This window comes from Rhizobium sp. SG570, assembly GCF_012275345.1.
Classification (GTDB): domain Bacteria; phylum Pseudomonadota; class Alphaproteobacteria; order Rhizobiales; family Rhizobiaceae; genus Rhizobium; species Rhizobium lusitanum.
In genome coordinates this window covers 280,247-509,313 of record NZ_JAAZQI010000002.1, presented here as the reverse complement: position 1 = coordinate 509,313, position 229,067 = coordinate 280,247, and the positions used below count along the sequence as shown (strand labels likewise).

General features: G+C 59.7%; 218 protein-coding genes and 10 tRNA genes (2 of these 228 running past the window's edge). 80 read left to right on the top strand and 148 right to left on the bottom strand.

Translation table 11 applies throughout. From position 1 onward, the window contains the following. From FHT28_RS06280 to FHT28_RS06250, 7 genes are all read right to left on the bottom strand, one after another. Nucleotides 1-88 carry the 5' end (the start) of a twin-arginine translocase TatA/TatE family subunit gene (locus FHT28_RS06280; RefSeq protein WP_037202803.1) on the bottom strand. The gene continues 131 nt to the left of window position 1, outside the view, so the window shows 88 of its 219 coding nt (coding positions 1-88); it begins with the start codon at nucleotides 86-88; its stop codon lies off the left edge, out of view. 245 nt (nucleotides 89-333) lie between these two features. Then, nucleotides 334-1,026, bottom strand: a complete 693-nt coding sequence (scpB, locus tag FHT28_RS06275) for an SMC-Scp complex subunit ScpB (protein ID WP_037201783.1) — start codon at nucleotides 1,024-1,026, stop codon at nucleotides 334-336. Nucleotides 1,027-1,070: 44 nt separating this feature from the next. After that, entirely contained in the window at nucleotides 1,071-1,916 is an 846-nt protein-coding gene (locus FHT28_RS06270; RefSeq protein ID WP_047557831.1) for a ScpA family protein, read from the bottom strand. Nucleotides 1,917-1,939: 23 nt separating this feature from the next. Beyond that, nucleotides 1,940-2,953 (bottom strand): beta-N-acetylhexosaminidase, encoded by a 1,014-nt coding sequence (gene nagZ / locus FHT28_RS06265; RefSeq protein ID WP_047557918.1) that lies wholly within the window; start codon nucleotides 2,951-2,953, stop codon nucleotides 1,940-1,942. 129 nt (nucleotides 2,954-3,082) lie between these two features. Then, a complete protein-coding gene (locus FHT28_RS06260; protein WP_168595795.1) occupies nucleotides 3,083-5,848 on the bottom strand; it encodes an SPOR domain-containing protein in 2,766 nt (921 codons plus the stop codon). A gap of 61 nt (nucleotides 5,849-5,909) precedes the next feature. Continuing rightward, nucleotides 5,910-7,670, bottom strand: a complete 1,761-nt coding sequence (argS, locus tag FHT28_RS06255; protein ID WP_037201778.1) for an arginine--tRNA ligase — start codon at nucleotides 7,668-7,670, stop codon at nucleotides 5,910-5,912. Between the two features lie 55 nt (nucleotides 7,671-7,725). Next, nucleotides 7,726-8,943 carry a deoxyguanosinetriphosphate triphosphohydrolase gene (locus FHT28_RS06250; protein WP_168595794.1) on the bottom strand — a complete coding sequence of 406 codons (1,218 nt, stop codon included), beginning with the start codon at nucleotides 8,941-8,943 and terminating at the stop codon, nucleotides 7,726-7,728. A 288-nt stretch (nucleotides 8,944-9,231) separates the two neighbouring features. On the opposite strand from FHT28_RS06250, the gene erpA reads away from it, so the two are divergent. Then, nucleotides 9,232-9,564 carry an iron-sulfur cluster insertion protein ErpA gene (gene erpA, locus FHT28_RS06245; RefSeq protein ID WP_034505246.1) on the top strand — a complete coding sequence of 111 codons (333 nt, stop codon included), beginning with the start codon at nucleotides 9,232-9,234 and terminating at the stop codon, nucleotides 9,562-9,564. Nucleotides 9,565-9,691: 127 nt separating this feature from the next. Beyond that, complete coding sequence (gene xth / locus FHT28_RS06240; RefSeq protein ID WP_168595793.1) at nucleotides 9,692-10,483, top strand: exodeoxyribonuclease III; 792 nt, start codon at nucleotides 9,692-9,694, stop codon at nucleotides 10,481-10,483. Between the two features lie 47 nt (nucleotides 10,484-10,530). Here the strand turns inward: xth and exoR are convergent, their stop codons facing one another. Then, a complete protein-coding gene (gene exoR, locus FHT28_RS06235) occupies nucleotides 10,531-11,334 on the bottom strand; it encodes an exopolysaccharide production regulator ExoR (protein ID WP_037202801.1) in 804 nt (267 codons plus the stop codon). Between exoR and FHT28_RS06230 the strand changes: the two genes are divergently transcribed. Next, entirely contained in the window at nucleotides 11,300-11,797 is a 498-nt protein-coding gene (locus tag FHT28_RS06230; RefSeq protein WP_168595612.1) for a hypothetical protein, read from the top strand. The two genes, exoR and FHT28_RS06230, sit on opposite strands and share 35 nt — an antisense overlap. 211 nt (nucleotides 11,798-12,008) lie before the next feature. Here the strand turns inward: FHT28_RS06230 and FHT28_RS06225 are convergent, their stop codons facing one another. The 4 genes from FHT28_RS06225 to FHT28_RS06210 form a co-directional block, all read right to left on the bottom strand. Continuing rightward, nucleotides 12,009-13,262, bottom strand: a complete 1,254-nt coding sequence (locus FHT28_RS06225; protein ID WP_168595792.1) for an OmpP1/FadL family transporter — start codon at nucleotides 13,260-13,262, stop codon at nucleotides 12,009-12,011. Nucleotides 13,263-13,671: 409 nt separating this feature from the next. Beyond that, entirely contained in the window at nucleotides 13,672-16,515 is a 2,844-nt protein-coding gene (locus FHT28_RS06220) for a valine--tRNA ligase (protein ID WP_037201768.1), read from the bottom strand. 121 nt (nucleotides 16,516-16,636) lie between these two features. Beyond that, nucleotides 16,637-17,509, bottom strand: coding sequence for a DUF2497 domain-containing protein (locus FHT28_RS06215; protein WP_168595791.1), 873 nt, complete (start codon nucleotides 17,507-17,509; stop codon nucleotides 16,637-16,639). A 245-nt stretch (nucleotides 17,510-17,754) separates the two neighbouring features. Continuing rightward, nucleotides 17,755-18,426: a protein-L-isoaspartate O-methyltransferase gene (locus FHT28_RS06210; protein ID WP_173410756.1), complete on the bottom strand. Its 672-nt coding sequence runs from the start codon at nucleotides 18,424-18,426 to the stop codon at nucleotides 17,755-17,757. A gap of 475 nt (nucleotides 18,427-18,901) precedes the next feature. Between FHT28_RS06210 and FHT28_RS06205 the strand changes: the two genes are divergently transcribed. From FHT28_RS06205 to FHT28_RS06185, 5 genes are all read left to right on the top strand, one after another. Continuing rightward, nucleotides 18,902-19,330 (top strand): Rap1a/Tai family immunity protein, encoded by a 429-nt coding sequence (locus FHT28_RS06205; protein ID WP_037201764.1) that lies wholly within the window; start codon nucleotides 18,902-18,904, stop codon nucleotides 19,328-19,330. A gap of 149 nt (nucleotides 19,331-19,479) precedes the next feature. Continuing rightward, nucleotides 19,480-19,553: transfer RNA gene (locus FHT28_RS06200), tRNA-Cys, on the top strand. A 196-nt stretch (nucleotides 19,554-19,749) separates the two neighbouring features. Then, the gene (locus tag FHT28_RS35860; protein ID WP_210166089.1) at nucleotides 19,750-20,052 is read left to right on the top strand and encodes a hypothetical protein; all 303 of its coding nucleotides are present in this window, start codon (nucleotides 19,750-19,752) and stop codon (nucleotides 20,050-20,052) included. 922 nt (nucleotides 20,053-20,974) lie between these two features. Beyond that, nucleotides 20,975-22,075 carry a porin gene (locus FHT28_RS06190; RefSeq protein WP_037201757.1) on the top strand — a complete coding sequence of 367 codons (1,101 nt, stop codon included), beginning with the start codon at nucleotides 20,975-20,977 and terminating at the stop codon, nucleotides 22,073-22,075. 370 nt (nucleotides 22,076-22,445) lie between these two features. Next, nucleotides 22,446-22,598 (top strand): hypothetical protein, encoded by a 153-nt coding sequence (locus FHT28_RS06185; RefSeq protein WP_167669544.1) that lies wholly within the window; start codon nucleotides 22,446-22,448, stop codon nucleotides 22,596-22,598. A 151-nt stretch (nucleotides 22,599-22,749) separates the two neighbouring features. Here the strand turns inward: FHT28_RS06185 and FHT28_RS06180 are convergent, their stop codons facing one another. The 3 genes from FHT28_RS06180 to FHT28_RS06165 form a co-directional block, all read right to left on the bottom strand. Further along, a complete protein-coding gene (locus FHT28_RS06180; protein WP_167669543.1) occupies nucleotides 22,750-22,923 on the bottom strand; it encodes a hypothetical protein in 174 nt (57 codons plus the stop codon). An 809-nt stretch (nucleotides 22,924-23,732) separates the two neighbouring features. Then, nucleotides 23,733-23,972, bottom strand: coding sequence for a hypothetical protein (locus tag FHT28_RS36800; RefSeq protein WP_037201750.1), 240 nt, complete (start codon nucleotides 23,970-23,972; stop codon nucleotides 23,733-23,735). 48 nt (nucleotides 23,973-24,020) lie between these two features. Continuing rightward, nucleotides 24,021-24,359, bottom strand: coding sequence for a hypothetical protein (locus FHT28_RS06165; protein WP_092573668.1), 339 nt, complete (start codon nucleotides 24,357-24,359; stop codon nucleotides 24,021-24,023). A gap of 77 nt (nucleotides 24,360-24,436) precedes the next feature. On the opposite strand from FHT28_RS06165, the gene FHT28_RS06160 reads away from it, so the two are divergent. After that, complete coding sequence (locus FHT28_RS06160) at nucleotides 24,437-24,595, top strand: hypothetical protein (RefSeq protein WP_156143712.1); 159 nt, start codon at nucleotides 24,437-24,439, stop codon at nucleotides 24,593-24,595. Nucleotides 24,596-24,626: 31 nt separating this feature from the next. Here FHT28_RS06160 and FHT28_RS06155 read toward each other — a convergent pair. Continuing rightward, a tRNA-Asn gene (locus tag FHT28_RS06155) sits at nucleotides 24,627-24,701 on the bottom strand. Nucleotides 24,702-24,817: 116 nt separating this feature from the next. On the opposite strand from FHT28_RS06155, the gene FHT28_RS06150 reads away from it, so the two are divergent. Continuing rightward, complete coding sequence (locus FHT28_RS06150) at nucleotides 24,818-25,129, top strand: membrane protein (protein WP_037199979.1); 312 nt, start codon at nucleotides 24,818-24,820, stop codon at nucleotides 25,127-25,129. An 8-nt stretch (nucleotides 25,130-25,137) separates the two neighbouring features. Here FHT28_RS06150 and FHT28_RS06145 read toward each other — a convergent pair whose 3' ends face one another. Next, complete coding sequence (locus tag FHT28_RS06145; RefSeq protein WP_168595790.1) at nucleotides 25,138-25,695, bottom strand: sugar O-acetyltransferase; 558 nt, start codon at nucleotides 25,693-25,695, stop codon at nucleotides 25,138-25,140. Between the two features lie 324 nt (nucleotides 25,696-26,019). On the opposite strand from FHT28_RS06145, the gene FHT28_RS06140 reads away from it, so the two are divergent. From FHT28_RS06140 to FHT28_RS06130, 3 genes are all read left to right on the top strand, one after another. Continuing rightward, nucleotides 26,020-27,372, top strand: a complete 1,353-nt coding sequence (locus FHT28_RS06140) for an extracellular solute-binding protein (protein WP_037199877.1) — start codon at nucleotides 26,020-26,022, stop codon at nucleotides 27,370-27,372. Between the two features lie 98 nt (nucleotides 27,373-27,470). Then, nucleotides 27,471-28,355, top strand: a complete 885-nt coding sequence (locus FHT28_RS06135) for an ABC transporter permease subunit (protein ID WP_092573666.1) — start codon at nucleotides 27,471-27,473, stop codon at nucleotides 28,353-28,355. A 7-nt stretch (nucleotides 28,356-28,362) separates the two neighbouring features. After that, a complete protein-coding gene (locus FHT28_RS06130) occupies nucleotides 28,363-29,277 on the top strand; it encodes an ABC transporter permease subunit (RefSeq protein ID WP_092573665.1) in 915 nt (304 codons plus the stop codon). A 340-nt stretch (nucleotides 29,278-29,617) separates the two neighbouring features. Here FHT28_RS06130 and FHT28_RS06125 read toward each other — a convergent pair whose 3' ends face one another. Continuing rightward, on the bottom strand, nucleotides 29,618-30,730 hold the full coding sequence (locus FHT28_RS06125; RefSeq protein WP_168595789.1) for a sn-glycerol-3-phosphate import ATP-binding protein UgpC: 1,113 nt from the start codon (nucleotides 30,728-30,730) through the stop codon (nucleotides 29,618-29,620). Nucleotides 30,731-30,973: 243 nt separating this feature from the next. On the opposite strand from FHT28_RS06125, the gene FHT28_RS06120 reads away from it, so the two are divergent. Beyond that, the gene (locus FHT28_RS06120; RefSeq protein ID WP_113118291.1) at nucleotides 30,974-32,431 is read left to right on the top strand and encodes a deoxyribodipyrimidine photo-lyase; all 1,458 of its coding nucleotides are present in this window, start codon (nucleotides 30,974-30,976) and stop codon (nucleotides 32,429-32,431) included. Between the two features lie 3 nt (nucleotides 32,432-32,434). Here the strand turns inward: FHT28_RS06120 and FHT28_RS06115 are convergent, their stop codons facing one another. Next, nucleotides 32,435-33,265 carry an SDR family NAD(P)-dependent oxidoreductase gene (locus FHT28_RS06115; protein WP_047557854.1) on the bottom strand — a complete coding sequence of 277 codons (831 nt, stop codon included), beginning with the start codon at nucleotides 33,263-33,265 and terminating at the stop codon, nucleotides 32,435-32,437. Nucleotides 33,266-33,559: 294 nt separating this feature from the next. Between FHT28_RS06115 and FHT28_RS06110 the strand changes: the two genes are divergently transcribed. From FHT28_RS06110 to FHT28_RS06090, 5 genes are all read left to right on the top strand, one after another. Continuing rightward, entirely contained in the window at nucleotides 33,560-34,600 is a 1,041-nt protein-coding gene (locus FHT28_RS06110; protein WP_047638013.1) for a cysteine synthase A, read from the top strand. Between the two features lie 4 nt (nucleotides 34,601-34,604). After that, a complete protein-coding gene (locus tag FHT28_RS06105; protein ID WP_037199889.1) occupies nucleotides 34,605-35,342 on the top strand; it encodes an alanyl-tRNA editing protein in 738 nt (245 codons plus the stop codon). A gap of 61 nt (nucleotides 35,343-35,403) precedes the next feature. Beyond that, a complete protein-coding gene (gene sseA / locus FHT28_RS06100) occupies nucleotides 35,404-36,261 on the top strand; it encodes a 3-mercaptopyruvate sulfurtransferase (RefSeq protein WP_037199890.1) in 858 nt (285 codons plus the stop codon). 2 nt (nucleotides 36,262-36,263) lie between these two features. Beyond that, complete coding sequence (locus tag FHT28_RS06095; protein WP_168595788.1) at nucleotides 36,264-36,830, top strand: GNAT family N-acetyltransferase; 567 nt, start codon at nucleotides 36,264-36,266, stop codon at nucleotides 36,828-36,830. A gap of 69 nt (nucleotides 36,831-36,899) precedes the next feature. Next, complete coding sequence (locus FHT28_RS06090; protein WP_047557860.1) at nucleotides 36,900-37,373, top strand: DUF1203 domain-containing protein; 474 nt, start codon at nucleotides 36,900-36,902, stop codon at nucleotides 37,371-37,373. 128 nt (nucleotides 37,374-37,501) lie between these two features. On the opposite strand, the gene ald is transcribed toward FHT28_RS06090, so the two are convergent. After that, nucleotides 37,502-38,620 carry an alanine dehydrogenase gene (gene ald, locus FHT28_RS06085; RefSeq protein WP_037199895.1) on the bottom strand — a complete coding sequence of 373 codons (1,119 nt, stop codon included), beginning with the start codon at nucleotides 38,618-38,620 and terminating at the stop codon, nucleotides 37,502-37,504. A 151-nt stretch (nucleotides 38,621-38,771) separates the two neighbouring features. Between ald and FHT28_RS06080 the strand changes: the two genes are divergently transcribed. Then, nucleotides 38,772-39,233: an Lrp/AsnC family transcriptional regulator gene (locus tag FHT28_RS06080; protein WP_037199897.1), complete on the top strand. Its 462-nt coding sequence runs from the start codon at nucleotides 38,772-38,774 to the stop codon at nucleotides 39,231-39,233. Between the two features lie 6 nt (nucleotides 39,234-39,239). Here the strand turns inward: FHT28_RS06080 and FHT28_RS06075 are convergent, their stop codons facing one another. Continuing rightward, nucleotides 39,240-40,043, bottom strand: coding sequence for an endonuclease/exonuclease/phosphatase family protein (locus tag FHT28_RS06075; protein WP_168595787.1), 804 nt, complete (start codon nucleotides 40,041-40,043; stop codon nucleotides 39,240-39,242). Nucleotides 40,044-40,267: 224 nt separating this feature from the next. Between FHT28_RS06075 and FHT28_RS06070 the strand changes: the two genes are divergently transcribed. Beyond that, nucleotides 40,268-40,627, top strand: coding sequence for a PilZ domain-containing protein (locus FHT28_RS06070; RefSeq protein ID WP_037199900.1), 360 nt, complete (start codon nucleotides 40,268-40,270; stop codon nucleotides 40,625-40,627). Between the two features lie 137 nt (nucleotides 40,628-40,764). Continuing rightward, a complete protein-coding gene (locus tag FHT28_RS06065; protein WP_168595786.1) occupies nucleotides 40,765-42,753 on the top strand; it encodes a bifunctional 2',3'-cyclic-nucleotide 2'-phosphodiesterase/3'-nucleotidase in 1,989 nt (662 codons plus the stop codon). A 52-nt stretch (nucleotides 42,754-42,805) separates the two neighbouring features. On the opposite strand, the gene FHT28_RS06060 is transcribed toward FHT28_RS06065, so the two are convergent. After that, nucleotides 42,806-43,774, bottom strand: coding sequence for a LysR family transcriptional regulator (locus tag FHT28_RS06060; protein ID WP_168595785.1), 969 nt, complete (start codon nucleotides 43,772-43,774; stop codon nucleotides 42,806-42,808). Between the two features lie 137 nt (nucleotides 43,775-43,911). Between FHT28_RS06060 and FHT28_RS06055 the strand changes: the two genes are divergently transcribed. After that, nucleotides 43,912-44,526 (top strand): FMN-dependent NADH-azoreductase, encoded by a 615-nt coding sequence (locus tag FHT28_RS06055; protein ID WP_037199907.1) that lies wholly within the window; start codon nucleotides 43,912-43,914, stop codon nucleotides 44,524-44,526. 52 nt (nucleotides 44,527-44,578) lie between these two features. Here the strand turns inward: FHT28_RS06055 and FHT28_RS06050 are convergent, their stop codons facing one another. Then, nucleotides 44,579-45,166: a TetR/AcrR family transcriptional regulator gene (locus FHT28_RS06050; RefSeq protein WP_168595784.1), complete on the bottom strand. Its 588-nt coding sequence runs from the start codon at nucleotides 45,164-45,166 to the stop codon at nucleotides 44,579-44,581. Nucleotides 45,167-45,271: 105 nt separating this feature from the next. Between FHT28_RS06050 and FHT28_RS06045 the strand changes: the two genes are divergently transcribed. After that, nucleotides 45,272-46,048: an SDR family oxidoreductase gene (locus tag FHT28_RS06045; RefSeq protein ID WP_037199981.1), complete on the top strand. Its 777-nt coding sequence runs from the start codon at nucleotides 45,272-45,274 to the stop codon at nucleotides 46,046-46,048. A 232-nt stretch (nucleotides 46,049-46,280) separates the two neighbouring features. Here the strand turns inward: FHT28_RS06045 and FHT28_RS06040 are convergent, their stop codons facing one another. Both FHT28_RS06040 and ilvA read right to left on the bottom strand, forming a co-directional pair. Further along, nucleotides 46,281-46,619 carry an HlyU family transcriptional regulator gene (locus tag FHT28_RS06040; RefSeq protein WP_037199911.1) on the bottom strand — a complete coding sequence of 113 codons (339 nt, stop codon included), beginning with the start codon at nucleotides 46,617-46,619 and terminating at the stop codon, nucleotides 46,281-46,283. Between the two features lie 37 nt (nucleotides 46,620-46,656). Next, nucleotides 46,657-47,907, bottom strand: a complete 1,251-nt coding sequence (gene ilvA, locus FHT28_RS06035) for a threonine ammonia-lyase (protein ID WP_168595783.1) — start codon at nucleotides 47,905-47,907, stop codon at nucleotides 46,657-46,659. Nucleotides 47,908-48,268: 361 nt separating this feature from the next. Here ilvA and FHT28_RS06030 point away from each other — a divergent pair, with 361 nt between their 5' ends. Together FHT28_RS06030 and FHT28_RS06025 are read left to right on the top strand one after the other, a co-directional pair. Continuing rightward, a complete protein-coding gene (locus tag FHT28_RS06030; protein ID WP_168595782.1) occupies nucleotides 48,269-48,610 on the top strand; it encodes a hypothetical protein in 342 nt (113 codons plus the stop codon). A gap of 112 nt (nucleotides 48,611-48,722) precedes the next feature. Beyond that, nucleotides 48,723-48,808: transfer RNA gene (locus FHT28_RS06025), tRNA-Leu, on the top strand. 74 nt (nucleotides 48,809-48,882) lie between these two features. On the opposite strand, the gene wrbA is transcribed toward FHT28_RS06025, so the two are convergent. Continuing rightward, nucleotides 48,883-49,482, bottom strand: coding sequence for an NAD(P)H:quinone oxidoreductase type IV (gene wrbA / locus FHT28_RS06020; RefSeq protein ID WP_037199918.1), 600 nt, complete (start codon nucleotides 49,480-49,482; stop codon nucleotides 48,883-48,885). A 240-nt stretch (nucleotides 49,483-49,722) separates the two neighbouring features. On the opposite strand from wrbA, the gene FHT28_RS06015 reads away from it, so the two are divergent. The 5 genes from FHT28_RS06015 (at nucleotide 49,723) to FHT28_RS05995 (ending at nucleotide 58,853) form a co-directional block, all read left to right on the top strand. Further along, nucleotides 49,723-50,496 (top strand): competence/damage-inducible protein A, encoded by a 774-nt coding sequence (locus FHT28_RS06015; protein ID WP_168595781.1) that lies wholly within the window; start codon nucleotides 49,723-49,725, stop codon nucleotides 50,494-50,496. Between the two features lie 115 nt (nucleotides 50,497-50,611). Continuing rightward, the gene (locus FHT28_RS06010) at nucleotides 50,612-51,457 is read left to right on the top strand and encodes a universal stress protein (RefSeq protein ID WP_047557873.1); all 846 of its coding nucleotides are present in this window, start codon (nucleotides 50,612-50,614) and stop codon (nucleotides 51,455-51,457) included. 319 nt (nucleotides 51,458-51,776) lie between these two features. After that, entirely contained in the window at nucleotides 51,777-52,274 is a 498-nt protein-coding gene (gene gpt / locus FHT28_RS06005) for a xanthine phosphoribosyltransferase (protein WP_037199984.1), read from the top strand. A gap of 766 nt (nucleotides 52,275-53,040) precedes the next feature. Then, nucleotides 53,041-56,847: a vitamin B12-dependent ribonucleotide reductase gene (locus FHT28_RS06000; protein ID WP_168595780.1), complete on the top strand. Its 3,807-nt coding sequence runs from the start codon at nucleotides 53,041-53,043 to the stop codon at nucleotides 56,845-56,847. A 383-nt stretch (nucleotides 56,848-57,230) separates the two neighbouring features. Continuing rightward, on the top strand, nucleotides 57,231-58,853 hold the full coding sequence (locus FHT28_RS05995) for an ABC-F family ATP-binding cassette domain-containing protein (RefSeq protein WP_037199927.1): 1,623 nt from the start codon (nucleotides 57,231-57,233) through the stop codon (nucleotides 58,851-58,853). A gap of 19 nt (nucleotides 58,854-58,872) precedes the next feature. On the opposite strand, the gene FHT28_RS05990 is transcribed toward FHT28_RS05995, so the two are convergent. The 5 genes from FHT28_RS05990 to FHT28_RS05970 all read right to left on the bottom strand — a co-directional run bounded on the left by FHT28_RS05990 (nucleotide 58,873) and on the right by FHT28_RS05970 (nucleotide 65,191). Next, nucleotides 58,873-59,886 carry an OmpA family protein gene (locus FHT28_RS05990; protein ID WP_168595779.1) on the bottom strand — a complete coding sequence of 338 codons (1,014 nt, stop codon included), beginning with the start codon at nucleotides 59,884-59,886 and terminating at the stop codon, nucleotides 58,873-58,875. Next, nucleotides 59,880-60,821: a methyl-accepting chemotaxis protein gene (locus FHT28_RS05985; RefSeq protein ID WP_168595778.1), complete on the bottom strand. Its 942-nt coding sequence runs from the start codon at nucleotides 60,819-60,821 to the stop codon at nucleotides 59,880-59,882. The genes FHT28_RS05990 and FHT28_RS05985 overlap by 7 nt, the downstream gene beginning before the upstream one ends. Beyond that, a complete protein-coding gene (locus tag FHT28_RS05980) occupies nucleotides 60,821-61,639 on the bottom strand; it encodes a hypothetical protein (RefSeq protein ID WP_168595777.1) in 819 nt (272 codons plus the stop codon). The genes FHT28_RS05985 and FHT28_RS05980 overlap by 1 nt, the downstream gene beginning before the upstream one ends. Next, nucleotides 61,617-63,065 carry a hypothetical protein gene (locus FHT28_RS05975; RefSeq protein ID WP_168595776.1) on the bottom strand — a complete coding sequence of 483 codons (1,449 nt, stop codon included), beginning with the start codon at nucleotides 63,063-63,065 and terminating at the stop codon, nucleotides 61,617-61,619. The genes FHT28_RS05980 and FHT28_RS05975 overlap by 23 nt, the downstream gene beginning before the upstream one ends. 200 nt (nucleotides 63,066-63,265) lie before the next feature. Continuing rightward, nucleotides 63,266-65,191 carry a hypothetical protein gene (locus FHT28_RS05970; RefSeq protein ID WP_168595775.1) on the bottom strand — a complete coding sequence of 642 codons (1,926 nt, stop codon included), beginning with the start codon at nucleotides 65,189-65,191 and terminating at the stop codon, nucleotides 63,266-63,268. Between the two features lie 237 nt (nucleotides 65,192-65,428). Here FHT28_RS05970 and FHT28_RS05965 point away from each other — a divergent pair, with 237 nt between their 5' ends. The 6 genes from FHT28_RS05965 to FHT28_RS05940 all read left to right on the top strand — a co-directional run bounded on the left by FHT28_RS05965 (nucleotide 65,429) and on the right by FHT28_RS05940 (nucleotide 68,886). After that, nucleotides 65,429-66,445, top strand: coding sequence for a 2-dehydropantoate 2-reductase (locus tag FHT28_RS05965; protein ID WP_168595774.1), 1,017 nt, complete (start codon nucleotides 65,429-65,431; stop codon nucleotides 66,443-66,445). 178 nt (nucleotides 66,446-66,623) lie between these two features. Next, nucleotides 66,624-66,851 (top strand): hypothetical protein, encoded by a 228-nt coding sequence (locus FHT28_RS05960; RefSeq protein WP_168595611.1) that lies wholly within the window; start codon nucleotides 66,624-66,626, stop codon nucleotides 66,849-66,851. Nucleotides 66,852-66,863: 12 nt separating this feature from the next. Then, nucleotides 66,864-67,805, top strand: coding sequence for a 4-hydroxy-tetrahydrodipicolinate synthase (gene dapA / locus FHT28_RS05955; protein ID WP_168595773.1), 942 nt, complete (start codon nucleotides 66,864-66,866; stop codon nucleotides 67,803-67,805). A gap of 142 nt (nucleotides 67,806-67,947) precedes the next feature. Further along, a complete protein-coding gene (locus FHT28_RS05950; protein WP_037199937.1) occupies nucleotides 67,948-68,145 on the top strand; it encodes a hypothetical protein in 198 nt (65 codons plus the stop codon). Between the two features lie 32 nt (nucleotides 68,146-68,177). Continuing rightward, entirely contained in the window at nucleotides 68,178-68,447 is a 270-nt protein-coding gene (locus tag FHT28_RS05945) for a hypothetical protein (protein WP_037199938.1), read from the top strand. A gap of 109 nt (nucleotides 68,448-68,556) precedes the next feature. Further along, nucleotides 68,557-68,886, top strand: coding sequence for a DUF1883 domain-containing protein (locus FHT28_RS05940; RefSeq protein WP_047557885.1), 330 nt, complete (start codon nucleotides 68,557-68,559; stop codon nucleotides 68,884-68,886). A 3-nt stretch (nucleotides 68,887-68,889) separates the two neighbouring features. Here the strand turns inward: FHT28_RS05940 and FHT28_RS05935 are convergent, their stop codons facing one another. Both FHT28_RS05935 and FHT28_RS05930 read right to left on the bottom strand, forming a co-directional pair. After that, nucleotides 68,890-70,206, bottom strand: coding sequence for a replication-associated recombination protein A (locus FHT28_RS05935; protein ID WP_047637998.1), 1,317 nt, complete (start codon nucleotides 70,204-70,206; stop codon nucleotides 68,890-68,892). After that, the gene (locus FHT28_RS05930; protein ID WP_037199942.1) at nucleotides 70,203-71,606 is read right to left on the bottom strand and encodes a DegQ family serine endoprotease; all 1,404 of its coding nucleotides are present in this window, start codon (nucleotides 71,604-71,606) and stop codon (nucleotides 70,203-70,205) included. The genes FHT28_RS05935 and FHT28_RS05930 overlap by 4 nt, the downstream gene beginning before the upstream one ends. 175 nt (nucleotides 71,607-71,781) lie before the next feature. Here FHT28_RS05930 and FHT28_RS05925 point away from each other — a divergent pair, with 175 nt between their 5' ends. Continuing rightward, nucleotides 71,782-72,129 carry a periplasmic protein gene (locus tag FHT28_RS05925; protein WP_037199943.1) on the top strand — a complete coding sequence of 116 codons (348 nt, stop codon included), beginning with the start codon at nucleotides 71,782-71,784 and terminating at the stop codon, nucleotides 72,127-72,129. A gap of 185 nt (nucleotides 72,130-72,314) precedes the next feature. Here FHT28_RS05925 and ilvD read toward each other — a convergent pair whose 3' ends face one another. Further along, the gene (ilvD, locus tag FHT28_RS05920) at nucleotides 72,315-74,153 is read right to left on the bottom strand and encodes a dihydroxy-acid dehydratase (protein WP_047557889.1); all 1,839 of its coding nucleotides are present in this window, start codon (nucleotides 74,151-74,153) and stop codon (nucleotides 72,315-72,317) included. Between the two features lie 352 nt (nucleotides 74,154-74,505). Here ilvD and msrP point away from each other — a divergent pair, with 352 nt between their 5' ends. Together msrP and msrQ are read left to right on the top strand one after the other, a co-directional pair. After that, nucleotides 74,506-75,456: a protein-methionine-sulfoxide reductase catalytic subunit MsrP gene (gene msrP, locus FHT28_RS05915; RefSeq protein WP_168595772.1), complete on the top strand. Its 951-nt coding sequence runs from the start codon at nucleotides 74,506-74,508 to the stop codon at nucleotides 75,454-75,456. Next, on the top strand, nucleotides 75,453-76,109 hold the full coding sequence (gene msrQ / locus FHT28_RS05910) for a protein-methionine-sulfoxide reductase heme-binding subunit MsrQ (protein ID WP_168595861.1): 657 nt from the start codon (nucleotides 75,453-75,455) through the stop codon (nucleotides 76,107-76,109). Before msrP ends, msrQ begins: the two co-directional genes overlap by 4 nt. A 30-nt stretch (nucleotides 76,110-76,139) precedes the next feature. On the opposite strand, the gene FHT28_RS05905 is transcribed toward msrQ, so the two are convergent. The 5 genes from FHT28_RS05905 to FHT28_RS05885 all read right to left on the bottom strand — a co-directional run bounded on the left by FHT28_RS05905 (nucleotide 76,140) and on the right by FHT28_RS05885 (nucleotide 80,520). Beyond that, nucleotides 76,140-77,030 carry an HlyD family secretion protein gene (locus FHT28_RS05905; protein WP_168595771.1) on the bottom strand — a complete coding sequence of 297 codons (891 nt, stop codon included), beginning with the start codon at nucleotides 77,028-77,030 and terminating at the stop codon, nucleotides 76,140-76,142. Beyond that, complete coding sequence (locus FHT28_RS05900) at nucleotides 77,027-77,236, bottom strand: DUF1656 domain-containing protein (RefSeq protein ID WP_037199953.1); 210 nt, start codon at nucleotides 77,234-77,236, stop codon at nucleotides 77,027-77,029. The genes FHT28_RS05905 and FHT28_RS05900 overlap by 4 nt, the downstream gene beginning before the upstream one ends. Before the next feature lie 4 nt (nucleotides 77,237-77,240). Then, a complete protein-coding gene (locus FHT28_RS05895) occupies nucleotides 77,241-79,313 on the bottom strand; it encodes an FUSC family protein (RefSeq protein WP_168595770.1) in 2,073 nt (690 codons plus the stop codon). Further along, entirely contained in the window at nucleotides 79,310-79,786 is a 477-nt protein-coding gene (locus tag FHT28_RS05890; protein WP_037199955.1) for a MarR family transcriptional regulator, read from the bottom strand. The genes FHT28_RS05895 and FHT28_RS05890 overlap by 4 nt, the downstream gene beginning before the upstream one ends. A 110-nt stretch (nucleotides 79,787-79,896) precedes the next feature. Next, nucleotides 79,897-80,520 carry a TetR/AcrR family transcriptional regulator gene (locus tag FHT28_RS05885; protein WP_168595769.1) on the bottom strand — a complete coding sequence of 208 codons (624 nt, stop codon included), beginning with the start codon at nucleotides 80,518-80,520 and terminating at the stop codon, nucleotides 79,897-79,899. 71 nt (nucleotides 80,521-80,591) lie between these two features. Here FHT28_RS05885 and FHT28_RS05880 point away from each other — a divergent pair, with 71 nt between their 5' ends. Next, nucleotides 80,592-81,110: a DinB family protein gene (locus tag FHT28_RS05880; protein ID WP_168595768.1), complete on the top strand. Its 519-nt coding sequence runs from the start codon at nucleotides 80,592-80,594 to the stop codon at nucleotides 81,108-81,110. Nucleotides 81,111-81,224: 114 nt separating this feature from the next. Here the strand turns inward: FHT28_RS05880 and FHT28_RS05875 are convergent, their stop codons facing one another. From FHT28_RS05875 to rpsL, 32 genes are all read right to left on the bottom strand, one after another. Then, entirely contained in the window at nucleotides 81,225-81,620 is a 396-nt protein-coding gene (locus FHT28_RS05875) for a DUF2809 domain-containing protein (RefSeq protein ID WP_246704804.1), read from the bottom strand. A 142-nt stretch (nucleotides 81,621-81,762) separates the two neighbouring features. Then, nucleotides 81,763-82,185 carry a 50S ribosomal protein L17 gene (gene rplQ, locus FHT28_RS05870; RefSeq protein ID WP_007690793.1) on the bottom strand — a complete coding sequence of 141 codons (423 nt, stop codon included), beginning with the start codon at nucleotides 82,183-82,185 and terminating at the stop codon, nucleotides 81,763-81,765. Between the two features lie 145 nt (nucleotides 82,186-82,330). Then, on the bottom strand, nucleotides 82,331-83,341 hold the full coding sequence (locus tag FHT28_RS05865; protein WP_034507362.1) for a DNA-directed RNA polymerase subunit alpha: 1,011 nt from the start codon (nucleotides 83,339-83,341) through the stop codon (nucleotides 82,331-82,333). A gap of 103 nt (nucleotides 83,342-83,444) precedes the next feature. Further along, nucleotides 83,445-83,834 (bottom strand): 30S ribosomal protein S11, encoded by a 390-nt coding sequence (rpsK, locus tag FHT28_RS05860; protein ID WP_003547577.1) that lies wholly within the window; start codon nucleotides 83,832-83,834, stop codon nucleotides 83,445-83,447. A 131-nt stretch (nucleotides 83,835-83,965) separates the two neighbouring features. Further along, a complete protein-coding gene (rpsM, locus tag FHT28_RS05855) occupies nucleotides 83,966-84,334 on the bottom strand; it encodes a 30S ribosomal protein S13 (RefSeq protein WP_015339612.1) in 369 nt (122 codons plus the stop codon). A gap of 218 nt (nucleotides 84,335-84,552) precedes the next feature. After that, nucleotides 84,553-85,203, bottom strand: a complete 651-nt coding sequence (locus FHT28_RS05850) for an adenylate kinase (protein ID WP_037199961.1) — start codon at nucleotides 85,201-85,203, stop codon at nucleotides 84,553-84,555. Next, nucleotides 85,200-86,540 carry a preprotein translocase subunit SecY gene (secY, locus tag FHT28_RS05845; protein WP_034507365.1) on the bottom strand — a complete coding sequence of 447 codons (1,341 nt, stop codon included), beginning with the start codon at nucleotides 86,538-86,540 and terminating at the stop codon, nucleotides 85,200-85,202. The genes FHT28_RS05850 and secY overlap by 4 nt, the downstream gene beginning before the upstream one ends. 224 nt (nucleotides 86,541-86,764) lie before the next feature. Continuing rightward, entirely contained in the window at nucleotides 86,765-87,235 is a 471-nt protein-coding gene (rplO, locus tag FHT28_RS05840) for a 50S ribosomal protein L15 (RefSeq protein ID WP_034507368.1), read from the bottom strand. Nucleotides 87,236-87,252: 17 nt separating this feature from the next. Next, on the bottom strand, nucleotides 87,253-87,462 hold the full coding sequence (gene rpmD, locus FHT28_RS05835) for a 50S ribosomal protein L30 (protein WP_034507370.1): 210 nt from the start codon (nucleotides 87,460-87,462) through the stop codon (nucleotides 87,253-87,255). A 13-nt stretch (nucleotides 87,463-87,475) separates the two neighbouring features. Then, nucleotides 87,476-88,045 (bottom strand): 30S ribosomal protein S5, encoded by a 570-nt coding sequence (rpsE, locus tag FHT28_RS05830; RefSeq protein WP_034507374.1) that lies wholly within the window; start codon nucleotides 88,043-88,045, stop codon nucleotides 87,476-87,478. Nucleotides 88,046-88,172: 127 nt separating this feature from the next. Continuing rightward, on the bottom strand, nucleotides 88,173-88,535 hold the full coding sequence (gene rplR / locus FHT28_RS05825) for a 50S ribosomal protein L18 (RefSeq protein ID WP_034507377.1): 363 nt from the start codon (nucleotides 88,533-88,535) through the stop codon (nucleotides 88,173-88,175). Between the two features lie 12 nt (nucleotides 88,536-88,547). Then, nucleotides 88,548-89,081, bottom strand: coding sequence for a 50S ribosomal protein L6 (rplF, locus tag FHT28_RS05820; protein WP_037199963.1), 534 nt, complete (start codon nucleotides 89,079-89,081; stop codon nucleotides 88,548-88,550). A gap of 42 nt (nucleotides 89,082-89,123) precedes the next feature. Then, complete coding sequence (rpsH, locus tag FHT28_RS05815; RefSeq protein WP_034507380.1) at nucleotides 89,124-89,522, bottom strand: 30S ribosomal protein S8; 399 nt, start codon at nucleotides 89,520-89,522, stop codon at nucleotides 89,124-89,126. Nucleotides 89,523-89,534: 12 nt separating this feature from the next. Beyond that, nucleotides 89,535-89,840 (bottom strand): 30S ribosomal protein S14, encoded by a 306-nt coding sequence (rpsN, locus tag FHT28_RS05810; RefSeq protein ID WP_034507383.1) that lies wholly within the window; start codon nucleotides 89,838-89,840, stop codon nucleotides 89,535-89,537. A 33-nt stretch (nucleotides 89,841-89,873) separates the two neighbouring features. Then, on the bottom strand, nucleotides 89,874-90,431 hold the full coding sequence (gene rplE / locus FHT28_RS05805) for a 50S ribosomal protein L5 (protein ID WP_037199965.1): 558 nt from the start codon (nucleotides 90,429-90,431) through the stop codon (nucleotides 89,874-89,876). Then, nucleotides 90,424-90,732: a 50S ribosomal protein L24 gene (gene rplX / locus FHT28_RS05800; RefSeq protein WP_168595767.1), complete on the bottom strand. Its 309-nt coding sequence runs from the start codon at nucleotides 90,730-90,732 to the stop codon at nucleotides 90,424-90,426. Before rplX ends, rplE begins: the two co-directional genes overlap by 8 nt. Before the next feature lie 11 nt (nucleotides 90,733-90,743). Beyond that, entirely contained in the window at nucleotides 90,744-91,112 is a 369-nt protein-coding gene (rplN, locus tag FHT28_RS05795) for a 50S ribosomal protein L14 (protein WP_003573790.1), read from the bottom strand. 225 nt (nucleotides 91,113-91,337) lie between these two features. Next, nucleotides 91,338-91,577, bottom strand: coding sequence for a 30S ribosomal protein S17 (rpsQ, locus tag FHT28_RS05790; RefSeq protein ID WP_034507387.1), 240 nt, complete (start codon nucleotides 91,575-91,577; stop codon nucleotides 91,338-91,340). Between the two features lie 12 nt (nucleotides 91,578-91,589). Continuing rightward, complete coding sequence (gene rpmC, locus FHT28_RS05785; protein WP_007690763.1) at nucleotides 91,590-91,790, bottom strand: 50S ribosomal protein L29; 201 nt, start codon at nucleotides 91,788-91,790, stop codon at nucleotides 91,590-91,592. Between the two features lie 11 nt (nucleotides 91,791-91,801). Further along, on the bottom strand, nucleotides 91,802-92,215 hold the full coding sequence (gene rplP / locus FHT28_RS05780) for a 50S ribosomal protein L16 (protein ID WP_034507389.1): 414 nt from the start codon (nucleotides 92,213-92,215) through the stop codon (nucleotides 91,802-91,804). Between the two features lie 36 nt (nucleotides 92,216-92,251). Then, nucleotides 92,252-92,977, bottom strand: coding sequence for a 30S ribosomal protein S3 (gene rpsC / locus FHT28_RS05775; protein ID WP_034507390.1), 726 nt, complete (start codon nucleotides 92,975-92,977; stop codon nucleotides 92,252-92,254). Then, a complete protein-coding gene (gene rplV, locus FHT28_RS05770) occupies nucleotides 92,977-93,366 on the bottom strand; it encodes a 50S ribosomal protein L22 (RefSeq protein WP_034507393.1) in 390 nt (129 codons plus the stop codon). Before rplV ends, rpsC begins: the two co-directional genes overlap by 1 nt. 2 nt (nucleotides 93,367-93,368) lie before the next feature. After that, nucleotides 93,369-93,647, bottom strand: coding sequence for a 30S ribosomal protein S19 (gene rpsS / locus FHT28_RS05765; RefSeq protein ID WP_037199970.1), 279 nt, complete (start codon nucleotides 93,645-93,647; stop codon nucleotides 93,369-93,371). Nucleotides 93,648-93,662: 15 nt separating this feature from the next. Then, nucleotides 93,663-94,499: a 50S ribosomal protein L2 gene (rplB, locus tag FHT28_RS05760; protein ID WP_037199972.1), complete on the bottom strand. Its 837-nt coding sequence runs from the start codon at nucleotides 94,497-94,499 to the stop codon at nucleotides 93,663-93,665. Nucleotides 94,500-94,510: 11 nt separating this feature from the next. Further along, entirely contained in the window at nucleotides 94,511-94,804 is a 294-nt protein-coding gene (locus FHT28_RS05755) for a 50S ribosomal protein L23 (protein WP_007690755.1), read from the bottom strand. Continuing rightward, on the bottom strand, nucleotides 94,801-95,421 hold the full coding sequence (gene rplD / locus FHT28_RS05750; protein WP_037199975.1) for a 50S ribosomal protein L4: 621 nt from the start codon (nucleotides 95,419-95,421) through the stop codon (nucleotides 94,801-94,803). Before rplD ends, FHT28_RS05755 begins: the two co-directional genes overlap by 4 nt. 13 nt (nucleotides 95,422-95,434) lie before the next feature. Continuing rightward, nucleotides 95,435-96,076, bottom strand: a complete 642-nt coding sequence (rplC, locus tag FHT28_RS05745) for a 50S ribosomal protein L3 (protein WP_037199976.1) — start codon at nucleotides 96,074-96,076, stop codon at nucleotides 95,435-95,437. A 39-nt stretch (nucleotides 96,077-96,115) separates the two neighbouring features. Then, nucleotides 96,116-96,424, bottom strand: a complete 309-nt coding sequence (rpsJ, locus tag FHT28_RS05740) for a 30S ribosomal protein S10 (RefSeq protein WP_003547547.1) — start codon at nucleotides 96,422-96,424, stop codon at nucleotides 96,116-96,118. A 163-nt stretch (nucleotides 96,425-96,587) separates the two neighbouring features. Beyond that, nucleotides 96,588-97,763: an elongation factor Tu gene (gene tuf / locus FHT28_RS05735; protein ID WP_034507401.1), complete on the bottom strand. Its 1,176-nt coding sequence runs from the start codon at nucleotides 97,761-97,763 to the stop codon at nucleotides 96,588-96,590. A gap of 67 nt (nucleotides 97,764-97,830) precedes the next feature. Next, nucleotides 97,831-99,930, bottom strand: a complete 2,100-nt coding sequence (fusA, locus tag FHT28_RS05730; protein WP_037201277.1) for an elongation factor G — start codon at nucleotides 99,928-99,930, stop codon at nucleotides 97,831-97,833. A 30-nt stretch (nucleotides 99,931-99,960) separates the two neighbouring features. After that, nucleotides 99,961-100,431, bottom strand: a complete 471-nt coding sequence (rpsG, locus tag FHT28_RS05725) for a 30S ribosomal protein S7 (RefSeq protein ID WP_034513449.1) — start codon at nucleotides 100,429-100,431, stop codon at nucleotides 99,961-99,963. A 79-nt stretch (nucleotides 100,432-100,510) separates the two neighbouring features. After that, entirely contained in the window at nucleotides 100,511-100,882 is a 372-nt protein-coding gene (rpsL, locus tag FHT28_RS05720; RefSeq protein WP_003507760.1) for a 30S ribosomal protein S12, read from the bottom strand. 508 nt (nucleotides 100,883-101,390) lie between these two features. Between rpsL and FHT28_RS05715 the strand changes: the two genes are divergently transcribed. Then, nucleotides 101,391-101,684 (top strand): hypothetical protein, encoded by a 294-nt coding sequence (locus tag FHT28_RS05715; RefSeq protein ID WP_047562197.1) that lies wholly within the window; start codon nucleotides 101,391-101,393, stop codon nucleotides 101,682-101,684. 119 nt (nucleotides 101,685-101,803) lie between these two features. Here FHT28_RS05715 and rpoC read toward each other — a convergent pair whose 3' ends face one another. From rpoC to FHT28_RS05640, 15 genes are all read right to left on the bottom strand, one after another. Then, a complete protein-coding gene (gene rpoC / locus FHT28_RS05710) occupies nucleotides 101,804-106,015 on the bottom strand; it encodes a DNA-directed RNA polymerase subunit beta' (RefSeq protein ID WP_037201282.1) in 4,212 nt (1,403 codons plus the stop codon). Between the two features lie 190 nt (nucleotides 106,016-106,205). Beyond that, nucleotides 106,206-110,348: a DNA-directed RNA polymerase subunit beta gene (rpoB, locus tag FHT28_RS05705; RefSeq protein ID WP_037201284.1), complete on the bottom strand. Its 4,143-nt coding sequence runs from the start codon at nucleotides 110,346-110,348 to the stop codon at nucleotides 106,206-106,208. A 263-nt stretch (nucleotides 110,349-110,611) separates the two neighbouring features. Then, nucleotides 110,612-110,989, bottom strand: a complete 378-nt coding sequence (gene rplL, locus FHT28_RS05700; RefSeq protein ID WP_034486692.1) for a 50S ribosomal protein L7/L12 — start codon at nucleotides 110,987-110,989, stop codon at nucleotides 110,612-110,614. 58 nt (nucleotides 110,990-111,047) lie between these two features. Next, complete coding sequence (rplJ, locus tag FHT28_RS05695; RefSeq protein WP_034513455.1) at nucleotides 111,048-111,566, bottom strand: 50S ribosomal protein L10; 519 nt, start codon at nucleotides 111,564-111,566, stop codon at nucleotides 111,048-111,050. A 329-nt stretch (nucleotides 111,567-111,895) separates the two neighbouring features. Continuing rightward, nucleotides 111,896-112,594 (bottom strand): 50S ribosomal protein L1, encoded by a 699-nt coding sequence (gene rplA, locus FHT28_RS05690; RefSeq protein WP_037201285.1) that lies wholly within the window; start codon nucleotides 112,592-112,594, stop codon nucleotides 111,896-111,898. Between the two features lie 4 nt (nucleotides 112,595-112,598). Beyond that, nucleotides 112,599-113,030, bottom strand: coding sequence for a 50S ribosomal protein L11 (gene rplK, locus FHT28_RS05685; protein WP_037201287.1), 432 nt, complete (start codon nucleotides 113,028-113,030; stop codon nucleotides 112,599-112,601). A gap of 212 nt (nucleotides 113,031-113,242) precedes the next feature. Further along, complete coding sequence (nusG, locus tag FHT28_RS05680; protein ID WP_034513460.1) at nucleotides 113,243-113,773, bottom strand: transcription termination/antitermination protein NusG; 531 nt, start codon at nucleotides 113,771-113,773, stop codon at nucleotides 113,243-113,245. 18 nt (nucleotides 113,774-113,791) lie between these two features. Beyond that, nucleotides 113,792-113,992 (bottom strand): preprotein translocase subunit SecE, encoded by a 201-nt coding sequence (secE, locus tag FHT28_RS05675; protein WP_034513461.1) that lies wholly within the window; start codon nucleotides 113,990-113,992, stop codon nucleotides 113,792-113,794. A gap of 197 nt (nucleotides 113,993-114,189) precedes the next feature. Continuing rightward, nucleotides 114,190-114,265, bottom strand: a tRNA-Trp gene (locus FHT28_RS05670). 214 nt (nucleotides 114,266-114,479) lie between these two features. Next, complete coding sequence (locus FHT28_RS05665; protein ID WP_047562192.1) at nucleotides 114,480-115,331, bottom strand: hypothetical protein; 852 nt, start codon at nucleotides 115,329-115,331, stop codon at nucleotides 114,480-114,482. A gap of 29 nt (nucleotides 115,332-115,360) precedes the next feature. Then, nucleotides 115,361-116,047, bottom strand: coding sequence for a glycosyl transferase (locus FHT28_RS05660; protein ID WP_037201288.1), 687 nt, complete (start codon nucleotides 116,045-116,047; stop codon nucleotides 115,361-115,363). A gap of 325 nt (nucleotides 116,048-116,372) precedes the next feature. Then, on the bottom strand, nucleotides 116,373-117,266 hold the full coding sequence (locus tag FHT28_RS05655; RefSeq protein WP_047562189.1) for an NAD(P)-dependent oxidoreductase: 894 nt from the start codon (nucleotides 117,264-117,266) through the stop codon (nucleotides 116,373-116,375). A gap of 139 nt (nucleotides 117,267-117,405) precedes the next feature. Next, nucleotides 117,406-117,915 carry an AAA family ATPase gene (locus tag FHT28_RS05650; protein WP_168595766.1) on the bottom strand — a complete coding sequence of 170 codons (510 nt, stop codon included), beginning with the start codon at nucleotides 117,913-117,915 and terminating at the stop codon, nucleotides 117,406-117,408. Nucleotides 117,916-117,985: 70 nt separating this feature from the next. Continuing rightward, the gene (tuf, locus tag FHT28_RS05645; protein WP_034507401.1) at nucleotides 117,986-119,161 is read right to left on the bottom strand and encodes an elongation factor Tu; all 1,176 of its coding nucleotides are present in this window, start codon (nucleotides 119,159-119,161) and stop codon (nucleotides 117,986-117,988) included. 406 nt (nucleotides 119,162-119,567) lie between these two features. Beyond that, nucleotides 119,568-119,990, bottom strand: a complete 423-nt coding sequence (locus FHT28_RS05640; RefSeq protein WP_168595765.1) for a DUF3597 domain-containing protein — start codon at nucleotides 119,988-119,990, stop codon at nucleotides 119,568-119,570. Between the two features lie 126 nt (nucleotides 119,991-120,116). On the opposite strand from FHT28_RS05640, the gene FHT28_RS05635 reads away from it, so the two are divergent. Then, the gene (locus FHT28_RS05635) at nucleotides 120,117-120,257 is read left to right on the top strand and encodes a hypothetical protein (protein ID WP_246704803.1); all 141 of its coding nucleotides are present in this window, start codon (nucleotides 120,117-120,119) and stop codon (nucleotides 120,255-120,257) included. Between the two features lie 41 nt (nucleotides 120,258-120,298). Here the strand turns inward: FHT28_RS05635 and FHT28_RS05630 are convergent. After that, nucleotides 120,299-120,372 (bottom strand) — tRNA-Gly (locus tag FHT28_RS05630). A 26-nt stretch (nucleotides 120,373-120,398) separates the two neighbouring features. After that, nucleotides 120,399-120,483: transfer RNA gene (locus FHT28_RS05625), tRNA-Tyr, on the bottom strand. A gap of 199 nt (nucleotides 120,484-120,682) precedes the next feature. On the opposite strand from FHT28_RS05625, the gene rlmB reads away from it, so the two are divergent. From rlmB to FHT28_RS05610, 3 genes are all read left to right on the top strand, one after another. Then, nucleotides 120,683-121,591: a 23S rRNA (guanosine(2251)-2'-O)-methyltransferase RlmB gene (rlmB, locus tag FHT28_RS05620; protein ID WP_047553216.1), complete on the top strand. Its 909-nt coding sequence runs from the start codon at nucleotides 120,683-120,685 to the stop codon at nucleotides 121,589-121,591. Nucleotides 121,592-121,630: 39 nt separating this feature from the next. Next, a complete protein-coding gene (locus FHT28_RS05615) occupies nucleotides 121,631-122,329 on the top strand; it encodes a protease inhibitor Inh/omp19 family protein (RefSeq protein WP_047640960.1) in 699 nt (232 codons plus the stop codon). Between the two features lie 111 nt (nucleotides 122,330-122,440). Next, nucleotides 122,441-123,235, top strand: a complete 795-nt coding sequence (locus FHT28_RS05610; protein WP_092576633.1) for a class I SAM-dependent methyltransferase — start codon at nucleotides 122,441-122,443, stop codon at nucleotides 123,233-123,235. An 11-nt stretch (nucleotides 123,236-123,246) separates the two neighbouring features. Here FHT28_RS05610 and FHT28_RS05605 read toward each other — a convergent pair whose 3' ends face one another. The 3 genes from FHT28_RS05605 to FHT28_RS05595 form a co-directional block, all read right to left on the bottom strand. Further along, nucleotides 123,247-123,540 (bottom strand): hypothetical protein, encoded by a 294-nt coding sequence (locus tag FHT28_RS05605; RefSeq protein ID WP_051964339.1) that lies wholly within the window; start codon nucleotides 123,538-123,540, stop codon nucleotides 123,247-123,249. A 146-nt stretch (nucleotides 123,541-123,686) separates the two neighbouring features. After that, nucleotides 123,687-123,956: a hypothetical protein gene (locus FHT28_RS05600; RefSeq protein ID WP_037201307.1), complete on the bottom strand. Its 270-nt coding sequence runs from the start codon at nucleotides 123,954-123,956 to the stop codon at nucleotides 123,687-123,689. A 131-nt stretch (nucleotides 123,957-124,087) separates the two neighbouring features. Further along, nucleotides 124,088-124,163 (bottom strand) — tRNA-Thr (locus tag FHT28_RS05595). A 168-nt stretch (nucleotides 124,164-124,331) separates the two neighbouring features. Here FHT28_RS05595 and FHT28_RS05590 point away from each other — a divergent pair. After that, entirely contained in the window at nucleotides 124,332-125,105 is a 774-nt protein-coding gene (locus tag FHT28_RS05590; RefSeq protein WP_037201309.1) for an NAD kinase, read from the top strand. Between the two features lie 69 nt (nucleotides 125,106-125,174). Here the strand turns inward: FHT28_RS05590 and prfB are convergent. The 3 genes from prfB to FHT28_RS05575 all read right to left on the bottom strand — a co-directional run bounded on the left by prfB (nucleotide 125,175) and on the right by FHT28_RS05575 (nucleotide 130,326). Beyond that, nucleotides 125,175-126,306, bottom strand: a protein-coding gene (gene prfB, locus FHT28_RS05585) for a peptide chain release factor 2 (RefSeq protein WP_112442694.1) whose coding sequence is annotated in 2 segments (ribosomal slippage) — nucleotides 125,175-126,236 and nucleotides 126,238-126,306 — 1,131 coding nt in all. Because the reading frame shifts where the segments join, the coding sequence is not laid out codon by codon here. 126 nt (nucleotides 126,307-126,432) lie between these two features. Continuing rightward, nucleotides 126,433-128,892, bottom strand: coding sequence for a penicillin-binding protein 1A (locus FHT28_RS05580; RefSeq protein ID WP_047640963.1), 2,460 nt, complete (start codon nucleotides 128,890-128,892; stop codon nucleotides 126,433-126,435). A 258-nt stretch (nucleotides 128,893-129,150) separates the two neighbouring features. Next, complete coding sequence (locus FHT28_RS05575) at nucleotides 129,151-130,326, bottom strand: N-acetylmuramoyl-L-alanine amidase (protein WP_244655144.1); 1,176 nt, start codon at nucleotides 130,324-130,326, stop codon at nucleotides 129,151-129,153. Between the two features lie 717 nt (nucleotides 130,327-131,043). Here FHT28_RS05575 and FHT28_RS05570 point away from each other — a divergent pair. Then, the gene (locus FHT28_RS05570; protein ID WP_168595764.1) at nucleotides 131,044-133,944 is read left to right on the top strand and encodes a ribonuclease E/G; all 2,901 of its coding nucleotides are present in this window, start codon (nucleotides 131,044-131,046) and stop codon (nucleotides 133,942-133,944) included. 159 nt (nucleotides 133,945-134,103) lie between these two features. On the opposite strand, the gene FHT28_RS05565 is transcribed toward FHT28_RS05570, so the two are convergent. Beyond that, the gene (locus FHT28_RS05565) at nucleotides 134,104-135,261 is read right to left on the bottom strand and encodes an aminotransferase class I/II-fold pyridoxal phosphate-dependent enzyme (protein ID WP_168595763.1); all 1,158 of its coding nucleotides are present in this window, start codon (nucleotides 135,259-135,261) and stop codon (nucleotides 134,104-134,106) included. 209 nt (nucleotides 135,262-135,470) lie between these two features. Between FHT28_RS05565 and FHT28_RS05560 the strand changes: the two genes are divergently transcribed. The 6 genes from FHT28_RS05560 (at nucleotide 135,471) to FHT28_RS05535 (ending at nucleotide 140,319) form a co-directional block, all read left to right on the top strand. Further along, on the top strand, nucleotides 135,471-136,238 hold the full coding sequence (locus FHT28_RS05560) for a DsbA family protein (protein ID WP_037201317.1): 768 nt from the start codon (nucleotides 135,471-135,473) through the stop codon (nucleotides 136,236-136,238). A gap of 183 nt (nucleotides 136,239-136,421) precedes the next feature. Beyond that, nucleotides 136,422-136,859, top strand: coding sequence for a type II 3-dehydroquinate dehydratase (gene aroQ, locus FHT28_RS05555; protein WP_034486834.1), 438 nt, complete (start codon nucleotides 136,422-136,424; stop codon nucleotides 136,857-136,859). Nucleotides 136,860-136,883: 24 nt separating this feature from the next. Beyond that, nucleotides 136,884-137,345: an acetyl-CoA carboxylase biotin carboxyl carrier protein gene (accB, locus tag FHT28_RS05550; RefSeq protein ID WP_037201323.1), complete on the top strand. Its 462-nt coding sequence runs from the start codon at nucleotides 136,884-136,886 to the stop codon at nucleotides 137,343-137,345. A 4-nt stretch (nucleotides 137,346-137,349) separates the two neighbouring features. Next, entirely contained in the window at nucleotides 137,350-138,702 is a 1,353-nt protein-coding gene (gene accC, locus FHT28_RS05545; protein ID WP_173410718.1) for an acetyl-CoA carboxylase biotin carboxylase subunit, read from the top strand. Nucleotides 138,703-138,705: 3 nt separating this feature from the next. After that, the gene (aat, locus tag FHT28_RS05540) at nucleotides 138,706-139,320 is read left to right on the top strand and encodes a leucyl/phenylalanyl-tRNA--protein transferase (protein ID WP_037201325.1); all 615 of its coding nucleotides are present in this window, start codon (nucleotides 138,706-138,708) and stop codon (nucleotides 139,318-139,320) included. A 447-nt stretch (nucleotides 139,321-139,767) separates the two neighbouring features. Continuing rightward, entirely contained in the window at nucleotides 139,768-140,319 is a 552-nt protein-coding gene (locus FHT28_RS05535; protein ID WP_246704802.1) for a DUF1062 domain-containing protein, read from the top strand. A 67-nt stretch (nucleotides 140,320-140,386) separates the two neighbouring features. Here the strand turns inward: FHT28_RS05535 and FHT28_RS05530 are convergent, their stop codons facing one another. The 6 genes from FHT28_RS05530 to FHT28_RS05505 form a co-directional block, all read right to left on the bottom strand. Next, nucleotides 140,387-140,827 (bottom strand): DUF2155 domain-containing protein, encoded by a 441-nt coding sequence (locus FHT28_RS05530; protein WP_168595761.1) that lies wholly within the window; start codon nucleotides 140,825-140,827, stop codon nucleotides 140,387-140,389. Nucleotides 140,828-140,931: 104 nt separating this feature from the next. Continuing rightward, nucleotides 140,932-141,330, bottom strand: a complete 399-nt coding sequence (locus FHT28_RS05525) for an NADH:ubiquinone oxidoreductase subunit NDUFA12 (protein ID WP_037194329.1) — start codon at nucleotides 141,328-141,330, stop codon at nucleotides 140,932-140,934. 106 nt (nucleotides 141,331-141,436) lie between these two features. Then, entirely contained in the window at nucleotides 141,437-141,904 is a 468-nt protein-coding gene (locus FHT28_RS05520; protein WP_168595760.1) for a GNAT family N-acetyltransferase, read from the bottom strand. Nucleotides 141,905-141,922: 18 nt separating this feature from the next. Next, a complete protein-coding gene (locus FHT28_RS05515) occupies nucleotides 141,923-142,426 on the bottom strand; it encodes a GNAT family N-acetyltransferase (protein ID WP_037194326.1) in 504 nt (167 codons plus the stop codon). A gap of 3 nt (nucleotides 142,427-142,429) precedes the next feature. Continuing rightward, nucleotides 142,430-143,935, bottom strand: coding sequence for an Asp-tRNA(Asn)/Glu-tRNA(Gln) amidotransferase subunit GatB (gene gatB / locus FHT28_RS05510; RefSeq protein WP_168595759.1), 1,506 nt, complete (start codon nucleotides 143,933-143,935; stop codon nucleotides 142,430-142,432). Between the two features lie 87 nt (nucleotides 143,936-144,022). Beyond that, nucleotides 144,023-144,532 carry a GNAT family N-acetyltransferase gene (locus tag FHT28_RS05505; RefSeq protein WP_037194321.1) on the bottom strand — a complete coding sequence of 170 codons (510 nt, stop codon included), beginning with the start codon at nucleotides 144,530-144,532 and terminating at the stop codon, nucleotides 144,023-144,025. 299 nt (nucleotides 144,533-144,831) lie between these two features. Here FHT28_RS05505 and FHT28_RS05500 point away from each other — a divergent pair, with 299 nt between their 5' ends. Continuing rightward, a complete protein-coding gene (locus FHT28_RS05500) occupies nucleotides 144,832-145,089 on the top strand; it encodes a YjhX family toxin (protein ID WP_092576619.1) in 258 nt (85 codons plus the stop codon). Nucleotides 145,090-145,165: 76 nt separating this feature from the next. On the opposite strand, the gene FHT28_RS05495 is transcribed toward FHT28_RS05500, so the two are convergent. The 4 genes from FHT28_RS05495 to FHT28_RS05480 all read right to left on the bottom strand — a co-directional run bounded on the left by FHT28_RS05495 (nucleotide 145,166) and on the right by FHT28_RS05480 (nucleotide 150,130). Next, the gene (locus FHT28_RS05495; RefSeq protein WP_168595758.1) at nucleotides 145,166-147,178 is read right to left on the bottom strand and encodes a DUF4139 domain-containing protein; all 2,013 of its coding nucleotides are present in this window, start codon (nucleotides 147,176-147,178) and stop codon (nucleotides 145,166-145,168) included. Between the two features lie 326 nt (nucleotides 147,179-147,504). Beyond that, on the bottom strand, nucleotides 147,505-148,986 hold the full coding sequence (gene gatA, locus FHT28_RS05490; RefSeq protein WP_168595757.1) for an Asp-tRNA(Asn)/Glu-tRNA(Gln) amidotransferase subunit GatA: 1,482 nt from the start codon (nucleotides 148,984-148,986) through the stop codon (nucleotides 147,505-147,507). A gap of 59 nt (nucleotides 148,987-149,045) precedes the next feature. Beyond that, complete coding sequence (gene gatC / locus FHT28_RS05485) at nucleotides 149,046-149,333, bottom strand: Asp-tRNA(Asn)/Glu-tRNA(Gln) amidotransferase subunit GatC (protein ID WP_037194314.1); 288 nt, start codon at nucleotides 149,331-149,333, stop codon at nucleotides 149,046-149,048. An 86-nt stretch (nucleotides 149,334-149,419) separates the two neighbouring features. Beyond that, nucleotides 149,420-150,130, bottom strand: coding sequence for a metal-dependent hydrolase (locus tag FHT28_RS05480; RefSeq protein ID WP_037194311.1), 711 nt, complete (start codon nucleotides 150,128-150,130; stop codon nucleotides 149,420-149,422). A gap of 117 nt (nucleotides 150,131-150,247) precedes the next feature. Between FHT28_RS05480 and ruvX the strand changes: the two genes are divergently transcribed. Then, entirely contained in the window at nucleotides 150,248-150,742 is a 495-nt protein-coding gene (ruvX, locus tag FHT28_RS05475) for a Holliday junction resolvase RuvX (RefSeq protein ID WP_037194309.1), read from the top strand. On the opposite strand, the gene FHT28_RS05470 is transcribed toward ruvX, so the two are convergent. The 6 genes from FHT28_RS05470 to FHT28_RS05445 form a co-directional block, all read right to left on the bottom strand. Further along, nucleotides 150,679-151,011: a DUF6105 family protein gene (locus FHT28_RS05470; RefSeq protein WP_037194307.1), complete on the bottom strand. Its 333-nt coding sequence runs from the start codon at nucleotides 151,009-151,011 to the stop codon at nucleotides 150,679-150,681. The genes ruvX and FHT28_RS05470 overlap by 64 nt on opposite strands. A gap of 300 nt (nucleotides 151,012-151,311) precedes the next feature. After that, nucleotides 151,312-151,968 (bottom strand): TetR/AcrR family transcriptional regulator, encoded by a 657-nt coding sequence (locus FHT28_RS05465; protein WP_047639231.1) that lies wholly within the window; start codon nucleotides 151,966-151,968, stop codon nucleotides 151,312-151,314. A gap of 104 nt (nucleotides 151,969-152,072) precedes the next feature. Then, nucleotides 152,073-152,690 carry a GNAT family N-acetyltransferase gene (locus FHT28_RS05460; protein WP_047639230.1) on the bottom strand — a complete coding sequence of 206 codons (618 nt, stop codon included), beginning with the start codon at nucleotides 152,688-152,690 and terminating at the stop codon, nucleotides 152,073-152,075. A gap of 149 nt (nucleotides 152,691-152,839) precedes the next feature. Further along, nucleotides 152,840-152,998, bottom strand: coding sequence for a type II toxin-antitoxin system RelE/ParE family toxin (locus FHT28_RS36035; RefSeq protein WP_348644970.1), 159 nt, complete (start codon nucleotides 152,996-152,998; stop codon nucleotides 152,840-152,842). Between the two features lie 48 nt (nucleotides 152,999-153,046). Next, a complete protein-coding gene (locus FHT28_RS05450; RefSeq protein WP_037194300.1) occupies nucleotides 153,047-153,292 on the bottom strand; it encodes a type II toxin-antitoxin system ParD family antitoxin in 246 nt (81 codons plus the stop codon). A 93-nt stretch (nucleotides 153,293-153,385) separates the two neighbouring features. Further along, nucleotides 153,386-155,044, bottom strand: a complete 1,659-nt coding sequence (locus FHT28_RS05445; protein WP_047639229.1) for an acyl-CoA dehydrogenase family protein — start codon at nucleotides 155,042-155,044, stop codon at nucleotides 153,386-153,388. A gap of 185 nt (nucleotides 155,045-155,229) precedes the next feature. On the opposite strand from FHT28_RS05445, the gene FHT28_RS05440 reads away from it, so the two are divergent. From FHT28_RS05440 to rpmG, 9 genes are all read left to right on the top strand, one after another. Beyond that, a complete protein-coding gene (locus FHT28_RS05440; protein ID WP_037194296.1) occupies nucleotides 155,230-156,186 on the top strand; it encodes an aspartate carbamoyltransferase catalytic subunit in 957 nt (318 codons plus the stop codon). After that, a complete protein-coding gene (locus tag FHT28_RS05435) occupies nucleotides 156,183-157,472 on the top strand; it encodes a dihydroorotase (RefSeq protein ID WP_037194294.1) in 1,290 nt (429 codons plus the stop codon). Before FHT28_RS05440 ends, FHT28_RS05435 begins: the two co-directional genes overlap by 4 nt. Nucleotides 157,473-157,502: 30 nt before the next feature. Beyond that, nucleotides 157,503-158,123 carry a glycerol-3-phosphate 1-O-acyltransferase PlsY gene (gene plsY / locus FHT28_RS05430; protein WP_167669618.1) on the top strand — a complete coding sequence of 207 codons (621 nt, stop codon included), beginning with the start codon at nucleotides 157,503-157,505 and terminating at the stop codon, nucleotides 158,121-158,123. Then, a complete protein-coding gene (dprA, locus tag FHT28_RS05425; RefSeq protein ID WP_037194290.1) occupies nucleotides 158,123-159,271 on the top strand; it encodes a DNA-processing protein DprA in 1,149 nt (382 codons plus the stop codon). The genes plsY and dprA overlap by 1 nt, the downstream gene beginning before the upstream one ends. 175 nt (nucleotides 159,272-159,446) lie before the next feature. Beyond that, complete coding sequence (gene topA, locus FHT28_RS05420; protein WP_092576637.1) at nucleotides 159,447-162,119, top strand: type I DNA topoisomerase; 2,673 nt, start codon at nucleotides 159,447-159,449, stop codon at nucleotides 162,117-162,119. Next, entirely contained in the window at nucleotides 162,116-164,494 is a 2,379-nt protein-coding gene (gene rnr / locus FHT28_RS05415) for a ribonuclease R (protein WP_047553151.1), read from the top strand. Before topA ends, rnr begins: the two co-directional genes overlap by 4 nt. A 32-nt stretch (nucleotides 164,495-164,526) precedes the next feature. Continuing rightward, nucleotides 164,527-164,982, top strand: a complete 456-nt coding sequence (locus tag FHT28_RS05410) for a DUF983 domain-containing protein (protein WP_037194286.1) — start codon at nucleotides 164,527-164,529, stop codon at nucleotides 164,980-164,982. Nucleotides 164,983-165,288: 306 nt separating this feature from the next. After that, a complete protein-coding gene (locus tag FHT28_RS05405) occupies nucleotides 165,289-166,473 on the top strand; it encodes an MFS transporter (protein ID WP_168595756.1) in 1,185 nt (394 codons plus the stop codon). Nucleotides 166,474-166,569: 96 nt separating this feature from the next. Beyond that, on the top strand, nucleotides 166,570-166,737 hold the full coding sequence (rpmG, locus tag FHT28_RS05400) for a 50S ribosomal protein L33 (protein WP_003547442.1): 168 nt from the start codon (nucleotides 166,570-166,572) through the stop codon (nucleotides 166,735-166,737). 818 nt (nucleotides 166,738-167,555) lie between these two features. On the opposite strand, the gene FHT28_RS05395 is transcribed toward rpmG, so the two are convergent. Beyond that, on the bottom strand, nucleotides 167,556-168,929 hold the full coding sequence (locus tag FHT28_RS05395) for a PleD family two-component system response regulator (RefSeq protein WP_037194283.1): 1,374 nt from the start codon (nucleotides 168,927-168,929) through the stop codon (nucleotides 167,556-167,558). Nucleotides 168,930-168,945: 16 nt separating this feature from the next. Further along, a complete protein-coding gene (locus FHT28_RS05390; protein WP_028754034.1) occupies nucleotides 168,946-169,317 on the bottom strand; it encodes a response regulator in 372 nt (123 codons plus the stop codon). Between the two features lie 131 nt (nucleotides 169,318-169,448). Between FHT28_RS05390 and FHT28_RS05385 the strand changes: the two genes are divergently transcribed. Together FHT28_RS05385 and FHT28_RS05380 are read left to right on the top strand one after the other, a co-directional pair. Then, nucleotides 169,449-169,757, top strand: coding sequence for a DUF3572 domain-containing protein (locus FHT28_RS05385; protein WP_037194282.1), 309 nt, complete (start codon nucleotides 169,449-169,451; stop codon nucleotides 169,755-169,757). Between the two features lie 2 nt (nucleotides 169,758-169,759). Next, the gene (locus FHT28_RS05380) at nucleotides 169,760-170,407 is read left to right on the top strand and encodes a hypothetical protein (protein ID WP_037194280.1); all 648 of its coding nucleotides are present in this window, start codon (nucleotides 169,760-169,762) and stop codon (nucleotides 170,405-170,407) included. A gap of 17 nt (nucleotides 170,408-170,424) precedes the next feature. Here FHT28_RS05380 and FHT28_RS05375 read toward each other — a convergent pair whose 3' ends face one another. Continuing rightward, nucleotides 170,425-170,988 (bottom strand): GNAT family N-acetyltransferase, encoded by a 564-nt coding sequence (locus FHT28_RS05375; RefSeq protein WP_312865266.1) that lies wholly within the window; start codon nucleotides 170,986-170,988, stop codon nucleotides 170,425-170,427. A 98-nt stretch (nucleotides 170,989-171,086) separates the two neighbouring features. On the opposite strand from FHT28_RS05375, the gene FHT28_RS05370 reads away from it, so the two are divergent. The 3 genes from FHT28_RS05370 (at nucleotide 171,087) to FHT28_RS05360 (ending at nucleotide 175,076) form a co-directional block, all read left to right on the top strand. Then, on the top strand, nucleotides 171,087-172,376 hold the full coding sequence (locus FHT28_RS05370; RefSeq protein WP_168595755.1) for a DNA polymerase IV: 1,290 nt from the start codon (nucleotides 171,087-171,089) through the stop codon (nucleotides 172,374-172,376). 191 nt (nucleotides 172,377-172,567) lie between these two features. Further along, the gene (locus FHT28_RS05365; protein ID WP_168595754.1) at nucleotides 172,568-173,605 is read left to right on the top strand and encodes a GH25 family lysozyme; all 1,038 of its coding nucleotides are present in this window, start codon (nucleotides 172,568-172,570) and stop codon (nucleotides 173,603-173,605) included. Between the two features lie 199 nt (nucleotides 173,606-173,804). After that, on the top strand, nucleotides 173,805-175,076 hold the full coding sequence (locus FHT28_RS05360; RefSeq protein WP_168595753.1) for a L,D-transpeptidase family protein: 1,272 nt from the start codon (nucleotides 173,805-173,807) through the stop codon (nucleotides 175,074-175,076). On the opposite strand, the gene dnaE is transcribed toward FHT28_RS05360, so the two are convergent. Continuing rightward, a complete protein-coding gene (dnaE, locus tag FHT28_RS05355) occupies nucleotides 175,073-178,570 on the bottom strand; it encodes a DNA polymerase III subunit alpha (RefSeq protein WP_168595858.1) in 3,498 nt (1,165 codons plus the stop codon). The two genes, FHT28_RS05360 and dnaE, sit on opposite strands and share 4 nt — an antisense overlap. Before the next feature lie 353 nt (nucleotides 178,571-178,923). Here dnaE and FHT28_RS05350 point away from each other — a divergent pair, with 353 nt between their 5' ends. Next, entirely contained in the window at nucleotides 178,924-179,520 is a 597-nt protein-coding gene (locus tag FHT28_RS05350; protein WP_168595752.1) for a hypothetical protein, read from the top strand. An 85-nt stretch (nucleotides 179,521-179,605) separates the two neighbouring features. Beyond that, complete coding sequence (locus FHT28_RS05345) at nucleotides 179,606-180,073, top strand: DUF5680 domain-containing protein (protein ID WP_037194274.1); 468 nt, start codon at nucleotides 179,606-179,608, stop codon at nucleotides 180,071-180,073. Between the two features lie 7 nt (nucleotides 180,074-180,080). Here FHT28_RS05345 and FHT28_RS05340 read toward each other — a convergent pair whose 3' ends face one another. From FHT28_RS05340 to FHT28_RS05215, 26 genes are all read right to left on the bottom strand, one after another. Beyond that, entirely contained in the window at nucleotides 180,081-180,764 is a 684-nt protein-coding gene (locus tag FHT28_RS05340) for an ABC transporter ATP-binding protein (protein ID WP_037194272.1), read from the bottom strand. A gap of 14 nt (nucleotides 180,765-180,778) precedes the next feature. After that, nucleotides 180,779-182,089, bottom strand: a complete 1,311-nt coding sequence (locus tag FHT28_RS05335) for a lipoprotein-releasing ABC transporter permease subunit (RefSeq protein WP_037194270.1) — start codon at nucleotides 182,087-182,089, stop codon at nucleotides 180,779-180,781. A gap of 26 nt (nucleotides 182,090-182,115) precedes the next feature. Continuing rightward, nucleotides 182,116-183,438, bottom strand: a complete 1,323-nt coding sequence (gene proS / locus FHT28_RS05330) for a proline--tRNA ligase (RefSeq protein WP_168595751.1) — start codon at nucleotides 183,436-183,438, stop codon at nucleotides 182,116-182,118. A 348-nt stretch (nucleotides 183,439-183,786) separates the two neighbouring features. Next, on the bottom strand, nucleotides 183,787-183,963 hold the full coding sequence (locus tag FHT28_RS05325; protein WP_167669617.1) for a hypothetical protein: 177 nt from the start codon (nucleotides 183,961-183,963) through the stop codon (nucleotides 183,787-183,789). Nucleotides 183,964-184,061: 98 nt separating this feature from the next. Further along, nucleotides 184,062-184,340 carry a DUF1467 family protein gene (locus tag FHT28_RS05320; protein WP_092576598.1) on the bottom strand — a complete coding sequence of 93 codons (279 nt, stop codon included), beginning with the start codon at nucleotides 184,338-184,340 and terminating at the stop codon, nucleotides 184,062-184,064. Between the two features lie 98 nt (nucleotides 184,341-184,438). Beyond that, entirely contained in the window at nucleotides 184,439-184,843 is a 405-nt protein-coding gene (gene mce, locus FHT28_RS05315) for a methylmalonyl-CoA epimerase (protein ID WP_168595750.1), read from the bottom strand. A 31-nt stretch (nucleotides 184,844-184,874) separates the two neighbouring features. Next, nucleotides 184,875-186,548, bottom strand: a complete 1,674-nt coding sequence (locus tag FHT28_RS05310) for a ribonuclease J (protein WP_037194262.1) — start codon at nucleotides 186,546-186,548, stop codon at nucleotides 184,875-184,877. Nucleotides 186,549-186,562: 14 nt separating this feature from the next. Beyond that, a complete protein-coding gene (locus FHT28_RS05305; protein WP_047553135.1) occupies nucleotides 186,563-187,327 on the bottom strand; it encodes a biotin--[acetyl-CoA-carboxylase] ligase in 765 nt (254 codons plus the stop codon). Continuing rightward, the gene (nuoN, locus tag FHT28_RS05300) at nucleotides 187,327-188,769 is read right to left on the bottom strand and encodes an NADH-quinone oxidoreductase subunit NuoN (protein WP_037194258.1); all 1,443 of its coding nucleotides are present in this window, start codon (nucleotides 188,767-188,769) and stop codon (nucleotides 187,327-187,329) included. The genes FHT28_RS05305 and nuoN overlap by 1 nt, the downstream gene beginning before the upstream one ends. Before the next feature lie 18 nt (nucleotides 188,770-188,787). Further along, on the bottom strand, nucleotides 188,788-190,299 hold the full coding sequence (locus FHT28_RS05295) for an NADH-quinone oxidoreductase subunit M (protein ID WP_037194256.1): 1,512 nt from the start codon (nucleotides 190,297-190,299) through the stop codon (nucleotides 188,788-188,790). Continuing rightward, a complete protein-coding gene (gene nuoL, locus FHT28_RS05290) occupies nucleotides 190,299-192,293 on the bottom strand; it encodes an NADH-quinone oxidoreductase subunit L (protein WP_168595749.1) in 1,995 nt (664 codons plus the stop codon). Before nuoL ends, FHT28_RS05295 begins: the two co-directional genes overlap by 1 nt. A gap of 7 nt (nucleotides 192,294-192,300) precedes the next feature. Then, nucleotides 192,301-192,609: an NADH-quinone oxidoreductase subunit NuoK gene (nuoK, locus tag FHT28_RS05285; RefSeq protein WP_034507513.1), complete on the bottom strand. Its 309-nt coding sequence runs from the start codon at nucleotides 192,607-192,609 to the stop codon at nucleotides 192,301-192,303. Nucleotides 192,610-192,640: 31 nt separating this feature from the next. Beyond that, a complete protein-coding gene (locus tag FHT28_RS05280; protein ID WP_037194252.1) occupies nucleotides 192,641-193,255 on the bottom strand; it encodes an NADH-quinone oxidoreductase subunit J in 615 nt (204 codons plus the stop codon). A 149-nt stretch (nucleotides 193,256-193,404) separates the two neighbouring features. Further along, nucleotides 193,405-193,896 carry an NADH-quinone oxidoreductase subunit NuoI gene (gene nuoI / locus FHT28_RS05275; protein ID WP_034486982.1) on the bottom strand — a complete coding sequence of 164 codons (492 nt, stop codon included), beginning with the start codon at nucleotides 193,894-193,896 and terminating at the stop codon, nucleotides 193,405-193,407. A 40-nt stretch (nucleotides 193,897-193,936) separates the two neighbouring features. Continuing rightward, on the bottom strand, nucleotides 193,937-194,980 hold the full coding sequence (nuoH, locus tag FHT28_RS05270) for an NADH-quinone oxidoreductase subunit NuoH (protein ID WP_047553131.1): 1,044 nt from the start codon (nucleotides 194,978-194,980) through the stop codon (nucleotides 193,937-193,939). Between the two features lie 12 nt (nucleotides 194,981-194,992). Continuing rightward, nucleotides 194,993-197,074 carry an NADH-quinone oxidoreductase subunit NuoG gene (gene nuoG / locus FHT28_RS05265; RefSeq protein WP_168595748.1) on the bottom strand — a complete coding sequence of 694 codons (2,082 nt, stop codon included), beginning with the start codon at nucleotides 197,072-197,074 and terminating at the stop codon, nucleotides 194,993-194,995. A 243-nt stretch (nucleotides 197,075-197,317) separates the two neighbouring features. Beyond that, the gene (locus FHT28_RS05260; protein WP_168595747.1) at nucleotides 197,318-198,040 is read right to left on the bottom strand and encodes a 5' DNA nuclease; all 723 of its coding nucleotides are present in this window, start codon (nucleotides 198,038-198,040) and stop codon (nucleotides 197,318-197,320) included. Nucleotides 198,041-198,048: 8 nt separating this feature from the next. After that, nucleotides 198,049-199,353: an NADH-quinone oxidoreductase subunit NuoF gene (nuoF, locus tag FHT28_RS05255; protein WP_037194245.1), complete on the bottom strand. Its 1,305-nt coding sequence runs from the start codon at nucleotides 199,351-199,353 to the stop codon at nucleotides 198,049-198,051. A gap of 10 nt (nucleotides 199,354-199,363) precedes the next feature. Continuing rightward, on the bottom strand, nucleotides 199,364-200,494 hold the full coding sequence (locus tag FHT28_RS05250) for an NADH-quinone oxidoreductase subunit E (RefSeq protein ID WP_037194243.1): 1,131 nt from the start codon (nucleotides 200,492-200,494) through the stop codon (nucleotides 199,364-199,366). Between the two features lie 15 nt (nucleotides 200,495-200,509). Next, nucleotides 200,510-200,827, bottom strand: a complete 318-nt coding sequence (locus tag FHT28_RS05245; RefSeq protein WP_047639222.1) for a hypothetical protein — start codon at nucleotides 200,825-200,827, stop codon at nucleotides 200,510-200,512. Continuing rightward, complete coding sequence (locus tag FHT28_RS05240) at nucleotides 200,827-202,017, bottom strand: NADH-quinone oxidoreductase subunit D (protein WP_037194239.1); 1,191 nt, start codon at nucleotides 202,015-202,017, stop codon at nucleotides 200,827-200,829. Before FHT28_RS05240 ends, FHT28_RS05245 begins: the two co-directional genes overlap by 1 nt. A 66-nt stretch (nucleotides 202,018-202,083) precedes the next feature. After that, nucleotides 202,084-202,686 (bottom strand): NADH-quinone oxidoreductase subunit C, encoded by a 603-nt coding sequence (locus FHT28_RS05235; RefSeq protein ID WP_037194237.1) that lies wholly within the window; start codon nucleotides 202,684-202,686, stop codon nucleotides 202,084-202,086. A gap of 18 nt (nucleotides 202,687-202,704) precedes the next feature. Continuing rightward, a complete protein-coding gene (locus FHT28_RS05230) occupies nucleotides 202,705-203,286 on the bottom strand; it encodes an NADH-quinone oxidoreductase subunit B (RefSeq protein WP_037194235.1) in 582 nt (193 codons plus the stop codon). Next, on the bottom strand, nucleotides 203,277-203,642 hold the full coding sequence (locus tag FHT28_RS05225) for an NADH-quinone oxidoreductase subunit A (RefSeq protein WP_034489570.1): 366 nt from the start codon (nucleotides 203,640-203,642) through the stop codon (nucleotides 203,277-203,279). The genes FHT28_RS05230 and FHT28_RS05225 overlap by 10 nt, the downstream gene beginning before the upstream one ends. 260 nt (nucleotides 203,643-203,902) lie before the next feature. Beyond that, a tRNA-Asp gene (locus FHT28_RS05220) sits at nucleotides 203,903-203,979 on the bottom strand. A 50-nt stretch (nucleotides 203,980-204,029) separates the two neighbouring features. Then, nucleotides 204,030-204,106: transfer RNA gene (locus tag FHT28_RS05215), tRNA-Asp, on the bottom strand. 389 nt (nucleotides 204,107-204,495) lie between these two features. Between FHT28_RS05215 and FHT28_RS05210 the strand changes: the two genes are divergently transcribed. Further along, nucleotides 204,496-204,571 (top strand) — tRNA-Val (locus FHT28_RS05210). 339 nt (nucleotides 204,572-204,910) lie between these two features. On the opposite strand, the gene FHT28_RS05205 is transcribed toward FHT28_RS05210, so the two are convergent. From FHT28_RS05205 to FHT28_RS05180, 6 genes are all read right to left on the bottom strand, one after another. Continuing rightward, entirely contained in the window at nucleotides 204,911-206,209 is a 1,299-nt protein-coding gene (locus tag FHT28_RS05205) for a capsular biosynthesis protein (protein WP_168595746.1), read from the bottom strand. Beyond that, nucleotides 206,202-207,785 carry a sulfatase-like hydrolase/transferase gene (locus tag FHT28_RS05200; protein WP_246704801.1) on the bottom strand — a complete coding sequence of 528 codons (1,584 nt, stop codon included), beginning with the start codon at nucleotides 207,783-207,785 and terminating at the stop codon, nucleotides 206,202-206,204. Before FHT28_RS05200 ends, FHT28_RS05205 begins: the two co-directional genes overlap by 8 nt. A 129-nt stretch (nucleotides 207,786-207,914) precedes the next feature. Continuing rightward, nucleotides 207,915-208,769 carry an SDR family oxidoreductase gene (locus tag FHT28_RS05195; RefSeq protein WP_047553063.1) on the bottom strand — a complete coding sequence of 285 codons (855 nt, stop codon included), beginning with the start codon at nucleotides 208,767-208,769 and terminating at the stop codon, nucleotides 207,915-207,917. 17 nt (nucleotides 208,770-208,786) lie between these two features. Next, nucleotides 208,787-210,145: an aminotransferase class I/II-fold pyridoxal phosphate-dependent enzyme gene (locus tag FHT28_RS05190; RefSeq protein WP_080760445.1), complete on the bottom strand. Its 1,359-nt coding sequence runs from the start codon at nucleotides 210,143-210,145 to the stop codon at nucleotides 208,787-208,789. Between the two features lie 62 nt (nucleotides 210,146-210,207). Beyond that, entirely contained in the window at nucleotides 210,208-217,674 is a 7,467-nt protein-coding gene (locus FHT28_RS05185; RefSeq protein ID WP_168595744.1) for a type I polyketide synthase, read from the bottom strand. A 353-nt stretch (nucleotides 217,675-218,027) separates the two neighbouring features. Beyond that, nucleotides 218,028-219,206, bottom strand: a complete 1,179-nt coding sequence (locus FHT28_RS05180; protein ID WP_037194219.1) for a polysaccharide biosynthesis/export family protein — start codon at nucleotides 219,204-219,206, stop codon at nucleotides 218,028-218,030. Between the two features lie 755 nt (nucleotides 219,207-219,961). On the opposite strand from FHT28_RS05180, the gene FHT28_RS05175 reads away from it, so the two are divergent. From FHT28_RS05175 to FHT28_RS05145, 7 genes are all read left to right on the top strand, one after another. Then, nucleotides 219,962-220,750 carry a class I SAM-dependent methyltransferase gene (locus FHT28_RS05175; protein WP_234903716.1) on the top strand — a complete coding sequence of 263 codons (789 nt, stop codon included), beginning with the start codon at nucleotides 219,962-219,964 and terminating at the stop codon, nucleotides 220,748-220,750. A gap of 140 nt (nucleotides 220,751-220,890) precedes the next feature. Beyond that, nucleotides 220,891-221,976 carry a hypothetical protein gene (locus FHT28_RS05170; protein WP_037194217.1) on the top strand — a complete coding sequence of 362 codons (1,086 nt, stop codon included), beginning with the start codon at nucleotides 220,891-220,893 and terminating at the stop codon, nucleotides 221,974-221,976. Next, nucleotides 221,957-223,237 carry a capsule biosynthesis protein gene (locus tag FHT28_RS05165; RefSeq protein ID WP_113118939.1) on the top strand — a complete coding sequence of 427 codons (1,281 nt, stop codon included), beginning with the start codon at nucleotides 221,957-221,959 and terminating at the stop codon, nucleotides 223,235-223,237. The genes FHT28_RS05170 and FHT28_RS05165 overlap by 20 nt, the downstream gene beginning before the upstream one ends. Nucleotides 223,238-223,250: 13 nt before the next feature. Next, nucleotides 223,251-223,904, top strand: coding sequence for an ABC transporter ATP-binding protein (locus tag FHT28_RS05160; RefSeq protein WP_037194208.1), 654 nt, complete (start codon nucleotides 223,251-223,253; stop codon nucleotides 223,902-223,904). A gap of 191 nt (nucleotides 223,905-224,095) precedes the next feature. Continuing rightward, entirely contained in the window at nucleotides 224,096-225,199 is a 1,104-nt protein-coding gene (locus FHT28_RS05155; protein ID WP_244655124.1) for a capsule biosynthesis protein, read from the top strand. An 18-nt stretch (nucleotides 225,200-225,217) separates the two neighbouring features. Next, nucleotides 225,218-226,324: a hypothetical protein gene (locus FHT28_RS05150; RefSeq protein WP_168595743.1), complete on the top strand. Its 1,107-nt coding sequence runs from the start codon at nucleotides 225,218-225,220 to the stop codon at nucleotides 226,322-226,324. Nucleotides 226,325-226,378: 54 nt separating this feature from the next. Then, nucleotides 226,379-228,565, top strand: a complete 2,187-nt coding sequence (locus FHT28_RS05145; RefSeq protein ID WP_168595742.1) for a glycosyltransferase family 2 protein — start codon at nucleotides 226,379-226,381, stop codon at nucleotides 228,563-228,565. Between the two features lie 18 nt (nucleotides 228,566-228,583). Here the strand turns inward: FHT28_RS05145 and FHT28_RS05140 are convergent, their stop codons facing one another. After that, on the bottom strand, nucleotides 228,584-229,067 hold the final stretch of the coding sequence (locus FHT28_RS05140) for a YhaN family protein (protein ID WP_168595741.1). It continues 2,975 nt past the right edge of the window; the window shows 484 of its 3,459 coding nt (coding positions 2,976-3,459); its start codon lies off the right edge, out of view; it ends in the stop codon at nucleotides 228,584-228,586.

The window sequence follows — 229,067 nt, the reverse complement described above, 5'->3', positions numbered from 1 at the left end:
CCATCAGCTCCGGGATCTTTCCACGGCCGAACAACAACAGCGCGATGGCCAGGACGATGAGCCAGTGCCATATGCTTAGAGAACCCATTGCGATAACTCCCAATTTTTGCGTCTTCTCGATGTAAGACGTTTGCGGATGTTTTTCAAACACCAAAATGTACTGCATCCACGCATATCGATATGCCGAACGCCGTTGCGGCGACCGAACGTCTCCAACCCGAGAGAATGATTTTCATATTCGCACCGGCTAATGGCAAAAGAGAGACGCGCCATCAGTTTCGAAAAAAAGCCGGCCTTGCCGCGATCGCCCGTTGAAATGCCATTGCTTCTGGCTCAATCGCCGGAGTTTGCGCCGCTCGGCGGCAGAAGACCGAGCTCTTCCAGGTCCATCTGCGTGATGGGATCCTCGTCTTCGGTGAGCTCGTCGCTCATCAATGGCGACGGGATATTGAAATTGGCGGGGATGCGTCCGGACAACAAGCCCGCTCCCTTCAGCTCTTCGAGACCCGGCAAATCGCGCAGCTCTTCCAGGCCGAAGTGATCGAGGAAGTCGCGCGTCGTGCCCAGAGTCACCGGTCGGCCCGGCGTACGGCGACGGCCGCGGAAACGAACCCAGCCGGCTTCCATCAGGACATCGAGCGTGCCCCTGGAGGTCTGCACGCCCCTGATATCCTCGATTTCGGCGCGCGTCACCGGCTGGTGATAGGCGATGATGGCCAGTACTTCGAGGGCGGCGCGGGACAGTTTCCGCACTTCGTTCTCATCGCGCCGGATCATGAAAGAGAGATCGGCTGCCGTCCGGAAGGCCCAGGCTCCTTCAATCTGAATGAGATTGACGCCACGCATGGCATAATCGGACTTGAGCTTCTGCATCAGGGCGGGAACATCGACGCCAGGCGCGACACGCTCGGCAATGAACGCCTCGGAAACCGGCTGAGCCGAAGCGAAGACCAGCGCTTCAGCAACGCGCTCGGCGTCGCCCAGACGGCGCTCATCGACCTCGGGCGCCGCTGTCTCGTATTCCATCCGCGGCTGGTCTTCGTCAGGATCGGTCACGCTCGCTCCCTGCCCTATTCCGCGGCTTCAAGTGACGCGTGCTTCGGCCCGCGCCGCATGTAGAGCGGCTGAAATGCGCCCTCCTGCCGGATTTCCAGCTGCCCTTCGCGCACCAGCTCGAGCGAAGCCGCAAAGGCGCTGGCGATGGCCGTCGCACGCTCGCTGGCGCTCGTCATGTAACCTACCAGATAATGTTCCAACGCGGTCCAATCGGTGATTTCACCAATCATCCGGTCCAGGATCACGCGGGCATCCGCCAGAGACCAGACGCGGCGCTTCTCGATCGTCACCTGGGTGACAGCCTGTCGCTGGCGTAGTCCGGCATAGGCACTCAGAAGATCGTAAAGACTGGCATCAAAGGCCGATTGGCGCCGATCCGGGATGTGCTCCGGCGCTCCGCGGGCAAATATATCGCGACCGAGGCGATTGCGATTGACGAGATCCGTCGCCGCATCGCGCATCGCTTCAAGGCGCTTCAGGCGGAAGGCGAGCGTCGCCGCCATCTCCTCACCCGTCGGCCCGTCTTCCTTGCTCTGTTGCGGAATGAGCAACTTGGATTTGAGATAGGCAAGCCACGCGGCCATGACCAGATAGTCGGCCGCAAGCTCTATGCGAATGCGCCGGGCGCTGTCGATGAACAGAAGATATTGCTCGGCAAGCGCCAGCACGGAGATGCGCGACAGATCGACCTTCTGGGTGCGGGCCAGATGCAGCAGCAGATCCAGCGGTCCTTCAAAGCCGGCGATATCGATGACGAGGGCCGGATCATGCGAGCCGCGTTGCGCGTCGCTTTCCTGCCACAGCTTGTCCATCGGCATTGCCGCCTGCTGAAACTTCTCCGTGCCGCTCACCTTGTTCACCCGTCAGATCCTCGGAGTTCGGTCTAGGCCACTGCAAACATAGCGTCGAATTCGGCGCGAATCGACGTCTCGTCGGCGCCATCATCATGACCGAAAGCAGCTTCCACCGCCTTGGTCCGCACCAGCGCCGCGCCGGTCAATGGCGGAACGTTGCGCACGACCTGCTGCATCTCGTCCATAACGCCATTGCAATGCAGCACGATATCGCATCCGCCCGCAACAATATTTGCAGCGCGCTCGCCGATCGTACCCTTCAGCGCATTCATCGAGGTATCGTCCGACAACAACAGGCCCTCAAAGCCGATATGGCCACGGATGATCTCCTCGATTACCTTGCGCGACGTCGTCGCTGGGTTCGTCGGATCGATATCGGTGAAGACGACATGGCACGTCATCGCCATCAATTCGTCCTTGAGTGCGACGAAAGGCATGAAATCATGCGCCTCGAGCTCAGCGCGCGGAACAGAGACGACGGGCAATTCGTGATGCGAATCGGCAAAGCCACGGCCATGGCCGGGCATGTGCTTCATCACGGGCAGGACGCCGCCGGCCTTGAGGCCTTCGGCAGCCGCACGCCCCATCTCCATCACCGTTACCGGATCGCCGCCATAGGCGCGATTGCCGATGACATTGCTGGAACCCTCGACCGGGACATCAAGCACGGGCAGACAATCGACATTAATACCGAACTTCAAAAGATCGAAGGCATGCAGCCTGGACATCAGCCAGGCTGCCCGCAGGCCGCGCTCACGATCCTGACGATAGATATCGCCCAAGGCCTGGCCGGAAGGATAATGCGGCAGGATCGGCGGGCGGATGCGCTGCACCCTGCCCCCCTCCTGGTCGATGAAAACCGGCGCGTCACGCCCGACACTGTCACGCAGGGACGCAACCAGATCGGCGATCTGGGCCGGCTCGGAGATATTGCGTCCAAACAGGATGAAGCCCCATGGCTGTTCTCCCTGATAGAAGGAGCGCTCTTCGGGCGTGATGGCATGGCCGCTGCAGCCAAGGATCATGGATTTCGATTCGGTCATGCTCGAATCATAGAGACTGACGCCGCGAAACGCGAGCGGCGTCAAGCCGGCATTCACAAAAACCGAACGGCGCAAACGAAAACGGCGGGATGAACCCGCCGCTTTGCCGAAAGACTGAAGCCAGATCCCTTATTTCGAAATCAGGCAGGTGCCACCAGCGGTGCGGTAGCGCTCGCAGATGGCCGCGGCCTCGTCCTTGGAACCGGCGACGACGCGGACGCGATAGTAGGTGCCCTTGCCGGCGATATCGGCCTTGCGGATTTCCAGCGGATGGTTGCCGATGACACTGGCGAACTTCACCTTCAGGTTCGCCTGCGACTTCTGCGCATCGGCCTCGGACGGCAGGGAAGCAATCTGCACACCATAACCACCAGCGCCGACGGTCGCGGCAGCCGGAGCGGCCTGGCGAGTTGGCGCCGGGCTTGCCGAAGCGACCTGCTGCGACTGCGGCTGAGGCTTGGGCTGCGTCTGCCGAGGCGCAACGGCGGCGGGCGCAGTTGCGGCAGCAGCGGTAGCGGTTGCCTTGGCCGGCTCCGGACGAGCGGTCGGAAGCGGGGTCGTCTTGACGACACGGATCGGCGTGCTTTCGGCGCTGGCAGCGTCGCCATCGGCGGCGGCCGGCGGCGTATTGGCGGAGGTCGGCGGCGTATTCGTGGTGGCCGGACGAAGATCGGCCGATGCAACCTGGTTGTTTGCTGCCGGCTTTGCCGCAGCTGTTGTCGTGGTGTCGACGGCAGGCTCGTCACGCGCAACCAGAGAACCGTCAGGCTTGACGATCATCGTCCGGACCTTGCGCGGCGATACCGCCGGCACCTGACCGTCATCATTGGCCGCGACATTCGCGTTGCCGCCGTCCTGATTTGGAAGCAGGCGCGGATCTTGGGTTTCACCGACGGGGGTCGACGTCACCTGATCGCCACTATCGTCATCCGGAGATACGGATTCCGGAATGAGGGTCTTCTGCACCACATCGACCGGCTGCTCGTTGGAGGAGACCAGCTCCTTCTGCTTCGGCGCCGCGGTGCCGTCGCCGGCGACGCGGTCATAAACGGCCTTGTCCTGATTGGGGACAACGGTGCCGCCTGGATTTTCCGGAGCCACCTTCACCGGATTGGCATCGGCGGTAATCACGCGCGGCTCGCCGGAGAAGTTGGAGATCGGCGATCCGTGACGGACCCAGCCGTAGACGCCGTAAGCGCCAAGACCGAGAACGGCGATGACGGCCGCGGCTGTCGCCAGGTTGCGCACCGGACGCGCCGGACGACGGTTGGCCGCCGCCGGGTTCAGCGTCATCCGGGCAACATTCTCGACCGGAGTGGCGGCTTCGCGATAGCTGCGGCGGAAATCCTCCTCCAGCGCACGCTCGAATTCATCGAATTCCTCGATCGGCTGTTTGGCAACGGCCGCAGCGGGCTGGGCCGCCGTGCTCTTCGACCAAGATGCTGCGGCGGCAGCGCCGCCGAACGCGGCACCAGCGGCCGGCTTGAACGGCTCCGATGCTGCTTCCTTGGCCGGCGTGCCCAGGAGGCTCGCCATCTCGGAATCGATGTCGAAATCATATTCCGGCGGAACGACGACCGGCTCTTCCGGCTCGATCGCCGGCAGATGCGGAACATGCGATCCCTCGAAGTTTTCGACGCGCTCTTCCGTATCGGAAATCTCGGTCGGATCGAAGGGCAGCATTTGATCGGCGTCGAACGCCGGAGCAGCCATGCTTGCGGCGGGCACGACGGGGATTGGTGCGGCCTGTACCGGCTGCGGCGCAGCCGCGGCGGCTAAAGGAGCGACAGGCGCAACCGGCGTGGCGCGTGAGACGATGGGCTCAATTGCCGGCGCAGCCGGAACCGGTTGTCTTGCAGGAGCGGATTTATCGGCCTCGGCAAAATCGAGACCGGCAAGTTCCATTTCGATATCCGCGAGATCGAACTCGAAATCCTGACCGGCAAACGGATCCTCGATATCAAAGGTGATCGGCTGCGGCGCCTCAGGCTGCGGCGCAGTCGCGGCAACCGCCGGCGCAGCGGCGTGTTCTGTGAACGAAGAACCGAAATCGCCGAAGCTGGGTTCCGCCTTCGCTACCGGATCATTGCTTCTCGGCGGAACGGGATAGCGATCCACGTCGGCCAATAGAGCATCGATCTCCGCCGAAAGGGCGGCCGCGTCAACGGTCCGCACCTTGGGCGATGCAGGCACATCGACCGCCGGGGTCGGCTGATCAGCGACAACGGGCTGCGGCTTGTAAGTTTGATACGCAGCAGCAGTTTTGGCTGGCTCGAAATCGAATGCCGTGTCGACCTGGCTTGTTTCGGGCAGCACAGGAGCGACCGGAGGAGCCACCGGGGCGGGCTGCTCGCGCGGCACGGATGGGGATGCAAGCGTAAAGTTCGCAAGCGGCAACCGCACGGTCGCGGCAGCGGACTGCGGCGTCGGCTTGACGACCGGAGGCGCCGGCGGCGGATCGAGCCGTGGCGGAGGTGAGGCCATGACCGCCTGCAAAGCCGGCGCGATCGACATTTCCAGCTCGTCGATCAGATCGCGCGCACCCATTGTAGGCTTGACCGGGGCCACAGGCTGCGGCGGCTCCTCGAACTTGGGTTCTGCTCGCACCGGTTCGGCAGGAGGCGAAACCGGAGCCTGATTGGAAAGCACCGGCTGCTCCGGCGGAACAGAAATGTCATTTGCCGGACTCATACGAGGCGTATCGTAACGCTCGAATTCGCGAAGAAGCTCGTCCTCGAGATTGAAGGCGGGCTCCTGCCGCTGAGCCGCGGGAGCTGCCTGAGCAGCAGGGCGCGGCTCAAAACCTACGATACGCGCGAGTTCTGCGAGCGGATCATCATCCGCAAAGAACTCGTCGTTTCCGCTTGCGCGATACGCCAACTGTTTTTCTGCCATCACCGTTCCACTCGAAAACGCTACAGTTAAATGCCAGCGCAATGTGGGTAAATGGTGACGTTTATCGCATTTCGTCCGGTGCTGCGGTCCCGGTTATACCAAGACCTGACTTCAAAACCGACGCGACAGCGTACACCAGCCCAAGTCTGGCAATGCTCAATTCTCGGTTCTTATCGTTAACAAATCGTAATTCAGGTAAATCTTTACCTTTATTCCAGTGTCCATGGAAGGAACTTGCTAGATCGTAAAGGTAAAAGGCGATGCGATGAGGCTCCTGCGACTGTGCCGCAGCTTCAACGATTCGCGGGAATTCCGCAATCTTGGCGACCAGCTGTAGTTCAGCCGGATCGGAGATCACGCCGGCGACCGCCTTGGCCAGGTCGAGCGATGCAATATCGAGGTCGGGGAACGCTTCCTTGGCCTGCCGGAAGATCGACATGCAGCGAGCATGCGCATACTGCACGTAGAAGACCGGATTGTCCTTGGACTGTTCCGTGACCTTTGCAAAGTCGAAGTCCAAGGGCTCGGAATTCTTCCGATAGAGCATCATGAACCGCACCGAATCGCGGCCGACTTCGTCGACGACTTCGCGCAGCGTGACGAAATCGCCCGACCGCTTCGACATCTTCACGGGCTCGCCATCGCGGAACAGCTTGACCAGCTGGCATAGAAGCACCGTCAGCTTCGCCTTTCCCTCCGATACCCCACGCGCCACGGCTTCGAGCCGCTTGACGTAGCCGCCATGGTCGGCGCCGAGAATATAGATCATCTCGTTGAAGCCGCGATCGAACTTATTCTTGAAGTAGGCGACGTCGGCGGCAAAATAGGTATAGGAACCGTCCGACTTGATCAGCGGACGATCGATATCATCGCCCACTTCCGTCGAGCGGAAGAGCGTCTGCTCGCGATCTTCCCAATCTTCAGGCAATTGTCCCTTCGGCGGCGGCAATGCGCCCTTGTAGACATAGCCCTTGAAGGTCAGGTCGTTGATCGCCGTGCGAATCAGGGCCGCGCCATTGGCGTGCAGCGTGCGCTCGGAGAAGAAGACGTCATGGTGAACGTTCAAGGCTTCGAGATCCTGGCGGATCATCGCCATCATCGCGTCGATGGCCCGATCCTTGACGATGGGAAGCCATTGATCTTCCGGCATGCCACGCAGCTTCGTGCCGAATTCCTTGGCGAGCGCTTCGCCGACCGGAACCAAATAGTCGCCGGGATAAAGGCCGGCCGGGATTTCGCCGACCGGCTCGCCGAGCGCCTCGCGATACCGAATGAACACGGACCGAGCCAGCACGTCGATCTGCGAGCCAGCATCATTGATGTAATATTCCTTGGTGACCTCGTAGCCGGCAAAACCGAGCAGGTTCGCCAGCGCGTCGCCAACCACGGCACCACGGCAATGGCCGACATGCATCGGGCCCGTCGGGTTGGCGGAGACGTACTCGACGTTGACCTTTTGGCCCAAGCCGAGGGTCGAGCGACCGAACCGCTCTCCCTCGGAGATCATGGTCGACAAGAGACGCTGCCAGTAGCCGACCGAGAGGCGGATATTGATGAAGCCCGGACCGGCGACCGAAACCTCGGCGACGTCTGCGTCTTCCTTCAGCTTGGCGACGATAATCTCGGCGAGCGCGCGCGGATTGGTGCCGAGCGCCTTGGACAGCACCATGGCCGCATTGGTGGCGACATCGCCATGGCTGGCATCTCGCGGCGGCTCAACGCCGATACGCCCGAAGTCGAGTTCAGATCGCTTTTCTCTTACAATATCAATTTGCTCGAGAGCGTTCTTAATTCTTGCTTCGAAGTCGGTGAAAAGGTTCATGATATGGTCCACGCATAGCTTGGGCGGGCCGCTGTCGGCCCAACGCCGCCGCTGCCTATCTCAAATCGGGAGTCTGGTCAAACAGCCGCTTGTGAGCACTGATGGCATAGGTGTCGGTCATGCCAGCCAGATAGTCGCCGACATGTCGAGCCTTGGCGGCGACGGCAAGGCCGGCGATATGGTCGACCCAATAATGGCTCTGCATCTCCTTGGGATTGTCCATATAGGCACGGAAAAGATCCGTAACGATCTGTGCCGCGCCGGCACGGATACGCATGATATCCGGGTGGCGATAAATGCGCTTGAACAGCATCTGCTTGATCTGCTTATCGGTTTCGGCCATCTCGGGCGAGAAAGTCGAGATGATGCGGCCGGCGCCGCGGATATCGGCAACGCTTTCAGGCTTGATCTCGGCGAGCGCTTGCTGTGATACCGCAATCACATCCTCGACCATGCGGGTGATCTGCCGGCGCATGATCTCATGCGTGAACCGGCTCGGCTCCAGATGCGGATAGCGCGCCCTCACCTCCGCCATGAGCCCGGAGAGAAACGGCACCTCCTCCAGCATGTCGAAGGTCAGATAGCCGGAGCGAAGGCCGTCATCGATATCATGCGTGTTGTAGGCGATGTCGTCGGCGATCGCCGCAACCTGCGCCTCCAGACTGGCATAGGTGGCAATTTCGAGATCATGGATTTCGCAATAGTCCAGGATGGGCTGCGGCACCGGGCCATGGGTGCCATTGCCGTCGGGCGTCATCAGCGGACCGTTGTGCTTGACCAGGCCTTCGAGCGTCTCCCAGGTGAGATTGAGCCCATCGAATTCGGCATAACGCCGCTCGAGCTTCGTCACGATGCGCAGGGATTGCGCATTGTGGTCGAAGCCGCCATAGGGCAGCAGCATCTCGTGCAGCGCGTCTTCGCCGGTGTGCCCGAAGGGCGTGTGGCCGAAATCGTGAACCAGCGCCACGCCTTCGGCCAGATCCTCATCCAGCTTCAGCGCGCGCGCCAGGGCGCGAGCAACCTGCGCAACTTCGATCGTATGCGTCAGGCGCGTGCGGTAGTGATCGCCGTCCTGAGCAATGAACACCTGCGTCTTGTGCTTCAGTCGCCGGAAGGCCGTTGTGTGGACGATCCTGTCGCGGTCACGCTGGAATTCGGAACGCGTCGGGCTCGCCCCCTCTTCATAGAGCCGGCCTCGCGATGCCCAAGGGTCCGTCGCGTAGGCGGCCTTTTCTCCATAACCGAAACCCAATGCATGCCTGTCGATCGTCATTACCTATCCATTCCGGCATTAGTACCCTGCACGCTCAAACGCGCGAAGGGCGTTTCATTTCAGTCGGCCAATGGTATTCCTCCAAACATGGAGCAGCCCAGCCCATTGACGTCGCTTTGCAGCCTTCATACCTATAGACAAGAAAACAGCAAAATGGTGTGTGGCTCAACCACGAAACCATAGCTGTCACCGGCCTGACTTTCATGATAAAGGCTATGGATATCAGCCGTTTGAAAGTTCGACGGCGTAATGGTTCTCTCCGGATCTTGACCCCGGCAGGAGGAATGCATGACTGAGACAAACGTAACCCTATCGGACGCCGCGGCAAAGCGAATCGCTGATATCGTCGGCGCAGAGGCTGGCAAACGGGCGCTTCGCGTCGCCGTCGAAGGCGGCGGCTGTTCCGGCTTTTCCTATAAATTCGATCTTGCCGAAGGCCCCGAAGACGATGATATCATTGTCGAAAAGGGTGATGCCACCGTGCTGATCGACCAGTTGTCGCTGGTCTACATGGCCGGTTCCGAGATCGATTTCGTCGACAATCTGCTCGGGCAATCCTTTCAGATCAAGAATCCGAATGCTGTCGCAAGCTGTGGCTGCGGCACCAGTTTTTCGATCTGACACGTCAGCTTTTTCCACAGCTTGATCGCCGGCCGGAGGCCTTTGCTCCCGGCCGGCTTTCACATGGGCGGTAGTCAAGTCCACTTGCTGCGGATACAACAAGGCGAAGCAAAGGAACGAGCCGCCCATGAAAATCGCCACCTGGAACATCAACGGCGTCAAAGCGCGTATCGAGAACCTATGCCAGTGGCTGAAGGATTCGCGCCCGGACATCGCCTGCCTGCAGGAGATCAAGACGGTCGACGAAGGTTTTCCGCGCCTGGAGATCGAGGCGCTCGGCTATCATGTCGAGACGCACGGGCAAAAGGGTTTCAACGGCGTTGCGATTCTCTCCAAGGTCAAGCCTGACGAAGTGACGCGCGGCCTGCCCGGTGACGATGGCGATGAGCAAGCCCGCTTCATGGAAGCGGTGTTTTCCATCGAAGGACGCGGCGCATTGCGTGTCTGCTGCCTATATTTGCCGAACGGCAACCCGATCGATACGGAAAAATACCCCTACAAACTCGCTTGGATGGAACGTCTGCGAAAATTCGCTGGGGATCGCCTGGCGCTGGAAGAACCGATCATTCTTGCCGGCGACTACAATGTTATCCCGGAGCCGCATGATTGCTTCGACCCGAAGGTATGGGAAAACGATGCGCTGTTCCTGCCCCAGACCCGCCGGGCTTTCCGCCAGCTCGAACATCTCGGCTTCACCGACGCAGTCCGCGCCACCACCGATGCGGTCAAACTCTATTCATTCTGGGATTATCAGGCCGGTGCCTGGCCGAAGAACAACGGCATCCGGATCGACCATCTGATGCTGTCGCCGGAAGCGGCCGATCGCCTTGCGGCGACCGCGATCGAGAAACACGTGCGCGCTTGGGAAAAACCCTCTGACCACGTCCCGGTCATCGCGCATCTCGATTTCAGCAGCTAAGCTTCGATTTCGAACCAATCAGCTGAGTGTCGTCTTAAGGCGCCGGATCAATCGGAACCGGCGACATCCAGCTGGTGCGCCATGGATACTGCGACACGGCGGTCATTCTCATTAGCCAGCGAGAAAGCCTGCTCCTGCATGTCTTCCATCCAGCTGCAATCCTGCGGTTTGCACTTGTCGAGCGCCGCGGTCAAGAACGCCAGGCCGCGGACGGATTGACCTTCCTGGAACAGGAGATTGCCAAAAACGGCCATGGCACCCGGATGGCCGCTCTTGCGCGCCTGGTTCAGCCACTTCTTCGCCTGCTGCACGTTGGTGGCCCCGCCCTCTCCGGACAACAGCATCTGAGCCAGCTGGAACTGTGCCTCGGGAACACCGAAAGTCGATGCGACCTGGAAATAGAGCTGGCGCGCCTGATTGAGATCGATCTTGACCGGGCTGTTGGCAATGCCGGTCTTGTAGTAGCTGGCAAGGGCGAGCAGCGCGTTGATGAAGAAGCCTGTATCTTCAGAGCCCGGCTCGACGCCCTGCTGGGCAATCTCGCTGTAAATCTTGAAGGCTTCGAAATCGTTCTGCGCGACACCGTCGCCATCGGCATACATGTTGGCGAGAGCCCAACGCGAACCGGTATGCCCCTTTTCAGCGGCATATTTGTAGGCTTCGACCGCCTCTTCCTTCTGACCGTTCTTGTAGGCTCGGAAGCCGAATTTGAAGAGATCGAACGGCCCCGATTCCTTGGTGACCCCGGCATTGATATCGAATGCCCGGGCTTGGCCCGCCAGCGCCACGGAAGCGGCAAGGGACAGGCTGAGCATCATGACTCTCGCTGATATGAACTCAGACTTAAACATAACAGTCGATTTCTTTCGCTCCATCCGCATCTGCCACGGCGATTCCATATACATCGTCAGATCTGCGAATGTTTTCCCTGACCATGCACGAGACTGCAAAATCCCCCGCGAGGAAGATTCCTGCGGCATTAAAACGATGCCGTTTGCCACATTTGCGACCATAGCCTGCAATTATGTCCAAACCAGCATTTCGGCGGTCATTATCGTATCCGGCGGCTGGAACGGCGTTCCCACTCATCTTCCCGCGGATGATGGTAAACATCGTTCGGTGTGCGGCATTCCCTGGCAGACAACGAATTCCCAGCTGCTTCGGAAGCGCTGCCGCCCCGATCCCGGATTGTTGTTCATGCCAAAGTGGAAGTTCACCCATCAACCGCTTACGCACCCTCTACAAGGCTTACCCCTGTGCCCACGTAATCGCTGCTCCCCATTTGTGGCGGGAAATGGACAAATTGTAATCTGATCACGTGGCCGTAATCTCTTGAAATAGACTGTTGCTAATTCGTCACAAAAATTTGACCGACCTTGAGGCTTCATTAACCATAACGTGCCCAGGTAGATCATTTTCGAGCGTGTTTCCCCACGGCTTCACAATGAAACGCCGCGAGACCAAGAAGGCTCGCGGCGTACAGATCACTTAAATAAAATATAGTCTTTAATCCAAAGGCTTATCGTTAGAAGCTCACCTTCATCGACGTCTGGAGAGCCGCGACCAAATCATTGCCGAAGCTATAGCTGGCATCGTTGCCGTAGACTATGCCGCCGCGTGTGACCGGCCCGGATTTGCCTGATGTCATCAGGCCAAGCGCACCGCCGAAGTTGAACTGGACATGCTCCGTCGGTTTGTAGGCAACACCCGCACCAAGCGTCCAGGTATCCGAATTCATGCCGTATCCGTCACTCGTGCCGCGATCCCAGCCCAGGCTGACGGCGCCGCTCCACTTGTCATTGAACTTGTGCCCGATGCCGCCACTAATGGTCCAGCCGTCGCGGTACAGCAGATCAAGCGAGGTGAGCTCCGTGGCACCACCGACCTTGCACGACGTGCCGCGCGTCGATGTCGGGCAAAGAGCGATGCTTTGCAGAATGCTCCAATTCGTCCACTTCACCGAGCCGAAAGCGAGCCAGTCCGGCGCTATGCCGCTTTGCACCTTCCATTCCAGCGAGTCGGGAGCATCGGCCGATCCGAAGACGGACGTGAGCTTGCCAAAGAACGGGCGGATCGGCGGCAGTTCCGTCAGATCGACACTGCCCTTGAGGTTGTCGTACTTGACCCGGCTGTTATAGACGAGACTCGTGCGGAAGGCATATTCCGGTATTTCATAGGCGAGACCGGCGCGCCAGCCCCAGCCGTGACCGTCCACATCAAGCGAACCGACACCATCGTAGACGGAGGAAAGCGGAGCCGGAATGACCGAGACAAGACGGGACTTGAAGCCACTGACTTCCTGATAGAAGCCACCGCCGATCAGACGCAAGTCGCCCGGACCCGCATCGAACTTGTACGAGCAGGTGGCCGCATAATTGTTCGTGCTGACCTTGACCTCGCTCTCATTGTTGGCACCGGCCCAGTTCAGGCCTTCGTTAAGATGCCCACCGAACGGCTGAGAGTAATCAGCCATGCAATCGAGGTCGTCGGTGATGCCGATCTTGAAAGCGACATAGGGCATCGCATAATTTTCCGAGGCATCGGTCGAGTGACTACGGCCGTTGAGGTTGCCGTCGCTCGGATCGGTATCCTTCGCATTCTTCAGTTTACGGTCGGGCATGACGTAGGTAACGCCGGACTCGAAAACATATCGTCCCTTGTCGAACAGCAGATCGATATCATAGCCGGAACGATCAAGACCGCCCGCAAAAGCGGCGCTTGCGAATGATGAACCGATGACGAGCGCAAATGCCCCCCTCAACGCAACAGAAAATGCCATTGTGTCTCCCCCACCTATGCATTCATTCATTCGATTGTTGCGACGATCGTTTGAATTGGCAATGCGGCCTTTGGGAGCGACAACGACTTTAGGTAACAATTGATTTACGTAAGAAAACGAACTCCATGCCAGAATATCTACAATTTTAGGCAATTTTTGCTTCTGAAATATCATTTTCATCCCCACGTAGATTCTCATTCTTCACGGCAACAAATCTGTTACAATCTGACAACAGTTCCGCTTTTCGACAATACCCACCATATTTGAGGGTAAACCATTTCACCTGTGCGAAACTGGTGGCGGGCCAAAGACATATTTTCTCCAGTCAATCCAAGTCGAATCGACGGACAAACAAAAGGGCACGCGACTTTCGTCGGCGTGCCCTTTCCTTGGATAAAAGCCTTGGTTTTCAGGCGGCTTCGCTGACCCGGGCAAGCGCCACCTTCAGACTGGCAAGCTGCCCTTCGAGCTCGCCGAGACGTTCACGCTCGGCGGCGACGATGTCCGGGTTCGCGTTGGCGACGAACTTCTCGTTCGAGAGCTTGCCGACGATACGAGCGATCTCCTGCTCGTTCTTGGCAATCGCCTTTTCGAGACGGCCCTTTTCGGCGGAAAGGTCGATAAGGTTGCCGAGCGGCAGGCAGACCGTCGCCTCGCCGACAATGATCTGGGCAGCCCCCTTCGGCGCGGTATCGGCGAGCGAGATCGCCTCGACGCGCGCCAGTCGCTTGATGGCGGCGTCGTGACGGAACAGGCGCTCGCGCGTCAAGCCGTTGGAGCCGACGACGACCAATGGTGCGGTGGCCGCCGGCGGCACATTCATTTCCGAACGTACGGAGCGCAGGCCGGAAACAAGATCGATCAGCCAGTTGATCTCGTCGGCCGCGACATCGTCCGCATAGGAGGGAGCCGGCCAGTCGGCATGGCAGATCAGGCCGTCACGCTCCTGCCCCTCGCCTGCCGTATGCGCCCAGAGCTCTTCGGTCATGAAGGGCATGAAGGGATGCAGCAGCTTGTAGGTCTCTTCGAGAACATAGGCCGCGCAGGACTGCGCCTCGGCCTTGGCGTTGTCGTCGTTACCACCGAAGATCGGCTTCAACAGTTCGAGATACCAGTCGCAGAACTGATTCCAGATGAAGCGATAGAGCACGCTCGCGGCATCGTTGAAGCGATAGGATTCCAGCGCCTCGGTCACGTCTAGCTCCGTGCGCGCAAGCTCGGTCAGGATCCAGCGATTGATGGTGAGCTCGGCTGCTTCCGGCACGAAATGCGGATCGCTCTTGGCACCGTTCATCTCGGCAAAGCGCGTGGCATTCCACAGCTTGGTGCCGAAATTGCGGTAGCCGGCAATGCGGGCCGGATCGAGCTTCACGTCGCGGCCCTGCGCCGCCATGATCGCCAGCGTGAAACGCAGCGAATCTGCGCCGTACTGATCGATCAGTTCGAGCGGATCGATGACGTTGCCCTTGGACTTCGACATCTTCTGCCCGTTCTTGTCGCGCACCAGGGCGTGCACATAGACGGTGCTGAACGGCTCGACGGGCTCACCATTCTCGTCCTTCATGAAATGAAGACCCATCATCATCATGCGGGCGACCCAGAAAAAGATGATGTCGAAACCGGTGACGAGCACATTGGTGGGATAGTAACGCGCCAGTTCCGGCGTCTCATCCGGCCAGCCGAGCGTCGAGAAAGGCCAAAGCGCCGACGAGAACCATGTGTCGAGAACGTCTTCGTCACGCGTCAGGATTTCGCCCGGCTTGAAGTTTTCCAGCAGGTCCTCGACATAGGCCTTCATCGGCCCTTCATGGGACAGGTAATGCTGGATTGCCGCCTGCAGCGCCTCTTCCTCGGTCTTTTCGACGAAGACCTGTCCATCCGGTCCGTACCAGGCCGGGATCTGATGACCCCACCAGAGCTGGCGCGAAACGCACCATGGCTGAATATTCTCCATCCAGTCGTAATAGGTCTTGTCCCAGCTCTTCGGAACAAGCTTGGTACGGCCTTCGCGGACGGAAGCGATTGCCGGTTCGGCGAGGGTCTTGGCGTCGACATACCACTGCTCGGTCAAGCGCGGTTCGATCGGCACGCCGCCGCGGTCGCCATGCGGAACCGTGTGCTTGTGCGGCTCGACCTTGTCGAGCAGGCCAGCCTCCTCGAAGATGCGGACAATGATCTTGCGCGCCTCGAAACGGTCCTTGCCTTCCAGCTCATCCCAGGCGCCATGCAGCGCGGCGGGATGATCCAGCCCCTCGAGGAAGTCTTCGTTGTCCTTGATGGTGATGGTCGCTTCCGGCGTCAGAATGTTGACGACACGCAGACCCCGGCGCTTGCCGACGTCGAAGTCGTTGAAATCATGCGCCGGCGTCATCTTGACCGCGCCCGTTCCCGCCGTGGGGTCCGGATATTCGTCGGCGACGATCGGGATGCGGCGGCCGACGATCGGCAGAATGACATGCTTGCCGACGATCGCCTTGTAGCGCTCGTCGTCCGGGTTGACGGCTACGCCGGTATCGCCGAGCATGGTCTCGGGTCGGGTGGTGGCGACGACGAGATAGTCGCGCGTTTCCCATTCCGTCGGCTTGCCGTTCTCGTCGAAAGCAATCGGATGCTGGTAGGTGACGCCCTCCTCCAGCGGATAGCGCAGATGCCAGAGATTGCCGTTGATCTCATGCTGTTCGACCTCGATGTCCGAAATCGCGGTCAGCATCTTCGGGTCCCAGTTGACCAGCCGCTTGTCGCGATAGATCAGACCTTCCTTGTAAAGCGTGACGAAGACTTCGAGAACGGCCTTCGACAAGCCCTCGTCCATGGTGAAGCGTTCGCGCGACCAGTCGCAGGAGGCGCCGAGACGCTTCAACTGGTTGAAGATCAAGCCGCCTGACTCTTCCTTCCATTCCCAGACCTTTTCGATGAACGCCTCGCGACCGATCTTATGACGATCCGGCTGCTGTCTCTCGGCCAGGCGGCGCTCGACGACCATCTGCGTGGCGATGCCGGCGTGGTCCATGCCGGGCTGCCACAGCACGTCCTTGCCGCGCATACGCTCGAACCGCACCATGATGTCCTGCAGCGTGTTATTCAACGCATGACCCATGTGCAGCGAGCCGGTAACGTTCGGCGGCGGGATGACGATCGTGAAGGTTTCCGCGCCTGGCTTGGCGTTCGCACCGGCGCGAAATGCGTCGGCCTCATCCCATTTTTGGGCGATCTTCGGTTCGACGGTGGCGGAATCATATGTTTTGTCGAGCATTTTGGGACCGGATCTAGAGGACTGGATGATGCGGGTTGTAAATAGGATGGCTGTGAGCAAGTCAATAAAAAAGCCGCCCCGGAGGCCGGAGCGGCGGATCGTCTAGCCGAAGCCCAGGCTGTCAGCGGCGCGGGCCGCGGGCCACTCGCTCGATCTCTTCGCGCACGAGACGCTCAACCAGCGTCGGCAGATTGTCGTCAAGCCATTCCTGCAGCATGGGCCGCAGCATTTCCTGGGCCAATTCATCGAGGGAGCGACGCGGGCCACCTTCAACAACGGCAGCGAGTTCGTCAAACGAGCGGGCGACCTGCGCGCCGGCGGTTTCCGACATCAACGGCGACGTATGTTGCACCTGCTCAGAGAAATCTTCGGTTTCAGCGGCGACGGATGCGCGCAGTTCCGGCGCCTCGAAAATCGGCATCTCCACGGGAGCGGCCACCTGTGGGGCAGCGGGAGCCTCAGGCACTTTCCGCTCCTCCAGTTCCGGTTCCATCGTGGAGGCCGACGCAACTTCGGGCATTGGAAGAATGGCTGACGGCGCCGAGTCGGTAACGGCGTTTCGCAACGGGAAGTCCGCAACGCGCTCGCCACGAGCTTCGGCAAGACGCGCAGCCATGGCCGGCGGCAGTTCGCGCGGTTGCGGCAGCTCGCGTCCAGCGCTCAGCAGCGCGGCATTGCGCTCCGAAGCGGCGCGAACGCGTGCTGCGACATCGGCAAGCGACAGGCCACGGTCCGCGCTTTGCGGCTCAGCGACAGGCATCTGCGAATTTGCGGCAACAAAGCGCGGCTCGGCTTCGGCGGCCAGTGCTCGATCCGCCGCGGCGAACTCCTCATCGACAGTCAGGCGAATATCGTCATCGCGGGCGCCGGAGTTGGTAAAATTCGTAGAGGAAATGGGCTTGGCGCCCCCGGGCTCGTTGCTTTCGATGATTCTGCGGATCGAAGCCAGAATCTCTTCCATGGACGGTTCACGCACTACATTTGGCTGAGCCATATTCATCCCCGTATTCCCATATTCAACGATCGGAAACTCGCAGAAAGAAGCACCCGAATCAGGGTCACCCTAGATGAGTGTCCTCGGGAAAAAAATCACCGTGAAAGCACTAAACCCGGTGATGCACAGTTTTGTTACGATCGCTGCGAATCGCACTGCATTTGCGATTCTGCCACATGTCGGCGCAATAAAAAACAGGCGCCCGGAGGCGCCTGTTGCGAACGCATCGTCGATCGCTCAAACGATCAGAATACGAATTCCTTGGCCTTGGCAAAGCCCGGCAGCGGCTTGATCGACGCGTTGAAAAAGACGTTTTCCGAAAAGGCGCCGCGTTCACGCATGAAAACTGTGGCGCGTGCGGCATGGCCATAGCCCAATACCGCGATGAGACGGCCGTCTTCACCGAGTTGATCAAGAAGCGCCTGCGGCACCTGCTCGACCGAACCATCGACAAAAATGACATTGAAGGGCGCGCTGCCGGCGTGGCCCTTTTCAAGATCGCCGGTCACGACAGTCACGTTGTCGTAGCCGAGCGCGGCAAGATTGGCCTTTGCCTGAGCCGCAAGATCCTCGTCGGCTTCCAGAGCCACGACCTTATCCGCAATAAGCGACAGGATGGCCGAGACATATCCCGTGCCGCAACCGACATCGAGGACCTTGTCCTCTTTGGTGATGACGCCGAGCTGCAGGAGCTTTGCCAGCGGCGAGGCTTCCATGAGGAAGCGTGCGGCCTTGCCGGCAGCGGCCGGGGCAATCTCGATATCGCAATCTACATAAGCCAGGAGCTTCGACTTCTCCGGCACGAAATTTTCGCGCGGCACCGCGAAAAATGCATTCAACACGGAATGGGAGGTGACATCCGTCGTGCGGATCTGGTTCTCGACCATCTTCACGCGTGCTGCTTCGAAATCCATCATATCCTCTTGCGCCCTTTACGCCCCAGATAGGCCGGCTTTGCTTCAGTGCTAAGCGTGTCTTAATCGCGTGCGGCCAAGCTTTCAAGGCATCGTGGCAACCGGGGTGGAGATTCATCGCGATGCGTCTCCAACGAACAACAGCCGCGGTGTTCAAATGCCGATCGAGCCGTCTCCATTGCCCTTATCCGTTACGGCGATGGAATTTCCTGGACGGAGGATGCAATTGAGCGCATGGCTTGCGGCGGCGCCTATCTTGTCGTGAACAAGAGAGAAAGGCGCTCCATAGCGGGACGCCCGTTAAGCAAATCTTAACGCCGCAGGACCACGCTCAACTACCCGAAGCCATCCGGGTTAAGATCAAATTTCAAAAGAAGGCTGGCTGAATGTCCATTTCTCTTGTTCTTTTCGTCGCAACCTCCCTGCCACTGGTCGTTTTCCTGGCCGCCAGTCTTTCTTCGATGATGTAGGTCACAGAATGAGGCTTTCGCCCTCCACCGCAGCCTTGCTTATCCTTCTTGCACCCCAGGCCGCCCTCAGCGACGAAGCACCGCAAGCGGCGGCACCGATTATCGGACATCTCGTCACCGGCAAACAGCTTGACGAATGGTGCGAAGAGAATCGGGCGCTTGCCTCCGTCTATATCCAGGGAATCCTCGACGAAGCTCAGCGCACAAAAAATCTGACGATTCGGGCCACCAAGCAAACGCCGAAGAACTCATCGCGCTATGAGCATTATCTTCAACAGTTTGTCGGCGCCTTTTGCCTCCCCTCCGATCTCAGCAACGCCAAAGCGACCGCGATCGCGTGCAAGTGGATGGCGGAGCATTCATGGCAGCTCGAGCGCCCCGCCAGTGCGTTAATCGCGCGCTCCTACAAATTCGCTTTTCCATGCCTGGAAGAGTAGACGGCAAAGCATCGAGCATCCCTACCCGCTGCAGGCGGCCAGCAAGCTGTTACTCGCAGCGAAAAAAGAGCGATATTCAGAGCGAGGCCCTTGCGCCCATTCAAGATTCGTTCTAAACGCCCGCCATCACTCGCCTTTATATATCGGATGGCCTCGTGGCGGAGTGGTTACGCAGAGGACTGCAAATCCTTGCATCCCGGTTCGATTCCGGGCGAGGCCTCCATCCTTCCCCTTTTTCCATCATAAGCACTTGAGAAATCATTGGATTTTTTGGGGCGCGGCAATTTTGGCAGGAGTCATTCGCCGCAGCGAAACGGGGTGTGGCAATCGCCCCCCGACCACATTTTTGGGTTTAAAGTTCACTTCCTGTTCACCTTACAGTTACTAAGGTTCCCTTGCGAATAACAAGGAAACAACCAATGAAGAAGATATTCATCGTCGCCATGGCTGCCACAATGCTCGCAGCACCCCTCGCCAATGCGCAGGAATGGCCGCGTCACCATCGCGATCGGTCTGGAGAGGTTCACCGGAATATGCCTCAGAGAGGACAAGACCGTCCTGGATGGGGGCCGCACCGTGGCCGGGACGAGCGTGGCTACTATCACGGATATCGGGGCTACCGCGACCGTCGACCCGGCTACCGTCGCCATAGCGACGGCCTTTGGTATCCCGCAGCAGCCTTCGCGCTTGGTGCCATTATCGGTGGCGCGTTGAATAATTAAACTGTCAGGACCGAAACTTCTCGTGGAACGTGCCATTCAATTGGACGGCCGACCATGAAGGGGAGACGAACACACAAAGCCGGGGCGAACGCTCCGGCTTTTTTCAAATCACGACCAAATGGATTCGCGAAATTCAAACAAGACGTGCAGCGTAATCACGCCGCGCCGAGATCACGACGGTAAATCGCGAGCGCCTGTAGAAGGCCTCGATTTCTCGCTCGAAGAGCTCCATGGAGAAAACAGCCCATGGCTCATAGTGCCGCTGAAAGTTTTCAGCGCGATGCCGACCACGTGATCTGAGAATGCCGACGAGTCGCCAATTTACAAATCCCATTGCTTCACTTTCGGAGCGAGATCCGGCCCATGCCTTCGTGTGGTCCGCCATGCCGGATCTCTGCCGCATTATCTGCCGACGGTATGGGAATAGATAATCGCTAACCGCACACGTGGGGAATACAAATCGAATTTCATGACGTTACATGCGTTTGGTTTGCCGATGGGTCGTCGATCCCTGGCTTAATATCGAGCCAGCGGGGATGTCGGACTTCTGCGTCGATAGACAGACCATGCGCCCATCCCGCGTCACAAGCGTCACCATTCAAGCGAATGCTTGCAACGCAAAGGCGCTTGATCGCTTGCCGCACTCCCCCTGGCTACAACTTCCACGAAGGCGGCTAAAGGGCCTGTATAATCAGCTTACCCGGCGAATTGCGTCATTTTTGCAACAAAGCTTTTTTTCGAATAGCACGCACATAGTTCGGAAACCTTAGTATCTTGCCAAATCAGCAAAGCAGGTTCAGGTAATAGTTCGTGAAGCTTATTACTTCGCAGCTACTGATAGGGAACATGAACGGGATGGGGTTGGGCACGTCGTCTTTTCGACGGGTTATCTCATACCCAATCAAGAAAGATTGGAGTTATTATGAACATCAAGAGCCTTCTTCTCGGCTCCGCTGCTGCGCTTGCGGCAGTATCCGGCGCTCATGCGGCCGACGCGATCGTTGCCGCTGAGCCGGAGCCGCTCGAATACGTTCGCATCTGCGACGCTTACGGCGCTGGCTACTTCTTCATCCCAGGCACCGAAACCTGCCTCAAGATCGGCGGCAAGGTCCGCACGGAAGGCGAGTGGTACAACGCCTATAATCGCGTCAGCAGGCAGGGTACGCTGTGGCACACCCGTGCAGAGCTGAATGTCGACACCGCGACGGACACCGAATACGGTCCGCTGAAGACCGAGACCATCGTCCGTTGGGACTGGAACGACGGCGGCTCCACCAGCACGAACCTGCTGTGGTCCTACATCAGCCTCGGCGGCTTCACCGTTGGTAAGAAGGACTCCCAGTACAACCTGTACATGGGTTACGCCGGCGACGTCATCAACGACGACGTGATCTATGACGGCCCATACGAACTCAACCAGTTGACCTATGAATATGACGCCGGCAACGGCTTCTCGGCTGTTATCTCGCTCGAAGATAGCAACTCCGCTTCCGATTCGACGACTTACGACGGTGCTTGGGAACAGTCGAGGTCCAACCACTACGCCCCGAACGTCGTTGGCGGTCTCGGCTTCAAGTCTGGCGCGTGGGGCTTCAAGGTCGTCGGCGGGTATGACTCCATAGTCGAAGAAGGTGCTGTCAAGGCTCGTATCGATGCCGACTTCGGCTTCCTCACGGCCTTCCTGATGGGCGGCTACAACACGGACGGCAAGAAGCTGAACCAGTATGCCGGCTCGAACCAGGACATCTCTGCTTGCACGGCGCCGAACGGCACCGTCAATGGCTCGAAGTGCGGCTGGGGCGATTGGGCAGTTTGGGGCGGCGTCGGCGTTCCGATCAACGAAAAGCTGAAGTGGAACCTCCAGCTCGCCTATACCGACTCGAAGATCTTCGAAGCAACCACGAACCTCAAGTTCAACCCGGTCAAGAACCTCCTGGTCGAGCCGGAATTGACCTACGTTCATTATGACTATGCCAAGGACGATACCGTCTCCGGCATTCTCCGCTTCGAACGCAACTTCTAACCTGATCTGACTTGACCTCCGATCAGAGAAGGAAGGGGTCCGGCTTTCCCTGCCGGCCCCCTTTTTTCTTGACCAGCGGCTCCTGAAGTCAAGCCCCTGCGAGCAAAACGTGTTGCGACCATCCCCGATCAACCAGAAGGGGGAACCTTGTCGCGGCGATAGCGTTTACTGCTCAAGGGCATATGACTGAATAAAGGAGTTATCATTTTGAAAAACCTCGCTTCGATCGCTTTGACCGCCGCGCTTGCCGTAGGCTCGCTGCTGTCGGTCACTATGCCGACGATGGCAGCGCCGCCCCGCGCTTCACCCGCGACGGCTTCAGATATTGTTCTGGTTCAAGAGCAGGGAACGCGCTGGCACCCGGATTCATATGACAATCGCCGCCGCTGGCGCGGTCATGATCGCCGTCATTGGCACGAGGATCGCGGATGGGACCGTGGCCGCCAGCGGGACGGTGGCTGGCGCGGGGACAGTGGCTGGCGCGACGACCGCCGCTATCATCGCCGGCATCAAAGCGGCGTAATATTCGAAATTCGTCCTTAATGCATCGGGACGAAAGTCTCACAGGTCCCTCTTCATAGAGTTCCAGAAACGAAACGGCCGCTGCCGAGGATATCGGTAGCGGCCGACTTGCAATCAGAGGGGATTTTGCGCCAGTTCGAAGCTTCTACCGATTAACGGCAGACGCGTTCCTTGCGAATGACCCAGTGGCCATGAACTCTGTGCTTCACCTTCTTCATATAGCAATGGTGATGGTGACGATGATGCATCGGAGCCGCCTCGGACGGTGCGCTGACGGCAACGACCGATGCCAGTGCAAGTGCAGAAGCAAGAATCAGGTTTTTCATGTTGAACCTCTAAAGCATTGGGGGACTATGCTGCGCGGATCGCGCCCTTATGTTCATGCGCTGGTTCAGATTAACGACACATGAACATTTTCTCACATTCGCGAGAGCAACCATACCTTGAACCAAATTTCGTCAAAATACCACACACATCTGCATGAGATTTGCCGATAGCGGCTCGAAAACCGCCATTGTATCGTGCCGGAAACCCTTTCATCGGCAGGAATGCAAGACTCTGTTGTTGCAGTACAAAAAAGCCCTGGCAAAGCGGATTTTCGATTCTCAGCCGATTGGGGAACGGATGGGCAGGAGGCTTCGAAGCCGCTCGTCGCGAAGATAAAGACCTTCCCAGGCCAAGATGCCCAAAAGCAAACTGATAAGTTGTGGCGGAGACCCTGCTTCTCCGAGACGAAAATGGGCGCAGATAGCACCGCCCAGGAAGCCGTCGTCAGGATTACGCCAAGAATTGCGGTGCGTGGAATGGCATAAAGAATCGTGCAAACGAGGACGATCAGGCCGAGATTGCGCTGAACACACACTCGACCCACGATGCTCTGCGAGAGTTTGCATTCACAGACATCCCATCCAGACTAGGGCCGAAGAAATCGGCGCCCGGAGGCGCGTGCAATAAAATTGCACACTCCGCTGATGCAGCTCGTTCACTCTCTCAGGCTTGGGACAAAAGAACGGCTGCGTGATCTCGCAGCAGCAACGTGACGTCAATCGGCCGCCCGACCCCGTTCTAAATTAACGGCAGTCGCGTTCTTCTTGGGTGTCTACAGTATCCTTGATGACAATCAAGTGCGATCGGCTTACTGCGAAAAGATTGCTCTTAATCTGTCCAGATCGACATCTCGCACATCGGCCGGCACTTCGGTTGCAGAGTGAGCCCTGAACCACTCCGCCGCTTCCCGCACACGATCGCCATGCGGCGGTGGATAAGCACCCAGACGCAAGACCCATTCTCGGACTGTTTCTCTCTCCATGCGCCCTTTTTCGTATCGGTCGCAAACGGTCTTTGCCGACGCTATCAGATCGTTGATTTTCGACATCTCACCCGTTCTCGTTTCACCCACCACTCCCCCGGGCCGGCGTCCCCTTCAACGGGGAGTTTGCGGCAAATCACAAGATGCGATCGTGTCGTCGCCGCTGGCCGGCGATTTCAGATTCAGCTTCCAGGGATCGGCACCGAAATATATCTGCTTTTCTATGAGAGAGCTCTCAATGGTTCGGCAGAGTTCTTGAGCGTCCCCACCTCTCGTCGCGACAGAGACCGTGACCGTTTTCGTTTCTTCGGAATAGGTGCACGGCGATAGCGAAATGGTCGTGTCCACTGCTCGGCAAAGCGTTTTCGCATTCGAGACGGAATCGGTATCAGCCAAAGCGTGTCCGGCGCTGATCGATACACACAAAGCCAAAACCATCCATTGGCGCATCATTTTTATTGTTCCTTAGAGTCAAGCTTTTCGCCCGACCCAAGCGCAAATAGCCCGGCTGCGCAACCGAAAAGACCGTCGTGGCTTCCCTGCTGATCACGCAGGCGCGCCCAGGCGACGCCGTCTCCAGAATAACCACCATCGAGGAAGATGGACGCCGGCGGCTTGACCGCAGCGCGGATATCATCGACGATGATGACTTCAGAGGTGGCGAGGAAGAAAATCTGTATTCTTTATAATACAGAAAAAACGAACTCTTCTCAGAAAGAGTGGCTCCCCGGGCCGGATTCGAACCGGCGACCTGTCGATTAACAGTCGAATGCTCTACCGCTGAGCTACCAGGGAATGCGCTTGGCGCGGTGTGAGTGGGCTAATACAAACGCTTGCCCGATTTGCCAAGCGGTTTTTTCAAAAAAATCGAATTCTCTTGCATTATTTCGCCGCCTCACCATTTCCTGTGGATGACTGATCAAAGCGAAACGACAACAAATGCCGATCGAAATGGCCGGAAAACCCGCCGTTTCGGCATTGATCCCTCAACTCGCGAGCTTGTTTTCGGCTCTGTGAGAATTCCCCTGCCCCGATCGCGGCTTGCGCGCGTCGGCGTCGGCATTGCCCTCATCTTCGGCGGACTGCTTGGCTTCATGCCGGTGCTCGGCTTCTGGATGCTGCCGCTTGGCTTCATCGTGCTGTCACACGATATGCCGGTCGTCCGTCGCTGGCGCCGGCGTTTTGCGGTGTGGTGGACAAAACGCCGCCGCCCGGCGAACTGATCCTCTTTCTAGCTCCCGCCGACAGGCCGGGCGGGATTACCGACCACGATCGCACCCGCTGCGACATCTCTTGTCACGACCGAGCCGGCCCCCACGATCGCCCCGTCGCCGATCGTCGCGCCACCTAGAATAATGGCTCCGCCCCCGATCCACACATCCCTGCCGATCATAACCGGTCGCGCAATCTCCATGCCGGCGCGCCGCTTCTCCGGGTCCCTGTGGTGTTCCGCACAATATATATGAACGCCCGGCCCCAGCATGCTGCCTTCGCCGATGCGCACGCTGCCACTGTCGAGAATGGTGCAGCCTGCATTGAGATAGACCCGCCGACCAAGCGAGATGTTCATCCCATAGGAGCAGTGAAACGGCGCTTCGATGAAAACATTCTCCGCAGCGCGAGCGAAGAGCGCAGCCAAAGCCGGCCCGAGATTGCCGCGCTGCACTGGCGGCATCGTGTTATGCTCGTGCACGGCCTCGCGCGCCCGCCACCGCAACGCATCGAGTTCGGGATCGAGGCAGCAATACCATTCAGCCGCCGCCATCCTCTGCCTTTCGGTGATGCCCATCGATGCGCCCCTCCGCTGCTTTATGGATTCGTCCGGTGAGATCATGCATCACCATTCAGGCCGCCAGCAAGGAAGACGCACCCCTTTCGAGGCAAGCAACAATCCCCGCACGAACCGTCCTAGATTACACGTCTTTATTAGCGCCATCTCAAATACTTGATCATTCAAAGTTCGGCCGCCCGAAAACCCTCGCATCGACTGAAAATGGCTGTCGATCCGGGATTTTTGCCCTCAACAAACTGTCACACAGCTTGTCTATAACGCCGCTACCGCGGACTTGCGCAAGACCACCGGTTCCGAGCTTTCAAAAAGGAAATAGGGATTATGTCGAAACTTAAAAACTACATTTCGGCTGCCGCCGCCGGCGTCATGAGCTTAGCGCTGGCCCTGCCTGCTGCTGCTGCTCCGACCAAGTTCGATTTCTGGTTCGGCCTGTCGGGCGACCTCGAGCGCGTCGTTCAGACGATGTGCAAGAACTTCAACGAGTCACAGAAGGACTATGAAGTCGTCTGCACCAGCCAGGGCAATTACGACGCCACTTTGCAGAACACCATTGCCGCCTTCCGCGCTGGCAAGCAGCCTGCAGTCGTCCAGGTCTATGACGCCGGCACCGCAACCATGATGCTCTCCGGCGCCTATTACCCGGCCGGCAAGCTGATGTCCGAAAATGGCTACAAGATCGACTGGAACGACTACTTCCCCGGCATTGCGCGCTATTACGCAACGTCGAAGGGCGAGCTGCTCTCCTTCCCGTTCAACTCTTCGACCGCCCTGCTCTATTGGAACAAGGACGCTTTTGCCAAGATCGGCAAGACTGAAGCTCCGAAGACCTGGGAAGAAGCCGCAGACGACATGAAGGCGCTCAAGGGTGCCGGCTATGAATGCCCGATGGCAATCAACATCTCCGGCAACGAAAGCTGGCAGCTGATGGAGCAGTTCTCGGCGATCCACAACCAGCCGATCGCCACCAAGAATAACGGCTATGACGGTCTCGACGCCCGTCTCGAGGTCAACAAGACCAAGTTCGTCAAGTACGTTACCGACCTCAAGAGCTGGTACGATCAGGGCCTCATCAAGATCAAGTCCAAGGATCTCGGCCAGGACATGGTTCAGGCCTTTGCCTCGGGCGATTGCCAGATGATCATGACCTCGGTCGGCGACCACGGCTCGATCACCAAGACGCAGAAGGCTGGCATGAACTGGGATGTTGCCGAACTTCCCGTCTACGCCGGCACCGAGCGCAAGAACTCGCTTGTCGGCGGTGCTTCGCTCTGGGTTCTCTCCGGCAAGTCGGCTGACGAATACAAGGGCGCAGCCGCATTCCTAAACTTCATCCACGACCCCAAGACCGCTCTCTTCTGGTCGACCAACACCGGCTACATCCCGGTCACGAATTCAGGCTTTCAGTTCATGAAGTCCTCAGGCTTCTACGACAAGGCTCCCTATAAGGGCCGCGAAGTCGCGATCGCCAGCTTGACCGCTTCCGAGCCGACCCCGATCACCCGCGGCATCCGCCTCGGCAACTTCACGCAGATCCGCGCCGAATTCGGCAACCAGATGCAGGCGATCTTCGCCAATAAGGTCGGCGTCCAGGAAGGCATCGACAACTTGGTCAAGAATGGTGACGCCGTCCTTGAGCGCTTCGAAGCCACCTACAAGGGCAAGCAGCTGCCGTAAGCAGCAAACCTCATAACAGACAGCGTCCGCCGGGGCCTCCCGGCGGACGTTCGTTATGAGAGCGAGAGTGGCATCGGGACCCTAAGCCGGAAGAGACCATGGAAAAGCGCATAACTTTCAACAAATGGAGCGTTGGCATCCTGTTCGCAGTGCCGCAGTTGCTCCTCATCTTCACCTTTTTCTATTGGCCGGCCGGTCAAGCGGTCTTCTGGTCATTGACGCTGCAGCAGCCCTGGGGCGGCGGCAACATCTGGGTCGGGCTCGACAATTTCAAAGCCATCCTCGCCAGTTCCGATTACTGGAACTCGGTCACGATCAGCATCATTTTCGCCGGTATCAGCACCGGTATTGCCATGGGCGGCGGCCTCATATTCGCAGCCCTGACCGATCGACAGCTGCGCGGTTCGAAAATCTACCGCGTAGTCCTGATCTGGCCCTATGGCATCGCGGCTCCCGCAGCGGCGATGGCCTTCCGCTTCATTCTGGCGCCGGAAGCCGGCCTCATCGCCGTGGTCAATCAGTGGTGGCCGGGCATCTGGGATCCGGGCCTCGACGGCAACGCAGCCATGGCTTGCATCATCGCCGCCTTCTCGTGGAAATATATCGGCTATAGCTTCATCTTCTTCCTTGCTGCCTTTCAGGCCATTCCACGCTCGTTGATCGAGGCGGCCGCCATGGACGGCTCAAGCGTGCTTCGACGCTTCTGGGATATCCAATTTCCGTTGATCACGCCGACGATCTTCTTCCTGCTGGTCATCAACATCACCGAGAGCTTCCAGGATTCGTTCGGCATCGTCGACATCATGACATCCGGCGGCCCGCACAACTCGACCAATCTCATGGTCTACAAGATCTATTCCGACGGCTTCAAAGGCCTCGATTTTTCCGGTGCGGCGGCGCAGAGCATCGTTCTGATGCTGCTGATCATCGTGCTTACCATCTTCCAGTTCCGCTTCATCGAGCGGCGCGTGCATTATCGTTGAGGTTGACATGGTCGAGCGCACACCCATCCTTAATTTCTTCACCCATCTGATCCTACTCATCGGCTTCCTGATGGCAGTGGGACCTTTGGTCATCGTCGCTATCGCCGCATCCCATAACCTGGCCGATGTCAACAAGGTGCCGATGTCGCTGATCCCCGGCGCTGATTTCTGGGTCAACATGAAGACAGCCTGGACGACCGCCAAACTCGGCCCCAAGCTGCTGAACAGCCTGATCTTCGCCACCGGTGTTGCGGTGGGAAAGGTATTTATTTCGGCGATCACTGCCTTTTCGCTGGTCTATTTCCGCTATCCAGGCCGCCACTTCATCTTCTGGCTTATCTTCATAACGCTGATGCTACCGCTCGAAGTCCGTATCGTGCCGACCTATGCTGTTGCCGCCAACGTCCTGTCGCCCTACCAGGGGCTTCTCGACATCACCGGCATCACCTGGCTCATCGAGAAGGTTACAGGCGTTCAGGTTGCGCTGAACCTGGGTTTGCTTAACTCCTTCCCCGGCCTCATTCTGCCGCTGGTCGCCACAGCGACCGGCACCTTCCTCTATCGCCAGTTCTTCCTGACCATACCGGACGAGCTGACCGAGGCCGCGCGCATGGACGGCGCAGGATCGCTGCGCTTCTTCATCGACATCCTGATGCCGCTGTCGCGCACCAATATGGCAGCACTCGGCACCATCATGTTCCTCTGGGCCTGGAACCAGTATCTCTGGCCGCTGCTGGTCACCACCGATCCTGCGCATGCAACCGCGGTCACCGAACTCAAGCAGCTCATCCCGAACGTGGGCGGCCTTCCCGAGTGGCACATTGCCATGGCCGGCACGCTGATCGTCATGCTGCCGCCGCTCCTCGTCGTGGTCCTGATGCAGCGCTGGTTCGTTCGCGGCCTGATCTCCACCGAGAAGTGATCGGATCGCCTGCCGCCTTTCCTTGAGCGGCAGGCAATTCACACCCACTCCTTTGTGGGGGGCGGATTAGTCGTGGCGGACAAGAACATTCTTCTCAGAGACATGAGCTTGGCCGTGGCCGGCTGATCAGGCTGGCGCGTAGACAATATGGCTAGATCCATCAGGGTATCGGCTGCGAGCTGGAAGTTGACGCAAGCATCGCAGCGGCGGCGAAATGAGCCGTGCCGATCCCGGGCAGATTCGACCCTAAGGCCCCCACCCCTCTTCTCCTCATTCAAGCAAAAAGCCCGGAAATCGATCATGATTTCCGGGCGCTCTTGCTGAAAATTGATGTCTGAAATTAGTGTGCCATCACCTTCAAGGGCGTGACGGAAGCAACGGCGTCGAGCCGCAAACCGGTATCCTGGGCGAAGAGGTGCGTGTGCTGTTGCGGCAGTTCCAGACCAACGGCCTGACCGGTCTGCCCGGTCGTGTGATCGGCCACAGCGATGGCGAAGCTCGATCCGTTGATATCGCAATGGATGACGCGGCCGGCGCCGAGCTCCTCGACGAAGTCGACCGTCGCCGGAATGGCGCCGGGCGTGCCTGCCGGCACGAGACGCGCCTGTTCCGGGCGGATGCCGAGAGCGACCGGCTGGCCTGCATGACGCTTGCCGATATTGGCATCAATCCCGATCGGCAGGCCATCGAAGATGAACTGTTCGCCGTTCGCCGAGAACGTGCCTTCCAGGAAATTCATGGCCGGCGAACCGATGAACGAACCGACGAAGCGGGTGCGCGGCGTGTTGTAGATTTCAAGGGGAGTGCCGACCTGTTCGACATTGCCCTTGTACATGACCACCAGCTTGTCGGCGAGCGTCATGGCCTCGACCTGATCGTGGGTCACGAAAACCGACGTGGCCGAAAGGCGCTTGTGCAGGCGCCGGATCTCGACGCGCATCTGCACGCGCAGCTTGGCATCGAGGTTGGAGAGCGGTTCGTCGAAAAGGAAGACCTTCGGCTCGCGGATGATGGCGCGGCCCATGGCGACGCGCTGACGCTGGCCGCCGGAAAGCTCGGCCGGCTTGCGGGCGAGGAAGTCTTCCAGGCCGACGATCTTGGCGGTTTCCTTGATGCGGCGGTCACGCTCCTCGCGCGGCACGCCTGCAACCTTCAGCGCGTAGCCCATGTTGGCGGCGACATCCATATGCGGATAGAGCGCATAATTCTGGAAGACCATGGCGCACCCGCGCTCGCGCGGCTCGAGCTGATTGACAACCTTGCCGTCGATGACGATCTCGCCCGACGAAATATCCTCAAGGCCGGCAATCATGCGCAGAAGGGTGGACTTGCCGCAGCCGGAAGGGCCAAGAATGACGACAAACTCGCCCGAACGAAAGTTCAGGTCGACGCCGTGGACCACCTGGTTGCGTCCGTAGGCCTTGTGAACTTGTTCGATCCGGATTTCCGCCATGTTGTTCTTTCCCACCTGTCAATTCTGGGCCGCCAATTGCTTGGACTGCTAGCGAATTTGCATTACAGAACAGTGACAAGGATCCTTATATCACAAGAGGCATCCCGATTTCCTCACGAGAGTTGCGCTGGCGATTCCATGGCGATACGTGCGGTGGTGGAACCATTTCGCCACCCGCGCCGTATATGGCTGCGAAGGCAATGAAGCATATGAAGAATGCGGCACAGACGACCGGCGAGAACCATGACATCCTCCACCGATGAGCCGAATCCCATTCTCCTGTGGTTCCGCAAGGATCTCCGCCTTGACGACAATCACGCCCTGCAGGCTGCCGCAGCATCGGGCCGACCCGTTTTCCCCATCTATATCAGGGAGCCGGAAGCGAAGGGCTGCGGGCCGCTCGGGGCAGCACAGCGGTGGTGGCTCCATCATTCCCTCGCCGCCTTAGATAAAAGCCTCCACGGCCTCGGCAGCAAGCTTGTTCTGCGAACGGGCGATGCGCTGTCGGTCATTGAAAGGCTCCTCGATGAGACGAGTGCAGAGGCCATCGTCTGGAACCGGCGTTATGACCCCGCCGGCATGGCGGTGGATGTGGACGTCAAGAAGACCTTGCGCGATGCCGGCATAAAGGCAAACAGCTTTGCCGGTCAGCTGCTGCATGAGCCGTCACGCGTGCGCACCGGCACCGGCAACCCGTACAAGACCTACACGCCGTTCTGGCGGGCGCTGGAGCAGTTCGGCGAGCCGCCCTTTCCGATCGACGCGCCTGCAAAGCTCTGCGCGCCCGGCCACTGGCCGCTATCGGATTCGCTTGGCTCATGGTCGCTGCTGCCCACCAAGCCGAACTGGGCCTCGAATTTCCCGGATATGTGGGTGCCTGGCGAGGCTGCGGCACGCGGGAAGCTGGGCGACTTCATCGAGACCGCGCTCGACAGCTATGCGGTCGAGCGCGATTTTCCCGACAAGCCGGCAACATCCATGCTGTCGCCGCACCTGGCGCTCGGCGAGATTTCCCCGGCCCGGATATGGCACGCTACGCGAGGTCTTCCCAAAAACATCCCGACGGACAATATCGTGCGCTTTCGCAAGGAAGTCGCCTGGCGGGAATTCTGCTATCATCAGCTCTTCCACTTCCCCAACCTCAACTCTGCCAATTGGAACGATCGATATGACGACTTTCCATGGCGCTCGGATGCGCAGCTTTTCGACAGTTGGCGACGTGGGCAAACAGGATATCCGATCGTCGATGCCGGCATGCGGCAGCTCTGGCGCCATGGCTGGATGCACAATCGCGTCCGCATGATCGTCGCCTCCTTCCTGATCAAGGATCTGTTGATCGACTGGCGCGAGGGGGAAGCCTGGTTCCGCGACACGCTTGTCGATGCCGACCCGGCCGCTAACGCCGCAAACTGGCAATGGGTGGCGGGCTCAGGTGCGGATGCGTCGCCCTTCTTCCGTATCTTCAATCCGGTGCTGCAGGGTGAAAAATTCGATTCGGATGGCGGCTATATCAGAACCTTCGTGCCGGAACTGGCCGATCTCGACAACAAGTATATCCATCGGCCATTTGAAGCGCCTGACGATGTGCTGAGACGCGCAGGCGTAACGCTTGGCCAGCACTATCCTCGGCCGATCGTCGATCACGCTCTGGCACGGCGACGCGCGCTCGATGCGCTCGCGTCGCTGAAGAATGATGAGTAGACGCTATTCCGCCGGATGCGGCGTTGCTCGCGTGTCGACTGACCGCCGTTTAGCGCCGCTCCCCAGAAAATATCTGACTACACGGAAATAGAGGCTATAGGGCAGCAGCTTCAAGAGCTTTGCCCGGTAAACGAGACTCTTCGGGAAGCAGATATCGAAAGCCGGGGATTTCAATCCGGCAGCGATCGCATCGGCCGCCTCGTTGGCGGACAGAATGCCCGGCATGGCGAATTTGTTCTTCGCCGTCAGCGGCGCTTCAACATAGCCGGGGGTCACAAGCTGGATATGGATGCCCATGCGATCGAGCTCGAAATTCAGGCTTTCCGCCATGTTGATCAAGGCAGCTTTGGTGGCGCCGTAAGCGGCACAGCCGGGAAGACCGGCATAACCCGCAACGGAAGAGACGATGGCGATCTGGCCATATCCTCTGGCCCGCATATGCCGCACCGCCGGAACGAGACAGTTGACGACACCATGGAGATTGACGGCAAAACTGCGGTCGAAAACCTCGTGGTTCAGATCCTCGCCGCGCGCCGGCAGATAGATGCCGGCATTGAGAACCGCCAAGGCAACAGCGCCGTGCTGATATTCGATCGCGGCGACGGTGTGCTCCATGTCTTCGGCCTGGGTCACGTCGCCATCGAGCACGACGATGCTGCCGGGAAGTTCGCTCGCCTCCGCCTGCAATGCCAAAAGCTTGTCGTGGCTGCGGGCCGTTACGGCCACTTTATACCCTTCGCCCGCCAGTTTCAGTGCCAGCGCTCGGCCCATGCCGGAACTGGCGCCGGTGATCCAGACGACTCCGTGTTCAGGACGCGCAATGAACGGGCTCATGGCTCTTCTCCTTGGCTGACGGCCGCCTACATCAAACACTCAACCGCGGCCGCCCGTAGCATTTTAGAAATAACGTATCATTGTGGCCGCTTTCGGCCAGTCTGTTGCCTTCGATGCGGAAATCTATGTCACCAACCAGGGACAAGTGAAGGGCCGCGACGCGTAGGCGATTAGTGTCGCCCAAGTTGAATTTTGCAGGCCGAACGAAGAGCGAGGAACAGAATTTCTTGCCTATGCCGCCTTGTGAAGGGAAAAGACCGTTCTTACAGTAGTCGTGAACAGAAGGCAGATTCCATGACCGTCCACCCCTCCGTCCTCGAAGCAATTGGCAATACGCCGCTGATCAAGCTCAAGGGCGCCTCCGAGGCGACGGGCTCGACCATTCTCGGCAAGGCCGAGTTCCTGAACCCCGGTCAGTCGGTCAAGGATCGCGCCGCGCTCTACATCATTCGCGATGCCGAGAAGAAGGGGCTGCTCAGGCCCGGCGGCGTCATCGTCGAGGGCACGGCGGGTAATACGGGTATCGGCCTCACGCTGGTCGCCAAGGCGCTCGGCTATCGCACGGTGATCGTAATTCCGGAAACCCAGAGCCAGGAAAAGAAGGATGCGCTGAAGCTGCTCGGCGCGGAACTGGTCGAGGTCCCAGCGGTTCCCTACAAGAACCCGAACAATTATGTGAAGCTGTCCGGCCGGCTTGCCGAGCAATTGGCGAAGACGGAGCCGAACGGCGCGATCTGGGCGAACCAGTTCGACAACGTCGCCAACCGGCAGGCGCATATAGAGACGACCGCCAAGGAAATCTGGGCCGACACGTCAGGCAAGGTCGATGGCTTCATCTGCTCGGTCGGCTCCGGCGGCACACTGGCCGGCGTCGCCATGGGCCTGCATGCCTTCAACAAGGACATCAAGATCGGCATCGCCGACCCGGAAGGCGCTGCGCTCTATGAGTTCTACAAGAACGGCGAGTTGAAGTCCTCCGGCTCCTCGATCACCGAGGGCATCGGTCAGGGCCGCGTGACGGCCAATCTGGAGGGCTTTACCCCCGACTTCGCCTACCAGATCACCGATGCCGAAGCCCTGCCCTACCTCTTCGACCTCGTCGAATACGAAGGCCTGTGCCTTGGCGGCTCGACGGCCATCAACATTGCCGGCGCCGTGCGTCTTGCCAGGGATCTAGGCCCAGGACATACGATCGTGACTGTTCTGTGCGATTACGGCAATCGCTATCAGTCCAAGCTCTTCAATCCGGACTTCCTGAAGTCGAAGGGCCTGCCGCTGCCGGCCTATCTTGAAAAACGGGCGGATATTTCCGTCCCATACGAAACAGTAGCGTGATCCTATGGCCGTGAATGCCCTCTACCGTGACGATTTCTACCTCTCGACCGCCGAAGCGGTCGTGACCGCGATCCACGAGGATGGGGGCATCGAGCTCGATCAGACCTGCTTTTACGCCACCTCCGGCGGCCAGCCGGGCGATACCGGTTTCTTCGAGCGCGCCGATGGCTCCAAGATCATGCTCGGCCAGACCAGGCACGGGCCGATCAAGGACATCATCATTCATGTGCCGCTCGAGGGCCAGGCGCAGCCCATCCTCGGCGAAAAGCTGGTGTTGCACGTCGACTGGCCGCGTCGCTACAAGCTGATGCGCATGCATACGGCCTGTCACTTGCTCTCGGTCGTCTGCCCCTATCCGATTACGGGTGCTGCGGTCGGCGAGGATGAAAGTCGGGTCGATTTCGACATGAGCGAGACGATCGACAAGGACGAGGTGACCGCCAGGATGATGGCGCTGGTCAACGAAAACCATCCCGTTTTCCTCCGGTGGATCACCGACGAGGAGCTGGCCGCCAATCCGGGTATCGTCAAATCCAAGAATGTGCGCCCGCCGATCGGCCTCGGCCGCGTCAGCCTTGTCTGCATCGGAGAGGACTCCGCCGTTGACAGCCAGCCCTGTGGCGGCACACATGTGTCGGAGACGCAGGAGGTCGGAGCGATTCACATCGCCAAGATCGAGAAGAAGGGCAAGGAAAACCGCCGTTTCCGCATCCGTTTCGGCGCCCCGACCGACGAAAACTGACGCCGGCAAGCGTCGATATCCCGACACCGAGATCAAGAAACCATAGCAGGGAGAGATCATCATGGCAGCGGACAAAAGCCGTTTCGTCGTATCCGCGGACTGGCTGCAGAGCGAGCTGGGTGCCAAGGACCTGCGCATCCTCGACGCCTCCTTCTATCTGCCGGCGCAGAAGCGCAATGCCGATGCCGAATATGCCGGCGGCCATATTCCGGGCGCGATCCGCTTCGATCAGGACAAGATCGCCGATCACTCGACCAACCTGCCGCATATGGTGCCCTCGCCCGAGCTCTTTGCGGCAGAGGTCGGCAAGCTCGGCATCAGCGAGACCGATCGCATCGTCGTCTATGACGGCCCCGGCCTGTTTGCCTCGCCGCGCGTCTGGTGGCTGTTCCACATCGTCATGGGCGCGCCGAACGTCTTCGTGCTCGATGGAGGGCTCGACGGCTGGAAGGCCGAAGGTCGGCCGCTGGAAACGGCACTTCCGACATTCGAACCCGCAACCTTCAAGCCGAATTTCAATGGCAGCCGCGTCGTTGCGCTCGACGAGATGCGAGATATCGTCGACAGCCGTTCCCTGCAGATCGCCGATGCCCGCAGCGCCGGCCGCTTTGCCGCTGTGGAACCGGAACCGCGCGAAGGCATGCGCTCCGGCCACATGCCGGGCGCCAAGAGCCTGCCATCGGGCGTCTTCGCCACCAACGGCAAGTTCAAGTCGCTGCCCGAGCTGCGTGAGACCATAGAAAAGGCCGGCATCGATCTCGACAAGCCCGTCGTGACCACCTGCGGCTCCGGCATTACCGCCGCCATCATCACATTGGCGCTCGAATCGCTCGGCCACAGCGGCAACAAGCTCTACGACGGCTCATGGTCTGAGTGGGGCAGCCGCGCGGACACGCCGATCGCTACCGGTCAAGATTGAGCATGGCATCCGTGAAAACGCCTTCGTCGATCAAAGTCCACATCACCCGTCTGGAAATGAACGCGCCGCCCAAGACGAGCCTGGCGATGCCGGTCAATATTCAGACGGCTATCATGCGTGCGCCGGGCATTCCGCTGCCCTTCTATCGCTATCTCTACCGTCAGGTCGGGGCTCGCTGGCATTGGGTCGACCGGCTGCGCATGTCTGACGAGGAGCTGACGGCGATCCTTCACGATCAGCGCAACGATATCAGCGTGCTTTATGTCAACGGCGCTCCGGCCGGCTTCTTCGAATATTTCCGCCAGGACGAGGAAACCATCGAACTCAGCCATTTCGGCCTTATAGAGCATGCGCTCGGCCTCGGCATCGGCAAATGGTTCCTGCTCCAGTCGCTGTACGCCATATGGACGCTGAACCCGCAACGGATCATAACGACCACCAACGATCTCGATCATCCGCGAGCGCTTCAGCTCTACCAGATGTTCGGCTTTTCGCCGATTTCCACCGGCCAAGGCATTGTCAGGCCGTTGAGCGATAAAGAACTGCTGGAGTTCGCCAAGAACAACTAGCGGCAGGAATCGGGTGGCTTCGCGCGATGGCCTAAGGCATCACATGGTAAACCCCACAAGGAGATTTCCATGTCCACCATCGCCTTTTCCGCCATGCCGACATCCGATGCCGAAATGCTCTGGAACGGAGGCATGGACGCCTATGGTCACCAGCCGGAGACCATGATCTCCGACGGCCCCGGCCATCCCTGCCGCCATTGCCTGCGCAATATCGATGCCGGCGAGGAGCTTTTCGTCTTCGCCTATCGGCCCTTCCCTGAATTGCAACCCTATGCGGAGACCGGCCCGATCTTCCTGCACAAGACGCCCTGCAAACGCTACGAGGTGAAAGAAGTCCTGCCGCCGGTGCTGGCGACCAGCCGGGATTTCATCGTGCGCGGCTATGGCAAGAACAATCGCATCGTCTACGGAACAGGCGCCGTGACGCCAATCGGTGATATTCCTGCCTATGCCACATCGCTGCTCGAGCGCGAGGACATCGCCTATGTCCACGTCCGCTCGGCGCGCAACAATTGCTATCAGTGCCGGATAGACCGCGTATAATCCAGCGGTTGTACGCTATTCAAAAATGCTACTGCGTCCTTTGCGCCAAAAGGGCGCGCGGCGTAGTAGAAAGTAGCGCCGGCATATGCTGATGCCGGCGCCTCCATCTGACGTGAGCGCGATGGGCTTTACGCTACGTTCAGGATGCTTTCGGGCGCGACGGCTTCATAGCCAAGCGCTTCGGCCACCGGCTTGTTGGTAATGCGGCCCTTGTGCACGTTGAGGCCATTTCGGAGGTGCTTGTCTTCGGCGATGGCGCGCAGGCCGCGATCAGCCAATGCGAGGCCGTGATAGATGGTGGCGTTGTTCAAGGCATGCGCCGAGGTGACCGGAACCGCGCCCGGCATGTTGGCGACACAGTAATGCACAACGCCTTCGACCACGTAGGTCGGGTCCGAATGGGTTGTGGCATGCGAGGTTTCGAAGCAGCCGCCCTGATCGATGGCGACATCGACGATGACGGAGCCGCTCTTCATGCCCGACAGCATCTCACGCGTGACGAGCTTCGGCGCGGCGGCACCGGGGATCAAGACGGCGCCGATCACGAGATCGGCGGTGAAGACCTCCTCTTCCAGCGCCTGGATGCTGGAATAGCGCGTGTGGACGCGACCGTTGAAGATATCGTCCAGCTGGCGCAGTCGCGGCAGGGAACGATCGAGAATGCTGACATCGGCGCCGAGGCCGGCCGCCATCTTTGCGGCATGCAGACCGACCACACCGCCGCCGATGATGGCGACCTTGGCCGGCAGCACGCCCGGCACGCCCCCGAGCAGGATGCCGAGACCGCCATTGGCCTTCTGCAACGCCGTCGCGCCCGCCTGGATCGATAGACGGCCGGCGACCTCGGACATCGGCGCCAGCAACGGCAGGCCGCCGCGCTCATCGGTGACGGTCTCATAGGCGATGGCGGTTACGCCGGAGGCGAGCAGGCCCTTGGTCTGCTCAGGATCGGGTGCCAGATGCAGATAGGTGTAGAGAAGCTGGCCGTCGCGAAGCTGCGCCCATTCGGAGGGCTGCGGCTCCTTGACCTTGACGATCATGTCGCACTTCTCGAAAATATCCTTGGCGCTTGCAGCGATCTTGGCGCCGGCGGCGGCATAGGCATGGTCATCGGCGCCGATGCCGGCACCGGCCTTCGTCTCGACCCAGACCTCGTGGCCGTGGGCGACATATTCACGAACGGATGCCGGCGTCAGGCCGACGCGATATTCGTGGTTCTTGATTTCCTTCGGGCAACCAACGCGCATTTCATTCCTCCTCGAATGCTTTTGCGTATGCAATTTCTCCAAGGGAAATCAGACCACCTCCGCCCTGAAATGTCCTTGCAAAGACGATTTGCGTTACGGTCATTTTTCGTGATTTATTGCGCAGACAAGAGTTTTTTCGAAAGATCTTCGAATGTCCGACCTTGACGCCATAGATCATTCGATTCTGCGGATGCTGCAGCAGAACGCGCGGATCACCAATGCGGAACTGGCCGAAAAGGTCGGCCTTTCGCCATCAGCCTGCTCGCGCAGGCTCGATATTCTCGAAAAGAACGGCGTCATCGACGGCTATCACGCGCACCTGTCGCACAAGGCGCTGGACTACAAGATGATCGCCATCGTGCACATCTCGCTATCCGGCCAGTTCGCCAAGACGCTTTCGGAATTCGAAACGGCGGTGAAGCGCTGTCCGAATGTGCTCGCCTGCTATCTCATGTCGGGCGAATACGACTACATATTGCGCGTCGCCGCGCGGGACCTCGAGGACTATGAGCGCATCCATCGCGATTGGCTCTCTGCGCTGCCGCATGTCGTTAAGATCAATTCCAGCTTTGCCCTGCGCGAAATCATCGACCGGCCGAATGTCGGTCTCTGATCCCAGTCAGCGCAGGTCCAGCAGCAATGCGCGGTGATCGGAAACTTCAGGTTCGGCCACGGGGTCGAAATTGATCACCTCGATATTCGGCGTTACCAGCATGTAGTCGGCAAAGCGCGGCTGCTTGCGATAGTGGGAGGTGCGGGTGTCGTCATGTCCCCGCGAGGTGACGAGATCGACAAGCCCCAGGCTGCCGAGGATTTCGAATGTAACGCTGCCCGGCAGCACGTTGAAATCGCCGCAGACGACCAGTCGCTCGCCATCCTGCCGGACCTGGCGGATAAGCTCGACCAGTGCGTCCGCCTGACGGCGGCGCGCTGGCGTATCGCCCTTGCCTTCGATATCTCGCAGGCCATGCATCTGGGCGATCGTGATCGGGTAGCCGTGCTCGTAGTCGAAGAGACGAATGCAATGCGCGTTGCGCGACCGCGGATGCGGTCCCCACCCATCGGCCGAGAATTCGCCATGGATGAAACCCACGGCCTGGCCGATGATCGGATAGGTCCTGCGCACAAAGGTCGCCAGCCCGAATTCGGACTGCAGCCGCCGATCGCCGTCGAAGAGATCGCCGCGCGCAACGGGCGAGAAGAACGCATCATGGGCCGGCAAAGCGGCCTTCAGCTCCTCGAAGAGATTGGCCCGCTGCAGGAGCTCGACGCCGTGGTCGCGATAAACAAGCCATTCGGATTCGGCATCGAGTGTCCGAACCACTTCCTGCAGGCACAACACATCCGCATCGATATCGACGAGGTAGGGCATCAACGGCTCATGCAGCCGGCCGCCCCATGCATTCAAGGAAACGATGCGCAATATCCTGTGCCCTCTCCAATAGCTGTATCCAAATCGCCGGTCGCGCGCAGGCCGACCAACATCGGAAAATCTGCCAGGCCTTTCTGGAGCCTCCAAGGCAATCCCCTGATCGCGCGGTACCGATTCGGGACGCTCGGCTACAATTTTAGCGGTTACCCTCAGAATCTTTCAATGCTTGCATGCTATGCAAAGTCTGAAAAAGATGTGCGAACCGGAATAACACCATGCAGCCCTTTTCCAAATCTCTCGTTCAAGGCAACCTGAAGATCAAGTCGCGAGGTTCGCCGCGCCATTATGCCCGGCTGACGGGTCAAGTCCGATATTTCACCAAGCTTGCTGCAGGACGAGTCGTCAACATTTCCGCCAGAGGAATCGCTCTCGATCTGCAGTCGCCGCTCTATGCGGCCGCAGGCAGCAAGGTTCGCGTCGAATGCGACGATATCGGTTTGCTGGACGGTTTCGTGCGCTGGGCCCATAATGGCCGCATCGGCATCGAGTTCGATCGCTCGTCCAACGCGTCGGCAAAGGTCGCTTCCTATTTCCGCTTTTTCCACAAGGACATAAAGCCGGTTCTGAAACGCTGACCGCATGCGGGCGCTCTCTGAAGAGCGGTCACAATAAGCCTGTCACATTCCTGGTGCACACCTTCGAAAATCGTCCTAATCTCCCTCGCCCGAGAGATGATCGAGGGACCATAGCCCCATCGTAGAAGGAGTCTTCCATGTCTTCCATTCTGGATTTGCCCAGTATGTCGCGCCGTACCCTGCTGCAAGGCCTCAGCGCCACTGCGGCGCTGATCGTGCTGCATCCCTTTGCAGCTCGCGCGGCCGGCAATCAGGCGCATCTGCGTCTCATGGAAACGACGGATATTCACGTCAACGTCTTCCCTTACGACTACTATGCCGACAAGCCGAATGACACGATGGGCCTGACGCGCACCGCGACGATCATCGATAACATTCGCGCGGAAGCCACCAATTCGCTGCTGATCGACAATGGCGACGTGCTGCAGGGCAATCCGATGGGTGATTACATGGCCTATCAGCACGGCATGAAGGACGGCGACGTCCATCCGGTCATCAAGGCGATGAACACACTCGGCTACGAAGTCGGCACGCTCGGCAACCACGAATTCAACTACGGCCTCGACTTCATGTTCAAGGTGCTGGCCGGCGCGAACTTCCCCTTCGTCTGCTCCAACCTGACCAAGGGCCAACTCGCTTCCGACCCGACAAAGGACGATCTGTTCTTCAAGCCCTACCGGATCATTGAAAAGAAGATCAAGGACGGCGCCGGCAACGAAAGCCCGATCAAGATCGGCTTCATCGGCTTCGTACCGCCGCAGATCATGCTTTGGGACATCAAGAACCTCGAGGGCAAGGCGCAGACGCGTGATATCGTCGAAGCTGCCAAGGCCTGGGTGCCTGTCATGAAGGCCGAAGGTGCAGACATCGTCATCGCTCTCTCGCATTCCGGCATCGATGGCAGCGCCCCGTCCGACAAGATGGAAAACGCCTCGCTCTACGTCGCCGCCGTTCCCGGCATCGACGCCGTCTTCACCGGCCACCAGCATCTCGTCTTCCCCGGTCCGAAGACCTGGGACGGCATCAAGGACGCCGATCCGGTCAAGGGCACGCTACACGGCAAGCCCGCCGTCATGGCCGGCTTTTGGGGCTCACACCTCGGCCTGATCGACCTGCTTCTCGAAAAGGACGGCAACAACTGGAAGATCGTCGATTTCACCTCCGAGGCGCGGCCGATCTACCATCGCGACGACAAGAAGAAGGTCATCGCCGACGTCGCCGACAAGAAGGAAGTGGTGGAAGCAGCCAAGGCCGAGCATGAAGCGACGCTGACCTACGTCCGCACGCCGGTCGGCAAGACTTCGGCGCCGCTCTACTCTTATTTTGCGCTCGTTGCCGACGATCCGTCGGTGCAGATCGTCAGCCAGGCACAGGTCTGGTACATCAAGCAAATGCTGAAGGAGACGCAGTACAAGGACCTGCCGGTGCTTTCGGCGGCGGCTCCCTTCAAGTGCGGCGGCCGCAACGGCGTCGACTACTACACAGACGTTCCTGCCGGCAATATCGCCATCAAGAACGTTGCCGATCTCTATCTCTACCCGAATACGGTGCAGGCGGTCGTCATCAACGGCGCGCAGGTGAAGAACTGGCTGGAAATGTCGGCGGCGATGTTCAACCAGGTGCAATCAGGCGCCAAGGATGTCGCTCTGCTCAACGACAGCTTTCCGTCCTACAACTTCGACGTCATCGACGGCGTCACCTATCAGATCGACGTGTCGCAGCCGCGCCGCTTCAGCGATGACGGCAAGCTCCTCAACGCCGATGCAAACCGCATCCAGAACCTGCAATTTGATGGCAAACCGATCGATCCCGCCCAGAAATTCGTGGTAGTCAGCAACAACTACCGCGCCGGCGGCGGCGGCAATTTCCCAGAAATCGGAGCCGACAAGGTCATCTACAAGGCCCCGGACACCAACCGCGACGTCATCGTCCGCTATGTCCATGAACAGGGCACGATCAACCCGACCGCCGACGGCAACTGGACCTTCAAGCCACTCCCGGGCACCACCGTCCTATTCCCAAGCTCACCCAAGGCTAAGGACTTCCTCGCCGAGGTAAAGAGCGTGAAGATCGAGGACGCCGGCGAAGGTACGGACGGGTTCAATAATTTCCGGCTGGTCCTTTAATCGGCTACACCATTCCACACATGAAAATGGGCGCCTCAGAGGGCGCCCATTTTCATTCCGCCGCCAGCTGGTTTTCGTCAGGACGGAACACGTCTATGGCAGCCTTGAAATCTACCCGGTCCGGGCATTGCGACAGGCGGTCGCGGAAGGCCTCAATCATCCAGGCCGCCGCAGGACCCGGGGGATTGGAGAGCTTGCGAACTGCATAGATCGGATATTCGCCCTGCTCATAGGCGTCGAGGTCGAGATGCACGAGCCGGCCCTTTTGCAGGTCTTCATAGATCAGCGACGCCGGCAGCCCGCCCCAGCCGAGGCCGCCGCGGATTAGCTGATGCTTGGTCGCGATATCGCTGAGGTGCCAGATCTTGTAGGACAGGACATTGAAATCCCGGCCCTTGGTGAGGTTCGAAGCATCGGTGACGACCAGTTGCACCTCTTCTCGCACGTCGGCGAGGGTCAGCGGCCGTCTGATCTGAGCAAGTGGATGACCAGGTGAGGCGACCGGCATCATGAAGGAGTGGCCGAGGCGCTCGATCACCATGGAATCGTCCTGCTTTATGACCGCGCCGCCGATTCCGATCGTCGATTTGCCGCTGGCGACCAGCTCCATCATCGTGCCGAGCTCGCCGGCATCAAGCCGCAGCGAGACGGACGGGAAGCGATCACGGAACTCTCTCAGGACGTCGACCGTGGCATTGGTCGGCACCATGACGCTGATGGCGACGGCGACCTCCGCCTCGAGCCCGGTCTTCAGGCCCTTGACCCTGGCGCGCATCACCTGGAGATCGGAGAGAATGCGGCGCGCATCCTCGAGCATCACCCTGCCCGCATCGGTCAGCTTCGGCTGGCGTGAGCCAGAGCGCTCGAACAGCGGCATTTCAAGCTGCGCCTCGAGATTGGCGATCGTATAGCTGATCACCGACTGCGCGCGGTTGAGCGCGCGCGAAGCCGCTGAGAAACTGCCGGATTCGGCAACGGTCAGAAAAACCTGCAATTGGTCAAGCGTTGGATTGGGAAGCATGGGCTATCCATTTTATCGATCATTCCAATCCATATTATCACAGTTTTTCTCGATAGCACTGAAGACTTATCTATGGACGCGAAACATGGTCGAACTTCCCACCCGGCTATCGCAACCCATTGACAAGGAACACTAACATGTCCTCCATTCTGCTTCTGACATCCAGCCCGCGGTCCGATTCCCTCTCCACCAAGATCGCGACCGAGCTTGCCGACAAGATCAAGGCCCAGAACCCGGGCAAGACGATCGTTCACCGCGATCTGTCGTCCGCTCCCCTGCCGCATATCGATGAGCTTTTCACCGGCGCCATCCGCACGCCAGCCGAAGCCCGCACGGCTGAACAGGCCGAAGCCGTCAAAGTTTCCGACGCGTTGGTCGACGAATTGCTTGCCGCCGACACGCTGGTCATCGGCACCGGCCTCATCAACTTCAACATCTATTCCTCGCTGAAGACCTGGATCGACAACATCGCCCGCGCCGGCCGCACCTTCACCTACACGGAAACCGGCCCGAAGGGTCTGGCGACCGGCAAGAAGGCCTATATCGTGCTGGCATCCGGCGGCGTTTATTCCGAAGGCCCGGCCGCTCCGCTGAACCACGCCGTTCCCTACCTGAAGTCGGTTCTCGCTTTCATCGGCATTACTGAAGTCGAGACCGTCTATATCGAAGGCATTGCTTTCGGTCCGGAAGCAGTCGAGAAGGCAATCGGTGCTGCTCAGGCCCGCGCAGCCGAGCTGGCGCTCGCCGCCTAATCGACAGCAGCTTGCAGATATTCGAGGCGGTCGGCATTTGCCGGCCGCCTTTCTATTTTGTCCCGCCGTTCGGCAGATCCTTCACGAACTGCCTTACGGTCTCCAGAATTTCTTTCGAAAATGCCTCGTCGTTGGCCACCCGCGCTAGCCCCAGCGCGCCGGTCATGAGGCAGGATGCGATGATCGCCTTCTGTCGCGCTTCGCGTGTTTCCGGCTCAGGCATGCGCGCGGTCATCGCTTCGAAATTCTTCCGCAGCCCTTCCGTCGCGATCGTGCGGACGGCGTCGCCGCTGCGGGCCATATCTGCCGTCAGGGCGGCATAGGCGCAACCCTCGCCGCAATGATCCCGATGACGCTCGCTGAGATAATTGTCCACGTAGGCGTCCAGCGGAATACTTGCCGGATCGATGCCTTTTTCCTCTTGATGCTTCCGCCAGGATCCAACGGCCGATTCCACCGCTTCCGCCACCAACTCGTCGCGGGAAGCAAAGTGCTTATAAAAGCCGCCGACGGTCAGCCCGGCTTCCTTCATCAGATCGGCGACGCCGATCCCGTCCAATCCTTCCTCCCGCAGCCGCTTAGCGGCAAGCGCGACGATGCGTTCGTGCGTCTTCTGCTTTTCCAATTGCGAACGGCCCATCGAGAATCCTTTCCGCTTAGCCTTGACAAAATGGATTACGAGCATAATCCTTATAGAGAACGATCATAATCCAGATCGTGAGAAAAGCCAACAGGAGCTATGAACATGCGTCTCAAGAACAAGGTCGCCCTCGTTACCGGCGGGAACAGCGGCATCGGCCTCGCCACCGCCCGGCTCTTCCTCGCCGAAGGTGCCAAGGTCGTCATCACCGGCCGCAATCCGCAGACCCTTGCAGCCGCCGCCGAGGAGCTTGGCGGCAACGTGCTGGCCCTGCAGGCCGACACGACAGACATCCCGGCGATGGAGAAGGCCTTCGCCGAGGCAGCACAGAAACTTGGCAAGTTCGATATCGTCTTCGCCAATGCCGGAATTGGCGGCGAGACCGCGCTCGGCAAGACCACGCTCGAGCAGTTCGAATCCATCGTGCGCATCAATTTCACCGGCGTATTCTTCACGGTGCAGGCAGCGCTGCCCTATCTGAACGATGGTGGTTCGGTGATCCTGAACGGCTCCGTGCATGCCGTGCTCGGCATTCCCGGCTATTCTGCCTATGCAGGCACAAAGGGCGCCGTTCGCGCCATGACCCGCAACCTGGCGTCAGAGCTTGCTCCGCGCGGCATCCGCGTCAACCAGGTCACGCCGGGAGCGACCAAGACGCCGATCTGGAATTCGCGGGCAGCAACGCCGGAAGCTATGGACGCACTGGAGGCCCGTTTCGGCGGCCTGAGCCCGCTCGGCCGCATGAGCGAAGCCGATGAGATCGCCAAGGCCGCACTCTATTTCGCATCGGACGATTCCGCCAACGTCACGGCGATCGAAATCACGGTCGATGGCGGCGCCGTCAACGCCCCCTCGGGCGCGAAGATATTCCGCACGGCCTGAGCCAAGAATCTAGCCAGGCGCCCGCCCGGTGCGGGTTGGCGCCGCGAAATCATGAGTAAGGCCGCCGGAAGCGTAAAGCACGAGGCGGCCTTTCCTTTTCAGGGATACGACGGCGCATCTCAGAATTCCGATTGCCGCGACATGTACATTTGCCATGCTTCGACTTTGGATTAAGGCAGCGCCTCGCCTTCAATATCTCTCTGGAGAAAGATAGATTGCCGCGGCGCCTAGATCAGACTTGTCGGACCTTTTCGCCGTCGCCGAACAGCGATGCGCCGTTCTGATCGATGATCTGCTGCGCCTTGCGGAAGGTCGATTCCACGGCATCGTCCGACGAGGTGAAAACATCGGCGCGGATGAAGTTGCGCACCAGGATCTCGCCGTTCACATCCTTCTCGATCCGGCCCATGAGCCGGAACTGATTGCCCTCGCGCTGCGGCGTGGCATAGATCGTGCAGCCGGCATGCACCTGGGGCTCGGCGCTGACAGTGGAGCTGGCAGACTTTTCAGCGCCCGCCTGCGACGCGCCGCCGGTGAAGATCGAAAGGATATTTGAAAAGAACGAAGCCATGGATCGCCTTTAGCATGAAGGTTGCAGGGTCGCAAAGTCAAATGATCAGGTTTGCCAGGATGTCGTTTTCGGTGATGTCTTCATACCCCATGCCGGAACTTTCGAAATTCGCGATAAGCTGTTTGAAATTATCCGGATTCTTCGTCTCGATGCCGATCAGGATAGAGCCGAAATTGCGGGCGCTCTTCTTCAGATATTCGAAGCGGGCGATATCATCTTCAGGCCCGAGCATGTTGAGGAAATCCCTCAATGCGCCAGGGCGCTGCGCCAGACGCAGGATGAAATATTTCTTCAGCCCGGCATAGCGCATGGCGCGCTCCTTGACGTCGGGCAGGCGTTCGAAATCGAAATTGCCACCGGAGACGACGGCGACGATGGTCTTGCCGCGGATGCTCTCACGATCCAGGGTCTCCAGCGCGGTGATCGCCAAGGCGCCGGCGGGCTCCAGCACGACGCCTTCGACGTTCAGCATATCGGTGATGGTCACGCAGATGGCGTTTTCGTCGATGAGTTTGATCTGTTCGGCAGCAAACCCTTTCAAAGCGGCGAAGTTCAGATCGCCGATACGGCCGACCGCGGCACCATCGACGAAATTGTCGACTTTGGTCAGCGTCACCACCTTCCCCGCCTCGATGCTGCGCCTGAGGCTCGGCGCGCCGGCGGGCTCGGCGAAGACAAAGGCATCGCGGGCGAGCCGATCGGCAAAATAGCTGGTGATGCCGGCGGCCAGACCGCCGCCGCCGACAGGCAGAAGAATGCGGTCGGCCACGACGCCATCAGGCAGTTGCTCGGCGATCTCGGCCGCGACGGTCGCCTGCCCCTCGATAATATCGACATGATCGAAAGGCGGCACCATGACGCCATCGATCTTTTCGACATGATCGCGCGCGGCCTGATAGCATTGGTCGAAGAAATCGCCGAAGAGCTTGATGGTGATGAATTCGCCGCCGAATATGCGGGTCTTGTCGATCTTCTGCTGCGGCGTCGTCACAGGCATGTAAACCACGCCCGGCACGCCGAAATGCCGGCAGACGAAGGCAAAGCCCTGAGCATGATTGCCGGCGGATGCGCAGACGAAGGTCTTTCCCGTTCCTCCTTCGGCAATCACCTTGCGGAAGAAATTGAAGGCGCCGCGGATCTTGTAGGAGCGCACCGGCGTCAGATCCTCGCGCTTCAGCCAAATGTCCGCGCCGTAACGAGCGGAAAGATGCTCGTTCAGCTGCAGCGGCGTTACGGGGAAGAGACCACGCATGGCCTCGGTGGCTTCGAGAACAGTCTGTTTGTCCACGGTCTATCCGTCCTTCTTCAATCGCCCCCGCTATGACACAGGAAAGATGAGCAAAGAAAGCCTGTTTATCGCGCTTTCGGACCTGTGATAGCGAGATTCGCCACACTGACGAGTCATTAACTATTTATGCCCCTGACTGCGGAAACTCCTAAATCTCCGAGTTGACAGCCAAGCTCCCCCCGCGTCCAATATGACACAGCCATCATGATGATGGTTAGAGGCCCGCCCTAAAACCGATCCGTCGGCTCCGGCGGGCTTCGCTTGTTAGGCACAGTGCAGAACTCACCTAATAATTCCATTTACAGTTGAAAAATCGCGCAAAAGATGCTTATCCCGGCCTCATCCAAGGGAGACCATCATCATGCGCTCTATCCGCTTGCTTTCCATTGCTTTCACCCTCGCCGCGCTGGCTTCCTGCACATCGCAGGAGCAAACCTTCGAGAAGAGCATCCCGATCATGAAGGAAAGCCCGAGCGCCCGTGCGCAAGTCATCGCCAAATGCATGTCGCAGCACCTACCGCCGGAAACGCTGGATCAAATCGCGTTTTATGTGAGATCGCAAAGAAGCGAAGCAAAGCGGCTCTTTTGTCAGCGACTGATGACAGGCGTAGTTTCCGGAAGAATAAGCTACGCCGATTTCAAAGCCATGTTCCAGCAGAAAAAGGTGACCCCGGCGCTCGTCGCCGTTCTCAAGGGGCGCTAAGCTGATCGACACCGAATGATCCCTATGCGGCGGCGGACCAATGTAAGTTGGTCCGCCATTGCAAAAACATTTCCTTGACTGAATCGCTCAAGTGCTTGAAGGGGAAAGACACGCGGACGTGGCGAAACTGGTAGACGCAAGGGACTTAAAATCCCTCGGCCTTTGGCTGTACGGGTTCGACCCCCGTCGTCCGCACCAAAGATAAACCCCTATATGCTCGACGAAAAAGGCGCAGCTTTCGCCGCGCCTTTGTTCAATGCACAAAACTCGAACTAAGCGAAAAGCTTGGCCGCGATCTTGGCGACATGGGCGCCCTGGAACTTTGCCGCTTCCAGCTCGATTTCGGAAGGCTGACGCGAGCCGTCGCCATTGGTGATGGTGGAAGCGCCGTAGGGCGAGCCGCCCTTGACTTCCTCGGTGCCCATCTGGCCCTGGAAGGCATAGGGAAGGCCGACAACAACCATGCCCTGATGCAGAAAGGTCGGGATGAAGCCGAGAATGGTCGATTCCTGGCCACCGTGCTGGGTGGCGGACGAGGTGAAGGCCGAGCCGACCTTACCGACGAGCTTGCCGGCGAACCAGAGGCCGCCGGTCTGATCCCAGAAATTGCGCATCTGCGAGGCAACCGTGCCGAAACGCGTGCCGGCGCCGACGATGATCGCATCATATTCGGCCAGTTCGTCCGGCGTTGCGATCGGCGCTTCCTGGTCGACCTTGAAGTAGGAGGCCTTTGCAACCTCTTCCGGCACCAGTTCGGGCACGCGCTTGACGGTGACTTCGGCACCGGCGGACTTTGCGCCCTCCGCGACGGCATAGGCCATCGTCTCGATATGACCGTAAGCGGAATAATAAAGAACCAGAACCTTAGCCATGAACGTCTCCTGTCTGTTGGACGCGTTAAGTATCGGAGCAAGTTTTATCAGCGATGAGACGGGCGCGCAGCCCCCATGCCCGGAACGCACTGTTCATCCCCTATAGACGAAAATTCACTTGCGCGGCCTCAAGGCGACTACCCGGGACCGTGAAAACGACCGTTTGCATTCGCGAAAAACGGCGCTACCTATTTCGAACCTTTTGCGAACGCGCCGCTGCGCAATTTCACGGATGTTTTCATGACAAACGAAACCATTGTCACCGCCGCCATGCTGGCCATCGGCGACGAGCTGCTCTCCGGCCGGACGAAGGACAGGAATATCGGCCATCTCGCCGATATCCTGCTGCTTGCCGGCATCGATCTGAAGGAGGTTCGTATCGTCGCCGATGATGAAGACGCCATCGTATCGGCGCTGAATGCTTTGCGCGGCACGTATGATTATGTCTTCACCTCAGGCGGCATCGGCCCGACCCATGACGATATTACCGCCGACGCCATCGCCAAGGCGTTCGGCGTGCCCTGCGAGCACGATGCCGAGGCCATGCGGCTGATGGCTGAGATGTATGCCAAGCGCGAGATGGAATTCACCGAGGCCCGCCAGCGCATGGCGCGCATGCCTGTCGGATCGAAACACATCGCCAATCCGGTCTCGACAGCACCGGGCTTCAACATCGGGAACGTCTATGTGATGGCCGGCGTGCCGCAGGTTTTCCAGGCGATGCTCGACAATGTCATACCGACGCTTCGGACCGGCGTGCGCATGCTTTCGACGGCGATTGCCTGCCCTTACGGCGAAGGTGAGATCGGCACGCCGCTCGGCATCATCCAGAAAGCCCATCCGGATACCAGCATCGGCTCCTATCCGCGCTATGTCGGCCAGTCCTTCTCGACCGAAATTGTCGTCAGAGCCCGCTCCGCCGAGCTGGTTGAAAATGTCGCGGGGGAAGTGCGCGCGATGATCGAGGCTATCCGACAGTCGAAAGCCAAGGATAATCAGTCCGCCCAGGCATGACGTTCAACGATGGCGTGCATTTTATCGGGGAACCAGGAACGGGTTCAGCGCATTATTTCGATGCGGAATGCTGATATAATGAAGCGATCCAACCCTCCGCATGGGAGATCACGTCATGTCCTATAAAACCCTGGTGACCGTTCTCGACAATCCCGACAACACGCGCATCGCCGCCGATTTTGCGGCGGCGTTCGCCAAGGAGTATGGCGCCCACATTGTCGGCCTGCATGCGGAAATCATCTCGACCGTGCCGCTCGTGGCGCCGATGGAAATCCCGGATCCCGTCGCCGTGCAGGCGCTTCAGGATGTCGCCCATAGCCAGGCGGTCGAAATCGAGCGGCTGTTTCGCACGAAAATGGAGGGGGCCGGCCTCGACTATGAATGGCGCAGCTTTACCAGCACCGTTGGCTACGGCACCGAGCCCTTGATCGAAAGTGCCCGCAGCGCCGACCTGCTGGTTGCCGTGCAACCGGACCCGGCGAAATATTCCGACAACCAGGTCGATGTCGAAACCTTCCTGTTCGATAGCGGCCGCCCGGTACTGTTGATCCCCTATATCCTGCGCACGCCGAAACCCGTGCGTCGCGTGCTGATCGCCTGGAACGGCTCCAAGGAGGCGGCGCGCGCCACCTTCGATGCCCTGCCTTTCCTGAAGGCGGCCGATTCCGTGGAAATTCTTTCGGTCAGCACATCCGAGAGAGAGACCCACCCCTCGAAGGAAAGCGGCGTTCAGATTGCGGCGGCGCTGACGCGTCACGGCGTTCGCGCCAAATTCGAAACCGCGGCCTGCACCGGCAAGTCCACGCCATCGCAAGTCATCGAAAATCGCCTTGCCGACAACAGCATCGATCTGCTCGTCATGGGCGCCTATACGCATTCCTGGCTCTGGCAGATGATCTTCGGCGGCACGACGCGGACATTGCTGCAATCCATGACGGCGATGACGCTTCTGGCCCGCTGATCGGCTTTGCAGCTTAAACCGAAGGGTTCTCCACTGGAAACTGCACCGCTTCGCTGCATGGCGGCTATTGCCTTTTGACCGCAAATCCAGCAGAAAGCAGCGACCGATGACAGAATTCCCGTCAGGGAACCGTTCGCGCGGTCCATGGAACATGATCCCGAAAGGCATATCGCTCTTTTCTGGATGAAATCCTGTTCAAGTCGATATCAAGCGAATCGCGTTCCGGATTTGGTTCATGGTCCGCGCCCGCCGCGGGGGTCTGCTCAGGGTCGCCGGTAGCGCCGGCGCGTCGTTATTCCATGCCCCGGAGCCTGCTGCCATGTCCCTTCCTGATAAAGCCTTTCCCGTATCCTGGGATCAGTTCCATCGCGATGCCCGCGCGCTTGCCTGGCGGCTTGCCGGCCTCAATCGCGAATTCAAGGCGATCGTCTGTATCACCCGCGGCGGCCTCGTACCGGCCGCCATCATCTCGCGCGAACTCAATATCCGCGTGATAGAGACCGTCTGCGTCGCCTCCTATCACGACTACACAAGCCAGGGGGAGATGAACCTTCTCAAGGGCGTTGCGCCGGAACTGGCGGTCGACGGCGGCGAAGCAGTCCTCGTCATCGACGATCTGACCGATACCGGCAAGACGGCCGTCGAAGTCCGCGCCATGCTGCCGAAGGCGCATTTCGCCTGCGTCTACGCCAAGCCCAAGGGCGTGCCGACCATCGACACCTTCATCACCGAGGTAAGTCAGGACACCTGGATCTACTTCCCCTGGGACATGGGCTTCACCTATCAGGAGCCGATCGCCAAGGGTCATCGCGGCTGAATTCCGTCGCGAGCCGCGCGAATCAGCAATGATTCTGTCCGCTGGACAAAAGCGGGACTCGACCTGTGGTAATAGAGGTGGGCGCTGCGGCGCCCACTATATTTAGTGGAGGCCAGACGATGAGAACATGTGCGATTCAAGGCTTTCCCAGCGAATCATAAGACACCACGGCATGCTTTTGCCTCGTCGCCAATGGTTTCAGGGTCACGGTCACAATATTGTCGCGTTTGACCCCTGCAGCAATGGATTTCATCGCATCCCCGATCCAGCGATGGGCGAACGTCCGCCTCCAAGCTGTTGAATCCTTTGATCTCCTGACATTTCCCCAGTTTCCACAGCCAAGCCCACAAGATATTGTGGTTAACAATCCATTTCAAACCACCCCTTGACGAAAACGGGTCTTTCAAAGTTAATGGACGACGTTGCGGCGGCGACTGGACCGGATGGAATTACGAGGGCTGGTCCTCAACTCGAAATCGGATTTGGATTCAGGGCGATGCACCATGATCGGTGACCGCCGTGAGGGTTTTTGTGCCGATATCGATGCTGCCAAAAAACGTGTGCGGGGACTGGCGGCAATAAGCTGTTAATACTATATTTAGTGTTTACAGCCACCATCACCACAAGATACAGGAGAGCATCTCCGGATGACACCTCCTGTCAGAAAGCGGATTGAAGACTGGCTGCGCGTTGAAATCGCGAGGCCGGATTAGGATTTTTGCGCCCTGCTCTCTCATGGGCGCGCCAACGAACGAGGATTGGGACCATGCGCATCGAACGTCGCTTTACGAAGGCCGGTCAGTCACCCTACGCGGATATCGAATTCCGCAAAGCGACCAGCGAGATCAAGAACCCCGACGGCTCGATCGTGTTCCGGCTCGAGAATATCGATGTGCCCGCACAGTTCTCGCAGGTTGCCGCCGACATTCTGGCGCAGAAGTACTTCCGCAAGGCCGGCGTGCCCGCCAAGCTGAAACGAGTCGAGGAAAACGACGTTCCTTCATTCCTGTGGCGTTCCGTGCCCGATGAAGCTGCCATGAAGGACCTTCCAAAGGAGAGCCAGACCGGCTCCGAAACCGACGCGCGCCAGGTTTTCGACCGTCTGGCCGGCACCTGGACCTACTGGGGCTGGAAGGGCGGCTATTTCTCGTCCGAGGAAGACGCCTCCGCTTTCCAGGACGAGCTCGCTTATATGCTTGCCACCCAGCGCGTCGCGCCGAACTCTCCGCAGTGGTTCAACACCGGCATGCACTGGGCCTACGGCATCGACGGCCCCGGCCAGGGCCACTTCTATGTCGACCCCTTTACCGGCAAGATCACCAAGTCCAAGTCGGCCTATGAGCATCCGCAGCCACATGCCTGCTTCATCCAGTCCGTCGAGGACGACCTCGTCAACGAAGGCGGCATCATGGACCTGTGGGTTCGCGAAGCCCGCCTCTTCAAATACGGCTCCGGCACCGGCTCGAACTTCTCGCTGCTGCGCGGCGAAGGCGAAAAGCTGTCCGGCGGCGGCCGTTCCTCCGGCCTGATGAGCTTCTTGAAGATCGGCGACCGCGCTGCAGGCGCCATCAAGTCAGGCGGCACGACCCGCCGCGCCGCCAAGATGGTCGTCGTCGACATCGACCACCCGGATATCGAGGAATACATCAACTGGAAGGTCAAGGAAGAGCAGAAGGTTGCCGCTCTCGTGACCGGCTCGAAGATCGTCGCCAAGCACCTGAAGGCGATCATGAAGGCCACGGTCAATTGCGAAGGCGACAACGACAATTGCTTCGATCCGGCCAAGAACCCTGCCCTGAAGCGCGAAATCCGCGCCGCCAAGAAGGATCAGGTTCCGGAAAACTACGTCCAGCGCGTCATCCAGTTCGCTCGCCAGGGCTACAAGGATCTCGAGTTCAAGACCTATGATACCGACTGGGATTCGGAAGCCTATCTCACCGTATCGGGCCAGAACTCCAACAACTCGGTCTCGATCAAGGACGACTTCCTGCGCGCCGTCGAGAACGATGGCGACTGGAACCTGACGGCACGCAAGGACGGCAAGGTCATCAAGACGCTGAAGGCCCGCGACCTCTGGGAATCGATCTCCTATGCCGCGTGGGCATCGGCCGACCCGGGCCTGCATTTCAACACGACGATGAACGACTGGCACACCAGCCCGGCTGCCGGCCCGATCCGCGCATCCAACCCGTGCTCGGAATACATGTTCCTCGACGACACCGCCTGCAACCTTGCTTCGCTGAACCTGATGACCTTCAAGGACGCGGCGACGAAGCGCATCAACATCGCCGATTACGAACATGCCGTCCGCCTCTGGACCGTCGTTCTCGAAGTCTCCGTGATGATGGCGCAGTTCCCGTCGCGCCGGATCGCCGAGCTTTCCTATGAATATCGCACGCTCGGCCTCGGCTACGCCAACATCGGCGGACTGCTGATGTCGTCGGGCATTCCCTATGATAGCGACGAAGCCCGCGCCATCGCCGGCTCGCTGACCGCGATCATGACCGGCGTCGCCTATGCGACCTCGGCCGAAATGGCCTCCGAACTCGGGACATTCCCGATGTTCAAGCCGAATCGCGAGAATATGCTGCGCGTCATCCGCAACCACCGTCGCGCCGCCTACGGCGAGACCTCAGGCTATGAGGGCCTGTCGGTCAATCCGGTGGCGCTGATCCACTCCGAGAACCCGGACAAGGATCTCGTTGCCCATGCCAAGGCTGCCTGGGACAAGGCGCTGGAACTCGGCGAGAAGCATGGCTACCGCAATGCCCAGGCAACCGTGATCGCGCCGACCGGCACGATCGGCCTCGTCATGGATTGCGATACGACCGGCATCGAGCCCGACTTCGCGCTGGTGAAGTTCAAGAAGCTCGCCGGCGGCGGCTACTTCAAGATCATCAACCGTGCCGTTCCGGAAGCGCTGCGTGCACTCGGCTATTCCGAAAGCCAGCTCGCCGAGATCGAGGCCTATGCCGTCGGCCATGGCAACCTGAACCAGGCTCCGGCCGTCAACCCCTCGACGCTGAAGGCCAAGGGCTTCACAGACGAGAAGATCGACGCCGTCAACGCTGCCCTCAAGAGCGCCTTCGACATCAAGTTCGTCTTCAACCAGTGGACGCTCGGCGCCGACTTCATGAAGGGCGCGCTGAAGGTTTCCGACGAGCAGATGGCCGACATCAGCTTCAGCCTGCTTGACCATCTCGGCTTCTCCAAGAAGGACATCGAGGCCGCCAACATCCATGTCTGCGGTGCGATGACGCTCGAAGGCGCGCCGTTCCTGAAGAACGAGCACCTCGCCGTCTTCGATTGCGCCAATCCCTGCGGCAAGATCGGCAAGCGCTACCTTTCGGTCGAAAGCCATATCCGCATGATGGCGGCCGCCCAGCCCTTCATCTCCGGCGCCATCTCCAAGACGATCAACATGGCGAACGAAGCAACCGTCGAGGATTGCAAGAACGCATACATGCTGTCCTGGAAGCTCGGCCTCAAGGCGAACGCGCTCTATCGCGACGGCTCCAAGCTTAGCCAGCCGCTGAACGCCTCGCTGATCGAGGACGACAGCGACGAGGATGCGATGGAGGAATTCCTGCAGGCTCCGGCTGCCGCCCAGGCCGTCACCATCACCGAGAAGATCGTCGAGCGCGTGATCGAAAAGGTCATACGCACGCAGGAGAAGCTGCCGGGTCGCCGCAAGGGCTACACCCAGAAGGCCAAGATCGGCGGACATACCATCTTCCTGCGCACCGGCGAATATGACGACGGCCGCCTTGGCGAAATCTTCCTCGACATGAACAAGGAAGGTTCGGCGCTGCGCGCCTTCATCAACAACTTCGCGATCTCGGTCTCGCTCGGCCTGCAATACGGCGTGCCGCTCGAGGAATATGTCGACGCCTTCACCTTCACCAAGTTCGAGCCGGCCGGCATCGTCACCGGCAACGACGCGATCAAGAACGCCACGTCGATCCTCGACTATGTGTTCCGTGAACTGGCCATCTCCTATCTCGGCCGTCACGACCTCGCCCATGTCGATACGTCCGACTTCAACAACACGGCACTTGGCCGCGGCGTATCGGAAGGCAAGGCCGATGTCTTCTCCAAGGGCCTGACTCGCGGCTACAAGCCGACGCTGGTTCCAACATCAGGCGAGCGCTCCGCAGCCGAGGTGAAGGGTGCGGCGACAGCCGCCCCGGCACGCGCCGCCTCGCTCGCGACAGTCACGGCTTTTGCCGGCAACACGGTGCGCAAGCTGGAACCGGCGACCGCCATCTCCACCTCCGAAGTCGTCGCCTTCAAGCGCGACTATGAGGAGCGCGCCAAGGAACTGGCCGAAGAGATTGCGGAAGAAGTTGTCAGCGAAGTCGCCGAATCCACTGGCCTCTTCACCGACAAGGCTGCGAGCGACGCAGCGGCAGCCAAGACGGAAGCCAAGAAGCTCGAATCCGAACGCCGCGCCCGCTCCATCATGCAGGGCTACACCGGCAACATGTGCACGGAATGCCAGAACTTCACGATGGTGCGGAACGGGACTTGCGAGAAGTGCGACACTTGTGGCGCGACGAGCGGCTGCAGCTGAGCGCCTCGATTTAATTAGTTGTCTGATAGGCCCCGCACGAAAGTCGCGGGGCCTATTGTATATTTCCCTCAGCCACTTTCACGTCCGGATGACGTCAATTCAGGGTGATACCCTCAGCCGCCGTCATATATCCAGAACTTGTGGTTCGTCCTGTCGTATTGCATGGGCACCACGCCGTTTACGGCAGATGGTACGCCCGCAGGAGCTCCATTCGTCGCAGAGATGTAGAGAAGGTCGCTGGCGGATCGTTGATCGGACGTGAATTTCATTACGCAGCCGCTGCGCGGGCACACATCCTGCGATCACATGGCTAAAAACCTGCGACAGAGCCGCCAACCCGTGGCATAAGGCCCCGAAACTTATTCTTTGGGCCTCTCGTAGACATGATCCGTATAGAAAACATCAGCAAGCAGAACAGCCATCGCATCCTCTTCATCGAGGCGTCCGCAGCACTCAACCGCGGCGAGAGTGTCGGGCTCGTCGGCCCCAATGGCGCCGGCAAGACGACGCTTTTTCGGATGATCACCGGACAGGAACAGCCCGATGAGGGGCAAGTCTCGGCCGATAAGGGCGTGACCATCGGTTACTTCAACCAGGATGTCGGCGAGATGGCAGGCCGCAGCGCCGTCGCCGAAGTAATGGAAGGAGCCGGGCCTGTGAGCATTGTCGCCGCAGAATTGCGCGAGCTCGAAGCAGCCATGGTCGATCCCGATCAGGCCGACGATATGGACAGGATCATCGAACGCTATGGCGAGGTGCAGGCGCGCTACGAGGAGCTTGACGGCTATGCGCTGGAAGGCCGCGCCCGCGAAGTGCTTGATGGCTTGAGCTTCAGCCAGGAAATGATGGAAGGCGATGTCGGCGCGCTTTCGGGCGGCTGGAAGATGCGCGTGGCGCTGGCCCGCATTCTCCTGATGCGCCCCGACGTCATGTTGCTCGACGAACCGAGCAACCATCTGGATCTCGAAAGCCTGATCTGGCTGGAGTCCTTCCTGAAGGGCTACGAGGGCGCATTGCTGATGACCTCGCACGACCGCGAGTTCATGAACCGCATCGTCACCAAGATCATCGAAATCGATGGCGGCAACCTCACCAGCTATTCGGGCGACTATGAGTTCTATGAGCAGCAGCGCGCCCAGAACGAGAAGCAGCAGCAGGCGCAGTTCGAGCGCCAGCAGGCGATGCTTGCCAAGGAAATCAAGTTCATCGAGCGCTTCAAGGCGCGCGCCTCGCACGCGTCGCAGGTGCAGAGCCGCGTGAAGAAGCTGGAGAAGATCGATCGCGTCGAGCCGCCGAAACGGCGACAGACGGTCGCCTTCGAATTCCAGCCAGCGCCGCGCTCCGGCGAAGACGTGGTCAACCTGAAAAACGTCCATAAGAAATACGGCAGCCGCATCATCTATGAAGGGCTTGATTTCATGGTGCGGCGTAAAGAGCGCTGGTGCATCATGGGCATCAACGGCGCCGGCAAGTCCACCCTGCTGAAGCTGGTGGCAGGCTCGACGCAGCCGGACGAAGGCAGCGTCGCCTTGGGCGCCAGCGTCAAGATGGGTTATTTCGCGCAGCACGCCATGGATCTTCTCGATGGCGAGCGCACAGTGTTTCAGCAGCTCGAACACGATTTCCCGCAGGCGGGCCAAGGGCCGCTACGCGCACTCGCCGGATGCTTCGGCTTCTCCGGCGACGATGTCGAGAAGAGATGCCGCGTGCTGTCGGGTGGCGAGAAGGCGCGGCTCGTCATGGCGATCATGCTCTTCAACCCGCCGAACCTCCTCGTGCTGGACGAGCCCACGAACCATCTGGATCTCGACACGAAGGAAATGCTCATCAAGGCACTGTCGCAATATGAAGGCACCATGCTGTTCGTCTCGCACGACCGGCATTTCCTCGCAGCGCTCTCCAATCGCGTGCTGGAACTGACGCCCGAGGGCGTTCACCAATATGGCGGCGGCTATACGGAATATGTGGCGCGCACCGGCCATGAGGCGCCCGGCCTGCATAGCTGACACCCCTGCAAAGCCGGCGTCAGTGCACCTCTGCAGGCAGTGCGGTTCCGGCATTGATGACGGCAACGGGCACAGTTCTGCCGCGCACGCGGATCTCGATGCGGCGGCGCGACTCCACGGCGCCGCGCTGGCCTGAGGTGATCGTATCGCCGGGCAGGATCAATTGCGCTGCGGACATCGGCAGGATGGTGGCATCCTTCAGCTTGGGATTGGCCTTGAGAACATTGGCGACTGCGATGGCGCGGGCGAGCCCAAGCCCGGCATTATCGGCCGGCAGCAAAGCCGATACCGGCAGCTTGCCGTCCATCGCGCTGATCAGCGTATCGTCGAGATTGGATTTTTCGCGCGCTATCGGCTGTTCGTCCGTGTGGCCGATCACTTCGACGATATTGGCGCCATAGAGGCTCAGATTGCTGGCGATTTCGTCGGTGATCGTCGTGTCCAGCAATCGCGCGAAAGTGCTGGTGAGCTCGGCGCTGCCGGACTGGAAATAGTTCTTCTTGGCATCGTCGAGATTGATGATCGGTGGCCAGTCGTGAGCACCCTTCCCGCCTGCATTGCCGGCCAGCAGCTTGTCGACCTCATCGGGCGCGGCCGTCAGCGAGACGCCGTGTTCCTTCAAAACAGCGGCAACCTTGGAAAGCGCTTGCAGATCGGCTGACGTCGCACCTTCGCTCGCTATGCTGTCGAGCGTCTCGCGCGCCAGCACCAGCTCACGCCATTGCTTCTCGACGACCGCCTTGTCAGCTGCCGAGAGATCGCCGGAGACGAGCTTCGATTGCAATTGCACGATCTGCGCTGCCTGCTCGGCCCGCTTCTTCTCCAGCAAGACGATCTGCTGCTCGGCTTTCCCCAGCTTGCGCTCGACCTCGTAGCGGCGGTTTCTCTCCGCCGAGATCATGGCGGCGGCAACGAGCAGCAGGCAGAAGACCAGAAGCAGCATGGATTCGGCCATCGTCAGACCGAGGATGAGGCCACGATTATAGCCCTTGTGCTCCAGTTTCGGCCTGCTGTCCGAGGCTTCCGTTACCATAGGCGCCACCAGCGTTTTCGTGGCACGGTTTCGTCCTTCGATACGGTGCCGCCGTCATCGGCTTTCAACCTCGGCAACGGCGTTTGCCCCATCGCCTCCGCCATGCGATTGAGCGCTTCTTCGATATTGCGCAACGGCTGCAGCTGCGCCTCGGACATATCCTTGATGGCGACAATCGCCGGCGCCAGCTCGGCGCGGACAACATCCTCAGGCGACCGGATCTCCTCCAGCTTTTTGCCGACGCTTTCGACAGTGGTGCCGAACTTGCCGATGATATCGGAGAGCTGCGACGTCGTTGCCGTCAGCTGTGCCGCCGCATCGTTGATCGGGGTCACCGCCTGCTTCGCCAGCACCTCCAGGATCTTGCTGATCTCCTGGCCGTTGCGCTCGGCCTGGTGCGCGATCTCCTCGAACCCTTCCGAGAGCATCTGATTGCTGACCCGCCGATAGTGGGAGAACTCGCGCGACGAGGAGTCGAGTTCGGTGCGCACCCGCCGGGTCATCTCGGCAAGCTCGTGGCGCACGCTGCGCTCTATGTCGATTGGGTCGCGCCGCATCTGGTTGAAGAGGATGCGCAGCGTCACACCGGCGATCGTCGAGGTCACGGCGATGCCGAAATTGCGGACGATGGTCTCGATCGATGTTTCGCCGGCGAAGAGATAGAGCGAAACGCCCAGGCTCGACAGGGTGAAGAGGAAACCCATGTAATAGAGATTGTCGCCGGCCTGCTCGTTGTGCAGCCGAAATCCGGCGAAGGCCAGCGATACCACGAAGTAGATGCCCATCAGCAGCAGCGGCACGCCTGTCACGATCGGCAGCGACCAGCCCATGAGCTTCGACGACCAGATGAAGATCATGCCGCCGATGGTGACCGATGCGAAGAGGAGCATCGGTCCATAGTCTCGAATGACGTATCTCGCCTCGGTGCCGGCCATCAGCGTATCCCCTCCAATCGCACGAACCCGTCGAAATGGCCGTTATTGTCCTTGATCCACTGCGCCCAGAAGTTTGCGAGATCCTCCATGCTGAACTTCATATTCGGCCTTTGAAAGGCAAGAATCTTGACCGCGACACCGTCCAGTGACGTACGGAACCTATCGTTGGCGGGGCTATGCAGGAACTTTTGGTAGGAAGCGCCATCACGATAGTTCGAGAAGGCTGTCGTGTGTTCGATCATATCGGAGGCGACGAACAGGCGTTTCGGCATGCCGCCCGGCGCGCCGGCAAAGACCTCCAGGTTGATCTTCTGGATGGCCGCCATGATCGGCGATTGCATGCCGGATTCTCCAACATTCAGCTTGCCGGCAATATCCGCAAGCGGCTTCTGGAAACCCTTTTCCCAGCGCGCCTGCGCCAGGCGCGGATTGCTGGTCCATTCGTCGACGTTCGCCCCGCTTCCGGGATTGCAGCCGTGGAAGGTCTGGATGAGCTCGCCCTCCTTTTCCGTCAGGGCGTAGATATCGACCGCGCCGCCGATCGGCACTTCGGCGACGATCTTCTGGAACTGGTTGCGCAGATCGAGCGCCGTCGTATCCGAGATCGGATCGGTGACATCGAGCAGGATCGCCGTTTCGGCCTTCGGTCCGTCCACCGGGCAGAGCGACGCCTGGTCGACGGCGACATTGCCGCTCGCCTTGTAGCGCAGCCAGCCATAGGCGCCGACGATCCCGAGAGACAGGACGGCAAGGCAAACCGTTGCGATGATGAGGCCGGCGGAGCCGCCGCGCCGACTACGCCGCTTGCGTCGCGCCAAGGGTGCTCTCCGGGAAAAGATTGTCGAGCTTATGATACTTCTCGATGGCGCTCTCGAATTCGTCGCCAATCTGCTTGATCTGCTCCGACAGCTCGGCCTGTGCGCTCTGGATGCGCGCGCCAAGCACCTTGTCGTCCCATTCTTCTTCTGTGCGCAGCACCGACGTCAACCGTTCCATTTTGTAGGCGGATGCGAAATAGGGCGGTTCCGGCTCGGTGCGTGCCGCCCTATTGGCATCGCGATAGCTGGTGAGCAGCACATTGGCGGCGCGTTCGAGATGGTTCTGGTGTTCGGCAAAAAGGCCGGCGGTTCTGCCGCGATGGGCGATGATGGCAGCCGTCTCCTGCCGGCGCAGCGAGAGGTCGCGGATGATTTCCTCGATCTTGCTGTTGTGCTCGTCGCGGATCTCGCGAAGGTCGTCGATCAGATCCAGCTTGCGGTCGATATAATTGTCTCTCGCCGCATCGAGGCGTTTCTGCACGCCGGCAAAACCCGGATAGGGATCGGTGAGATAGCAGCCGTCGATAAAAGCCACGAGCGAGAACATCAGGCCGACGGCGAAAAGCATCCAGGAGTTCAGCTCCTGCAGCCCCAGCGGCGCCTTCTTCAAGCGCTGTATCACCTCGGCGCCGGCGCCGCTCAAAATGGTGGCCGATACCTCGCGGTAATGTGCCAGCGCGATGTTGATCCCCAAGGCGACGGCGACATAGGCGACGAGGCCGAGCAGGCCGAGCAGCTTCAGCGCATAGGAGCGATGCAGGAGGAAGCGGACGCAGAAGAAAGAGAACATCAGCGCCGTGCCGATGTTGAGAAACGCGAAGGCAGCCGCTTCCGTCACGCCGCCGACGACGCCCTGCTCGCTCCCCTTGGCGAGGAAACTGCCGTTCATCACCATTTCAATGAGAACGAGAAAGATGATGAGCGCGACCTTGAAGCCCCAGGCGGCCTTGCTGGAGACCTTTGCCGCGCGCTGCAGCCTGTGCCTGGCCTTGAAATCCACCATTTCGTCCTCGGCGGTCTTCAGATTGCGGCGCAGGCCGTGCAGCTCGTCGACGCCGCTTGCCACCTCCGCCTTGAAATCCGATAGGCTCGAGGCGTTCGCCTGGCGGATTAGCCCGAACTGTCCTTCGAAATCGAGATTTCGCAGGCGGCTGTCGAAGGTCTGGAGCTGATCCTCGAGGACCTGATAGGAGCTCTTCTTCTCGGCTTCGACCCAGGTGACGATCCGCTGCTCCGTCTCGTCGAATGATTGCGCGCCAGATCCTGGCCGGTTCAACCGTCCCGCCGCGGCACCTTTCTCTTTCAAGTCGAGAGTCGATCCGAGCTTGTCGATATCGACGACGGGAAAGACGTCCGTCGAGGCCCGGAAATCATGGCTGGTCTCCCGAACGCTTTCCCAAAGGCGGTTTAAGGCTTCGAAACGCAATGATCTTCCCCGGCGAATTCATCAACTTAGAAAGGACAAACGATAGATCGATACCGCACCGGTTGTTCCCGGTCCATAGCGATCTAGCCAAGGTTAGGATGCGATTGTGGTAAAGACTAGCCCGATGGAACAGTGAGCGGAAAACGCCCGTTCCGGCCGCACCAGACTTGGCGGTTCGAACGGCAGCATATCCTTAAGAACTACGCCCCGGCCGGATTTGAACTGCTCTTCCAGAAGCCCGCTCTGCGCAGCCCCTCGCGATAGATGTCGTGTTGCCATTGCTCCTTGAACGGCACCACGGAAAGCCATTTGTCGATATCGAAGCCGGGATTGGCGTCATGAACGCGCCGAACGAAGAAACCCGCCCTTTCCTTATCACCGAGCATCGCCCAGCTCGCTGCCGAAATCCTGGCCGCCAGGCGGGCATCCGCCATCCGGTCGATATAGCCCAGGGCGGCCTCGAAGCTGCCGAGCATATAGCTGGCCGCCGAGGCGATCCAGAAATAGGAATCGGGGCTCAGCGGATGAAGCGCAATGGCAGTTTCGATCTTTTGCAGGGCCAGATCCGGCCGTGACGAATAGATCAGCGCCTCCGCCTGGTCGGCAATGATGCCGGCATGGTTCGGGTTCAAGGCCTCGGCCAATTCCAGCGCTTCGAGGCTTTCGTCACTCGCGCCCTGGAAGGTTTTCGCAACGCCGAACTCGCGATAGCCGTCCGCGATGTCGCGCCGCGCCGCAATCGCCCGCATGGCATAGCCTTCAGCCTCCTTCAGCAGGGCTGCATCCCCGCCCGAGGTCAACAACCATTGCCTGGAATAGGTGCGGGCGATGGAGCTCAAGGCAGGGGCGAAATGATCGCCACTCCGCAATGCAGCCTCGAGCTCCGCTCGCGCCTTCTGCAGATTCGGCAGCGACAAGCGACCAAGGTAGCGTCGACCGGAGAGATAGCGTTGATAGGCCGCTGGACTTCTGTCGAAATGAGCCCGCATCATTTCCCGACGTTCGATCTGCCCCGTCAGCGACAACACGATATGACGCGCGATCTTCTGCCTCTGTTGTTCGTGGGGAGATTGCTCAAGGCTGAGGCGGTCCGCCCAGACGATCTCGTTGCTGGCAGTTTCGACAAGCTGTGAAAATAGCAGGGTGTTGTGGTTCTGCGTGCTTAGACGCATGTGCAGAACATAAGACCGGTCTTGCTGACCGGAGGCCGCATCCTCGTCTCGCCGGCCAATCCGGATAGCGGTGCAGCGATCATTCGCCTCCAGGCTATTCAGCGCGCAGAAGCCTATGGTGATGTCGTCCATGAGGGACGACGCGTCATAAGCGCTGGTTTGTGTGTCGGAGGGACGCAATATCCGCAGCGGTATCCCTATCTTCTGCCCGGCATCCACAGATCCTTCCGCCGAGCCGGCGGCACTTTGACCATGGGTGGGTGACTTATCCTCCGACCGCGAAAATGACGCCAGCAGCGCGCCGCGTCGTTCGAAAATGCGCCTGAAGTGCTCGACCTCCCCGGCCGCGTCGAATATCCGCAGCAGAATGCGCCGGATATCCGGATCCTCCGGATCGGCACCAAAAACCAGGAGTGCGGCCTCTTTCACCAGAGCGATCTCGTCCTTCGTGCTGGCCTGTGCGGCGGCCACCATCAAAGTTTCCTTCAGCACCTGCGCGTGGCGATGCGTCTGCGCCTCACGCCAATGGAAGAAGATCGGGCTCTGGCAATTGATCCCGCCTAGGAACTCCGCTTCGAGCGTTTCCAACAGCAGTTTCAGCTTTGTAAAAACCGGATCGGCCCGATCAGCGTCCAGAAGCGAAATATCGGAAGCCAGTCGCGGCGGCTCAAGCTCGATGGCGGTTTCGCTGAACCGGAGAAACGCCCTGCCCAGCTCGCCCTGGCGGCTTCTTATTCTCGAAACCAGCTTGCGCAGATTGACCTTGGCATTGCCGTTATCGTCCTGCCCCCACAAAAGCTCGGCTATTGCGCTGCGCGGCGCGCGCTCCGCCGGCCCCACCATCAGATAGGCCAGAATCAACAGGCCCTTCTCAGGAAACGCGATCTCGCGGCCATCACTGTCCAGAAGCTTCAAACCACCAAATGTATGCAGCGAAAACATATTTGTGTTCATGAAATCCGCATCAGCCAATACTGGCGGGACAAGCCGAAACTGTGGTCCCTTGCCGGATTGGTTTCAGTCAAGCTCGAGCAAGCCGTTCAAAGAAATGGTGAAATTTCCACAAGGCTGTAATGTGAATGAAGGCCCGACGAATTTCAATTCCAATTGCGCCTGAACTAATAAACCATTCGCCAAATCGCTGATATGACCTACCTTGCAGCAACCGTGATCGACTCGGAGCACTACGCCATGATTTCCTCCCCTCCCAAGACCATCTGCATCTATGGCGCGGGCGCGCTTGGCGGTGCTATTGCGGCAAAGCTGGCCTCCTCACAAGAGGAGCAGGTACACATCTCCGTTATCGCGCGCGGAGCACATCTGGACGGCATTCGCGCTGGCGGCATACGCCTTTGGGAGGCCGATGCGGATCGCCCCCTCGTCGCCCGGATGACGGCTACCGACGATGCGGGCGATCTGCCGCCGCAGGATCTCGTCATCACCGGGCTTAAGGGGCACCAGCTCGGCGCGGCAGCTCCCGGCATCGCCAAGCTCCTGCATGCCGGCACGCGCATCGTGATGATCCTGAACGGCGTGCCGTGGTGGTATTTTCACCGGGACCGGCAGAGCGGCCATGCCGAGCACCAGATGGAGGAACTGGATCCGAACGGCGATCTCTGGCGGCTGATCGGCCCCGAGCGCATTATCGGCTGCGTTGCCTATCAGGGCGCTGAGGTCATCAGCCCCGGCGAGATCAAGCTCAGCAATAACGGCCACTTCATTCTCGGGGAACCGTCCGGCGAGACGACCGCGGACCTAGAGGCCATCGCAGCGCTGCTGCAGAAGGCGGGCATCAACATCTCCATTTCGGCGCACATTCGCGACGACATCTGGAGCAAGCTGATGGGCAACGCCGCCTTCAATCCGATCAGCGCGCTGACGCGGGGGTTGATGTCCGACATCATGGACGATCCGGCTCTTTCCGCGATGGTCGGCCAGGTGATGAGCGAGGTGAAGGCTGTTGCCGGTGCTTTGGGATCGCGCATAGCGATGTCGGTCGAAGAACGTCTCGAGCGCTCGCGCCAGATCGGGCCTGTGCGCACCTCGATGCTGCAGGATCTGCTTGCCGGCAAGGCACTGGAAATCACACCCCTCGTCGGCGTCGTCGTCACGCTCGGCAAGCTGACGGGCGTGCCGACGCCGACTTCAGCAACGATCCTTGCATTGGTGACGCAGCTGGACCGAAAGAACCTGCAGGCGGCCGGATAGCGGTTCGCCGGCGGGTCTCGCCGGCCGTATTCCTCAACGGATACAGAGTTTCGCGATATCCGCTGAGGCCCCGGCAACGCGGCTCTTTATATCTCCCTTACTTCTTCGCCTCCCGCTGCGAATGGATTTCCTATGCTGCCCGGCACTATGCTTGCGTCGAAATATGGAGGCCTATGCCATGCTCGACACACACGCACCCAGCCTGACGGAATCCATCCGCGTTCTCGTTCACGACAGCGACGAGAGACACCATCGCGTCGCTCCGTCAGCTTCAACAGCAAAGACCCAGCCCGGACGCCGGCTTCGCAATCGCCAGGTTCGCGAGAAGCGCACCTTTCAGGCGATGTTCGCCTTCGGGCTGCTGCTCGGCGGCCTGGAGCTCTTCATCGTGCTTCACTATCTCTGAGGCGCCACGACCATGGGCAGGCCGAGCTTGCAGAGGCGCATCGGCGGTGCGATCACCGCTCTCGTCACACCATTTCGCGACGGTACGCTCGATACCGTCAATCTGACGGCACATGTCGAATGGCAATTGCTGAGCGGCGTCGATGGGCTGCTCGCCTGCTCGCTGACGGGCGAAGGGCCGACGCTGACCGATGCCGAACGGGTGCGCATCATAGAAACCTGCGTCGAGCTTTCAGAGGCTAGGACGCCCGTCATCGTTGCGACGGGCACGAATGACACGGCGACGACCGTGGAAGAGACGCTGCAGGCACAGCGGCTCGGCGCCGGCGCCGCCCTCGTGACGGTGCCCTACTATTCGAAGCCGACGCAGAAGGGTGTCCTTCACCACTTCGAGCAGGTTGTGGCGCGCACCGACCTGCCGCTTATCGTCCATAACCAGCCATCCCATACCGCAATCGATCTCGCTCCGACGACGATCGCCCGGTTGGCCGAAATTCCCGGCATCATAGGGATTGCTGATGGCAGTGGCGATATCACGCGCCTGGATCTTTGGTGCCCTCTGCTGCCGGAATGGTTCGGTTTCTACACATCCAGCGACACAAGCGCGCTCGCCTTTACGATTGCGGGCGGTCATGGCTGTTTTTCCAACGCCGCCAATATCGTACCCCGGCTCTTCCGTTCCATGCAGCATTCAGCCGCCGGCGGCCACCTGGCCGCCGCCCGGTCAATCGATGATCGTTTGCGGCCGCTGTTCAACGCGCTGAGACAGGAGAGCGAGCCCGCAACGGTCAAGCACGCCTTGTCACTCATGAGAGACTTTGAACCGGACGTACGCCTGCCGCTGGTCTGCGTTGAAAGTCAAACCGCGGCGGCGATCCAGGCCGCGGTCGCGCCGCTTCAGCTCGACGGCAGCGGCCGGCTTGCGTCCCGCCATGCCCTCCGGCTGGGATTGTAAAACCGCTCCATCCCTATGAGATTTTTATATTTTTGCCATTTCAGACAAATGGAAATCCTAGCGGCTCACCCATAGATTCAACAGCGTGGCACCTGAAGCGGTCTTAGCGGACCAGAGGTGCCGGTGACACTGGAAAGGAACTATGATGTCACGCTTTATGCATGCCGGCGTACCCGCCGATCCCCTCCAACGCCCTCGTGCTGCGACCCTCGCAGCCAGCGGGTGGCGCATCTCTTCACAAGCGTTGCTGGACGGCCTTCACGCCGTCGCTCCGCGCCTCGGACTTGTCCTTCTCATCGCCGGCGTCCTCCAGATGCTGCTGCACTGGGCCGGGCATTGAGTGTAATCGAAGAGATCCACGAGGAAAATCACATGGCAAACGCACAGTATATCCAACGCCGCTCGGCTCACAGCTCCCTCTTGCCGGCTCCGGCCCGCTTCATCGTCGGCCGTGACCGTCGCGGCAGCTGGATTGTTCAGGACCGGCAGGGCCTCGTCGGCGGCCTATTCCGCAACGAGGCTGCCGCCCTGCATTTCGCAGCGGAAGAGTGCAACCATAACCCGGCGGACATCTGCCACGCGCCCGAAGGCGTTGTACTCGACCTGGATGGCTTCCCGGCCGCCTCTTCCAATCTTCATTAGACCCTGCCCTTGAGCGCAGGCTTCGACAGCTGCACACCCGGCCCAACGTTTCCTTAACCCGGCTTCGGGTAGGATTTCTGGCCGGGTGTTCCAGAGAATAGAAACGCAAATGTCAAAGCCTGCCTTCCGCTACAGCCACTACGATCTCAAGGAACAACGCACCGGAACGGTGATCGAGATCACACTATCAGCCATCGCCAACGTGCGGCTGATGAACAGCTCGAATTTCGAGCGCTTCACGGAAACCCTCAAGCATCAGTTCATCGGCGGCGTCGCCAAGAAATCGCCGATCCGGCTGACCATTCCCGAAGCCGGTCACTGGCATCTCGTCGTCGACATGGAGGGCCATAAAAGCCTGGCGGAATCGAGCGTGAAGATGGTCGACAAAACGGCTGCTCCGCGTATCCAGAAGGCACAGCAGGACGTCACCGGCCGGTGAAATCTAGCGCTCGCCGCGCTCTTTGCGAAGCTTCGCCCACCAGTCCAGCCGCTTGCGGATTTCGCGCTCGAAACCGCGTTCGGGCGGATCGTAGAAGGTCTGGCGGCCCATCTTCTCCGGAAAGTAGTTCTGGCCTGAAAAGGCATCCGGCTCGTCGTGATCATAGTGATAGCCGTCGCCATATCCCTCGGTGCGCATCAGTTTCGTCGGCGCGTTGAGAATATGCTTGGGGGGCAGCAGCGAGCCGTTCTGCTTGGCTGCCTGCGTGGCCGCCTTGAAGGCGGTGTAGACCGCATTCGATTTCGGAGCGGTGGCGAGATAGACGCAGGCCTGCGCCAGCGCTAACTCACCCTCCGGTGACCCCAGATAGTCATAGGCATCCTTGGCGGCGTTGCAGATCACCAATGCCTGGGGATCGGCAAGCCCGATATCCTCGACCGCCATACGCACCAGCCGGCGGCCGAGATAGAGCGGGTCTTCGCCGGCATCGAACATGCGGGCGAGATAGTAAAGAGCCGCATCGGGATCGGAGCCGCGCACGGATTTATGCAGGGCCGAAATGAGATTGTAGTGCCCGTCCTGCGCCTTGTCGTAGACCGGAGCCCGGCGCTGAACGATCTTGATCAGCATGTCGGGATCGAAAAGCTCGTCCTTGCGGGCGGCACGCCAGACCTCTTCCGCGAGCGTGAGTACCGAGCGCCCGTCGCCATCGGCCATGCCGATCAGGCTGGCGCGGGCATCTTCGGTCAACGGCAGCGGCTTGCCTTCCACGGCCTCGGCCCGGCGCAATAACTCTTCCAGGCTTTCCTCGTCATGCGAGCGGAATGTCAGGACGCGGGCGCGGGAGAGAAGAGCGGCATTGAGCTCGAAGGATGGGTTCTCCGTCGTGGCGCCGACCAGAATGACCGTGCCGTCTTCCATGACGGGCAGGAAACTATCCTGCTGCGCACGATTGAAGCGATGGATCTCGTCGACGAAAAGCAGGGTCTGGCGGCCAGCCATGCGGCGCAGCCGCGCGGCCTCGAACACCTTCTTCAGATCGGCGACGCCGGAGAAGATCGCCGAGATCTGCTCGAAGGCAAGACCGGCCTCGCCTGAAAGCAGCCTTGCGACCGTCGTCTTGCCAGTGCCGGGAGGGCCCCAGAAGATCATGGAGCCGAGCGACCCCGCCTCGATCATCCGACGCAGAACGCCGTCTTCGCCCGTCAGATGCGGCTGGCCTGTGACTTCGGCCAGCGTTTGCGGCCGCAGACGATCGGCAAGCGGTCGCTTGTTGGCGACCTCCTCCGGTATCTGCGGTGCAAACAGGTCGTCATTCATCGGAAGAACTGCCTGATACGCTGGCCGTCACGATCGATCTCCACGCGCCAAAAACTCGGATTGGAGCCGACGGTCCGCTGCAATATCTCAGTAGAGTTCACGGCGACGCCATTGATGGAAACAACGATATCTCGCGGCGCGAAGCCGAGGCGCTCGGCGGGCGAATCCGACTTCAGACTTTCAATGACGACACCGGTCGAATCGGGCGGCAGATGCAGTTCGTCGGCAACGCGCGGTGAAAGATTGGCAACGGTTGCGCCGGCGAAGGGATTATTGCCCTGGATAAGCCTTTCATCTCGCGGCGTGGATTCAGGCGCAGCGGCAAGCGTCATGCTGGCTTCATGCTCCTTGCCATTGTCCAGCACCGTCAACGACACGGTGGCGCCGAGGCCCGCCGTCGTCAGGCGATAGCCGAGCGCATCCGGATGCTCGACCGGGATATTATTGAGAGCGGTGATCACTTCCCCTGGCTTCAAGCCGGCCTTGGCTGCCGGGCCGCCATCGAGGACCTTGGTCACCAGAGCGCCGCGCACCTTGTCCAGGCCAAGCGCTTCGGCGACATCAGAGGTCACAGGCTCGAAGGAGGCGCCGATATAGGGGCGCTCGAAAGACTTGTCGCCGCGATCGGATGCCGCAAGGAAGACCTTGACCAGGTTGGCGGGGATAGCGAAGCCGATGCCGTTCGAGCCGCCGCCCTGCGAGAAGATGGCGGTGTTAAGCGCAATCAGCTCGCCGCTCATATTCACCAGCGCGCCGCCGGAGTTGCCGGGATTGATCGAGGCATCGGTCTGGATGAAGAAGCCGACTTCGTTCTTCACCTGGTTGCGGGCGAGCGCCGAAACGATGCCGCTCGTCACCGTCTGCCCGACGCCGAAGGGGTTGCCGATCGCCAGCACGAGATCACCGACCTCGACCGCATCGGAATTGGCAAGGGGGAGGATCGGGAAGCTCTCGTTCTTCGACTGAATCTTCAGGACCGCGAGATCGACCCTGTCGTCCTTCAGCACGACCTTGCAGGGAAACTCCCGGCCGTCCGACAGCGCAATCTTGATATCATCGGCACCGTCGACGACATGATTGTTGGTGATAACAGTGCCGTTCGCCTCCACGATGACGCCTGAGCCCAGTGAAGACTGCTTCTCAGTGCGATTCGGCATGCGCTGGCCAAAGAACTGCTCGAAGAAGGGATCGCCGGCGAAGGGGGACTGCCGCTGCACCATACGCTCGGCATAGACGTTCACCACCGCTCCAGCCGTCTGCTTGACCAGCGGTGCGAAGGAAAGCTGCATCTGCATCTGGTTTTGCGGCACCGACTTCGCCGTCTGCGCCTCAGCGGAAAGCGGCATCGCCATGATGAGGGCAATCATCGAAACGGTGGTGCGCCTCAGGAGGACATGCATGGAAACTTCCTTTTTTAATGCTCTTGAAACAACGTTGTAGCGCCCGACGCTAGAAAGAAAAGAGGGCGGAAGCATGAAGCATAAATGGAAGTTTGCGGCGATAAAAAACAGGTTCGATGAACAAAAACATGCTGTCATGCATTTTGCGTTGTGAATCGTCAAAGGGAGCAGAATCATGCGATTGAACAGCCTTGCCGCCGCCGTCCTCATTATCTCCTTCAGTGCAGCCGGCGCCTCCCATGCCGCCAGCTTCGATTGCGAGGCGCAGAACCTGAAGCCGGATGAGAAGACGATATGCGACGTCAGGGCGCTCAACGACGCAGACGTGAAGATGGTGACGACTTTCGACCTGCTCTCGGGGCTCCTCGCCATGGGCGCGCGCGGCGCGATGCAGGACCAGCAGACAGAATGGCTGAAGAAGCGGCAGACTTGCGCCGCGGATGTCGCCTGCCTGACATCGTCCTATCAGGATCGCCTGAAGGAGCTGAACGAAACGTATAAGCAGATCAATCGACCGCTATGACGAGCCAGAAGATCCTGCGCTGTCGTCCCCTCTCCCCGCCTGCGGGGAGAGGGCTACCGCACGAGCGGTGGGCTTTGCCATCGCCGTGAATATCCAGAAGGCCCCTCATCCATCCTCTCTCGGTCTCGCTCCGCGCGACCGAGAGAGTCCACCTTCTCCCCGCCTTGCGGGGCAAAGGGGCTTAATTACTTCCCGCCGAGATCCCTGACCGCGCCGCGGTCAGCACTGGTCGCAAAAGCCGCATAGGCCTTCAGCGCCGTGGTGACGTTGCGCTTGCGGAACTCAGCCGGATGCCAGCCCTTGGCGTTCTGGGCTTCGCGGCGAGCGGCGAGTTCAGCGTCGTCGACGCGCAGGCTGATGGTGCGGTTCGGGATATCGATGTCGATCATGTCGCCTTCGCGCACCAGACCGATCGTGCCGCCGTTTGCCGCTTCCGGCGAGGCGTGGCCGATGGAGAGACCCGAAGTGCCGCCGGAGAAGCGGCCGTCGGTGATCAGCGCGCAAGCCTTGCCGAGACCCTTCGACTTCAGATAGCTCGTCGGATAGAGCATTTCCTGCATGCCCGGGCCGCCCTTCGGGCCTTCATAGCGGATGACGACAACGTCGCCGGCCTTGACCTCGTTGCTGAGGATGCCCTTAACGGCCGAATCCTGGCTTTCGAAGACCTTGGCCGGGCCGGAGAATTTCAGGATCGATTCATCGACGCCGGCCGTCTTCACGATGCAGCCGTCGAGCGCCAGATTGCCCTTGAGAACGGCCAGTCCACCATCCTTGGAGAACGGATGCTCTACAGAGCGGATGACGCCCTTTTCGCGGTCGGTGTCGAGCTCGTCCCAGCGGGAGCTCTGGCTGAAGGCAACCTGGGTCGGGACGCCGCCCGGTGCAGCGCGGAAGAATTCGCGCACGCTCTCGCTGTTGGTGCGGGTGATGTCCCAGCGATCGATGGCATCGCCGAGCGTTTCAGCGTGAACGGTCGGGCAATCGCGATTGATCAGGCCGCCCTTGTCGAGCTCGCCGAGGATCGACATGATGCCGCCGGCGCGATGCACGTCTTCCATGTGAACGTCGCTCTTGGCCGGCGCTACCTTCGATAGGCAGGGCACTCGGCGCGACAGGGCATCGATGTCGGCCAGGGTGAAATCGATTTCGCCTTCATGCGCCGCCGCCAGGATGTGCAGAACCGTGTTGGTCGACCCGCCCATGGCGATATCGAGCGCCATGGCATTCTCGAAAGCCTGCTTCGAGGCGATGGTGCGCGGCAGGGCGTTGTTGTCGTCCTGTTCGTAGTAGCGACGGGCGAGATCGACGATCAGGTGACCGGCCTCGACAAAGAGGCGCTTACGGTCACCATGGGTCGCCAGCGTCGAGCCGTTGCCGGGCAGCGACAGGCCGAGTGCTTCGGTCAGGCAGTTCATCGAATTGGCGGTAAACATGCCGGAGCATGAGCCACACGTCGGACAGGCCGAACGTTCGATGGTGGCGACATCCTCGTCGCTGATCTTGTCGTCGGCTGCCGCAACCATGGCGTCGACCAGATCGAGCGCGACCTTCTTGCCGTGCAGGACGACCTTGCCGGCTTCCATCGGGCCGCCCGAGACGAAGACCGTGGGGATGTTGAGGCGCAGCGACGCCATCAGCATGCCGGGTGTGATCTTGTCGCAGTTGGAGATGCAGACCATGGCGTCGGCGCAATGGGCGTTGACCATGTATTCGACGCTGTCGGCGATGAGCTCGCGCGACGGCAGCGAATAGAGCATGCCGTCATGGCCCATGGCGATGCCGTCGTCGACGGCGATGGTGTTGAATTCCTTGGCGACGCCGCCGGCCGCTTCGATCTCGCGCGCCACGAGCTGGCCGAGATCCTTCAAGTGAACGTGACCGGGCACGAACTGGGTAAAGGAGTTGACCACCGCAATGATCGGCTTGCCGAAATCGCTGTCCTTCATACCCGTGGCGCGCCAAAGGCCGCGCGCGCCGGCCATGTTGCGGCCGTGGGTCGTGGTTCTGGAACGATAAGCTGGCATGGTGTCTTCCTCGTCATCCTGGAATTTATGCAGCGTCGGCCGGCCTGGGCTTTGCGCCGAAGGGAGCGCCGACAGTCCTGCTTTTTGGAATTGTCCTAATCCAATCGTGCGGTACTGTCACTATCAACTCAAGCGAATCCGGTACGCTGCAAGGCAAACGCGAGTTGGGACGACCGTTCCGCTTCATCGCGATCAAACGATACGATCAGAATTGGGAACGAAGCAGCCCGATCACAAGTGCACACAAAAAGTTGGTTTCCCTCGCAAAGAAATACCGGCCTAAGAGTGTAACAAAACGCGCACCTGCTGCGTATAGCTCATATCGAAGCTGAGATTGCATAGAGGAATAGTCATGGCTGCCTACCGCCCGCCGAAAATTGCGTCGTCCGAGATCACGCCGCGCTCAGTCTACCTAAAGCGCCGCGACTTCCTGACGGCTGCCGCCGCCGGCATCGGCATGGCTGCCGCCGGCGGCAAGGCCGCACTGGCGGATGCGCTGACCGCGACGAAGAGCAACTACACCGTCGACGAGAAGCTCACGCCGATTAAGGATGTCACCACCTACAACAACTTCTACGAATTCGGACTCGACAAGGCCGATCCGGCCAATCTTTCCGGCAAGTTCAAGCCGCGGCCATGGACTGTCAAGGTCGACGGCATGGTCAATAAACCCGGTACCTTCGACATCGACGCGCTGATCAAGGAGTTTCCGCCGGAAGAGCGTGTCTATCGGATGCGCTGTGTCGAGGCATGGTCGATGGTCATACCTTGGGATGGTTTTCCGCTCTCGGCCCTGCTCGATAAGGTGGAGCCGCTCGGCAGCGCCAAGTTCGTCGCCTTCGAGACGGTCGTCAGGCCGGAGGAAATGCCGGGGCAGTCAGGCCTTCTCCAATCCTTGGACTGGCCCTATGTCGAAGGCCTGCGGCTGGACGAGGCGCGCAATCCGTTGACGCTGCTTGCCGTCGGTCTCTACGGCGAGACCCTGCCGAACCAGAACGGCGCGCCGATCCGCCTCGTCGTACCGTGGAAATACGGCTTTAAGGGCATCAAGTCGATCGTGCGCATCACGCTCACCGACAAGCAGCCGCTGAACACATGGCAGGTGACCAATAGCCAGGAATACGGCTTCTATGCCAACGTCAATCCGGCCGTCGACCATCCGCGCTGGAGCCAGGCAACCGAGCGTCGCATCGGCGAAGGCGGCTTCTTCAGCTCCAACCGTCATCCCACCCTGCCCTTCAACGGCTATGCCGATCAGGTTGCGAGCCTCTACACCGGCATGGACCTTCGGGTGAACTTCTGATGGCTCTTTCGTTGACCCTGCCCAAGCGCTGGCAACCCGCCTCCGTCTGGGCGCTTTACGTCGCCGGGCTGCTGCCGGCCGCCTGGGAATTCTATCTCGGCGCCACGGACCAGCTCGGTGCCGATGCAGTCAAGACCTTCGAGCTTTTCCTGGGGCTCTGGGCGATCCGCTTCCTGCTGCTGACGCTTGCGGTCACGCCGCTCAGAGATCTCTTCGGCTGGAATTATCTGCGCTATCGCCGAGCGCTCGGCCTGCTCTGCTTCTACTACGCGCTGATGCATCTGATCGTCTATATGGTGCTGGATCAGGCATTGGACGTGCAGGCTGTCGTCGTCGACGTGCTGAAGCGACCCTTCATCATGTTCGGCATGGCAGGCCTCGTCATGCTGCTGGCGCTGGCGGTGACGTCAAACAATTTCTCGATCAAACGTCTCGGCAAAAAATGGATCTGGCTTCACCGTCTGGTCTATATCGTCGCCGCCTGCGGTGCGCTGCACTTCGCGCTGTCGACGAAGATCCTGTCGCTGGAGCAATATATCTATATCGGCCTGCTGATCGCCATGATCCTCTACAGATCCTACAGGCCGATCATGATGGAAAAACGCCGGGCCGCGCGCAGGCCGGTTGCGGCTTCCAACTCCAGAGCGGCCTGAACTCGGCCGCCCTGCCCTTTCACGCGATGTTCATTCCGCAGCGCTGGCGATCTTGGCCTTGCCCTGTTCCTGCACCTCGACGGTTGCCGTCAGGCCGGCAATCAGCTTCGTGCCATCGGGCACCTTGTCGAGCGCGATGCGCACCGGCACGCGCTGCGCCAGGCGCACCCAGCTGAAAGTCGGGGTGATATTGGCAAGCAGGCTGCCGGAGGTGCGCTCGCGGTCCTCGATGCCGTAGGCGATGCTTTCGACATGACCGGTCAGCTTCTCGGCCTGGCCCATCAGGTGGATGGAGACTTCATCGCCGACATGGATGCGCGGCAGCTTGGTTTCCTCGAAATAGCCTTCGACCCGCAGAGAATCGGTATCGATCAGCGCCACTTTGGCGGTCCCTGCCGAGACATAGTCACCTGGACGCAGGCTCAGGTTCGAGATCGTGCCGTTGACTGTGGCGCGGACTTCGGAGCGGTCGAGGTTGAGCTGGGCGAGCTCGCGATTGGCCGTTGCCTGACGGAGAGAGGCTTCGTCCTGCTGTTCGGTCGTCTGCGCCTGCTCCTTCTGCTGGAGCGAGGCCGCATCGCCGAGACGCGCCTGCCGCTGGCTTTCGCGGCTGGCCTGATCGAGAGCGGCCTTGCTGCTTGCCAGAGCCGCGTCCGCTTGTTCGAGCGCGATGGCGAAGCGATCACGATCGACGCGAAAGAGGAGATCGCCCTTCTTGACGGTCTGGTTGTCCTTGACGATGACCTCGCTGACAAGACCGGAAACGTCAGGCGCAATGCCGACGACATCGGCGCGCAGACGCGCGTCGCGCGTCCAGGGCTCGTCCATGTAATGGCCCCAGAGCTGGCGGCCGACATAGACGGCAGCGACGACGAAGATGAGAGTGACGGCCACACGGCCGATGAGTTTTAGCGTGTTCATGTGAAGTACCAACGGGAGACAGAGGAGACGGCGCCGAGCAGCAGGACGTAAAGTGCGAGATCGAAGAGGCCGCGATGCCAGACCAGAGTGTAGGCTCCAGCCCATGCAAGCAGGCGTCGAAGAACGATGACGACAAACAGCGTCACGAGCATGAGCACGAGAAGGCGTGGAATGTAGACGCCATAGAGATCGAATTCTGCGGGCATGATATTACTCGGCGGCAATGGGAAGAGGTTGAGACGTGTCCGATATTGGCAGTTGCCAGCTCGCCGGCGGCTCGGCATGCGGGAAGAGCGCGCGGCGAAGTCCCACGAGGGCATCGAGGCTGGCCCGGCCAAGCTCGCGCTTGTTCTGCGCAACCGCTTCGAGACCGCGATCGATCGATACGCGCAACTCGTCGGACGGATCGATGGCACGCTTGGCCTTCAGCCGCGACCGATAGAAATCGGATACGCCGATCAGGACTTCGCTGACGGACGCGGCAGCGGCGGAATTCAGTTGCACACGCTCCTTCTGCAGCATCAGCACATTGAAGCCGAGCCGGACATCGGCGTAGCCGTCGACCTTCTTCAGCTCGCGGTCCTCAATGCCGGCAAGGCGCGGCACGAGCTGGCCGAGCCGATCGAGAATGCGGCCGGACAGGCGCTCATGGTCGGCGCGGCGAATGCCGGCCGCCGTTTCGGCAAGGTCGGTCCAGCCGGCCCGCACCAGTCGCCATGCGGTGAGTTCGGAGCCGAACGGACGGGTGACCAGAGTCCAGACGAGCGCGAAGCCGATGCCTGCCAATGCGGCGATGGCGCTGTTGGTGAAACTGGCGAAATCGGCGGTGTAGCGATCCTGTAGGGCTATGAAGGTCGCGCCGTTCACCGCCAGCAGCATGGCAAGCAGGTTCGTCTGCGGCCGTGGGATCAAAAGACCCATCACCAGGAAGGGCGGCGCGAAGACCAGCACCAGCATCTCGAAGCCGGAGATGGAGGGCAATATGGCGAAGATATAGAGGCAGGCGATCACCAGGCTCATCGCGCTCCAGATGAACATGGAGGTAATGAAGGGCGCGGGACGATCGAGCGAGGCAAAAAACGAACAGGCGACGGCCGCCATGGTGACGAAACCGGCGCCATCCTCCCATCCGGAATAGATCCAGAAGAAGCAGGCGACGGCGATACCGACCACGACCGCACCGGCCGAGAAGGCAAGCATGGCATAGTCATAGTGCCTGCTGTGCCCGACGACGTTGCGGTGCCGGAAGGCGGGCCGCCAGGCGCCAACCTGCTGCCCTGAAACGATCTGGTCGCGCAACGTCAGGCAATCCTGCCAGAGATCGACGATTTCCTTCAGCCGAGCCAGAGCGCTCGACCGGACGAGATCGTCCCAGCCGAGATCAAGGTCGTTCTGCTGCAACTCCTCGATCTTTTTGGACAAGGCATCCGCGGTATCGTCGGCCTTGCCGCGGCCGCCCTGCCCCAGCCAATCGGCGACTTCGTTCAGGACCGTGACAAGCTCTTGAGGCAGCGGCTTTTCGCCCGCCTTCAGCGCATGCAGGCGATCGGCGAGTGACGAGAAGAGCGGCAGCAACATCAACAGACGACCGCGCAGCTCACGGGAATGCCTGACGATATCGCGGCTGCCCGCATCATATTTGAGCTGGCTGATGACGAGGTCGAGGCCGGAGACGTCGGCGGCAAGTTTCTGCCGCTTCAGCGGGGTCGCGGGTGCAGCGCCCTCGCCGCGCAGGATTTCATCGGCCCAGGTGCCGGCATCGTCGAGCCAGGAGCTGATGCGCCGCCCCAGCACGGTTCCCACACTGCTCGGGAAGATGATGGAACTGACGACGCTTGCGCAAACGATGCCGATGATGATCTCCTCGGAGCGGGCAAGCGCTACATCAAATACGGTTTCGGGCGAACCGACGGTCGGCAGCGCGATCAGCGGCAGCGAATAGGCGGCGAGCATGAAGACATAACTGCGCGACGTACGGTCGAGCATCGCGATGAACAGCAGGGTCCCAGTCCAGAGCGCCACGACGACGGAGAGCAATTCCGGCGCATTGACCAGGAGCGGAACGAAGATCACCGAGGCACAGGCGCCGATAAGCGTGCCCAGAGCGCGATAGAGCGCCTTCGAGCTCGTTGCTCCCGCAAGAGGATTGGCAACGACGTAGACGGCAGCCATGGCCCAGTAAGGGCGTGGAAGGTCCAGCGACAACGCAATGAATAGCGCCATGATGGCCGCGATGAACGCCTTGACCGAAAATAGCCAGTCCCGCCAGGATGGAATGCTCATAAGACCTTCTCCCGCTCCTGCTCGGCATCGACAGTCCGCGGCGCCTCGAACTCCTCGAAGGCCTTCAGGACGCGGATGGCAGCTTCGATATCGGCCCGGTCGACATTGGCGAGGATCCTGCCACGCAGTTCGTCGAGCGCGTCCTCCATGCGGGAGGCAAGCGCCTCGCCTTCCGCTGTCAGCCACAGACCTTTCGCGCGGCGATCCGTCGGATCATCCTTGCGGATGACGAGGCCCATGCTTTCGAGCTGATCAAGCAGCCGAACCAGGGACGGACCCTCGATGCCGACATAGGTGGCGAGAACCACCTGCCGGATACCTCCTCCCAGACGGCCGATCCACAGCAGTGGTGCCGCCGCGGCCTCCGACAAGCCGTAGGAACTCAGCGCGAGGTCGACGACCCGACGCCATTGGCGGCCGGTTGACAGCAGGTTTGCGGTGAAGATGCGTTGCAGGGCGTTAAACGATTTCATAGCAATCTATTAGCACTAAACTAATTAGGATTCAAAGCATATGGGCGCATATTGCCATCTAAAATGCGAAACGCAGCTATGCGCGCAGCGACGGGCGGATCATACCGGGGCTAGTCGGCGCTGCGCAGATAGGAACAGATCATCCTGATCAACTCCTGCTTCAGCTCCGGCGACCCGAGCGCACGCTTTCGGGCCGCACTATGGATCACACCCTCGACCGCACCGGACAGCAGCTGCGCAAGAACATCGTTGGCTGGACCGCCGTGGCCGTTACGATGCACGGCGACAAAACTCCTGTAATGACTGTGATACTCCGCCAGGAAAGCGTCATGGGCCAACCTCGAACCATCATGCCCCGGCGCTTCATCCAGGAGCACCCTGTGAAGCTCGGGATTGACGTTATGAGCATCGATCATGCCTTGAACGAGTCCTTCGGCACTCTCTGCCAACGGCAGTTCACCGGCCGTCGCCCTCCGCATGACAGCCAGAACCTCATCGAAGTGGTGACGACGAATGGCCTCGACCAAAGAAAGCTTGTCGGGAAAATACTGGTAGAGCGAGCCAATGCTTATCCCGGCGACCACTGCGACGGCATTGGTCGTGAACCCCGCCCATCCGCGGTCGCCCAAAACGCGAGCACCTGCTTCGATGATTGCTTCGACCGTCGCCCGGGAACGCGCCTGGCTCGGCTCTTTTCGCATCGGCGATCCCGGCTTTTTAATGCGAGTAGACATGTACGCCCTGCTCTCGGAAAATATGCACACATTACTCGCATTTTCCGGGACAACCAAAGGGTAGATTCATCATGAGCGAACTGTCGTTGCTAAGCACTCTTTTCAGCTATCAGGCCTGGGCGAATGAGGAACTGCTCGACAGTATCGGTCATCTCGATCCCGCACAGCATGGCAAGGAGCGCCACATGGCGATACGGTTGATGAACCATTCCCATGTCGTCGGCCGGATATTCGCGGCGCATCTCACCGGACAAGAGCATGGCTTCACGGCTGATAATACGCCCGACACGCCGTCCCTGGCGGAACTTCGCGCCGCAGTCGTTGCATCGGATCAATGGTATCTGCGATATCTCGAAACGGTCAGTTCCGACCTGCTGGCAGAATCTCTGCCGTTCGTATTCACCGACGGAGATAGGGGCTGCATGTCGCGTCAGGAAATGCTCACCCAGGTCGTCATTCACGGAGGGTATCACAGGGGCGAGATTGGCCGGCTGCTGACGCAGCTCTCCATCTCGCCACCTTGGGACACATTCGCCGTCTATCTTCACCGCAGCGAACCCTCGCGGCGACAAGCCGTGGCCGCGGAATAGCGGAAGCTGCTGCGCTCCTGAACTTCCGCGCATGCGGCAAACGGCAAATCGCCGGATGATCGCTCATCCAGCCTCAGCGATGCCGCGCGCTGTTGTCAGGTTTTGCCAAAAATATCAGATCGTGCGTTTCGACGCCGACAGGATGCGATCAAGCGCCAGGGCCGCTGCTATCCCAGTGGCATAGGCCGCAATATTCCAAAGCGAGAACACCCTTCCCAGCAACAGGGCTCCCGCAGTGGTCAATCGAAACGCGTCAAGTGTGGGCGTATGCCAGAGCCTGAAGAGTTCGACTGCCACCGCCAGGATCAATGCCACCGCGGCAATCCTGAATGGCCTGCTGGAGACGAATATCGTGGCCAGCAGCCAGTAGACCATCGCTCCCCACAATATCGAACCGCCATATTTGACGACGGCAAAGGGAAGATTGGCCGCATACCCAAATCGCCGGAGCGCAAGGCCGCCGGCGATTGTCAGCAACAGGGCCAGAACCAGCGAAATCCTTCTGCGCATGAATTGCCGCCGCATGTCCAATTGTCATCCCTGCAGCTGAAGAGCATGAGCCGTCGGGCGACGCAGCTTCCGGCAAAACTCCAAACGCCAAAAGGCCGGATGATCGCTCATCCGGCCCTCGATCTTTTATTCGAAGCTTGCCTTAAGCGGCTGCAGCTTCTTCCTCGGCTGCAACGCGAGCCTTGTCGGCTGCGCCCTTGGCAGAGGTGTCACGATCGACGAATTCGACGACTGCGAGAGCGGCATTGTCGCCCTGGCGGAAGCCGGCCTTCATGATACGCAGGTAGCCGCCGTTGCGGGTGGCGTAGCGCGTTGCGATCGCATCGAACAGCTTGGCGACGACAACGGCGTCGCGGATCTGCGAGATGGCCTGACGACGAGCGTGCAGGTCGCCGCGCTTGCCGAGGGTAACCAGCTTCTCAACGATCGGACGAATTTCCTTCGCCTTCGGAAGCGTGGTGACAATCTGCTCATGGGTGATGAGCGAAGCTGCCATGTTGGCGAACATCGCCTTACGGTGGCTAGCGGTTCTGTTCAGCTTGCGGCCGGCTTTACCGTGGCGCATTGCTATTCTCCTTCACTTGCAGGCATCGTTCACCTGCAGTTTGTTGGGCGCATGCCCCGCTCCAATTCCCGGCGGAGCGAAAGGTGCATGCGCTGTTTAAAGATGCCAAGGCCAGCTTAAAGCGCTCCAAGGAGCGCTTGCGGCCTTAGTATTGGTCTTCGTATCGCTTGGCGAGATCTTCGATGTTCTCAGGCGGCCATGCCGGCACTTCCATGCCGAGGTGCAGACCCATGGAAGCGAGAACTTCCTTGATTTCGTTCAGCGACTTGCGACCAAAATTCGGCGTGCGGAGCATTTCTGCTTCGGTCTTCTGAATGAGGTCGCCGATATAGACGATGTTGTCGTTCTTCAGGCAATTTGCCGAGCGAACGGACAGTTCCAGTTCGTCCACCTTCTTGAGGAGAGCCGGGTTGAAAGCGAGTTCGGTAACTGCTTCCTCTTCGGTTTCCTTCTGCGGCTCGTCGAAGTTGACGAACACGCCAAGCTGATCCTGCAGGATGCGAGCCGCGAAAGCGACAGCATCTTCACCGCTGATCGAACCATCGGTTTCGAGCGACATGCTCAGCTTGTCGTAGTCGAGAACCTGTCCTTCACGGGTGTTTTCAACCTTGTAGGACACCTTCTTGACCGGCGAATAGAGGCTGTCGACCGGGATGAGACCAATCGGAGCATCTTCCGCACGATTGCGCTCGGCCGGGACATAGCCCTTGCCGTTGTTGACGGTGAATTCCATGCGAATTTCGGCGCCCTCGTCGAGCGTGCAGATGACATGCTCGGGGTTGAGGATTTCGATATCGCCGACCGTCTGGATGTCGCCAGCCGTTACTACGCCTGGGCCCTGCTTGCGGACGACCATGCGCTTGGCATCATCGCCATCCATCTTGATGGCGATTTCCTTGATGTTCAGCACGATGTCCGTCACGTCTTCCCGGACACCCGGGATAGAGGAGAACTCATGCAGCACGCCGTCGATCTGCACGGCCGTCACAGCGGCGCCACGCAGAGAGGACAGCAGAACGCGACGAAGCGCGTTGCCGAGGGTGAGACCGAAGCCACGCTCCAGCGGTTCGGCCACGAGCGTTGCCTTGGTGCGGCCGCTCGAGGTGAACTCGACCTTGTTCGGCTTGATCAGTTCCTGCCAGTTTTTCTGAATCATGTTTTTGCCTTCCGTTCGTTGCCACCATCCAATCGTGGCAACCGAGCTTGAGAAACACCAGGCCGGGCGCATCTGCCCCGGCCGGTGTCGAGAGTGGCGATGATCAGACGCGACGCTTCTTGCGCGGGCGGCAACCATTGTGCGGGATCGGGGTCACGTCGCGGATGGACGTGATCATGAAACCGGCAGCCTGGAGCGCGCGCAGAGCGGATTCACGACCGGAGCCCGGGCCGCAAACTTCAACTTCCAGCGACTTCATGCCATGTTCCTGAGCCTTCTTGGCGCAGTCTTCAGCAGCGATCTGGGCAGCGAACGGGGTCGACTTGCGCGAACCCTTGAAGCCCTTGGCACCAGCAGACGACCAGGCAATCGCGTTGCCCTGTGCGTCGGTGATGGTGATCATCGTGTTGTTGAAGGTCGAGTTGACGTGTGCGACGCCCGACGAAATATTCTTGCGCTCGCGACGGCGAACGCGGACGGCTTCCTTGGCCATGTTAGTCCTTTCTTGGATCTCTGCACCGCCGTAATCCCAGCGGCTACACCGAAGCGACACCCGTGGGGCGCCGCTCCAAACTCAAAAGAGGCCGGCGGACCGCCAGCCTCCCACATCCGGTTGCCCGGAAATTACTTCTTCTTACCAGCAATCGCCTTTGCCGGACCCTTGCGGGTACGAGCATTGGTGTGCGTGCGCTGGCCGCGAACCGGCAGGCCGCGACGATGACGCAGGCCGCGGTAGCTGCCCAGGTCCATCAGACGCTTGATGTTCATCGCGGTGTCGCGACGCAGGTCACCTTCGACCTGATAGTCACGGTCGATGGTTTCGCGGATCTGCAGAACTTCAGCATCCGTCAACTGATTGACGCGACGCTCGGCCGGAATACCGACCTTCTCGCAGATTTCCTGTGCAAACTTCGGTCCGATCCCGTGAATGTAGCGAAGCGCAATAACTACGCGCTTTGCAGTCGGGATGTTGACGCCAGCGATACGAGCCACGCCTGTTCTCCTTGCATTCCTTTTGCCTTAGGGCAAAGGGTCTTGTTATGCAGCCCGGGAGCTGCTTGTTCGATTGAGTCCGCAACATGTCAAAACGACCGTACCCGGACTTCCCGATGGAAATCCGCGCCGATCGCATAGCATGTCGCGAGTTGGCGCGGTGTTTAGCGGAATCAGCGCAAAAAAGCAACCGCTCCGGCAAGTTTATTTTAAGCTATCTAAAGCTTAGCCAGGATACCTTCGATGCTGTCAGTCACATGCTCGATATCGGCCATGCCGTCGATGCTCTGCAGCTTGCCCTTGGCGTAGTAGTAGCCGATCAGCGGCGAGGTCTCCTTGTAGTAGACTTGGAGACGGGTTGCCATGGTCTCGGCATTGTCATCCGGCCGGCGCTTGAAATGCGTCGAGCCGCATTTGTCGCAGACACCAGCCGTCGCCGGAACCTTGTCAGTGTCATGATAGACACTGCCGCAGTTCGAGCAAGAATAACGGCCGGAGACGCGGCGAATCAGTTCGGCATCATCAACCTTGAGCTCGATGACAACGGAAAGTTCCAGACCCTTGGCCTGCAGCATCCGCTCGGTGGCATCCGCTTGCACCAGAGTGCGCGGGAAACCGTCCAGAATGAAACCCCTGGCGCAATCCGGCTGATCGATGCGCTCGGAAACGATGGCATTGACAATCTCGTCGGAAACAAGCTTGCCTGCGTCCATGACGGCCTTGGCGCGCTTGCCAACTTCAGTCTCAGCCGCCACCGCAGCCCGCAGCATATCGCCTGTGGAAAGCTGCGGAATACCGTGCTTTTCCACGATACGCTGGGCCTGGGTCCCCTTACCTGCTCCCGGCGGCCCTAAAAGTATGAGTCTCATCGCCCCCTCTTTCCTCCACGCAACTTCGATTTCTTGATCAGGCCTTCATATTGCTGTGCAATCAGGTGACCCTGAATCTGCGCCACCGTATCCAGCGTTACGCTAACCACGATCAGAAGCGAAGTGCCACCCAGAGACAAGGGAATACCGGTCTGGGACACGAGAATTTCGGGCAGAATGCAGACGAAGACGAGGTAGATCGCGCCGATGACCGTGATACGGGTCAGCACGTAATCGATATATTCGGCGGTGCGCTCCCCCGGACGAATTCCGGGAATGAAGCCGCCGTGCTTCTTCAAGTTGTCCGCCGTGTCCTTCGGGTTGAAGACCAGTGCGGTATAGAAGAAGGCGAAGAAGGCGATCAGGCCGGCATAGAGCACCATGTAGAGCGGCTGGCCGTGACCGAGGGCCGCGACGATCGAGGTGACCCAGGTCGGCAGCGCCGTGTTGTTGCCGAGACCGGCGATGGTTGCCGGAAGAAGCAGCAGCGACGAGGCAAAGATCGCCGGGATAACACCAGACGTGTTCAGCTTCAGCGGCAGGTGCGACGTATCGCCCTGGAACATGCGCGTGCCGACCTGTCGCTTCGGATACTGGATCAGCAGACGACGCTGCGCACGCTCGACGAAAACGATGAGCGCAATGACCAGAACGGCGACGACGAGCACGGCGAGAATGAGACCGGTCGACAGAGCGCCGGTTCGGCCGAGTTCGAGCGTACCGGCAAGTGCCGTCGGCAGACCGGCTGCGATGCCCGCGAAGATGATCAGCGAAATACCGTTGCCGATGCCGCGCGAGGTAACCTGCTCGCCGAGCCACATCAGGAACATCGTGCCGCCGAGCAGCGTGACGACGGTCGAAAGACGGAAGAACCAGCCTGGATCTATGACGACGCCGTTGCCATGCTCAAGGCCGATCGCAATACCATAAGCCTGCAACGCGCCGAGCAGCACCGTACCGTAGCGGGTGTACTGGTTGATGATCTTACGGCCCTGCTCGCCTTCCTTCTTGAGGTTCTCAAGCGAAGGCACGACCGACGTCATCAGCTGAACGATGATCGAGGCCGAAATATAAGGCATGATGCCGAGCGCAAAGATCGCCATGCGCTGCACGGCACCGCCCGAGAACATGTTGAACAGGCCAAGGATACCGCCCGACTGATTCTGGAAAGCCTGGGCGTAAGCGGCAGGATTGAGGCCGGGAAGCGGAATGTGGGTGCCGAGACGGTAGACGAGAAGAGCGCCAAGCGTGAACCACAAGCGTTTCTTGAGATCCTCGGCTTTGGCGAAGGTCGAAAAATTGAGATTGGACGCCAATTGTTCCGCTGCAGAAGCCATGCAAATCTCCGCACTACCAATTCCGGCATAATCGGCCGGGCCCGGAATCAGTATGTAAATTGTTCAAAAGCCGGGCTTCGGACGGATTGCATTGCAATCGGGCGCCTCACCCTTGGTTCCCGTTATTCCCCGGAAAGATACTGGCGCATCGTTCAGGTTCGTGAGGCTCACATATGGGAGCAAAATCGCCCGAAGTGAAGCACCCCGGGCGATTATTGATAATATTATTCTGCGGCAGAAGCGAGCAGCTTGATGGAGCCGCCAGCCTTTTCGATCTTTTCGACCGCCGGCTTGGAAGCGCCTGCAACTTCAAGCGTAATCTTCGCCTTCAGCTCGCCGTCCGAGAGAACGCGAACGCCATCCTTGACGCGGCGAATCACGCCCGCAGCCTTGAGGGCAGCGGCATCAACGGTCTTCTTGGCATCGAGCTTGCCGGCATCGACGGCAGCCTGGATGCGAGCCAGCGATACGACAACGTAATCGGCGGCGAAGATGTTGGTGAAGCCGCGCTTCGGCAGGCGACGATAGATGGGCATCTGACCACCTTCGAAGCCGTTGATCGCAACGCCCGAACGGGACTTCTGACCCTTCACACCACGACCGCCGGTCTTGCCGGAGCCGGAGCCGATGCCGCGGCCGAGGCGCTTGCGGCTGTGGGTCGAGCCTTCGTTATCCTTGATCTCATTCAATTTCATAGCGAATTACCTCCGGCTCACTTCTCGTCGACAACGCGAACGAGATGCTGGACAGCACGGATCATGCCACGAACGGCCGGGGTATCTTCCAGCGTGCGGCGACGGTGCATCTTGTTCAGTCCGAGACCGATCAGCGTCTTCTGCTGAACGTCCGGACGGCGGATCGGGCTGCCAACCTGCTCGACCGTAACGGTCTTGGCTTCAGCCTTCTTGGTCGTCTTGGCCATAGGTCAAACTCCCTTATTCTTCGGAGGCGTTGCCCGAAGCGGTACGACGAGCCTGCAGGGTGGCATACTTGATGCCGCGCTGAGCTGCGATGTCCTTCGGGTGAACCTGGTGCTTCAGGGCGTCGAACGTGGCGCGAACCATGTTGTACGGGTTCGACGAACCGGTCGACTTGGCAACGACGTCATGAACGCCGAGCGTTTCGAAAACGGCGCGCATCGGACCGCCGGCGATGATACCGGTACCGACCTTGGCCGAGCGCAGCAGAACCTTGCCGGCGCCATGACGGCCATGGACGTCGTGATGCAGCGTACGACCGTCGCGCAGCGGTACGAAGATCAGGTCGCGCTTGGCGCTTTCGGTGGCCTTGCGGATGGCTTCCGGCACTTCGCGTGCCTTGCCATGACCGAAGCCAACGCGGCCCTTCTGGTCACCGACGACGACGAGAGCGGCGAAACCGAAGCGGCGGCCACCCTTTACAACCTTGGCGACGCGGTTGATCGCGACCAGCTTGTCGACGAATTCGCTATCGCGCTCGTCACGGCTCTGACGGTCATCCCGCGAGCCCCTCTTTTCCTGTGCCATTGTCCTCTTCCTTTTTCTTTTCCGGGTGCAATCGGCAAACAACAAAGACCGCATCAACCTCCAAACGGAGATTTGCGGTCCGGTGAAATCCGGCCGGCGCCCTATCGGCTACCGGCCGGAAACTTGATTAGAAGGTCAGGCCGCCTTCGCGAGCCGCATCGGCGAGAGCCTTGATGCGGCCGTGATAGATGAAGGCGCCGCGATCGAACACGACTTCCTTCACGCCGGCCTTGGAGGCGCGCTCGGCAACGAGCTTGCCAACCAGGGCTGCGGCGGCGGTATCGGCACCGGTCTTCAGAGAACCGCGCAGATCCTTGTCGAGCGTGGAGGCAGCCGCAAGGGTCTTGCCAGCCGCGTCATCGATGACCTGGGCGTAGATGTTCTTTGACGAGCGATGAACCGACAGGCGCGGACGACCATTGGCCACCGCCTTGATTTGACGGCGCACGCGGTTGGCGCGACGCGCAAGTGCTTCTTTCCTGCTAGCCATTTCGCGTGATCCTTACTTCTTCTTGCCTTCTTTGCGGACGATCCGCTCGTCAGCGTACTTAACACCCTTGCCCTTGTAGGGCTCAGGACCGCGGTATTCGCGGATTTCTGCGGCAACCTGGCCGACCTGCTGCTTGTTGATGCCGGTGACGACGATTTCCGTCGGCTTCGGCACAGCGATCGAAATACCCTGCGGCGGCTCATAAACCACGTCGTGGCTGAAGCCGAGCGCGAGCTGCAGGTTCTTGCCCTGCATGGAGGCACGGTAGCCGACGCCGTTGATTTCGAGCTTGCGCTCGTAGCCGTCCTTAACACCCTTGAAGATGTTCTCGATCATCGTGCGGGACATGCCCCACTTTGCGCGAGCATCCTTCGAGTCGTTAATCGGCGTTACGACGATTGCATTGTTTTCCAGCTTGAGACCGATTTCGTCGTTAGCGACGAAAAACAGCTCACCCTTGGGGCCCTTGGCAGTCACTTTTTGGCCATCAACCGAGGCCGTGATCCCTGCAGGCACCTGAACGGGCTTTTTACCGATACGAGACATTTGTTCAAACCTGTCTGTTTCGAAGGAGATCTCTGTCCGATCTTAGAAGACCGAGCAGAGAACCTCGCCACCAACATTCTGTTCACGAGCCTGGTGATCGGCCATCACACCCTTCGGAGTCGAAAGGATGGTGATGCCGAGACCGTTCGCGACCTGCGGAATGGACTTAACCGAGACATAAACTCGGCGGCCCGGCTTGGACACACGGCCGATCTCACGGATCACCGATGTGCCTTCGTAGTATTTCAGCTCGATGCTGAGCTCAGACTTGCCGTTGCCGAAATCGACGACAGAGTAGCCACGAATGTAGCCTTCAGCCTGCAGAACATCGAGAACGCGTGCACGGAGCTTGGACGCAGGCGTCGAAACCGACGACTTGCGACGCGAAGCGCCATTGCGGATGCGGGTGAGCATATCGCCCAAAGGATCAGTCATAGTCATCTAATCTGCTCCTTACCAGCTCGACTTGACAATGCCCGGCACCTTGCCGAAATTGCCGAGTTCACGCAGCGCGATACGCGACATGCGCAGTTTGCGGTAGTAGGCGCGCGGACGGCCCGACACTTCGCAGCGATTGCGAATACGGGTCTTCGATCCATCGCGCGGGAGCGATGCCAGCTTCAGTGTGGCCTTGAACCGGTCTTCGATCGAAAGAGACTGGTTCATGATGATTGCCTTCAGTGCAGCACGCTTCGCGGCCTGGGTGGCAACCGTATTGCGGCGGCGCTTGTTCTTTTCAACTGCGCTTGTCTTCGCCATATCAGGGTTCCTTTTCTACGCTCGTCGTTACGGTTATTGACGGAACGGGAAGTTGAACTCTGTCAAAAGAGCCCGCGCTTCGTCGTCCGTGTTCGCCGTCGTGCAAACGATGATGTCCATGCCCCACATCTGATCAACCTTGTCGTAGTTGATCTCAGGGAACACAATGTGTTCCTTGATGCCCATGGCAAAATTGCCACGACCGTCAAAGCTCTTCGGGTTCAGGCCGCGGAAGTCGCGAACGCGCGGAAGCGCGATGTTGACCAGGCGATCCAGGAACTCATACATGCGGGCGCCGCGCAGCGTCACCTTGGCGCCGATCGGCATATTCTCGCGGACCTTGAAGCCAGCGATGGAATTGCGCGCGTGCGTGATGACCGGCTTCTGACCAGCGATCGCCGCGAGGTCGGCAGCAGCAACGGTCGGCTTCTTCGAATCAGCCGTTGCCTCACCCACGCCCATGTTGATCACGATCTTATCAAGCTTCGGGATCTGCATCTCGTTGGCGTAGGAGAACTTCTCCTGCATGGCCGCGCGGATGCGGGTGCCGTATTCCTTCTTGAGCCGCGGCTCGTACTTTACCTCAGCCATCGATCACTTCTCCCGAGGTCTTGGCCACGCGGACCTTCTTGCCTTCTACAACCTTGAAACCGACGCGGGTCGGCTTACCGTCCTTGTCGACGATCGCCAGGTTGGACAGGTGAAGCGAGGCTTCCTTGCTGATAATGCCAGCTTCCTGGGTCTGCGTCTGGCGCTGGTGGCGCTTGATGACGTTGACGCCACGGACGACCGCACGGTCTTCCTTCGGCATTACTTGAATGACTTCGCCGGTGCGGCCCTTGTCCTTGCCGGCCAATACGACAACCTTGTCGCCTTTACGGATCTTTTTCATCGCTCCGCTCCTTACAGTACTTCTGGAGCCAGCGAGATGATCTTCATGTGGTTCTTGGCGCGAAGTTCGCGCGGAACCGGTCCGAAGATACGGGTGCCGATCGGCTCTTTCTTGTTGTCGATGAGGACTGCTGCGTTGGTATCGAAGCGGATGACGCTGCCATCCGGACGACGGATGTCCTTGGCGGTGCGAACAACAACCGCCTTCATCACGTCACCCTTCTTCACACGGCCGCGCGGAATAGCTTCCTTGATCGAAACGACGATGACGTCGCCGATCGAGGCATACTTGCGCTTCGAGCCGCCCAGCACCTTGATGCACATGACACGACGTGCGCCGGAATTATCCGCCACGTCGAGGTTTGTTTGCATCTGAATCATGTCAGGTCGCCTTCTTGTTGTTACCGGAATGGTTGGGCCTAACGACCCCCTACCCCGGCTTATGGACTAGTCTCTTGTCTGATTTCTCCAGCGCTCGGGACCACCAGGGTCATCTTCGCCGGCCATCAATAAAGCAAAAGAACGCTCGTACTCGAGCGTCCTGCTTCCAAGCTCGTGCTTCATACAGATATTTCGCCCAAGCGCAAGGGCCTGAGCGAAATTCTGTTACTTGGCCTGGGCGGAAACGACCGTCCAGGTCTTGTCCTTGGAGATCGGCGCGCATTCCTCGATGGAAACGGTGTCACCGATTTTGTACTGATTGTTCTCGTCGTGAGCCTTGTACTTCTTGGAACGACGAACAGTCTTCTGGAGCAGCGGGTGAGCGAAACGACGCTCAACGCGGACTACTACCGTCTTCTCGTTCTTGTCGCTGACCACGACGCCCTGCAGAATGCGCTTCGGCATGTTATTTTTCCTTTAGGCCTTTGCTTCTGCCGCCTTCTGGCGGGCAATGGTTTTTACGCGAGCGATGTCCTTGCGGACTTCGTTGATGCGCGAGGACTTCTCAAGCTGGCCGGTCGCCTTCTGAAAGCGCAGGTTGAACTGCTCCTTCTTCAGCTTGGCAAGCTCGTCCTTGAGTTGGTCGGCGCTCAGGGCGCGAACATCTGCGGCTTTCATGAGCTTCTTCCTTACTCTGCAATGCGCTGCACGAAGCGCGTCTTGACCGAGAGCTTGGCGGAACCAAGGCGCAGAGCCTCACGAGCGATTTCTTCGCTCACACCATCGATCTCGAACATCATACGGCCGGGCTTGACCTTGCATGCCCAGTATTCGACGGAGCCCTTACCCTTACCCATACGGACTTCTGTCGGCTTCTTGGTTACCGGAACATCCGGGAACACGCGGATCCATACACGACCGGCACGCTTCATATGACGGGTGATCGCGCGGCGAGCCGCTTCGATCTCACGAGCGTTGACGCGGTTAGGCTCCTGCGACTTCAGGCCGAATTCGCCGAACGCCAGATCAGAACCACCCTTGGCAACGCCCTTGATGCGGCCCTTGAATTGCTTGCGGTACTTCGTACGCTTTGGCTGCAACATTTTCCTATTCTCCGAACTTATCTGCCACGCACGCTATCAAGCGTTGTCGCGGCGACGGTCTCTATCGCGATCACGGCTAGCCGGACCCTGGGCGTCGCCTTCCATCGCACGGCGTTCGGAGGCCATCGGATCATGCTCAAGGATTTCGCCCTTGAAGATCCAAACCTTGATGCCGCAGATGCCGAAAGCGGTTTCTGCTTCAGCCGTACCGTAGTCGATGTCGGCGCGCAGCGTATGCAGCGGCACGCGACCTTCGCGGTACCATTCCGTACGAGCGATTTCAGCACCGCCGAGACGGCCGGCGCAAGTGATCTTGATGCCTTCGGCGCCAAGACGCATCGCGGACTGAACGGCGCGCTTCATGGCGCGACGGAAAGCAACACGGCGCTCGAGCTGCTGAGCGATCGACTGAGCAACCAGCGTCGCGTCGATTTCCGGCTTGCGCACTTCAACGATGTTGAGGTGCGTTTCGGAATTCGTCATGTCCGACAGCTTCTTGCGGAGCTTGTCGATGTCAGCGCCCTTCTTGCCGATGATCAGGCCCGGACGAGCCGAGTGGATCGTGACGCGGCACTTCTTGTGCGGACGCTCGATGACCACCTTGGAGATACCAGCCTGCTTCAGTTCGTTCATGACGAACTTGCGCATCTTCAGGTCTTCGTGGAGAAGCTGGCCATACTCGGCATTGTCCGCAAACCAGCGGCTATCCCAGGTACGGTTGATGCCAAGACGAAAACCGATTGGATTGATTTTCTGACCCATTATGCGACCTCCCCTTGAGCTTCCACTTCACGAACGACAATCGTCAGATGCGCGAACGGACGCTCGATGCGAGACGCGCGGCCACGGCCACGAGCGTGGAAACGCTTCATGACGATCGACTTGCCGACGTAAGCTTCCGCTACGACGAGCGAGTCAACGTCGAGATCGTGGTTGTTCTCTGCATTGGCGATCGCAGATTCAAGCGTCTTCTTGACGGCGCCTGCGATACGCTTGCGGGAGAATTCCAGCTCTGCGAGCGCGCGATCAACCTTCTTGCCACGGATCGAAGCCGCGACCAGGTTGAGCTTCTGCGGGCTGACACGGAGCGTACGCGCAATTGCCTGCGCCTCGTTGTCCTTCAGCCGGCGTTCGGTTTTTGCCTTGCCCATTGTTACTTCCTCTTCGCCTTCTTGTCCGCACCGTGACCATAATAGGTACGGGTCGGGGCGAACTCGCCGAACTTGTGTCCGACCATGTCTTCATTGACGCTGACCGGAATATGCTTGCTGCCGTTGTAAACACCAAAGGTGAGACCAACGAACTGCGGCATGATGGTGGAGCGACGGCTCCACATCTTGATCACTTCGTTACGTCCGCCTTCACGCACCTTCTCAGCCTTCTTGAGAAGATAGCCGTCAACAAACGGACCTTTCCATACTGAACGAGCCACTTGAGACTTCCTCTCTTACTTCTTGCGCTGATGGCGCGAGCGCATGATCATCTTGTCGGTCGACTTGTTCGACCGCGTACGCTTGCCCTTGGTCGGCTTACCCCATGGGGTCACCGGATGGCGACCACCGGAGGTGCGGCCTTCACCGCCGCCGTGCGGATGGTCGACCGGGTTCATAACGACACCGCGGACGTGCGGCTTCTTACCGCGCCAACGCGAACGACCGGCCTTGCCGTCGTTGATGTTGCCGTGGTCCGGGTTCGAAACCGCGCCGATCGTTGCAAGGCAAGTGCCATGCACCAGGCGCTGTTCGCCAGAGTTCAGGCGAAGGATCGCCATGCCCTGGTCACGACCAACGAGCTGGGCGTAGGAACCGGCGGAGCGAGCGATCTGACCGCCCTTGCCCGGCTTCATTTCCACGTTGTGGATGATGGAGCCGACCGGGATGAACTGAAGCGGCATGGTGTTGCCCGGCTTCACGTCCACGGCCTTCTCGGAAGCGATGACCTTGTCGCCGGCAGCGAGACGCTGCGGAGCGATGATATAGGCCAGTTCGCTGTCCGTGTACTTCACCAGAGCGATGTAAGCGGTACGGTTCGGATCGTATTCGATGCGCTCGACAGTGCCCTCGACGTCGAACTTGCGACGCTTGAAGTCGACCAGACGATAGGTGCGCTTGTGACCACCGCCCTGGAAACGCACGGTGATGCGGCCCAGGTTGTTGCGGCCGCCCTTAGAGGACAGGCCTTCGGTCAGGGCCTTGACCGGCTTGCCCTTGTAGAGCGAAGACCGGTCGACGATGACCAGCTGACGCTGGCTCGGGGTCGTCGGATTGAATGTTTTCAATGCCATTTTCTTATTCCTCAGAGACCGGTGGAGACGTCGATCGACTGGCCTTCGGCGAGCGTCACGATAGCCTTCTTCACGTCCTTCTGCTTGCCGACGAGACCTTTAAACCGCTTGGTCTTGCCCAGGCGCAGCAGAGTGTTGACGGCCGTAACCTTGACGCCGAACAGCGCTTCGACGGCAGCCTTGATTTCTGGCTTCGTCGCAGTCTTGGCAACGTTGAAAACAACCTGGTTATTGTCCGACAGCAGCGTGGACTTTTCGGTGATCGCAGGAGAAACGATCACATCGTAATGGCGAAGATCCGTCACTTGAATCGCTCCTCTAGAGCTTCAACTGCAGCCTTGGACAGGACGAGCTTGCCGCGGCGCAGGATGTCATAAACATTGATGCCCTGAACCGGCAGAACATCGATATTCGGGATGTTGGCGGCTGCGAGCTTGAAGTTGCTGTCGAGCTCGGCACCACCGATGAAGAGCGCATTGGTCAGGCCCAGCGTCTCGAAAGCGCCGGCCAGAACCTTGGTCTTGGCATCAGCTGCAACGAGGCTGTCGAGAATGATAACATCCTCGGCCTTGAACTTAGCGGAGAGAGCAAGACGCAAGCCGAGGGCGCGAACCTTCTTCGGCAGGTCATGTTCATGGCTGCGCACGACCGGGCCGTGAGCCTTACCACCGCCGCGGAACTGCGGAGCACGAGCCGAATGGTGACGAGCGCGGCCCGTACCCTTCTGCTTGTACATCTTGGCGCCTGTGCGCCACACTTCTGCGCGGCCCTTAGCCTTGTGCGTGCCCTGGCGCTTCTTGGCAAGCTGCCAGCGAATGACGCGTGCGATGATATCTTCACGCGGTTCGAGGCCGAAAATCGCATCAGAAAGGGAAACCTTCCCAGCGTCTTTGCCCTCGAGGGTCTTGACGTTCAATTCCATTGGTTTGGCTCCCTTACTTCGATGCCGACTTGACGGCGTCGCGCACGATGATCCAGGCACCCTTGGAGCCGGGAACCGCGCCCTTGACGAGGATCAGACCGCGATCTTCATCGGTCGATACCACTTCAAGGTTCTGCGTCGTCACGCGCGTCTGGCCCATGTGACCAGCCATCTTCTTGTTCTTGAACACCTTGCCCGGATCCTGGCGCGAGCCGGTCGAACCGTGCGAGCGGTGCGAAACCGACACACCGTGCGTGGCACGCAGACCGCCGAAACCGTGGCGCTTGATGGCGCCGGCAAAGCCCTTACCGACCGTCGTGCCGGTCACGTCGACGAGCTGACCCGCCGTGAAGTGACCCGCGCTGAGCTCGGTGCCAACGTCGAGCAGATTGTCTTCCGTGACACGGAATTCTGCGAGCTTGGCCTTTGGCTCTACACTTGCGACGGCGAAATGACCGCGCAGGGCCTTCGTCGTGTTCTTAACTTTCGCCTGGCCGGCACCGAGCTGTACTGCGGTGTAGCCATTCTTTTCAACTGTGCGCTGGGCCACGACCTGGCAGCTTTCCATACGCAATACGGTAACCGGGACGTGCTCGCCGGCGTCATTGTAGACGCGCGTCATTCCCACCTTCTGTGCAATCACACCTGAACGCATCGGTTCAATCCTTCTCATTCAGCTCGAGAACCCAAGGTCTCAGAGCTTGATCTCAACATCGACACCGGCGGCGAGATCGAGCTTCATCAGCGCATCTACCGTCTGCGGGGTCGGGTCAACGATGTCGAGAAGGCGCTTGTGCGTGCGCATCTCGAACTGCTCGCGGCTCTTCTTGTCGATGTGCGGGGACCGGTTAACCGTGAACTTCTCGATACGGGTCGGAAGCGGAACGGGGCCCCGGACGCTGGCACCGGTGCGCTTAGCCGTCGATACGATCTCGCGCGTGGAAGCGTCGAGAATCCGATGATCGAACGCCTTAAGGCGGATGCGGATATTCTGGCCGTTCATTCGACTTTATCCTTGTGTTTGTTATCTGCGCGTCTCTCTAAAAGACACGTCTTTAGCTTTAGTTACCTGAGGCGGGCCACCGGTTTCAAAGATCGAGAGGGACACCGAATTCACCGGCGTCCCCATCACTCATTTGCGGGCCTTGGCCCAGCCGCCTGCTTTATTACTCGACGATGGATGCGACGATGCCTGCGCCGACGGTACGGCCGCCTTCGCGGATGGCGAAGCGCAGCTTTTCTTCCATCGCGATCGGCACGATCAGCTCAACGGCAACCGTGACGTTGTCGCCCGGCATGACCATTTCCGTGCCTTCCGGAAGCGTCACGATGCCGGTGACATCCGTCGTGCGGAAGTAGAACTGCGGACGGTAGTTCGTGAAGAACGGCGTATGACGGCCGCCTTCTTCCTTCGTCAGGATGTAGGCTTCGGCCATGAACTTCTTGTGCGGCTTCACAGAACCCGGCTTGCAAAGAATCTGACCACGCTCGACGCCGTCACGGTTCACACCGCGGATCAGCGCGCCGATGTTGTCGCCGGCCTGGCCCTGATCGAGCAGCTTGCGGAACATTTCAACGCCGGTCACCGTCGTCTTCGACGTCGGACGAATGCCGACGATCTCGACTTCTTCACCAACCTTGACGATACCGCGCTCGACGCGGCCCGTCACAACCGTACCACGGCCAGAGATCGAGAACACGTCTTCGATCGGCATCAGGAACGGCTGGTCGATCGGACGCTCAGGCGTCGGGATGTAGGCGTCAACAGCCGCCATCAGCTCGCGGATCGCGTCTTCGCCGATCTTCTTGTCCGAATCTTCAAGTGCTGCCAGAGCCGAACCCTTGACGACCGGAATGTCGTCGCCCGGGAAGTCGTAGGACGACAGCAGTTCGCGAACTTCGAGCTCGACCAGCTCCAGAAGCTCGGCGTCGTCAACCTGGTCGACCTTGTTCAGGAACACGACGATTGCCGGAACGCCAACCTGGCGAGCAAGCAGGATGTGCTCGCGCGTCTGCGGCATCGGGCCGTCGGCAGCCGAGCAAACCAGGATCGCGCCGTCCATCTGGGCGGCACCGGTGATCATGTTCTTCACATAGTCGGCGTGGCCGGGGCAGTCGACGTGCGCATAGTGACGGGCCGGCGTCTCGTATTCGACGTGAGCCGTCGAGATCGTGATGCCACGTGCCTTTTCTTCCGGGGCAGCGTCGATCTGGTCATACGCCTTGTACTCGCCGAAGTACTTCGTGATCGCTGCCGTCAGAGACGTCTTGCCGTGGTCAACGTGCCCAATCGTACCAATGTTAACGTGCGGCTTATTGCGCTCAAACTTACTCTTTGCCATTTTCGGCTCTCCATTTTTCCTGTCCCCGAAGGGATCAATTCTTGTTATCGGTCAATTGGTATTCCGGTCACTTCTGGCCGGAATACTTTGCCTGGATTTCCTGTGCGACGTTCGACGGAACCGGCGCGTAATGATCGAAGGTCATCGTGTACTGTGCACGGCCCTGAGACATGGAACGCAGGTTATCGACATACTTGAACATGTTTGCCAGCGGGACGTTCGCGTTGATGACAACAGCGATACCGCGGCTTTCCTGGCCCTGGATCTGGCCACGACGCGAGTTCAGGTCGCCGATGACGTCGCCGACGTAGTCTTCCGGCGTCACGACTTCGACCTTCATCATCGGCTCGAGGAGCTGAGCGCCGGCTTCGCGGGCAGCTTCACGGAAGCAAGCACGCGAGGCGATTTCGAAGGCCAGAACCGACGAGTCGACGTCGTGGAAGGCGCCATCGATGAGCGTCGCCTTGACGCCGAGCATCGGGAAGCCAGCCAGCGGGCCTGAAGACAGAACGCTTTCGATGCCCTTCTGAACGCCGGGGATGTATTCCTTCGGAACGGAACCGCCAACGATCTTGGACTCGAACTTGAAATCGTCGCCTTCCGGGTTCGGTTCGAACACGATCTTGACGCGAGCGAACTGACCGGTACCACCCGACTGCTTCTTGTGGGTGTAGTCCTTCTCCGTCTGACGCGTGATGGTTTCGCGGTAAGCAACCTGCGGCGCGCCAACAGTTGCTTCAACCTTGAATTCACGACGCATACGGTCGACGATGATGTCGAGGTGAAGTTCACCCATGCCGGCGATGATCGTCTGGCCCGATTCCTGGTCCGTCTTCACGCGGAAGGACGGGTCTTCTGCAGCCAGGCGGTTGAGCGCGAGGCCCATCTTTTCCTGGTCGCCCTTGGTCTTCGGCTCGATCGCGATCTGGATGACCGGCTCGGGGAATTCCATGCGCTCGAGGATAACCGGCTTCAGCGGATCGCAGAGCGTATCGCCAGTGGTGGTTTCCTTGAGGCCGGCCAGAGCGACGATGTCGCCAGCGAAGGCTTCTTCGATGTCTTCACGCGAGTTCGAGTGCATCTGCAGCATACGGCCGACACGCTCGCGCTTGTCCTTGACCGTATTCATGACCGACGCGCCCTTTTCGAGCTTGCCGGAGTAGACGCGGGCGAAGGTCAGCGAACCGACGAAGGGGTCGTTCATGATCTTGAACGCCAGCATGGACAACGGCTCGCTGTCGTCAGCGTGACGTTCGATCTCGGCCTCAGTCTTGAAATCGATGCCCTTGATCGCCGGAATGTCGAGCGGCGACGGCAGGTATTCGACAACGGCGTCGAGCAGCGGCTGAACACCCTTGTTCTTGAAGGCGGTGCCGCAGAACATCGGATGGAACTTGACGTCGATCGTGCCACGACGGACGAGCGCGCGGATCTGATCGTTATCAGGCAGGTTGCCTTCGAGGTAAGCTTCAGTCGCGGCTTCGTCGATCTCGACAACGGTCTCGATCAGCTTTTCGCGATATTCTTCAGCCTTGGCCTTCATGTCTTCCGGAATTTCGACGACGTCCCACTGAGCGCCGAGCGATTCGTCGCGCCAGATGAGAGCGTTCATCTCGATCAGGTCGATGACGCCCTTGAACTCGGTTTCAGCACCGATCGGCAGCTGCATGACGACAGCGGTAGCGCCGAGGCGGGTCTTGATCATCTCGACCGAGCGATAGAAATCGGCGCCGGTCTTGTCCATCTTGTTGCAGAAGATCATGCGCGGAACATGATACTTCTCGGCCTGACGCCAGACGGTTTCCGTCTGCGGCTCAACGCCGGCGTTGGCATCGAGCAGCGCGATGGCGCCGTCGAGAACGCGCAGCGAACGCTCGACTTCGATGGTGAAGTCGACGTGGCCGGGAGTGTCGATAATGTTGAAGCGGCGGGTCTTGCCGTCACGGCCCTTCCAGTAGGTCGTGGTGGCAGCGGAGGTGATCGTGATGCCACGCTCCTGCTCCTGCTCCATCCAGTCCATGGTGGCGGCACCATCGTGCACTTCGCCGATCTTGTGCGACTTGCCGGTGTAGTAAAGAATACGCTCGGTGGTCGTGGTCTTACCGGCGTCGATGTGCGCCATGATACCGAAATTGCGGTAGTCTTCGATCTTATATTCGCGAGCCATAATGGACTGCCTTTCCGAAACCGTTCGGGATTACCAGCGATAATGCGAGAACGCACGGTTGGCATCAGCCATCTTGTGCGTATCTTCGCGCTTCTTAACGGCAGCGCCGCGGTTGTTGGAGGCATCGAGAAGTTCGCCGCTGAGGCGGTCGACCATCGTGGTCTCGTTGCGCTTGCGAGCAGCAGCGATCAGCCAGCGAATGGCCAGAGCCTGACGACGCTCCGGGCGAACATCGACCGGAACCTGGTAGGTAGCACCACCGACACGACGCGAACGAACTTCAACGTGCGGAGCGATGTTATCCAAAGCCTGATGGAACACGCCGAGCGGCTCCTGCTTTGCCTTGCCCTGCACGGCGTCGAATGCGCCGTATACGATGTTTTCAGCCACGGACTTCTTGCCGTCGAGCATGATGGCATTCATGAACTTGGTGACGACCAGATCGCCGAACTTCGGGTCCGGGTTGATCTCGCGCTTTTCTGCTCTGTGACGTCTGGACATGTACTTCTCGTCTCTCAACTATTAGCGGCGCTTCACCACGCGGAGAACCTCGCGCAGCACCGGATTATCTGAAACCGAATTACTTCGGACGCTTTGCACCGTACTTGGAACGGCGCTGCTTGCGGTTCTTGACACCCTGGGTATCGAGAACGCCGCGGATGATGTGGTAACGGACACCCGGAAGGTCCTTAACGCGGCCGCCACGGATCATGACGACTGAGTGTTCCTGAAGGTTGTGACCTTCACCCGGAATGTAACCAATGACTTCGAAGCCGTTGGTCAGGCGGATCTTTGCGACCTTACGCAGAGCCGAGTTCGGCTTCTTCGGCGTCGTCGTGTAGACGCGGGTGCAAACGCCGCGCTTCTGCGGGTTCTCCTGAAGAGCAGGAACCTTGTTACGCTTTACCTGCGCCTGGCGAGGCTTGCGGATCAGCTGGTTTACGGTAGGCATTCAACCATCCCTTATAAATCTATCTCGACACCCTTGCGGGCATGACTATCGCCGTCACCGGCAACGACACACGATCGTCTCAATGCGCAAAACGTGGCCCGATCCGCTTTCGCAGATGGACCACAGAAAAGCAGAGGACGCCGATATGGCGTCTTGCGTGCAGCATTCGTGTCTTCAACGTGCGTTGTAGAACCTTGTTTGAGGTGAACTCCAGAGCGCGTCGCCCCGAACAGCCATGCCTCACATGGGTCCTGATGGCGGCGGTACTACTGGTTTCCCGTCGCTTCGTCAAGGCCGGTTAAGAAATTATCTTTGTCACAGAGGCCTGAAAGGCCCGGCAAACCAGCCATTTGGCGCTTTCGATACGGAAATGCCGCCCCTTCGGCAAGATGGACTTTGGTATTTCGTTAAAATCCCTATAAGAAATCACGGAAAGACAATTCCATCAGATGACCCGTGCGACCAAAAGGAATCGCCTGGTCGATTCGACACCCCCGAAGGAAGACTCATGATTACTGCGCCAGACAACGACAACAATTCCGACGGCCCCATGGTCTTCATCATCATCGGCAAGGGCTACGAGACCGACGGCGGCGAAGGCGTCGACCTCCATGTCATGCTGAAAGCGCCTGATGACGACTCCGCCGTGCGCGAAGCGCTCAACGCGCTTGCCGAAGAAGGCTTCATCGAGGCCGACCTCGACCAAATCGGCCTGCTGACGGACGTACCGGACGAAGAGCCGCACGCATCGGCCTATCAGGGTGCGCTCGAAGGAGAAGTGGCGATCATCCGGTTCCGCTGACAGGTAGTCCTCCGAAGGCCCGGCAACCGCCCTGCCCCGTTTTCGCTCCATCACCGAACAAAAAAGAAGCCGCCCGGATCACTCCGGGCGGCTTTTGATTTCCAGCAGGCTTGCAGCCCTTATTCGGCCGCAGGAGCCTTCTCGCCAGCCATGTCCTGAAGCATGGGCGTGGCGACGCCAGCGTCCGTGCCCTTGCGACGCTCTTCCAGAATGAGCTCGTCACGAGCCGTGGCGATGCGGCGGATCTGGGTCATGGTGCCGCCGGTACCGGCCGGGATGAGACGGCCGACGATGACGTTTTCCTTCAGACCCTGCAGGCCGTCGGTCTTGCCGGCGATCGCAGCTTCCGTCAGTACCTTCGTCGTTTCCTGGAAGGAAGCGGCAGAGATGAAGGACGGCGTTTGCAGCGACGCCTTGGTGATGCCGAGCAGAACCGGATCGCCGTAAGCGGGCTTCTTGCCTACCTCGATCAGGCGGTCGTTGGCGTCCTCCAGCTCGATACGATCGACGTTGTCGCCGACGATATACTGGCTGTCGCCCGCATCGGTGATTTCCACCTTCTGCAGCATCTGACGGACAATCACTTCGATGTGCTTGTCGTTGATGACAACGCCCTGCAAGCGGTAGACTTCCTGGATTTCGTTGACGAGATAGGAAGCCAAAGCCTCCACGCCCTTGATCGCCAGGATGTCGTGCGGAGCCGGGTTACCGTCGAGGATGTAGTCACCCTTTTCGATATAGTCGCCATCCTGAAGATGGAAGGGCTTGCCCTTCGGGATCAGGTACTCGACCGGCTCGACACCGTCTTCCGCCGGCTCGATGATGACGCGGCGCTTGTTCTTGTAATCGCGGCCGAGACGGATCGTACCATCGATCTCCGCGATGATGGCATGGTCCTTCGGACGACGAGCCTCGAACAGTTCGGCAACACGCGGCAGACCGCCCGTGATGTCCTTGGTCTTGGCGCTTTCCAGCGGCGAACGGGCGAGAACGTCACCCTGCGACACCTTCTGGCCCGGCTCGACCGACAGGATCGCGTCGACCGAGAGCAGGAAGCGGGCGTCACCGCCGCGCGACAGCTTGGCAACATTGCCGCTGGCGTCCTTGATGACGATCGCCGGCTTCAGATCCGAGCCACGCGGCGTCGAACGCCAGTCGAAGACCTGACGCTTGGTGATGCCTGTGGACTCGTCGGTTGCTTCGAGAACCGAAAGACCGTCGATGACGTCTTCGAAGTGAACCGTACCGGCCACTTCCGTCATCATCGGGCGGGTATAGGGATCCCACTCCGCCAGACGCTGGCCGCGCTTCACCTTGTCGCCATCGTCGACATGGAGCTTCGAGCCGTAGGCGACGCGCTGCGAGGAACGCTCGACACCGCGCTCGTCCAGGATCTGGACCGTCATGTTGCGGCCCATGGCAACCAGGTTGCCATCGGAGTTGCGCAGCATGTTGCGGTTCTTGATCTGAACCGTGCCCTCGTAGGAGGCTTCCAGGAACGACTGGTCGACCACGGTGGCCGTGCCGCCCAAGTGGAACGTACGCATGGTCAGCTGCGTGCCCGGTTCACCGATCGACTGCGCGGCGATGACGCCGACAGCTTCACCGAGATTGACAGGCGTGCCGCGAGCCAGGTCGCGGCCGTAGCAGACCGAGCAGACGCCCGTCTGGATTTCGCAGGTCAGTGCCGAACGGATGCGGATCGACTGGATACCAGCCTTCTCGATCTCGATGACATCCGGCTCAAGGATCATCCTGCCGGCATCGACGATGCGCTCACCCGTGACCGGATGATCGATATCGTCCAGCGCCGTACGGCCGAGGATGCGGGCGCCGATCGAAGCGACGACCTGACCGGCATCGACGATGGCGGTCATGGTGAGGCCCTTGTCGGTACCGCAATCGACGTGGGTGACAATGCAATCCTGAGCGACGTCGACGAGACGGCGGGTCAGGTAACCCGAGTTCGCGGTCTTCAAGGCGGTGTCAGCAAGACCCTTACGGGCACCGTGCGTCGAGTTGAAGTACTCGTTCACGGTCAGGCCTTCCTTGAAGTTCGAGATGATCGGCGTCTCGATGATTTCGCCCGACGGCTTGGCCATGAGGCCGCGCATGCCGCCCAACTGACGCATCTGGTTCGGAGAACCGCGGGCGCCCGAGTGGCTCATCATGTAGATCGAGTTCATCGGCTTCTGACGACCGGTCGCCGGATCGAATTCGACGGCCTTAATGCGGGCCATCATTTCTTCGGCGACCTTTTCCGTGGCCTTGCCCCAGGCGTCGACAACCTTGTTGTACTTTTCGCCCTGGGTGATCAGGCCGTCATTGTACTGCTGCTCGTATTCCTTCACCAGGGCTTCGGTGTCACCGACGATCTTAACCTTGGTATCCGGAATGACCATGTCGTCCTTGCCGAACGAAATGCCGGCGCGGCAGGCATGGGAGAAACCGAGCTGCATGATGCGGTCGCAGAAAATGACCGTGTCCTTCTGGCCGCAGTGGCGGTAGACCGTGTCGATCATCTTGGAGATGTTCTTCTTGGTCATTTCCTGGTTGCAGATGTCGAAGGTCACCTTGCCATGCTTCGGCAGCAACTCGCCGATCAGCAGGCGGCCGGGCGTCGTTTCGTAGATCTTCGAATAGGGCTTACCCTCTTCGTCGACCGACTTGAAGCGGCCGCGGATCTTCGAATGCAGCGTTACAACCTTGTTTTCGAGAGCATGGTGCAGCTCGCCGAGGTCGGAGAAGGCCATGCCTTCGCCCGGCTCGTTCTGGTTCAGGATCGACAGGTAGTACAGGCCGAGAACCATGTCCTGCGAGGGAACTATGATCGGCGCGCCGTTTGCCGGATGCAGGATGTTGTTGGTCGACATCATCAGCACGCGGGCTTCAAGCTGGGCTTCCAGCGACAGCGGCACGTGAACGGCCATCTGGTCGCCGTCGAAGTCGGCGTTGAAGGCCGTGCAGACGAGCGGGTGCAGCTGGATAGCCTTGCCTTCGACCAGCATGGGTTCGAAGGCCTGGATGCCCAGGCGGTGCAGCGTCGGCGCACGGTTCAAGAGAACCGGATGCTCGCGGATGACCTCGTCGAGGATATCCCAAACTTCCGGCTTTTCCTTTTCGACCAGCTTCTTGGCCTGCTTGACGGTCGAGGAATAACCCTTCGCGTCGAGGCGGGCGTAGATGAACGGCTTGAACAGCTCGAGCGCCATCTTCTTCGGCAGGCCGCACTGGTGCAGCTTCAATTCCGGACCGGTCACGATGACCGAACGGCCGGAATAGTCGACGCGCTTGCCGAGCAGGTTCTGACGGAAGCGGCCCTGCTTGCCCTTGAGCATGTCGGACAGCGACTTCAGCGGACGCTTGTTGGCGCCGGTGATGACGCGGCCGCGACGGCCGTTGTCGAACAGCGCATCGACAGATTCCTGCAGCATGCGCTTTTCGTTGCGGATGATGATGCCCGGAGCGCGCAGTTCGATGAGGCGCTTCAGACGGTTGTTACGGTTGATGACGCGGCGATACAGATCGTTCAGATCCGAGGTCGCGAAACGGCCGCCATCCAGCGGAACCAGCGGGCGCAGGTCCGGCGGGATGACCGGAACGACCTTCATGATCATCCATTCCGGACGATTGCCTGACTCCATGAAGTTCTCGACGATCTTCAGGCGCTTCATCAGTTTCTTCTGCTTGAGATCCGACGTGGTGTCGGCAAGCTCGGCGCGCAGATCGCCCGCAATCTTTTCGAGATTCATGCTGGCCAGCATCTCGTAGATCGCTTCAGCACCGATCATGGCGGTGAACTGGTCTTCGCCATATTCGTCGATGGCGAGCATGTACTCTTCTTCCGAGAGAAGCTGATGCTCCTTCAGGGCGGTGAGGCCCGGCTCGGTGACGATGTAGTTTTCGAAGTAGAGGACGCGCTCGACATCCTTCAGCGTCATGTCGAGCAGCGTGGAAATGCGGCTCGGCAGCGACTTCAGGAACCAGATATGGGCAACGGGAGCGGCGAGCTCGATATGACCCATGCGCTCACGGCGAACGCGCGACAGCGTGACTTCGACGCCGCACTTTTCGCAGATGATGCCCTTGTACTTCATGCGCTTGTACTTGCCGCACAGGCACTCGTAATCCTTGATCGGCCCGAAGATTCGTGCGCAGAAAAGACCATCGCGTTCCGGCTTGAACGTACGATAGTTGATCGTTTCCGGCTTCTTGATCTCGCCATAAGACCAGGAAAGAATCTTCTCCGGCGATGCGATCGAGATCCGGATGGAATCGAAATTCTGTGCAGGCACCTGCGGATTGAAAAGATTCATGACCTCTTGGTTCATGCCTGTCTCCTTTTGGGGCGAAGCGCCCTCGAACTGCAATCAGTGCCGGCAAATTCCCGGGAACCGGACTGACGCGTTAAAACGACAATAACCGCAAAATGCGGCGAAACCGTCCCCGCCTGGCGCTACCCGAAATAGGGCGCCGGCTGGAACGGTGCGCGCTGATGGACAGCGCGCACCCTATCGACTGTTACTCGGCCGCATCCGGAAGCTGGTTCGCCGTCTGCAGATCGTCGATCTTGGAATTTTCCAACTCGACGCTGAGACCCAGCGAACGCATTTCCTTGACGAGAACGTTGAAGCTTTCCGGAATGCCCGCCTCGAAGGTATCGTCGCCACGGACAATGGCTTCGTAGACCTTGGTGCGGCCGGCCACGTCGTCCGACTTGACCGTGAGCATTTCCTGCAGCGTGTAGGCTGCACCGTAAGCTTCGAGCGCCCAGACTTCCATTTCGCCGAAGCGCTGACCGCCGAACTGCGCCTTACCGCCCAGCGGCTGCTGGGTGACGAGCGAGTAAGGACCGATCGAACGGGCGTGGATCTTGTCGTCGACAAGGTGGTTCAGCTTCAGCATGTAGATGTAGCCAACCGTGACCTGACGGTCGAACTGCTCGCCGGTACGACCGTCGTACAGCGTCGACTGACCGGTCTGCTTGAGACCTGCCATGACCAGCATCTCGTTGACATCGGCTTCACCGGCGCCGTCGAAGACCGGGGTCGCGATGGATACGCCACGCTTCCACTGGTCGGCCAGACGCAGAACCGATGCATCGTCATACTCGTGAACGTCGTCGCTCTTCGGACCGTCGCCGACGACCATGTCGATCGTCTTGCGCAGAGGTTCGATGTTGCCGCTCGCCTTGTAAGCTTCGATCAGCTCGCCGATCTGACGACCCATGCCGGCGCAAGCCCAGCCGAGGTGCGTCTCGAGGATCTGACCAACGTTCATGCGCGAGGGAACGCCGAGCGGGTTCAGCACGATGTCGACATGCGTGCCGTCTTCGAGGAACGGCATGTCTTCGACCGGCACGATACGCGATACGACGCCCTTGTTGCCGTGACGGCCGGCCATCTTGTCGCCCGGCTGGATCTTGCGCTTCACAGCGACGAAGACCTTGACCATCTTCATGACGCCCGGAGGCATTTCATCGCCGCGCTGGACCTTCTCGACCTTGTCCATGAAGCGCTGTTCGAGGCGCGACTTGGATTCGTCGTACTGGCCACGCAGGGCTTCGAGTTCGCCCTGGACCTTCTCGTCCTCGACGGCGAACATCCACCACTGCGAACGCGGATACTCCGAAACGACGGCGTTCGACAGTTCCGTGCCCTTCTTGAAGCCCTTCGGACCGGCAAGAGCAACCTGACCACGCAGCATTTCGACCAGGCGGCCGTAGACGTTGCGGTCAAGGATCGCCTGCTCGTCGTCGCGGTCCTTCGCGAGACGCTCGATCTCTTCGCGCTCGATCGCCATGGCGCGTTCGTCCTTCTCAACGCCGTGGCGGTTGAAGACGCGAACTTCGACGACCGTACCGTAGGTGCCGGGCGGCATGCGCATGGAAGTGTCGCGAACGTCGGATGCCTTTTCACCGAAGATGGCGCGCAGAAGCTTTTCTTCCGGCGTCATCGGGCTTTCGCCCTTCGGCGTGATCTTGCCGACGAGGATATCGCCCGGCTGGACTTCGGCGCCGATGTAAACGATGCCGGCTTCGTCCAGGTTCTTCAGCGCTTCTTCCGAAACGTTCGGAATGTCGCGGGTGATTTCTTCCGGACCGAGCTTGGTGTCGCGCGCCATCACTTCGAATTCCTCGATGTGGATGGAGGTGAACACGTCATCGGCAACGATACGCTCGGAGAGCAGGATCGAGTCTTCGTAGTTGTAGCCGTTCCACGGCATGAACGCGACGAGCACGTTCCGGCCGAGCGCCAGATCGCCGAGGTCGGTCGAGGGACCGTCCGCCAGGATGTCGCCCTTGTTGACCACGTCGCCGACGGTGACCAGCGGGCGCTGGTTGACGCAGGTGTTCTGGTTCGAACGCTGGAACTTCATCAGGCGATAGATATCGACGCCGGACTTCGACGGATCGAGATCTTCCGTGGCGCGGATAACGATACGCGTCGCGTCGACCTGGTCGACCACACCGCCGCGGCGAGCGCCGATAGCAGCACCCGAGTCACGCGCGACGACCGGCTCCATGCCGGTGCCAACGAACGGAGCTTCGGCGCGCAAGAGCGGCACGGCCTGACGCTGCATGTTCGAGCCCATGAGAGCACGGTTGGCGTCGTCGTTTTCCAGGAACGGGATCAGCGCGGCTGCGACCGAAACCAGCTGCTTCGGCGAGACGTCCATCAGGTTGATGTTGTCGCGCGGAGCGAGCATGACTTCGCCGGCATGACGGCAAACGACGAATTCTTCGATGAAGGAACCTTCAGCGTCGAGCTCTGCGTTGGCCTGGGCAACGTAGTACTTCGCCTCTTCCATGGCGGAGAGGTAGAGCACGTCGTTGGTCACCTTACCGTCGATGATGCGGCGATAAGGGCTTTCGATGAAGCCGTACTTGTTGACGCGGGCGAAGGTCGCCAGCGAATTGATGAGGCCGATGTTCGGACCTTCCGGCGTTTCGATCGGGCAAATACGACCGTAGTGCGTCGGGTGCACGTCGCGGACTTCGAAGCCGGCGCGCTCGCGGGTCAGACCGCCCGGGCCGAGAGCCGAAAGACGGCGCTTGTGGGTGATTTCCGAAAGCGGGTTCACCTGGTCCATGAACTGCGACAGCTGCGAGGAACCGAAGAATTCGCGAACGGCTGCAGCCGCCGGCTTCGCGTTGATCAGATCCTGCGGCATGACCGTGTCGATTTCGATCGAGGACATACGTTCCTTGATCGCACGCTCCATGCGCAGCAGGCCGAGACGGTACTGGTTCTCCATCAGCTCGCCGACCGAACGGACGCGGCGGTTGCCGAGGTTGTCGATGTCGTCGATTTCGCCCTTGCCGTCGCGCAATTCGACCAGCATCTTGACCACGGCCAGGATGTCGTCCTTGCGCAGGACGCGAACGGTGTCGGCAACGTCGAGGTCGAGGCGCATGTTCATCTTGACGCGGCCGACGGCGGAGAGATCGTAACGCTCCGCATCGAAGAACAGCGAGTTGAACATGGCTTCGGCCGACTCCATGGTCGGCGGCTCACCCGGGCGCATGACGCGATAGATGTCGAACAGAGCGTCCTGACGGTTCTCGTTCTTGTCGGCAGACAGCGTGTTGCGGATGTAGGCGCCGACATTGATATGGTCGATGCCGAGAACCGGAATTTCTTCGAAACCAGCCTTCAGGATGACCGGCAGGGTCTTCTCGTCGATTTCGTCGCCGGCTTCGAGATAGATCTCACCGGTCCGAAGGTTGACGATATCCTCCGCCAGGAACAGGCCGTACAGCTCTTCGTCCGTCGCCTTCAGGGCCTTGAGGCCTTTGTCCTGCAGCTGACGCAGCAGACGCGGGGTCAGCTTCTTGCCGCCTTCGACCACGACTTCGCCGGTGTCGGCGTCGATCATGTCGGTAACGGTCTTGGCGCCCTTCAGCGTTTCCGCGTTGAAGGGAATGCGCCAGCCATCGCCGGAGCGCTGGTAGAGCGACTTCGTATAGAAGGTCGACAGGATTTCTTCGCCATCCATGCCGAGCGCCATCAGCAGCGACGTCACCGGAATCTTGCGGCGGCGGTCGATACGGGCGTAGACGATGTCCTTGGCGTCGAATTCGATGTCAAGCCAGGAACCGCGATACGGGATGACGCGGGCGGCAAAGAGCAGCTTGCCGGAAGAATGGCTCTTGCCCTTGTCGTGATCGAAGAAGACGCCCGGCGAACGGTGCATCTGCGATACGATCACGCGCTCGGTACCGTTGACGATGAAGGTACCGTTGTTCGTCATGAGCGGCATGTCGCCCATGTAGACGCTCTGTTCCTTGATGTCCTTGATGGACTTCGCGCCCGTATCCTCATCGATATCGAACACGATCAGACGGAGAGTGACCTTCAGCGGCGCGGCATAGGTCAGGTCGCGCTGGCGGCACTCATCGACGTCGAACTTCGGCGGTTCGAATTCATACGATACGAACTCCAGCATCGAAGCGCCGGAGAAATCGGTGATCGGGAAAACCGACCTGAAAACGGCCTGAAGACCTTCGTCCGGGCGGCCGCCCTTCGGCTCTTCGACCATCAGAAACTGATCGTAGGACGCCTTCTGAACCTCGATGAGGTTCGGCATCTCTGCGACTTCGGGAATCTTACCAAAAAACTTGCGTACGCGCCTGCGCCCATTGAACGAAAGGGTCTGAGCCATCGTCGCTCCTTTAAAATCCTGCACCCGGGCCTGCAACGGATGGGAACCGCTGGCCAGGCGATCCCATCAATCAATGAGTAGTTCAATCTCGTCTAACTAATCGAAAACCGCTCGGCACGGATTGCGTCGCGGTTCGATTTGAGACCATCCTCTTGAAGAACCCATTACCCAAAAGCCGGTTTGCCTGCGGCTTTTGGGTAATTCGTTCAGAAAAACGGCAAATGGGAGGCGGCAAAAAGCCACCTCCCAAAGCAGTTTCAAGCTTACTTGACGTCGACCTTTGCGCCGGCGTCTTCGAGCTTCTTCTTGATGTCAGCGGCTTCAGCCTTGGAAACGCCTTCCTTGACAGCCTTCGGAGCAGCTTCGACGAGGTCCTTAGCTTCCTTGAGGCCGAGGCCGGTGATAGCGCGGACTTCCTTGATGACGTTGATCTTGTTCGCGCCAACATCCGTGAGGATGGCGTCGAATTCGGTCTTTTCTTCTTCAACGACAGCAGCAGCGGCAGCACCACCAGCGGCAGCAACAGCTACCGGAGCAGCGGCGGAAACGCCCCACTTTTCTTCGAGAAGCTTGGACAGTTCTGCGGCTTCGAGAACGGTCAGCGAGGAGAGGTCGTCTACGATCTTTGCGAGATCAGCCATTTTTGTAGTTCCTTTTGTTCGGTTCGAACTGGTTGATTATGAACAGCGAAAAACCGCCTTACGCGGCTTCGTCCTTCTTGGCGTAGGCCGAGAACACGCGAGCAAGCTGACTTGCCGGCGCTGCAACAACACCTGCGATGCGGGTAGCCGGAGTCTGGATCATGCCCAGCAGCTTCGCGCGCAGCTCGTCCAGCGAAGGCAGGGTCGCGAGCGACTTCACACCTTCGGGGTTGAGCGTTGTTGTTCCCATGGCGCCGCCCAAGACAACGATCTTATCGTTGCCCTTGGCGAAATCCACGACGACCTTCGGAGCGGTAATCGGATCAGTGCTGTATGCGATCAGCGTCTGACCGGTGAAGAGATCGGAAATCCCTTCCGCGTCCGTGCCCTGAAGAGCAATTTTGGCCAGGCGGTTCTTCGCGACTTTGATAGTGCCGCCAGCAGCGCGCATCTTCGAACGAAAATCGTTCATCTGAGCGACTGTAGCACCAGCATAGTGGGCCACGACAACTGAGCCCGAAGCCTTGAAGACTTCGTTCAGTTCCGTGACGAATTCGCGTTTTTCCGCTCTTTCCACTGCTTTTCTCCAGTTGACAGGACCGGGTTAACGGACCTGCCGGGTTGCCTTTTGCCTCATGGGATCAAGTAGATCCCAAGCGACGCTTGAGGATCCTGTCCCCTCGCGCTCGAGCCTGACGGCTCCAAGGCACAAGGCATCCAAGGCTCGAACCGAGTTCATCGAAGCAACGCTTCTTCAAAATTCGGGTCTTACCCGTCTCATGCAGGCTTAAGTGATTAAGGGATAACCACCTGCAATCTCGGACAGGAATTCCGGATTTCTCCGGAAATCCCGGCCCCGAAAGGCCGGGAATTCTTGAGTGCCGGGCAAGATGCCCGGCATAATCATCAGGCGCTCGGCGCCGTAACCGTCGACAGCTCGATCTTGACACCCGGACCCATGGTCGAGGAGATCGCTACGCGCTTCAGGTAGTTGCCCTTGGCGCCAGCCGGCTTTGCCTTGATGACGGCGTCGGCGAAGGCGCGGATGTTTTCTTCCAGAGCCTTGGCGTCGAAGGAAGCCTTGCCGATGCCGGCATGGACAATACCAGCCTTCTCGACGCGGAACTCGACAGCGCCACCCTTGGAAGCTTCGACGGCAGACTTTACGTCCATCGTGACGGTACCGACCTTCGGGTTCGGCATCATGCCGCGCGGGCCGAGAACCTTACCGAGACGGCCGACGAGCGGCATCATGTCCGGGGTCGCGATGCAACGATCGAAGTCGATCTTGCCGCCCTGAACGATTTCGACTAGGTCTTCCGCGCCGACGATGTCAGCGCCTGCAGCCTTGGCTTCATCAGCCTTGACGCCACGAGCGAAGACGGCAACGCGAACCGTGCGGCCCGTGCCGTTCGGCAGGTTGACGACGCCGCGAACCATCTGGTCGGCGTGACGCGGGTCTACACCGAGATTCATCGCTATTTCGACGGTTTCGTCGAACTTGGCGACGGCACGTTCCTTGACCATGTTGATGGCCAGATCCAGAGCATAAAGCTTGGTCGGATCAACGCCTTCACGAGTCTTTTGAATACGCTTTGCTACCATGGTCTCAACCCACCACTTCCAGGCCCATGGCGCGGGCGGAGCCCTCGATCATGGCCATTGCGCCTTCGATATCGGCGGCGTTCAGATCCTTCATCTTGGCTTCGGCGATAGACTTCACCTGAGCCTTGGTCAAAGTGCCAGCCTTGGCGCCCTTGCCCGGGGTCTTCGAGCCGGACTGGATCTTTGCTTCCTTCTTCAGGAAGTAGCTGACCGGCGGCTGCTTCATGATGAAGGTAAAGGACTTGTCCTGGTAGTAGGTGATGACGACCGGGATCGGCATACCCTTTTCCATTTCCTGCGTGGCGGCATTGAACGCCTTGCAGAATTCCATGATGTTAATGCCACGCTGACCAAGCGCAGGACCGATCGGCGGCGACGGATTCGCCGAGCCGGCCTTAACCTGCAGCTTGAGCTGGCCTGCAACTTTCTTAGCCATTTCTCTCTGCCTTTCTGAATGGCCGGTCTCCCGGCCCACGATGCCGGATCGCTCCGGCGGCTGCGGTTGCGTGGTGCGGATTAAAGACCTGGCTAAGGCCCCACCCTTCCACGCGGATTGCGGCTGCGCCGCGAGATATAAGTAAGCATTTACTTATATCCAAACTCATTGGAAAGATCAGCAATCAAACTGATCTTTCCGGATGGAAACGATCAAACCTTCTCGACCTGACTGTATTCCAGCTCGACCGGCGTAGCGCGGCCGAAGATCGAGACCTCCACCTTCAGGCGCGAACGCTCTTCGTCCACATCCTGAACCGTGCCGTTGAACGAGGCGAACGGACCATCGGAAACGCGGACCTGCTCGCCGATCTCGAAGGATACCGAAGCCTTCGGCCGCTCGACACCTTCCTGGACCTGACCGAGAATGCGCTCGGCTTCATAATCCGGAATCGGAACTGGTTTATTGTCGGAGCCCAGGAAGCCAGTGACCTTCGGCGTATTCTTGATCAGGTGGTAAGCTTCATCCGTCAGGTTGGCGCGAACCAGCACATAACCCGGGAAAAACTTACGCTCGCTATCGACCTTGCGACCGCGACGCACTTCGACGACCTTTTCAGTCGGCACGAGGATCCGTTCGAACAGATGCCCGAGACCCTTCTGCCTGGCTTTCTCCTCGATGGATTCAGCCACTTTCTTTTCAAAATTAGAATAAGCGTGAACGATGTACCAACGTGCCGCCATGTTCATCTCCACCCGATATCAGTTGCCGGTATTCAGCACATAGCTGAGTATCCAGCCAATGAGCTGGTCGGCAGCAAAGAAAAACAACGAGGCGAAAACAACCATGACAAGTACCATCACCGTCGAGATCATCGTCTCACGGCGTGATGGCCAAGTGATTTTCGACGTCTCGGAGCGAACTTGCTGCAGAAACGCTAGTGGATTCGTTTTGGATGCCATTGACTGCCCACGCAATTACGGCGCGTAAAGCTGAACATATCAGCCCCACGCACCGCGTGTCTGTTGAACCCTACATAAACACCGATTCCCAATTTAACAAGAGGCAATCCAGTGTTTTCGAAAATTTGCCGTCAAAACGGCATGCTCCCTAAACTTGAAAAGCAGCGAAATAACCGCGCCAATCAAATCAAGGAAAGTGGCAGGGGCAGCAGGGCTCGAACCTACGACCTGCGGTTTTGGAGACCGCCGCTCTACCAACTGAGCTATACCCCTTCATTCTTCGAGTATTTACATCAAGCGGTGGACCGCCTGAGCAGTTCGAAGACATGGCGCTCCCTTTAAGACGGGACGAAACGATTGGCAAGAGCGTTTTTCGCTTTTTCCCAATCGAGCCCGCAGCTTCGCGGCATGCAGCCCAGCACTGTCAATAGCGCCGCCGCGCAGAACCATTGCGGAAGGCGCCGAAAAGGCGCCTCTCGCTGCGCCGCTACTCCCCAGGCGAACCCTTCGGCTTCCGCTTCAGAAATTTTGGCCTGAGGCGGCGCAGGAAATTATCCGTCGAACGAATCACATTGGTCAGCGAAATCAGCTTGTCCACTTCCGCATCCGCGTTGCCCAATCGCTCGGACAGCACCTCCGCGGCGGCCAGCGAAATCTCGGCCGATGGTATTTCGGAAAAACGTTCAGCGAGCCTGATATAGGGATTAAGGGAAACGCCGCCATGAATGGTGATCTTCCCGAGACGCGCAAAGAGGCGCAGGAAGGTTTGCTCGAAGGTCCAGTCATGGGCGGAGACCACCCTCCACTTCTGGCTACGCCTCGCCGAAAAACCGGCAAGAACGATGGCTCCGGGTAGCTTCAAATCGCTGAGCCATAGCGCCATGGCGAAGCCGCTGGTCGGGGTCTTGCCTTCCGTATAGAAATCGGAGCAGAAACCGACCAGATCGAGATGGCCTGTCGGCGCGCCCTGAAAGTCGGCGGCCGGATTGAGCTTCTCCTCCGGGCCGAGGCGGATGTTCATGATGCCGAGGAAATATTCCTTCGGGAAGAATTTGACGACCTCGCCCACCTCGCCCCGATAGACGATATTGGCACCGCGCGGCTGGCCGCGCGAGATCAGCAGCGAGTGCCCGGGGAAAGGACGGTCCAGGACCTTGTAGACCTTATTGAAGAAGACGAAGAGCGCTGTCGGCGGAAACTGCGCCTGCAGGCTTCCCATGTCGACCGCGTCGCTGTTGGCGACCAGCACGATATGAGAATAAGCCGCCAGCAGGGGGCGCCATTCGTCGGCGCTGTTCAGGCCAGCCGCGGAGCCCGCGGCCGGGAGGCCGGCATCCACGGCCCCTGTCGGCTCTTGCCTCAACTCGCTCACTTCTGCTGTACGTGCAGCATACGCTCACGCATGGCAAACCATTCCTCGGCGTAATCGTCGTTGCGGTATTCGTCGAAATACGGGCCGCCGTCGGTGAAATGCACCAGCTTGGCATCCTCGCGGTAGTCGTATTCATTGACGAGATAATTCCAGGTCACCGGCACCTCGCCGATCTGGTCGTCGCTTTCCAGCCACTTGAATTGATGGAGCTCAAGGCCGGTGGCCGTGTTGACGAAGTCCTTCGTCAATGCCTTGCACTTGGCATTGTTGAACAGGATCATGCTCGACCAGTTCTTCTTCGCGTACTTGGTCTGCGTCTGGCCGAGGAACTTGGTTTCGATCTTCGGCTGGTAATCGTGCTTGACGCACATGGCCGCATAGCGATCGTCGCGCAGCGCCCAGAGTTCGGCGATGTCGGTGCGGGCCAGCATGTCGCAATCCATGAAGATGCTCCAGCCCTCATAGTCGCTGAGGTAGGGCACTAGGAAGCGCGAGAAGGAAAACTCGGTCGACTGCAGCGCATTACGCTCGCGCGTGAAAATGCCGCTCAGATTGTTGAGCACGATCGGCGAGAATACCACCGGGATCGAGGACCGCTCGATGATGCTCTGGGCGAGGACGTGATAGGCCACGACCTCCTTGGAATCGAAACCGACAAAAATACGTGCAACACTATCCTTCATGACACCTCCGAAACGGCTGACCCCTTGAGAGCCAGCCGGCAAACCATTTTTCGTAGCGACGCAAACTGCCGCGATTCCATCCGCAAAGCACCAGGGCCGAGGGATGTTCGTTCGAAACAGGGGGCGAATATGCCGTACCACCCGCTGCAATCTCCAGGAGATACCCAGCATACGCAACCCTACTTAAATAAACGGGGATATTTGTCGAGTGTTTGCGGAAGCATTTTTGGTTATGCTGCGTAACAAATGGAGAGGCTTCGTACTTGGTCGACGCCTCTGCCGGGCACCGCGAGAGCGCCCGGCCCTATTCGGAGGTCACGCAGCTTCAGACCTTCACATATCGCCGCCAGTCGTGCTCTTCCTTGAAACCGAGGACTTCGCGGATCTTGCGGTTGGAAAGCAAGCCTTCATATTCGCCGATCTCACGGGTGAAAGGCACGTTCGGATAGTGCCTGGCGGCGAGTTCGCGCGAGGGCGTGTTGGCTGAAACCGTGTCGTTGGCGGCGTTGAATACCTGGAAGCCGAGGCCGCTTTTTTCGATGCAGAGGTGAACGATCTGGCCGAGATCGCGGGCGTCGATATAGCTCCAGGCGATGCGCTTGCGGATCCCGCTGTCGGCGAAATATTCCGGGAAGCGCTCATATTCGTGGGGCTCGATGACGTTGCCGATGCGCAGCGCATAGATGTCGATGCCGAAGCGCTCGGCGAAGGCCCGCGCCGTCTTTTCATTCAGAACCTTGGACAGGCCATAGGAATCCATCGGATTGACGTCATAGTCCTCCTCCAGCGGGAACTGATGGAAATCGCGATGGCCTTCGGCGAAGCAGACGCCGTAGGTCGTTTCGCTTGACGCAACGATGATCTTCTTCACGCCGAGCTTCGCCGCCGCCTCGATGACGTTATAGGTGCTCATCGTGTTGATGCGGAACGTCTCGTTGTCGGGCTTCAGCAAGATGCGCGGGACGGCTGCGAAATGCACGACGGCATCGAAGGGCTGCACGCCCCTGCCCTGATCGAGATCGGGGAAATCCCGATGCATGGTCAGGACGTTATAGACTTGTCCCGCATCGGTGACATCGGCCTGCAGATTGGTGACGCCGGGGCTGTTCAGCGGCACGAGATCGATGTTGTGGACTTCGTAACCGGCCTCGACCAGCCAGGGCACGGTGTGGCGTCCGGCCTTGCCGCTGCCGCCAGTAAACAGAATGCGCTTCTTCATGAAATCTCCTCCGGATAAAATCCTAGCGATAGGTAGACCTTTTCGGCTTTTTCGCAAGGCAGGTGCGGCGGTTGGAATCACTTGACCGACGTGCTTGCGGTGAACAGCGCCGCTCATCACCGGACGGTGACCGGCCGCATTACCCGTGCAGATGCTGCAAAACCCGCGCGGCACTCTGCTCGACCGAAAGGCGACTGGTATCGAGAATCTCGCAGCCTTGCGTCAACGCTTCATTGCGCAGATAGGTTGCCCAGTTCATCATCTCCGCATTGGCCAGCTCTGGCTGGCCGCGCTCCATCGTCAACCGATGCGTTCTCGCCGCATCGTCGCAATCGACCAATAACAGTTTGTATTCATTGATCTTTGCTGCCGCGACAGCTTCAATGACGAAGGACATCCGCATCTGTCCCTCGAGCAGCGCCGCCTCACCCTTCCGGACATGTGGGGCAAGACGTGCCAGCCATTCGATGGTCTTGTCACGCTGCCAGGCCTCCGGCGAGCCATGATCTTGGATCATGACGTCAAGTGCCGGGACGCCGATGCTGTCGAAATGATGGACGGACACCTCAAGCGCATGATTCTTCGCTATCGCCTGCGCGACCGTCGTCTTGCCCGAGCCCGAGGCGCCCGTCAGAATGATCAATCCCATGGCACCTCCCCCAATGCAAAAGGCCCCGCTGTTTCCAGCGGGGCCTTCTTATAAAGGAATAATCCGAGGATTACTCGACGATGGATGCGACGATGCCTGCGCCGACGGTACGGCCGCCTTCGCGGATGGCGAAGCGCAGCTTTTCTTCCATCGCGATCGGCACGATCAGCTCAACGGCAACCGTGACGTTGTCGCCCGGCATGACCATTTCCGTGCCTTCCGGAAGCGTCACGATGCCGGTGACATCCGTCGTGCGGAAGTAGAACTGCGGACGGTAGTTCGTGAAGAACGGCGTATGACGGCCGCCTTCTTCCTTCGTCAGGATGTAGGCTTCGGCCATGAACTTCTTGTGCGGCTTCACAGAACCCGGCTTGCAAAGAATCTGACCACGCTCGACGCCGTCACGGTTCACACCGCGGATCAGCGCGCCGATGTTGTCGCCGGCCTGGCCCTGATCGAGCAGCTTGCGGAACATTTCAACGCCGGTCACCGTCGTCTTCGACGTCGGACGAATGCCGACGATCTCGACTTCTTCACCAACCTTGACGATACCGCGCTCGACGCGGCCCGTCACAACCGTACCACGGCCAGAGATCGAGAACACGTCTTCGATCGGCATCAGGAACGGCTGGTCGATCGGACGCTCAGGCGTCGGGATGTAGGCGTCAACAGCCGCCATCAGCTCGCGGATCGCGTCTTCGCCGATCTTCTTGTCCGAATCTTCAAGTGCTGCCAGAGCCGAACCCTTGACGACCGGAATGTCGTCGCCCGGGAAGTCGTAGGACGACAGCAGTTCGCGAACTTCGAGCTCGACCAGCTCCAGAAGCTCGGCGTCGTCAACCTGGTCGACCTTGTTCAGGAACACGACGATTGCCGGAACGCCAACCTGGCGAGCAAGCAGGATGTGCTCGCGCGTCTGCGGCATCGGGCCGTCGGCAGCCGAGCAAACCAGGATCGCGCCGTCCATCTGGGCGGCACCGGTGATCATGTTCTTCACATAGTCGGCGTGGCCGGGGCAGTCGACGTGCGCATAGTGACGGGCCGGCGTCTCGTATTCGACGTGAGCCGTCGAGATCGTGATGCCACGTGCCTTTTCTTCCGGGGCAGCGTCGATCTGGTCATACGCCTTGTACTCGCCGAAGTACTTCGTGATCGCTGCCGTCAGAGACGTCTTGCCGTGGTCAACGTGCCCAATCGTACCAATGTTAACGTGCGGCTTATTGCGCTCAAACTTACTCTTTGCCATTTGAATGCTTCCTATGAACGTAATGAGTGACCCCGGCGAACCGGTTTAGTGCCGCCGTTTAAGGCTTTCGTCGCGTTTGCGCAAGACTTAATTGCAGGGCCTATTCCGGGCGAAGCCTGGTCGATGACGCGGGATCCGCAGCCCTCGATATTCATTCGCCGCCCAAGGTTCGCCGGCCGATCCGGAAAGGTATAAAAGCGTTTGCCGGTTCAATGGCTTAGATAGGCACGCGCCGGAATGAATTCCAGTGCCGGATGCAGGAATGGAAGCATTCATCGGGTAACGCCACTCATCAATGCAAAGCGCCCTCTCCCGGTGGGAAAGGGCGCAGAGCAATCAGGCGACGACAAATCGTCGTCTATAACGATCGATGTCCGGTGCAGTCAGCACCGAAGCCCGGCGCCTGTCAGTCGAGAAGCTCGGCCGGCACCTTGCCGCCATTGTCCGCGAGCTTCTTCAGAAGCGCCTTGTGGAGAAATATGTTCATCTTGGCGGAATCGCCAGCATCACCGGTATAACCCAGTTCCTGCGCCAGCTCCTTGCGCTCCGAAAGGCTCGCGTCCATGCCGAGCGCCTTCATCAGATCGACGATCGAATGTTTCCAGTCGAGCTTCTGGCCACTCTTCTTGACGGCCGCATCGAGGATCAATGCGATATCGACCGGAGCGGCCGGCGCGCTGGTCGCAGGCGATGTTGCTGCCGTGGTCGCTGAAGGAGCCGGCGTCGGCACAGGGGCTGGGTTGGCGGTTGCCGCTGTGGTCTGCGTCGGTGCCGGAGCAGCCTTTGCCTCTCCCCAGATTGCACCCTTGATCTTGTCGAAAATACCCATTTCCGTTCTCCCGTTTCGGTTGCCTGAGCAATATCTAACGCTCGCGTTGATATAAGCAACCCTTCATGTCAACTGTGCAAAGACGGGTGAGCGCGGGAGACCGACCCTCACGATTCCCGGGCCAAGGTGATACGCATTACCGCAGCCGGGGCGGCGGCACAGCGCGCCATCGTGGCTGTCGAGACCGCCGACGCGGAATTTTTCGGGCCGGTAGACGAGTCACAACTCGCCGGTCTGCTGCGGCAGATTGCCGGCGAGATCCGCTAAGACAATAAGTAGCTGTCCGAATGACTAAAAATTTCGAGACTTGGAGCGGGTAGCGGGAATCGAACCCGCGTATTCAGCTTGGAAGGCTGCTGCTCTACCATTGAGCTATACCCGCGCGGGTGGTCAAGATCCTGTGCGGAATGGTGGAGGGAGTTGGATTTGAACCAACGTAGGCTGAGCCAACGGATTTACAGTCCGTCCCCTTTAACCACTCGGGCATCCCTCCAGTATTCCGACTGGATCTTGCGACCAAGTTTGCTCGACCGTGGCGTCGCCGCCGTGATCTGCGCCGCGTATATGACCGGACGACTTCCGTCTGTCAACATAAGGAATTGCCAAAAATGACGAAAAAATTTCAGCCTGTGAGAAAAGCGCGGCGGCGAAAGAGGGCTATGCGCCCGGGAAGGCGCTGGTTATAAAGCCGCATGAGCAAAGACAAAACATCCGGCCGCTCCGGCCCCGATAACACCACCGACGACAAGTCGGCCAAGGACACGCATTACGCCACCCTGCGTCGCGCACATCGCGATGCCAAGCGCGAGCGCGGCGAAATCCCGACGCCACAGCCGCAGAAGCGAAAGCGGCCCAGCGCGGATGATTGGAAGCCTCCGGCGCTCGCGCCCGATCAGGTCCTTCTTTACGGCCTGCATACGGTTCGCGCCGCCCTTGCCAATCCCGAGCGCAAGAACATCAAGCTGTCGACGACGCAGAATGCGCTGGTGCGGCTGGAGGTCGGCCCGGTCGACGCGCTTGGCATTCCCGTCGAGATCGTCTCACCGCAGGATATCGACAAGGTGCTGGGCCCTGAAGCAATCCACCAGGGCGTAATGCTGGAAACGCGCCCCCTGCCCGTGCGCCGCCTCGAGGCGCTGAAGGACAGCCCGCTGCTGCTGGTTCTCGACCAGGTGACCGACCCGCACAACGTCGGAGCGATCATGCGCTCGGCCGTAGCCTTCGATGCGGGGGCCGTGATCACCACCCAGCGCCACAGCCCGACCGAATCAGGTGTGCTGGCAAAATCCGCCTCGGGCGCGCTCGAACTCATACCTTATATACAGATCACCAATCTCGCCGATGCGCTCAGTGAGCTGCATCGCCTCGGATTCACCACCATCGGCCTTGATTCGGAAGGCCCCGCGCCGCTCGAGGGTACCTTCAGCGGCGACAAGGTCGCCCTGGTGCTCGGCTCCGAGGGCAAGGGACTGCGCCAGAAAACGCGGGAAACGGTAAATGCGCTGGCGCGGCTCGACATGCCGGGCGCGATAAAATCGCTCAATGTCTCGAACGCAGCTGCGATCGCGCTCTATGCGGCGCGGTCCTATCTGAAAATCTAGCGACACTGCGGCTGCCGCAGCAAGTTGGGGGAATTTGCTTTGATCCGCATTCTTGGCCTTACGGCGCTCTCCGCCGCCCTTGTTCTCACAATCGGTCAGCCGGCACGCGCAGTTGACGACGAACTCGTCAAGGCTCAAGCCGGCGCATGGCTGGTTGCGCCCGAAAACGGCGCCAAAGGCTGCCGCCTTACCTTCGAGACCCGCGCGATCTCCGGCGGCTACGCCATAAGCGGGGCGGAAGCCTGCGCGGCGGCCCTGCCCGCGCTCTCCAAGGCAAGCGCCTGGAATTTCACCGATGACGGTGCGCTCACTATCGTCGATGCCGCAGCGAAGGCGCTCATCCGGTTTCAGCAGGAAGAAGGCTCCCCTTGGGAGAGCGACGCAGGCGATCCCACATGGCTGTTGCCGGCGCTCGACGACGTCGATCACGTGCCGACCGTCGCAAGCCTTGCCGGAGCGTGGCGCATCCAGCGGCCGGACGGCAAACCGGTCTGCGACATCACGCTGACCACGGACAAGGATCCGGACGGCACCGCCAAGATGTCACCTAGCGGGGACTGCGCAAGCGAGATCGGCGATCTCAAGCTTTCGCTCTGGGCAACCGAAGGCTTCGGCCTGGTGATGCTCGGCAATGACGGCTCCTCGCTTTCCTTCGATATGAAGCCGGACGGCAGTTTCCAGAAATCCGACGAAGAGGAAGGCGAGCCGCTGTTGCTGGTGCGCAAACAGGGCGGCTGAACGCCTGAAAACGCGCCATGGGTTGACCTCCCGGAAATGTGACTATGTGTTATGGAACCAGCTCAAAGGCTGGAAACGATTGTCACATAACGCAAGGTTGGTGCGGCGCGCATGGTACTACCGAATATCCGAAAGTTCATTTTCCACGATCTACGCAGCGTGGAGGGATATATCGATCCGCCCGATGCGCTTGTTTATCTTTCACTCCTGGAATGGCAAAACCAGAACGATCTTGATGGCGGCATCGCGGAAATAGGCATCTATTTCGGCCGCTCCTATTTTCTGCTGAAGAAGATTGCAGGGCCTGACGCCAGCGTGCTCGGCATCGACCTCTTCGATATTGGAGATACGGCGGACGGCATCTCCGAGCAGTATCGCCTCTTTCTCGAAAACGGAGACAGGCTCGGCCTGCCCGTGGACGAGGAACTGCTCGTTGTCGGCGACAGCGCGGACGTATCGCCAAGCGATATCGTCGACAAAGTCGGCTCGGTGCGCTTCTTCAGCGTCGATGGCGGCCACAGCCTGTCCAATTTGGTCAGCGATAGCAGCCTGGCGAAGGACACCCTCGCCGATCACGGCGTCATTATCTTCGACGACACCTTCAATCCCGCCTGGCCGGAAGTGACAGTCGGGGTCGCCGATTTCCTCCGCGAGAACGACGAGATCTTCTCCGCCTTCTGCATGACCAAATACAAGACCTATGTCTGTCGGCGGGAATTTCACGACCTCTATCGCGCAGCGATAGAACAGGCGCCGCACCTCGGAGCCTTCGAATTGGCGGAAACGCATTTTCTGGGGTCCGACGCCGTGCGCCTGCACAATCCCTTCAGCCGGCGTCTTCTCTACGAACTCATGACCCGTTCCGGCATGGGTGCCATTTCCGAACGCGCCTATCGCTGCCATTAGAGCGGCAATGTTCAGCGAAGGGCAATCGGTGTCACGTGCCAAGCCGATTGCCGCCAGAGCGATCTTTGGGTAACCGGACATCCCTCCTGCAGCTTCGACCACGAGGTGACATTGAGGTTCATCTCGCATTGCGCGAGATAGCTCTTGCCGCCCACGGTCATGCAGGCGACCTCGCCGACCGCATGCTGCTTACCATCCGTATTCTTGCAGTAGCAATTCTCGCCGGCTAACGCCGACACGCTGGTAATCACCGCGATCGCAACAAGCGGCAATCCCAAGACGACATACCTCGATGTCTTGCGCATGAACATATCCTCACCCGCCACTGACGAGATGAGTGTATGCCTATTGCAAACATTGTAAATGAGCCCGCATTTTAAGGCATTGGCCCAATGAAGCCCCGGCGGAGAGCCGAGGCGCAATTTGAAGCCGGCAGAGCCGCTGGGGCCTGCTAGTGAACCGCCGGATCCGCTTCGTCGAAAAATGACCTGATGCCATCGCGTGCAATCGTTGCCAGGAATTCGTCGAAAGCTTCACGGTCGGTCGCGAAGGGCTCCTCCCATTCGATCAGATCCTCTTCCGGCGTGATGACTTCCATCCGCCAGTCGGCATTGCTGCCGGCCGGACGAAAGATATCGACCAAAACGGTCACATCGTCATCGGTGAACTCACCCGACAGCTCGGAGTGCTCGAGTTTAGGCTTCTTGGGCTTGAGGGTCATGTTTTTCCAAGGACACGATGTTGTTGATGATCGTTGCGAACGTCCCGAAGGCGTCGGCATCTACATATTGGTCTGCTGCCGCCGGTTTTCCATACCAGCGATAACACGGCCACCATATTCTTGAAAAGATCTGGTGCCCCCGGCAGGGTTCGAACCCGCGACCCCCTGATTACAAATCAGGTGCTCTACCAACTGAGCTACAAGGGCACATCGGCATGCCAAGTAGCAGATTTTGATTTCCTGTAAAGAGAAAATCGGCCGCCTTCCCCATGATCCCTCGCACAAGAGCGGATTGGGGATTCACCAGTCTTTACAAAACGTCTTGTCGCATAGGGGGAATATCATTACGTAGTACGATCATTAAAAGGACATTACATGTCGCGTAGTTTTCAATCTGTTTGTTTTCTCGCCTCAACTGCGCCGGAAGCATTGGAGGCACAGGAAGAGCTGATTCGCCTCTATGGCCAGACGCCGCAGCAGGAAGCGGATGTGGTCGTGGCGCTCGGCGGCGACGGCTTCATGCTCCAGACGCTGCACAAGACGATGAATTCCGGCAAGCGCGTCTATGGCATGAATCGCGGCTCCATCGGCTTCCTGATGAACGACTACCGCACGGATTGCCTGGCGGAGCGCATTGACGCAGCTGTGGAAAATGCTTTTCATCCGCTGCAGATGAGCACCCGTAACGAGGATGGCAGCACTTCAGTCGCGCTTGCCATCAACGAGGTGTCGCTTTTTCGCCAATCCTATCAGGCGGCGAAGCTCAAGGTCGAGATCGATGGACATGTGCGCCTGCCGGAGCTGATCTGCGACGGCTTGATGGTCACGACGCCTGCTGGCTCCACAGCCTACAATCTTTCGGCGCACGGCCCCATTCTTCCACTTGAAGCGCCGCTGCTTGCCATGACGCCCGTCAGCGCGTTCCGCCCCCGCCGCTGGCGCGGCGCTCTCTTGCCGAACAAGGTGTCGATCGACATCACCGTGCTGGAGCCGGAAAAAAGACCGGTCAACGCCGTTGCCGACAATGCCGAGGTCAAATCGGTACTGAGCGTGCGAATCGCCCAGACCGAGGACACGACCGCGCGCATCCTTTCCGATCCGGATCGCTCCTGGTCGGAGCGGATACTTGCGGAACAATTTTCGGATTGAAGCCCATGGCATGGCCACATGAAAAAAGCCCCGTTTCCGGGGCTTTTGGTTATCTCGGTATATTTGAGGTTACTCGACGTCGTCGACAACCGCGTCTGCCGCGCCGCTGATGCGGTGCGCGAGAGCGGCTTCCATGAACTCATTGAGATCACCGTCCAGCACATCGCTGGGAGCCGTGCTGGCCACGCCGGTGCGCAGATCCTTGACGAGCTGATAGGGCTGCAGGACGTAGGACCGGATCTGGTGACCCCAGCCGATATCGGTCTTCGAAGCAGCTTCGGCATTGGCAGCCTCTTCCCGCTTCATCAGCTCCGCCTCGTACATGCGGGCGCGCAGCATGTCCCACGCCTTTGCGCGGTTCTTGTGCTGTGAGCGTTCCTGCTGGCACTGCACGACGATACCCGTCGGGATATGGGTGATGCGCACGGCCGAGTCGGTGGTGTTGACGTGCTGGCCGCCGGCGCCGGACGAACGGTAGGTGTCGATGCGGCAGTCGCTTTCGTTAATGTCGATCTGGATCGAGTCGTCGACGACGGGGTAGACCCAGATCGACGAGAAAGACGTGTGACGACGTGCGTTGCTGTCATAGGGTGAGATGCGGACCAGGCGGTGAACGCCCGATTCGGTCTTCAGCCAACCATAGGCATTGTGGCCCTTGACCAGAAGCGTTGCCGACTTGATGCCGGCTTCCTCGCCGTCATGGACTTCGAGCAGTTCCACCTTGAAACGCTGGCGTTCGGCCCAGCGGGTGTACATGCGCAGCAGCATGTTCGCCCAGTCCTGGCTCTCGGTGCCGCCGGCGCCCGAATGGACTTCGACATAAGTATCGTTGGAATCGGCCTCGCCCGAGAGCATAGCCTCCACCTGCCGGCGCGCAGCTTCCGCTTTCAGGCTCTTGAGAGCCTCTTCGGCTTCGCGGACGACGTCGTCATCGCCCTCTTCCTCGCCAAGCGCGATCAGGTCGATATTGTCGTTAAGCTGCTGTTCGAGCGCACGTACGCCGCTGATGCCATCATCGAGATGCTGGCGCTCGCGCATGAGTTTCTGCGCTTCGGCAGCATCGTTCCAGAGGGTCGGGTCCTCTGACTTGTTGTTCAACCAGTCCAGTCGTCTTACCGCCTGGTCCCAGTCAAAGATGCCTCCTCAGCAGGCTTATGGCCTGCTTGGTTTCGTCGACTATTTTCTCGATTTCCGCTCGCATAATCCTGCTTCTTTATTCGGCGGTTCGATGTGAACCGTTGTTCAATTCAAAGAATGCTGGTGACATAGATATACATGCCGCGGGTGTAAAGCCCCGCGGCATGATGATCGGACAAATAGGATGGGATCAGAAGAGGCCGCCCGACCCGGAGGTAACAGCCTGGTTCGCCTGCGGCGACGTCCTCAGAATTTCCTCTGGCGCAACCTGCGCAGCCTCGCCGCCACCAATGACCGTCAAGCTCGTAGCCGGGCCGGTGCCGGGCTTGAAGGCCTCCATGATGGCGCTCGGATCGCCTGGCTCCGCCGCCATGCCCGTGGCGCGGTTGACTGCCATCATCGTCATGCCAGCCGGAACCTGGAATTTCTCCGGCGCCTCATCCTTCGTGGCAGCCTGCATGAATTCGTTGAAGATCGGCGCGGCAAGCCCGCTGCCGGTGCCACCCCTGCCGAGCGTGGCGGGGGTGTCGTAACCGACATACAGGCCGGCGACGAGGCTTGGCGTGAAGCCAACGAACCAAGAATCCTTTTCATCGTTGGTCGTACCGGTCTTGCCGGCGACATCGGTGTTGAGCTTGATCTTGCCGGCCGCCGTACCGCGGATGATGACGCCCTGCATCATCGACGTGACCTGATAGGCGGTCATCGGATCGAGCACCTGCTCGCGATTGTCGGCGATCACAGGTTCGTCCTGATTTTGCCAGGCGCTGACATTGCAGCTGTCGCAGACGCGCTCCTCATGTTTGAAGATGGTCTTGCCGTAGCGGTCCTGAATGCGGTCGATCAGCGTCGGCTTGATCTGCTTGCCGCCGTTGGCGATGACCGAATAGGCCGAGACCATGCGCAGCACCGTCGTCTCGCCGGCGCCCAGCGACATGGCGAGAACCGGATTCATATGATCGTAGATCCCGAAGCGCTCGGCATATTCAGCGACGAGCGGCATGCCCATGTCGGCGGCGAGACGAACCGTCATCAGGTTGCGGGAATGTTCGATGGCGAAGCGCAGCGTGTGGACGCCCCCGCCCTCGCCTTCATAGTTTGTCGGTTTCCAGACATCCCCATTGCTGAGGGTGATTTGCAGCGGGTCATCGAGAATAACCGAGGCCGGCGTATAGCCGTTGTCCATTGCCGCCGCGTAGACGAAGGGCTTGAACGACGAGCCCGGCTGACGTTTTGCCTGGGTTGCACGGTTGAACTCGGATTGCGCGTAAGAGAAGCCGCCGACCATGGCGAGCACACGGCCCGTATGCGGATCCATGACGACCAGGCCACCCTGTACCTTCGGCGGCTGGCGCAAGCGATAGGTGCTGGAATCGGCACCACCGGTTTTCTGCACGAAAATCACATCACCCGCGCTCAGCACGCCGCTGGGTGATTTCACAGCCTTGCCGCCGGCCGAGCGGAAAGCCCAGCGCATGTCGGCTGCCGCGATCGTGCCGCGCCTGCGATCCGTCGAAACCTTGCCGCCAGCATCGACGCTCGGCTGCAAACCGATGTCGACGGCCTGATCGGACACGGAGAGTACGACGGCGACCTGCCATTCGGGAACGTCGCTCAAGGTCGGGACCTTGGCAAGCTCGACGCCCCAATCCTGCGACGTCGTGATCTGCTTGATCGGGCCGCGATAGCCGCGGCGCTCGTCATAATCGACGAGACCATCCTGCAAAGCCTTGCGCGCTTCCAGCTGCATCTGCGGATCGAGCGAGGTGCGAACCGAGAGACCGCCTTCATAAAGGGTCTTTTCGCCATATTGGTCGATCAATTGCCGGCGCACTTCTTCGGCAAAATAGTCCGAGGCAAACAGCGACGGACCGCTCTTTGGCGGTACGACGCCGAGCGGCTGCTTCTTGGCGTCCTCGCCATCGCTCTGGCTGACATAACCATTCTCCACCATGCGGTCGATCACCCAATTGCGGCGGGTGATCGCTGCTTCCGGACGGCGGAACGGATTGTAGTTGGAAGGACCCTTGGGGAGCGACGCGAGATAGGCCGCTTCGGCGATGGTCAGCTCGTTGACGGACTTGTCGAAATAGGTGAGCGAAGCGCCGGCGATGCCATAGGAATTGAGGCCGAAGTAGATCTCGTTGAGATAGAGCTCGAGGATCTTGTCCTTGCTATAGGCCTGCTCGATGCGGAACGACAGAATCGCTTCCTTGATCTTGCGGTCGAAGGTCTGGTCCGCGGACAGCAGGAAGTTCTTGGCGACCTGCTGCGTGATGGTCGACGCGCCGACGAAGCGGCGGCCGGAGCCGATGTTCTGCAGGTTCACCACAACGGCGCGTGCCAGGCCCCCGACGTCGACGCCGGGATGATTGTAGAAATTCTTGTCTTCAGCGGAGAGGAAGGCGGCCTTGACGCGGTCAGGTATAGCCTGAATCGGCACGAAAAGTCTGTTCTCCCGCGAATATTCCTTCATCAGCGCGCCGTTGCCGGCATGAATGCGGGTCGTCACCGGAGGCGCATATTTCGCAAGCACTTCGTAATCGGGAAGTTCCTTGGAAACGACGCTCAGATAGATAGCCGCAGCCGCGGCAGCACCCAGAAACAGGAGGCAGCCCAGCCCAAAGAAATATCCAATCAGTCTGATCATGTGATACTACCGGTGCTTGTTCTTCATGCGGCATATGCGCGAGATCATCGCATAACCACGGGCGTTTTGCACGCCCGCGGTGTTAATGCAAGACGGCGACGAGACAAAGCCGTGTGCGACCCGCGGACGAACGATACTTTGCTGTAAAGGCGGGAATGTGAGCAAAATAGGGCTTGTCTCCGGTATTCCCAGTTTCATTAGGCGCTAATAATAGCAGCTGTTACATGGAAGCCACGTACGACCGGATGCATGACGCGGCTAGCCACCATTTGCGATGATCGATACGCGATATTGCTTCACGGCCTCTGTCAGCCGATCGGCCACCTTTTGCCGCCAGTCGAGATCGAGCAGCAATTTCTCGTCGTCCTTGTTGGAGAGAAAGCCCAGTTCGAGCAGAATGGACGGAACGTCCGGCGCCTGCAGCACGCGGAAGCCGGCGTGGCGATGCGGATTATTGATCGTGGAGACCTGCCCATTGAACGAGGACAACACATCCTGCGCCAGTGAGATGGAGAAGGCCTGCGTCTCCCGCCGGGTCAAGTCCATCAGGATGTCGGTAACGGCGGGCGGCTGAGCCTGCGTTTCGGCGGCGGCGATCTGATCGGAATTGTTTTCGCGGTCGGCCACTTCGCCGGCGAGCCTGTCCGAAGCCTTGTCGGAGATCGTATAAACAGTCGCGCCGCGAATATCCTTCTGCTTGAGCGTATCGGCATGAAGGGAAATGAAAAGCGAAGCGTGATTCTGGCGGGCGATGGTCACCCGTTCCGACAGCGACAGATACTGATCCTTGTCGCGTACGAGAAACGCCTTGATGCCGGGCTGGGCATTCAGTTTGTCGGCGAACATCTTTGCGAAGGCGAGCGTGATGTCCTTTTCCTGCGTGACGCCATCGCTGCCGGTCGCACCGGCGTCGATGCCGCCGTGGCCGGCATCGACAGCCACAAGAAAGGTGTTCGGATCGGCTTTTTGCGTCGATTCGACCGGGCCGACATCCTTTGCCGTATCATCGCTCGTCCAGCTCTGCTCTTTCACAAGCTCGGCGAATTGCTCGGCGGGCAGCATTTCGGCATCGAGCACGAGGCGGCTGCCCTTACCGTCTTCATTGGCCTGCACCTTGGCCATGACCAGCTTCACGGGCTTTTTCGCCGTCAGAACGATTCGGGCGCTGTCTGCGTCCATCGTCCCGTAACGAATATCCTTGAAGAGACCGGCTGCCTTCAAATCCGCAGCCGGAAAACCGAAGGCAGTCGCCGGGAGATCGACCACGACGCGAACCGGATTGTCGAGATAATGAACCGAAAAGGTCGGCTCGCGATCCATGTCGATCACGATGCGCGTGCGGGCATCGTCGCCGGCGATACGGGCGCCAAAGGCCAGCACGGGATCGGCCGCCGCATTCGTCGCCGCGAACGGCAAAAACGCTGCCAGCATCATGAGGGCGAAGGTCGCCACCGCAAGTCGCAAAGCCCTCACGCCAGTCTCCGCCGCATGCCGCAATCCCTTTAACACGTGTCCAACGCGCCCCATATTGGTTTCGACGTTGTTTTTGAAGTCCCCATAACGGGAACCAAGCGTGACGTGATGGCGCCGCCCGGCGATACGCCGGGAGAAGAATCAGAAGACGCCCTCCCTCATTCTCATCATCCGACGAATCCATCAATATTATGGCATACTTGGCTTTTCCCTTGCTATTGTGACAGATAAAACATACAACGCATATTAGGGTAGAAGTGTTGACGGGATAGAGTCGCCGCAAAGGCAGCCGCCTCGAGTACCAGGCGCCATAAGCGGCAGTCATCCGCCGTCTACAAGAGCTTCTGCTCCAACAGTGGATATCTGAATTTTCAGCCTCAGGCGGGAAATTCATCGGTGGAGAGCCACCAAACGCTCTTTAGAGAGCAAATTCATCGGACCCGGTTGGGTCTAAGGCATAGTTGATCTCGCTTGGTTACGGATGTTACCGCAGCAGCTTTTTCAGGAAGTGAACAGACCCCAGGGAAGTAATGCCCCGGCTGCCGTCTGGATGCTGTCATCGCCGTACAACCAATCGCGACTTTCATTATCCGGTGCAGCAACGGCGGATCGCGTCCGGCTTGTCCCAGCGACAGGCAGGCCCCCATCCGGTTGCCCGCGCCGAGGAGCACAGCTTTCATGGCAGACAAAATGCTTATCGATGCGTCTCACGAGGAAGAGACGCGCGTCGTTGTCGTTCGCGGGAACCGCATAGAAGAATTTGACTTCGAGTCGCAGCACAAGAAGCAGATACGCGGCAACATCTATCTCGCAAAAGTAACGAGGGTCGAGCCCTCGCTTCAGGCCGCGTTCGTTGATTATGGCGGCAATCGCCATGGCTTCCTCGCCTTCGCCGAAATTCACCCTGATTATTACCAGATCCCCCTCGCCGACCGGCAAGCGCTGCTGAAGGCCGAAGCAGAGGAACATCGCCGCGACGACGATGTCGAGCATGTGGAAACGGCGCTCGACCTCTCCCAGCAGGAGCAGCCGGATGTCGGCATCCTTGCGAAAGACGGCAACGACAACGCTGTGCCTGCCGCGATCGCCGAAGAGACCCCTGCCGCCGAGGCAATCGCCACCCCTCAGGAAGAGGCTCCGGCAAAGAAGGCCAGGCCTCGCCGCAGCCGCAAGAAGCCGGTCGCGACCGCTCCGTCTGACGAGGCTGCCGCCGAGGCAACGACCGCCGTCGATGCACCGAGCGAAGAAGAGGAAGGTCCGTCCGGCGAAATGGCCGCGATGGTCGAAACCGATTCGATCTCCGAAAATGTCGACCTTTCCAAGCGCCGCAGCGACGATGACGACGATGATGATCACGACCATGAAGAGGAAGTGATCGAATCCGTCGGCGCCGAAGACGCTATGGAAGAGGTTCCGGATCGCGTGCAGCGCAAGCCGCGCAAGCAGTACCGCATTCAGGAAGTCATCAAGCGCCGGCAGATCCTGCTGGTGCAGGTTGCCAAGGAAGAACGCGGCAACAAGGGTGCTGCGCTGACCACCTATCTCTCGCTCGCAGGTCGCTATTCGGTTCTGATGCCGAACACGGCGCGCGGAGGCGGCATCTCCCGCAAGATCACCAATCCGCAGGATCGCAAGCGCCTCAAGGAAATCGCCAAGCTGCTCGAAGTGCCGCTGGGCATGGGTGTCATCCTGCGTACCGCCGGTGCCAACCGCACCAAGGTCGAGGTCAAGCGCGACTTCGAATATCTGATGCGCCTGTGGGAAAACGTCCGCACGCTGACGCTCGCTTCGACCGCCCCTTGCCTCGTCTATGAAGAAGGCAGCCTTATCAAGCGCTCGATCCGCGACCTCTACAACAAGGATATCAGCGAAGTCATCGTCTCCGGTGAGGAAGGCTATCGTGAAGCGAAAGACTTCATGAAGATGCTGATGCCGAGCCACGCCAAGGTGGTTCAGCCCTATCGCGACATCCATCCGATCTTCTCGCGCTCCGGCATCGAGGCACAGCTGGACCGCATGCTGCAGCCGCAGGTCACGCTGAAGTCCGGCGGCTACCTGATCATGAACCAGACGGAAGCTCTGGTTTCGATCGACGTCAACTCCGGCCGCTCGACCCGCGAACATTCGATCGAGGATACGGCGCTTCAGACGAACCTCGAGGCAGCCGATGAAGTCGCCCGTCAGCTTCGTCTGCGCGACCTTGCCGGCCTGATCGTCATCGACTTCATCGACATGGAAGAAAAGCGCAACAATCGCGCCGTCGAGAAGAAGCTGAAGGAATGCCTGAAGAACGACCGCGCCCGCATCCAGGTCGGCCGCATCTCGCATTTCGGCCTGCTGGAAATGTCGCGCCAGCGCATCCGCGCATCGGTTCTCGAAAGCACCACGCAGATCTGCTCGCATTGCGGTGGCACCGGCCATGTGCGCTCGCAGTCCTCTGTCGCGCTGCATGTCCTGCGCGGCATCGAGGAATACCTGCTCAAGAACACGACGCACGACATCGTCGTGCGCACGACGCCGGACATTGCGCTCTACCTGCTCAATCACAAGCGCCAGACGATCACCGACTACGAAAGCCGCTTCGGCGTTTCCATCGTCATCGGCGCCGACAATGCCGTGGGCACGCAGCACTTCGCGATTGACCGCGGCGAGCCGGTGGCCAATCCGGTGAAGATCGAGAGCCTGTTCAACTTCGCCGCCATTCCGGAGGACGATGACGACGATATCGTCATCGAGGCCGATGAGGATGAAGACGAGGAGCTGGAAGAAAAGGCTGCAAGCGTCGAGCAGCAGCCTGCCGCCCGCTCCGAAAACAATGATGGCAACCGCAAGCGCAAGCGCCGCCGCCGTCGTCGCGGTCGCAGCGGCGATGCCCAGACAGCCTCCGAATCAACCTCCGACACCTCTATGGAGGATGGCGATGAGGAAGGGGATGAAGGCGACGAAGACGACAACGTCGGCAATACCGAAATCTCCGCCGTGTCCGGCAGCGACGACGCGCAGCAGAAGCGCAAGCGCCGCCGCCGCGGCAAGCGTGGCGGCCGCCGCAATCGCGATGGCGAGGGCAATGAATTGGCTGCCGGCGACGAAGCCGGTTCCGACGAAGGCGCTGATCATCAGGATGACGGCGAAAGCGATGTTGCTGTGACCGTCGCCGAAATCGTCGTTGCCGAAGGCGAAGCCACCGTCGAAGGCCAGCCGGCCATGGCAGCCGTCGAGACGGCGTCCGTCGTCACCGAGGACGTGAAGCCCGCCAAGAGCCGCAGCCGTCGCAAGCCGAAGGCGGAAGCATCGCCAGTCGAAGCACCGGTCGTCGAAGCGGTACCTGCAACTGATACCGAAGCCGAGATGGTGGCCGAAATTGTCGCTGATCTCGACCGCCCGGTAGAACCCGAACCGGCAGCTGCGGCGGAATCCGAAACAGCCGTGGCCAAGCCGGCACGCGCCAACCGCGAGTCGAACGTCTCGTCCTCCGAGCCGGTGGTCAAATCCACCCGCACCAACGAGGGCGGTGATGGTGACGGCGATCCGACCAAGCCGAAGAAGGCTGGTTGGTGGCAGCGCCGCGGTTTCTTCTGAGCGTTGCTGTTTGGGAAGAATTGATCAAAAAACCGGCCGTGGTGACGCGGCCGGTTTTTTGTTTCTGCAGATCGCCAGGTTTAAGGCTCATGCTTGGAAACGGTGCTCACGCCCGCGCAACCACATTCGCAGACTGGCGCAACACATTGATCCGGTAGCCTATTTCAGCCAGGCCGCCATGCGTTCAACCGCCTCCTCGATCTCGGCATTCGAGCCGGCATAGGAGATCCGCATCGCGCGATGCCCGTCGTCCGGGTCGAAATCGAGACCGGGCGTGGCGGCGACGTTGATTTCGGCGAGCATCTTGCGGGCGAAGATCATGCTGTCATTGGTGAAGCGGCTGACATCGACGTAGGCGTAGAAAGCGCCATCCATCGGAGAAGCGATACGGAAGCCGATTTCGGGCAGACGCCGCATCAGGAAATCGCGGTTGCGCCCATAGCTTTCGCGATAGACATCGAGTTCGGCGCCTGCGCCAAGCGCTGCCTCTGCAGCGATCTGGGACAGTTCCGGCGCGGAGATATATAGGCTCTGGGCGACACGCTCGATGGGGCGCACCAACCGCTCCGGCAGCACCATCCAGCCGACGCGCCAGCCGGTCATGCAATAATATTTCGAGAAGGAGTTGATGACGATCGCTTCGTCGGTCAGTTCCAGCGCACTCGTCTCTTCGCCGACGAAGGTGAGCCCGTGATAGATCTCGTCGGAAATGAAGGCGATGGAACGATCGGCGCAATAATCGGCGAGCGCCTTCAGCGCCGCCCTGCCCGTGACGGTGCCTGTGGGATTGGCGGGGCTTGCAAGCAGAACCCCCTTCAACCGCTTGCCGCTCTCCGCCTGTGCCGCCTCCAGGCTTTCCGGCGTCAGCGTGAACTGCGTCTCCTCGGTCACCGGCACCTCCAGCACATTGAGCCCCAATGCCGCGAGGATATTGCGATAGGCGGGATAGCCAGGGCGAGCGATGGCGACGCTGTCGCCCGAATCAAACAAGGTCAGAAAGGCAAGATTGAAGCCAGCCGACGAGCCGGTGGTGATGGCGATGCGCTTCGGATCGACCGACAGGCCGTGACGGGTCTGGTAGTGCGCGGAGAGCGCCTGGCGCAGCGTCAGCGTCCCAAGCGCGTCAGTATAGCCGATGCGGCCGTGGCCGAGCGCCGCGCGCGCCGCCTCAAGCGCCGCCTGGGGCGCCGGATGGGACGGCTGTCCCACAGCCATCGAAATGACGGGATGGCCGGCCTGACGCCGAAGCGTCGCCTCGGCCAGCACATCCATGGCGTGGAAGGGTTCGACATCGCTGCGCTTGGATAGGGAAAACAAGATCAATTCTCTCTCGGATCGGATCGCCGTGCGACATTTGCCGCAATAATGGTTCATTCACAATCCCGCGATTGCGGCTTCGTCGCGAAAATTCCTGTTTCTGGAAGCAAGCTTGCGCCGTAAGTTGCTGATCCGTATTTGCGGAAGTTGACCCGACGATGCTATGCCGCATCCGAGAAAGTCTCCGCATAGATCCAAACGAGGACCCAATGACCTTTTCTTTCAAAAGCCTGCTGACGGTTGCGGCGATTGCCCTCACAGCGTCCTTCGCCGCAATCCAGCCCGCCGCCGCGCTGGACGATCAGCAGAAAAAGGAAATCGGGGAATTCATCAAGGAATACCTCGTCGAACATCCGGAAGTCTTGCTCGATGCGCAGGCCGCGCTCGAGAAGAAGCAGGAGGCGGCCCGCCTCGCCCAGTCGTCCCAAGTGATCGCCCAGAACAAGGACGCGATCTTCAACTCCAAGGATGATGTCGCGATCGGCAATCCGAAGGGCAGCATCACCGTCGTGGAGTTCTTCGACTACAACTGCACCTATTGCCGCCATGCGCTCGGCGACATGGACACGCTGCTGAAGCAGGACAAGGACGTGCGTTTCGTGCTCAAGGAATTCCCGATCCTCGGGGCGGACTCGGTCGCCGCGTCGCGGGTTTCCGATGCATTCCGCAAGCTTTCGCCTGAAAAATATGCCGAGTTCCATCACACGCTGCTGAGCAGCGACGGCCGCGCCTCGGAGGACAGCGCCATCGAGGTTGCCGCCTCGCTTGGCGTCAAAGAAGCAGCCATCCGCGCGGAAATGGCAAAGAGCCCGAACAACGATATGATCAAGGCGACCTACCAGCTTGCCACCGATCTCAACGTCACGGGCACCCCCGCCTATGTCATTGGCAACGAAACCATTTCCGGCGCAATCGGGCTCGAAGCCATTCAGCAGAAGATTGCCAATGTCCGCAGCTGCGGCAAGACCACCTGCTGACGATCACATCTCCGCGCCGCGCGCTGCATTTGAGGCACCATCGAACCACGTGGATTTCGACAGGGCTCAAAATTGCCAAAATCGCGGCGTTTCCACACCTAGAGACGCGCAACCTACGCTCCGGGGCTTTCCTACAAGGCCTCGGGAGTCTATAGGTTGCGCTGCACTTTGACGGAACCTCTGATGGCGCAAACTATTTTTGTCCTCAACGGACCCAATTTGAACGCTCTCGGCAAGCGCGAGCCGGGTATCTATGGCGGCAAGACGCTCAAGGATATAGAAGCAGACTGCAAGTCCGCGGGCGAAAGCCTGGGCTTCATCATCGATTTCCGCCAGAGCAATCATGAAGGCGTGCTGGTCGACTGGATGCATGAAGCCGGCGATACCGCCGCCGGCGTCGCGATCAATCCTGGCGCCTATGGCCATACGTCGATCGCGCTGCACGATGCGATCCGCGCCATTTCCGTTCCCGTGGTGGAGGTGCATATCTCCAACATCCACGCGCGAGAAGAATTCCGACACAAATCGATGATCGCGCCCGCTGCCAAGGGCATGATCTGTGGTTTCGGACCTTATAGTTACATCCTGGCGCTGCACGCGCTGAAATCCATCACCCAATAACAAAAATACAGGGCAAGAAAACCAATGGCTGAAAAGAAATCGGGTATCGACCAGGCGCTGATTCGCGATCTCGCCAATATTCTCAACGAGACGGATCTGACCGAGATCGAAGTCGAGCAGGAAGATCTGCGCATTCGTGTGTCTCGCGCCGGCACGCCGCAATATGTTCAGGCGCCGGTCGCAGCACCTGCTTATGCAGCAGCCGCTGCTCCCATCGCGGCCGCCGCTCCCGCAGGCAAGGTGCGCAATCCCGATAGCGTCGTCAGCGCGCCCATGGTCGGCACCGCCTATCTGGCGCCGGCCCCGGGCTCGGCCGCCTTCATCGAGGTCGGCTCGGTCGTTAAGGAAGGCCAGACGCTGCTGATCATCGAAGCCATGAAGACGATGAACCAGATCCCTGCGCCTAAATCCGGCACGGTCACGGAAATCGTCGTTCAGGACGGACGCCCGGTCGAGTACGGCGAACCCCTTGTCGTCATCGAGTAAGCCCATGCCCATGATTTCGAAGATTCTCATAGCCAATCGCGGAGAGATCGCCCTGCGTGTGCTGCGCGCCTGCAAGGAACTCGGCATTGCCACCGTGGCGGTTCATTCCACCGCCGATGCCGACGCGATGCATGTACGGCTTGCGGATGAAAGCGTTTGCATCGGCCCGCCGCCGTCGCGCGAAAGCTATCTCAACATCCACCAGATCGTTGCCGCCTGTGAGATCACCGGCGCCGACGCCGTGCATCCCGGCTATGGCTTCCTGTCGGAAAATGCCAAGTTCGCCGACATCCTCGAGGCGCATGGCATCACCTTCATCGGTCCGACGGCGGATCATATCCGCATCATGGGCGACAAGATCACCGCCAAGACCACCGCTCTGCAGCTTGGCATCCCGGTCGTTCCGGGTTCTGACGGCGAAGTGAAGACCGAGGCAGACGCGCTGAAGACGGCGCGCGAGATCGGCTATCCGGTGCTCATCAAGGCAACCGCCGGCGGCGGCGGTCGTGGCATGAAGGTGGCGCGCACGGAAGCGGACCTGGTCGAAGCATGGTCGACGGCGCGCACGGAAGCGGGCGCCGCCTTCGGCAATGATTCCGTCTACATGGAAAAATACCTCGGCAAGCCGCGCCACATCGAAGTTCAGGTGTTCGGCGACGGTGAAGGCAACGCCGTGCATCTCGGCGAACGCGACTGCTCACTGCAGCGCCGCCACCAGAAGGTCTGGGAAGAAGCCAATTCCCCGGCGCTCAATGTCGAGCAGCGCATGAAGATCGGCCAGATCTGTGCCGACGCCATGAAGAAGCTGAAGTATCGCGGCGCCGGCACGATCGAATTCCTCTATGAAAATGGCGAGTTCTATTTCATCGAAATGAACACCCGCCTGCAGGTGGAGCATCCGGTCACGGAGGCCATCACCGGCATCGACCTCGTGCACGAACAGATCCGCGTCGCCTCCGGCGGCGGTCTTTCGGTGACGCAGGATGAAGTGCATTTCCATGGTCACGCCATCGAATGCCGCATCAATGCCGAGGACGCGCGCACCTTCATCCCCTCGCCCGGCACGATCACGCATTTCCATGCGCCCGGCGGGCTTGGCGTGCGCATCGATTCGGGCGCCTATCAGGGCTACAAGATCCCACCTTACTACGACAGCCTGATCGGCAAGCTGATCGTGCACGGCCGGACCCGCGTCGAATGCATGATGCGCCTGCGCCGCGCGCTCGACGAATTCGTGGTCGACGGCATCAAGACCACCCTGCCGCTATTCCAGGATCTGGTTTCCAACCAGGATATCGCCAACGGCGACTATGATATCCATTGGCTGGAAGACTACCTGGCCAGGACATCGGCCTAAGCCGTGCCAGGAACGCGCAGCAGACGTCCCGGCGTTACCCCGGAGATTTTGTTGCGCGCCTATTCCATCGGGCTCTTCCCGATGGCCGAATCGGCCGACGACCCGGAGATCTTCTGGGTCGAGCCGGAAATTCGCGGTGTCTTGCCCCTCGATAGCTTTCATGTCTCGAAGAGCCTGGCAAAGACCATCCGCCATAGGCCGTTCGACATCCGTTTCAACACCGATTTTGACGCCGTCATCGCCGCCTGCGCCGAGCACACGAGCGGCCGGCCCAGCACCTGGATCAACCAGACCATCCGCGCGCTCTATTCGACGCTGCACCATATCGGCCATGCGCATTCGGTCGAGGCTTGGGAGGATGACCAACTGGTCGGCGGCCTTTACGGGGTCTCGCTGGGGTCCGCCTTCTTCGGTGAGAGCATGTTCTCCCGCCGCACCGACGCTTCGAAGATCTGCCTCGTCCATCTGGTCGAGCGCCTGCGGCAACGCGGTTTCACACTGCTCGACACGCAGTTCACGACCGAGCACCTGAAGACGTTTGGCGCGATCGACGTGCCGAAGGACGACTACGCGAAAATGCTCGAAAAGGCGATGGAATCACCCAATCTGAGCTTTTGAGGCGATCAGAGCTGAGCCCCGCGGATCGTACTAAAGGTATTCGTGCGCCGAAGACTTCAAATTCCGGTTGGTATTTGCTATCGCTCGACGCGAAGAGCGTTGGTGCATAGAGGTTTCGCTTTGCCGTCGTAAATACCGGTCTCATCCAGTTTCACCCCATGCATAGGGAAGCGTGTCGCCGCCGATGCATGTTCATGTTCATCGGGTGGTGGTCTGAGACCGGTTTGGCATTGTCACAACGCGCCTAGCGCAGCCATTGCTGTCTCAGCTCTTCAGCCGTCCCGCAACATCGCCATACCGTGCCCATAAAGGGCTTGTCCCGCCATCAGCTTGGTGAACTTCCAGACGGAAGACCAAGACGGTATGTGCAATATTCTTCGGGTCCGATGGACCATCTATCCTCAGACCGCACCCCAGCCATGGATCGCCTGCAGCGGCTGCGGATGCTTGAAACCCTTCAAATCAAGCGGCAAGATCAGGCTCAATGCCAATGGCAAAAGGCTTGATGCCTGGCTCGTCTATAAATGCTCCGATTGCGGGAAGACGTGGAATCGGACCCTCTTCGAACGGCGGACCATTCGTGATCTCAGCCCTGCTACCCTGGAAGCCTTGCAAGGCAACGATCCGGACTGGGTACGACTTCAGGAATTCGATCTCGACGGACTGAAGCGCAAGGCGCTGCGCGTCGATGAATTGCCTGACGCCATTCTCCGGAAGGAAGTAGCGCAGGGGAAAGCGAGCTGGACAACACTGGAAATCGAGCTTGCGAGCGTGTTCGCCTTGAACCTTCGCCTTGATCGCCTGCTTGCGTCCGAGCTGGCCATTTCGAGATCCAAGCTCAAGGTGCTGCATGGCTGCGGCAAGCTGAGAGGCCATCCGGACCGCAGCGACGTTCTACGTCATCGCATCAAGGCAGGCATGCGCATCGCCATCGATCTGTCCGATGAAGATGATCGCGATGCGATCGGTGAGGCAGCCTCAAATCCGAAGGCAAAATAGCAAATCGTCCGCGGGAGCGATGCTCCTGCGGGCGAGTCGGCACGGCTGCGGATTCTCCGGGGATCGACTATTTCGCGCCGGCGGTATCCGGCGGCGGGATGTCGGATTTCTGTTTGCACTCTTTCAGCCAGACGTCGTAGATCGGATGCTCGACCGCGTTGAGGCCGGGGCTGTCGGCGAACATCCAGCCGGTGAAGATGCGGCGGATGCGGCGATCCAGCGTGATCTCATCAACTTCGATGAAACCGTCCACCTTCTGCTGTTCGGTATCGTCACGCGAGTAGCAGGCCCGCGGCGTCACCTGCAACGCGCCGAACTGCACGGTCTCGTTCATATAGACATCGAATGTCGTGATACGGCCGGTGATCTTGTCGAGGCCGGAGAAAACGGCGACGGGATTGGCGATGCGGGCCGCCTCTGCGGAAGGCGGCAAAACGATGCCAGCCAAGAGAGCGATCGCGGCTCCCACCATTACACGCAAAGAAGCGCTCCGCGTGAAAAACGTCATATCCGGCAATCTCCGCTTGGTCTCGGTCAAAGCGCCGAGCAAGAGCCGGCATCTCTCGCGCCTAACGGCCAATTGTGGCCAAAGGACGAGCCGGCCCCTTCTGCTCAGTTGCCCGGGGTCCAGGCGTCATAGTCGCCGGTCACGCGCGGACGCTCGCCGGCAACGGCCAGCGAGCCCGGCGGGCGATAGGCCTGCGGAGTGCCGGTCTGGTTGGCGCGGTGCCCCTTTTCCCATTCCTTGGCGACATAGTTTTCCTTGGTCGGCGGAACGTCGGTGCGGTGATGCATCCAGCCATGCCAGCCCGGGGGAATTGCCGTGGCTTCCGCGTAACCCTTGTAGATCACCCAGCGCTTCGGGAGACCGTAGGAGGACATGCCGCCTTCGTAATAGACATTGCCGAATTCATCCTCGCCGACGCGCTTGCCGAAACGCCAGGTCGCGAACCGCGTGCCCATTGTCTGACCATTCCACCAGGTGAAGGTTTGTACGATGAAATTCCACATGTCTTTTCCTCGATACCCGCTGAATGGCGAGCGATACCAGAATTCGATAGCTTGCTTATGCCGCCACCGGACGGGCTTGTCCAGTGATTCCAGCAGGCAAACGCTGTCATTTCAATGTCATCTTGAAACCAAGATGGCTCGGCTTGAAACCCAATCTCTCATAGAAGCGGTGGGCATCCTTGCGCTGGGCGTTCGAGGTCAATTGCACCAGCCGCATGCCGCGGCTTTTTGCCTCGGCAACGCAGAAATTGATCATTGCGGCGCCGATCCCCTGCCCGCGCAGATCCGTGCGCGTCTGCACAGCTTCGATGATCATCGCGGAGGAGCCACGGCCGGTTAGCGATGTCGTGATCATCGTCTGGAACGTGCCTACGACTTCGCCGGCCAGTTCGGCGGCGTAGAGCGTCTGCTCGGATGAGGCATCGACCGTGCGGAAGGCCCGGAGGTAATCGCCATAGGCAGATGGATCGGTGGTATCGCCGTGGCCGCCGACAGCATCTGCGGCGAAGAGGTCGATCAAGGAAGGAAGGTCAGCCTCACGAGCTTCGCGAATGATCAAATCGGCGCTGTTCATGATCGACCTGCCTAGCTGTCAGTGGTTTTCGAGAGGCTTCTCGAATATCAGCGCCGGAATGCCCGATTGCGCATTTCCGCAGTTTTCCGTGCGGCCGACTTCGACGAAGCCATGCGCCGTGTAAAAGGCGATCGCAGGCTCGTTTTGTGGTTCGACCTCCAGGCGCATGACTTCTGCGTCCGGAAAGCAGGTTTCCAGTTCTGCGAAGATATCGCGGCCGACGCCCTGGCGTTGGTAGCGCGGGCCGACATAGAGCATGTAGAGCTCGACAGTCTTTGTCATCTCCGTGGACATGGCGGCATAGCCCATGCCGCCGATCGTCTTGCCGTCGTCGGCGACGAGGAATTCGGCGTTCTTCTTCGCCAGTCGTGCCTTCAGCGACGCCAGAGAATGCCAGGAGGCATGCAGCTCGCTGACCTTGTCGGCCCCATAGATATGGTCGTAGGTCGCATGCCAGGTTTCGCGCAGCAGAGCACGGACCTTTTCCAGGTCCTGCTCGCCGGCGGTGCGGACGAAGAACACCGATTATTCCTCTTCGATGCCGAGCTTGGCCTTGACCAGCGCCTGCACGGCCTGCGGATTGGCCTTGCCGCCGGTCGACTTCATCACCTGGCCGACGAACCAGCCGGCGAGCGTCGGCTTGGCCTTGACCTTGGCGACCTGATCCGGGTTAGCAGCGATGATTTCGTCCACGGCCTTTTCGATGGCGCCGGTGTCGGTGACCTGCTTCATGCCGCGGGTCTCGACGATCTCTGTGGGATCGCCGCCTTCGGTGAGGATGATCTCGAACAGATCCTTGGCGATCTTGCCGGAGATGGTTTCAGCCTTGATGAGATCGATGATCGCGCCGAGCTGGGCGGGCGAAACCGGAGTTTCTTCAATATCTTTGCCGATTTTGTTCAGAGCACCCAGCAAGTCGTTGATGACCCAGTTTGCCGCCATCTTGCCGTCACGGCCGGCAGCGACCGCTTCGAAATAATCGGCGATCGCCTTTTCCGAGACCAGAACGGAGGCGTCGTAGATCGACAGGCCAAGCTCGCGAACGAAGCGCTCCTTCTTGTCGTCAGGCAGCTCTGGCAGGTGCTGAGCGAGTTCCTTGACGAAGGCGTCATCGAATTCGAGCGGCAGCAGATCCGGATCGGGGAAATAGCGGTAGTCATGCGCATCTTCCTTGGTGCGCATGGATTCAGTCCTTCCCGAGCCTGCATCGAACAAACGGGTTTCCTGCTCGATAGAACCACCCTCTTCCAGAATATCAATCTGACGACGAGCCTCGTATTCGATCGCCTGGCCGATGAAGCGGATGGAGTTGACGTTCTTGATTTCGCAGCGCGTACCGAATTCGCCACCGGGACGGCGCACGGAGACGTTGACGTCGGCGCGCATCGAGCCTTCGTCCATGTTGCCGTCGCACGTGCCGAGATAGCGTACGATCGAACGCAGCTTTGTCATGTAGGCCTTGGCTTCGTCCGACGAACGCATATCCGGCTTGGAGACGATTTCCATCAATGCAACACCAGACCGGTTCAGATCGATGTAAGACATGGTGCTGTGCTGGTCGTGCAGCGACTTGCCGGCGTCCTGCTCTAGGTGCAAGCGCTCGATGCCGATCTCGATATCTTCGAACTGCCCCTGACGATCCGGCCCCAACGAAATGACGATCTTGCCCTCGCCGACGATCGGATCCTTGAACTGCGAGATCTGATAGCCCTGCGGCAAGTCGGGGTAGAAATAGTTCTTACGGTCGAAGATCGAACGATTGTTGATCTGCGCCTTCAGGCCGAGGCCGGTACGCACGGCCTGCTTGACGCACTCCTCGTTGATGACGGGCAGCATGCCGGGCATGGCGGCATCGACCAGCGAGACGTTGGAATTCTGCGGCTTGCCGAACTCGGTCGAGGCACCGGAGAAGAGCTTGGAATTGCTCAACACCTGGGCATGGACTTCCATGCCGATAACGATTTCCCAATCGCCGGTGGCACCGGGAATGAAGCGTTTCGGATCTGGCGTGCGGACGTCGACAAGGGTCATGGGAAGCTCTTGAAATGCTGTTCTTCTGAACTTTGTGAGGTAGAGCAATTGGCGAGATGGCGCAAGGCTTTCGGCATCGCCGGCGCGCTATATGCCTGGACCGTAGACGCCGTCGCTATCTTCGACCAGCGCTTTTGAAAGCCCGATGGTCGGCACATCGCTATCGAGCTTCGGGGAATAGACGATCGACAGCCAGTTGATCTCATAGCCACGAGCCTTGAAAAAACCGATCGCGTCGACATTGCCGGCATGAGTGTGCAGCGAAACCTTTTCCAGCCCCTGTTCGCGCATGTCCTGCTCGATACGCGCCAGGAGTGCCGAACCTAGACCTCGCCTGAGAAACCCCGGGTCGATCCAGAAATCGGAGATGGTCTCATCGAGGCCCTCGCGCGCCGCCCAGCCGGCGACCTCCCCGTTCAGCTCGATGACCGTGATTGTCAGCCAGACGTTGCGCGTGAAATTCGAAAAGGCGTCGCTTGCACTTTCCAGAAGCTCGACCGGACTTCCGATCGAGCCCATGGCCTTCTGCCAGGAGCGCAGGCCGATATTGGCCAGTACCTCCGCTTCCCCTTCATGCGCATTGCGAATATGGATCATCGGGCCCCCGCCGTTTCCAGCAGTAAAGCACCGGAAAACAGCTTTTTCCAGCGACGAGATAAAAGCAAGCGCACGGTGGCGGCCCAAGTCCAACGAGAGTGAAACTTGACCGCCGGTTGCAACCTGTTTTAAAATTGCCGCGTCAATGGAGTTTTGATGTCCACCTTTTCTCAGACCCGGTAAAGGCCCTGCCCGCGAGCCTTCTTGCGTGCTGGGCCCGAAAACGAAGCCCCGACTTCCCTAAAGGGAGCGTCGGATCGTTTTGTTGCGCCTTTGGCGCTTTCCGGATTCTGACGACAATGGATATCTCACGCGCAGAGCAGCGCATCCTGCATTTGCTCGCTCAAGGCGGGCGCATTGAAATCGAACGCACCGAAAACAAGAAAATCGAGACCGTCAACTGCTACACGCGGGACGGCTGGCTCTATCCCGGTTTCGGCATCGAGCTCTTCCGCAAGCTCAAACAGCTGAAGGCCATCAAATCCTCCGGCGGACATCCCTACCGGATAACGGAACGGGGCCTGAGGCTGGTGAGGGCGCAATTGGATAATAGGTAGAGAAAGCATGAGAGCCGCCCCGGTCGGGCGGCTCTCATCCGCTCATGCGGCTCATGTGACGAAGCGCTGGTGGCGATCAGAATGTCCTGATGAGCTCCGCCACCTGGCTGCCCAGACGATCGCTGTCCTTTTGCATCGCGGCGCGTTTTTCGCCGACTGCAGCGATTTGGTCTTCACTATCTGCCAGAGCCTTCAAATAGCGCTTCTTCAAATCGCTGTTCTCCGGAACCGCGCCGATATTCTGTCTTATCCGCTCCTGGTCATTGGTGAGTTTCTCTATTTCGTTGTCGAAACTCTCCAGATCGTTCTGGGCAGCGACCTGCTTTTTGCGCGCCTCCGCCAGGTTTGCGAGCTTGTCTACAAGTACCTTGTCATGGGCCGAAGCCGACCATCCAAGCAGCATGTCCGGCTCTGCATCGACCAGAGCGTAACTGTTGCTCTGAAGCTGCTCGTCGACTGCCGTCAGTGTCTTTTCCGTAGCCGCCGGCACGACCGTCTTGAGCCGCTGGTGTGTTGCCGTCTTGCCGAAACTTTCGTCCGAGGAAAACGACCAACCGTCCCTAATCGGGTGTTCGACAATAACGGTCCTTTCGCCGTCAAGCGCCCCTGAAACAGTGTATGTTGTCGTCTGGCGGTATTTGACGATTGTTTGCATCACGCCATCGGAAACCTTGAGAGAGGCAATCTCCTCCGTCGGCGTCTGCTGCTCACTGATCGACACCTTTCGGTCGGTTGCGAAACTGGCAAGGCGCGTATCGCCCTTGGGCAGCGCGGATAGCTGGGAATCGCCGATATAGCCGATCTTGCTATCGTACAGCGTCAGAATTCCCGCCGGCATGCTGACGCCTGTGGTGTTCTTGAGCATCACGGCAGCGATGGGATTGGGAAATGAGCTGCCCGCCCGATACATGTCCACCATATCGGCATCCAGCGCCGCATCCACGATCGGCACCGATAAGGTGTCGCCATTTGCCAGATCGTAAGTCCCCGGAAGTTCGAACGTGGCCGAGATATCGCTTTCGGTGGCATTGGCAGCACTACCAGCAGCTATTTGCATTGGCGCTGCAGGCCTTTCCAACTCGTCGGCCATGTATCCGGATGCGGCTGCCTTTCTGCTGGCGCCACCCATCATTGTCTTGGCAGGCGCGGGCGCTGTTACTGGTTCCTCCGCATCCGATGACAGCCGCTGCCTGTTGGACAGGTCTCCGCTATCGAGATCAGGGACAATATTCGAAGCCGTATTGACCGGCACTTCTTGCCGCTGTCTCCAATAGAGCTTGTGCAGGCCCTGCTTCAGCGTCACCGGCTCGGCCGACGTCAACGTCAGTTTGACGCCCTTCCAATCCTCACCGCTGGCGTTTTCCAGCACGGTCCATGCCTGCAAACGCGCCTTGCCATTTGCCTCGGTCACAACCTTGTAGGCCGTTTTCCAGATCGGAGACGGAACCACATAGGTCAGGCCGATATCGCCGCTGTTCTTCACACCGTTCAGCTTGATATCGATGGTGCGGCTGCCGTCGTTCTTGCCACGGGCAATGGCCGCCGCCGCTTTGGCAACCTTCGCTCTCATCTCAGCATCCTCGATCCGGACGGACGCATCCTCGCCAAGCGCCAGCGTCTCCACAGCGCCATCCTTGTCGAGAACGGTCAGCAGCGGAACCGGCGCACTCTCGCCAGCCTTCCTGATCTCGATCCCGAGAATGCTTCCCTCAACGGTTTTCCCACCGCTGGTTACCGATATTCTGGCGCCCTGTATCGATGTCAAAAGCGACGGCACGGATGAGAGCGCTTCAGGCGTAAACGGCAAGCCTTTGAAGGTTTCCGCTAGAGGTTGCGGCCCTGCCAGAGAAAAGCCGGCCACCGAGCCCTCGGTCTCATTGACCACAAGGCTCTTGAGCATGTCATCAACCTGGTCGAGAGGCACCTCGAGCCGGACCATGCCGTCGCTACCGACTGCCGCGGATCGAGAGACCTCGGCAAGGCCACCCGAGGACAAGGTAATGGCGCGAATAGCTCCATTGTCGGCGGCCAGCGAAATCGCCGGAAATGCCACACTGAGGAGCAGGATCGCCGATACTTGCTTGAGCATGAAGAGACCTTCCGATTCGGTTGCAGAGGACAAGACCAAGCGGCCTGCTGCAATTTATGATCGTATTTCGGTCCAAAGTGTGATGGCGATGATCTTCGCGCGCGATCCGGCAGGTGGGGCAACCATCAACCTCGGCGACGATGACTTCGCCTTTGGCCATGGAGGGGTAAGAGAACAATTCCCCCGGACGGCCGCAATAACGTCAGGACTTTTAATCTTGCATCCAAGGCGTCGCCGCTCCACCGAGCGGCAAAGCCGACCGCGCCGGCCGTTTCGTGGTCGGCGTCGGTCATGGACCTCAAATTATGGGCCTCAAATTGTGGTGCTTACCACCACTTCGCCGGCGTGAACTTACCGGCGGCCTGTTCGATGACGTGGGCGGTCTTGAACAGGGTTTCCTCTTCAAACGGCTTGCCGATGAGCTGGAGGCCGAGCGGCAGGCCCTTCGGGTCGAGGCCGGCGGGGACGGCGATGCCTGGGAGGCCGGCCATGTTGACCGTCACCGTGAAGATGTCGTTGAGGTACATCTTTACCGGATCTGAAGCGAGATCCTCGTCGGCGATGCCGAAGGCGGAGGACGGCGTGGCGGGCGTCAGGATGGCGTCGACACCGGCATGGAAGGCAAGCTCGAAATCGCGCTTGATCAGCGTGCGGACCTTCTGGGCGCGCAGGTAGTATGCGTCGTAATAGCCGGCCGAGAGAACATAGGTGCCGATCATGATGCGGCGCTTCACTTCCTGGCCGAAGCCGGCAGCACGCGTCTTCTCGTACATGTCGACGATATCCTTGCCGTCGACACGCAGGCCGTAGCGGACACCATCGTAGCGCGCCAGGTTCGAGGATGCTTCGGCGGGCGCGACGATGTAATAGGCCGGCAGCGCGTATTTGGTGTGCGGCAGAGAGATGTTGACGATCTCGGCGCCGGCGTCCTTTAGCCAGGCGATACCCTGCTGCCAGAGCGTTTCGATCTCTTGCGGCATACCGTCGACGCGATATTCGTTGGGGATGCCGATCTTCATGCCCTTCAGCGACTGGCCGAGCGAGGCTTCGTAATCCGGCACCGGCAGGTCGACCGAGGTCGTGTCCTTGGCATCGACGCTTGCCATCGACTTCAGGAGGATGGCGGCATCGCGAACGTCGCGGGCGATTGGGCCAGCCTGGTCGAGCGACGAAGCGAAGGCGACAATGCCCCAGCGCGAGCAACGGCCATAGGTCGGCTTGATGCCGACGGTGCCGGTGAAGGCAGCTGGCTGGCGGATGGAGCCGCCGGTATCGGTCGCCGTGGCGCCGGCGCAGAGGTGGGCTGCAACGGCAGCAGCCGAACCGCCGGATGAGCCGCCCGGAACGAGCTGCTGGTTCGAGCCCTCGGCACGCCAAGGGTTGATGACCGGGCCGTAATACGAAGTCTCGTTGGAGGAGCCCATGGCAAACTCATCCATGTTGAGCTTGCCGAGCATGACGGCGCCGTCGTTCCAGAGGTTCTGCGTCACCGTCGATTCATAGCGAGGCTTGAAACCATCGAGAATGTGGCTGCAAGCCTGAGTGTGGATGCCTTCGGTGCCGAACAAATCCTTGATCCCGAGCGGAATGCCTTCGAGCGCGCCGGCCTTGCCGGCGGCAAGCCGCGCGTCCGAAGCCTTGGCCATCTCGCGCGCCTTTTCCGGCGTCACGGCGATATAGGCATTGAGCTGACCGTTGGCCGCGTCGATCGCCGAAAGATAGGCTTCGGTCAGTTCGGTGGCGGTGATGTCCTTGGCGCGCAGCTTGTCGCGGGCTTCGGCAATGGTCAGGCTGGTCAGTTCGCTCATTTTGTTTCGCTTCAGATCTGGAAATAGGCAACGGGTCGGAACGGGCTAAAAGGAAGCCTTTATTCGACGACTTTGGGCACCAGGAAGAAATTCTGATCGGTATTCGGCGCATTGGCGACGATGTCGGCGGCCTTGTTGCCGTCGGTCACTTCGTCCGCGCGCTTCTTCATCGCCATCGGCGTCACGGAGGTCATGGCCTCGACGCCATCGACATTGACTTCAGAAAGCTGTTCGACGAAGCCCAGAATGCCGTTGAGTTCGCCCATCATCCGCTGCGCTTCGTCTTCATTGACGGCGATGCGGGCAAGATGGGCGACGCGTTTGACAGTGGCGAGATCGACGGACATGGCATTCTCCGGATAGCAAGATTATCCACAAAAGCGGATTTGCTTCACGCTATAAAGGCCATGTCCGCCATACGCAACGGGTATCGTCAGGCAGAAACGCTCTCGCCCACCTTCGGAGCCGCGACCGTTGTCTTCGAGCCTTCCATGCCGGCAACGAACTTTTCCGGGGTCTGATCGATGATCGGGAAGGTGCCGTAGTGGCAGGGGATGGCGGTCTTGAAGTTGAAGAAGCGCTGGCAGGCAAGCGCGGCAACGGCACCGCCCATGGTGAAGCGGTCGCCGATCGGCACGATGCCGATATCGGGCTGATGCAACTCGTTGATCAGGGCCATGTCGGAGAAGATATCGGTATCGCCCATGTGGAACAGCGTCGGCTCGTCGTCGAAATGCAGCATCAGGCCATTGGGATTACCGAGCGCGTGGGAAACGCCGTCTTCGGTGATCTGGGCGGACGAATGCAGCGCATTGGTGAATGTGGCTGAGAAGCCGCCGAGACCGACGGTGCCGCCGGTATTGCCCATTTCCAGCTTCTCGACGCCCTTGGTGCCGAGCCAGGAGGCCAGATCGGCATTGGCGAGAACGACGGCGCCCGTATCCTTGGCGATCTGAACCGTGTCGCCGACGTGATCGCCATGGCCGTGGGTCAACAGGATATGGGTCACACCCGAGGCAACATCCTTGATATCGAGGCCAGCGGCGGCAAAGGAAGAGTTATACGTCAGAAAAGGATCGATCAATATTTTGGCCTTTGCCGTTTCGATGCGAAAAGCGGCATGGCCGAGCCAGGTGATCTTCATTGGATTTCTCCTTAATGCTTGATTTGAAATGGCAGGCTGGTGTCTAGGAGATATCTCAAACCGCAGCAAAGAAAAGCGGTTCGGACTTCAATTTGTTTTGACGAGAGCGAGACCTTGATGACGACGCTGACCATCGAAGACCTAGCCGCGACGCTCCTGCCCGGGCAGGCGGTTGCCGGCCTCGATCTCGGCACCAAGACGATCGGACTTGCGATGTCCGATCTCGGCCGCCGCTTCGCCACGCCGCGCCCGGTGATCAAGCGGGTAAAGTTCACCCAGGATGCTCAGACTTTGCTCGCCTTCGCCGAGAAGGAAAAGGTGGCGGCCTTTATTATCGGCCTGCCTGTCAATATGGACGGTTCTTCGGGGCCGCGGGTGCAGGCGACGCGCGCCTTCGTGCGCAGCATGGCCGACAAGACCGCCCTGCCCTTCGTCTTCTGGGATGAGCGGCTTTCGACGGTTGCGGCCGAACGGGCGCTTCTGGAAATGGACGTCTCGCGTGCCAAGCGGGCCGAGCGCATCGACTCGGCCGCTGCGAGCTTTATTCTTCAGGGAGCCTTGGACAGGCTTTCGGCGCTCGGCAGAGCAACCTTGTCCGATCTCGACTCCTGACGGTGCCTCCACCAGCCCATGATGGCGGCGCGCCGGCGAAAGCCGAAGATCGCGAAAACCAGCAGACTGTCGAAGGCGATGGCGCGGGCGACGAGCGGCGGGATGGCTTCCGGCGGAATGCCGAGGATCTTGCCGTAGATCTCGAACACCAGGTCATGCATCTGCCGCGTCAGCATGAAGATGCCGAAGCTCATGTCGTAGTACGACAGATAATACCATGCCCCGATAAACGAGACGGGCCCAGCCCAGCAAATCAGCAACCACTTCATGCGGCACCTCTTCGACGCGGATATTGCGTCGTCCCAGCCGAAAGGACGAGCCAGTTCGACAGCGCCATGGCGCTCAACACCATCGCGGGCAACGTTATATCTAGGGCCAGCACGGCGAAGAACATCATCGCCGTGACAAGAAACACTAATTTTGTGGGTCTGGACCCCATGGCTGCACGCTTAATAGTTAACAATCGGTCTTTTCACACTGCCGAGTTAACCGTTGCGGCGCAATGTAAACCATTTGTTAAGGTTAACGGCGCGGCGGGCTTGTGGATATCTCCCGGATGAGCGCCGGTATCAGCCGTAGACGCCGCGCACGATCCGCTTCAGCGCCGTTGCCGCCTTCTCCCAATCCCTAGCGGTTTTCAAGACAAGGCCGGCGCATTGATTGCTGACCGTGGCAGAAAGCACGACATGTTGGATGGCGGCAAAGATCATGGCGTTGACCGCCTGTGCGTCGATCCCCTTCGGCGGGGTGAGCGAGCCGCGCATGCGCTCGATCCAGCCGGCGAGTGCCTTGGAGCGGGCCTCTGAGAGCCTGCGAACCTGCTCGCTGTTTTCGGATACTTCCCAGGCAACGATACGGCGCATCAGCGGATCGGCGCGCAACGCATCGAGAAACAACAGGGCAAGCCGCTCCATCAGATCGCCATAGGTCAGAAGAAACATGCCGCCGGTATCGTCGGGAATGCGATCCTTCACCCAGCTTCCGAGATCCGCACCGATGGCTTCCACCAGTCCGTCGAGCCCACCGTAATAGCGATAGATCAGCTGCTTGTCGCAGCCGGCGCCACGCGCTACCGCGTTGATACCGAAATTCTGGAACCCCTCCTCCGCAAGGAGCCGCTTGGCGGCATCGAGAATCGCCTGCTCGGTTGCGGCGCGGTTGCGCATCCGCTTTTCCGGAACGGGCGCTTCCATCAGGATTTTAACGGCTGCGTTTGCAACGGCCATCGACTCAGCTCCAATCTGTCACCGAGCGGTGAGTAACAAGTCGAATTGGCGCGAACAACAAAGGTGTGATCGGCAGCACCGTCAAAGCCTGCGAATCCACAGATTTAGAGATACCGGCCGAACCATACGGTCGTTTCCGACGCCAGATCGGGCGGCAGTTCCACCGGTACGAAGCCTCGCGACGACCAGAAACGGATACCGCCATGATTGCCGGAATTGGCGCCAAGATGAACCCCTTTAACGCCGCTGGCGCTGGCGTACGCCATCCAGCGCTCCAGCAACGCCGTGCCGACGCCTTTTCCCTGAGCCGTCGGCAGCAGGTTCATATGAATATGTGCGGGAAATGGATCGGTGAGAATGGCAGGCGTCCGTTTCGGATGATGGATTGTCGATATCCGGCGCTGATCGGCATCCCAGAGTGCCGGATCACCGACGGGATCGGCGTACCGGCGCCGCAGATCCGGCCACCACTCACGCTCCAGGCGCTCTTCGAAAGCAACCGTATCGAAAACGCCCGCGATATAACCGAAGACGCCTTCGTCATCCTCAGCGACGAAAACCATCTCAGGGTGGAGTGCAGCATAGGGCGCGGAATAGATGTGCCCGATCAAACGGCCATCGCGGTGAAGCGCCGTCGCATCCTTGCCGGCGTCACCGGTCAGCAGCGAGATGGCATAGAGCTGGTCGATATCATCGGATTGGACCTGACGGAGGTTGATCATGGGAGCCTCTGCGAGCTGACGTGAGAATCTTGTGCGGCCAACAATCAAAACTCCAATGTCTCTTCAGAGGTGCCGACTTACATCCATTCGCCGATGCAACACGCGAATGATGGCGACTTCCGCATCCAGCAGCAGCAGAAGATAGTAGATCAAGTGGGAGCCGATGGCATGTTGAAATAACCTTCGCGGATATGGATGCGACCCCCGATTTTCAGACCGGACGCCAATCCCTCGAAGGCTTCGACGAATTCTGCATGGTAGGCTTCCGCTTGCTTTACGGACCAGTTCTCGACGGTATATCGCCAGATGTCTTCAAGATCGGCCCCGCTAGCGGGGACAGGCCGTACTTTCGAGGACTATTCGCCATATGTCGCGCGCATCCGCCTCAGGAATGCGGCGTTATCGAAGGGGGCAGGCTTTCCGGATTCCTCACCAGCAATCAATGCATCCTGAAGAGCCCTGACCTTCGCTTCATGCTCTTCAAGCAGACGCAAACCTGCGCGAAGAACATCGCTGGCAGAGCCGTATCGGCCCGTCTGAATCTGAGCTTCGATAAAGGCGCTGAAATGATCACCAAGCGAAACGGATGTGTTGCGGGCCATGTAAACACTCCTATGCCGATACCAACATAGTAAATATTGGTATCGCGACAATCGGCGATGCCGCTGCGAGCCCGGCAATCGCTAGCGCAAATTCTATGTCGCCGGCGGATAGAGAAGGTCGACGATATAGCTGGCGTCGAAGCGCGCATCGAGCATGCCGTAGGTGGCGCGCCAGCCGCCGGCCAGCCGGGTCTCGATGAAGGCATCGGCGATCTTGCCCGCGCCGAGGCGATAGAGCTCGGCCGCACCGGCGGCGAGCGCCATCTGTTCGACCAGGAGGCGGGCTGCCCCCTCATCCTGCTCGCAAAGCGCCATGGCCGCGCGCAGCACCTCGATGGTCTTCTTGCCGGCGGGCCCGAGATCGCGGGCAAGGCCGGCGAAGACGGTTTCGAACAGGTCCTTGCCCCGGTTCAAGACTCTGAGAACGTCGAGCGCCATGACGTTGCCGGACCCTTCCCAGATCGCATTGACCGGTGCTTCCCGGTAATGGCGGGCGATCGGGCGCTCCTCGATGTAGCCGCTGCCGCCGATGCACTCCATCGCTTCATAAATCAGCGCCGGAGCGATCTTGCAGCACCAGTATTTGGCGACCGGCGTCATGACGCGGGCGTAGGCGGCGTCTTCAGTGCTGCCGCTCGCTTTGTCGAAGGCTTCGGCCAAACGGAAGGCGAGCGCAGTCGCGGCAGCGACATCGAGCGCCATGTCGGCGAGCACGCGCGTCATGATCGGCTGTTTGACCAGCATCTTGCCGAAGACGCTGCGGCCGCGCGCATGATGCACGGCTTCGGCCAACGAAGCCCGCATGATGCCGGCCGACGCCAGCGCGCAATCGAGCCGTGTCAGCGTCACCATGTCGAGGATCGTGCGGATGCCGGCATCGGGCGTCCCGAGCAGGAAGCCGAAGGTGTCGGTAAATTCGACCTCCGAGGAGGCGTTCGAGCGATTGCCGAGCTTGTCCTTCAGCCTCTGGAATTGCAGGCCGTTGGCCGAGCCATCCTCGAGCAGCCGCGGCACGAGGAAACAGCCAAGGCCCTCCTTGGTCTGGGCCAGCATGATGAAGGCGTCGCTCATCGGCGCCGACATGAACCATTTATGGCCGGAGAGCCTGTAGATGCCCTCGCTCACCTTGTCGGCGGCCGTCCGGTTGGCGCGCACATCGGTGCCGCCCTGCTTCTCCGTCATGCCCATGCCGATGGTGACGGCTGTCTTCTGCATGGCCGGCTTGTTGGAAGAATCATATCTGCGCGACAGGATCTTCGGCGCCCAGTCCTTCTGGACGGCTGGCGACGCCATCATGGCTGCCACGGACGCGCTGGTCATCGTCAGCGGGCAGAGATGGCCGCATTCGAGCTGCGCGGTCAGATAGAAGCGGGCCGCGCGCACCTTGTGCGACTGCCCCACCGCTTCGGGATCGGCCTGCGCATCCCAGATCGAGGAATGCAGGCCCGACGACATCGAACGGCGCATCAGCGCGTGCCAGGCCGGATGGAATTCGACCACATCGAGACGCTCGCCGCGCGGACCGTGGGTGCGCAGTTGCGGGGTGCCCTGGTTCGCCATGCGCGCCAGTTCCTGCGCCTCGTGCGAGGTGACGAAGCGACCGAGCTGCTCCAGGTCTTCCCGTGTCGAACGCGGCAGGCCGGAGGTCAGATCGACTATCAACGGATCGGAACGATAGGCATTGATGCCGGACCAGAGGCTCGGCTGGTTCAGGTCGGCAAATGGGTCATCAGTCCGGGTCTGTTGGGTCATATTTCGCTTTTAGAGCAAGAGGGTTGCAAAAGGAAACCGGAAGTTTTGTCTCCTAACAGCATAGCTGCTGTAACCGGATTCGAGCGAAATTGCATGGGGAACACGCGACCTTGTCACATGCGCGCGCTTGCCCCTTTGGCGCTCCCTCTCTATAGACCCCCTGACGACATCCAGAGGGCAGGTCCATGGTCTTCTTTCCCCACCGCCACCTCATCGGCATCAAGGGTCTTACCGAGCAGGATATAACCTATCTTCTCGACAAGGCCGACGAGGCGGTCAAGATAAGCCGCCAGCGTGAGAAGAAGACGTCGACGCTTCGCGGTCTCACGCAGATCAATCTTTTCTTTGAAGCATCGACGCGCACCCAGTCCTCCTTCGAGCTGGCCGGCAAGCGGCTTGGCGCCGATGTGATGAATATGTCGGTCGGCAATTCGTCCGTGAAAAAAGGCGAAACGCTGATCGATACGGCGATGACGCTGAACGCCATGCGGCCGGATGTGCTCGTCATCCGTCATTCGAGCGCAGGTGCCGCTGCGCTGCTGGCGCAGAAGGTCTCCTGCTCAGTCGTAAACGCCGGCGATGGCCAGCACGAACATCCGACCCAGGCGCTGCTCGACGCGCTGACGATCCGCCGCGCGAAAGGCAAGCTCTCGCGCATCATCGTCGCCATCTGCGGCGACGTGCTGCATTCGCGCGTTGCCCGTTCCAACATCCTGCTCCTGAACGCCATGGGCGCTCGTGTCCGCGTCGTGGCGCCCGCTACCCTGCTGCCCGCGGGCATTGCCGACATGGGCGTCGAGGTCTTCCATTCGATGAAGGAAGGGCTGAAGGATGCCGACGTCGTCATGATGCTGCGGCTGCAACGCGAACGCATGTCCGGCGCCTTCGTGCCATCGGTGCGCGAATACTATCATTTTTACGGGCTGGACGCCGAGACGCTCAAAGCTGCCAAGGAGGATGCGCTCGTCATGCATCCGGGGCCGATGAACCGAGGGGTCGAGATCGCATCCGAGGTGGCCGACGGTCCTCAAAGCGTCATCGCCGAGCAGGTGGAAATGGGTGTCGCCGTGCGCATGGCAGTCATGGAAGTGCTGCTCGTCTCACAGAACCAAGGACCTCGCAGCGAGGTATCAGGCGCATGAACAACTCGATCGTCCTGCAGAATGTCCGCATCATCGACCCCTCCCGTAATCTCGACGAGGTCGGTGCGATCGTGGTCGAAGGCGGCATCATCGTCGCCGCCGGCAAGGATGCGAAAGGCCACCCGACGCCGAAGGGCGCGACGGTACGGGATTGCACCGGCCTCGTGGCCGTGCCGGGTCTGGTCGACGCCCGCGTCCATGTCGGCGAGCCTGGCGGCGAGCATCGCGAAACGATCGCCTCGGCGAGCCGCGCGGCCGCGGCCGGCGGCGTCACCTCCTTCATCATGATGCCGGACACCCATCCCGTCATCGACGACATCGCCCTGGTGGAATTCGTCAGAAAGACGGCGCGCGACACCGCGGTCGTCAATGTCTATCCGGCCGCCGCCCTCACCAAGGGTCTTGCCGGCGAGGAGATGACGGAAATCGGCCTTCTGCGGGCGGCCGGCGCGGTTGCCTTCACCGATGCGCATTCCGCAGTCTACGACACACAGGTCCTGCGGCGGCTGATGACCTATGCGCGGGAATTCGGCGCGGTCATTTCCTGCGAGACCCGCGACAAGTATCTCGGCGCCAACGGCGTCATGCATGAAGGGTTGCTTGCGAGTTGGCTCGGGCTGTCAGGCATCCCGAAGGAGGCCGAACTCATCCCGCTCGAGCGCGACCTGCGCATTGCGGCGCTGACGCGCAGCCACTATCACGCCGCCATGATTTCCGTGCCTGAATCGGCTGAAGCCATCCGCCTTGCCCGCGCGCGCGGCGCCAAGGTCACCTGCGGCATCTCGATCAACAATCTCGCGCTGAACGAGAACGACATCGGCGAATACCGCACCTTCTTCAAGCTCTACCCGCCGCTGCGGTCCGAGGACGACCGCACGGGCATGATCCAGGCGCTGGCGGACGGCACCATCGACATCATCGTTTCCTCACACGACCCGCAGGACGTGGACACCAAGCGCCTGCCGTTCGCAGAGGCTGAGGACGGCGCAGTCGGGCTGGAAACGCTGCTGGCCGCCGCCCTTCGCCTCCATCATAGCGGTGAGATCAGCCTGATGCGGCTGATCGATGCCCTGTCGACGCGGCCGGCCCAGATCTTCGGTCTCGATGCCGGCACGCTGAAGCCGGGCGCGAAGGCGGATATTGCCTTGATCGATCTCGACGAGCCTTGGCTTGTCGCCAAAGAAATGCTTCTGTCGCGCTCGAAGAATACACCTTTCGAGGATGCAAGAATGAGCGGCCGGGCGGTTGCAACCTATGTCGCCGGCAAGCTGGTTCACAGTCTCTAGAGCAGGCCCAGGGTTTACGGAGAACAAGACGTGATGGCGGATTTCTGGACTTGGCAGCTTACCCCGGAGACAGCGCTGGCAGCCCTCGTCATCGGCTACCTGCTCGGCTCCATCCCGTTCGGCCTCTTGCTGACGCGCATGGCAGGCCTCGGTGACGTCCGCAAGATCGGCTCGGGCAATATCGGCGCAACCAATGTGCTGCGCACCGGCAACAAGGGGCTTGCGGCCGCCACCCTGCTGCTCGACGCCTTCAAGGCCACCGTCGCCGTGTTGATCGTCGCGCATTTCTTCGGCAATGACGCCGCGGTGCTCGCCGGTTTCGCGGCCTTCATCGGTCATATCTTCCCGGTCTGGATCGGCTTCAAGGGCGGCAAGGGCGTTGCGACCTATCTGGGCATCCTGCTCGGTCTGGCTCCGCTGATGGCCTTGATTTTCGCGATCGTCTGGCTCGCCATCGCCTTCACCACCCGTTACTCGTCACTCTCCGCGCTGGTTGCAACCCTTGCCATCCCGGTTGTATTGTGGATATTGGGCGTCGACAAGATCGCCGGCGCCATGGCGCTGATGACGGTCATCTCCTGGTACAAACACAGAGCCAACATCGCCCGGCTGGCGGCCGGAACGGAAGGCAAGATCGGAGCGAAGGGGTAATGGATACAGGCAGCGCAAGACGGACCGGAGTTGCGCTGACCGAAAAACAAAGGATCGCCTGGCTCAGGCTTATCCGCTCCGACAATGTCGGTCCATCCACCTTTCGCCATCTCATCAATCACTACGGCTCGGCAGAGGCGGCGCTTGCCATGCTACCGGAGCTTTCCCAGCGCGGCGGCTCGACGCGGGCGATCCGCATTGCCGACGAGCGCGACGCTCTGCGGGAACTGGAAGCGATGCATCGGTTCGGTGCGCGCTTCGTCGGCATCGGCGAGCCGGATTATCCGCCCGCGCTCCGCGAGATCGATGGCGCGCCACCGCTTCTTGCGGTCAAAGGCAATGTCCCGACGGCAACCCGTCCGGCAATCGGCATCGTCGGCTCGCGCAATGCCTCGATCAGCGGGGCCAAGTTCACCGCAATGATCGCCCGCACCTGCGGCGAGGCCGGATACGTTGTCATCTCCGGGCTTGCCCGCGGCATCGATACGGCAGCCCATCGCGCCAGCCTCGAGACCGGCACGATCGCCGCCATGGCCGGCGGGCTGGATCAGCCCTACCCGCCTGAGAATATCGGCCTGCTCAACGACATATGGGACGGCAACGGGCTTGCAGTCAGCGAAATGCCGTTCGGATGGGAGCCGCGGGCTCGCGACTTCCCGCGCCGCAACCGGTTGATATCGGGCATCTCGCTCGGCGTCGTCGTCATCGAGGCGGCGACCCGCTCCGGCTCGCTCATCACCGCGCGCCTTGCCGGCGAATTCGGCCGGCTGGTCTTTGCCGTTCCCGGCTCGCCGCTCGATCCGCGCTGCGAAGGCACCAACGGCCTGCTGAAGGACGGCGCGATGATCGTGACCACGCCGAACGATATCGTCGATGCTCTGCGGCCGCTGGCTGAGCCCGATCTCTTCCGCCCTCGCCCTTCCGAAGCGCCAGTCGAACGGAGCAAACCGTTCTCCGCACCGCCCGCTGATGCTGAACGCGATCACATCGTCGATGCGCTCGGGCCGACACCGGTCGAGATCGACGACATCGTCAGGCATACAGGCCTGCCGATATCCTCGATCCATTCCGTTCTTCTCGAGCTCGATATGGCCGGCCGGCTGCATCGCCATCCCGGCGGGCTCGTGTCGCTCTCCATGCTGGATTGAAAACTGTGACGCGCATACCAATTCTAAGCATCGCATCGTCGCGCCAGGCGCAAAAATTGACATCGCCTCTTGACCGCGACGATTTCCCTGTCCATGTCGGAGGGCCGGGGAGACGAAAAAACTCGGCTTCTCCCGTGCCTTGTTTCGGCACGACCTCCTATTCAGAGACTTAATGATGAACGTTGTAGTGGTAGAATCGCCTGCCAAGGCTAAGACAATCAACAAATATCTGGGACCCGGATATAAGGTTCTTGCCTCCTTCGGCCATGTGCGTGACCTGCCCGCCAAAGACGGTTCGGTGCTGCCGGACCAGGACTTCGAAATGCTCTGGGAAGTCGATGGCGCTTCGCAAAAGCGCATGAAGGACATCGCTGACGCGGTGAAATCCGCCGACGGCCTGTTTCTAGCGACCGACCCGGATCGCGAAGGCGAAGCGATTTCCTGGCATGTGCTCGACCTGCTCAACAAGAAGCGTGTGATCAACGGCAAGCCCGTGAAGCGCGTCGTCTTCAACGCCATCACCAAGAAGGCCGTGCTCGACGCGATGGCCGACCCGCGCGACATCGACGTGCCGCTGGTCGACGCCTATCTCGCCCGCCGCGCCCTCGATTATCTCGTCGGCTTCAATCTGTCGCCGGTTCTGTGGCGCAAGCTGCCCGGCGCCCGCTCGGCCGGCCGTGTGCAGTCTGTCGCGCTTCGCCTCGTCTGCGACCGTGAATCCGAAATCGAGCGCTTCATTTCGGAAGAATACTGGAACCTTTCGGCCATCCTGAAGACGCCGCGCGGCGACGAATTTGAGGCTCGCCTCGTGTCCGCCGACGGCAAACGCCTGCAGCCGCGCGCGATTGGCAACGGCGAAGAGGCCGGCAAGCTGAAGGCGTTGCTGGAAGGCGCCGCCTATGTCGTCGACAGCGTCGAGGCAAAGCCCGTCAAGCGCAATCCGAGCCCGCCGTTTACCACTTCCACCCTGCAGCAGGCCGCTTCCTCCAAACTCGGCTTCTCCGCTTCGCGCACCATGCAGGTCGCACAGAAGCTCTATGAAGGTGTCGACATCGGCGGTGAGACCGTCGGTCTCATTACCTATATGCGTACGGACGGCGTGCAGATGGCGCCGGAAGCGATCGATGCGGCACGCGCGGCGATCGCCGATCAATTCGGCAACCGCTACCTGCCGGAAAAGGCGCGCTTCTACTCGACCAAGGCGAAGAACGCCCAGGAAGCACACGAAGCGATCCGCCCGACGGATTTCGATCGCACACCGGACCGCGTCCGCAAATTCCTCGATGCCGACCAGCTGAGACTCTATGACCTCGTGTGGAAGCGCGGCATCGCCAGCCAGATGGCCTCCGCCGAGATCGAGCGCACCACCGTCGAGATTCTCGCCGACAATGCCGGCGAGAAGGCCGGCCTGCGCGCCGTCGGCTCCGTGATCCGCTTTGACGGTTTCATTGCCGCCTACACCGACCAGAAGGAAGACGGCGAGCAGAGCGACGATGCCGACGACGAAGATGGCCGTCTGCCCGAGATCAATGCGCGCGAAAACCTCGCCAAGCAGAAGATCAATTCGACGCAGCACTTCACGGAACCGCCGCCGCGCTATTCGGAAGCTTCGCTCATCAAGAAGATGGAAGAGCTCGGCATCGGCCGCCCGTCGACCTATGCGGCGACGCTGGCGACGCTGCGCGACCGTGACTATGTGACGATCGACAAGCGAAAGCTGGTGCCGCAGGCCAAGGGCCGGCTGGTGACCGCCTTCCTCGAAAGCTTCTTCACCAAATACGTCGAATACGACTTCACTGCCGATCTGGAAGAAAAGCTCGATCGCATCTCCGCCGGCGAATTGAACTGGAAGGACGTATTGCGCGATTTCTGGCGCGATTTCTTCGCCCAGATCGAGGACACGAAGGAGCTGCGCGTCACCAATGTGCTCGACGCGCTGAACGAGGCGCTGGCGCCGCTCGTCTTCCCGAAGCGCGAGGATGGCAGCGATCCGCGCATCTGCCAGGTGTGCGGCACGGGCAACCTGTCGCTGAAGCTCGGCAAATACGGCGCCTTCGTCGGCTGCTCGAACTATCCGGAGTGCAACTATACGCGCCAGCTCTCCTCGGAAGGCGGCGCCGAAGCCGAATCCACCGGTCTGAACGAGCCGAAGGCACTCGGCGCGGATCCGGTCACCGGCGAAGAGCTGACGCTGCGTTCCGGTCGCTTCGGACCCTATATCCAGCGCGGCGATGGCAAGGATGCCAAGCGCGCCTCGCTGCCGAAGGGCTGGAAGCCCGAGGATATCGATTACGAGAAGGCGATGGCGTTGATCTCGCTGCCGCGCGATATCGGCAAACATCCTGAAAGCGGCAAGATGATCTCGTCCGGCATCGGCCGTTACGGGCCGTTCCTGCTGCATGACGGCAGCTATGCCAACCTCGAAACCGTCGAGGATGTCTTCACCGTCGGCCTGAACCGCGCCGTGACAGTCCTTGCCGAAAAGCAGAGCAAGGCGGGCGGCGGAGCACGCGGTGGTACGCCGGCTGCATTGAAGGATCTCGGCGCGCATCCGGACGGCGGCGGCTCGATTACCGTTCGTGACGGGAAATACGGCCCCTATGTCAACTGGGGCAAAGTCAACGCTACCCTGCCGAAAGGCACGGACCCGCAGGCGATCACAGTCGAGGAAGCCCTGGCTCTGATCGTTGCAAAGGCCGGCAAGGGCGGCGGCACGACGAAGAGGGCGCCCGCCAAGGCAAAGACTGCGGCCGCCGGCGCAAAAGTGACGAAAACGACCGCCAAGCCGAAAGCAGCTGCAAAGAAGCCTGCGGCCAAGACGGCAGCGAAAAAGAAGAGTGCAGAGTGAGCAGAGAACCACGCGGCAGGATTTCATCGTCGGAACGACGTTCCGGCAAGCCCGGCCGCGCCGGTAAGGCAAGCGGCGACGCCGAGCCGATGATGGCGATCGTTCACGGCACGTTGCCGCCGCGCGAAATCATCCTGCGCTTCATCGCCGAGCATCCGCAGCAGGCTTCGAAGCGCGAACTCGCCAAGGCCTTCGGATTGAAGGGTGAGAGCCGTGTCGAGCTGAAGAATCTCCTGCGCGAGCTCGAAGAAGACGGCATGGTGCAGAAGAGCCGCAAGTCGCTCATCCGCCCCGGCGCTCTGCCGCCGATCGCCGTTCTTGATATCACCACGCGCGACAAGGATGGCGGATTGATCGGCCGCCCCGCTGAGTGGGCCGAGGAAAACGGCGTGGCGCCGGCCGTGATGATCAAGCAATCCTCCTCGCCCGCAGGCCGCAACGGCAAGGGCAAGGCGCCCGTCGCCGGCATGGGCGACCGCATCCTTGCCAAGATCTTCTCGGCGGTGGATCGTGGCGGTCCGGCCTATACCGCGCGCATCATCAAGGTCATCGACAAGCGGAGGGGTGCGTCCATGGGCGTCTTCCGCGAGACGCCAGGTGGCGGCGGCCGGCTGATGCCGATCGAACGGCGCGGCGAGGAAATGGTAATCGATCCGGACTATACCGGCGAAGCCAAGGACGGCGATCTGGTCGAAGTCGAAGTGGCCCGCCTCGGCCGTTTCGGCCTGCCGCGCGCCAAGGTACTGTCGGTCGTCGGCTCCGTCGCCTCGGAAAAGGCGATCTCGATGATCGCCATCCACGCGCACGGCATTCCGCATGTCTTTCCTGCCGCCGTGATCGCGGAGGCCGATGCAGCCAAGCCGGCGACCATGTCGCATCGCGAGGACTGGCGCAGCCTGCCGCTGATCACCATCGATCCGGCCGACGCGAAGGACCACGACGATGCCGTCTACGCCGAAATGGACCCCTCGCCTGACAATCCCGACGGCATTATCGTCACGGTCGCCATTGCCGACGTCTCCTGGTATGTGCGCCCCAATTCCCCGCTTGATCGCGAGGCGCTGAAGCGCGGCAATTCGGTCTATTTCCCCGACCGTGTCGTGCCGATGCTTCCAGAGCGCATTTCCAACGATCTCTGCTCGCTCAAGGAAGGCGTCGATCGCCCTGCCCTCGCCGTCCGGATGATCTTCTCCAGAGAAGGCCGCAAGGCTGGACACACCTTCCATCGCATCATGATGAAGAGTGCCGCCAAGCTTTCCTACCAGCAGGCGCAGGCGGCGATCGACGGCCAAGCCGACGACAAGACCGGGCCGATGCTGGAGCCGATCCTTAGACCTCTCTGGCACGCGTATGAAATCCTGAAGAAGGGCCGCGAGCGGCGCCAGCCGCTCGAACTGGATATGCCGGAGCGCAAGATCCTGCTGAAGCCTGACGGCACGGTCGATCGCGTCGTCGTGCCGCCGCGCCTCGATGCGCACAAGCTCATCGAAGAAATGATGATCCAGGCGAACGTGGCTGCGGCCGAGACGCTGGAGAAGAAGAAGCAGGGACTTATCTTTCGCATCCATGACGGCCCAACGCTCGCCAAGCAGGAAGTGCTGCGCGAATTCCTGGCGACACTCGGCATATCGCTGCCCAAGGGCGGCAATGTCCGGGCCAACAGCTTCAACGGCATTCTGGCGAAAGCTGATGGGACGCCGCATCAGACCATGGTCAACGAGATGGTGCTGCGCTCGCAGAGCCAGGCGATCTACAGCCCTGATAATATTGGGCATTTCGGCCTGAACCTGATGAAATACGCCCATTTCACGTCTCCCATCCGCCGCTATGCGGATCTGATCGTACATCGTGCGCTCGTCGGCTCGCTTGGCCTCGGCGAAGGTGGAATCACGTCGGATGAGGAAGCTGCCCTCGACGATATCGCCGCGGAAATCTCGACATTCGAGCGCCGCGCCATGGCGGCGGAACGCGAGACCGTCGACCGGCTGATCGCCCATCATCTCGCCGGGCGTGTGGGCGCGGAATTCGAGGCGCGCGTCGGCGGCGTCACCAAGTCGGGACTTTTTGTCACCCTGCCGGACTATGGCGCCGACGGTTTCATCCCTATATCTACGCTCGGCACCGATTACTTCATCTATGACGAGGCGCATCAGGCGCTGACAGGCGAGAAGACGGGGCTCGGTTATCGCCTTGGCGACGAGGTGAGCGTGCGGCTGGTGGAGGCCGTGCCGCTTGCGGGCGCGCTGCGGTTCGAAATGCTGAGCGACGGACGGTCGATGCCGACGGCGGTACGCTCTTTCCATAAGGCGACCCGCCGCAATCAAAATCAGGCGCGTAAAGCGCCGGGCACGAGACCACCGCGCGGCCGCCGGTAAGGGACGGTTGCCGCCAGGAAGGAAGAGCATTCATGACGGGCAGCCCATCCGATCCCACCATGCGCTATGGTGGCGCAGACGAAAGCGAGCGCCCGCTCGGGCGATCGATTACCCGTGGCATGCTGAACCGCTGTCCCCGCTGCGGCACCGGCAAACTCTTCGGTGCCTTCCTGAAGCCGGTCGATCGTTGCGCTGTGTGCGACGAGGAGATTTTCCATCAACGCGCCGACGATCTGCCGCCCTATCTGGTGATCCTGGTTCTCGGCCATATCGTCGTCGGCGGCTACATGCTGACGGACATGGCCTTCAATCTGCCGATGTGGGTCCACCTCGCGATCTGGGCACCGATCACGGTGATCGCGGCGCTTGCGATCATACAGCCCATCAAAGGCGGGGTCATCGGCCTGCAATGGGCGCTCCGCATGCATGGCTTCGGTGGCCACGACGACAGCCCGGACGACTGGGATCAGGGAAACAGCCGGTCGTGAAAGCCATATGCCAGCCCAAGTCGCTCGCCCGCACGGCAGGCGGAACTCACCTTGCGCCGTTACGCCCTTTGGTCACGGCCAATATCGATTCGTCGTATATTCGGGATTCAGCGGAGCTGGTTTGCCGGCAACGGCTTGACATGGACAGCGTTTCTTGTCTGAACATGCCGGGCGTCGAAAGGACCATTCCGGGGGATATGATCGATCTCATGAAAGCCGACCCGTTACCTGAATTTGGCCGTGCCGTGCCTTTCTATACCCCACGTGCCGATCGATTCGCCCGCCACGCGCTGCAAGGATCCGTTTATGCTTGAACCGACGAACGGCAAGACCGGCCATGTCGAAGAAATTCACTGGCCCTCGCTCGTCGCAGCTATCGCGTCCGTATCCGCCGTGGGCATAGCCATCGGGTTGGGCCTGCCGCTTCTCAGTATCATTCTGGAAAAGCGCGGCGTCCCCTCAAGCCTCATCGGGGTCAACACCGCGATGATGGGGGTGGCGTCGATGCTCGCCGCGGTCATCACGACAAAACTCGCCCATCGCTTCGGCGTCGTGCAGACGATGATCTGGGCGGTCATGCTCTCCGCGCTGAGCTCGCTGGGCTTCTACTACGCGGAAAACCTGCTTCTGTGGTTTCCGCTGCGTATCCTGTTCCACGGGTCGACGACGACTCTGTTCATCCTGTCGGAATTCTGGATCAATGCGGCTTCGCCGCCTTCCAAGCGCGGTTTCGTGCTCGGCCTCTATTCCACGGTCTTCTCCCTCGGCTTTGCAGCCGGCCCCCTGCTGTTCTCGCTTGTCGGCAGCGAAGGGCTCATGCCCTTCGCCATCGGCGCCTGCATCATACTGGCAGCCGCCATTCCGATCTTCATCGCGCGCAACGAAAGCCCGGATGTCGACGAAAAGCCCGAGTTGCATTTCGTCCGCTACATCTTCCTGGTACCGACGGCGACCGCCGCAGTGTTCGTGTTCGGCGCCGTCACCGTCGGCGGCGGCTCCTTGTTCACCAGCTATGCCACGCGCCTCGGCTTCAACGAATCACAGGCCGCGCTGCTCTTGACCGTGATGGGCGTCGGCAATTTCGTTTTCCAGATCCCCCTGGGGCTGCTTGCCGACCGCATGCGCGACAAGCGGCCACTGCTCTCGATCATGGCCACCATCGGCTTGGTGGGCGCGCTGCTGCTGCCGTCTCTGTCCTCGAACTGGATCATTCTCGCGGTCATTCTGCTCTTCTGGGGCGGCTGCGTCTCCGGCATGTACACGGTCGGCCTCAGCCATCTGGGCACGCGCCTGACCGGAGCGGATCTCGCGGCCGCCAATGCGGCCTTCGTTTTCTGTTATGCCATCGGCATGGTTCTCGGGCCGCCGACGATCGGCACGGCGATGGATTTGGTCAACCCCAGCGGCTTTGCCTGGGCCGTTGCCTTTTTCTTCGGCCTTTATGTCCTGCTTTCGGGGTTACGATTGCTTTTCATGGGCAACAGGGGTTGACTTTTCGGGCGCGATTTGTAGTTTCGCGCCAGAATTCGCCGTGGACCTCCGCACTGGCCGTCCACGGCGTTCATTTTTATTAAAGGCAGGACGACTATGGCCAAGGCTACCACTATCAAGATCAAGCTGCTGTCGACGGCCGACACCGGTTTCTTCTACGTCACGACGAAGAACAGCCGTACGATGACGGACAAGATGACGAAGACGAAGTACGACCCGGTCGCTAAGAAGCACGTCGAGTTCAAGGAAACGAAGATCAAGTAATTTCCCTAAACTTCTGGTTACAAAAGGCGCAACCGAGAGGTTAGCGCCTTTTTGTTTTCAATGACGTTCTCCTGGCGCCGAGCTCGACTGTGCTTCATAAGGCAAGAAGAGCTAAAATATAGATCCCTTGTATTCGTCGACAAAGAAAAAACGCCGCCTTCGAAAAACGAAGAACGGCGTTTTGAGTTGGGGGTCGGCTAACCTGCAAAACGGCACGAGGAACCGCTTATATTGCATGCCAGCCGACCGACCCCACGACCCAGGAGATGCGGCGGACCTGAGCATCATGGGGTATCTCGAACCCATACGGGCTGTCTGTGTACGAGACTAAATTTGCGCGAAATCGAAAGAAAATCAACAAATTCTTAATGATAAAAAATTGTTCTCTGGTTGGATGGTTAAAATTCCCGATTTCTTCTGAATGAATCTTCTGCGAAATTCACAATTCAAAAGCGAACACATCTGAAGAGGGAAGAGATAGCATTCGCAGATGCAACAAATTCCGAATACAGATATTTAAGAACATTTGAACACGTTAATTATCCTCGATTAATCCACAGTTTTTCTGCATTTTTTTCTAACTAAAACCACAGACTAAACGTGAACATATCGAATAGTAATTATAAAATCTCTAAAATAATCTATAAACTCAAGTATCTAGCCAAATAAAAAATGAAAACGCCGAAATTATCCTTTGAGAAAATCCCGACGACATACCGCAGCGATGCAAAGATTACAAAATCTTAATCATTGTTCAAAACTTGCGAATGCCCCTCAATATTCATGGGATGGCCTTATTCCGACTGATCTGTTCTAGATCAGGCCGCTGAAGCAACAACCCGATTGCGCCCTGCCCTTTTCGCTTCATAAAGCGCAAGATCGGCCTGCTTCATCAATTGCTCCGGCGTTTCTACTGTTTCCAAACGGCACGAGATCCCGAAGGAGGCCGTAATGTTAAGAGCAACGCCGCCTTCGCGCAGTTTGACGGGCATATTTTCTACCGACGCGCGCAATCGCTCCGCGACGGCAGCGGCCACTTCGGCAGGCGTATCGGGCATGACGACGACGAATTCCTCGCCGCCATAGCGGCAAGCCAGATCGGCACCGCGCACGGTGGACCGGATGCGGGCGGCGAACTCCTTGAGCACTTCGTCGCCGGCGTCATGACCATGGGTGTCATTGACGTGCTTGAACCGGTCGATATCGGTGATCAGAACAGAGAGCGGCCGTCCGCGCGCCAAGGAGCGGTCGAAAAGGATCTTCAGATGATTGTCGAGATAGCGCCTGTTGTTCAGGCCGGTGAGCGCATCGGTGACGGCAAGCTCGATGGTGTGCTGTACACTGGCCCGCAGACGGTCGTTGTAGCGCTTGCGGCGTATCTGCGTCAGGCAACGGGCCACCAATTCGTTCGGATCGATGGGTCGGACGATGTAATCGTTGACACCCAGATCGAGCGCACGGACGATCATCTCGTCCGCGCCCTGCTCGGTCACCAGCAAGACAGGCAGGAAGCGCGTACGCTCCAGCGAGCGAAGCTGCGAGCAAAGCCGCAGCGGATCATAGTCGTCGAAATTCGAATTCACGATGACGAGCTCGAACGGCCGTTCCGCTGCCTCGAATAGGGCGGCCTGCGGATCGGACATCGCCATGACCTGGGCAATCGGCTTGAGCGCACGGATGATGCGCTCCTGCGAGTTGGCGCGGCCGTCGACCAGAAGCACATGGCCGGTTTCGTCAGCGCGGCCATCGCCGACCCGCAGCAGGTCTTCGATACCGAAATTGCGGGCGGTCTCGTTGCGCATACGCAGCTCGTCGCTGAGCGTCTTCAAACGAAGCAGGCTCTTGACGCGCGAAATGAGCTGCAGGTCGTTGACCGGCTTGGTCAGGAAATCGTCGGCTCCGGCTTTCAGGCCACGCACGCGATCGGCGGGCTGATCCAGCGCCGTGACCATGATCACGGGGATATGCGCGGTGCGCGGATCGGACTTCAGGCGCTCGCACACTTCGAACCCGTCCATGCCCGGCATCATGATATCGAGAAGGATGAGATCGACCTGGGCGCCCGCGCAGATGGCAAGAGCTCTCGCTCCATCCTCCGCCGTCAGCACCTCGAAATACTCGGCCAGCAGCCGCGCCTCGAGAAGCTTCACATTCGCTGGAATATCGTCAACCACCAGGATGCGCGCGGTCATCAGCTTTTCCCCACGCTCAGGCGTCGCCCAAATAAGTCTTGATGGTTTCAATAAATTTCGGGACGGAAATCGGCTTCGAGACGTAGGCTTCGCATCCGCCCTGGCGAATGCGCTCTTCGTCGCCCTTCATGGCAAAGGCCGTGACCGCGATCACCGGAATGACGTGCAGATCATCGTCCTCCTTCAGCCACTTGGTCACTTCCAGCCCGGAAACTTCCGGAAGCTGGATATCCATGAGGATCAGGTCCGGGCGATGTTTGCGAGCGAGATCAAGCGCTTCCATGCCGTTTCGGGTCTGGATCGTGGTGTAGCCGGACGCCTCGATCAGATCGCGAAAGAGCTTCATATTCAGCTCATTGTCTTCTACAATCATCACTTGCTTAGGCATGGAAAGCTGTCCCTGCATCCGGTATTGCATCTATTCTCTCAAAATATAGGGTCGTGAGAAATCGATTCCAGAAATACTTGAATCGGATACTACCGGCATTTGGTTGAAAAATAGGTAACTCACCCGTCGAAATGCAAAGTAACTTCAAGAACCCGAAGAACAGCGCGGCAGAGCCGCAAGAGACAGCGATTGCCGTGCTCGGCTGGCTGGCCAACGAACCGGATATGTTCAGCCGCTTCCTGGCGCTCACCGGCGTCGAGCCGGCGCAGGTGCGCAACGCCATCAACGAGCCGGCCTTTCTTGCGGGCATGCTCGACTTTCTGATGAACCACGAGCCGACATTGCTGGCTTTCTGCGAGGCCAGCGGCATTCCGCCGGAAACCGTCGCGGCCGCGTCGGCACATTTCTCGCCGCCCGGCCTTGCCTCCGGAGAATATTGACCATGGATGCCCCGCTCCAATTCGACACATCGCATATCCGCCTCAAGGACCGGCCGTTGATCGTCTGCGATGTCGATGATGTCGTTTTGCATTTCTTTGCGCCTTTCCTGCTCTTCATCGATGCTGAAGGCCATGAATTCCTGCCGCGTTCCTTCAGGCTTACGGGCAACATCATCTCCAAGGCCGATGGAGCGGTGCTGGAAGAAAAGGACGTTCATAGGTTGATCGAAGCGTTCTTCGAGGCGCAGGAGCAATGGCAGACGCCGCTTGATCGCGTCACCGATACCCTCGGCGATTTTTCGAAAGACGCCGACATCGTTTTTCTCACGGCCATGCCGCCGCAATTCTGGGCTCAGCGACGCCGGCTTCTCGACAGGCTCGGCCTCGCCTATCCGCTGCTCGCATCGCTGCAGCCGAAAGGGCCGATCGTGCGGTCGCTGCATGGAAGGCGCACGCTGCCGGTCGCCTTCGTCGACGACATGGCGCACAATCTGCATTCGGTCGGCGAGCATGTTCCGGATTGCCTCCTGATCAACCTGAAGCCGGATTCCATCGTCCATCGCATGGCGCCCGCCGCTGCGGCGGGCATCCTCGCGGCAAACGAATGGAGCCAGGCAGCACCGCTGATCCAGGCCCATATCGTCCGCTGAGACCGCCGGCCCCACCATCAGAGAACAAGGCGCATCAGAGGCCGCCCATCCTTGCGCTTCGCGATCTCGGAAAATCCGGCCGTCTCGAATATGCGCTGCGAGCCGACATAGAGGCCGACCGACTTCGATTGCTTCGTGCGTTCGATGGGACAGCCCTCGAGCAGGCGCGCGCCTGAAGCCTTGGCGAAATTCACCGCCTCCGACAGCATGCGATGGCTGTATCCTTTGCCGCGATCATGTGAATTCATGAAGAAGCAGCTCACAGCCCAGACCGAGCGATCCTCGGCATCGGCTGGATCGAGCGGCCGTGACACCGTTTTTGGAGAATTCCATTGCGGCAACTCCGAGCGCGGACCCACCTGCACCCAGGCAACCGGGCGCTCGCCGACATAGCCGAGAAGACCCGGCGGCGGTCCGGCCGCAACGCGCTCCTCAATGAACCGCTTCTTCGCCGCCCCGTCCATCGTCTTGCGCTGTGACGTCGGAATGCGAAAATGGGTGCACCAGCAGCCATAGCAGGCGCCGCTCGGCCCGAAGAGTGTCTCGAAATCGTCCCAGCGATCCGGCGTCAATGGTCGCACACTTAAATCCTGCACCCCTTCCCCCTACGCTGTTTTCCACCTTGAGACTCGCAAGCTTAGAACATAAGGTAGCGATGTTCAATTTTTGTTCTCGCTTGATGACCCCTGCGCCCGATAAGATTTCCGGTTTCTGTCGCGATTGCTTGAGCGAGCAATCGGCCGTGCGGACGCGCTGCCGGGCCTGCGGCAGTCCTCGCCTCGTCTATCACCGCGAACTCTATGCGCTGACCCTGGCGCACATCGATTGCGACGCCTTCTATGCATCGATCGAGAAGCGCGACAATCCGGAACTCGCCGACAAGCCGGTCATTATCGGCGGCGGCAAGCGTGGCGTCGTCTCCACTGCCTGCTACATCGCCCGCATTCATGGCGTGCGGTCTGCCATGCCGATGTTCAAAGCCTTGGAGGCGTGTCCTCAGGCCGTCGTCATCCGCCCGAACATGGAGAAATATGTTCGCGTCGGCCGCGAGGTTCGCACGCTGATGCAGGAACTGACGCCGTTGGTGCAGCCGCTTTCGATCGACGAGGCCTTTCTGGAACTCGATGGCACGCAGCGGCTTCACCACGATCCGCCGGCCCGCATCCTGGCGAAATTCGCCCGGCGCGTGGAGCAGGAAATCGGTATCACCATCTCGGTCGGCCTCTCCTACTGCAAGTTCCTCGCCAAGGTCGCCTCCGACCTGCAGAAGCCGCGCGGCTTTTCCGTCATCGGCCAGGAAGAGGCACTCTCATTTCTGGAGCCGCGCCCGGTAACGACGATATGGGGTGTGGGCAAAGCCTTTGCCGCAACGCTGGAAAGCGACGGCATCCGCACCATAGGCCAGCTGCAGACCATGAAGGAAGGCGATCTCATGCGCCGCTACGGGGTCATCGGCCAGCGGCTTTCCCGCCTGTCGCGCGGCATCGACGACCGCACGGTGCATCCGAACGAAGCGGCAAAGAGCGTATCGTCGGAAACGACCTTCTTCGAGGACATCTCCCGTCATGACGATCTGGTGCCGATCCTGCGCGACCTTTCAGAGAAGGTCTCGCGCCGGCTGAAGCGCAGCGACATTGCCGGCCAGACCGTGGTGCTGAAGCTGAAAACTGCCGACTTCAAGGGCCGGACCCGCAATCGCCGCCTGGAGGATCCGACGCAGCTTGCCGATCGAATTTTCCGCACCGGCCTGCGCCTGCTTGAAGCCGAGACCGATGGCACGAAGTTCCGCCTCATCGGCATAGGCGTCACCGATCTTTGCGATGCGGCCCGCGCCGATCCACCCGATCTGATCGACGAACAGGCAACACGCCGTGCCGCGGCCGAGGCGGCGATGGACAAGCTCAGAGAAAAGTTCGGCAACAAGACGGTCGAGACAGGTTACACTTTTGGCGGTAAACGCGAGAGATAACAAAGCCTTACGATATAGTCACCATGCAGTGACACTCTTGCGCACCGGCGGATGACCGCGCTCCCCGCGCGAATCTTCGCGTTAGAAAGATCTGATTCAATCTTTTTTGGTAAATTTCTATTAGCACTTAGTCTCTGTGATTTCCGAACGGCGCGGATCCGCCGTCGATTGTGTTTTGCGTACGGGTTCCTATGCGTCTATCGGCTGTATCGACCATCCTTCTTGCCTCCCTTACGATCTCGGGCTGCGCCGCCAGAGGCGAGCGCGAAGCCGCGCAGACCAGCGCGCCTTCGAAAGAAATGACCAGCTCGATCGCAAAGAGCCAAACTCCTACGCCGTCGGTCGAAATCGGCGAGACGGTCTCGCGGGTTGAGCGGCAGCAAGCGCTGGTGACCTCGCTGCCGGCGGATCCTCGGCCGGAGGCGTTCCTGCCGTCAAACCAGGGTGGAGATGAGGTTCCGCTGCCGCTGCAACGGCCGCTCGCCATGATTTCGCCGGCAAACCCGATGCCCCGCGCCATGCGGCAGCAGCCGATGCAGATCTATTCCCATCAGTTCCGCGATGCCAAGCCGATCAACTTCGGCACAACGTCGCCAAGGAAACTGGCCGTGCATGGCGTCGACGTCTCGCGCTGGCAGGGCGAGATCGACTGGGAAACGTTGCGCACCCAGGGTGCCAATTTCGTCTACATCAAAGCGACCGATGGTGGCGACCACCTCGATCCGATGTTCAAGAAGAACTGGCGTGCCGCTCAACAAGCTGGCTTGAAGCACGGTGCCTACCACTTCTTCTATTGGTGCCGTACCGCCGGCGAGCAGGCCGACTGGTTCATCCGCAACGTTCCGAGAGAAGCAGGAGCCCTGCCGCCGGTGATCGACGTGGAATGGAACGGCGAATCGAGCTGCAAGCGGCGGCCGTCGCGCGAACAAGTCCTGGCGAAGATGCAGGTCTTCATGGACAAGCTGGAAAAACACTACGGCCAGCGCCCGATCGTCTATACGGCTCCGGATTTCTATCGCGACAACCTGCGCGGCGAATTGCTCAACTATCCCTTCTGGCTGCGCTCCGTCGCTGCCCATCCCTCCAAGGTCTATCCCGGTCGCAACTGGCTGTTCTGGCAATACTCCGGCTCCGGCGTCTCGCATGGCGTCGACGGCAGGATCGACCTCAACGCTTTCCACGGCAGCGCGGAGGAATGGCATAACTGGGTGGCGTCCAGCGTGCGCTGACGCTTCCACTCTCTGCCAACCGATTGCCGCCGAAGCAGGGCCGATTGCCCCGCTTCGGCGCTACGGCAGATGATCAACATAACAAGGAAGCATCTGGTTTTCGGCGAACCGATAAAGCGCTTCTTTTCAGCAAGTCTTCCTTAAACTTAGACGTCTAACCTTAGCCGATACGAGTATTGCGTTTTTGGTTTGTGTGTCTATGAAGCCGTTTTTGTTGCTTGGGCTTGGGCTGCTCTCAGCCACTGCCCTTTCCCATCCTTCCTTTGCCGCGTCGGATGCGCGCACCCTGCAGATCGTCGTGTCGAAGGACAGGCAATCGCTTGCCGTCTATGACGGTGACCAGGTCGTGGCGACATCGAAGGTTTCGACCGGCAAGCCTGGCCATACGACACCGAGCGGTATCTTCTCCATCCTGGAGAAGAAGGTCTACCACGAGTCCAATCTCTATTCGGCCGCGCCCATGCCCTACATGCAAAGGCTGACCTGGTCCGGCATTGCGCTGCACGAATCCAACTCGGTTCCGAACTATCCGGCCTCTCACGGCTGCGTGCGCATGCCCAAGGCCTTTGCCAAGATGCTCTACCAGATGACCGAGCGCGGGGTGCATGTCGTCATCGCCGACCGGCCGCTGGTGCCGCAGCCTTTCGAAAGTAGCATGCTGTTCCAGCCGCAAGCTGCTCCGCCTCCGGCTCTGTTCTCAGGCATCGAATTGCGTCCCATGACGGCAAGCTTCCTGCCGCAGGCACAGCCGCTGCAGGTCGCCACGAACGACGTCACCTCGATCCAGATCCCGGCGGCGCAAGCAAGTCTCGCTCCGTCCGTCGATCAGTCGCCACTCAGCATTCTGATCACCCGGCGCGGATTGCGCGAGAATGTTCGCGATCTTCAGGGCCTGTTGAACGGCATGGGCTTTGCGGCCGGTACGCCGGACGGCATGCTCGGGCCGGCGACCGTGCAGGCGATCGAAGACTTCAGAAAGGCACATGACATCAAGACGACGGGCGGACTTGTCAGTCCGGCACTCATGAAGGCTGTCTATGCCGCAGCCGGCAAGGGCGAGCCGCCGAACGGCGCGATCATGATTCGCCAGAGCTTCAAGCCGCTCCTTGAGGCGCCCGCCATCATCGCCGAGCCGCAAGAGGCGCTCGGCGTGCATTTCTTCACCGCCAATACGATCGACCGCATCAGCGGCAAGGCCGACTGGTTTGGCATGACCCTTGACGACGATCTTACCAGGGAGGCGAAGAAGCGGCTCGGCATCACCAGCGAGGCGCAGGCACAATCGCTCGATGCCGCCGGACAGGCGCTTGGCCGTATCAGCATTCCCGACGAGGTGCGCCACCGCATCGAGGACCTGCTGACACCGGGTTCGTCGCTGACGATTTCCGATACCGGCGTCGGCCCGGAAACCGGCAACGAGACCGATTTCATCACCATCACCAATGGCGGCGCGCTCGGCAAAAGAGGCTAGACCAGTTCGACATCGATGACGCCGGGCGCCGTTCTCAATGCGGCGGCGATTTCCGGCGTGATGCGGTATTTTTCCGGCAACGCCACCTCGACCTCGCGCATGCCCTCCTCCTTGATGACGATGAAGGAGACGAGACCATCGCCCTTGGTGTTGAGATGGGCGGCAACCGCTTTCAGCGGCCCGGAATCGCGGACATAGACGCGCAGCGCCTTCTGCATCTGCAGCGACTTTTCTTCCAGCGACTGCGCCGTCTGCAGACGCAGGCTGATGCCTTCCGGGCGCTCGTCCGCCTGGGCGGTGATGACGAAGGATTTGCCGACTTCAAGCACGTCGCGATATTGATTGAGCGCTTCCGAGAAGAGCACGGCTTCGAACTGGCCTGACGCATCCGAGAAGACGAAGATGCCCATTTTATTGCCGGTGCGCGTCTTGCGTTCCTGCTTCGAGATCACCGTGCCGGCGAGGCGACCGTTACTCGCCCCCTGCTTCACCGCAGCGGAAAAATCGGCGAAGTTCTGCACGCGCATCTTGTCAAGCACGCTCTTGTAGGTATCGAGCGGATGGGCGGTCAGATAGAAGCCGAGCACCTGGAATTCGCGCAGCAGGCGCTCCGAGGCAAGCCACGGCGTATAAGGCGGCAATGCGATCTTCTCAGGCCCGGACGCAGCGCTTCCGAACATGTCGTGCTGACCGCTGCGCTTGTTTTCCTGCGCCACTTGCGCATAACCCATGATCCGATCGATCCCGCCGATCAGCTGCGCGCGGTCGAGCTCGAAACAATCGAAGGCGCCGGCGGAAATCAGGCTTTCCAAAACGCGACGGTTGATCTGCTTCGGATCGATGCGCAGGCAGAAATCCTCGATGCTGGCAAATGGCTGATCGCCGCGCACCTCGACAATGTGCTGCACGGCGGATTCGCCGACACCCTTGATGGCGGCCAGCGCATAATAAATCCGGTTTTCGCCGGTCTCGAAATGGCGGAAGGAGGTCTGGACCGAGGGCGCGATGACCTCGATGCCCAGGCGCTTGGCATCCTGACGAAAGTCGTTGACCTTGTCGGTGTTGGCCATATCCAGCGTCATCGACGCCGCCAGGAACTCCACCGGATAATGCGCCTTCATATAGGCAGTCTGATAGGAGACGATGGCGTAGGCGGCGGCGTGGGACTTGTTAAAGCCGTAATTGGCGAACTTGGCCAAGAGATCGAAGATGACGTCGGCCTGCCCCTTCGACACTTCGTTCTTGACGGCGCCATCGACGAAGCGCTCGCGCTGCTGGTCCATCTCCGCCTTGATCTTCTTACCCATGGCGCGGCGCAGAAGATCCGCCTCGCCGAGCGAATAGCCCGACAGCACCTGGGCGACCTGCATCACCTGTTCCTGGTAGACGATGACGCCCTGAGTCTCCTTCAGAAGATAGTCGATCTTCGGATGGATCGATTCGATCTCTTCCTCACCGTGCTTGCGGGCATTGTAGACCGGGATATTCTCCATCGGGCCGGGGCGATAGAGCGCCACCAGCGCGATAATGTCCTCGATGCAGTCCGGGCGCATGCCGATGAGAGCCTTGCGCATGCCCGCACTTTCCACCTGGAACACGCCGACCGTTTCGCCACGCGAGAGCATATCGTAGGTCGGCTTATCCTCGAGTGGGATGCTGGCAAGATCGATCGCGATGCCGCGCTTGGCGACGAAATCGACGGCTGTCTTCAGGACAGTCAGCGTCTTCAAGCCGAGGAAGTCGAACTTCACCAGGCCGGCCTGCTCGACCCATTTCATATTGAATTGGGTGACTGGCATGTCGGAGCGCGGATCGCGATACATCGGCACCAGCTTGGAGAGCGGCCGGTCGCCGATGACGATGCCGGCGGCATGTGTCGAGGCGTGACGGTAAAGACCTTCGATCTTCTGGGCGATATCGAGCAGGCGGGCGACGACCGGCTCCTTGTCAGCCTCCTCCTGCAGGCGCGGCTCTTCCTCGATCGCCTTGCTGAGCGGCGTCGGATTGGCAGGATTGTTCGGCACCAGTTTGCAGATCTTGTCGACCTGGCCGTAGGGCATCTCCAGCACGCGGCCGACGTCGCGAAGGGCGGCGCGCGCCTGCAGCGAACCGAAGGTGATGATCTGCGCCACCTGCTCGCGGCCATACTTGGCCTGCACGTAGCGGATCACCTCTTCGCGCCGATCCTGGCAGAAGTCGATATCGAAGTCCGGCATCGAGACGCGTGATGGATTGAGGAAGCGCTCGAACAGCAGCGAGAAACGCAGCGGATCGACGTCGGTGATCGTCAGCGCATAGGCGACCAGCGAGCCCGCGCCAGAACCGCGGCCCGGCCCGACGGGAATATCATGCCGCTTGGCCCATTTGATGAAATCGGCAACGATCAGGAAGTAGCCGGGGAATTTCATGCCCTCGATAACGCCGAGTTCGAATTCCAGCCGCTCCCGATAGTCCTTTTCCACATAGCCCGGCGCCATGCCGAGCGAAGCGAGACGCTGATCAAGACCCTCGACCGCCTGAGCGCGCAACTCCGCCGATTCGGCGCGATCAGCCTCTTCCTCATCGTCGGCGGCGCCGGTGAAGCGTGGCAGGATCGGCTTGCGCGTTTGCAGAACGAAGGAGCAGCGCCGAGCAATCTCGACGGTATTCTCCAGCGCCTCTGGCAGATTGGAGAACAGCTTCGCCATATCGGCACGGCTCTTCAGATAGTGATCAGGCGTCAGGCGGAAACGCGTATCGTCCGAGACGATGGCATTGTGAGCGACCGCCATAAGGGCGTCGTGGGCATCGTAATCGTCGCGGGTGGGGAAAAAAGCCTCGTTGGTGGCAACCAGCGGAAGCGCATGCTCATAGGCAAGTGCGAGCATCTTTTGTTCGTGACGGCGATCATAGGTGCCGTGGCGCTGCAGTTCGACATAGAGCCTGTCGCCGAACAGCCGCTTCAGCGTCAGCAGCCGGGATAGCGCCTGTGGCGCATGCCCCTCTTTCAGCGCTATATCGACCGGCCCGCCGAGCGAGCCGGTAAGCGCGATCATGCCCTCGGTGCCGATCTCCTCCAGCCACGAGGCGGTGATGTGAACGGCATGGTTGCCTTCGCCCCCGAGGTAGGCACGGCTGATCAGATCGACAAGACGCTCATAGCCCCGCTCCGTGGCGGCGAGCAGGACGATGGAGGGCAGCTTGGCAAGGGCCTGTTGCGGCCCGCGCTTTTCGCCTTCGCCACCATCCTCCATGTCGATCGATACCTGGCAGCCGATGATCGGCTGCAGCCCCTCCTCCATCGCCTTCTGGGAAAACTCCAGGGCGACGAAGAGATTGTTGGTATCGGTGATGGCAATAGCCGGCTGATTGTCGCCGGTGGCCTTGGCCAGTATCTTCTTGAGCGGCAGCGCTCCCTCAAGCAGGGAATAGGCGGAATGAACCCGGAGATGCACGAATTCCGGCGCCTCGCCAACTGGCGCAATCGCTGCACCGCTGCCACCCTTATCCGCCATCTCATACCCTTCCGCATGCCTGAATGAATCACCGCCATTCTCGGCATTGCGGACGACAAAGTCCATGAGTTGCTCCCATCAAACTCGGGGGCAACGTGCTCGTACGGGAATAAAATTCACATCGCCATCATGATGAGGGAAAAGCTGGCGACGAACATCACGATGGAGGTGAATGCTGCAACGTCTCGAATGATATCGGTCATTTACGCGCTCCTTACTCGTTATGTTTCTTTTTTGTTCTATTTTTGTTCGGGAGTCAATAGATGCATCAATAAATTTCATCGTCCGATATTTCGTCTTGCCGATGGACGCTCGATCAACCCGAGGCTATGCAGGGACAAAGGGAGATCATCATGAAATTACTGACTTATGCCGTCTTCGCCCTGCTTTCGGTTGCGACCACTGCGCATGCCGGGGACGCCATTGCGCCCGACCGTATCATCGACGCGGCGATCGGCGACTGGAACAAGGACGGCAAGCCGGATCTCGCCCTGCTGGTCGCATCGGCTCCCGACGATCAGGCCGATAATCCGATCGGCATCTACATTTACCTGCGCGGTGGCGAACATGCGCTGCTGAATCTGGCAGTCAGCGCGCCGAACAAGATATGGGGCAGCGTGGGGCCTGACGGCATGGTCGGCCAGGAACCGTCGATCGCGGCGCTGCCGAACGGATCCATCACCGTCACATCGCAAAATGACAGCGTCGGACGCGACCGCTGGGAGCAGACGCTGACACTCGCCTACCGCAACAACAGCTTCGTCGTTGCCGGCTATACCTATGTGTCCCGCGATACGCTCGAACCCGATTCCGGCTACAACTGCGACTACAATGTCCTGACCGGCAAGGCGACAAAGAACGGCAAGGATATCAAGGCAGACGCCAAAACGGTCAAAATCGAGGACTGGCAAGACGACTTCGGCCAGAAAATCTGCGGAGACGGACAATAGCAAACACAGCGTCTGTTCACTATATGTTCTTTACACGCTGCACATTCCATGGCATTGTGGTCGCTCACCATCATTGGAGAGGGCCATGCCGGATCTTGCCGAGCTGAACGATTTCATTGTCATCGCCAAGGCCGAGACCTATGTCGGAGATGGCGAGAGACTGCCGTCCTGCCGAAGCGGCTCGCATGACATCGGCTATGCCAATGGCCGCTGGCGCTATCTCGACAGCTATTTCGGCGGCACGGATTTCGCCGGGCAGGAGCTGGTCTGGCATGACGACGAGCCGGTCTGGGCGATGAACTATTTCGGCCGCATCGTCGAGCCGGACCTGATCGACGGGCGGAGCGCCGGCATGGTCATCAAATCAGCGCTGCTACGGCTCTATCTCGATGAAAAACGCTTTCTCGGCGGCTTCGAATTCGAACACGCCTTCGGCCGTTACGTCGATCGCAGCACCGGCGGCTGCGACCATTTTATCGGTCACGAGGTCATCATGGTGAAGGAGCGCAAGGCCTACGAGCTGGATTATCGCGGCGGGCTGATCGTTCCGTAACGGGCGATCAGACCTCGACCACCTTGCCTTCGCTCAATGTGACGCGGCGGTCCATACGGACTGCGAGTTCGTGATTATGCGTGGCGATCAATGCCGCCAGACCCGACTGCCGCACCAGCGCTTCAAGGGCATCGAAGACATAATGTGCCGTTGCGGGATCGAGATTGCCTGTCGGTTCATCGGCCAGCAGTACCAGAGGCGCATTGGCGACGGCGCGCGCAATGGCGACGCGTTGCTGTTCGCCGCCGGACAATTCGGCCGGGCGATGATCGCCGCGGTGGCCGATGCGCATGTAATCGAGAAGCTGGGCGGCGCGCTCACTCGCCTCCTTGCGGGAGAGACCTGAGATCAGTTGCGGCATCATGATATTTTCAAGCGCCGAAAATTCCGGCAGCAGATGGTGGAACTGATAGACGAAGCCGATTTCGCTGCGACGGACAGCCGTGCGCTTGTCGTCGGACAGGCCTTCACATGCCTGACCATTGATCAGCACTTCGCCGCTATCGGGATGCTCGAGCAGGCCGGCCACATGCAGGAGCGTCGACTTGCCGGTACCGGAGGGCGCAACCAGCGCGACGATCTCGCCGCTGCGCAGGGCGAAATCGGCTCCCTTCAGGATCGATAGCTGGGTATCGCCTTGCCCGTAATGACGCTCCACGCCCGAAAGCTGGAGAACGACGTTGCCTTTCATCAAATGCGAATTCCTTATTCGTAGCGCAGCGCCTGCACCGGATCGAGCCGCGAGGCACGCCAGGCCGGAAAGATCGTGGCAAGGAAAGACAGCGTCAGTGCCATCACAACAACGGAGACGGTCTCGCTCATATTCATCTGGGCCGGCAGCTTGCTGAGGAAGTAGACCTCCGGATTGAAGATCACCGTGCCCGAAATCCAGGAGAAGAACTGCCGGATGGATTCGATATTCAGGCAGACCAGGACACCGAGCAGAACGCCGGCGAACGTGCCGACCACGCCGATGGCCGCACCTGTCATGAAGAAGATGCGCATGATCGCCCCGGACGTCGCGCCCATGGTACGCAGGATGGCGATATCGCTGCCCTTGTCCTTCACCAGCATGATCAGACCGGAAATGATATTTAGCGCAGCCACGAGGACGATCAGCGTCAGGATCATGAACATGGTGTTGCGTTCGACCTGCAGTGCCGAGAAGAAAGTCTCGTTGACCTGCCGCCAGTCGGTCAGGAACACTTGCCGACCCGCGGCAGCCTCGATCTTCGGCCTCAACTCATCGACATCATCGGGATTGCTGACGAAGAGTTCTATCTTCTCGACGATGCCTTCGGCGTTGAAAAAGAGCTGTGATTCCTCCAGCGGCATGAAGACGACGGAAGAATCATATTCGGACATGCCGACCTCGAAGAGGCCGGAGATCGTATAAGCCTTGACGCGCGGATTGACGCCGAAGGGCGTCACATCGCCATCGGGCGCCGTCAGCGTGATCTGGTCGCCGACCGTCAGGCCCAGCTGCCGCGCAAGGCGTGTACCCACCAGCACGCCCTGCCCCGAGGCAAAGCCGACTATGTCGCCGGAGACGATATGATCGGAAACGGTTTTGAGCTTGGTCATATCCTCGGCGCGGATGCCGCGCACCAGCGCGCCGGTGCCGGAGCCGCCCCGCCCGGACGCAAGCGTTTCACCTTCCACCAGCGGCAAGGCCATGGTGACACCGGGAACAGCGGCAAACTTCTTAGCCAGCTCAGCATAGTCGTTCAACGGCGAATCGATCGGCTGCACGACGACATGGCCGTTGAAGCCAAGAATCTGCTTGAAGAGTTCGGCGCGGAAGCCGTTCATGACCGCCATGACGATGATCAGCGCGGCGACGCCCAGCATGATGCCGACCAGCGAGAAGCCGGCAATGACCGAAATCGATGCTTCCTTGCGCCGGGAGCGAAGATAGCGCCACGCGACAAGTCGCTCGAATCCGGAAAACGGACGGGATGACGGGCTGGCCTTGGGCGAATTTCCCTGCTGTTCCACTGCCACGTTCACCGCCATTCGCCTTCCATCCTGTCTTTTGTCTATCAGCCGGCCAGCCGCTTGATTGCCGCTTCGACTGTCATCGTCTCGCGAGCACCGGTCTTACGGTCCTTCACTTCCACCTCGCCGCCCGCGATCGAACGCGGCCCGACGATGATCTGCACGGGCACGCCGATCAGATCCGCCGTCGCGAACTTCGTTCCGGCACGATCGTCGCGATCGTCAAGCAGGACATCCTTGCCGGCCTTCGACAGGGCGGCGTAGACCGTTTCGCAAGCATCGTCACAGGCTTGGTCGCCGGACTTCATGTTGATCACCACGACGTCAAAAGGCGCAACCGAAGCAGGCCAGATGATTCCGTTCTCGTCATGCGATGCTTCGATGATGGCGGGAACAAGGCGTGTCGGGCCGATACCGTAAGATCCCATGTGTACAGCGTGTTCCTTGCCGTCGGGACCCTGAACTTTCGCACCCATCGGTTCGGAATATTTCGTGCCGAAGTAGAAGATGTGGCCGACCTCGATGCCGCGCGCCGAGAGGCGCTCGCCTTCGGGGATGGCGTTGAAGGCGGCTTCATCATGCATTTCCGAGGTGGCGGCATAGACCGAAGTCCACTTGTCGAAGATGCCTTTCAGGCCAGCAGCGTCATCAAAATTCGTGTCTTCGCCGGGGATATCGAAATTGACGAAATCCTTATGGCAGAAAACTTCGGATTCGCCGGTATCTGCGAGGATGATGAATTCGTGGCTGAGCTCGCCGCCGATGGGGCCGGTGTCGGCGCGCATGGGGATTGCCCGAAGACCAAGGCGGTCGAAGGTGCGCAGATATGCCGTGAACATCTTGTTGTAGGCAATCACGGCGCCTTCCTGCGTCAGATCGAAGGAATAGGCATCTTTCATCATGAACTCACGCGAGCGCATGGTGCCGAAACGCGGACGGATCTCGTCACGGAATTTCAGCTGTATATGATAGAGATTGAGCGGCAGGTCCTTGTAGGACTTGACGTAGGACCGGAAGATGTCGGTGATCATCTCCTCGTTGGTCGGGCCGTAAAGCATGGGCCGGTCCTGCCGGTCCTTGATGCGCAGCATTTCCTTGCCGTAGGCGTCGTAGCGGCCGCTCTCCTGCCAGAGCTCGGCCGTCTGCAGCGTGGGCATCAAAAGCTCGATGGCGCCGGAACGATTCTGCTCCTCGCGGATGATCTTGTTGACCTTGTCGAGCACGCGCTTGCCCAGCGGCAGCCAGGAATAGATACCCTGTGACTGCTGGCGGATCATGCCGGTGCGCAGCATGAGCCGATGGGAAACAATTTCAGCCTCTTTAGGATTTTCCTTCAGAATGGGCATGAAGTAACGAGACAGACGCATGACGCTTGTTCCAGAGGTTTGACGATTCGCCTCTGGCGGAATCGTTAGCAAATTGTGTACTGGAGGCAGTTCATAACTGCTTCGGCGCAGGAAGGAAACCCGCATTCGACGCGTAGGGAATGCGAGAAATGCCCACGAATGCGGGCGATGTGATATATTTCCGCGATTTCGAAAAATCGCACGTTTGTAAGGATTTAAGACGAAATTTCATCAACAGAAAAATTCTGCGCGACTGTAGCAAAAAAGCAAAAAAATAGATGACAAAGCTCAATCTTTGAGCTAATTTTAGCTCACAAAAGAGGCAGGAAGGTTAAATTCTTGCCGTTTCGCGGTCAAGTCTTGGGAGGATCAGATCTTAGGCGCGCTCGCTCGCTGCCCCGGTAACGGATAAGGATCACGCGATACTTTAAAACAAGGCTTATGGCCTTGTTTTTTTTTGCTTTTCGCCTTGGCTAGCTGTCTGCCAACTGGCTCGACAGACGCATCAAAAGGCTTCTTAACCAGCGCATTGCGGTCGTCGTTCATAGATTCTTTGCTTCACAAAGATGACAGGCGTGTGACAAATTGAAAGCGATCGCGAGGCGATTGGTGTCCAGGCGATTCCAACCACAATTTCCGATAGGTTATTTGTCGTAGTTCGGAACGAACCGCGGAATGGAGTCGACGCTCAGTCCGAAATAGTGCGAGGCGACATACCAGGCACCATAGATGAGAGCCGATACCAGCGTCGTGAAGAACACCACTCTCCAGGCACGGAATTTCGTCGGTGCGCTTTCGACAGTACCGAAGACCACATGCTTGTCCTCGGCCTGGGTGCGCAAGCCGAATGGAAGGACCGCAAAAAGCGTGATCCACCAGATGACGAAATACACCGCGAGACTCGCTATAATCTGCTGGACCATTCCGCTCCCTTAAGACGAGCCTGCTCGCCTCTTCCTCTTCCAAGTTGCTTATAGGGGCAAAGCTGTCGCGTTTCAAAGCGTCGTCCAGCGCTTTAATGTCACACTTGCTCGAGCTCGATCAGCGTGCCGAAGAAATCCTTCGGATGCAGGAAGAGCACGTGCTTGCCATGCGCGCCGATCTTCGGCTCGCCATCTCCAAGCACGCGAGCGCCTGCGGCGACCAGCTGGTCGCGTGCTGCAAGGATATCTGCAACTTCGTAACAGATATGATGCATGCCGCCGTCGGGGTTCTTCGCGAGGAAAGCGGCGATCGGCGAGGTCTCGCCCAGCGGCTCGAGCAGTTCGACCTTGCTGTTTGGCAGCTCGACGAAGACGACCGTGACGCCATGTTCCGGCAATGCCTGCGGCGCAGACACCTTAGCGCCGAGTGTTTCGCGATAGGTCGCCGAAGCGGCGGCTATATCCGGAACGGCAAGCGCGATGTGATTGATGCGTCCAAGCACGGATCTCTCCTCCCCGATCGGATCACGGGCCTCAGCCGGCAGTGCGCGTGACGAACACCGTTACGAAAGGCTTCTTTCCCCATCCGTGATTGGCGGCTGAGCGCACGGCGCGACGAGCAGCCTCCTGCAGCATGGCCAGATCCTTGCGGCGGGCGCGCGGAATGCTCTCGATGGCGCTGACGAGCGCATCGAAGAGCGTGTCCTCCATCTCCTCGCCTTCGTCGTCATAGGCCGGCAGGCCGATGGACACGATATCCGGATCGCCGGCGATGTCGTAACGGGCATCGAGCACGAGATTGACCGCGACATGGCCGACATAGGACAGCTTCTTGCGTTCGCCGATGCCCATCTCGTCGAAATCGCCAATCAGTATGCCGTCCTTGAAGATACGTCCATGCGGCGCCTCGCCGATCACCTCGACCGGTCCCGGCGCGAGGCGCAATATGTCGCCATTGCGAACCTTCGGCACGGTGGCGATACCGGACTGTTCGGCCAGTTCTTTATGCGCGCTCAGATGCGTCGGCTCGCCATGCACAGGCACAACGACCTTAGGCCGCGTCCACTCATACATCTTCTGCAGCTCATTGCGCCGGGGATGGCCGGACACGTGCACGAGCGCTTCGGCATCCGTCACGACATGCACGCCCTGTTCGATCAGGCCGTTCTTGATGTCCTGGATGGCCTTCTCGTTGCCGGGGATGGCACGCGAGGAAAAGACGACGATATCACCTGATGCCAGCGCGACGTGGCGCATTTCGTCCCTTGCCAGCTTGGCAAGAGCGGCGCGCGGCTCACCCTGACTGCCGGTCAGGATGACTACGACCTTGTCGCGCGGGATATAGCCATACTCATCCTCGGCAATGAACGGCTTGATGCCGTCCATGAGACCGACATCGCGGGCGACGTCGACGACACGCTTCAGCGAACTGCCCAACAACAGCACTTCGCGACCCGCGGCCTCGGCAGCCTCGGCAACAGTGCGGATGCGGCCGACATTCGAGGAGAAGGTGGTGATCGCTACCCGGCCTTCGGCATTCTCGATGATCTTGCGCAGGCTTTCGGAAACGTCCTTTTCCGAGGGCGAGACGCCATCGCGCAGGGCATTGGTGGAATCGCACATCAGTGCCAGGACGCCTTCGTCACCCAACTGCCGGAAGCGGGTCTCGTCGGTGAGCGGCCCGAGCGAAGGCTCGTGGTCGATCTTCCAATCGCCGGTATGAATGACGTTGCCGAGCGGCGTGCGGATCATCAACGACATCGGTTCGGGAATGGAGTGATTGACGGCGACGCCCTCGATGCTGAAGGGGCCGACATTAATACGGTCACCAGCCTTGAACGGGGTGATCGGGATCTGACCCATCGTCTTTTCATAGTCGCGCTTGGCTTCCAGAAGGCCGGCGGTAAAGCCCGAAGCGTAGACGGGGACGTTGAGACCTGGCCAGAGATCGCTCAGCGCGCCGTAGTGATCCTCATGCGCGTGGGTAATGATGATGCCCTTGAGGTTCTTGCGCTCCTTGGCGAGAAAGCGGATGTCCGGCAGCACCAGATCCACGCCCGGCAGATCCGGTCCCGGAAACGTAACGCCGCAATCGACCATGATCCACTGGCGATGCTCCGGCGTTCCATAGCCATACAGAGCGAGATTCATACCGATCTCGCCGACGCCGCCGAGTGGCAGAAACACCAGTTCGTCTTGTTTCGCCATTTCGTTCCCAACCATTACCTAAAGAAAACATCGCCCGCCGCGATCGGCATAGTCCTGCCGTCTTCGGTCTCGAGCATCAACAAGCCATTATCATCGATTCCGACGAAATGGCCTAAAATCGACTTGTCCGGCAAGTTCACCGTGATCTTTTCACCGACGCCACAGGCCGCTTCGCGCCAGCGCGCCGTGACCTCCCGAATGCCCTTGCCGCTGTTCCAAACATCAAGGGCTTCGGCCATCGCCGCATAGAGATGGGCAAACAATTCATCAGGCGAGACCATCGAGCCCTGCTGCCGCAGGCAGGTAACCGGATACATCGGATTGTCGGGCATAACGGCGACGTTGATGCCGATACCGATAACAAGTGCATAGCGCCCGTCGGGTAAGGCTTCGCCCTCGAGCAGGATACCGCAGGTCTTCTTGCGGCCGATCAGGATATCGTTCGGCCACTTGATCTCGACCGGTTCGGCGGCCAGCGGCAGCACGCTGCGCACCGCCTGATGCACGGCAATCGCGACCGCGAGCGGCAGGGAGCCGAGACGGTCCATCGGAGCAGGATCGATCAACAGGAGAGATGCATAGAGATTACCGCGCTCGGATACCCAGGGACGGCCGCGGCGACCACGTCCACCGGTCTGACGTTCGGCGGTGACCCAAAGGTTTCCGCGATCGCCCGCACGTGCCCGTTCCAGGCACTCGCTGTTGGTGGAACTTGTCTCTGAAAGGGCATCATGCCGGAAGTCGGCAAGCGACTTCCGGCTATTCATGTCAGACGCCATCAAAACAGCGTCGCGGCAGCCAGATCGGCAGCACCGCCGATAGCGCCGCCGAAGAGGACGTAGCCGACCACGAACAAGCCCGAGAGGCCGAAGACCAGGCGCAGCGAACCAGCCGTGCGGGTGAATTCGTCCTTGGCTTCGTCAAACCACATGACCTTGATGACGCGCAGATAGTAGTAGGCGCCGACGACCGAAGAGAGAACGCCGATGACGGCAAGCGCATAGAGATGCGCCTGGATAGCTGCGACGAAAACGAAGTACTTTCCGAAGAAGCCTGCCAGCGGCGGAATGCCGGCCAGCGAGAACATCAGTGCTGTCAGCACGACGGCCATGAAGGGGTTGGTTGTCGAAAGGCCGGCGAGATCATCGACATTCTCAACCTGACGGCCGTCCTTGCGGCGCATCGCCATGATGATGGCAAAGGTACCGAGGGTCATGACCATGTAGATGACCATGTAAAGCATGACGCCGGATACGCCGGTCTTGGTGCCGGCGGCAAGGCCGACCAGCGCATAGCCCATGTGACCGATCGAGGAATAGGCCATCAGTCGCTTGAAGTTGCGCTGACCGATCGCGGCGAAGGAGCCGAGCACCATCGAGGCGATCGAGATGAAGACAATGATCTGCTGCCAGTCGGCAAGCACCGGATGGAAGGCGGTAATGACGATGCGGGTCAGGATCGCCATGGCCGCGACCTTCGGCGCAGCCGCGAAGAAGGCGGTGACCGGCGTCGGAGCGCCTTCGTAAACATCCGGCGTCCACATATGGAACGGCACGGCGGAGATCTTGAAGGCCAGGCCGGCAAGAACGAAAACCAGACCGAAGACGAGGCCGAGCGAGCGGGTCTCGGCGCTGAGCGCGGTGGCAATGGCATCGAAGGTTGTGTGGCCGGTGAAGCCGTAGACCAGCGACATGCCGTAGAGCAGCATGCCGGAAGAGAGAGCGCCAAGGACGAAGTACTTCAGGCCGGCTTCCGTCGACTTGAGATTGTCGCGGTTGATGGCGGCAACGACGTAGAGCGCCAGCGACTGCAGTTCCAGCGACAGATAAAGCGAGATCAGGTCATGCGCCGAGATCATCAGCAGGATGCCGAGGGTCGCCAGCAGCAGGAGCACTGGGAACTCGAAGCGATCGAGCTGCTGCTCGCGCGCCTGCCCCATGCTCATGAACATGGTGACGATCGAGCCGACCAGCGCGACGATCTTCATGAAGCGGGAGAAGCCGTCGGCGAGATAGGCGCCGCCATAAGCCAGGCCCTCGCCCGGCACGAAGATGATCCAAAGACCGGCCACCGCGAGAACCGCGATGGCGAGACCGGTGACCATGGGTCCGGACCGCTCGCCTGAGAAGACGCCGATCATGAGCAACGCAAGCGCACCGACCGCGAGGATGAGCTCCGGAATGGAAAGATGCAGGCTTGCAAGAATTGTGTCAGCAGTCATGTCGAATAGGTCCCGTCATCAATTCATCGACAGCGCAACGTTCTGCGCAGCGTGCAGGGCAGCGGTATAGTTGTTTACCAGCAGATCCACCGAAGCGGCCGTGGCGTCGAAGATCGGAGCCGGATAGACGCCGAAGAGGATCGTCAGCGCGATCAGCGGATAAAGGATCAGCTGTTCACGCGGCGACAGATCCAGCAGCTTCTTCAGGTTCTCCTTATCGAGCACGCCGAAAATGACGCGACGGTAAAGCCAGAGCGCATAGGCGGCCGACAGGATCACACCGGTGGCGGCGAACAAGGCAACCCAGGTGTTGACGCGGAAGACACCGATCAGGGTGAGGAATTCACCGATGAAGCCGGAGGTGCCGGGCAGACCGACATTGGCCATGGTGAAGACCATCATCGCGACGGCATATTTCGGCATGTTGTTGACCAGGCCGCCATAAGCCGCGATTTCGCGGGTATGGGTGCGGTCGTAGATCACGCCGACGCAGAGGAAGAGAGCGCCGGAGACGATGCCGTGCGACAGCATCTGGAAGATCGCGCCCTGGACGCCCTGCTGGTTGGCCGCGAAGATGCCCATGGTCACATAGCCCATGTGGGCAACCGAGGAATAGGCGATCAGCTTCTTGATGTCTTCCTGCATCAGCGCCACCAGCGAGGTGTAGATGATGGCGATGACCGACAGGGCGAAGACGAGCGGCGCAAAAAACTCCGACGCGTTCGGGAACATGCCGAGCGAGAAGCGGATGAGACCATAGCCGCCGAGCTTCAGAAGGATACCGGCCAGGATGACCGAGCCCGCCGTCGGCGCCTGAACGTGTGCGTCGGGCAACCACGTATGGACCGGCCACATCGGCATCTTCACCGCGAAGGAGGCGAAGAAGGCAAGCCATAGCCACGTCTGCAGCTGCGGCGGGAACTTGTAGGCGAGCAGCGACGGGATGTCAGTCGTACCGGCCTGCCAGTACATCGCCATGATGGCGAGCAGCATCAGCACCGAGCCGAGCAGCGTGTAGAGGAAGAACTTGTAGCTGGCGTAGACGCGATCCTTGCCGCCCCAGACGCCGATGATCAGGAACATCGGGATAAGGCCGGCTTCGAAGAAGACGTAGAACAGCACGATATCCAGCGACACGAAAACGCCGACCATCATCGTCTCGAGGACGAGGAAGGCGATCATGTAGTCTTTCAGTCGCTTCTCCACAGAGAGCCAGCTTGCCAGCACGCAGAAGGGCATCAGGAAGGTCGACAGGATGACGAACAGCATCGAGATGCCGTCGACACCCATGTGATAGCTGATGCCGCTGGTCAGCCAATCATGCTTCTCGATCATCTGGAAGCCCGGATTGGCATTGTCGAACCAGATCCAGACGAACAGCGACACGATAAAGGTGAAGACCGTCGTCGCCAGAGAGATGTTCAGGATGTTGCGGCGGCCGTTGGGTCCATCTTCCCGCGTGAACAGCAGGAGAAGGACACCCACCAGCGGCAGGAACGTGACCGTTGAAAGAATAGGCCAATCGGTCATCAGAGGGAACTCCCGAGCATCATCCAGGTAACGAGGGCTGCAATACCGAGCAGCATCGCGAAGGCATAGTGATAGAGATAGCCGGTCTGCAGGCGCACGACGCGGTTGGTGACATCGACGACGCGGGCGGCGACGCCGTTCGGGCCGATGGTGTCGATGACCCCGATGTCGCCCTTCTTCCAGAGGAAGCGGCCGAGCGCCTTGGCGGAGCGAACGAAGAGGAAGTCATAGAGCTCGTCGAAGTACCACTTGTTCAACAGGAACTCGTAGAGCACGCGCTGTTGCTGCGCGAGCTTGCGCGGCGTCTCCGGCGACCTGATGTACATGTACCAGGCGGTCACGAAACCGAGCACCATTGCGATGAACGGGCTGAGTTCGACCCAATGCGGAGCATGCTCCGCCTCTTCGAGGATCTTGTTGTCAGGCAGCGTGAACAGCGCATGCTTCCAGAATTCCTCGTAGTCAAGACCGACGAAGTAGTCATGGAAATACCAGCCGGCGAAGACGGCGCCGATCGCCAGCAGATAGAGCGGGATCAGCATCACATTCGGCGATTCATGCACATGATGCATGACCTCGTGCGAGGCGCGGGGCTTGCCATAGAAGGTCATGAAGATCAGGCGCCAGGAATAGAAGCTGGTAAACAGCGCGGCGATGACCAGCAGCGTGAAGGCAAAGCCGGAAGCCGGATTGTGCGACGTGTACGACGCCGCGATAATCGCATCCTTGGAGAAGAAGCCGGCAAAGCCGATCGGCGAGAACGGAATACCGACGCCGGTGATCGCCAGCGTGCCGATGATCATCATCCAGTAGGTCTTCTTGATGTGCGAGCGAAGGCCGCCCATGTGACGCATGTCCTGCTCGCCGTCGACGGCATGGATGACCGAACCGGCGCAGAGGAAGAGCAGAGCCTTGAAGAAGGCATGCGTGAACAGATGGAAGATGGCAGCGCCGTAAGCGCCGACGCCGAGCGCGACGAACATGTAGCCGAGCTGCGAACAGGTCGAATAGGCGATGACGCGCTTGATGTCGTTCTGCACGAGGCCGACCGTTGCCGCGAAGAAGGCCGTGATCGCACCGATGATGGTGACGAAGGTCAGCGCATCGGGCGAGAGTTCGAAGATCGGCGACATGCGGGCGACGAGGAAGACACCGGCGGTAACCATGGTTGCGGCATGGATGAGCGCGGAGACCGGGGTCGGGCCTTCCATGGCGTCCGGCAGCCAGGTGTGTAGCAGGAACTGCGCCGACTTGCCCATCGCGCCCATGAAGAGCAGCAGGCAGACACCAGTCAGCGCATGCGCACGATCAAGCTGCATGCCGAAGAGGTTGAGCACGATGTCGCCTGGCTGGCCACCCTGCCCCGCGGCGAAGCTCTGCGCATTGCCGAAGATGACGTCGAAATTGATCGAGCCGAAGAGGGCGAAGACGCCGGCAATACCGAGCACGAAACCGAAGTCGCCGACACGGTTGACGACGAAGGCCTTAATCGCAGCTGCCGACGCGGACGGCTTCTTGAACCAGAAGCCGATCAGCAGATAGGAAGCCAGACCGACGCCTTCCCAGCCGAAGAACATCTGGGCAAGGTTGTCCGACGTCACCAGCATCAGCATGGCGAAGGTGAAGAGCGAGAGATAGGCGAAGAAGCGCGGACGATGCGGATCGTGATGCATGTATCCGATCGAATAGACGTGAACGAGGGTCGAAACCGTGTTCACAACGATCAGCATCACCGATGTCAGCGTATCGATGCGCAGCGACCAGGACGCGTCGATGCCGCCGGACTGGATCCAGCGCAAGACTTCAACCTTGATCGGGCCGTCGGTATGGCCGAGCGCCACCGTGAAGAAGACGACCCACGACAGGATCGCAGCGATAATCATCAGGCCGGTGGTGATATATTCCGAAGCCTTGGCGCCGATGGCGCGGCCGAAAAGGCCGGCGATGATCGCGCCGATCAAAGGAAGAAAGACGATAGCCTTATATAAAAACATAGCTGTATCAGCCCTTCATCATGTTGACGTCTTCAACGGCGATAGAGCCGCGGTTACGGTAGAAGACGACGAGAATTGCAAGACCGATGGCAGCCTCGGCGGCAGCGACAGTCAAAATGAACAGAGCGAAGACCTGGCCGACGATGTCGTTGAGGAACGACGAGAAGGCGACCATGTTGATGTTGACCGCGAGCAATATGAGTTCGACGGACATCAAGATGATGATGACATTCTTACGGTTGAGAAAAATACCGAAGACGCCGAGCACGAAGAGGATGGCGCTGACCGTCAGGTAGTGGGAAAGTCCAATGACCATGTTCTTGTTCCTTTGATCCTCGTGCCCCGCCTCAGACGCCCTGCCCCGGCTTGACCTTGACCACCTCGACGGCGGTCGCGGGCGTGCGGGCGACCTGTTGGGAAATATTCTGGCGCTTGATGTGCGTGCGATGCTTCAGCGTCAACACGATCGCACCGATCATCGCGACCAGAAGCACAAGGCCGGCGATCTCGAAGAAGTAAACGTAGTTGGTGTAGAGCACGTCGCCTAGGGCGGCCGTGTTCGTTCGCTCGGTCACGGCCGGGATCGGCATGGCGACTGTCTTGGCGATCTGAGGCGAGATCACGCTGCCGCCGACAACGACGATGAGCTCGGCGGCAAGGATGACGCCGATCAATGCGCCGATCGGTGCATATTCCAGAATGCCGGCCCTGAGCTCGGAGAAATCGATATCGAGCATCATCACGACGAAGAGGAAGAGAACCGCCACGGCGCCGACATAGACGACCAGCAGGATCATCGCCAGGAATTCAGCCCCCAACAACAGAAAGAGGCCGGCCGCGTTGAAGAAAACCAGGATGAGGAACAGGACCGAATGGACCGGATTCCGCGCCGAGATAACCATGAACGCCGACGCCACCGCGACAAAGGCGAAGATGTAGAAAAAAAGAGCCTGCAGACCCATGTTGGTGCCTTTTTCGTCTTCCCCCGGGCAGCCGGGAGTATCCCTGCCCGATGGGGCTTAGCCTGACATTCGTCCGGCAAAGCCCCGGTCTATATTCAACCGCGACGGCGACAACCTGGCCGGCCGTCGCGGCATATTCAAAACACCGCTTAGCGGTAGGGCGAATCCATCGCGATATTGTGCGCGATTTCGCGTTCCCAGCGGTCGCCGTTTTCCAAAAGCCGCGCCTTGTCGAAATAGAGCTCTTCGCGGGTCTCGGTAGCGAATTCGAAGTTCGGCCCTTCGACGATGGCGTCGACCGGGCATGCTTCCTGGCAAAAGCCGCAATAGATGCACTTCACCATGTCGATGTCATAACGCACCGTGCGGCGGGTGCCGTCGTTGCGGCGCGGCCCGGCCTCGATCGTGATGGCCTGGGCAGGACAGATGGCTTCGCAGAGCTTGCAGGCGATGCAGCGCTCTTCACCGTTCGGATAGCGGCGCAGCGCATGCTCGCCACGGAAGCGCGGGCTGACCGGCCCCTTTTCGAACGGATAATTGATCGTCGCCTTCTGCTTGAAGAAGTAACGCATCGACAAAAAGAATGCGCCGACAAATTCCTTGAGGAACAGCGAGCTGACGGCGTTGGAAATTCCGGCCATCTTCAACCTCCAAATCTGCTTGAAGCGAGGATCGACATGATCATGCCCATCCCGTCACCTTCAGCACGAATGCAACGATAACGACCATGGCGAGCGACAGCGGCAGGAACACCTTCCAGCCGAGGCGCATGAGCTGGTCGTAGCGGTAGCGCGGCACGAAAGCCTTCACCATAGCGAACATGAAGAAGACGAGGCACGACTTCAGCAGGAACCAAATGATGCCCGGAACCCAGTTGAGGATCCAGATATCCACCGGAGGCAGCCAGCCGCCGAGGAAGAGAATAGTCGTCAGCGAACACATGAGAACGACGGCGGCATATTCACCGAGCATGAACATCATGTACGGAGAGGAGCCGTATTCGACCATGAAGCCGGCAACCAGTTCAGATTCCGCTTCCGGAAGGTCGAAGGGCGGACGATTGGTTTCCGCCAGCGCCGAGATGAAGAACACGATGAACATCGGGAACAGCGACAGCCAGTGCCAATCGAGGAACGACGCCGGCAGGCCGAGCTTGGTGCCGAGGCCGGTCTGCTGCGACAGCACGATATCCGTGAGGTTCAGCGAACCGACGCAAAGCAGCACGGTGACGATGACGAGGCCGATCGAGACTTCGTAGGACACCATCTGCGCCGCCGAGCGCAGCGCGCCGAGGAATGGATACTTCGAGTTCGAAGCCCAGCCGCCCATGATGATGCCGTACACTTCAAGCGACGAGATCGCCAGAATGTAGAGGATGCCGACGTTGATGTCGGCGACCACCCAATTCTGAGCCACCGGTACGACAGCCCAGGTGGACAGCGCCAATACCACCGAAACCAGAGGTGCCAGCAGGAACACGGTCTTGTTGGCGCCCGCCGGAATGATCGGCTCCTTGACCATGAACTTCAAAAGATCGGCGAAAGACTGAAACAGGCCGAAGGGACCGACGACGTTCGGGCCACGACGCAACTGAACCGCCGCCCAGATCTTGCGGTCGGCAAGAAGGATATAGGCAATGAAGATCAGCAGGCAGACCAGGAGCAGCAGAGACTGGCCGATCATGATCAGCGCCGGCCAGAGATAGGTCGAAACGAATGAATCCATAGTCCTCTGCCCTTACTCTGCCGCAGCCTGGAAGTTGTTGCGGGCCAATGCCGAGCACTCAGCCATGACAGCCGAGGCGCGTGCTATCGGGTTCGTCAAATAGAAGTCTTTGATCGGCGAAGCAAACGCCGATTTACCCATCGCAGCGGCTTTTTTCCCGAGTGCGACAATTTGGGCGCTATCGGTTTCGGCAATCTCGTCGACACCAGCGAAATGCGGGAAGGCTGCATAGAGCTTGGCGCGCAATTCCCTCAGCGAATCAAAGGGAAGCTTCTTGCCGAGCACATCGGAAAGAGCGCGGATGACGGCCCAGTCCTCACGGGCATCGCCCGGGGCGAAACCGGCCCGGTTGCCCATCTGGACGCGGCCTTCGGTGTTGACCCAGGTACCCGACTTTTCGGTGTAGGTCGCAGCCGGAAGGATGACGTCGGCATTCTGAGCGCCCTCGTCGCCATGCGAGCCGATGTAGACGGTGAACTTCGCGCCCTTACGGGTGAAATCGAGTTCATCGGCACCAAGCAGGAAGAGCACGTCCATCGACGACAGCATCGCAGCAGCATTGACCCCCTTTGCGCCCGGCACGAAGCCGAGATCGAGGCCGCCGACGCGCGACGCTGCCGTGTGCAGCACGGCAAAACCGTTCCAGCCGTCCTTGACGACACCAACGGCTGCGGCAAGCTTGGCCGCGTTTGCCAGCACGGCCGCGCCGTCTTCGCGGATCAGCGCGCCCTGGCCGATGATGATCATCGGCTTCTGAGCGTTCTTCAGAACGTCTGCGAAGCTGTGCGAACCGCTGACGATATCGGCCAGCGTCTCCGGGCCGGCGCCGAGATAGTCGTAGGAGTAGCGCAGATCGGCATGTTCGCCGATCACGCCGATCGGGAACTTGCCCCGACGCCAGCGCTTGCGGATGCGCGAGTTCATCACTGCCGCCTCGAAGCGCGGATTGGTGCCGATCATCAGCAGCGCATCGGCGGCTTCGATGCCTTCGATGCTCGGGCTGAAGATATAGCTTGCGCGGCCGAGCGACGGATCAAGCGCCGTCCCGTCCTGGCGACAGTCGAGATTTTCCGATCCGAGCGATTTCAGCAGCTCGGACAGAGCATACATTTCCTCGACGGAAGCGAGATCGCCGGCAATGGCGCCGATCTTTTCGCCGCTGGTCGCTGAAACCGCCGACTTGATGGCAGCGAAGGCATCGCTCCAGCTTGCTGGCTGCAGGCGGCCATCCTGGCGGACGTAAGGCTTGTCGAGGCGCTGCGTCTTCAGGCCGTCCCAGATGAAGCGGGTCTTATCGGAGATCCACTCTTCATTGATCTGCTCGTTGACGCGCGGCAACACGCGCATGACTTCGCGGCCGCGGGTATCGACGCGGATGGCGGAACCAAGCGCGTCCATGACGTCGATCGATTCGGTCTTGTTCAGCTCCCACGGGCGGGCGGTAAAGGCGAAAGGCTTCGATGTCAGCGCGCCGACCGGGCAAAGGTCGACGACGTTGCCCTGCAGCTCGGAGGTCATCGCCTGCTCGAGATAGGTGGTGATCTCGGCATCTTCGCCACGGCCGATCAGGCCAAGCTCGGAAATGCCGGCAACTTCCGTCGTGAAGCGGACGCAGCGCGTGCAGTGAATGCAGCGGTTCATGACGGTCTTGACGAGCGGGCCGATATACTTGTCCTCGACGGCGCGCTTGTCTTCCTGATAGCGCGAGCTGTCGATGCCGAAGGCCATAGCCTGGTCCTGCAGGTCGCATTCGCCGCCCTGGTCGCAGATCGGGCAATCCAGCGGATGGTTGATCAGCAGGAATTCCATCACGCCTTCGCGGGCCTTCTTGACCATTGGCGTGTTGGTGAAGACTTCGGGAAGCTCGCCGTTCGGACCGCCGCGAATATCGCGCACGCCCATGGCGCAGGAAGCCTGCGGCTTCGGCGGGCCACCCTTGACCTCGACGAGGCACATGCGGCAATTGCCTGCCACCGACAGTCGTTCATGGAAGCAGAAGCGCGGGACTTCGGCGCCGGCTTCCTCGCACGCCTGGATAAGCGTGAAGTGATCCGGAACTTCGATCTCTTTACCGTCAATCTTCAGTTTAGCCATCGTCCACTCAGTCCTATGTCACGTCTCCAGCCGAACCTGGCCGCAGACAATTTCATAATCGCAACACCAGCTTGCCACCGGCACGGCACGAAACCGCGTGGCACTGGTTTGCTCACAATAAGCCTTGCCCAATCTTGTCCCCGCAAGACCAGCGCGCCGACCGAAACATTGGGGATAGCGCCCGCAACATTTCCACCGCCTTCATTCACCCCCCTGGCTGCCAGAAACAGCCGGGGAAAAATCTTAACTCCGCCCCTTCGGCAGGAGCGCCTTCGCCTGGCTGACCCAGTCGTCGCGCCGGATGCGGCCGTCGAATCCAAGCTCCGCGTCGATCCGCTCGATATCCGCGTCGCTCCAGGCGACGATATCGGCGAAACGCTGGATGCCGCGTCCGTTCAACACCTGCTCCAGTTTCGGACCGATGCCGGAAATCCGCTTCAGGTCGTCAGCCTTCGCCGCGGCCTTGCGGCTGCGCACAGGGCTCGCAACGGGCTTGGCCGCGACCGCCTCCACAACGGCGATCTTGGCGTTCGTCTTGGTCACCGCCTTGGCTGGCGCAGTTTTCACCGCAGCCGGCTTCGGCTCGACCTTCTTCACGGCTGCCGGCTTTGCAGCGGCAGGTTTGGCGGCGGGCGATGCCTTTGCCGGCTTCGCTTCCCCTGCCCCATCCTTCTTTGCCACCGGCCTTTCCGCGGCGACGGCATCATCCTTTTCGTCCGGCGCGACAGAACGTTTGCTCGCCGCTTCGACAGCGCCCTGCAGCGCACCGAAGAACGCGCCGGCGATCTGCGACGTGAACCCGAACCCTATGGCGGACGCAGCGGCGAACGCCGCTGCCGGATGGGCCATCAGCGGATGGATCGGCATGACCGGCGCGTTCCGCAGCATATCGGCAGCAACGCGAGCGAAATCGGCCGATGCATCGGCCGCCCCGCTGTCCTGCTTGATATCCTTGGTCTTCGCCATGACAATCCTTACTCGGCTGCTTCCAGCACCGCGCCGTGGCTCGTCGCATTGGCCGTATACTGGTCGATGCGCTTTTCGATCTCGGGACGGAAGTTGCGGATCAGGCCCTGCACCGGCCATGCGGCTGCGTCACCGAGCGCGCAGATAGTATGACCTTCGATCTGCTTCGTCACCTGAAACAGCATGTCAATTTCGCGCTTCTGCGCATTGCCGCGCTCCATGCGCTCCAGAACACGCCACATCCAGCCCGTTCCTTCGCGGCACGGCGTACACTGGCCGCAGCTTTCATGCTTGAAGAAGGCCGAGATGCGAGCAATCGCCTTGATGATGTCGGTCGACTTATCCATAACGATAGCCGCCGCGGTGCCGAAGGACGACTTGACATCGCGCAGGCCGTCGAAATCCATCGGGCAGTCGATGATGTCAGCCGCCGGAACCACAGGGCACGATGCGCCGCCGGGAATGACGGCCAGCAGATTGTCCCAGCCGCCGCGAATGCCGCCGGCATGCTTGTCGACCAGCTCGCGGAAGGTGATGCCCATCGTTTCTTCGACCGTGCACGGGCGATTGACGTGACCGGACAGCATGAACAGCTTCGTGCCGACATTATTCGGACGACCGAAGGACGAGAACCAGCCTGCGCCGCGGCGCAGGATCGTCGGGGCAACGGCAATCGACTCGACGTTGTTGACGGTGGTCGGGCAACCGTAGAGACCCATATTGGCCGGGAAAGGCGGCTTCAGGCGCGGCTGGCCCTTCTTGCCTTCCAGGCTTTCGAGCAGCGCGGTTTCCTCGCCACAGATGTAAGCACCGGCACCATGATGAACGAAAACATCAAAATCCCAGCCGAGCTTGTTGTTTTTGCCCAGAAGTCCGGCATCGTAGCATTCGTCGATTGCCGCCTGCAGGGCTTCGCGTTCGCGCATGTATTCGCCGCGGACGTAGATGTAGGCAGTGTTTGCGCCCATAGCGAAACCGGCGATGACACAGCCTTCGATCAGCGTATGCGGATCGTGACGCATGATGTCACGGTCCTTGCAGGTGCCCGGCTCCGACTCGTCAGCATTGACGACGAGATAGTGCGGACGGCCGTCGCTTTCCTTCGGCATGAAGGACCACTTGAGGCCGGTCGGGAAGCCTGCGCCGCCGCGACCGCGAAGGCCGGAAGCCTTCATCTCGTTGATGATCCAGTCACGACCCTTTTCGAGGATCTGTTTGGTGCCGTCCCAATGGCCGCGCGACATCGCGCCCTTCAGGGACTTGTCCTTGTGGCCGTAGATATTGGTAAAGATGCGATCTTGATCTTGTAACATGCTTCACCTCTTACCGCGGCTTCTTGCCGAAGACCTTGATATATTCCGCTTCGCCACCCTTAGCGAGTGCCTTAGCCTGCTTGATCCAGTCGTCGCGTTCGATGCGGCCCTTGAAATTCAGGTAGCCGTCGACCCACTCGCGCTCGGCCTTCTTCCAGCTCGCAACCTGCGCGAAGGTGAAGATGCCGAGCTCATGCAAAACGGACTCGATCTTCGGACCGACGCCGGAAATCAGCTTGAGATCGTCCGGCTGCGCGGGCTTCTCGATGCCGGCGGGACGATCCTTATCCGTGAGAGACGGTTTCTGCGCACCCTCGGCCTTCTCCGTCACGGTAGCAGACGCTGCCGTTGCGGAAAGCGGCTGCGCTTCCGATGCCTTGGCGTTCTTTGCCGCCTCGGCCGGCGCGGTCGCAGGCGTCTTCAGGCTCTGGTTGGTTTCGGCATCCGTGCTCTTGGGGCGCGCCGCTTCAGACGGCGGGATCGAAACAGCGTCAGCCTTGGCCTTGGCTCCCGTTGTCTTCGCCTTCGGCTCTTCTGATGTCAAAGACGTCAGCCCGCCTTCCGGCGCGGAGAAAATGCGGTCGATCTGAGGGCCGGTCTTGACTTCGCTGCCCTTGCCGGCGGCGAACGCATCGATGATCTCCTCGAGACGCGCCGGCGTCAGATCCTCATAGGTATCCTTGCCGATCACCACCATCGGTGCGTTGACGCAGGCGCCCTGACATTCGACCTCTTCCCAGGAGAGCGTGCCGTCGGCATTGCGGTCGAAGGCATGCGCATTGATCTTGCTCTTGCAGATCTTGATCAGCCCCTCGGATCCGCGCAGCATGCAGGGCGTCGTGCCGCAAACCTGAATATGCGCCCGCGTGCCGACCGGATGCAGCTGGAACTGCGTATAGAAGGTGGCGACTTCAAGCGCACGGATATAGGCCATATCCAGCATGTCGGCGATCTTCTCGATCGCCGCCTTGGTGACCCAGCCTTCCTGCTCCTGCGCGCGCATCATCAGCGGGATGATCGCGGACTGCTGGCGTCCCTCGGGGTATTTCTTGATCGTCTTTTCCGCCCACACCGCGTTATCATCGCTGAAGGCGAAAGCGGCAGGCTGGAATTGATCTTCGGCTAGTCGACGAACGGACATCTTTCACGCCTTATCTCAGTTTAAGGACCCACACCGCGTATCCGTCAGAGACGAAAATTCGCAGGCGTAGGCCGACTGGTCTTTCTGCATAAACACAACGAACTTGCCGCCGTTCGGCACAGCGGCCTTGATTTCATAACCACGCGAGACGAGATCGGCCATGGTCGAATCCGCGCCCGACGAGGCCGTATTTCCGCTTTTTGCAGTGTTGCCACCCGTTGCTTTCGAGCCCTGCAGATTGATGCTGGGCAAGCTCTGCGCCGAGCTGGCCTGTTGGGCCGAAGCACTGCAGGCGACAAGAAGCGCGGGGATGACGACCTGCCAGGCTCGCATCAACGATCCACCTCGCCGAAGACGATGTCGAGCGAACCAAGCACTGCGGCGACATCGGCAAGCTGATGACCGCGGCACATGAAATCCATGGCCTGCAGATGCGCATAGCCCGGCGCGCGGATCTTGCAGCGGTAAGGCTTGTTGGAACCGTCGGAGACGAGATAGACACCGAACTCGCCCTTCGGCGCTTCGACGGCTGCGTAAACTTCGCCGGCAGGCACATGGTAGCCTTCGGTATAAAGCTTGAAATGGTGGATCAACGCTTCCATCGAGCGCTTCATCTCGCCACGCTTCGGCGGCACGACCTTACCGTCCAGCGACGAGACCGGTCCGGTCTTGGCGTCGCCGAGCAGGCGGTTGACGCACTGCTTCATGATGCGGACGGACTCACGCATTTCGATCATGCGGATCAGATACCGGTCGTAGCAATCGCCGTTCTTGCCGATCGGAATGTCGAATTCGAGATCGGAATAGCACTCATACGGCTGCGCCTTGCGAAGGTCCCATGCGGCACCCGAGCCGCGGACCATGACGCCGGAGAAGCCCCAGGCCCAACAGTCTTCCAGCGAGACTACGCCGATATCGACGTTACGCTGCTTGAAGATGCGGTTGCCGGTCAGAAGGTCATCGATATCGTCGAGCGCCTTCAGGAACGGATCGCACCAATCACCGATATCCTGAACGAGCTTTTCCGGGAGATCCTGGTGAACGCCGCCCGGACGAACATAAGCCGCATGCATGCGCGAGCCCGAGGCACGCTCATAGAAGACCATCAGCTTTTCGCGCTCTTCGAAGCCCCAGAGCGGCGGCGTCAAAGCGCCGACGTCCATGGCCTGCGTAGTGACGTTCAAGAGATGCGACAGGATGCGGCCGATTTCCGAATAGAGCACGCGGATCAGCTGGCCGCGGATCGGGATATCGATGCCGAGCAGCTTCTCGACGGCCAGCGCATAGGCATGTTCCTGGTTCATCGGCGCCACGTAGTCGAGGCGATCGAAATAAGGAACGGCCTGCAAATAGGTCTTCGATTCGATCAGCTTTTCCGTGCCGCGATGCAGCAAGCCGATATGCGGATCGACGCGTTCCACAATTTCGCCGTCCAGTTCGAGGACAAGACGCAAAACGCCGTGTGCAGCCGGATGCTGTGGGCCGAAATTGATGTTGAAGTTGCGAACGTTATGTTCTGTCATGGCGGCGATGCTCGCGTTGTCCGATATTCAGAGAATGGCAGGTTCGAGCCCGCCACACGCCTCAAATTATGCCTTCGCCTTCTCGTCGCCGGGCAGCACATAATCCGTGCCTTCCCAGGGAGACAAGAAATCGAAGTTGCGGAATTCCTGCTTCAGTTCCACAGGCTCGTAGACGACGCGCTTGGCGGCGTCGTCATAGCGAACTTCAACGAAACCGGTGGTCGGGAAATCCTTGCGCAGCGGATGGCCTTCGAAACCGTAGTCGGTCAGGAGGCGGCGCAGATCCGGATGGCCGGTGAAGAGAACGCCGTACATGTCCCAGGTTTCGCGCTCGAACCAGTCGGCACCGGGATAGATGCCGCAGGCGGAGGGAACAGGCTGGTCCTCGCCGACCGGAACCTTGACGCGGATGCGCAGATTCTTCTTCGGCGACAGCAGATGATAGACGACATCGAAGCGCTCGGCGCGCTGCGGCCAGTCGACGCCGCAAATATCCGTCATGTTGACGAAGCCGCACTTGGCGTCGTCGCGCAGGAATGTCAGCAGTGCGATAACGTTTTCGGCCGTCGTCGTCACATTCAGCTCGCCATACTTGATCTCGCTCGACGAGATCAGAGCGCTGCGAACTTCCGTGAGGTAAGCGGCGAGTTCGTTCAGGGCTTCACTCATAATGCCTTGTCCCCTGCCTTACCGTTCGATCGTGCCGGTGCGCCGGATTTTCTTCTGCAGCAGAAGCACGCCGTAAAGCAGCGCCTCCGCAGTGGGAGGACAGCCCGGTATGTAAATGTCGATCGGCACGATGCGGTCGCATCCGCGAACAACCGAATAGGAATAATGATAGTAACCGCCGCCGTTGGCGCAGGAGCCCATCGAGATCACGTAACGCGGTTCAGGCATCTGGTCGTAGACCTTGCGGAGCGCCGGCGCCATCTTGTTGGTCAGCGTGCCGGCGACGATCATGACGTCGGACTGGCGCGGCGAAGCGCGCGGGGCGAAGCCGAAGCGCTCGACGTCGTAACGCGGCATGGAGACCTGCATCATCTCGACTGCACAGCAGGCCAGACCGAAAGTCATCCACATCAGCGAGCCGGTACGAGCCCAGTTGATCAACTCATCGGTAGACGTGACCAGAAAACCCTTGTCCGCGAGTTCATTGTTGATCTCGCCGAAGAACGGATCATTGCTGCCGACAGGCCTGCCGGTTGCGGGATCGATGATCCCCTTCGGCTGCGGCGCAACGAGCGTCGTGTTGCTTTGGGCTACTCCCATTCCAGGGCTCCCTTTTTCCATTCATAGATAAAGCCGATGGTCAGCACCGCGAGGAACACCATCATCGACCAGAACCCGAACCAGCCGATCGCACCGAAGGATACGGCCCAGGGGAAGAGGAAGGCGACTTCCAGGTCGAAGATGATGAAGAGAATCGATACCAGATAGAAGCGGATATCGAACTTCATGCGGGCGTCATCGAATGCGTTGAAGCCGCATTCATAAGCCGACAGCTTTTCCGAGTCAGGCGCCTTGAAGGCGACGGCAAACGGCGTGATCAACAACGCCAAGCCTATCACCAGGGCAATACCAATGAAAATCGCTATCGGAATATAGGAACTGAGCAGTCCAGTCATCATGTCCATCCCTGCCTGCCATGAGCGCCTGGGGGGCGCCTTTGAGCAAATGCCCAAGCCAGGCGAAAGAGCGTTGCAACAAAGCCGTGGTTAGCGCAGGCAGAGCGCGCGCGCAAGCCTTTTGAATCTGTCGTTTGGAGTACTACCGAGCGGTAGATATCAATATGTTGCGACTGCATCGCGACAAATCCGCGCAAACGCGAAAAGGATCTTTCGCAATCGCAAAAAATTGATGATTGATTGTAATGGCTTGGAAAGAATGGCGCGAGTGACGGGGCTCGAACCCGCGACCTCCGGCGTGACAGGCCGGCACTCTAACCGACTGAGCTACACCCGCGCATCGTTTGGCCTTTCAGCCGAGCGCCAGACCCGGAATTTACCTTGAAATGGCGCGAGTGACGGGGCTCGAACCCGCGACCTCCGGCGTGACAGGCCGGCACTCTAACCAACTGAGCTACACCCGCATTCATTTCAAGTATTCCCGGCGCTTTCGCACCCATCAAAGCGGCCTCGCCGTTCGATGAGCGGCTAACTACGGGGTTCGTGTTTGGGTGTCAAGCAGGTTTGAATACAAATCGATGACAGAGCGCGAATTGTTTTGGAGAAGCTCGCCGGCAATTTTCCGTCCCGTCGATTTGGCATAGCAGCTTCCCACCTCACGCATTTCATCAGCACCTCACATGCACCGCTGCAATCGACCTTCCTTCCTATCGGCGCATGTGGATGACGACGGCCGAACATGCGCAAGGAGCAAAAAAATCAAAAAATCTTCACAAACACTCTTGCGGTTTTTTGCCGTTCCGCATAGATCACGGCCACCGAATGCGGCGGGCGAATGGCTCGCTTCGCTGGAGGGCGATTAGCTCAGTTGGTAGAGCGCCTCGTTTACACCGAGGATGTCGGGAGTTCGAGTCTCTCATCGCCCACCATTTTTCAGATCTATTTTTCATCAGATGATTGTGTCGGAAGCAGATCAATTGCTCTCTGGCGAAATGCTTTTCGAAGGCGCTATGGCGCGCCGCTCAATAATTGCCGGTGATGACGATCGTCAGAAGCACTACGGAAACGAGCACGAGAGCCGCTATGATCATAAGCAGCTCTTTCAGCATAAATCTTTCCATCTTACTGCCATCCATGACGTTTGCTCCCGGCAAACAGTTCTGCGTTCTCTATCCCAACGTCGAATCGCTGCGTTAAGTTTATTGCAATTCCGCATATAAGCGGCTGCCATGTCAATTTCACGGTCGCATCGCCGATGCTTCGGGCGATCACGGTATATGGACCTTCTCAGGCTTCTGCCGCGGCGCCTTATCCATGTAGGCGCCCGGCAGGTTGACCGTTCCTGACAGCAATCTTTCGGCAATCCGTGCCGCCGCCGCCCGCGCGCCCGCCTTCGAGCAGAAATTGCCGCGCACTTGCACGCTTGCAGCAAGCAGCCTGAAGAATGCGTAGCGGAGCTCTGCCAACGGCAGCGCCGGATCCAGCCAAAACCGATCCAAGGACTTCTGATCGGTCAGCCCCGCCATGTCGTAGACGGCCGTGCCGAGGACCTTGACCGGCTTATCCGCCTGCAGGGCTGAAAATGCTGCCGTGGAATTGACCGTCACCATGCCCTGGCTTGCGGCAGTCAATTTTTCGAGATTTCCGCCATCGATGAAATGAACCCGGTCGGACAAACCGGACGATGCGCTGATTTGAGCGATATAGGCTTTCCAATCGACGAGCCCGTTGTCGAGCGGATGCAGCTTCACGACAAGATGCGTCTCGGGCGCCGCATTCGCGGCGAAGGACCGGAGAATCAGCCTGATGGCATCCTCTTGCCGATGGAAGGGCGAGTGCGAACGCAGTTGATAGTCCGTCTGAAGCTGCAAAGGGTAGACGAAGAATCGCCTCCCACCGCCGATCATCCGTTCAATAATGCTTTCCGCCTCGCCTGCCCTTCTGCGGCTTGAGGGAAGCCTGCGCAGCCAGCCGGCGTATTCCATCAGCGGATGGTAGAGCCCGTGCCGCCGGTAGCCGGGATAGAGAAACCACAGAAAAACAGTCGGCAGATAGTAGGCGAGGTCGTAAAGCGCTTCGGCAAGGAACGACTGACTGAAGCGCCGCGCCCAGTCCGGCTCGGGCAGGTTTGCCGCCGCCTCGACGATATAGGCAGGGTCCGCCGGAAAGTGGGAATTGGAAGACAGCCCGTCACGCTCGAGCGTCACCCAATCCGGCCGTAAATATCCCATCTCCACGACATTGACGCTGGCACCCAGCCTTTGTGCCTCTTCGATGGCGACGCGATGATAAGGGCGTTCTTCACCGTGCAGAATCACATCCGTAACGCCGTGGGCTTCGATTTGGCTGTGAATATAGTCGCGCCAGCCGATGAAATCGCCGCGGTAGCTCACGGCATGCCCCCAACGCCAGGATATCCAATCCCCGGCATTGAGATTGATGCGGATGCATCGGCTGCCTGCGGCCTGCAATATCCTGGCGATCTCGACGAACAGAGGCGAGGATGGCCCCTGAAGGAAGAGAAACACCCGCGGGGAAACGCCTCCAGGCCCCTGCCCTTCAGCCATTCTCCGGAACCTCGGTGCTAAGGCCCGCATAGCGCAGCAAGGTACCGATGAGGTTCCAGGGCGCTTCTTCCTGCGGCGGTTTCGGCCTCTGCGTGTGCGCCCGCGCACGCCCGAGAGGAACGATGATGTAATCGGTGCGCGGATCCGGGAAAGGATCGGCAAAAGCCTTCAGCAAGGGCGCGTGATCGCCATAGAACAATAGCCACACCGGACGATCCAGCCTGTCGAGATGATGGGCGAGATTGCCGAGCGCATGATCGGCGCGCATCAAAAGCTCGCTATAGATATCCACCGGATTGACAAGATCGCCGCAGCGGCCGGGCTCCCAGGGGCCGTGATTCGCCATGGATGCCACGAAGACGAAATTCTTGGCGGTGCCATCCTCGTCGATCGCCCTGATCACGCTTTTCGTCAGCGTGAGGTCGCTGACATAGGGGCCATCGCGCTCCGGATTGTGATCGAATTCATCCAGCATCATCATCCGGTCGAAGCCGAGCTGCGGCAGTGCCTTGTGGCGCAGGAAAAAGGTCCTGTCGTAAGGGTGAATGAACTGCGTCTTCCAGCCGGCCTTCTTCAGTCGTGCGGGCCAGACGACGTCCTTGTAGTGGCTGGCGCGCAGATAGGGATAGCTCGCATCGATATGGACGTTTTCGGGCAGCAGCCCGCTCAGCATCGCAAATTCGGTGCGCAGCGTGTACCCCCCCTCGAAGACACTGGTCATCCGGCCCCATTGAGCCGCCTGATCGCGCAGCCGGTCAAGATTGGGAAGCTTGACGCTTTCGACGCCGAAATGCCTTAGGTCGATGAAGGATTCGGATTGCCATATGACGATGAGCGGTTCGTCGTCGCCATGCTCCCACAGCTCCTGCAGCGCTGAAATGAAGCGCTCAGACAGCGGCGTGACGATTGCCTCGCGTCTGACGCCGACCCAGATGACGAAATGAAAGACGACCGAAGCGAAGGTGCCGAATCGCACCGTATCCATCTTGACGTCGACCTTGCCGAGAAACCTCTGCGTGAAATGGCAAACCGGCTCGCTGATGATCCTGCTGAACAGGGCAAGCCATGGCGAAAAGGCGACGGCCAACATCACGAGGATCCAAAGAACACCGTTCTCGGCCGGCAGGACCGACGGTTCCCAATACATATAGAGACCGCTGAGGCCGAAGACGTAGCCGAAGGCGATTACCCAGAAGAAGATATTCAGCGACGTCGCGTAGAAGATCTCCTTGTATTTGAAGACGTCGACCACAAGCGCGATGTCTGAAAAGACCAAGGGTTCCCGGATGAACTCGAACTTTGCCCGCGAAATCCCGGTGAAGATGACAAAGAAGCTGATGACCGCCTGGGTGCTGTAGATCGGACGCCAGGAAATCGCAAAGAAGGCGGCATAAATCAGCACGATAACGGGAATTCTGGCCGCCCAATCGTAAATCAGGCGTTGCCAGCTTCTCTCGGTGCGATTCTGCGCATTGATGGCCGCCGGCATTGCGAGGCTATCGGTAAGAAACACCACGACGCAGGAAAACGCGAAGCCGGCAAGAGTCAAAAGAATTGGAAAATCATGAAGTTTCAAGACTATGTCATCCAAATGCCCGCTGTCTGCAGCAGCGTTTTTCAACCCGTGAAGCGCGGGCGCCGATTCCCTCGCTCACTTTTTTCCGGCCATGTGTGCCGATAGCACAACGCTGACGATTATTTCGTATTACTTACCATGATCAAAACCTCTGTCCGTCACGTCGGCAAGGCTTTCCGTTGCTTCTTGCCCAATTATTTTTCTCGTTTTCCGCGAAATAAGCCACATCAGCGGCGGCTTAATCAGCGGCCCGAAATAAGCAAGCGCCGCCAGCGAAAAACCGAAATGGATTTTCGCCTTGCCCTGTTCCAGTCCGCGAACGATTCTCGCGGCCACCGCCTCGGCGCTCCACGGCTTGACAGAGCCCATGAGGATTTTCGCTTCGGCGGGTCGCATGGAGATTTCCCGCCGATATTGCGGTGTCAGCGTATCGGGCGGGAAGCAGATGGATATGCGGACGCCAAAAGCCTCGGCCTCGGCGCTCAAGGCTTCGGCAAAGCCGACCAGCGCCGACTTCGAAGCGCAGTAGGCCGTGTAGCCGAAAATGCCGACCAAGGCAGCGCCGGAGGAAATCATCATGATCCTGCCGCTGCGGCGGGCCTTCATGCCCCTATAGACCGAGCGCACCGCATTTGCGGTTCCGAGGAAATTGATGGAAATCTGCTCTTCGAAGATGGAGGCCGACATCGCGTCGAAGGCGCGCGGTTCGACAATGCCGGCGGAGGCGATCAGAATATCGCAGGGGCCGAACGCCGCTTCGCAGATCTCTATTGCAGCCGTGGTCTGATCAGCGGAAGCCACATCGACGGAGGCTATTTGAATACGGGCACTGTCGATGCCGGAAAGCGATATGATCTCCGCCCGCGCCTGCTCGAGCCGCCCAGGATGGCGTGCGAGAAGCGATACTCGATCGCCCCTGGTCGCATAGAGTTTCGCTATCGCCAGACCGATTCCGCTTGAGCCTCCGGTGACGATAACATGCATGGAATGATCGTCCTAAGTTAGGGCCTGCCTGCGGCTTGGCTCGTCGGAAGCAACTGCATCATTTTGTCCATGTCGAGCGAGGCCAGGCCGAAATTCCTGTCCTGCAAATCCTTGAGTTTTCTCGCGGTAAGCGCAACTGCACGGCGGATTTGCTCCTCGGTGTGGTTGCAAGTGATGAAGAAGCGCAGCCGCGCCATTCCCTCCGGCACGGCCGGGTGGATAATGGGCAGCACGTTGATGCCCTCCGCCAGCAGATCGTTCGAGAGCTGGGCAGCACGAAGCGAATCGCCGACAATGACCGGCACGACCGAGTAACCGAGGCTCAGGCCGGTATCGAGGCCCGCCGCTTTCGCGCATTCGAGAAAAAGGTGGCCATTGCGCCTGAGCCGCTCGGTTCGCTCAGGCTCCGCCTGCAGGATATCGAGGCTGGCGATGGCGGCGGCGGCGAGAACCGGCGAGAGACCGACGCTGTAGACGAAGCCCCCCGCCTCCGCCTTCAGGATATCGGCAAGCGCGCTGCTGCCTGCAATATAGCCGCCGCAGCTCGACGTCGTCTTCGACAGCGTGCCCATCCAGATGTCGACATCACGCGGATCGAGCCCGAAATGCTCGAAGGTGCCGCGACCCGTCTTGCCGAGGATGCCGAGCGCATGCGCCTCGTCCACCATCAGCCAGAAACCGTAGCGCGCCTTCAACTCCAGCAGAGCCGGCAGGTCGGCGACATCGCCATCCATCGAATACACGCCCTCGACGATGACGAGGATACGACGGAAGTCGGACGAGAGCGTCTTCAGAATGCCCTCGAGATTCTCGACGTCGTTATGCTTGAAAAGCCGGCGCACGGCACCCGAGAGCTTGATGCCAGCCAACGCGCTGTTGTGAATGAATTCATCGTGGATGACCAGATCCTGCGGTCCCATCAGACAACCGATCGTCGCGACATTGGTCAGGTAGCCGCTGACGAAACAAACCGCGGCATCGACGCCGTAGAGACGGGAAAGCCGCTGTTCCAGCTCCACATGCCCCGGCCGCTCACCGGCAACGAGGCGGCTGGCGGACGCGGAGATTCCAAAACGATCGATGGCCTGCTTGGCGCTCGTCGCGACCTGCGGGTCGGTATTGGTCGCCAGATAATCGTAGGAGGCGAAGTTGATGAACTCACGCCCGCCGATGCGGGTCGTCGCACCGGCTGCGCCGTCGTGGGAGCGATAAAAAGGATTGCCGACACCCAACATCGCGACCGCCATGCGCTGCGTCTCGACGCGCTTGTATTCCGGCAGATCCTCGAAGCGCGCCGCCTGACGATGCTGTGGCTGCGATTGCCTATTCAAGCGTTCGGCCCGATTGCGCCCCGAAGACTCACCGACGCGACGCATCTGTTCCAGCAGGTTGCTTTTCGTCTGTTCCACCGCTCTGTCGCCATCGGCATCTTGCGTCGTCACTGGGCGACTCTCTTTTCCTGCTCCCCGGCATGGCTGCGCGCCAAACGTTCGACCACCTGGTCTTCGTTCACCGCGGAGCCCTCCGTCTCGTCGCTGCCGCGATTCATGACACGGTCACGCAAACGGCTGACCACATCGCTGACGGTCGTGCCTTCGCCTACGCCACTCAGGGGAATGTCGAAGCCGGTCTTCTGCTGAAAGCTCATGCCGAGCTCCATGGCCATCAGGCTATCGAGGCCGATATCCTTCAGGACCTTGTCGGGAGTCACGGTATCCTCGGTCACACGCAGGATCGCGGCAATCTCAAAGGCAACGAGCGCATGAAGAGCGGCCTGCGCCTCCTCTTCCGACTTGCCCTTGATCAACTCCCTGAGATCAATGGCGTCGCCTTCGTTCAATGATTGATGGCTGCCGGTATGGCGCATCAGCGGCTCAAACAGCGACCGGCCGGCAATCGGCAGCAGGCGGGCGGCGTTCCAGTCGATTTCGGCGATCATGACGGCTGCGGCATTGACCGTGCCGGTATCGGCCAGTATGTAGCGCTCGACCTGCTCCAAGGCGTCGCGGGCCTTCAGAGCGGCCTTGCCGATGCGCTTCGATAGCAGTTCGTTGACCTCGCCGTTGCGGGCAAGGAACCCCTTGTCGGCGATAGCACCGAAACCAACGGCGAGCGCAGACCTGCCTGCCGCGCGGCGCGCTCGCGCCAGCCCCTCCAGATAGCCGTTCGCCATCACATAGTTCGCCTGCCCGGGATTGCCGAGCATGGTCGTCGCCGACGAGAACAGCAGGAAGAGTTCCAGCTTGTCCTTCTGCGTCAACCGGTCGAGGATTTCGGAGCCGCGTATCTTGACCTCTACGACCGGGCGATTGCGCTCCGGCGTCAGGTTGGCAAGAAGCGCATCGTCGAGGACCATGGCGGCATGAATGATGCCCTTCAACACACCTTCGGTACGAAGCGAGACCAGCAACGCTTCGACAGCGGCTTCATCGGTGATATCGCAGGCGTGCAGCGTCGTCGTTGCGCCATGCTTTGCCCACTCGCCTATTGCCTTCTTCGTCTCGGGATCGGCTTCGCCCCGGCGTGAGCACAAAGCGATGCGGCGCGCACCCTTGGAGACAAGCCAATCGGCGGCGGCAAGTCCAAAACCGCCGATGCCGCCGACAACCAGGAAGATGCCTTCGGAATCGAAACGCAAGACCTTTGCCGGCGCTGGCAGGACGCTATCGATACCGATGACGGGCGGCCGCACGACGATCTTGCCGATGTGGCCGGCATTCTGCATCAGCCGGAACGCGTTGCCGATTTCATCATAACCGAAGGCGCGGTAAGGCAGCGGCGTCAGTTTTTCTTCTGCAAAGAGCTGACCGATTTCAGCGAAGATCCGCCGCGTCAGGTCAGGCACATTGACCAGCAACTGATCGGCATCAATGCCGAAATAGCTGACATTGCGCCGGAACGGGCGCAGGCCGATCTTGCGGTCGGAATAGTAGTCGCGCTTGCCCAGCTCCAGGAAACGCCCGAAGGGTTTGACCAGTTCGATGCTGCGCTCCATCGCCTCAGCGAAAAGCGAATTGAGAACGAGATCGACGCCTTCGCCGCGCGTGAACTGACGGACGCCCGCGACGAAATCCAGAGAGCGCGAATCGAGCACATGATCGGCACCGAGCATTTCGAGGAAGCGACGCTTCTCGACCGTGCCGGCGGTTGCGATCACCTTGGCGCCCTTGAGCTTGGCTATCTGGAGCGCGGCAAGACCGACGCCGCCGGCGGCTCCATGGATCAGGATGGTTTCGCCCGATTGAATGCGTCCCAGTTCGACCATCGCGTAGTAGGCCGTCAGGAAGGCGACCGGTACCGTCGCGGCAGCAATGGTTTCCATCTTCTCCGGCAGCCTGGTCACGCCATCGCGGCGGACATGCACATGGGTCGAAAACGCCGCAGGGCCGATGCCCATGACCTTGTCGCCCGGCTGCAGATCGTCGATCGCATCTCCCACCGCCAGAATTCGCCCCGCGAACTCCATGCCGATCGTGGCACCGGCAAAGCCGTCCTCCAATGCCTCTTCCGGCAGAAGGCCCATCGCCCACATGACATCGCGGAAATTGAGGCCGGTGGCCTCAACGGCAACAACGACTTCCCCCGCCTCCGGCACAGGAAGGTTTGTTTCCTCCCAGGCCAGGCTATCCAGACGACCGCTTACATGCTGCCGGATCGTCGCGGCGGCAATGTTGTGGCGGTTCGTTTCGACGGCGGCGAAGGGACCAGCAGCGGCCCTGATTTCCCGGATTTCTCCCGTGGAGCCATCCAGAATCCACTCTCTGTTATCCGTCTCCGCGGCCAGAAGCATCTCGACGGAAGAAATCGTCCGCCTGTCATTCGCATCGGCGTCCAACAGATGCACGTCGAAGCCGTCATACTCGTTCTGGAGAACGCGTGCGAAGGCCCATAGGCCGGCATTGGCAACATCGATGGACGCGCTGGCGAGCGGCGAGCCGCCTGGTGCGACAATGACCAGCCGCGGCCTTCCGCCATCGCCATGTCGCGACAAAGCGTTTGCCAATTCGGTGAATATCGAAAGACGAGCCAGCGACAGCTCGGCTGGATCACGATCGCGCTTTCCATCCGCCAGATAGACGACCCGACGCGGTTCGCGGTCGAGTGTTTCCAGCGCTCCGACAATATCTACGGGTGACGTGCCGACATCGATGACGATCGTTCGCTTGTCGAGCCTACCCATGCCCTTCTTGCCCTGTTCGGACAAAATCAGCATCGGGCTCGCGGCATCTGCTTGTCCATTTGCTTCCAACTGACGCTCCGCGGCAGCGGTCACAGCAATCAACGCGCCGTCCGGAAAGGCCAGTTCGTGAACATGCGTCTTGGTAAAGCCCAGGGTGGCCAGAAGATTCTCGACCTGCTGCGGCGTGCCGAGCCGCCCGACAGGGAATTCCGGCGACTGGCTGTCCGCGAACCAGCCTTCCGACAGACCAAGGACGAAATCGTTGAAGGCGCTCGGTGCGCGATCGGCCAGCAGCAACTGCCCGCCATAGGCCGCGGTCCTCCGGGCGATCGCCCTGACGCCGTCGTCGTGCCGCAGAAGATGCTGGGCCTGATCACCAGACGCAACGACGATGTCGGCGACCGTTCGATCCGCCAATTTGGCCGGTTCGGTCACGATCACATGCGGATCGCGCTCGAACGCGATTTCCAGCGCGCGACGCATCTGCTCGCGCGGTTCGGCAATGATCAGGCAGGCACTTGCCGCCGCCGCGATCGCAGCCAATCTGCGGCTGAAAGCCGGTGATACCGAGCCTATTTCGAGAATATGCCCGATGGTTTCCGGATTGGCCTCGATGGACGACGTCAACGCTGCCGCTAGTATCGAGAGCCGTCTTTCGCTCAAGGGAGATTGAACGAGCACATGCTCCAGCGTCGCTGCACTCGGCGCATTTATCCCCGATGCCGAGGATTCGTGCCCCAAGACATGCGGGCGCATGGCCGCCAGACGGTCAAGCGTCTCGCGATAGGCATTGTTGACGAGAACGGTTTCGGCCACGCGGCCAGCGTCCTCGCGATAAATCTCCTGCAGAAGCTCGGCCACCGGCGGCAATGTCGGTTCCCGCGGAATATCCCAATCGCCACCCTTTGCCGAGGCTATGCCGGCATCCTCGAGAATATAGAGGCAGTTTACGAGGAAGGATCTGAACTCGGGCTCGCCGGGCAGACTGGAATACGAGACGACGCCACTCCTGTCGGCAACCGCCAGGGCGATCTCGTGGCAGGCACGATAGATCGCGGCGTCGAGAAGAAGGGTCGCATTGTTGAGCGAATGGTCCCGATCGGCGCCAGGCACAGGCAAACTATCAGGCAGTACCGTTCCCGAACTTTCGCGGCGGGCAAAGACGGTCGAAGGAATGCTCTCATAATGAAATGCGACGGAATCAAGCGTCGCGCGGCGGCGCAGATGTGTGCGGCGGAAACGGCAATCGTCAAGAATGACAATCTGCTCGCCGCCCGCATCGAACAGGCGGAAACGGGCCTTTATCGAATTCGCGCTGAACCGATCGATCTCGATCGTCGCTTTGACGATCGGCCGTCCCTTGCCGAAAACCCTGATCGCGCCGAAGCGAACCGGAATATAGGGCGCACCGGCTTCGTCTCCGGAGAGCTGATCGAACAGCGCCACAAGCCCGTGGAACGCGGCGTCGACCGACATGGGATTGAGATTATATGCCCCGAACGGATGCGAGGGTGCTGCCGCCGGCTTGAGTTCCACCTCGATAACATCGCGGCCGAACGCAACAGCCTTCGACAGAAGCTGGAAGTGCGGGCCGTAGTGCAGGCCGAAACGCTCGGCCGTTTGGTAGGTCATGTCGGCGGTCAGAACGAGTTTACGCTCCTTGGCCCGTCTTTCGACATGGCCGCCGAGGTCCTCACCCCCAAGCGGCTTGCGGCAGCGCGCGACGGCGTGAACGGTCCAGTCGTCATTGCTCAGACGCTCACGCGACCGGATCTCGATGTCCCCGGTCTCGGGCGACAGGATCGTCGACAGCTCCACCATGCGATCCGGGCGCAGTTCAATTGGCCGGACGATCTCGAGATTGCCGATCTCGACCTCGTCTGTCCCGAAATATCGCTGTGCGGCCGTAACGGCAATCTCGATGAAACCGCTCCCAGGCATGATCGCCTTGCCGTCGACGACGTGCTCCGCAAGGTCGGCGAAAAGATGTGCGTCGAGATGGTTCTTCCAGTTCGAGCCGTTGATATCAGTCCGCCAGCCGAGCAGAGTGTATGGGCTTTTGCGATCGCGGCCGAAAATATCGATCTCGTCGCTTGTCGGCTGGGTGCGCAGCTCCATCGGTTCGAACGGCAACGGCGGCAACTTGACGAAAGCATTGCGCGTGGCGCTGCCTCGCGCACGCAACGCCGGCGCGCCGTTGGCGACCGCGCGGGCGAATGATTGCGAAACCGGATCGTGACCGGCAAGATGCCCCTCGCGCAGCAGCGTCGGTATCGCGACAACTTGAACCGATGCCTGCTTTGCGATCTCCGCTACATAATTGGAAAGGATCGGGCGCGGCGAAATTTCAACGAAGAGATTACATCCCATCGCCATGGCGGCCTGACAGCCAGCCTTGAAGAGCACCGGATCGCGAACATTGCGCCACCAATATTGCGTATCCAGCAACCGTCCATCGCTGAGTTCGCCCGTCACGGTCGAAATGAAGGTCCCTGTGCCGCTATCCGGCGCCACATCGGGCAGATCCGCGAGGAAGGCATCCTTGGCGCGATCGATGATCGGATGATGAAAAGGATAGTTGATGTCGAGGATGTGCGCCACGATCTGAGATTTGCGCGCAGCATCCCTGAATGCCTCGATCTCGCTGACCGGGCCGGAAATCGTTACCGAATTCGGTGCATTGATCGCTGCGACACAGATATTGTCGAGGCCATGCGATCTTGCGAAAGCAAGCGCTGCCTCCTCGTTGAGGACCACGGCCGCCATCTTGCCTTCGCCGGCGAGAAGATCCTGATGCAGCGAACGCTTGGCGACAATGGCGACCGCTTCGGCGGCTGTCAGTGCCTTGGCGGCGTAGGCGGCGGCGATTTCGCCGACGGAGTGACCGAAGACGGCATCAGGCTTGACGCCCATGGCCCACAGGCAATCCGAAAGGGAAGCCTGGACCGCAAACAATAGAGGTTGCGCAATCTTGGTATCGGCCAGACGCGAGGCAAGATCCGGGGCGACCAGAAGATCCGTCAGCTTCTCGCCCAGATAATATTCAAAAAGTGCGCTGAATGACTGAAAACACTGCCGGAAATGACGATTTTCCTCATAGGCGCCGACGCCCATGCCTGCCCATTGGGAGCCGTTGCCGGAAAAGACAAAGGCGATCTTGGCGGGTTGTCCCGGGGCTTCACCGGCCTCGCCGACGGAGCTCTTGCCGGTGAGGTGTGCCTCGATCGCCGCCAGCACCGCAGCGCTGTCCTTGGCACGCGCCGCGAAGCGATGGCGCATCGGTTCGCGATTGGCTGCAGCCGAAGCGACGATCTGGCGAGCCTCCTTGGGCTCGGCATGTTCGAGGCGCGTCCTGTAGTCCTCGAGCAATTTCGAAAGCGCCGAGGCCGTGTGGGCGCTTGCCGCGAAAACCATTCCGTCACCGCGGATTTGCGGTTCGGGCGGCGCAACCGGATCGGGGTCGCTGATGACGACATGTGCGTTGGTGCCGCCGAACCCGAAAGAGTTGACGCCGGCAAAGCGCGCCTGCTTCGCCGGAAGAAGCTCGATAGCTGAGGTGTTGACCCGAACGTTCAGTCCGTCGAAATCGATGTTTTCGTTGGGTTGGTCGAAATGCAGCGACGCCGGCAGGAAGTTGTTCTCCAGCGCGATCATCGCTTTCAGAAGGCCGAAAAGACCCGATGCGGGCTCGGTATGCCCGATATTGGACTTGATCGACCCGACCGGCACCGGAGCCCGGCGATTGCGACCGATAACTTCGCCGATCGCCCAGATCTCGGCGGGATCGCCGACCTTCGTTCCCGTTCCGTGACCCTCGACGAAGGCAATGCGATTGACGTCGATATTATGCCCTTCGTAGATCGAACGCAGCAAAGCGGCCTGCGCCTCGCGCGACGGCATCGAGATGCCGTTGGTGCGGCCCGAGGAATTGACCCCGACCGCGTGGATTCTGGCGTGGCTGCAATCCTTCTCGCGCAAGGCGACGTCGGTCCGGCGCAGCACGATCGCCGCGCCACCTTCGGCACGAACGTAGCCGCGGCCGTTGTCGTCATAGGCGCGGCAAAGGCCTTCCGGCGACAGCATGCGCGCCTGCGCAAAGCCCACGAAAGACATGGGGTGGAGCAGAACATTGATGCCGCCGACGATCGCGGTGTCGATTTCACCGCATTCCAACGCTCGTACCGCCTGATCCAGCGCAACCAGCGATGACGAACAGGCCGTATCGATCGTCATGCTCGGCCCGCGCAGACCGAATATATGCGAGATGCGATTGGAAACGATGGAAAGCGTGTTGCCCGTCATAAAATACGGGCCACCCGATGCAGGGTCCTCGAGGGTCAGATTGCCATGCTCGAGAGAGGATGCGCCGACGTAGACGCCAACCCGCTGGCCTTCAAAGCCGTCGATCGGCAAGTTCGCATCTTCCAAGGCGCGCCAGACGACATTGAGCAGGATGCGCTGCTGCGGATCCATCTGCATCGCTTCGCGTTGCGAAAGGCCGAAAACCGCAGGATCGAAGGCGAATATATTCTCGATGACGCCGGCGGCGTAGCTATAGGTCTTTCCCGGAACGCCTATGGCCGGATGCCAAAAGCGCGCAAGGTCCCAGCGCTCTTCAGGTATGCGGCCTACAGTGCAACGCCCTTCCTTGAGGACGAGCTGAAGCTCTTCGATCGAACCCGCCCCAGGGGCAACGCTTGCGCGTCCGATAATTTCAACCGTCATGATCTCTCAGCAATATTTTACAAAGCGCGTCGTACCGAACTATTCAATTTCATTATCAACTGTTCACACCACAATTATCTGTGGTTGTCACCGACAAAAATCCGGGTGTACAGCGCAATATGCGGCAGTGCAACAATCGAAGCAACATGCTATCCCCGATACCATCAATGCTTGTGTCTGAAATGTGCTCCGCGCTCGAGTCGGCTGCGGACATTTCTTCACATCACTTCGGGGATCAATTCCACCCCGGCGACAAGGCGTGATCCGTCACGATCATACATATGTCGGCGTCTATGCGCCGATAGAGGTAAAAGCAGACCTTGGCGAAGCCGCGAAATCTCCATTTCTTGACGTTACTGGCCCAGATTGACCGCTGTCGCAGCACCCTGAGAAGCGATGCCCAATGGCGTGCCGACAAGGGTCAGGAACTTTCGAATGTCGACGGAGGGATGGCGCGACACATAGATGACGTCGCGGCTCTTGACCGGGAAGGTCTGCCCTACGATCAAGCTGTCCGGATGCGACATGTCGAAACGATAGACGATCGGATAACGCCCCTTGGGGTCCGCGACCATTCCCTTGCGCAACAATTCCTGGAATCGCGCCGGGCCAAGCAGGCTCCTGACGATATCCGGCTCTTCATAACGGAACAGGAAGAAGCCCTTGGCGTTGCTCGAGTCATCGTCGGCGCCATGACCTAAGGCAACAGCCTCGAGGAGATTGAGGTCGTTGGCGCCGAACTCGAGACGGCCGTCTCCGCGAACGGAGCCCATCAATGTGAAGGTTCTGGGATCACGCACCAGGAAGATCTGGTCGCCAGGTTGAACATAGATATCTTCGGACGGATGCTCGATGATCGATTTCAACAGAACCGTCCCGGTTCTGCTGCCGCGAACCAGCGTAACATAGGTTTCATAAGGCTGCGTCACTGATCCGCCGGCCTTGGCGATGACTTGCGTGATCTTTTCCTCGGTCAGATCCAAGGGAACCATCGAGGGACGCCCGACCGCGCCCGAAACCGTAACAGTTCGCGATGCCGTACCCGTGCTCGTCACGATGACATCCGGCTCTACAGCCTTGGTGGCCAGAGCCGCCAGGATCGCCTTGCGAGCCTGCTCGAGTGTCTTGCCCGCGAACCGAACAGAGCCGGCATAGGGGATGGCCGCCGTCCCGTCCGGCTGCACGACGATATCGAGCGACACCTGTTTCGATTGTGCCGTCGAAAACAGGCCATCAGCGCCCGCTTCGAAAATCGTCACCTTCAATGCGTCGCCGACGCCGATAACTACCCGTCCGACACCACCGCCGATACCAAACCGGCGGTTGAGTGTGGAAGAAACATAATCCGAAACCAGACGCGCGGTACGGCTGTCGATGTCGACAATATCAAAAACGGCGGCATTCTTGCGTCCAAGCTCGGCGCTGGATTGTCCCGCATCGCTCGTGATCGCACCGGCCAGCGGCCCTTCGCTCGAGACGGAATTGCATCCAGCTAGAATTACGCAGCAAAATACGGCGCCAACCCGAATCAATTGAACAACCCCAAATTATTAGCTGCCGCCGTTACCTGATGGTTCAGACCGACATAGTATGCATCAAATATGTAGACGCCTTGAAAGCATAACGAGCGGCCGTCAACAAGCCCATTCAACCTAAAGCGCCATCAAAAAAATTCGGTGCGATCATCCGAACACACCTGATATGTGATGAGCAATCGACCCCGCTGCGTATAAGCGCCAAGTGCGAATAAGGCAATTTATGTCAATATTATTTGGAGATTTTAAATTAATATTTTCTGAATGATGAAATGATCTATTAAACAATAGGATCAGGAGAAATCGAGCTGGGTCACGAAACCATGTTTTGCGAATCGGCATTTTCTCCGCTTTTCATAGGCTTGCTGGTGCCTGTAGAAGGCATCAATTCCAAACCGCTGTTTCCAAAGGAATAGCGGATTACAAGAATTCAGAAACTATCGGAGCCCGGGAGTCCCGCCAGATAAGCATTGAGCGGTAAAGATAGAAGTAGAATCTACTTGGCGTCCGGCGGTGTGGTTTTCTGCCCGGAGAGGCGTGCTTTTGGTCGTTCGGAAATGGGCAGCGGCGCTCATAAACTACGCCGCTTTCTGCGGATCGTACCGCTAGGGTTGTGAATTGACGGGACGAATAGTACGTCATTCGCAACTGGCGTGGTAATTTCTCCAAATCGGCAAATACCGATGGAAATAAAGGTTATGTCAATGCTTGGTTTTTCAAAGCGATCGCCGAAAAAGTCGTCAAAGGACCCTTTGGAAATATTCGACCAGTACGAGCAAGGCATCCCAAGCCATCAGAATGCGATCGATGCCCTTTCCGGCTGGAATTGTGCTTTTCCCCCTGCCCTCAACTTGAATGCCGGAGCGCTGCCCCTCTACGCAGACGACCGGATAGCGTGGGCCCTGCAATCGTTCGGATCTATCGAAGGCAAGAAGGTCCTGGAAGTGGGACCATTGGAGGGAATGCACACCTATATGCTGCACAGCCATCTCCCGGCGCGAATCGACGCGATCGAAGCAAATCGTCTCTGTTTCCTGAGGTGCCTCGTCACCAAGCAGATTCTGAATATCGATACCGCTTCCTTCATGCTGGGCGACATCCAGTCGTGGCTGACGGAACGCGACGAGACCTATGACTTCGCGCTGGCATCCGGCGTTCTCTATCACATGGCCGATCCCGGGGAATTCCTGCGGCTGCTGGCAAGCCGGACCAAAGCGGTTTTCATCTGGACGCATTTCGTTCTGGAGGACGCAATGCCCGAGGGCGACGTGCGGCGCCTGCCTTTCAGCGGCAAAGTCGAAACCAGAATGGTCGACGGGGTTCCCGTACGTTACTACGAACGAAGCTATCATCACGCCAATGCCAACGCGTCTTTCTGCGGCGGTATGAAGGACCGGCATTTCTGGATGCACCGGGATGACATATTGATGCTGTTGCGTAAGCTCGGTTACAGCGACATCGTCATCAGGGACGAAAACCTGAACCACCCTGGCGGCCCGAGCTTTTCGCTGCTGGCGCGCAAAGCGCCTGATGCTTCCTGACGAGGTTTGAATGCCGGGATTCAAGATCAGCCATATCGCGGGTCGTCTTGACGTGCTTCGGGGCGCGACCGGTAACCTGGTGTTTTTCGATCGCAGTGCGACAAGCAGCGCCGACCGAGTACAAATGCCGGAGAATATCCGTGCTTTTTAATCTCGAATATGATCACGGCACCATTCTTGAGGGTTATCTTATTCCCGACGGCTTTTCCGACCTGCCGCACATCAGGGTATCCGATGCGAACGGTGATTTGATGATCCTGCCGTGCGATCAGCTCAAACAGGCTGTCATTGATTCGGGACGGCATGAAAACGGCCGCGTCGGCTTCAAGTTGGATACGACGATCATCCCGGATCTGGCTGAGCGAACATCGCTGATGATCCATGACGCGAAGTCAGGATTGTTGATCTACCGGCGGCCGCAAGTCCCGCAAACAATTCCTTTGAAGATTTTACGGCTTGAAACGCAGCTCCTGCCGATGGTCAAATTCGACTATCACTGCGGCCGCCACTTTCAATATGAGCTGCCGTCCGTAGAGCGTTTCGGTCACGAGACGGCGCTTCAGGCCTTTCATCTGAACGCCATCCAGTCGATCTATATCAGTGGACGTCTGCTGCTGCGGAACTACGAAGAGTTTCTCGACAAGGGATTCAAGGCAATCGTTCTGCTGACTGACCCCTATTACGAATTGGCCCTGCGGATATTTCTTCTGAAACGAATGGCAAGAACTCAAATTTCCTTTTTCGGCGACCGCGACAAGATCATATTGGCGCCCGCTGCGGAGCATTTTGCCGACGTCGATCTTGAGAGCGAGGCCTCTCTCAAAATGGCGCTCAAGAAAGCGCCTCAAAATGTCAGAAGCGTTCTCGTGTCACCGGTCACCCGCCAGCTGGCCACGACGATACCGGAACAGCTCGTCACGCGCAGCGATGTGGCCGCCGCGATCGATCTTCTGTCGCGTTTTGCCATCGTGGGCCATGATAGCGACAGTCTTTACTTTCAACATGCGGTGGGCGAGTTGCTCGGGATTCCGATTGACGATTTCCCGTTGCCCTCGAGGCATAGCACCCTTGAAAACATTGCAGCACAACTGCGTTCATTGCATATTGCCGAACTTATGCTCGAGGAAGATTTGATTTTCGATCACTATGTGCGTGAGGCGATGAAACCATCCGCGCCGGAGCTGCGCGAAACGATTGTAAGCCGACATGCCAAAACCAGTCATTGAAGACGCGATAGTTGAAGAATACCCGCGCGTAAGGCCGGCCCGACAGATACTGCCGGCCTTGTTCCGGCGGCGCTCCCCACAACGCCGCGAGCGCGAGGAAATCGAGTACATACCGGTCCATGACGGACAAGAGCCGGAAACCCAATCCGGTGGGAAGCCGCCACTACGGCTACTTGGCTTCCTCTTGCTCGTCATCCTGCCCTTTCTGGCCTGCTCGGTCTATTATGCTTTCATTGCTTCGGACCAATATGTCGCGGAGGCCCGCTTTGCCGTTCGCGCAGTCTCCGGTGCGGACGGCAACAGTGACGGGAGCGACCCCTCCGGCGGCGCGGGTGCATCCGGTGTTCTCAACATGCGCTCCGCTTCGCAGGATGCCTATGTCGTCACCAGCTTCATCCATTCGACGGAAATACTGAAACGGATCGGCGCAAACCTCGATTACAAGTCGATGTTTGCAAGGGGAGATGCGGATTTTCTGTCGCGATTTCGCGCTTCGGAATCCGACGAAGAATTTCTGAAATACTGGAACGATCACGTCAGCGCCTATATCGACGTCTCTTCGGGCATCATCACGCTGAAGGTTAGGACGTTCACACCCGATGATTCCGTAAAGCTTGCCGATGCGATCATTCAGGAGAGCGAAAAGCTGATCAACGAGCTTTCCACACGTGCACGCAACGACATCGTCCAAAGCATGAAGGCAGACGTCGAAAAAAGCGGCAAAGCCTATGGCGACACTTTGATTGCACTGAATCAATTCCAGCATGCATCCGGCCTTCTCAGCCCGCAGACGCAGGCCAAGGACAGTGGCACGCTTTTGACCGGACTACTGGCACAGAAGCTCGAATTTGAAACGCGCCTCTTCGTGATGCGACAGTCCAACGCCGAGAACTCCCCGACCTTTCAACAACTGAACCTGGCCAAGGAAAGTTTGGATGCGCAGATAGACAAGATGAAAACCGAGCTGACAGGCCCGGAAAATGAAAGTCTTGCAAAATCGCTGCTGGAATATTCCAGACTCGATACCGATCGCTTGATCGCGGAAAAGCTCTACGAGAGTTCGCAGAAAAATTACGATGCCGTCCTTGCGGAAGCGTTGCGCAAGACGCTTTATCTTGCGGTATTCGTCAATCCAACTCTGCCGGACGAGGCAATTTTCCCGCGTCGCGTCAGCACGCCGCTGATCATACTGCTTGCTCTGACCGTTGCCTGGGCAACGCTTTCACTCATCTGGGCGTCCGTACAGGATCATCGCATATGAGTAGGGATGCCCGATGATCCGCTTCAAGAACGTTTCGAAGTTCTTCAAGACGCAGAGCGGCAAAAAGATCATTCTCGACCATGTGAATTGCGAGTTCCAGTCGGGTTATTCCTATGGCTTGCTCGGCGTCAACGGTGCGGGAAAGTCAACGACGATACGAATGATCGCCGGCACGATGCTGGCCAATTCGGGCACGATCACCAAGGACGTGCGCGTGTCCTGGCCGCTGGGCTTGAGCAGCGGCTTCAATCCGTTCATGACGGGGCGGGCCAACGTCCATTTCGTTGCCCGCGCCTATGGCGAGGATGTCAGACGCGTATCCCGTTTTGTTGAAGAGTTCGCAGAGCTGGGCGATTATCTGGATGCGCCCGTGCGGACATATTCTTCGGGCATGGGTGCACGACTGGCTTTCGGGCTCTCCATGGCCATAGAATTTGAATGTTACTTGGTGGACGAGGTTCTCGCCGTCGGCGATGCACGCTTTCAGGAGCGTTGCAGGGTCGCATTCGAGAGCAGACGCAAGAATTCCGATATCATCATGGTCTCTCATAGTATGGGCATGATCAAAACGCATTGCGACAAAGGTATGGTACTTGTCGACGGCCGGCTTATCGTCTTCGATGAGGTAGAGCAGGCAATCGAAGCCTATTATAGACTGAACCGATAAGACACGAGGGATTGGCAGCAAGGCCCAATATGGCGCACGACACCGGAAAAGTGACCGAAACAGTCCAGCTCAGCGCGACTGAGCACAGTCGCAACGTGGCCGCGAATCTCTCCGTGACCGCGCGGAAATTGCGTTTTTCGACGTCAAGGCGGAGCCAATTGTTCAAAGCGGTCGGCCTGCGGCCGCGCCCAATGCAGCAAATCATCAGCAAGGCGATCCTGGCCTCGACTTTTCTGCTGCTCGTCGTCCCCAATCTCGCTTCGATATATTATTTCGTCTTCCTGGCATCCGATCAATATCAATCGGAAACGCGCTTTACGGTACGGTCTTCGACGCCGGCGCTTGGGAAAAACCAGCTGGCCAAGGCTACCGGCCTGCCATCGACGCAAATCGTCCAGGATACGCTGATCGTCACCAATTTCATCAAAAGCAAGGACATGGTGGCGGCCCTGACCAGCAAGGTCGACTTGCAGAATATCTACGGGCGCGAAACGATCGATCCCATTGCGAGACTGAAGAAGGATGCCAGTTCTGAGAAGCTGCTTCGTTACTGGGAGGATATGATTTCCGTGAGCATCGATGCCAATAGCGGCATCGTGACGGTCAAGGCCCGCGCTTTTTCGGCGGCCGACGCCCAGAAGATACTGAAGGAGGTCGTCACCGCCTCCGAAGCCGTGGTCAACGACGTCAACAACCGCATCTGGCGCGATGTCATCGTGACGGCCCAAACGAACCTGGATAACGCAAAGAACCAGTTGCAGAACACCAGAGAAGAGCTTCTGAGCGCCCGCAACCAAACGGGCATCCTCAGTGTCGAGGGGGCATCGACCATTATAACGAATCTGATCTCGTCCGTGCAGAAGGAGAGGATAGGCCTTCAGCAAAAATACGACGCGCTGCTCGGAGCCGTTTCGGCCGATGCGCCGCAGATGAAAGTGCTTAAACGCGAAATCGACAGCAAGCAGAAGCAATTGGATCAATTGAACAGCCAAATTGCCGGGCAGAACAAATCGGAGCAAAACCTTGCCGACGTGTCGGTCGATATGTCTCAGCGTGAACTCGAGCAGAGCCTCGCCGAGCAGCAGTTCGCAACGAGCATGAAAACCCTTGAGCAGGTTCAGTTCGTCAGCAAGCAGCAGCTGCTCTATCTTGATACATTTCTCGCACCGGATTTGCCCGATGATGCCGAGTATCCCAAACGAGCGCTCTGGATCGGCGGCGTTTTCGCCGCGACGCTGTTGATTTGGGGGGCGGTTGTCGGGGCGCTGACGAACGTCCGAAGCCGTTTGGTATAAGGTCGCGCGGACAGCCCCATGCAAATTCTGCGCGATATCATCTACGGACTGCTTCCAAGACCGCGACCATCGGGGGCATATGCGAAAGACACTTATCGCACCGCAAAACGGCTCCTCATCCTCTCACGATATCCCAATCCCAGCGTCAGCTACTATCTTGACGAACGAGCCAAGACGCTCGACGAAATCCCGGTCATCATGAAGGGCCTTGATGATCCCCTGGATACGGTCGATAGCGAGGGGCTCTTCGTCATCATCTGCCGCTACATCAAGCGACCACAATTACGCTGGCTGGAAGAGAGGCGTGGCAGCCTTGCAGGCGTGGCCTATTTCGTCGATGACGACATCCGGGCCGTTGTCACCGGCAAGGAGGCGAGCTGGCCTTACAAGCTCAGACTGATCAAACTGGCCGTCCGTCCGTTGCCAAGGGTCAATCGATTGCTGACACATATCTGGACGTCCACGGAAGCCCTGGCGGGGACGCTGGCCACGGCAGGCCACCAGATCGATATCCTTGCACCGATGCCGGCAAATCCGGCCGATGCCGCGCTCGATATCGGGGATGAGACCATTGCGCCGCTGAAAATGGTCTACCATGCGACCGGCATTCACCGCCGTGAGCATGAATTCCTGATGCCGATCGTCAAGGCCGCGATGGAAAAGCATGGCAATCTGCATTTCGAGGTTTTCGCCAATGGCAATCTTGCACGCCGCTGGAGCCGCCAGGGAATCGACCCGTCGAGAATAACGATCATTCCGCCACTCCCCTGGTCGGCTTATCTTGCCAGGACAGAGCGCCACAGCGCCGATATTGCGCTCGCTCCCCTCCTCTCGGGGAAGACCAATGCGAGCCGCGCCGATACGAAGCGGATCGATATCAGCCGTCTGCAGGCCGCAGCCATATTCTCGAATTGCCCGACATTTGCACGCTGCGCAATGGCCGCAGAGCTTCACATCGGCAACACCCAGAAAGAATGGCTGACGGCAATCGACCAGCTCGTCAGCGATCGGGCGCGTCGCTTGGTTGCTCGCGACGCGACAAGAAGCTCGATCGAAAAAATGCGGCAGCACGCGACGCCTGCATTTCCCGGTATACGTTTTGAACCGTTCGGCGACGTGGCTTAGCGCCCGAATCATGAAGACAATGCGCGCTGCCGGCGTCTGGATATAATGACATCGATGACACTCAAGATCTTACCGAACGCCGACCTCGAGCGTAAACTCCCCGCCGATGCGAATTCCAATCTTTGGAAGTCCGTGGGCGATGATCCCGCATTCGAAATCAGGTTTCCGCCCGTCCGAAAGAGACTGGTCGTCATTCATATTGCCGCGACCGATGAAGCCATCGATCCGAAATTCTATGTCAATCGCGGCCGCGGCTTCCGGGAGAAGGATGCGACATCCCTGCCGGAAGGGCGGCGGTTCGTCGTTACGGCAGACATAGGGTCCGTGGGCACCATCTGCGCCCTGCGCGCCGATCCGGTCAGCTTCCCGACGACATTCAGCTTTGACGTTACGGCTTTCGCTTCCGCGAAATCCGCTGAACGGCATATTTCAAATCTCCTCGGCATGGAGGGGAAGGCAGAGCGCGTCGATCTCGGCAAGCTTCCGCAACATTGGACAAAGATACCGAAGCTGAATTTCGGAAAGCGGTCTGCGAACCTGACGACGCAATATGCTGACGCGAGCTATCGACTAGCCTCTGATCTCGTTGCCTCGCCGGTCTCAGCAACAGCCGGAACTTGGCTGAGCATCGTCGTTCCCGTATACAATGCGCCGCGCCGCTATCTCGACGATCTCGTCAAGTCCTTCGAAGCCCAAGCGGAGAATGGCACGGAGCTCATTCTGAGCGATGACGGTTCGACGTCCCCGGAAACACGGCAATGGTATGAGGCGCAGCAATCGAAAGAGAATATCCACCTCGTGCTGAACGATCGCAACGGCGGGATCGCGGCGGCCACCAACGCCGCGCTATCCCACGCCAGCGGCCAGTGGATCGCCTTTCTCGACCATGACGATGTCATCGCTCCCCACGCCTTCAAGATGATCAGGCACACGCTGGAGCAAAATCCGGGCGCGAATTTCCTCTATACGGACGAGCTGGTTGTCGACGACACACTCAAGCCGACGGGCGTTATGCTGAAGCCGGCCTACGACCCCGTCCTGCTGACGGGCGTCAACTACATCAACCACTTCTCCATCTATCGCCACAGCCGGCTTCGCGAGATCGGCTATCTTCGCACCGGTTACGATGGCTCTCAGGATTACGACCTGCTGCTGCGCTATCTGGAGGGGGTTCCGGAGGAAAGCATCCTCCACCTGCCCTACCCGGCCTATTGGTGGCGCCGCAATGGCAGGACCTATTCGCGCAAGTTCCTGGATGCCGCCACCGCGAATGCCAGAAAGGCGCTGACGGAGCGATTTGAACGGCAACAGCAGGCGATTGAGGTCGAGGGAGCCCTCACGGAGACGCTGCATCGCGTCATCTTCGAACCTCCTCATGAATGGCCGAAGATTTCGATCATCATTCCCAGCAAGGACAATCTCGACCTAATCTCTCGTATCCTCCGTGATCTCTTCGAAAAGACTGACTATTCCAACTTCGAAGTCATGGTCATCGACAACGGTTCCACGGATCAGTCGGTCCTTAATCTTTACGATCATTATCGCCGGACGCAGCCGCACTTTTCAGCCGTCATCTCGCCGGAAGCCTTCAACTTCTCGCGCTCCGTCAACCGCGGCCTGAAGACGGCAACCGGCGAACACTACCTGATCCTCAACAATGACGTCGAAGTCATCGAGCCGGGCTGGTTGAAGGAGATGGTATCCTGCCTCGCTTATGACAGAACCGGCGTCGTCGGCGCCAAGCTTCTCTTTGCGAATGACAAGCTGCAACACGCAGGTGTCGTTGTTGGTTTCGGCGGACTGGCGGGCCATTGGTACATGAGCAAGCCTAGGGAATTCGGCGGCCCGATGAACCGGCTGCATGTCCGCAATTCCATGACCTGCGTGACCGGCGCGGTGATGCTGATTTCGGGCGATTGTCTCCGGAAGATCGGCCTGTTCGACGAGGAAAATTTCGCGGTCGCCTATAATGACGTGGACTATTGCCTGCGTGCCTACAAGGCCGGCTTTCGCATCGTCTGGACACCCTTTGCCTGCCTTTACCACCACGAATCGCTATCGCGGGGATCGGACAAGTCGGGCGAGCGAAAGAAGCGGTTCGACCAGGAAAAAGAGAACCTTCGGCGGCTGCATGCGACGCAGACGTTCGCCGATCGCGCACTCAATCCGGCCTACAGTCGGGACAAATCGGACCCCAGGATCCTGATCCCCACACGATTGCATATCCCCTCGATGTCATAGACGCGCCGATCGCTGCGCTCAGAGCTGGATCAGGTCCAAATCCCGACCGATCTCGCGTCTGGCGATCTCGACCAGGCTCATCTCATGGGTGAATAGGACAGTCTGGAAGCGTTCTGCGGTGCCGGCGAGTACCTTCAATCCGGCGCTTGCGCGTTCGTCGTCGAACGTCTGGAAGATGTCGTCGACGATCAGCGGCGCCGGCTCGTTGCGGGCGGAATAATCCTCCAGGAAAGCCAAGCGCAGGGCGAGATAGAGCTGGTCGCGGGTCCCTTCGCTCAGGCCTTCCAGCGACACATGCTCGCCAGCCACGCGTTCCGCCAGCAGCTGCCGCGCGTCGGTTTCGTCATGTGCCTCGACAAGGCGGACGAAGCGGTCGCCGGTCAGTTGCGAAAACAAGTCGCCCGCCCGCTTGATGACGGGATCCGCCTGCTTTTCGCGATAGGATTCCATCGAGCCCGCCAGCATTCGCGCGGCAAGCTTCAGGACCACCCATTGCCGCGCC

Coding starts and splice junctions, on each gene's coding strand:
- scpB (WP_037201783.1), bottom strand. CDS start 1,026: ATGGAATACGAGACAGCGGCGCCCGAGGTCGATGAGCGCCGTCTGGGC.
- nagZ (WP_047557918.1), bottom strand. CDS start 2,953: ATGACCGAATCGAAATCCATGATCCTTGGCTGCAGCGGCCATGCCATC.
- FHT28_RS06260 (WP_168595795.1), bottom strand. CDS start 5,848: ATGGCAGAAAAACAGTTGGCGTATCGCGCAAGCGGAAACGACGAGTTC.
- argS (WP_037201778.1), bottom strand. CDS start 7,670: ATGAACCTTTTCACCGACTTCGAAGCAAGAATTAAGAACGCTCTCGAG.
- FHT28_RS06250 (WP_168595794.1), bottom strand. CDS start 8,943: ATGACGATCGACAGGCATGCATTGGGTTTCGGTTATGGAGAAAAGGCC.
- erpA (WP_034505246.1), top strand. CDS start 9,232: ATGACTGAGACAAACGTAACCCTATCGGACGCCGCGGCAAAGCGAATC.
- xth (WP_168595793.1), top strand. CDS start 9,692: ATGAAAATCGCCACCTGGAACATCAACGGCGTCAAAGCGCGTATCGAG.
- FHT28_RS06230 (WP_168595612.1), top strand. CDS start 11,300: ATGACTCTCGCTGATATGAACTCAGACTTAAACATAACAGTCGATTTC.
- exoR (WP_037202801.1), bottom strand. CDS start 11,334: ATGTTTAAGTCTGAGTTCATATCAGCGAGAGTCATGATGCTCAGCCTG.
- FHT28_RS06225 (WP_168595792.1), bottom strand. CDS start 13,262: ATGGCATTTTCTGTTGCGTTGAGGGGGGCATTTGCGCTCGTCATCGGT.
- FHT28_RS06220 (WP_037201768.1), bottom strand. CDS start 16,515: ATGCTCGACAAAACATATGATTCCGCCACCGTCGAACCGAAGATCGCC.
- FHT28_RS06215 (WP_168595791.1), bottom strand. CDS start 17,509: ATGGCTCAGCCAAATGTAGTGCGTGAACCGTCCATGGAAGAGATTCTG.
- FHT28_RS06210 (WP_173410756.1), bottom strand. CDS start 18,426: ATGATGGATTTCGAAGCAGCACGCGTGAAGATGGTCGAGAACCAGATC.
- FHT28_RS06205 (WP_037201764.1), top strand. CDS start 18,902: ATGAGGCTTTCGCCCTCCACCGCAGCCTTGCTTATCCTTCTTGCACCC.
- FHT28_RS35860 (WP_210166089.1), top strand. CDS start 19,750: ATGAAGAAGATATTCATCGTCGCCATGGCTGCCACAATGCTCGCAGCA.
- FHT28_RS06190 (WP_037201757.1), top strand. CDS start 20,975: ATGAACATCAAGAGCCTTCTTCTCGGCTCCGCTGCTGCGCTTGCGGCA.
- FHT28_RS06185 (WP_167669544.1), top strand. CDS start 22,446: ATGACAATCGCCGCCGCTGGCGCGGTCATGATCGCCGTCATTGGCACG.
- FHT28_RS06180 (WP_167669543.1), bottom strand. CDS start 22,923: ATGAAAAACCTGATTCTTGCTTCTGCACTTGCACTGGCATCGGTCGTT.
- FHT28_RS36800 (WP_037201750.1), bottom strand. CDS start 23,972: ATGTCGAAAATCAACGATCTGATAGCGTCGGCAAAGACCGTTTGCGAC.
- FHT28_RS06165 (WP_092573668.1), bottom strand. CDS start 24,359: ATGATGCGCCAATGGATGGTTTTGGCTTTGTGTGTATCGATCAGCGCC.
- FHT28_RS06150 (WP_037199979.1), top strand. CDS start 24,818: ATGACTGATCAAAGCGAAACGACAACAAATGCCGATCGAAATGGCCGG.
- FHT28_RS06145 (WP_168595790.1), bottom strand. CDS start 25,695: ATGGGCATCACCGAAAGGCAGAGGATGGCGGCGGCTGAATGGTATTGC.
- FHT28_RS06140 (WP_037199877.1), top strand. CDS start 26,020: ATGTCGAAACTTAAAAACTACATTTCGGCTGCCGCCGCCGGCGTCATG.
- FHT28_RS06135 (WP_092573666.1), top strand. CDS start 27,471: ATGGAAAAGCGCATAACTTTCAACAAATGGAGCGTTGGCATCCTGTTC.
- FHT28_RS06130 (WP_092573665.1), top strand. CDS start 28,363: ATGGTCGAGCGCACACCCATCCTTAATTTCTTCACCCATCTGATCCTA.
- FHT28_RS06125 (WP_168595789.1), bottom strand. CDS start 30,730: ATGGCGGAAATCCGGATCGAACAAGTTCACAAGGCCTACGGACGCAAC.
- FHT28_RS06120 (WP_113118291.1), top strand. CDS start 30,974: ATGACATCCTCCACCGATGAGCCGAATCCCATTCTCCTGTGGTTCCGC.
- FHT28_RS06115 (WP_047557854.1), bottom strand. CDS start 33,265: ATGAGCCCGTTCATTGCGCGTCCTGAACACGGAGTCGTCTGGATCACC.
- FHT28_RS06110 (WP_047638013.1), top strand. CDS start 33,560: ATGACCGTCCACCCCTCCGTCCTCGAAGCAATTGGCAATACGCCGCTG.
- FHT28_RS06105 (WP_037199889.1), top strand. CDS start 34,605: ATGGCCGTGAATGCCCTCTACCGTGACGATTTCTACCTCTCGACCGCC.
- sseA (WP_037199890.1), top strand. CDS start 35,404: ATGGCAGCGGACAAAAGCCGTTTCGTCGTATCCGCGGACTGGCTGCAG.
- FHT28_RS06095 (WP_168595788.1), top strand. CDS start 36,264: ATGGCATCCGTGAAAACGCCTTCGTCGATCAAAGTCCACATCACCCGT.
- FHT28_RS06090 (WP_047557860.1), top strand. CDS start 36,900: ATGTCCACCATCGCCTTTTCCGCCATGCCGACATCCGATGCCGAAATG.
- ald (WP_037199895.1), bottom strand. CDS start 38,620: ATGCGCGTTGGTTGCCCGAAGGAAATCAAGAACCACGAATATCGCGTC.
- FHT28_RS06080 (WP_037199897.1), top strand. CDS start 38,772: ATGTCCGACCTTGACGCCATAGATCATTCGATTCTGCGGATGCTGCAG.
- FHT28_RS06070 (WP_037199900.1), top strand. CDS start 40,268: ATGCAGCCCTTTTCCAAATCTCTCGTTCAAGGCAACCTGAAGATCAAG.
- FHT28_RS06065 (WP_168595786.1), top strand. CDS start 40,765: ATGTCTTCCATTCTGGATTTGCCCAGTATGTCGCGCCGTACCCTGCTG.
- FHT28_RS06060 (WP_168595785.1), bottom strand. CDS start 43,774: ATGCTTCCCAATCCAACGCTTGACCAATTGCAGGTTTTTCTGACCGTT.
- FHT28_RS06055 (WP_037199907.1), top strand. CDS start 43,912: ATGTCCTCCATTCTGCTTCTGACATCCAGCCCGCGGTCCGATTCCCTC.
- FHT28_RS06050 (WP_168595784.1), bottom strand. CDS start 45,166: ATGGGCCGTTCGCAATTGGAAAAGCAGAAGACGCACGAACGCATCGTC.
- FHT28_RS06045 (WP_037199981.1), top strand. CDS start 45,272: ATGCGTCTCAAGAACAAGGTCGCCCTCGTTACCGGCGGGAACAGCGGC.
- FHT28_RS06040 (WP_037199911.1), bottom strand. CDS start 46,619: ATGGCTTCGTTCTTTTCAAATATCCTTTCGATCTTCACCGGCGGCGCG.
- FHT28_RS06030 (WP_168595782.1), top strand. CDS start 48,269: ATGCGCTCTATCCGCTTGCTTTCCATTGCTTTCACCCTCGCCGCGCTG.
- wrbA (WP_037199918.1), bottom strand. CDS start 49,482: ATGGCTAAGGTTCTGGTTCTTTATTATTCCGCTTACGGTCATATCGAG.
- FHT28_RS06015 (WP_168595781.1), top strand. CDS start 49,723: ATGACAAACGAAACCATTGTCACCGCCGCCATGCTGGCCATCGGCGAC.
- FHT28_RS06010 (WP_047557873.1), top strand. CDS start 50,612: ATGTCCTATAAAACCCTGGTGACCGTTCTCGACAATCCCGACAACACG.
- gpt (WP_037199984.1), top strand. CDS start 51,777: ATGTCCCTTCCTGATAAAGCCTTTCCCGTATCCTGGGATCAGTTCCAT.
- FHT28_RS06000 (WP_168595780.1), top strand. CDS start 53,041: ATGCGCATCGAACGTCGCTTTACGAAGGCCGGTCAGTCACCCTACGCG.
- FHT28_RS05995 (WP_037199927.1), top strand. CDS start 57,231: ATGATCCGTATAGAAAACATCAGCAAGCAGAACAGCCATCGCATCCTC.
- FHT28_RS05990 (WP_168595779.1), bottom strand. CDS start 59,886: ATGGTAACGGAAGCCTCGGACAGCAGGCCGAAACTGGAGCACAAGGGC.
- FHT28_RS05985 (WP_168595778.1), bottom strand. CDS start 60,821: ATGGCCGGCACCGAGGCGAGATACGTCATTCGAGACTATGGACCGATG.
- FHT28_RS05970 (WP_168595775.1), bottom strand. CDS start 65,191: ATGAACACAAATATGTTTTCGCTGCATACATTTGGTGGTTTGAAGCTT.
- FHT28_RS05965 (WP_168595774.1), top strand. CDS start 65,429: ATGATTTCCTCCCCTCCCAAGACCATCTGCATCTATGGCGCGGGCGCG.
- FHT28_RS05960 (WP_168595611.1), top strand. CDS start 66,624: ATGCTCGACACACACGCACCCAGCCTGACGGAATCCATCCGCGTTCTC.
- dapA (WP_168595773.1), top strand. CDS start 66,864: ATGGGCAGGCCGAGCTTGCAGAGGCGCATCGGCGGTGCGATCACCGCT.
- FHT28_RS05950 (WP_037199937.1), top strand. CDS start 67,948: ATGATGTCACGCTTTATGCATGCCGGCGTACCCGCCGATCCCCTCCAA.
- FHT28_RS05945 (WP_037199938.1), top strand. CDS start 68,178: ATGGCAAACGCACAGTATATCCAACGCCGCTCGGCTCACAGCTCCCTC.
- FHT28_RS05940 (WP_047557885.1), top strand. CDS start 68,557: ATGTCAAAGCCTGCCTTCCGCTACAGCCACTACGATCTCAAGGAACAA.
- FHT28_RS05935 (WP_047637998.1), bottom strand. CDS start 70,206: ATGAATGACGACCTGTTTGCACCGCAGATACCGGAGGAGGTCGCCAAC.
- FHT28_RS05930 (WP_037199942.1), bottom strand. CDS start 71,606: ATGCATGTCCTCCTGAGGCGCACCACCGTTTCGATGATTGCCCTCATC.
- FHT28_RS05925 (WP_037199943.1), top strand. CDS start 71,782: ATGCGATTGAACAGCCTTGCCGCCGCCGTCCTCATTATCTCCTTCAGT.
- ilvD (WP_047557889.1), bottom strand. CDS start 74,153: ATGCCAGCTTATCGTTCCAGAACCACGACCCACGGCCGCAACATGGCC.
- msrP (WP_168595772.1), top strand. CDS start 74,506: ATGGCTGCCTACCGCCCGCCGAAAATTGCGTCGTCCGAGATCACGCCG.
- FHT28_RS05905 (WP_168595771.1), bottom strand. CDS start 77,030: ATGAACACGCTAAAACTCATCGGCCGTGTGGCCGTCACTCTCATCTTC.
- FHT28_RS05900 (WP_037199953.1), bottom strand. CDS start 77,236: ATGCCCGCAGAATTCGATCTCTATGGCGTCTACATTCCACGCCTTCTC.
- FHT28_RS05895 (WP_168595770.1), bottom strand. CDS start 79,313: ATGAGCATTCCATCCTGGCGGGACTGGCTATTTTCGGTCAAGGCGTTC.
- FHT28_RS05890 (WP_037199955.1), bottom strand. CDS start 79,786: ATGAAATCGTTTAACGCCCTGCAACGCATCTTCACCGCAAACCTGCTG.
- FHT28_RS05885 (WP_168595769.1), bottom strand. CDS start 80,520: ATGTCTACTCGCATTAAAAAGCCGGGATCGCCGATGCGAAAAGAGCCG.
- FHT28_RS05880 (WP_168595768.1), top strand. CDS start 80,592: ATGAGCGAACTGTCGTTGCTAAGCACTCTTTTCAGCTATCAGGCCTGG.
- FHT28_RS05875 (WP_246704804.1), bottom strand. CDS start 81,620: ATGCGCAGAAGGATTTCGCTGGTTCTGGCCCTGTTGCTGACAATCGCC.
- rplQ (WP_007690793.1), bottom strand. CDS start 82,185: ATGCGCCACGGTAAAGCCGGCCGCAAGCTGAACAGAACCGCTAGCCAC.
- FHT28_RS05865 (WP_034507362.1), bottom strand. CDS start 83,341: ATGATTCAGAAAAACTGGCAGGAACTGATCAAGCCGAACAAGGTCGAG.
- rpsK (WP_003547577.1), bottom strand. CDS start 83,834: ATGGCCAAGGAAGCCGTCCGCGTTCGCCGTCGCGAGCGCAAGAATATT.
- FHT28_RS05850 (WP_037199961.1), bottom strand. CDS start 85,203: ATGAGACTCATACTTTTAGGGCCGCCGGGAGCAGGTAAGGGGACCCAG.
- secY (WP_034507365.1), bottom strand. CDS start 86,540: ATGGCTTCTGCAGCGGAACAATTGGCGTCCAATCTCAATTTTTCGACC.
- rplO (WP_034507368.1), bottom strand. CDS start 87,235: ATGAAATTGAATGAGATCAAGGATAACGAAGGCTCGACCCACAGCCGC.
- rpmD (WP_034507370.1), bottom strand. CDS start 87,462: ATGGCCAAGACGACCAAGAAGGCTGAAGCCAAGACCGTTACGGTCGAG.
- rpsE (WP_034507374.1), bottom strand. CDS start 88,045: ATGGCACAGGAAAAGAGGGGCTCGCGGGATGACCGTCAGAGCCGTGAC.
- rplR (WP_034507377.1), bottom strand. CDS start 88,535: ATGGCTAGCAGGAAAGAAGCACTTGCGCGTCGCGCCAACCGCGTGCGC.
- rplF (WP_037199963.1), bottom strand. CDS start 89,081: ATGTCTCGTATCGGTAAAAAGCCCGTTCAGGTGCCTGCAGGGATCACG.
- rpsH (WP_034507380.1), bottom strand. CDS start 89,522: ATGACTATGACTGATCCTTTGGGCGATATGCTCACCCGCATCCGCAAT.
- rpsN (WP_034507383.1), bottom strand. CDS start 89,840: ATGGCGAAGACAAGCGCAGTTGAAAAGAACAAGCGCCGCCGCAATACG.
- rplE (WP_037199965.1), bottom strand. CDS start 90,431: ATGGCTGAGGTAAAGTACGAGCCGCGGCTCAAGAAGGAATACGGCACC.
- rplX (WP_168595767.1), bottom strand. CDS start 90,732: ATGAAAAAGATCCGTAAAGGCGACAAGGTTGTCGTATTGGCCGGCAAG.
- rplN (WP_003573790.1), bottom strand. CDS start 91,112: ATGATTCAGATGCAAACAAACCTCGACGTGGCGGATAATTCCGGCGCA.
- rpsQ (WP_034507387.1), bottom strand. CDS start 91,577: ATGCCGAAGCGCATTCTGCAGGGCGTCGTGGTCAGCGACAAGAACGAG.
- rpmC (WP_007690763.1), bottom strand. CDS start 91,790: ATGAAAGCCGCAGATGTTCGCGCCCTGAGCGCCGACCAACTCAAGGAC.
- rplP (WP_034507389.1), bottom strand. CDS start 92,215: ATGTTGCAGCCAAAGCGTACGAAGTACCGCAAGCAATTCAAGGGCCGC.
- rpsC (WP_034507390.1), bottom strand. CDS start 92,977: ATGGGTCAGAAAATCAATCCAATCGGTTTTCGTCTTGGCATCAACCGT.
- rplV (WP_034507393.1), bottom strand. CDS start 93,366: ATGGGCAAGGCAAAAACCGAACGCCGGCTGAAGGACAACGAGGCGCAG.
- rplB (WP_037199972.1), bottom strand. CDS start 94,499: ATGGCATTGAAAACATTCAATCCGACGACCCCGAGCCAGCGTCAGCTG.
- rplD (WP_037199975.1), bottom strand. CDS start 95,421: ATGGAATTGAACGTCAAGACCCTCGAGGGCAAAGACGCTGGGAAGGTT.
- rplC (WP_037199976.1), bottom strand. CDS start 96,076: ATGCGTTCAGGTGTGATTGCACAGAAGGTGGGAATGACGCGCGTCTAC.
- rpsJ (WP_003547547.1), bottom strand. CDS start 96,424: ATGAACGGCCAGAATATCCGCATCCGCCTTAAGGCGTTCGATCATCGG.
- tuf (WP_034507401.1), bottom strand. CDS start 97,763: ATGGCAAAGAGTAAGTTTGAGCGCAATAAGCCGCACGTTAACATTGGT.
- fusA (WP_037201277.1), bottom strand. CDS start 99,930: ATGGCTCGCGAATATAAGATCGAAGACTACCGCAATTTCGGTATCATG.
- rpsG (WP_034513449.1), bottom strand. CDS start 100,431: ATGTCCAGACGTCACAGAGCAGAAAAGCGCGAGATCAACCCGGACCCG.
- rpsL (WP_003507760.1), bottom strand. CDS start 100,882: ATGCCTACCGTAAACCAGCTGATCCGCAAGCCTCGCCAGGCGCAGGTA.
- FHT28_RS05715 (WP_047562197.1), top strand. CDS start 101,391: ATGATTACTGCGCCAGACAACGACAACAATTCCGACGGCCCCATGGTC.
- rpoC (WP_037201282.1), bottom strand. CDS start 106,015: ATGAACCAAGAGGTCATGAATCTTTTCAATCCGCAGGTGCCTGCACAG.
- rpoB (WP_037201284.1), bottom strand. CDS start 110,348: ATGGCTCAGACCCTTTCGTTCAATGGGCGCAGGCGCGTACGCAAGTTT.
- rplL (WP_034486692.1), bottom strand. CDS start 110,989: ATGGCTGATCTCGCAAAGATCGTAGACGACCTCTCCTCGCTGACCGTT.
- rplA (WP_037201285.1), bottom strand. CDS start 112,594: ATGGTAGCAAAGCGTATTCAAAAGACTCGTGAAGGCGTTGATCCGACC.
- rplK (WP_037201287.1), bottom strand. CDS start 113,030: ATGGCTAAGAAAGTTGCAGGCCAGCTCAAGCTGCAGGTTAAGGCCGGC.
- nusG (WP_034513460.1), bottom strand. CDS start 113,773: ATGGCGGCACGTTGGTACATCGTTCACGCTTATTCTAATTTTGAAAAG.
- secE (WP_034513461.1), bottom strand. CDS start 113,992: ATGGCATCCAAAACGAATCCACTAGCGTTTCTGCAGCAAGTTCGCTCC.
- FHT28_RS05660 (WP_037201288.1), bottom strand. CDS start 116,047: ATGAAGGATAGTGTTGCACGTATTTTTGTCGGTTTCGATTCCAAGGAG.
- FHT28_RS05655 (WP_047562189.1), bottom strand. CDS start 117,266: ATGAAGAAGCGCATTCTGTTTACTGGCGGCAGCGGCAAGGCCGGACGC.
- FHT28_RS05650 (WP_168595766.1), bottom strand. CDS start 117,915: ATGGGATTGATCATTCTGACGGGCGCCTCGGGCTCGGGCAAGACGACG.
- tuf (WP_034507401.1), bottom strand. CDS start 119,161: ATGGCAAAGAGTAAGTTTGAGCGCAATAAGCCGCACGTTAACATTGGT.
- FHT28_RS05640 (WP_168595765.1), bottom strand. CDS start 119,990: ATGGGTATTTTCGACAAGATCAAGGGTGCAATCTGGGGAGAGGCAAAG.
- rlmB (WP_047553216.1), top strand. CDS start 120,683: ATGAGCAAAGACAAAACATCCGGCCGCTCCGGCCCCGATAACACCACC.
- FHT28_RS05610 (WP_092576633.1), top strand. CDS start 122,441: ATGGTACTACCGAATATCCGAAAGTTCATTTTCCACGATCTACGCAGC.
- FHT28_RS05605 (WP_051964339.1), bottom strand. CDS start 123,540: ATGCGCAAGACATCGAGGTATGTCGTCTTGGGATTGCCGCTTGTTGCG.
- FHT28_RS05600 (WP_037201307.1), bottom strand. CDS start 123,956: ATGACCCTCAAGCCCAAGAAGCCTAAACTCGAGCACTCCGAGCTGTCG.
- FHT28_RS05590 (WP_037201309.1), top strand. CDS start 124,332: ATGTCGCGTAGTTTTCAATCTGTTTGTTTTCTCGCCTCAACTGCGCCG.
- FHT28_RS05580 (WP_047640963.1), bottom strand. CDS start 128,892: ATGATCAGACTGATTGGATATTTCTTTGGGCTGGGCTGCCTCCTGTTT.
- FHT28_RS05575 (WP_244655144.1), bottom strand. CDS start 130,326: ATGATGCTGGCAGCGTTTTTGCCGTTCGCGGCGACGAATGCGGCGGCC.
- FHT28_RS05570 (WP_168595764.1), top strand. CDS start 131,044: ATGGCAGACAAAATGCTTATCGATGCGTCTCACGAGGAAGAGACGCGC.
- FHT28_RS05560 (WP_037201317.1), top strand. CDS start 135,471: ATGACCTTTTCTTTCAAAAGCCTGCTGACGGTTGCGGCGATTGCCCTC.
- aroQ (WP_034486834.1), top strand. CDS start 136,422: ATGGCGCAAACTATTTTTGTCCTCAACGGACCCAATTTGAACGCTCTC.
- accB (WP_037201323.1), top strand. CDS start 136,884: ATGGCTGAAAAGAAATCGGGTATCGACCAGGCGCTGATTCGCGATCTC.
- accC (WP_173410718.1), top strand. CDS start 137,350: ATGCCCATGATTTCGAAGATTCTCATAGCCAATCGCGGAGAGATCGCC.
- FHT28_RS05530 (WP_168595761.1), bottom strand. CDS start 140,827: ATGACGTTTTTCACGCGGAGCGCTTCTTTGCGTGTAATGGTGGGAGCC.
- FHT28_RS05525 (WP_037194329.1), bottom strand. CDS start 141,330: ATGTGGAATTTCATCGTACAAACCTTCACCTGGTGGAATGGTCAGACA.
- FHT28_RS05520 (WP_168595760.1), bottom strand. CDS start 141,904: ATGAACAGCGCCGATTTGATCATTCGCGAAGCTCGTGAGGCTGACCTT.
- gatB (WP_168595759.1), bottom strand. CDS start 143,935: ATGACCCTTGTCGACGTCCGCACGCCAGATCCGAAACGCTTCATTCCC.
- FHT28_RS05505 (WP_037194321.1), bottom strand. CDS start 144,532: ATGATCCATATTCGCAATGCGCATGAAGGGGAAGCGGAGGTACTGGCC.
- FHT28_RS05500 (WP_092576619.1), top strand. CDS start 144,832: ATGGATATCTCACGCGCAGAGCAGCGCATCCTGCATTTGCTCGCTCAA.
- FHT28_RS05495 (WP_168595758.1), bottom strand. CDS start 147,178: ATGCTCAAGCAAGTATCGGCGATCCTGCTCCTCAGTGTGGCATTTCCG.
- gatA (WP_168595757.1), bottom strand. CDS start 148,986: ATGAGCGAACTGACCAGCCTGACCATTGCCGAAGCCCGCGACAAGCTG.
- gatC (WP_037194314.1), bottom strand. CDS start 149,333: ATGTCCGTCGATCTCGCCACTGTCAAACGCGTCGCCCATCTTGCCCGC.
- FHT28_RS05480 (WP_037194311.1), bottom strand. CDS start 150,130: ATGAAGATCACCTGGCTCGGCCATGCCGCTTTTCGCATCGAAACGGCA.
- ruvX (WP_037194309.1), top strand. CDS start 150,248: ATGACGACGCTGACCATCGAAGACCTAGCCGCGACGCTCCTGCCCGGG.
- FHT28_RS05470 (WP_037194307.1), bottom strand. CDS start 151,011: ATGAAGTGGTTGCTGATTTGCTGGGCTGGGCCCGTCTCGTTTATCGGG.
- FHT28_RS05465 (WP_047639231.1), bottom strand. CDS start 151,968: ATGGCCGTTGCAAACGCAGCCGTTAAAATCCTGATGGAAGCGCCCGTT.
- FHT28_RS05460 (WP_047639230.1), bottom strand. CDS start 152,690: ATGATCAACCTCCGTCAGGTCCAATCCGATGATATCGACCAGCTCTAT.
- FHT28_RS05450 (WP_037194300.1), bottom strand. CDS start 153,292: ATGGCCCGCAACACATCCGTTTCGCTTGGTGATCATTTCAGCGCCTTT.
- FHT28_RS05445 (WP_047639229.1), bottom strand. CDS start 155,044: ATGACCCAACAGACCCGGACTGATGACCCATTTGCCGACCTGAACCAG.
- FHT28_RS05440 (WP_037194296.1), top strand. CDS start 155,230: ATGGTCTTCTTTCCCCACCGCCACCTCATCGGCATCAAGGGTCTTACC.
- FHT28_RS05435 (WP_037194294.1), top strand. CDS start 156,183: ATGAACAACTCGATCGTCCTGCAGAATGTCCGCATCATCGACCCCTCC.
- dprA (WP_037194290.1), top strand. CDS start 158,123: ATGGATACAGGCAGCGCAAGACGGACCGGAGTTGCGCTGACCGAAAAA.
- topA (WP_092576637.1), top strand. CDS start 159,447: ATGAACGTTGTAGTGGTAGAATCGCCTGCCAAGGCTAAGACAATCAAC.
- FHT28_RS05410 (WP_037194286.1), top strand. CDS start 164,527: ATGACGGGCAGCCCATCCGATCCCACCATGCGCTATGGTGGCGCAGAC.
- FHT28_RS05405 (WP_168595756.1), top strand. CDS start 165,289: ATGCTTGAACCGACGAACGGCAAGACCGGCCATGTCGAAGAAATTCAC.
- rpmG (WP_003547442.1), top strand. CDS start 166,570: ATGGCCAAGGCTACCACTATCAAGATCAAGCTGCTGTCGACGGCCGAC.
- FHT28_RS05395 (WP_037194283.1), bottom strand. CDS start 168,929: ATGACCGCGCGCATCCTGGTGGTTGACGATATTCCAGCGAATGTGAAG.
- FHT28_RS05390 (WP_028754034.1), bottom strand. CDS start 169,317: ATGCCTAAGCAAGTGATGATTGTAGAAGACAATGAGCTGAATATGAAG.
- FHT28_RS05385 (WP_037194282.1), top strand. CDS start 169,449: ATGCAAAGTAACTTCAAGAACCCGAAGAACAGCGCGGCAGAGCCGCAA.
- FHT28_RS05380 (WP_037194280.1), top strand. CDS start 169,760: ATGGATGCCCCGCTCCAATTCGACACATCGCATATCCGCCTCAAGGAC.
- FHT28_RS05370 (WP_168595755.1), top strand. CDS start 171,087: ATGACCCCTGCGCCCGATAAGATTTCCGGTTTCTGTCGCGATTGCTTG.
- FHT28_RS05365 (WP_168595754.1), top strand. CDS start 172,568: ATGCGTCTATCGGCTGTATCGACCATCCTTCTTGCCTCCCTTACGATC.
- FHT28_RS05360 (WP_168595753.1), top strand. CDS start 173,805: ATGAAGCCGTTTTTGTTGCTTGGGCTTGGGCTGCTCTCAGCCACTGCC.
- dnaE (WP_168595858.1), bottom strand. CDS start 178,570: ATGGCGGATAAGGGTGGCAGCGGTGCAGCGATTGCGCCAGTTGGCGAG.
- FHT28_RS05350 (WP_168595752.1), top strand. CDS start 178,924: ATGAAATTACTGACTTATGCCGTCTTCGCCCTGCTTTCGGTTGCGACC.
- FHT28_RS05345 (WP_037194274.1), top strand. CDS start 179,606: ATGCCGGATCTTGCCGAGCTGAACGATTTCATTGTCATCGCCAAGGCC.
- FHT28_RS05340 (WP_037194272.1), bottom strand. CDS start 180,764: ATGAAAGGCAACGTCGTTCTCCAGCTTTCGGGCGTGGAGCGTCATTAC.
- FHT28_RS05335 (WP_037194270.1), bottom strand. CDS start 182,089: ATGGCGGTGAACGTGGCAGTGGAACAGCAGGGAAATTCGCCCAAGGCC.
- proS (WP_168595751.1), bottom strand. CDS start 183,438: ATGCGTCTGTCTCGTTACTTCATGCCCATTCTGAAGGAAAATCCTAAA.
- FHT28_RS05325 (WP_167669617.1), bottom strand. CDS start 183,963: ATGAACGACGACCGCAATGCGCTGGTTAAGAAGCCTTTTGATGCGTCT.
- FHT28_RS05320 (WP_092576598.1), bottom strand. CDS start 184,340: ATGGTCCAGCAGATTATAGCGAGTCTCGCGGTGTATTTCGTCATCTGG.
- FHT28_RS05310 (WP_037194262.1), bottom strand. CDS start 186,548: ATGGCGAAACAAGACGAACTGGTGTTTCTGCCACTCGGCGGCGTCGGC.
- FHT28_RS05305 (WP_047553135.1), bottom strand. CDS start 187,327: ATGGCGTCTGACATGAATAGCCGGAAGTCGCTTGCCGACTTCCGGCAT.
- nuoN (WP_037194258.1), bottom strand. CDS start 188,769: ATGACTGCTGACACAATTCTTGCAAGCCTGCATCTTTCCATTCCGGAG.
- FHT28_RS05295 (WP_037194256.1), bottom strand. CDS start 190,299: ATGACCGATTGGCCTATTCTTTCAACGGTCACGTTCCTGCCGCTGGTG.
- nuoL (WP_168595749.1), bottom strand. CDS start 192,293: ATGTTTTTATATAAGGCTATCGTCTTTCTTCCTTTGATCGGCGCGATC.
- nuoK (WP_034507513.1), bottom strand. CDS start 192,609: ATGGTCATTGGACTTTCCCACTACCTGACGGTCAGCGCCATCCTCTTC.
- FHT28_RS05280 (WP_037194252.1), bottom strand. CDS start 193,255: ATGGGTCTGCAGGCTCTTTTTTTCTACATCTTCGCCTTTGTCGCGGTG.
- nuoI (WP_034486982.1), bottom strand. CDS start 193,896: ATGGCCGGAATTTCCAACGCCGTCAGCTCGCTGTTCCTCAAGGAATTT.
- nuoH (WP_047553131.1), bottom strand. CDS start 194,980: ATGGATTCATTCGTTTCGACCTATCTCTGGCCGGCGCTGATCATGATC.
- nuoG (WP_168595748.1), bottom strand. CDS start 197,074: ATGGCTAAACTGAAGATTGACGGTAAAGAGATCGAAGTTCCGGATCAC.
- FHT28_RS05260 (WP_168595747.1), bottom strand. CDS start 198,040: ATGGCGAAGACCAAGGATATCAAGCAGGACAGCGGGGCGGCCGATGCA.
- nuoF (WP_037194245.1), bottom strand. CDS start 199,353: ATGTTACAAGATCAAGATCGCATCTTTACCAATATCTACGGCCACAAG.
- FHT28_RS05250 (WP_037194243.1), bottom strand. CDS start 200,494: ATGTCCGTTCGTCGACTAGCCGAAGATCAATTCCAGCCTGCCGCTTTC.
- FHT28_RS05245 (WP_047639222.1), bottom strand. CDS start 200,827: ATGCGAGCCTGGCAGGTCGTCATCCCCGCGCTTCTTGTCGCCTGCAGT.
- FHT28_RS05240 (WP_037194239.1), bottom strand. CDS start 202,017: ATGACAGAACATAACGTTCGCAACTTCAACATCAATTTCGGCCCACAG.
- FHT28_RS05235 (WP_037194237.1), bottom strand. CDS start 202,686: ATGAGTGAAGCCCTGAACGAACTCGCCGCTTACCTCACGGAAGTTCGC.
- FHT28_RS05230 (WP_037194235.1), bottom strand. CDS start 203,286: ATGGGAGTAGCCCAAAGCAACACGACGCTCGTTGCGCCGCAGCCGAAG.
- FHT28_RS05225 (WP_034489570.1), bottom strand. CDS start 203,642: ATGACTGGACTGCTCAGTTCCTATATTCCGATAGCGATTTTCATTGGT.
- FHT28_RS05205 (WP_168595746.1), bottom strand. CDS start 206,209: ATGGCTGAAGGGCAGGGGCCTGGAGGCGTTTCCCCGCGGGTGTTTCTC.
- FHT28_RS05195 (WP_047553063.1), bottom strand. CDS start 208,769: ATGCATGTTATCGTCACCGGAGGCTCAAGCGGAATCGGTCTGGCGATA.
- FHT28_RS05190 (WP_080760445.1), bottom strand. CDS start 210,145: ATGCGTCGCGTCGGTGAGTCTTCGGGGCGCAATCGGGCCGAACGCTTG.
- FHT28_RS05185 (WP_168595744.1), bottom strand. CDS start 217,674: ATGACGGTTGAAATTATCGGACGCGCAAGCGTTGCCCCTGGGGCGGGT.
- FHT28_RS05165 (WP_113118939.1), top strand. CDS start 221,957: ATGCCAAAACCAGTCATTGAAGACGCGATAGTTGAAGAATACCCGCGC.
- FHT28_RS05160 (WP_037194208.1), top strand. CDS start 223,251: ATGATCCGCTTCAAGAACGTTTCGAAGTTCTTCAAGACGCAGAGCGGC.
- FHT28_RS05155 (WP_244655124.1), top strand. CDS start 224,096: ATGCAGCAAATCATCAGCAAGGCGATCCTGGCCTCGACTTTTCTGCTG.
- FHT28_RS05150 (WP_168595743.1), top strand. CDS start 225,218: ATGCAAATTCTGCGCGATATCATCTACGGACTGCTTCCAAGACCGCGA.
- FHT28_RS05145 (WP_168595742.1), top strand. CDS start 226,379: ATGACACTCAAGATCTTACCGAACGCCGACCTCGAGCGTAAACTCCCC.